195 protein-coding genes, 5 tRNA genes, 7 pseudogenes and 1 riboswitch (2 of these 208 cut by a window edge) are annotated in these 230,686 nt (G+C 66.6%); of the genes and pseudogenes, 98 read left to right on the forward strand and 109 right to left on the reverse strand.

From position 1 onward, the window contains the following. From MKCMC460_RS19770 to MKCMC460_RS19850, 17 genes are all read right to left on the reverse strand, one after another. Window positions 1–517, reverse strand: partial view of an Rne/Rng family ribonuclease gene (locus MKCMC460_RS19770; protein WP_236982045.1) — the 5' portion only. It extends 2,435 nt beyond the left edge of the window; 517 of the gene's 2,952 nt are visible here — the first part of the coding sequence; the start codon lies at window positions 515–517; the stop codon falls past the left edge of the window. A 324-nt stretch (window positions 518–841) separates the two neighbouring features. After that, a complete protein-coding gene (gene ndk, locus MKCMC460_RS19775; RefSeq protein ID WP_238304722.1) occupies window positions 842–1,252 on the reverse strand; it encodes a nucleoside-diphosphate kinase in 411 nt (136 codons plus the stop codon). Window positions 1,253–1,293: 41 nt separating this feature from the next. Then, complete coding sequence (locus MKCMC460_RS19780) at window positions 1,294–1,674, reverse strand: DUF4233 domain-containing protein (protein WP_236982043.1); 381 nt, start codon at window positions 1,672–1,674, stop codon at window positions 1,294–1,296. Then, complete coding sequence (locus tag MKCMC460_RS19785) at window positions 1,671–3,101, reverse strand: folylpolyglutamate synthase/dihydrofolate synthase family protein (protein ID WP_236982041.1); 1,431 nt, start codon at window positions 3,099–3,101, stop codon at window positions 1,671–1,673. Before MKCMC460_RS19785 ends, MKCMC460_RS19780 begins: the two co-directional genes overlap by 4 nt. After that, window positions 3,098–5,749 (reverse strand): valine--tRNA ligase, encoded by a 2,652-nt coding sequence (locus MKCMC460_RS19790; protein ID WP_236982039.1) that lies wholly within the window; start codon window positions 5,747–5,749, stop codon window positions 3,098–3,100. The genes MKCMC460_RS19785 and MKCMC460_RS19790 overlap by 4 nt, the downstream gene beginning before the upstream one ends. 68 nt (window positions 5,750–5,817) lie before the next feature. Then, window positions 5,818–6,435: a LysM peptidoglycan-binding domain-containing protein gene (locus tag MKCMC460_RS19795; protein WP_236982030.1), complete on the reverse strand. Its 618-nt coding sequence runs from the start codon at window positions 6,433–6,435 to the stop codon at window positions 5,818–5,820. Window positions 6,436–6,567: 132 nt separating this feature from the next. Beyond that, window positions 6,568–7,155 carry a DUF937 domain-containing protein gene (locus MKCMC460_RS19800; protein WP_236982028.1) on the reverse strand — a complete coding sequence of 196 codons (588 nt, stop codon included), beginning with the start codon at window positions 7,153–7,155 and terminating at the stop codon, window positions 6,568–6,570. Window positions 7,156–7,262: 107 nt separating this feature from the next. Continuing rightward, complete coding sequence (locus tag MKCMC460_RS19805; protein WP_238304724.1) at window positions 7,263–8,519, reverse strand: trans-acting enoyl reductase family protein; 1,257 nt, start codon at window positions 8,517–8,519, stop codon at window positions 7,263–7,265. Between the two features lie 119 nt (window positions 8,520–8,638). After that, window positions 8,639–9,241, reverse strand: coding sequence for a transglycosylase family protein (locus MKCMC460_RS19810; RefSeq protein ID WP_238304726.1), 603 nt, complete (start codon window positions 9,239–9,241; stop codon window positions 8,639–8,641). A gap of 769 nt (window positions 9,242–10,010) precedes the next feature. Beyond that, a complete protein-coding gene (gene mobA / locus MKCMC460_RS19815) occupies window positions 10,011–10,616 on the reverse strand; it encodes a molybdenum cofactor guanylyltransferase (protein ID WP_255731154.1) in 606 nt (201 codons plus the stop codon). Between the two features lie 13 nt (window positions 10,617–10,629). Then, window positions 10,630–11,724, reverse strand: coding sequence for a 2-oxoacid:ferredoxin oxidoreductase subunit beta (locus tag MKCMC460_RS19820; protein ID WP_238306026.1), 1,095 nt, complete (start codon window positions 11,722–11,724; stop codon window positions 10,630–10,632). A gap of 49 nt (window positions 11,725–11,773) precedes the next feature. Next, a complete protein-coding gene (locus MKCMC460_RS19825; RefSeq protein WP_236982026.1) occupies window positions 11,774–13,720 on the reverse strand; it encodes a 2-oxoacid:acceptor oxidoreductase subunit alpha in 1,947 nt (648 codons plus the stop codon). A 461-nt stretch (window positions 13,721–14,181) separates the two neighbouring features. Then, complete coding sequence (gene clpX, locus MKCMC460_RS19830) at window positions 14,182–15,462, reverse strand: ATP-dependent Clp protease ATP-binding subunit ClpX (protein ID WP_236982024.1); 1,281 nt, start codon at window positions 15,460–15,462, stop codon at window positions 14,182–14,184. Window positions 15,463–15,872: 410 nt separating this feature from the next. Beyond that, window positions 15,873–16,508 (reverse strand): ATP-dependent CLP protease proteolytic subunit ClpP2, encoded by a 636-nt coding sequence (gene clpP2 / locus MKCMC460_RS19835; RefSeq protein WP_236982022.1) that lies wholly within the window; start codon window positions 16,506–16,508, stop codon window positions 15,873–15,875. Continuing rightward, on the reverse strand, window positions 16,505–17,113 hold the full coding sequence (locus tag MKCMC460_RS19840) for an ATP-dependent Clp protease proteolytic subunit (RefSeq protein ID WP_236982020.1): 609 nt from the start codon (window positions 17,111–17,113) through the stop codon (window positions 16,505–16,507). The genes clpP2 and MKCMC460_RS19840 overlap by 4 nt, the downstream gene beginning before the upstream one ends. A 99-nt stretch (window positions 17,114–17,212) precedes the next feature. Then, entirely contained in the window at window positions 17,213–18,682 is a 1,470-nt protein-coding gene (gene tig / locus MKCMC460_RS19845) for a trigger factor (RefSeq protein WP_236982018.1), read from the reverse strand. A 54-nt stretch (window positions 18,683–18,736) separates the two neighbouring features. Beyond that, window positions 18,737–18,810: transfer RNA gene (locus MKCMC460_RS19850), tRNA-Pro, on the reverse strand. A 143-nt stretch (window positions 18,811–18,953) separates the two neighbouring features. Between MKCMC460_RS19850 and MKCMC460_RS19855 the strand changes: the two genes are divergently transcribed. Together MKCMC460_RS19855 and MKCMC460_RS19860 are read left to right on the forward strand one after the other, a co-directional pair. Beyond that, window positions 18,954–19,024 (forward strand) — tRNA-Gly (locus MKCMC460_RS19855). A gap of 32 nt (window positions 19,025–19,056) precedes the next feature. Beyond that, entirely contained in the window at window positions 19,057–20,256 is a 1,200-nt protein-coding gene (locus tag MKCMC460_RS19860; RefSeq protein ID WP_236982009.1) for a serine hydrolase domain-containing protein, read from the forward strand. A 552-nt stretch (window positions 20,257–20,808) separates the two neighbouring features. Here MKCMC460_RS19860 and MKCMC460_RS19870 read toward each other — a convergent pair. The 4 genes and pseudogenes from MKCMC460_RS19870 to MKCMC460_RS19885 all read right to left on the reverse strand — a co-directional run. Then, a complete protein-coding gene (locus MKCMC460_RS19870; RefSeq protein WP_236982005.1) occupies window positions 20,809–21,615 on the reverse strand; it encodes an Fpg/Nei family DNA glycosylase in 807 nt (268 codons plus the stop codon). Window positions 21,616–21,621: 6 nt separating this feature from the next. Then, window positions 21,622–22,101: a ribose-5-phosphate isomerase gene (locus MKCMC460_RS19875; protein ID WP_238304727.1), complete on the reverse strand. Its 480-nt coding sequence runs from the start codon at window positions 22,099–22,101 to the stop codon at window positions 21,622–21,624. Between the two features lie 114 nt (window positions 22,102–22,215). Next, complete coding sequence (locus MKCMC460_RS19880; RefSeq protein WP_236982001.1) at window positions 22,216–22,827, reverse strand: Rv2466c family mycothiol-dependent reductase; 612 nt, start codon at window positions 22,825–22,827, stop codon at window positions 22,216–22,218. Between the two features lie 82 nt (window positions 22,828–22,909). After that, window positions 22,910–23,377: pseudogene (locus tag MKCMC460_RS19885) on the reverse strand (PE family protein); the annotation flags it as partial. Window positions 23,378–23,555: 178 nt separating this feature from the next. Between MKCMC460_RS19885 and pepN the strand changes: the two are divergent. Beyond that, window positions 23,556–26,153, forward strand: a complete 2,598-nt coding sequence (gene pepN / locus MKCMC460_RS19890; protein ID WP_236981988.1) for an aminopeptidase N — start codon at window positions 23,556–23,558, stop codon at window positions 26,151–26,153. Between the two features lie 13 nt (window positions 26,154–26,166). Here pepN and MKCMC460_RS19895 read toward each other — a convergent pair whose 3' ends face one another. The 4 genes from MKCMC460_RS19895 to MKCMC460_RS19910 all read right to left on the reverse strand — a co-directional run bounded on the left by MKCMC460_RS19895 (window position 26,167) and on the right by MKCMC460_RS19910 (window position 28,398). After that, window positions 26,167–26,952: a hypothetical protein gene (locus tag MKCMC460_RS19895; RefSeq protein WP_309297856.1), complete on the reverse strand. Its 786-nt coding sequence runs from the start codon at window positions 26,950–26,952 to the stop codon at window positions 26,167–26,169. 52 nt (window positions 26,953–27,004) lie between these two features. Further along, window positions 27,005–27,472: a DUF5130 domain-containing protein gene (locus MKCMC460_RS19900; RefSeq protein WP_236981984.1), complete on the reverse strand. Its 468-nt coding sequence runs from the start codon at window positions 27,470–27,472 to the stop codon at window positions 27,005–27,007. Next, window positions 27,459–27,683, reverse strand: coding sequence for a hypothetical protein (locus MKCMC460_RS19905; protein WP_236983963.1), 225 nt, complete (start codon window positions 27,681–27,683; stop codon window positions 27,459–27,461). Before MKCMC460_RS19905 ends, MKCMC460_RS19900 begins: the two co-directional genes overlap by 14 nt. Before the next feature lie 64 nt (window positions 27,684–27,747). Beyond that, window positions 27,748–28,398 (reverse strand): HNH endonuclease, encoded by a 651-nt coding sequence (locus MKCMC460_RS19910; RefSeq protein WP_238304728.1) that lies wholly within the window; start codon window positions 28,396–28,398, stop codon window positions 27,748–27,750. A 132-nt stretch (window positions 28,399–28,530) separates the two neighbouring features. On the opposite strand from MKCMC460_RS19910, the gene MKCMC460_RS19915 reads away from it, so the two are divergent. The 3 genes from MKCMC460_RS19915 (at window position 28,531) to MKCMC460_RS19925 (ending at window position 31,566) form a co-directional block, all read left to right on the forward strand. Further along, a complete protein-coding gene (locus MKCMC460_RS19915) occupies window positions 28,531–28,926 on the forward strand; it encodes a globin (protein WP_236981982.1) in 396 nt (131 codons plus the stop codon). Next, complete coding sequence (locus MKCMC460_RS19920; protein ID WP_236981980.1) at window positions 28,926–30,485, forward strand: glycoside hydrolase family 13 protein; 1,560 nt, start codon at window positions 28,926–28,928, stop codon at window positions 30,483–30,485. The genes MKCMC460_RS19915 and MKCMC460_RS19920 overlap by 1 nt, the downstream gene beginning before the upstream one ends. 64 nt (window positions 30,486–30,549) lie before the next feature. Further along, the gene (locus MKCMC460_RS19925) at window positions 30,550–31,566 is read left to right on the forward strand and encodes a pyridine nucleotide-disulfide oxidoreductase (protein ID WP_238306027.1); all 1,017 of its coding nucleotides are present in this window, start codon (window positions 30,550–30,552) and stop codon (window positions 31,564–31,566) included. Window positions 31,567–31,624: 58 nt separating this feature from the next. On the opposite strand, the gene MKCMC460_RS19930 is transcribed toward MKCMC460_RS19925, so the two are convergent. The 9 genes from MKCMC460_RS19930 to MKCMC460_RS19970 all read right to left on the reverse strand — a co-directional run bounded on the left by MKCMC460_RS19930 (window position 31,625) and on the right by MKCMC460_RS19970 (window position 47,097). Next, the gene (locus MKCMC460_RS19930) at window positions 31,625–32,299 is read right to left on the reverse strand and encodes a hypothetical protein (RefSeq protein WP_236981978.1); all 675 of its coding nucleotides are present in this window, start codon (window positions 32,297–32,299) and stop codon (window positions 31,625–31,627) included. Continuing rightward, window positions 32,284–32,700: a thioesterase family protein gene (locus tag MKCMC460_RS19935; protein ID WP_236981976.1), complete on the reverse strand. Its 417-nt coding sequence runs from the start codon at window positions 32,698–32,700 to the stop codon at window positions 32,284–32,286. Before MKCMC460_RS19935 ends, MKCMC460_RS19930 begins: the two co-directional genes overlap by 16 nt. Beyond that, on the reverse strand, window positions 32,697–37,565 hold the full coding sequence (locus tag MKCMC460_RS19940; RefSeq protein WP_236981974.1) for an NAD-glutamate dehydrogenase: 4,869 nt from the start codon (window positions 37,563–37,565) through the stop codon (window positions 32,697–32,699). Before MKCMC460_RS19940 ends, MKCMC460_RS19935 begins: the two co-directional genes overlap by 4 nt. A gap of 51 nt (window positions 37,566–37,616) precedes the next feature. Continuing rightward, window positions 37,617–39,293: an energy-dependent translational throttle protein EttA gene (ettA, locus tag MKCMC460_RS19945; protein WP_236981972.1), complete on the reverse strand. Its 1,677-nt coding sequence runs from the start codon at window positions 39,291–39,293 to the stop codon at window positions 37,617–37,619. Between the two features lie 66 nt (window positions 39,294–39,359). After that, window positions 39,360–39,845 carry a single-stranded DNA-binding protein gene (locus tag MKCMC460_RS19950; RefSeq protein WP_238304729.1) on the reverse strand — a complete coding sequence of 162 codons (486 nt, stop codon included), beginning with the start codon at window positions 39,843–39,845 and terminating at the stop codon, window positions 39,360–39,362. A 212-nt stretch (window positions 39,846–40,057) separates the two neighbouring features. Continuing rightward, a complete protein-coding gene (locus tag MKCMC460_RS19955) occupies window positions 40,058–42,421 on the reverse strand; it encodes a glycerol-3-phosphate 1-O-acyltransferase (protein ID WP_236981970.1) in 2,364 nt (787 codons plus the stop codon). Between the two features lie 8 nt (window positions 42,422–42,429). Further along, on the reverse strand, window positions 42,430–44,199 hold the full coding sequence (locus MKCMC460_RS19960) for an HAD-IB family hydrolase/lysophospholipid acyltransferase family protein (RefSeq protein WP_236981968.1): 1,770 nt from the start codon (window positions 44,197–44,199) through the stop codon (window positions 42,430–42,432). Then, a complete protein-coding gene (locus MKCMC460_RS19965) occupies window positions 44,196–45,671 on the reverse strand; it encodes a wax ester/triacylglycerol synthase family O-acyltransferase (RefSeq protein ID WP_236981966.1) in 1,476 nt (491 codons plus the stop codon). The genes MKCMC460_RS19960 and MKCMC460_RS19965 overlap by 4 nt, the downstream gene beginning before the upstream one ends. 166 nt (window positions 45,672–45,837) lie before the next feature. Beyond that, the gene (locus tag MKCMC460_RS19970; protein WP_236983961.1) at window positions 45,838–47,097 is read right to left on the reverse strand and encodes an alpha/beta hydrolase; all 1,260 of its coding nucleotides are present in this window, start codon (window positions 47,095–47,097) and stop codon (window positions 45,838–45,840) included. 187 nt (window positions 47,098–47,284) lie between these two features. Between MKCMC460_RS19970 and MKCMC460_RS19975 the strand changes: the two genes are divergently transcribed. Next, window positions 47,285–47,358, forward strand: a tRNA-Arg gene (locus MKCMC460_RS19975). Window positions 47,359–48,055: 697 nt separating this feature from the next. After that, the gene (locus MKCMC460_RS19980; protein ID WP_236981964.1) at window positions 48,056–48,292 is read left to right on the forward strand and encodes a hypothetical protein; all 237 of its coding nucleotides are present in this window, start codon (window positions 48,056–48,058) and stop codon (window positions 48,290–48,292) included. A 382-nt stretch (window positions 48,293–48,674) separates the two neighbouring features. On the opposite strand, the gene MKCMC460_RS19985 is transcribed toward MKCMC460_RS19980, so the two are convergent. Together MKCMC460_RS19985 and MKCMC460_RS19990 are read right to left on the reverse strand one after the other, a co-directional pair. Next, a complete protein-coding gene (locus MKCMC460_RS19985) occupies window positions 48,675–48,887 on the reverse strand; it encodes a hypothetical protein (protein ID WP_236981963.1) in 213 nt (70 codons plus the stop codon). 135 nt (window positions 48,888–49,022) lie between these two features. Continuing rightward, complete coding sequence (locus tag MKCMC460_RS19990) at window positions 49,023–50,195, reverse strand: hypothetical protein (RefSeq protein WP_238304730.1); 1,173 nt, start codon at window positions 50,193–50,195, stop codon at window positions 49,023–49,025. Between the two features lie 310 nt (window positions 50,196–50,505). Between MKCMC460_RS19990 and MKCMC460_RS19995 the strand changes: the two genes are divergently transcribed. From MKCMC460_RS19995 to MKCMC460_RS20035, 9 genes are all read left to right on the forward strand, one after another. After that, window positions 50,506–50,709 carry a DNA-binding protein gene (locus tag MKCMC460_RS19995; protein WP_236981961.1) on the forward strand — a complete coding sequence of 68 codons (204 nt, stop codon included), beginning with the start codon at window positions 50,506–50,508 and terminating at the stop codon, window positions 50,707–50,709. A 39-nt stretch (window positions 50,710–50,748) separates the two neighbouring features. Continuing rightward, complete coding sequence (locus MKCMC460_RS20000; RefSeq protein ID WP_236981959.1) at window positions 50,749–51,474, forward strand: hypothetical protein; 726 nt, start codon at window positions 50,749–50,751, stop codon at window positions 51,472–51,474. Next, window positions 51,474–51,713: a hypothetical protein gene (locus MKCMC460_RS20005; RefSeq protein ID WP_236981957.1), complete on the forward strand. Its 240-nt coding sequence runs from the start codon at window positions 51,474–51,476 to the stop codon at window positions 51,711–51,713. The genes MKCMC460_RS20000 and MKCMC460_RS20005 overlap by 1 nt, the downstream gene beginning before the upstream one ends. Window positions 51,714–51,717: 4 nt before the next feature. Beyond that, on the forward strand, window positions 51,718–52,614 hold the full coding sequence (locus MKCMC460_RS20010) for a bifunctional DNA primase/polymerase (protein WP_236981955.1): 897 nt from the start codon (window positions 51,718–51,720) through the stop codon (window positions 52,612–52,614). A 257-nt stretch (window positions 52,615–52,871) separates the two neighbouring features. Next, window positions 52,872–53,081 (forward strand): DNA-binding protein, encoded by a 210-nt coding sequence (locus MKCMC460_RS20015; protein ID WP_236981953.1) that lies wholly within the window; start codon window positions 52,872–52,874, stop codon window positions 53,079–53,081. Window positions 53,082–53,677: 596 nt separating this feature from the next. Then, window positions 53,678–55,255: a hypothetical protein gene (locus tag MKCMC460_RS20020; RefSeq protein ID WP_236981951.1), complete on the forward strand. Its 1,578-nt coding sequence runs from the start codon at window positions 53,678–53,680 to the stop codon at window positions 55,253–55,255. 183 nt (window positions 55,256–55,438) lie between these two features. Beyond that, entirely contained in the window at window positions 55,439–56,284 is an 846-nt protein-coding gene (locus tag MKCMC460_RS20025) for a hypothetical protein (protein ID WP_238304731.1), read from the forward strand. Between the two features lie 113 nt (window positions 56,285–56,397). After that, a complete protein-coding gene (locus MKCMC460_RS20030; protein WP_264889375.1) occupies window positions 56,398–57,081 on the forward strand; it encodes a recombinase family protein in 684 nt (227 codons plus the stop codon). 142 nt (window positions 57,082–57,223) lie between these two features. Then, window positions 57,224–58,591, forward strand: a complete 1,368-nt coding sequence (locus tag MKCMC460_RS20035) for a tyrosine-type recombinase/integrase (RefSeq protein WP_238304732.1) — start codon at window positions 57,224–57,226, stop codon at window positions 58,589–58,591. Window positions 58,592–58,596: 5 nt separating this feature from the next. Here the strand turns inward: MKCMC460_RS20035 and MKCMC460_RS20040 are convergent, their stop codons facing one another. The 5 genes from MKCMC460_RS20040 to MKCMC460_RS20060 all read right to left on the reverse strand — a co-directional run bounded on the left by MKCMC460_RS20040 (window position 58,597) and on the right by MKCMC460_RS20060 (window position 62,831). Continuing rightward, window positions 58,597–59,325 carry a hypothetical protein gene (locus MKCMC460_RS20040; protein WP_236981944.1) on the reverse strand — a complete coding sequence of 243 codons (729 nt, stop codon included), beginning with the start codon at window positions 59,323–59,325 and terminating at the stop codon, window positions 58,597–58,599. Continuing rightward, window positions 59,322–60,038 (reverse strand): hypothetical protein, encoded by a 717-nt coding sequence (locus MKCMC460_RS20045; RefSeq protein WP_236981942.1) that lies wholly within the window; start codon window positions 60,036–60,038, stop codon window positions 59,322–59,324. The genes MKCMC460_RS20040 and MKCMC460_RS20045 overlap by 4 nt, the downstream gene beginning before the upstream one ends. A gap of 96 nt (window positions 60,039–60,134) precedes the next feature. After that, window positions 60,135–60,416 (reverse strand): hypothetical protein, encoded by a 282-nt coding sequence (locus MKCMC460_RS20050; protein WP_236981940.1) that lies wholly within the window; start codon window positions 60,414–60,416, stop codon window positions 60,135–60,137. A gap of 599 nt (window positions 60,417–61,015) precedes the next feature. Beyond that, a complete protein-coding gene (locus tag MKCMC460_RS20055; RefSeq protein ID WP_236981938.1) occupies window positions 61,016–62,161 on the reverse strand; it encodes a Fic family protein in 1,146 nt (381 codons plus the stop codon). A gap of 109 nt (window positions 62,162–62,270) precedes the next feature. Continuing rightward, window positions 62,271–62,831 (reverse strand): DUF6226 family protein, encoded by a 561-nt coding sequence (locus tag MKCMC460_RS20060; protein ID WP_236981936.1) that lies wholly within the window; start codon window positions 62,829–62,831, stop codon window positions 62,271–62,273. Window positions 62,832–63,143: 312 nt separating this feature from the next. Between MKCMC460_RS20060 and MKCMC460_RS20065 the strand changes: the two genes are divergently transcribed. The 7 genes and pseudogenes from MKCMC460_RS20065 (at window position 63,144) to MKCMC460_RS20100 (ending at window position 71,713) form a co-directional block, all read left to right on the forward strand. Further along, the gene (locus MKCMC460_RS20065; protein WP_238304733.1) at window positions 63,144–63,635 is read left to right on the forward strand and encodes a hypothetical protein; all 492 of its coding nucleotides are present in this window, start codon (window positions 63,144–63,146) and stop codon (window positions 63,633–63,635) included. Between the two features lie 224 nt (window positions 63,636–63,859). Next, window positions 63,860–64,034, forward strand: a riboswitch (M-box (ykoK) riboswitch). 384 nt (window positions 64,035–64,418) lie between these two features. Next, entirely contained in the window at window positions 64,419–64,718 is a 300-nt protein-coding gene (locus MKCMC460_RS20070) for a PE family protein (protein WP_236981932.1), read from the forward strand. An 18-nt stretch (window positions 64,719–64,736) separates the two neighbouring features. Beyond that, window positions 64,737–65,903, forward strand: a complete 1,167-nt coding sequence (locus MKCMC460_RS20075; protein ID WP_236981930.1) for a PPE family protein — start codon at window positions 64,737–64,739, stop codon at window positions 65,901–65,903. 20 nt (window positions 65,904–65,923) lie between these two features. Then, window positions 65,924–67,129 (forward strand): annotated as a pseudogene (locus MKCMC460_RS31560) (PPE family protein). Between the two features lie 46 nt (window positions 67,130–67,175). Then, window positions 67,176–68,498, forward strand: coding sequence for a magnesium transporter MgtE N-terminal domain-containing protein (locus MKCMC460_RS20090; protein WP_370652908.1), 1,323 nt, complete (start codon window positions 67,176–67,178; stop codon window positions 68,496–68,498). Window positions 68,499–68,503: 5 nt separating this feature from the next. Further along, window positions 68,504–70,168 carry an NRAMP family divalent metal transporter gene (locus MKCMC460_RS20095; protein ID WP_236981926.1) on the forward strand — a complete coding sequence of 555 codons (1,665 nt, stop codon included), beginning with the start codon at window positions 68,504–68,506 and terminating at the stop codon, window positions 70,166–70,168. Between the two features lie 90 nt (window positions 70,169–70,258). Beyond that, entirely contained in the window at window positions 70,259–71,713 is a 1,455-nt protein-coding gene (locus MKCMC460_RS20100; RefSeq protein WP_236981924.1) for an FAD-dependent oxidoreductase, read from the forward strand. Between the two features lie 75 nt (window positions 71,714–71,788). Here the strand turns inward: MKCMC460_RS20100 and MKCMC460_RS20105 are convergent, their stop codons facing one another. Then, a complete protein-coding gene (locus MKCMC460_RS20105; protein ID WP_236981923.1) occupies window positions 71,789–73,306 on the reverse strand; it encodes an NAD(P)/FAD-dependent oxidoreductase in 1,518 nt (505 codons plus the stop codon). A gap of 131 nt (window positions 73,307–73,437) precedes the next feature. Here MKCMC460_RS20105 and MKCMC460_RS20110 point away from each other — a divergent pair, with 131 nt between their 5' ends. Beyond that, window positions 73,438–74,646: a CdaR family transcriptional regulator gene (locus MKCMC460_RS20110; RefSeq protein WP_236981921.1), complete on the forward strand. Its 1,209-nt coding sequence runs from the start codon at window positions 73,438–73,440 to the stop codon at window positions 74,644–74,646. A gap of 43 nt (window positions 74,647–74,689) precedes the next feature. Here MKCMC460_RS20110 and MKCMC460_RS20115 read toward each other — a convergent pair whose 3' ends face one another. From MKCMC460_RS20115 to MKCMC460_RS20160, 10 genes are all read right to left on the reverse strand, one after another. Next, window positions 74,690–75,508 (reverse strand): adenylate/guanylate cyclase domain-containing protein, encoded by an 819-nt coding sequence (locus tag MKCMC460_RS20115; protein ID WP_236981919.1) that lies wholly within the window; start codon window positions 75,506–75,508, stop codon window positions 74,690–74,692. 1 nt (window position 75,509) lies between these two features. Next, on the reverse strand, window positions 75,510–76,331 hold the full coding sequence (locus MKCMC460_RS20120; RefSeq protein ID WP_236981917.1) for a CoA ester lyase: 822 nt from the start codon (window positions 76,329–76,331) through the stop codon (window positions 75,510–75,512). Beyond that, window positions 76,328–76,927, reverse strand: a complete 600-nt coding sequence (locus tag MKCMC460_RS20125; protein WP_236981915.1) for a MaoC family dehydratase — start codon at window positions 76,925–76,927, stop codon at window positions 76,328–76,330. Before MKCMC460_RS20125 ends, MKCMC460_RS20120 begins: the two co-directional genes overlap by 4 nt. After that, entirely contained in the window at window positions 76,924–78,099 is a 1,176-nt protein-coding gene (locus tag MKCMC460_RS20130; RefSeq protein ID WP_236983957.1) for an acyl-CoA dehydrogenase family protein, read from the reverse strand. The genes MKCMC460_RS20125 and MKCMC460_RS20130 overlap by 4 nt, the downstream gene beginning before the upstream one ends. 3 nt (window positions 78,100–78,102) lie before the next feature. Further along, on the reverse strand, window positions 78,103–80,094 hold the full coding sequence (locus tag MKCMC460_RS20135) for an acetyl/propionyl/methylcrotonyl-CoA carboxylase subunit alpha (RefSeq protein WP_236981913.1): 1,992 nt from the start codon (window positions 80,092–80,094) through the stop codon (window positions 78,103–78,105). A 3-nt stretch (window positions 80,095–80,097) separates the two neighbouring features. Continuing rightward, a complete protein-coding gene (locus MKCMC460_RS20140) occupies window positions 80,098–81,678 on the reverse strand; it encodes a carboxyl transferase domain-containing protein (protein WP_238304734.1) in 1,581 nt (526 codons plus the stop codon). Continuing rightward, window positions 81,675–82,322, reverse strand: a complete 648-nt coding sequence (locus tag MKCMC460_RS20145; protein ID WP_236981911.1) for a CoA transferase subunit B — start codon at window positions 82,320–82,322, stop codon at window positions 81,675–81,677. The genes MKCMC460_RS20140 and MKCMC460_RS20145 overlap by 4 nt, the downstream gene beginning before the upstream one ends. Beyond that, window positions 82,309–82,551 (reverse strand): hypothetical protein, encoded by a 243-nt coding sequence (locus MKCMC460_RS20150; RefSeq protein WP_236981909.1) that lies wholly within the window; start codon window positions 82,549–82,551, stop codon window positions 82,309–82,311. The genes MKCMC460_RS20145 and MKCMC460_RS20150 overlap by 14 nt, the downstream gene beginning before the upstream one ends. Continuing rightward, a complete protein-coding gene (locus MKCMC460_RS20155; protein WP_236981907.1) occupies window positions 82,548–83,291 on the reverse strand; it encodes a CoA transferase subunit A in 744 nt (247 codons plus the stop codon). Before MKCMC460_RS20155 ends, MKCMC460_RS20150 begins: the two co-directional genes overlap by 4 nt. Window positions 83,292–83,384: 93 nt before the next feature. After that, complete coding sequence (locus MKCMC460_RS20160; RefSeq protein ID WP_236981905.1) at window positions 83,385–85,004, reverse strand: AMP-binding protein; 1,620 nt, start codon at window positions 85,002–85,004, stop codon at window positions 83,385–83,387. 66 nt (window positions 85,005–85,070) lie between these two features. Here MKCMC460_RS20160 and MKCMC460_RS20165 point away from each other — a divergent pair, with 66 nt between their 5' ends. Both MKCMC460_RS20165 and MKCMC460_RS20170 read left to right on the forward strand, forming a co-directional pair. Further along, window positions 85,071–85,712, forward strand: a complete 642-nt coding sequence (locus tag MKCMC460_RS20165) for a TetR/AcrR family transcriptional regulator (protein ID WP_236981903.1) — start codon at window positions 85,071–85,073, stop codon at window positions 85,710–85,712. A gap of 66 nt (window positions 85,713–85,778) precedes the next feature. After that, window positions 85,779–86,558 (forward strand): MmpS family transport accessory protein, encoded by a 780-nt coding sequence (locus MKCMC460_RS20170; protein WP_236981901.1) that lies wholly within the window; start codon window positions 85,779–85,781, stop codon window positions 86,556–86,558. Here MKCMC460_RS20170 and MKCMC460_RS20175 read toward each other — a convergent pair. Continuing rightward, window positions 86,532–87,860, reverse strand: coding sequence for an MFS transporter (locus tag MKCMC460_RS20175; protein ID WP_238304736.1), 1,329 nt, complete (start codon window positions 87,858–87,860; stop codon window positions 86,532–86,534). The two genes, MKCMC460_RS20170 and MKCMC460_RS20175, sit on opposite strands and share 27 nt — an antisense overlap. Before the next feature lie 74 nt (window positions 87,861–87,934). Here MKCMC460_RS20175 and cmrA point away from each other — a divergent pair, with 74 nt between their 5' ends. Next, complete coding sequence (gene cmrA / locus MKCMC460_RS20180) at window positions 87,935–88,741, forward strand: mycolate reductase (RefSeq protein ID WP_236981897.1); 807 nt, start codon at window positions 87,935–87,937, stop codon at window positions 88,739–88,741. 82 nt (window positions 88,742–88,823) lie between these two features. Here cmrA and MKCMC460_RS20185 read toward each other — a convergent pair whose 3' ends face one another. Beyond that, on the reverse strand, window positions 88,824–90,380 hold the full coding sequence (locus MKCMC460_RS20185) for a helicase HerA-like domain-containing protein (protein WP_238304738.1): 1,557 nt from the start codon (window positions 90,378–90,380) through the stop codon (window positions 88,824–88,826). 118 nt (window positions 90,381–90,498) lie between these two features. Here MKCMC460_RS20185 and orn point away from each other — a divergent pair, with 118 nt between their 5' ends. The 4 genes from orn (at window position 90,499) to MKCMC460_RS20205 (ending at window position 91,889) form a co-directional block, all read left to right on the forward strand. Then, the gene (gene orn / locus MKCMC460_RS20190; RefSeq protein WP_236981893.1) at window positions 90,499–91,146 is read left to right on the forward strand and encodes an oligoribonuclease; all 648 of its coding nucleotides are present in this window, start codon (window positions 90,499–90,501) and stop codon (window positions 91,144–91,146) included. 49 nt (window positions 91,147–91,195) lie between these two features. Beyond that, a tRNA-His gene (locus tag MKCMC460_RS20195) sits at window positions 91,196–91,271 on the forward strand. A 45-nt stretch (window positions 91,272–91,316) separates the two neighbouring features. Next, window positions 91,317–91,481 (forward strand): hypothetical protein, encoded by a 165-nt coding sequence (locus MKCMC460_RS20200; RefSeq protein ID WP_236981892.1) that lies wholly within the window; start codon window positions 91,317–91,319, stop codon window positions 91,479–91,481. A 225-nt stretch (window positions 91,482–91,706) separates the two neighbouring features. Next, on the forward strand, window positions 91,707–91,889 hold the full coding sequence (locus MKCMC460_RS20205; RefSeq protein ID WP_236981890.1) for a YegP family protein: 183 nt from the start codon (window positions 91,707–91,709) through the stop codon (window positions 91,887–91,889). Window positions 91,890–91,945: 56 nt separating this feature from the next. On the opposite strand, the gene MKCMC460_RS20210 is transcribed toward MKCMC460_RS20205, so the two are convergent. Beyond that, window positions 91,946–92,545 (reverse strand): TetR/AcrR family transcriptional regulator, encoded by a 600-nt coding sequence (locus MKCMC460_RS20210; RefSeq protein ID WP_236981888.1) that lies wholly within the window; start codon window positions 92,543–92,545, stop codon window positions 91,946–91,948. Window positions 92,546–92,874: 329 nt separating this feature from the next. Here MKCMC460_RS20210 and MKCMC460_RS20215 point away from each other — a divergent pair, with 329 nt between their 5' ends. The 10 genes and pseudogenes from MKCMC460_RS20215 (at window position 92,875) to MKCMC460_RS20260 (ending at window position 103,473) form a co-directional block, all read left to right on the forward strand. After that, entirely contained in the window at window positions 92,875–93,756 is an 882-nt protein-coding gene (locus tag MKCMC460_RS20215) for an ABC transporter permease (RefSeq protein ID WP_236981886.1), read from the forward strand. Window position 93,757: 1 nt separating this feature from the next. Further along, entirely contained in the window at window positions 93,758–94,621 is an 864-nt protein-coding gene (locus MKCMC460_RS20220) for an ABC transporter permease (protein ID WP_236981884.1), read from the forward strand. Window position 94,622: 1 nt separating this feature from the next. Further along, window positions 94,623–96,184, forward strand: a pseudogene (locus tag MKCMC460_RS20225) (MlaD family protein). Further along, window positions 96,181–97,236: an MCE family protein gene (locus MKCMC460_RS20230; protein WP_236981882.1), complete on the forward strand. Its 1,056-nt coding sequence runs from the start codon at window positions 96,181–96,183 to the stop codon at window positions 97,234–97,236. Before MKCMC460_RS20225 ends, MKCMC460_RS20230 begins: the two are co-directional and overlap by 4 nt. Further along, window positions 97,229–98,275 (forward strand): MlaD family protein, encoded by a 1,047-nt coding sequence (locus MKCMC460_RS20235; protein ID WP_236981880.1) that lies wholly within the window; start codon window positions 97,229–97,231, stop codon window positions 98,273–98,275. The genes MKCMC460_RS20230 and MKCMC460_RS20235 overlap by 8 nt, the downstream gene beginning before the upstream one ends. Continuing rightward, window positions 98,272–99,399 carry an MCE family protein gene (locus MKCMC460_RS20240; RefSeq protein WP_236981878.1) on the forward strand — a complete coding sequence of 376 codons (1,128 nt, stop codon included), beginning with the start codon at window positions 98,272–98,274 and terminating at the stop codon, window positions 99,397–99,399. The genes MKCMC460_RS20235 and MKCMC460_RS20240 overlap by 4 nt, the downstream gene beginning before the upstream one ends. Continuing rightward, window positions 99,396–100,634: an MlaD family protein gene (locus MKCMC460_RS20245; protein WP_236981876.1), complete on the forward strand. Its 1,239-nt coding sequence runs from the start codon at window positions 99,396–99,398 to the stop codon at window positions 100,632–100,634. Before MKCMC460_RS20240 ends, MKCMC460_RS20245 begins: the two co-directional genes overlap by 4 nt. After that, entirely contained in the window at window positions 100,631–101,881 is a 1,251-nt protein-coding gene (locus MKCMC460_RS20250; RefSeq protein WP_236981868.1) for an MlaD family protein, read from the forward strand. Before MKCMC460_RS20245 ends, MKCMC460_RS20250 begins: the two co-directional genes overlap by 4 nt. A 15-nt stretch (window positions 101,882–101,896) precedes the next feature. Then, entirely contained in the window at window positions 101,897–102,682 is a 786-nt protein-coding gene (locus tag MKCMC460_RS20255; protein ID WP_370652910.1) for a tetratricopeptide repeat protein, read from the forward strand. A 17-nt stretch (window positions 102,683–102,699) separates the two neighbouring features. Further along, window positions 102,700–103,473: a mannan-binding family protein gene (locus MKCMC460_RS20260; RefSeq protein WP_236981857.1), complete on the forward strand. Its 774-nt coding sequence runs from the start codon at window positions 102,700–102,702 to the stop codon at window positions 103,471–103,473. Window positions 103,474–103,479: 6 nt separating this feature from the next. Here MKCMC460_RS20260 and MKCMC460_RS20265 read toward each other — a convergent pair whose 3' ends face one another. Further along, window positions 103,480–104,679, reverse strand: coding sequence for an Ig-like domain-containing protein (locus MKCMC460_RS20265; protein ID WP_236981856.1), 1,200 nt, complete (start codon window positions 104,677–104,679; stop codon window positions 103,480–103,482). A 209-nt stretch (window positions 104,680–104,888) separates the two neighbouring features. Between MKCMC460_RS20265 and MKCMC460_RS20270 the strand changes: the two genes are divergently transcribed. Both MKCMC460_RS20270 and MKCMC460_RS20275 read left to right on the forward strand, forming a co-directional pair. Next, window positions 104,889–104,961: transfer RNA gene (locus tag MKCMC460_RS20270), tRNA-Lys, on the forward strand. Between the two features lie 213 nt (window positions 104,962–105,174). Next, on the forward strand, window positions 105,175–106,491 hold the full coding sequence (locus tag MKCMC460_RS20275; RefSeq protein ID WP_236981854.1) for a lipopolysaccharide assembly protein LapB: 1,317 nt from the start codon (window positions 105,175–105,177) through the stop codon (window positions 106,489–106,491). Between the two features lie 44 nt (window positions 106,492–106,535). Here MKCMC460_RS20275 and MKCMC460_RS20280 read toward each other — a convergent pair whose 3' ends face one another. Further along, window positions 106,536–107,111, reverse strand: coding sequence for a TetR family transcriptional regulator (locus MKCMC460_RS20280; RefSeq protein WP_236981852.1), 576 nt, complete (start codon window positions 107,109–107,111; stop codon window positions 106,536–106,538). A gap of 47 nt (window positions 107,112–107,158) precedes the next feature. Between MKCMC460_RS20280 and MKCMC460_RS20285 the strand changes: the two genes are divergently transcribed. After that, window positions 107,159–108,055, forward strand: a complete 897-nt coding sequence (locus MKCMC460_RS20285) for a lysophospholipid acyltransferase family protein (protein WP_370652912.1) — start codon at window positions 107,159–107,161, stop codon at window positions 108,053–108,055. A 26-nt stretch (window positions 108,056–108,081) separates the two neighbouring features. On the opposite strand, the gene MKCMC460_RS20290 is transcribed toward MKCMC460_RS20285, so the two are convergent. From MKCMC460_RS20290 to MKCMC460_RS20310, 5 genes are all read right to left on the reverse strand, one after another. Next, a complete protein-coding gene (locus tag MKCMC460_RS20290) occupies window positions 108,082–110,697 on the reverse strand; it encodes a LuxR family transcriptional regulator (RefSeq protein WP_236981850.1) in 2,616 nt (871 codons plus the stop codon). Between the two features lie 110 nt (window positions 110,698–110,807). Then, complete coding sequence (locus tag MKCMC460_RS20295) at window positions 110,808–111,107, reverse strand: hypothetical protein (protein ID WP_238304740.1); 300 nt, start codon at window positions 111,105–111,107, stop codon at window positions 110,808–110,810. A 186-nt stretch (window positions 111,108–111,293) separates the two neighbouring features. Beyond that, entirely contained in the window at window positions 111,294–112,097 is an 804-nt protein-coding gene (locus tag MKCMC460_RS20300) for an ABC transporter permease (RefSeq protein ID WP_236981849.1), read from the reverse strand. Then, the gene (locus tag MKCMC460_RS20305) at window positions 112,094–113,257 is read right to left on the reverse strand and encodes an ABC transporter substrate-binding protein (RefSeq protein ID WP_236981848.1); all 1,164 of its coding nucleotides are present in this window, start codon (window positions 113,255–113,257) and stop codon (window positions 112,094–112,096) included. Before MKCMC460_RS20305 ends, MKCMC460_RS20300 begins: the two co-directional genes overlap by 4 nt. Beyond that, window positions 113,254–113,964, reverse strand: coding sequence for an ABC transporter ATP-binding protein (locus MKCMC460_RS20310; protein WP_236981845.1), 711 nt, complete (start codon window positions 113,962–113,964; stop codon window positions 113,254–113,256). The genes MKCMC460_RS20305 and MKCMC460_RS20310 overlap by 4 nt, the downstream gene beginning before the upstream one ends. 406 nt (window positions 113,965–114,370) lie before the next feature. On the opposite strand from MKCMC460_RS20310, the gene MKCMC460_RS20315 reads away from it, so the two are divergent. Together MKCMC460_RS20315 and MKCMC460_RS20320 are read left to right on the forward strand one after the other, a co-directional pair. Further along, window positions 114,371–116,110, forward strand: a complete 1,740-nt coding sequence (locus tag MKCMC460_RS20315; protein WP_236981836.1) for a DUF3556 domain-containing protein — start codon at window positions 114,371–114,373, stop codon at window positions 116,108–116,110. Further along, entirely contained in the window at window positions 116,107–116,895 is a 789-nt protein-coding gene (locus MKCMC460_RS20320; RefSeq protein ID WP_236981835.1) for an SDR family oxidoreductase, read from the forward strand. Before MKCMC460_RS20315 ends, MKCMC460_RS20320 begins: the two co-directional genes overlap by 4 nt. Window positions 116,896–116,904: 9 nt before the next feature. Here MKCMC460_RS20320 and MKCMC460_RS20325 read toward each other — a convergent pair whose 3' ends face one another. Continuing rightward, window positions 116,905–117,132, reverse strand: a complete 228-nt coding sequence (locus MKCMC460_RS20325) for a DUF3618 domain-containing protein (RefSeq protein ID WP_236981826.1) — start codon at window positions 117,130–117,132, stop codon at window positions 116,905–116,907. A gap of 80 nt (window positions 117,133–117,212) precedes the next feature. Between MKCMC460_RS20325 and bcp the strand changes: the two genes are divergently transcribed. Both bcp and MKCMC460_RS20335 read left to right on the forward strand, forming a co-directional pair. After that, window positions 117,213–117,686: a thioredoxin-dependent thiol peroxidase gene (gene bcp, locus MKCMC460_RS20330; protein ID WP_236981824.1), complete on the forward strand. Its 474-nt coding sequence runs from the start codon at window positions 117,213–117,215 to the stop codon at window positions 117,684–117,686. A gap of 176 nt (window positions 117,687–117,862) precedes the next feature. Next, a complete protein-coding gene (locus tag MKCMC460_RS20335) occupies window positions 117,863–119,137 on the forward strand; it encodes an HNH endonuclease signature motif containing protein (protein WP_238304741.1) in 1,275 nt (424 codons plus the stop codon). A 3-nt stretch (window positions 119,138–119,140) separates the two neighbouring features. Here MKCMC460_RS20335 and MKCMC460_RS20340 read toward each other — a convergent pair whose 3' ends face one another. After that, entirely contained in the window at window positions 119,141–120,478 is a 1,338-nt protein-coding gene (locus MKCMC460_RS20340) for a dipeptidase (RefSeq protein WP_238304742.1), read from the reverse strand. A gap of 101 nt (window positions 120,479–120,579) precedes the next feature. Here MKCMC460_RS20340 and macS point away from each other — a divergent pair, with 101 nt between their 5' ends. The 3 genes from macS to MKCMC460_RS20355 are packed head-to-tail and all read left to right on the forward strand — an operon-like array spanning window position 120,580 to window position 124,343. Further along, the gene (macS, locus tag MKCMC460_RS20345; protein WP_236976688.1) at window positions 120,580–121,722 is read left to right on the forward strand and encodes a MacS family sensor histidine kinase; all 1,143 of its coding nucleotides are present in this window, start codon (window positions 120,580–120,582) and stop codon (window positions 121,720–121,722) included. Window positions 121,723–121,745: 23 nt separating this feature from the next. Beyond that, window positions 121,746–122,375: a response regulator gene (locus MKCMC460_RS20350; protein ID WP_370653194.1), complete on the forward strand. Its 630-nt coding sequence runs from the start codon at window positions 121,746–121,748 to the stop codon at window positions 122,373–122,375. Window positions 122,376–122,435: 60 nt separating this feature from the next. Beyond that, a complete protein-coding gene (locus MKCMC460_RS20355; protein ID WP_238304743.1) occupies window positions 122,436–124,343 on the forward strand; it encodes a DUF2339 domain-containing protein in 1,908 nt (635 codons plus the stop codon). 89 nt (window positions 124,344–124,432) lie between these two features. Here the strand turns inward: MKCMC460_RS20355 and MKCMC460_RS20360 are convergent, their stop codons facing one another. The 4 genes from MKCMC460_RS20360 to MKCMC460_RS20375 all read right to left on the reverse strand — a co-directional run bounded on the left by MKCMC460_RS20360 (window position 124,433) and on the right by MKCMC460_RS20375 (window position 137,115). Continuing rightward, entirely contained in the window at window positions 124,433–126,022 is a 1,590-nt protein-coding gene (locus tag MKCMC460_RS20360) for a cytochrome bc complex cytochrome b subunit (protein WP_238306030.1), read from the reverse strand. Window positions 126,023–126,208: 186 nt separating this feature from the next. After that, window positions 126,209–126,601, reverse strand: coding sequence for a holo-ACP synthase (locus MKCMC460_RS20365; protein WP_055577800.1), 393 nt, complete (start codon window positions 126,599–126,601; stop codon window positions 126,209–126,211). 28 nt (window positions 126,602–126,629) lie between these two features. Then, window positions 126,630–135,854 carry a type I polyketide synthase gene (locus MKCMC460_RS20370; protein ID WP_238304744.1) on the reverse strand — a complete coding sequence of 3,075 codons (9,225 nt, stop codon included), beginning with the start codon at window positions 135,852–135,854 and terminating at the stop codon, window positions 126,630–126,632. Between the two features lie 541 nt (window positions 135,855–136,395). Then, the gene (locus tag MKCMC460_RS20375) at window positions 136,396–137,115 is read right to left on the reverse strand and encodes a glycoside hydrolase domain-containing protein (RefSeq protein WP_236976690.1); all 720 of its coding nucleotides are present in this window, start codon (window positions 137,113–137,115) and stop codon (window positions 136,396–136,398) included. Window positions 137,116–137,333: 218 nt separating this feature from the next. Between MKCMC460_RS20375 and MKCMC460_RS20380 the strand changes: the two genes are divergently transcribed. Further along, a complete protein-coding gene (locus MKCMC460_RS20380) occupies window positions 137,334–138,476 on the forward strand; it encodes an SRPBCC family protein (RefSeq protein ID WP_236976691.1) in 1,143 nt (380 codons plus the stop codon). Here the strand turns inward: MKCMC460_RS20380 and MKCMC460_RS20385 are convergent. Next, complete coding sequence (locus MKCMC460_RS20385; protein ID WP_236976692.1) at window positions 138,468–139,796, reverse strand: lipocalin-like domain-containing protein; 1,329 nt, start codon at window positions 139,794–139,796, stop codon at window positions 138,468–138,470. The genes MKCMC460_RS20380 and MKCMC460_RS20385 overlap by 9 nt on opposite strands. A 77-nt stretch (window positions 139,797–139,873) precedes the next feature. Between MKCMC460_RS20385 and MKCMC460_RS20390 the strand changes: the two genes are divergently transcribed. Continuing rightward, complete coding sequence (locus tag MKCMC460_RS20390; RefSeq protein WP_236976693.1) at window positions 139,874–141,331, forward strand: aldehyde dehydrogenase; 1,458 nt, start codon at window positions 139,874–139,876, stop codon at window positions 141,329–141,331. A gap of 7 nt (window positions 141,332–141,338) precedes the next feature. Here the strand turns inward: MKCMC460_RS20390 and MKCMC460_RS20395 are convergent, their stop codons facing one another. The 8 genes from MKCMC460_RS20395 to MKCMC460_RS20430 all read right to left on the reverse strand — a co-directional run bounded on the left by MKCMC460_RS20395 (window position 141,339) and on the right by MKCMC460_RS20430 (window position 148,998). Further along, window positions 141,339–141,869 carry a maleylpyruvate isomerase family mycothiol-dependent enzyme gene (locus MKCMC460_RS20395; protein WP_236976694.1) on the reverse strand — a complete coding sequence of 177 codons (531 nt, stop codon included), beginning with the start codon at window positions 141,867–141,869 and terminating at the stop codon, window positions 141,339–141,341. Further along, complete coding sequence (locus tag MKCMC460_RS20400; protein ID WP_236976695.1) at window positions 141,862–142,317, reverse strand: MaoC/PaaZ C-terminal domain-containing protein; 456 nt, start codon at window positions 142,315–142,317, stop codon at window positions 141,862–141,864. The genes MKCMC460_RS20395 and MKCMC460_RS20400 overlap by 8 nt, the downstream gene beginning before the upstream one ends. Beyond that, entirely contained in the window at window positions 142,314–142,868 is a 555-nt protein-coding gene (locus MKCMC460_RS20405; protein WP_236976696.1) for a MaoC family dehydratase N-terminal domain-containing protein, read from the reverse strand. The genes MKCMC460_RS20400 and MKCMC460_RS20405 overlap by 4 nt, the downstream gene beginning before the upstream one ends. 4 nt (window positions 142,869–142,872) lie before the next feature. Further along, window positions 142,873–143,295, reverse strand: a complete 423-nt coding sequence (locus MKCMC460_RS20410; RefSeq protein WP_236976697.1) for a nuclear transport factor 2 family protein — start codon at window positions 143,293–143,295, stop codon at window positions 142,873–142,875. 22 nt (window positions 143,296–143,317) lie between these two features. Beyond that, entirely contained in the window at window positions 143,318–144,892 is a 1,575-nt protein-coding gene (locus MKCMC460_RS20415) for an AMP-binding protein (RefSeq protein WP_236976698.1), read from the reverse strand. Window positions 144,893–144,900: 8 nt separating this feature from the next. Beyond that, window positions 144,901–146,067, reverse strand: a complete 1,167-nt coding sequence (locus MKCMC460_RS20420) for an aromatic ring-hydroxylating dioxygenase subunit alpha (protein ID WP_370652916.1) — start codon at window positions 146,065–146,067, stop codon at window positions 144,901–144,903. Window positions 146,068–146,391: 324 nt separating this feature from the next. Beyond that, window positions 146,392–146,583, reverse strand: coding sequence for a ferredoxin (locus MKCMC460_RS20425; protein ID WP_236976700.1), 192 nt, complete (start codon window positions 146,581–146,583; stop codon window positions 146,392–146,394). 18 nt (window positions 146,584–146,601) lie between these two features. Next, the gene (locus MKCMC460_RS20430; RefSeq protein WP_236984278.1) at window positions 146,602–148,998 is read right to left on the reverse strand and encodes a CoA transferase; all 2,397 of its coding nucleotides are present in this window, start codon (window positions 148,996–148,998) and stop codon (window positions 146,602–146,604) included. 86 nt (window positions 148,999–149,084) lie between these two features. Here MKCMC460_RS20430 and MKCMC460_RS20435 point away from each other — a divergent pair, with 86 nt between their 5' ends. Beyond that, complete coding sequence (locus MKCMC460_RS20435) at window positions 149,085–149,909, forward strand: FadR/GntR family transcriptional regulator (RefSeq protein WP_236976701.1); 825 nt, start codon at window positions 149,085–149,087, stop codon at window positions 149,907–149,909. Window positions 149,910–149,918: 9 nt separating this feature from the next. After that, window positions 149,919–150,668, forward strand: coding sequence for an SDR family oxidoreductase (locus tag MKCMC460_RS20440; protein ID WP_236976702.1), 750 nt, complete (start codon window positions 149,919–149,921; stop codon window positions 150,666–150,668). Here the strand turns inward: MKCMC460_RS20440 and MKCMC460_RS20445 are convergent. Then, complete coding sequence (locus MKCMC460_RS20445; protein WP_236976704.1) at window positions 150,640–151,479, reverse strand: LLM class flavin-dependent oxidoreductase; 840 nt, start codon at window positions 151,477–151,479, stop codon at window positions 150,640–150,642. The two genes, MKCMC460_RS20440 and MKCMC460_RS20445, sit on opposite strands and share 29 nt — an antisense overlap. A 66-nt stretch (window positions 151,480–151,545) precedes the next feature. Here MKCMC460_RS20445 and MKCMC460_RS20450 point away from each other — a divergent pair, with 66 nt between their 5' ends. From MKCMC460_RS20450 to MKCMC460_RS20470, 5 genes are read left to right on the forward strand one after another with little or no spacing between them, the layout of a single operon-like run. Then, the gene (locus MKCMC460_RS20450; protein WP_236976706.1) at window positions 151,546–152,616 is read left to right on the forward strand and encodes an acyl-CoA dehydrogenase family protein; all 1,071 of its coding nucleotides are present in this window, start codon (window positions 151,546–151,548) and stop codon (window positions 152,614–152,616) included. Continuing rightward, a complete protein-coding gene (locus tag MKCMC460_RS20455; RefSeq protein WP_236976707.1) occupies window positions 152,613–153,698 on the forward strand; it encodes an acyl-CoA dehydrogenase family protein in 1,086 nt (361 codons plus the stop codon). The genes MKCMC460_RS20450 and MKCMC460_RS20455 overlap by 4 nt, the downstream gene beginning before the upstream one ends. Beyond that, window positions 153,695–154,852, forward strand: a complete 1,158-nt coding sequence (locus MKCMC460_RS20460) for an acyl-CoA dehydrogenase family protein (protein WP_236976708.1) — start codon at window positions 153,695–153,697, stop codon at window positions 154,850–154,852. The genes MKCMC460_RS20455 and MKCMC460_RS20460 overlap by 4 nt, the downstream gene beginning before the upstream one ends. Beyond that, window positions 154,849–155,784 carry an acyl-CoA dehydrogenase family protein gene (locus tag MKCMC460_RS20465; protein WP_236976709.1) on the forward strand — a complete coding sequence of 312 codons (936 nt, stop codon included), beginning with the start codon at window positions 154,849–154,851 and terminating at the stop codon, window positions 155,782–155,784. The genes MKCMC460_RS20460 and MKCMC460_RS20465 overlap by 4 nt, the downstream gene beginning before the upstream one ends. Next, a complete protein-coding gene (locus MKCMC460_RS20470) occupies window positions 155,781–157,310 on the forward strand; it encodes a class I adenylate-forming enzyme family protein (RefSeq protein WP_236976710.1) in 1,530 nt (509 codons plus the stop codon). The genes MKCMC460_RS20465 and MKCMC460_RS20470 overlap by 4 nt, the downstream gene beginning before the upstream one ends. Here MKCMC460_RS20470 and MKCMC460_RS20475 read toward each other — a convergent pair. From MKCMC460_RS20475 to eccA, 3 genes are all read right to left on the reverse strand, one after another. Then, on the reverse strand, window positions 157,307–157,531 hold the full coding sequence (locus MKCMC460_RS20475; RefSeq protein WP_236976711.1) for a hypothetical protein: 225 nt from the start codon (window positions 157,529–157,531) through the stop codon (window positions 157,307–157,309). The two genes, MKCMC460_RS20470 and MKCMC460_RS20475, sit on opposite strands and share 4 nt — an antisense overlap. A gap of 89 nt (window positions 157,532–157,620) precedes the next feature. Then, entirely contained in the window at window positions 157,621–158,613 is a 993-nt protein-coding gene (locus MKCMC460_RS20480) for a MinD/ParA family protein (RefSeq protein ID WP_238304745.1), read from the reverse strand. 663 nt (window positions 158,614–159,276) lie between these two features. Next, the gene (eccA, locus tag MKCMC460_RS20485) at window positions 159,277–161,109 is read right to left on the reverse strand and encodes a type VII secretion AAA-ATPase EccA (protein WP_236976713.1); all 1,833 of its coding nucleotides are present in this window, start codon (window positions 161,107–161,109) and stop codon (window positions 159,277–159,279) included. A gap of 202 nt (window positions 161,110–161,311) precedes the next feature. Between eccA and MKCMC460_RS20490 the strand changes: the two genes are divergently transcribed. From MKCMC460_RS20490 to MKCMC460_RS20530, 9 genes are all read left to right on the forward strand, one after another. Beyond that, window positions 161,312–161,656, forward strand: coding sequence for a hypothetical protein (locus tag MKCMC460_RS20490; RefSeq protein ID WP_236976715.1), 345 nt, complete (start codon window positions 161,312–161,314; stop codon window positions 161,654–161,656). Beyond that, entirely contained in the window at window positions 161,653–162,003 is a 351-nt protein-coding gene (locus MKCMC460_RS20495; RefSeq protein ID WP_236976716.1) for a YbaB/EbfC family nucleoid-associated protein, read from the forward strand. Before MKCMC460_RS20490 ends, MKCMC460_RS20495 begins: the two co-directional genes overlap by 4 nt. Window positions 162,004–162,189: 186 nt before the next feature. After that, the gene (locus MKCMC460_RS20500; protein ID WP_236976717.1) at window positions 162,190–162,489 is read left to right on the forward strand and encodes a hypothetical protein; all 300 of its coding nucleotides are present in this window, start codon (window positions 162,190–162,192) and stop codon (window positions 162,487–162,489) included. Window positions 162,490–162,499: 10 nt separating this feature from the next. Further along, window positions 162,500–163,888: a hypothetical protein gene (locus tag MKCMC460_RS20505; protein ID WP_236976718.1), complete on the forward strand. Its 1,389-nt coding sequence runs from the start codon at window positions 162,500–162,502 to the stop codon at window positions 163,886–163,888. Between the two features lie 14 nt (window positions 163,889–163,902). Further along, window positions 163,903–164,193 (forward strand): PE domain-containing protein, encoded by a 291-nt coding sequence (locus MKCMC460_RS20510; RefSeq protein WP_236976719.1) that lies wholly within the window; start codon window positions 163,903–163,905, stop codon window positions 164,191–164,193. A gap of 82 nt (window positions 164,194–164,275) precedes the next feature. Then, window positions 164,276–165,364: a PPE domain-containing protein gene (locus MKCMC460_RS20515; RefSeq protein ID WP_236976720.1), complete on the forward strand. Its 1,089-nt coding sequence runs from the start codon at window positions 164,276–164,278 to the stop codon at window positions 165,362–165,364. Continuing rightward, a complete protein-coding gene (locus MKCMC460_RS20520; RefSeq protein WP_236976721.1) occupies window positions 165,361–166,173 on the forward strand; it encodes an ESX secretion-associated protein EspG in 813 nt (270 codons plus the stop codon). Before MKCMC460_RS20515 ends, MKCMC460_RS20520 begins: the two co-directional genes overlap by 4 nt. A gap of 79 nt (window positions 166,174–166,252) precedes the next feature. Then, complete coding sequence (locus tag MKCMC460_RS20525; RefSeq protein ID WP_236976722.1) at window positions 166,253–166,519, forward strand: WXG100 family type VII secretion target; 267 nt, start codon at window positions 166,253–166,255, stop codon at window positions 166,517–166,519. A gap of 13 nt (window positions 166,520–166,532) precedes the next feature. Beyond that, window positions 166,533–166,826, forward strand: coding sequence for a WXG100 family type VII secretion target (locus MKCMC460_RS20530; RefSeq protein WP_236976724.1), 294 nt, complete (start codon window positions 166,533–166,535; stop codon window positions 166,824–166,826). A 142-nt stretch (window positions 166,827–166,968) separates the two neighbouring features. On the opposite strand, the pseudogene MKCMC460_RS31865 reads toward MKCMC460_RS20530, so the two are convergent. The 4 genes and pseudogenes from MKCMC460_RS31865 to eccCa all read right to left on the reverse strand — a co-directional run. Continuing rightward, a pseudogene (locus tag MKCMC460_RS31865) lies at window positions 166,969–168,360 on the reverse strand (AAA family ATPase); the annotation flags it as partial. A 1,161-nt stretch (window positions 168,361–169,521) separates the two neighbouring features. After that, window positions 169,522–170,931 (reverse strand): type VII secretion-associated serine protease mycosin, encoded by a 1,410-nt coding sequence (gene mycP, locus MKCMC460_RS20540; RefSeq protein WP_236976726.1) that lies wholly within the window; start codon window positions 170,929–170,931, stop codon window positions 169,522–169,524. Continuing rightward, window positions 170,931–172,406 (reverse strand): type VII secretion integral membrane protein EccD, encoded by a 1,476-nt coding sequence (eccD, locus tag MKCMC460_RS20545; RefSeq protein ID WP_236976727.1) that lies wholly within the window; start codon window positions 172,404–172,406, stop codon window positions 170,931–170,933. Before eccD (MKCMC460_RS20545) ends, mycP begins: the two co-directional genes overlap by 1 nt. After that, window positions 172,403–176,443 (reverse strand): type VII secretion protein EccCa, encoded by a 4,041-nt coding sequence (gene eccCa, locus MKCMC460_RS20550; RefSeq protein WP_236976728.1) that lies wholly within the window; start codon window positions 176,441–176,443, stop codon window positions 172,403–172,405. Before eccCa ends, eccD (MKCMC460_RS20545) begins: the two co-directional genes overlap by 4 nt. A gap of 93 nt (window positions 176,444–176,536) precedes the next feature. Between eccCa and eccD (MKCMC460_RS20555) the strand changes: the two genes are divergently transcribed. Then, window positions 176,537–178,033 carry a type VII secretion integral membrane protein EccD gene (gene eccD / locus MKCMC460_RS20555; RefSeq protein WP_236976729.1) on the forward strand — a complete coding sequence of 499 codons (1,497 nt, stop codon included), beginning with the start codon at window positions 176,537–176,539 and terminating at the stop codon, window positions 178,031–178,033. 3 nt (window positions 178,034–178,036) lie between these two features. On the opposite strand, the gene eccB is transcribed toward eccD (MKCMC460_RS20555), so the two are convergent. Further along, window positions 178,037–179,542 carry a type VII secretion protein EccB gene (eccB, locus tag MKCMC460_RS20560; protein ID WP_236976730.1) on the reverse strand — a complete coding sequence of 502 codons (1,506 nt, stop codon included), beginning with the start codon at window positions 179,540–179,542 and terminating at the stop codon, window positions 178,037–178,039. A 111-nt stretch (window positions 179,543–179,653) separates the two neighbouring features. On the opposite strand from eccB, the gene eccE reads away from it, so the two are divergent. Then, on the forward strand, window positions 179,654–181,363 hold the full coding sequence (gene eccE, locus MKCMC460_RS20565) for a type VII secretion protein EccE (protein WP_238304748.1): 1,710 nt from the start codon (window positions 179,654–179,656) through the stop codon (window positions 181,361–181,363). 88 nt (window positions 181,364–181,451) lie between these two features. After that, window positions 181,452–182,219 (forward strand): DUF5336 domain-containing protein, encoded by a 768-nt coding sequence (locus MKCMC460_RS20570; protein WP_236976733.1) that lies wholly within the window; start codon window positions 181,452–181,454, stop codon window positions 182,217–182,219. Between the two features lie 3 nt (window positions 182,220–182,222). On the opposite strand, the gene MKCMC460_RS20575 is transcribed toward MKCMC460_RS20570, so the two are convergent. Continuing rightward, the gene (locus MKCMC460_RS20575; protein WP_236976734.1) at window positions 182,223–183,377 is read right to left on the reverse strand and encodes an FHA domain-containing protein; all 1,155 of its coding nucleotides are present in this window, start codon (window positions 183,375–183,377) and stop codon (window positions 182,223–182,225) included. Between the two features lie 339 nt (window positions 183,378–183,716). Between MKCMC460_RS20575 and MKCMC460_RS20580 the strand changes: the two genes are divergently transcribed. Next, window positions 183,717–184,034: a WhiB family transcriptional regulator gene (locus MKCMC460_RS20580; RefSeq protein ID WP_236976735.1), complete on the forward strand. Its 318-nt coding sequence runs from the start codon at window positions 183,717–183,719 to the stop codon at window positions 184,032–184,034. A 69-nt stretch (window positions 184,035–184,103) separates the two neighbouring features. Here MKCMC460_RS20580 and MKCMC460_RS20585 read toward each other — a convergent pair whose 3' ends face one another. From MKCMC460_RS20585 to MKCMC460_RS20595, 3 genes are all read right to left on the reverse strand, one after another. Continuing rightward, complete coding sequence (locus MKCMC460_RS20585; RefSeq protein ID WP_236976736.1) at window positions 184,104–184,622, reverse strand: hypothetical protein; 519 nt, start codon at window positions 184,620–184,622, stop codon at window positions 184,104–184,106. Window positions 184,623–184,624: 2 nt separating this feature from the next. Further along, a complete protein-coding gene (locus tag MKCMC460_RS20590) occupies window positions 184,625–185,464 on the reverse strand; it encodes a hypothetical protein (RefSeq protein WP_236976737.1) in 840 nt (279 codons plus the stop codon). A 61-nt stretch (window positions 185,465–185,525) separates the two neighbouring features. Then, window positions 185,526–187,160, reverse strand: coding sequence for a hypothetical protein (locus MKCMC460_RS20595; protein WP_238304749.1), 1,635 nt, complete (start codon window positions 187,158–187,160; stop codon window positions 185,526–185,528). Between the two features lie 149 nt (window positions 187,161–187,309). Here MKCMC460_RS20595 and MKCMC460_RS20600 point away from each other — a divergent pair, with 149 nt between their 5' ends. The 4 genes from MKCMC460_RS20600 to MKCMC460_RS20615 all read left to right on the forward strand — a co-directional run bounded on the left by MKCMC460_RS20600 (window position 187,310) and on the right by MKCMC460_RS20615 (window position 191,092). Continuing rightward, window positions 187,310–187,681, forward strand: coding sequence for a hypothetical protein (locus MKCMC460_RS20600; protein ID WP_236976741.1), 372 nt, complete (start codon window positions 187,310–187,312; stop codon window positions 187,679–187,681). 389 nt (window positions 187,682–188,070) lie between these two features. Further along, on the forward strand, window positions 188,071–189,282 hold the full coding sequence (locus MKCMC460_RS20605) for a hypothetical protein (RefSeq protein ID WP_236976743.1): 1,212 nt from the start codon (window positions 188,071–188,073) through the stop codon (window positions 189,280–189,282). Window positions 189,283–189,293: 11 nt separating this feature from the next. Continuing rightward, the gene (locus MKCMC460_RS20610; protein WP_236976745.1) at window positions 189,294–190,061 is read left to right on the forward strand and encodes an ESX secretion-associated protein EspG; all 768 of its coding nucleotides are present in this window, start codon (window positions 189,294–189,296) and stop codon (window positions 190,059–190,061) included. A 77-nt stretch (window positions 190,062–190,138) separates the two neighbouring features. Continuing rightward, window positions 190,139–191,092, forward strand: coding sequence for an NHL repeat-containing protein (locus tag MKCMC460_RS20615; protein WP_236976747.1), 954 nt, complete (start codon window positions 190,139–190,141; stop codon window positions 191,090–191,092). 7 nt (window positions 191,093–191,099) lie between these two features. On the opposite strand, the gene MKCMC460_RS20620 is transcribed toward MKCMC460_RS20615, so the two are convergent. The 4 genes and pseudogenes from MKCMC460_RS20620 to MKCMC460_RS20635 form a co-directional block, all read right to left on the reverse strand. Next, the gene (locus MKCMC460_RS20620; RefSeq protein ID WP_236976748.1) at window positions 191,100–191,846 is read right to left on the reverse strand and encodes a hypothetical protein; all 747 of its coding nucleotides are present in this window, start codon (window positions 191,844–191,846) and stop codon (window positions 191,100–191,102) included. A gap of 28 nt (window positions 191,847–191,874) precedes the next feature. Then, window positions 191,875–192,189 (reverse strand): hypothetical protein, encoded by a 315-nt coding sequence (locus MKCMC460_RS20625; RefSeq protein ID WP_236976749.1) that lies wholly within the window; start codon window positions 192,187–192,189, stop codon window positions 191,875–191,877. 32 nt (window positions 192,190–192,221) lie between these two features. Next, on the reverse strand, window positions 192,222–193,112 hold the full coding sequence (locus MKCMC460_RS20630) for a hypothetical protein (RefSeq protein WP_236976750.1): 891 nt from the start codon (window positions 193,110–193,112) through the stop codon (window positions 192,222–192,224). Window positions 193,113–193,485: 373 nt separating this feature from the next. Further along, window positions 193,486–193,877, reverse strand: a pseudogene (locus MKCMC460_RS20635) (methyltransferase domain-containing protein); the annotation flags it as partial. A gap of 150 nt (window positions 193,878–194,027) precedes the next feature. Here MKCMC460_RS20635 and MKCMC460_RS20640 point away from each other — a divergent pair. From MKCMC460_RS20640 to MKCMC460_RS20680, 9 genes and pseudogenes are all read left to right on the forward strand, one after another. Further along, window positions 194,028–195,062, forward strand: a complete 1,035-nt coding sequence (locus tag MKCMC460_RS20640) for a hotdog fold thioesterase (RefSeq protein ID WP_236976751.1) — start codon at window positions 194,028–194,030, stop codon at window positions 195,060–195,062. 384 nt (window positions 195,063–195,446) lie between these two features. Next, the gene (locus tag MKCMC460_RS20645) at window positions 195,447–195,872 is read left to right on the forward strand and encodes an anti-sigma factor antagonist (protein WP_236976752.1); all 426 of its coding nucleotides are present in this window, start codon (window positions 195,447–195,449) and stop codon (window positions 195,870–195,872) included. Window positions 195,873–196,010: 138 nt separating this feature from the next. Beyond that, window positions 196,011–196,982: pseudogene (locus MKCMC460_RS20650) on the forward strand (PP2C family protein-serine/threonine phosphatase); the annotation flags it as partial. Between the two features lie 99 nt (window positions 196,983–197,081). Next, window positions 197,082–198,161: a tyrosine-type recombinase/integrase gene (locus MKCMC460_RS20655; RefSeq protein WP_236981470.1), complete on the forward strand. Its 1,080-nt coding sequence runs from the start codon at window positions 197,082–197,084 to the stop codon at window positions 198,159–198,161. Further along, on the forward strand, window positions 198,127–198,519 hold the full coding sequence (locus MKCMC460_RS20660) for a hypothetical protein (protein ID WP_238304750.1): 393 nt from the start codon (window positions 198,127–198,129) through the stop codon (window positions 198,517–198,519). The genes MKCMC460_RS20655 and MKCMC460_RS20660 overlap by 35 nt, the downstream gene beginning before the upstream one ends. Window positions 198,520–198,560: 41 nt before the next feature. After that, window positions 198,561–199,130, forward strand: a complete 570-nt coding sequence (locus tag MKCMC460_RS20665; RefSeq protein WP_238304751.1) for a hypothetical protein — start codon at window positions 198,561–198,563, stop codon at window positions 199,128–199,130. After that, window positions 199,115–200,041 carry a tyrosine-type recombinase/integrase gene (locus tag MKCMC460_RS20670; RefSeq protein WP_238304752.1) on the forward strand — a complete coding sequence of 309 codons (927 nt, stop codon included), beginning with the start codon at window positions 199,115–199,117 and terminating at the stop codon, window positions 200,039–200,041. The genes MKCMC460_RS20665 and MKCMC460_RS20670 overlap by 16 nt, the downstream gene beginning before the upstream one ends. Beyond that, window positions 200,038–200,340: a DUF6262 family protein gene (locus tag MKCMC460_RS20675; protein WP_255735245.1), complete on the forward strand. Its 303-nt coding sequence runs from the start codon at window positions 200,038–200,040 to the stop codon at window positions 200,338–200,340. Before MKCMC460_RS20670 ends, MKCMC460_RS20675 begins: the two co-directional genes overlap by 4 nt. A 47-nt stretch (window positions 200,341–200,387) precedes the next feature. Then, window positions 200,388–201,377, forward strand: a pseudogene (locus MKCMC460_RS20680) (ATP-binding protein); the annotation flags it as partial. A 10-nt stretch (window positions 201,378–201,387) separates the two neighbouring features. Here MKCMC460_RS20680 and MKCMC460_RS20685 read toward each other — a convergent pair. Together MKCMC460_RS20685 and MKCMC460_RS20690 are read right to left on the reverse strand one after the other, a co-directional pair. After that, complete coding sequence (locus MKCMC460_RS20685) at window positions 201,388–202,623, reverse strand: acyl-CoA dehydrogenase family protein (protein WP_236976754.1); 1,236 nt, start codon at window positions 202,621–202,623, stop codon at window positions 201,388–201,390. Continuing rightward, window positions 202,620–203,747, reverse strand: coding sequence for an acyl-CoA dehydrogenase family protein (locus MKCMC460_RS20690; RefSeq protein ID WP_236976755.1), 1,128 nt, complete (start codon window positions 203,745–203,747; stop codon window positions 202,620–202,622). The genes MKCMC460_RS20685 and MKCMC460_RS20690 overlap by 4 nt, the downstream gene beginning before the upstream one ends. 184 nt (window positions 203,748–203,931) lie before the next feature. Here MKCMC460_RS20690 and MKCMC460_RS20695 point away from each other — a divergent pair, with 184 nt between their 5' ends. Together MKCMC460_RS20695 and MKCMC460_RS20700 are read left to right on the forward strand one after the other, a co-directional pair. Beyond that, the gene (locus MKCMC460_RS20695) at window positions 203,932–204,819 is read left to right on the forward strand and encodes a hypothetical protein (RefSeq protein WP_236976756.1); all 888 of its coding nucleotides are present in this window, start codon (window positions 203,932–203,934) and stop codon (window positions 204,817–204,819) included. Between the two features lie 281 nt (window positions 204,820–205,100). Next, window positions 205,101–205,709, forward strand: a complete 609-nt coding sequence (locus tag MKCMC460_RS20700; RefSeq protein ID WP_370653195.1) for a hypothetical protein — start codon at window positions 205,101–205,103, stop codon at window positions 205,707–205,709. Between the two features lie 12 nt (window positions 205,710–205,721). On the opposite strand, the gene MKCMC460_RS20705 is transcribed toward MKCMC460_RS20700, so the two are convergent. Beyond that, the gene (locus MKCMC460_RS20705) at window positions 205,722–206,681 is read right to left on the reverse strand and encodes an alpha/beta hydrolase (protein ID WP_238304754.1); all 960 of its coding nucleotides are present in this window, start codon (window positions 206,679–206,681) and stop codon (window positions 205,722–205,724) included. A 273-nt stretch (window positions 206,682–206,954) separates the two neighbouring features. On the opposite strand from MKCMC460_RS20705, the gene MKCMC460_RS20710 reads away from it, so the two are divergent. Both MKCMC460_RS20710 and MKCMC460_RS20715 read left to right on the forward strand, forming a co-directional pair. After that, window positions 206,955–208,907: a PE family protein gene (locus MKCMC460_RS20710; protein ID WP_305071297.1), complete on the forward strand. Its 1,953-nt coding sequence runs from the start codon at window positions 206,955–206,957 to the stop codon at window positions 208,905–208,907. Between the two features lie 323 nt (window positions 208,908–209,230). Next, a complete protein-coding gene (locus MKCMC460_RS20715) occupies window positions 209,231–210,454 on the forward strand; it encodes a cytochrome P450 (protein ID WP_236976759.1) in 1,224 nt (407 codons plus the stop codon). A 115-nt stretch (window positions 210,455–210,569) separates the two neighbouring features. Here the strand turns inward: MKCMC460_RS20715 and MKCMC460_RS20720 are convergent, their stop codons facing one another. The 5 genes from MKCMC460_RS20720 to MKCMC460_RS20740 all read right to left on the reverse strand — a co-directional run bounded on the left by MKCMC460_RS20720 (window position 210,570) and on the right by MKCMC460_RS20740 (window position 214,794). Continuing rightward, entirely contained in the window at window positions 210,570–211,352 is a 783-nt protein-coding gene (locus MKCMC460_RS20720) for an SDR family NAD(P)-dependent oxidoreductase (RefSeq protein ID WP_236976760.1), read from the reverse strand. Continuing rightward, window positions 211,349–211,627, reverse strand: coding sequence for a hypothetical protein (locus tag MKCMC460_RS20725; RefSeq protein ID WP_236976761.1), 279 nt, complete (start codon window positions 211,625–211,627; stop codon window positions 211,349–211,351). Before MKCMC460_RS20725 ends, MKCMC460_RS20720 begins: the two co-directional genes overlap by 4 nt. 2 nt (window positions 211,628–211,629) lie before the next feature. Then, window positions 211,630–212,457 (reverse strand): SDR family NAD(P)-dependent oxidoreductase, encoded by an 828-nt coding sequence (locus MKCMC460_RS20730; protein ID WP_236976762.1) that lies wholly within the window; start codon window positions 212,455–212,457, stop codon window positions 211,630–211,632. A gap of 73 nt (window positions 212,458–212,530) precedes the next feature. Beyond that, window positions 212,531–213,751 carry a cytochrome P450 gene (locus MKCMC460_RS20735; protein ID WP_236984282.1) on the reverse strand — a complete coding sequence of 407 codons (1,221 nt, stop codon included), beginning with the start codon at window positions 213,749–213,751 and terminating at the stop codon, window positions 212,531–212,533. A gap of 11 nt (window positions 213,752–213,762) precedes the next feature. Then, a complete protein-coding gene (locus MKCMC460_RS20740) occupies window positions 213,763–214,794 on the reverse strand; it encodes an LLM class F420-dependent oxidoreductase (protein WP_236976763.1) in 1,032 nt (343 codons plus the stop codon). Between the two features lie 135 nt (window positions 214,795–214,929). On the opposite strand from MKCMC460_RS20740, the gene MKCMC460_RS20745 reads away from it, so the two are divergent. Beyond that, entirely contained in the window at window positions 214,930–216,426 is a 1,497-nt protein-coding gene (locus tag MKCMC460_RS20745) for an acyl-CoA carboxylase subunit beta (protein WP_236976764.1), read from the forward strand. A gap of 26 nt (window positions 216,427–216,452) precedes the next feature. Here the strand turns inward: MKCMC460_RS20745 and MKCMC460_RS20750 are convergent, their stop codons facing one another. The 3 genes from MKCMC460_RS20750 to MKCMC460_RS20760 are packed head-to-tail and all read right to left on the reverse strand — an operon-like array spanning window position 216,453 to window position 220,281. Continuing rightward, the gene (locus MKCMC460_RS20750; protein ID WP_236976765.1) at window positions 216,453–217,490 is read right to left on the reverse strand and encodes a TIGR03857 family LLM class F420-dependent oxidoreductase; all 1,038 of its coding nucleotides are present in this window, start codon (window positions 217,488–217,490) and stop codon (window positions 216,453–216,455) included. Window positions 217,491–217,514: 24 nt separating this feature from the next. Beyond that, complete coding sequence (locus tag MKCMC460_RS20755; protein ID WP_370652920.1) at window positions 217,515–218,648, reverse strand: PHB depolymerase family esterase; 1,134 nt, start codon at window positions 218,646–218,648, stop codon at window positions 217,515–217,517. Between the two features lie 10 nt (window positions 218,649–218,658). After that, window positions 218,659–220,281, reverse strand: a complete 1,623-nt coding sequence (locus MKCMC460_RS20760; protein ID WP_255730771.1) for an NAD(P)/FAD-dependent oxidoreductase — start codon at window positions 220,279–220,281, stop codon at window positions 218,659–218,661. 169 nt (window positions 220,282–220,450) lie between these two features. On the opposite strand from MKCMC460_RS20760, the gene MKCMC460_RS20765 reads away from it, so the two are divergent. From MKCMC460_RS20765 to MKCMC460_RS20780, 4 genes are read left to right on the forward strand one after another with little or no spacing between them, the layout of a single operon-like run. Further along, window positions 220,451–221,461 (forward strand): Rieske 2Fe-2S domain-containing protein, encoded by a 1,011-nt coding sequence (locus MKCMC460_RS20765; protein ID WP_236976767.1) that lies wholly within the window; start codon window positions 220,451–220,453, stop codon window positions 221,459–221,461. Next, window positions 221,458–222,078 carry a cysteine hydrolase gene (locus MKCMC460_RS20770; RefSeq protein ID WP_236976769.1) on the forward strand — a complete coding sequence of 207 codons (621 nt, stop codon included), beginning with the start codon at window positions 221,458–221,460 and terminating at the stop codon, window positions 222,076–222,078. Before MKCMC460_RS20765 ends, MKCMC460_RS20770 begins: the two co-directional genes overlap by 4 nt. After that, on the forward strand, window positions 222,075–222,695 hold the full coding sequence (locus MKCMC460_RS20775) for a PaaI family thioesterase (RefSeq protein WP_236976770.1): 621 nt from the start codon (window positions 222,075–222,077) through the stop codon (window positions 222,693–222,695). The genes MKCMC460_RS20770 and MKCMC460_RS20775 overlap by 4 nt, the downstream gene beginning before the upstream one ends. Before the next feature lie 8 nt (window positions 222,696–222,703). Then, window positions 222,704–224,356, forward strand: a complete 1,653-nt coding sequence (locus MKCMC460_RS20780) for an acyl-CoA synthetase (RefSeq protein WP_236976771.1) — start codon at window positions 222,704–222,706, stop codon at window positions 224,354–224,356. A gap of 131 nt (window positions 224,357–224,487) precedes the next feature. On the opposite strand, the gene MKCMC460_RS20785 is transcribed toward MKCMC460_RS20780, so the two are convergent. Next, window positions 224,488–225,567, reverse strand: a complete 1,080-nt coding sequence (locus MKCMC460_RS20785; protein WP_236976772.1) for an LLM class F420-dependent oxidoreductase — start codon at window positions 225,565–225,567, stop codon at window positions 224,488–224,490. A 65-nt stretch (window positions 225,568–225,632) separates the two neighbouring features. Between MKCMC460_RS20785 and MKCMC460_RS20790 the strand changes: the two genes are divergently transcribed. Then, window positions 225,633–226,019: a lipocalin-like domain-containing protein gene (locus MKCMC460_RS20790; RefSeq protein WP_236976773.1), complete on the forward strand. Its 387-nt coding sequence runs from the start codon at window positions 225,633–225,635 to the stop codon at window positions 226,017–226,019. On the opposite strand, the gene MKCMC460_RS20795 is transcribed toward MKCMC460_RS20790, so the two are convergent. Continuing rightward, window positions 226,016–227,221, reverse strand: a complete 1,206-nt coding sequence (locus tag MKCMC460_RS20795; protein WP_236976774.1) for a cytochrome P450 — start codon at window positions 227,219–227,221, stop codon at window positions 226,016–226,018. The genes MKCMC460_RS20790 and MKCMC460_RS20795 overlap by 4 nt on opposite strands. Before the next feature lie 214 nt (window positions 227,222–227,435). Here MKCMC460_RS20795 and MKCMC460_RS20800 point away from each other — a divergent pair, with 214 nt between their 5' ends. After that, complete coding sequence (locus MKCMC460_RS20800; RefSeq protein ID WP_236976775.1) at window positions 227,436–228,581, forward strand: thiolase family protein; 1,146 nt, start codon at window positions 227,436–227,438, stop codon at window positions 228,579–228,581. A 249-nt stretch (window positions 228,582–228,830) separates the two neighbouring features. Here the strand turns inward: MKCMC460_RS20800 and MKCMC460_RS20805 are convergent, their stop codons facing one another. Together MKCMC460_RS20805 and MKCMC460_RS20810 are read right to left on the reverse strand one after the other, a co-directional pair. Further along, entirely contained in the window at window positions 228,831–230,030 is a 1,200-nt protein-coding gene (locus MKCMC460_RS20805) for an acyl-CoA dehydrogenase family protein (protein WP_236976777.1), read from the reverse strand. Window positions 230,031–230,034: 4 nt separating this feature from the next. Beyond that, window positions 230,035–230,686, reverse strand: the 3' portion of a protein-coding gene (locus MKCMC460_RS20810; RefSeq protein WP_236976779.1) for an acyl-CoA dehydrogenase family protein. It continues 395 nt past the right edge of the window; the window shows 652 of its 1,047 coding nt (coding positions 396–1,047); its start codon lies off the right edge, out of view — the gene reads right to left on this strand; the stop codon is at window positions 230,035–230,037.

Genomic DNA, 230,686 nt, shown 5'->3' on the forward strand with positions numbered 1-230,686 from the left:
CCCGCCGACGTCGCTTGTTGGCCGGGCGGTCGGCCTGATCGTCCTCGTCGTCATCGGCGATGTCGGCGACCTCGTCCTCGGCGTCCTCGTCTACCTCCTCGACGGCGGGGGCAGCAGCCGTAGGTTCGGTGCGCTCGGGCAGCGGCTGCGGTGCGACGAACAGCGGCATGTACGGCGGCCGCTCGGGGGCGGGCCCGGGCGTCTCCGGCGTCTCCGGCGTCTCGAGCAGCAGCCGCGACTCGGGCTCGGCGGGCTGCGCCTCAGCGGCCTCGGCGGCGGCCTCGGGCTGGGTGTCGGGTTGCGCCGCGATCAGGTCGCGCACCCGCACCGCGTCGACCTGATCGACGCTGGAGTGCGCGCTGCGGACCCGCCCGTCCAGCGCGGCCAGCGCATCCAGGACCCGCCTGCTGGTGGTCCCCAGGGTGCGCGCGAGCGAATGGACTCTCAAGCGGTCCGGCAGTTCCTCGTGCGGTGTCGGCTCGTTTGCTGTGTCTGAAGGTGGGGCACCGTCTACCACGTATTCTCCTCAAGCCCCCGGGCGCGTCGTCCTAGTCGACGCGGCCACGCGAGGGCTTCGCTATGAGTCCGGGTCACTTCTCCCGGACTTGTGATGGTCTCGCCCCGAGCGGCCCAGATCGAACCCACTCGGCGCCGTACTGAATGACGGCCCGACCTGCTGCGCCGCACCGCGGACTGGCGATGGTCGCGCTTGTCGAAGTCTTCATTCGGGTGACCGACGCCAGTTCGACGACGTTCACCCGAGAGTCAGTATCCCACACCCAGAAAGCGAGTTGGTCACCCCTGAGCCGGAGGCCCGCACCGCACTACCGGCGCGCCGAGGTCAGAGGCCGGGAAACCAGAGCCCGATCTCGCGCTGGGCCGACTCGGCCGAATCGGACCCGTGCACCAGGTTGTACTGCGTTTCCAGGCCGAAATCGCCCCGGATGGTTCCGGGCGTGGCCTTGTCCACCGGGTCGGTCCCGCCGGCCAGTTGCCGGAATGCCGCGATCGCCCGCGGTCCCTCCACTACAGCGGCCACCACCGGCCCCGAAGTGATGAACTCCAGCAGCGACCCGAAGAACGGCTTGCCGTCGTGTTCGGCGTAGTGCTGGCGGGCCAGCGCGTCGTCGACGGTCCGCAGCTGCAGGGCCGCCAGGGTGAGCCCCTTGCGCTCGATGCGGCTGAGAATCTCCCCGGTCAACCGGCGTTGCACGCCGTCGGGCTTGATCAGTACCAGGGTCCGTTCGGTCACGGTGGCTAAGACTAAAGGTCCGACGGGCTGCACCCAAACCGCTACGCTGCCGGCGGCCCTTCCTGGCGGCGCCGGACCTCGGCCCGCAGATAGGCGATCAGCGCCCACACCGCGGCGAACAACACCCCGATGAACCCCACCGCCGGGTACACCAGGAAGCCCGCGACCAGCGGCAGCTGTGCGGCCAGATTGACCCAGATCGCCCAGGGTTTGCGCTGGACACCGGACAGTGCCACCAACACCACGGCCAGCCCGATCAGGTAGCTCAGCGAACCCGCACCCAGGCCGCCCCCGACCACACCCACCACCGGTATCGCCAGCAGCACCACGATCGCCTCGAGGATGAGCGTGCCCGCCATCACCCCGGCGAAGCTTTTCCACGGGTCCGGCGCGGCGTTGGTAGGCGGCGACTGCCCGGTCATGCCGGATCACGTCCGAACAAGGTGCGGGCTGCGCCGGCGGTGACGACCGATCCGGTGATGACGATTCCGGCGCCGGAAGACAGGTCCTCTGCTTGGGCCGCGTCCACCAGGGCGGTCGCGGCGTCGATGGCGTCGCGCATGTTCTCGGCGGTGACCACCCGGTCGGGTCCGAACCGCTGCTGGGCCGCCAGCGCCAACCCCTCGACGTCGAGAGCTCGCGGCGATCCGTTGTGGGTCACCACGATCGAGTCGAACACCGGTTCCAGCGCGGCCAGGATTCCGTCGACGTCTTTGTCGGCCATCACGCTGAGCACGCCGACCAAGGTCGCGAAGTCGAACTCGTCGGTCAGCGTCCGGGCCAGCGCGGCCGCCCCGGCCGGATTGTGCGCGGCGTCGATGAAAACCGTTGGGGCGCTGCGCATCCGCTCCATCCGTCCGGGGCTGGCGACGGCGGCGAAGCCGGCCCGCACCGCGTCCACGTCGAGTTGGCGCTGGGCCCCTGCGCCGAAGAAGGCCTCGACCGCGGCCAACGCCACCGCCGCGTTGTGCGCCTGATGTTCCCCGTGCAACGGCAGATAGATGTCGGTGTACACCCCACCCAGGCCCTGCAGCTCGAGCACCTGACCCCCGATCGCGACCTGGCGCCCCAGCACCGCGAACTCCGAATCCTCGCGGGCCACCGCGGCATCGGCGCGCACCGTCTGGCTCAGCAGCACCTCCATCGCCTCCGGCTGCTGCCGGCCGATCACCGCGACGGTGTCCGGCGAGCCGTCGGGCGCCCGGGTGATGATGCCCGCCTTCTCGCCCGCGATCCCACCGATGTCGTGACCGAGATACTCCACGTGGTCGACTCCGATCGGGGTGATGACGGCCACCGGTGCATTGATCACGTTGGTGGCGTCCCAGCGTCCGCCCATCCCCACCTCGACGACGGCGACGTCCACCGGTGCGTCCGCGAACGCCGCGAACGCCATCGCGGTCAGCACCTCGAACTTGCTCATCGCCGGGGCCCCGCCAGCAATTGCCTGTTCGTCGATCATCTGCACGAACGGCTCGATCTCCCGGTAGGTCGCCACATACCGGGCCGGACTGATCGGCTTGCCGTCGATCGAAATCCGCTCGACCGCGGCCTGCAGGTGCGGGCTGGTGGTACGTCCGGTACGCATCTGCAGGGCGGTGAGCAACGCGTCGACCATCCGGGCCACCGAAGTCTTGCCGTTGGTGCCCGCGATGTGGATCGACGGGTAACTCAACTGTGGCGAGCCCAGCAGGTCCAGCAGCGCGCTGATCCGGGTCAGGCTCGGCTCGATCTTGGTTTCCGGCCACCGCTGGTCCAGCAGATGCTCGACCTGCAGCAGTGCGGCGATCTCGTCCGGCGTGGGCGCGGCGTCGGTGACCTGTTCGGACCAGTCAGGCTCGGGATTCACTGCAGCGCAGCCAGTCTGGCGGTGATGCGGTCAAATTCCTCTTGCGCGAGCTGCTGACGCCCGCGGATCTTGCCGACGACCGCTTCGGGCGCCTTCGCCAGAAAGTCCGCGTTGGCCAGTTTGGCCGCGGTCGAGGCCAGCTCCTTTTGCGCTGCGGCCAAATCCTTTTCCAGACGCCGGCGTTCGGCGGCCACGTCGATGGTGCCGGAGGTGTCGAGCTCGACCACCACCGTTGCGGTGCTCAGTCGCACTTCCAGCGACACCGACGCACCGAAGTCGTCGCCCGCAGCGGTGAGCCAGGCCAGCGACGTCACCGCGGGTACCTGTCCGGTCAGGTCGGCGTCGTCCACGCCGGTCAGCCGCGCCGGCACCTTCTGCCGGTCGGCCAGGCCCTGGTCGCTGCGGAACCGGCGGATCTCTGTCACCAGCCGCTGCATGTCGGTGATCCGTTGCGCCGCAACAGGATCCAGGGAGATACCGGAGGGCCTGGGCCAGTCGGCGACCACCAACGACTCCTGCCCGGTGAGGGCCTGCCAGAGCGCTTCGGTGATGAACGGAATCACCGGATGCAGCAGCCGCAGCAGCGCGTCCAGGCCGGCGGCCAGCACTGCGGTGGTGTGGGTAAGACCTTGGGCGAGTTGGGTTTTGGCCAGCTCGACGTACCAGTCGCAGAACTCGTCCCAGGCGAAATGATACAGCGACTCACACGCCCGGCTGAACTCGTAGCTGTCGAAAGCCGAATCCACCTCGGCCCGAACCTGTTCCAACCGGCCCAGAATCCACCGGTCGGCGTCGGTCAACTGCTCCGGCGGCGGCAGCGGAGCCAAAGCGGCACCGTTCATCAGTGCATAACGGGTGGCGTTGAACAACTTGGTGCCGAAGTTGCGCGAGGCCCGCACGGCGTCCTCGCCGATGGCCAGGTCGCCACCGGGGTTGGCACCGCGGGCCAAGGTGAACCGCAACGCGTCGGCGCCGTATTTGTCCATCCAGTCCAACGGGTCGATGACGTTGCCCTTGGACTTGCTCATCTTGCGGCCGAACTCGTCGCGGATCAGGCCGTGCAGGAACACGTCGGTGAACGGCACCTGCGGACCGCGCGCACCGTCCAGGGTGATCGCGTCGTCACCGCCGACGTAGGTACCGAACATCATCATCCTGGCCACCCAGAAGAACAGAATGTCGTATCCGGTGACCAGAACGCTGGTGGGATAGAACTTTTCCAGTTCCCGGGTCTTCGACGGCCAGCCCAGGGTGGAGAACGGCCACAGCGCCGAGGAGAACCAGGTGTCCAGCACGTCGGGGTCCTGTTTCCAGCCGTCCGGCGGCGTGTCATCGGGACCCACGCACACCATCTCGCCGTTGGGCCCGTACCAGATCGGGATGCGATGGCCCCACCACAACTGGCGCGAAATGCACCAGTCGTGCATGTCGTCGACCCAGGCGAACCAGCGCGGTTCCAAACTTGCGGGGTGAATCACCGTGTCGCCGTTGCGAACCGCGTCGCCGGCCGCCTTGGCCATCGACTCCACCCGAACCCACCACTGCAGCGACAGCCGCGGCTCGATCGGCTCGCCGCTGCGCTCGGAGTGTCCGACACTGTGCAGATAGGGGCGTTTCTCCTCGACCACCCGGCCTTGCGCGGCCAGCGCCTCGCGCACCGCGACCCGCGCCTCGAACCGGTCCATGCCGTCGAATTGCGTCCCGGTGTAAGCGATTCGACCCCTGGTGTCCATGATCGAGGGCATCGGCAACTGGTGACGCAACCCGATCTCGAAGTCGTTCGGGTCGTGAGCCGGGGTGACTTTGACTGCGCCAGTGCCGAATTCGGGGTCGACGTGTTCGTCGGCGACGACGATCATGTCCCGGTCCACGAAGGGGTGCGGCAGCCTGGTGCCCACCAGGTGCCGGTAGCGCTCGTCGTCGGGGTGCACCGCGATCGCGGTGTCGCCCAGCATGGTCTCCACCCGCGTGGTCGCGACCACGATGTGCGGTTGGGAGTCGTCCAGTGAGCCGTACCGGAACGACACCAGCTCGCCTTCGACGTCCTGGTAGTTGACCTCGAGGTCGGAGATCGCGGTCTGCAGCACCGGCGACCAGTTGACCAGGCGCTCGGCCTGATAGATCAGTCCGGCGTCGTAGAGGCGCTTGAAGATCGTCCGCACCGCCCGCGACAGACCTTCGTCCATGGTGAACCGGTCGCGGCTCCAGTCGACCCCGTCGCCGAGCCGGCGCATCTGGCCACCGATCGCACCGCCGGACTCACGCTTCCAGTCCCACACCTTCTCGACGAACAGCTCGCGGCCGAAGTCTTCCTTCGTCTTCCCGTCGACGGCAAGCTGCTTTTCCACCACGCTCTGGGTGGCGATGCCGGCGTGATCCATGCCCGGTTGCCACAGCACCTCGTAGCCCTGCATGCGCTTGCGCCTGGTCAGGGCGTCCATCATGGTGTGCTCGAGCGCGTGGCCCATGTGCAGGGTGCCGGTCACGTTGGGTGGCGGCAGGACGATCGAGTACGCCGGTTTGGTGCTATTCGGGTCGGCGGTGAAGTAGCCGCCGTCGAGCCACTTCTGATAGATCGTGCCCTCCATCGCGGCCGGATCCCACGACTTGGGCAGCTGGTCGTCGGCGGGGCGGGGGCTGGCGGTCACCGGTCAATTCTAGGAACCGCCAGCCACGCCACCGCTTATGGGCCTGAAACCGCAGCGCAAACGCCCGATTACGGGATGGTGAGCTCCTGGCCGGGGTGGATCAGGTCGGGGTTCGGGATGCCGCTGGCATCCGCGATCACCTGGTACTTGCTGCCGTCTCCGTAGAAACGCTCGGCGATGGCCCACAGGGTGTCACCGGACTCCACGGTGTAGGTCCGCGCGGCGGGCGGAGCGGGCTCGGCCGGCTCTTCGGCAACCGCCTCGGACACCACTTCTTCGGCCGGCGCGCTGTCGTCGGCGCTCTTGTCGTCGGCACCGGCGGCTTCGGCATTCGGGTTGGCCGGCGGCGGCGCGTCGGTCTCGGTCTTGGTGGACCACGCCGGACCGTCACCGGAGTAGAGCACCAGGTTGCGGTCGTCCTGCAGAACCAGTCGGACGTTCTTCTTGCCCTTGGTGTCGGTGTGCCACACCGGCTTGTCGGCGGTGTAGAGCACGAAGTTGCCGTCGCGCTGCACCTCGGCACGCACCACATCCTGACCGTTGGTCGAGGTAGACCACAGCGGCTTGCCCCACACGGCGAGGACCAGGTTGCCGTCGTCCTGCAGGGTCAGCGTGTACGCCCCGTTGTTGGAGACCAGCGACTCCCCCCGCACCAGTTTCTGTCCCTCGGTGAGTGTGTCTGACATGACTTTCCCTCTCAATCTCGTTTGGCCGGTCGACAGACGTCGACCGTGCTACCTACACCCCTGAATTCGAACTACTGACCTCAAGACGGCCCAGACCTGATTCCGATCAACGCAATCCTGTTGTCGCGCTGGCTATTTCTTGCCGCCCAGCAGGCCGCCCAGGATGTCGCCCAGACCGCCCCCCTTGGCGCCCAGCACACTGCCGAGGATGCCGCCGAGAGACTTGTCGTTGCCGCCCCCGAGGATGCTGCCCAGGATGTCACCGAGCCCACCGCCGGAGGTGCGCTGCTGCGCGGCGCTGGTCTCCGGCGCCCCGCCGGAACCGAGCTGTTTTCCTATGTAGGCCAACACAATTGGCAGGATGACCGGCAACAGCTGCTTGAGCAGGTCGCTGTTGCCGGCTCCGCCACTGGCCAATGCCGCTGCGACCTGGTCGGTGTCCTTGCCGCCGAACAGGGTCGCGACGGCCTGATGCCCGGCTGCTTCGTCGACCTGGGCCACACCGCCGCCGGCGTCGAGCAGGCCGCGGGCGGCTTGACCGCTGGCCGCAGACTCGATCTTGCTGGCATTCTCGGGGTCCTGCGAGGTGTGCTGCAATCCGCTCAGTAGCACCGGCACCAGCGTATGTACCGCTTTTTCCACCTCGCCTTGATCGGCACCCAGCTTGGACGCGATGTCCGAGGTGGAGATTTGCGCGTACAGGTCATCGAGCCCGGCCATTGGCTATCCACCTTCGTTGCGGTTGGGTAAAGGCGCGTCACTTACGACACTAGACTCGCGCGATCTGGTTCGACACCCCTAGACGCAGCCCAATTCCAACCCGTGCGTCAATTTAACCGCTCGGTCCGCAGGGATACACCCGCGCTTGGGAAACGCGCCAGCAGCGCATCGCCCATCGCGGCCGCGGGGGTCAGCACGCCGTGCAGGTCGGAGAGCTTGTCGCGGTCTTTAGCCAGCGCGAGCCCGCACTCGCCCAGCAGAACCGAGGTCGCCTGGTAGCCGGGGTCGCCGCGCTGCTCCATCCGCGCCACATAACGCGCACCGGTGCTGGTCGTGGTGTAGGTGTCGATCTTGTAGTAACCGCGCTGCCGACTCTCGGCGCTGGGCCCGGTGCCCGGCTTCGGGACCACCCGTTCCACCAGTCGCGGCGGCAGCAGCCGGAAGTAGCGGCTGCCCAGACCCATCATCACATTGCCCAGTCCGGTCACCACCGCCGAGGCCAACGGCGCCACCGGCGAGGATCCCACGCTCATGGTCTCGCTGTAGCGGAACCGTCGCCCGTACGCCCAATCCAGCAATGCGTTGCTACGCCGCACAATTCGAGTGTTGTAGGGCGCCATCAAGAAACCCGCCGTCCATACACCGTCCAGTTCCGGAGCGATGTGACGACCCCGGCGCAGCGGCAGGTCGGGCTGCGAACCCAGCTCGGGTTCCGCGCTGCGGTCGGTGCTCAGGGTGTAGGGGTCGGTCATCTGGCGGCGCGCTTCGGGATCCTCTGATGCGGTACGCAGCACCTCCAGCACGGACGCGATGGTGCCCCCAGAGGCGCCGCCTCGCATCGAGCGCACCACCAGGTTGGTGTCGTCCAGCTCACCGGTGCCGTCGCGCTGGGCGGCACGATACAGCGCGAACACGGAGAGGTCGGACGGGATCGAGTCGAAGCCGCAGGCATGCACGATGCGGGCACCGGTGTCGGCGGCCTGCTTGTGGTAGAGGTCGATGCTCTCGCGGACGAACATCGCCTCGCCGGTCAAGTCGGCATAGTCGGTGCCCGCCGCAGCACACGCGGCCACCAGCGGCGGCCCGTAGCGGGTGTACGGCCCGACGGTGGTGATGACGACCCGGGTGCGGGCTGCCATCTCCTCGAGGGTGGCCGGTCTCGTGGCGTCCGCGCACACCAGCGGCCAGGACTGGGCGGGCTCCCCCAAATTCTCGCGCACCGCTTTGAGCTTGTCGCTGGACCTGCCGGCCAACGCGATGCGCGCGTCGCCGCCGGCCCGGGCAAGGTATTCAGCGGTCAGCTTCCCCACGAAGCTCGTTGCGCCGTAGAGGATGATGTCGAATTCGCGTGGTGTTTCAGTCACCCGCCCGACGCTACTCGCGGGGTGCCGCGGTTCTGAGCGTGGCCCGGACCGACGAACGGACGCAAAAGCACCCGACACGCCGAAGCGTGCGGGTGCTTTTGCGTCTGTCGCTACTCAGGTCAGCCGCGGCGGCCGCAGACCGGCCATGCGCCGATCCCCTGCGAATGCAGCACGTTCTCGGCCACCCGGATCTGCTCCTCGCGGCTGGCGCCGGCCGGAGAGCCCGCGCCGCCGTTGGCATGCCAGGTGCTGGAGGTGAACTGCAGGCCACCGGCGTAGCCGTTGCCGGTACTGATCCCCCAGTTACCACCGGACTCGCACTGCGCGATCGCGTCCCAGTTCACGCTGTAGGCCCGGACCGGGGCGGGCGCGGGGACCTCGCCGACCGGCGGCGCGTCCGGAGCCGGCTGGCTCGGGTCGAACCCGGCGTTCTCCGGGGCCGGTGGCGCGTCCGGGGCGGGCGGCGCGTCGGGCGCAGGGGGCGCGTCGGGCGCCGGCAGAGCGTCCGGGGCAGGCGGCGCGTCCGGAGCCGGCTGGCTCGGGTCGAAGCCCGCGTTCTCCGTGGCCGCCGGCGCGTCGGGCGCCGGGGCGCCGGGGTCGAAACCCGGGGCGACGTTGGGGTCGACGCCGGGGACATCCGCATGAGCGATGCCGGCGGTCGGCACGGTCACGAGTGTTCCGGTAATCGCGGCGACGATGAGCGTCTTGCGGACGTTCTTCAAGGATTGTTCCTTTCGTTGCGCGCGCGCCGAAGCCAGCCCACAGCTGTGGGTTGGGTTGTGCTTGGTGCGTCAACAGGACGCTGATCGCTTCGAGGTGTGCCGTCTCTTTTCGGCACAACAGCGGAGGGCTAGATCTACCGGGGTGGCTGGACGCCATCACCCGCGGGGCGACCCCAAATTTTCGGGCGCCATCCCAGCTCCGCTCACACGCGTATCCGTGGATTCAGTTTTGGTTTATTACGACCCGCTTTCGGGCTACAGGGACCGTACGATAACGATTTGGATTCGTCATCTCGGCCGCAAAGAAGTGTCGGTTCGATAACGGGCGGATCACAGCGCGGCCAACCGATGGTTCCCGCAGGTCAGATACTCGTTTCGGCGTAAAGACGATCCGTTGTCGCAGAACCCGTTTGGTGAGCCGAATCACGCATAAATTGTGAGCTGCACCACCGAATTTCGTTATCCGACACACGATCAAATCAACGGCCGCAGGTTAGTCGAAGTGACCTGCCCCACAAAGAACTTCGTCAAATGTCGTCGGTACCTATTGCAATCCTGCGGTGGATCACACGAGTCCCATTGGCACCTCGGGACATTCGAAAAGCCGTAACACCCGGCAATGCACGAAACCCCGAAAACCCTTACCAAACCTAGTATTTAGCCATAGATCAAGTGAATGTTGTTGTGAGAAAAAATTTTTCAAACGGTAGCCCGATGGCTGACCAACGGTGGGCTACCCCAAAACGCCTGTCGCAGTTGACGTTTGGCGTCAGCGACCCGAGCGCGCCGGTGCGAGCAAGTCATCCTCGGTGTTGACGTTGGTCAACACTCCTGAGGAGGCCAGCACGATCTGCTGGGAATCCGACGCGTCGATCAGGTCACGCATACTGCGCTTCCCGGCAGCGACCAGCTCCTCGATCCGGTCAGCCAGATCCGTGCGGTACACCGCGGCCAGGTAGTGGCTGCGGCCGTCCCACGGCATCACCACCTCGGCGCCGGTCTCGACCGCCAAGCGCATCAGATCGTCGATCAAATCGGGTGTGAGAGAAGGCATGTCGACGGCAGCGACAAACGCCAGCTGAGCCCCCGCCGCGGCAGCGGCCCGTAGCCCACGCCCGGCCGCCGGCAGCGGCCCCAGCCCCCGCACCTCGTCACGCAGAATCGCAGCCGACAACGCCGGCAGCGGTTGCCCCGGCGCAGCCATCACGTAGACCGGCGAACAACGCTGGCTCACCACGCCCACGACGTGCTCGACCAGCGTGCCCGTCCCGCCCGGCACGGGCAGGGTGGCCTTGTCTCGACCCATGCGTCGGGATTCACCGCCGGCGAGCACGATACCGGCCAGTGCGCCGGTCTGGGCAGTGTCCTCAGGCACCTGCGTACTCACCTCAGTCCACGGTCCAGGTGTCGCGTCCCCGCAGCAACGACTGCAGCGCTGCCTGGTCGGACGCGCTGGCCTCCTGCGCGGCCCGGACCTGGGAGCGAGCCGCGTCGTCGTAGGTGGGCCGACTAACGTCCCGGAAAATGCCCATCACCATGTGATCGAGGTTCTGATCCGACAGTCGCGACAACGCGAACGCGTAGGCCGAGTCGTCGTCGTACGCGTCGTGCACGACGATCTCGTCGGCCGACACGTCCGCCGTCTTGGCCACGTCGAGGCCGAATCCCGACTTCACCACGCAGTATTCGCCGTCGGCGCCGAAGACGATCGGTTCGCCGTGGCTCACCTTGATCAATCGCTCTTCGGAGCCCTCCTTGCGCAGTGCGTCGAAGGAACCGTCGTTGAAGATCGGGCAGTCCTGCATGATCTCGACCAGCGCCGCGCCACGGTGCTGGGCCGCGGCGCGCAGCACCTCGGTCAATCCGGCACGGTCGGAGTCCAGCGCGCGGCCGACGAACGTCGCCTCGGCGCCCAAAGCCAGCGAGACCGGGTTGAAGGGGTGGTCCAGCGAACCCATCGGAGTCGACTTGGTGATCTTGCCGACTTCCGAGGTAGGCGAATACTGCCCCTTGGTCAGGCCGTAGATCCGGTTGTTGAACAACAAAATGGTGATGTTCACGTTGCGGCGCAGCGCGTGGATCAGGTGGTTACCGCCGATCGACAGGGCGTCGCCGTCGCCGGTGACCACCCACACCGACAGATCTTCCCGGGCCAGTGCCAACCCGGTGGCGATGGCCGGCGCCCGGCCGTGGATCGAGTGGAAGCCGTAGGTCTCCAGGTAGTAGGGGAACCGGCTCGAACACCCGATGCCGCTGATGAACACGATGTTCTCGCGACGCAGCCCCAGTTCCGGCAGGAAGTTGCGGATGGTGTTGAGGATGACGTAGTCGCCGCAACCCGGGCACCAGCGCACCTCCTGGTCGCTGGTGAAGTCCTTGCCCTTCTGCGGCTGGTCCGTGACGGGCACGCCATCGTGCTTGGCCGGCCGATGGTGGGGTGCCGCCTCGGTCAGACCGAGATCAGTGCCGGCCAAATTGCTCATCACGTTTGTCACGAGCGCCGCTCCTCCTTATTGCTTCGCTCCGAACGAGTCATGCGTCCGCACCCGCTCCGACCGTGGCCGCCGACAAGCGGGCGACCATCGCCTTGTCCTGTTCGATCTCGGCCAGCGTCCCGCCCAGCGCGGCACGGATGATCCGGCCCACCTCGTCGGCCAGGAACGACAGACCATGCACCTTGCTGACCGACTGCACGTCGACCAGATATTTCGCCCGCAACAGCATCGCCAACTGACCCAGGTTCATCTCCGGACACACCACCTGCGGGTAGCGCCTCAGCACCGAACCGAGGTTGGCCGGGAACGGGTTGAGGTAGCGCAGGTGGGCGTGGGCGACCTTGATGCCCTTGCGCCGCGCGCGTCGGCAGGCTTCCCCGATCGGCCCGTAGGAACTGCCCCAGCCGATCAACAGCAACTCGGCATCGTTGGTGGGGTCGTCGACCTCGAGATCCGGAACGCTGATGCCGTCGATCTTCGCTTGGCGGATACGGACCATCAGATCGTGGTTGACCGGCTCGTAGGAGATGGCACCCGAGCCGTTGGCGGCCTCCAGACCACCGATGCGGTGTTCCAAACCGGGTGTCCCGGGGACGGCGAACTGCCGGGCCAGGGTCTCCGGGTCGCGGGCATACGGTTGGAACGGCTCGCCCGGCTTGGCGAACTTATGGATGATCGGCGGGAGCGAGCTGATGTCCGGAATGCGCCACGGCTCCGAGCCGTTGGCGATCGCTCCGTCGGACAGCACGATCACCGGAGTGTGGTAGGACACCGCGATCCGCACCGCCTCGATGGCGGTCTCGAAGCAGTCCGACGGCGACCGGGGAGCCACCACCGCGACCGGCGACTCGCCGTTGCGCCCGAACAGCGCCTGCAGCAGGTCGGCCTGCTCGGTCTTGGTGGGCAGACCCGTCGACGGGCCGCCGCGCTGAACGTCGATGACGATCAACGGCAGCTCGGTCATCACGGCCAGGCCCATGGCTTCCGACTTGAGCGAGACGCCGGGGCCCGACGTGCTGGTGACACCCAGCGCGCCGCCGTAGGACGCGCCGATGGCCGAGCAGATGCCGCCGATCTCGTCCTCGGCCTGGAAGGTGATCACGTTGAAGTTCTTGTGCTTGGACAGCTCGTGCAGGATGTCCGACGCCGGGGTGATCGGGTAGCTGCCGAGCATGACCTGCTTGTCGGCCAATCGGCCGGCGGTGACGATGCCGTACGCCATCGCGGTGTTGCCTGAGATCTGGCGGTACTCGCCGGCCGGTAGGGAAGCCTTGGACACCTCATAGGTGGTGCCGAAAGCTTCGGTGGTTTCGCCGTAGTTCCACCCCGCTTTGAGCGCCAACACGTTGGCCTCGGCGACGTCGGGTTTGCGGACGAACTTTTCCCGGATGAAGTTCTCACTGGTCTGGATCGGCCGCCCGTACATCCACGACAGCAGGCCCAGCGCGAACATGTTCTTGGCGCGCTGGCCATCCTTCTTCGTCGCGCCGATCGCCTCGACTGCGCCCAGGGTGAGCGTCGTCATGGGGACGGCATGGACGACGTATTCCTCGAGTTCGTCGCTCTCCAGCGGATTGGTGATGTAACCGACCTTCGTCAAGTTGCGTTTGGTGAATTCGTCGGAATTCGCGATCACCATTCCGCCGCGCGGCAGGTCGCCGAGATTGGCTTTCAGTGCCGCCGGGTTCATCGCCACCAGCACGTCGGGCCGGTCACCGGCGGTCAGGATGTCGTAGTCGGCGATCTGGATCTGGAAGGACGAGACGCCGGGTAGGGTCCCCGCGGGTGCGCGGATCTCGGCCGGGTAGTTCGGCTGGGTAGCCAGGTCATTGCCGAAAAGTGCAGCCTCCGAGGTGAATCGGTCGCCGGTGAGCTGCATGCCGTCGCCGGAGTCTCCGGCGAACCGGATAACGACGTTCTCCAGCCGTTGCCTGCTGGATCCGTTATGAGACTCAGTCCCGGCACCGTTGCCGTTCGGATTCACGTCTCCGCCTTCCATTAGCCACCGGATATGCACTCCGCGGCAGCTTGTAGATTACGCGCGCCGAAGTGCCTTACCGCCATCACGTTTTTGGTGTCACTGCAAGTACCAATTATGACACTTCTCTAAGGATTGCTGGTCAACTCCACGTCGCCGTTACCGGCGAGTATGCGGGCAAAAGCACATGTCAGGGTGGCGGCGGCGGGCAGCACAGACAAAACTGTGGTTTTCGTCACTTTCGGTGGAATTTTGCACCGAATTTGCGGTCCGTCGGATCAAGCGGCGGCCGCGTCAGCGGGCGCGCGGGCGAGCTGCGGTGCCTGGCCCTGTCGCCAACGCGCAGGTCTAGATCGCGGCGAGCGCGCACAAATGCACGGTCGCAGCACCGTTTTGCCGCGCCTTCGTGGACCTTCGCGCAACGCGTTTCTACCTGCCGGCGCGCACACGGCGCCGCAGCTCGCAGGCTAGGCGGACTTGTCGCGTCGCTCGCTACGCGACTGCTTGCGCGGCACGATCGTCGGGAGCACGTTGTCCTGCACGGTTTCCTTCGTGACCACCACCTTGGCGACGTCGTCCCGGCTCGGGATGTCGTACATCACCGGCAGCAGCACTTCTTCCATGATCGCGCGCAGCCCGCGGGCGCCGGTGCCACGGTGGATCGCCTGGTCGGCGATCGCCTCGAGCGCGTCGTCGGTGAACTCCAGCTCCACGTTGTCCATCTCGAACAAACGGGTGTACTGCTTGACCAACGCGTTCTTGGGTTCGGACAGGATCTTGACCAACGACTCCTTGTCCAGGTTGGTGACCGAGGCGACCACCGGAAGCCGGCCGATGAACTCCGGGATCAGGCCGAACTTGATCAAGTCCTCGGGCATCACTTCGGCGAAGTGGTCGGTGGTGTCGATCTCGGCCTTGGAGCGCACCTCGGCGCCGAAGCCCAGCCCGCGCTTGCCGACCCGCTCGTAAATGATCTTTTCCAGACCCGCGAACGCGCCCGCAACGATGAACAGCACGTTGGTGGTGTCGATCTGGATGAACTCCTGGTGCGGATGCTTGCGACCGCCCTGCGGCGGAACCGACGCCTGGGTGCCTTCCAGGATCTTCAGCAGCGCCTGCTGAACGCCCTCGCCCGAGACGTCGCGGGTGATCGACGGGTTCTCGCTCTTGCGGGCGATCTTGTCCACCTCGTCGATGTAGATGATGCCGGTCTCGGCGCGCTTGACGTCGTAGTCCGCGGCCTGGATGAGTTTGAGCAGGATGTTCTCGACGTCTTCACCGACGTACCCGGCCTCGGTCAGCGCGGTGGCGTCGGCGATGGCGAACGGAACGTTGAGCATCTTGGCCAGCGTCTGGGCCAGGTAGGTTTTGCCACAGCCGGTGGGCCCCAACATCAGGATGTTGGACTTGGTCAGCTCGACCGGTTCGTAGCGCGAGTCGCGGCCCTTCTCGCCGGCCTGGATGCGCTTGTAGTGGTTGTAGACGGCCACCGCCAAGGTCCGCTTGGCCGTGTCCTGCCCGATGACGTAACCCTCCAGGAAGTCCCGGATCTCGATGGGCTTGGGCAGCTCGTCCAGCTTCACATCGTCGGCGTCGGCGAGTTCTTCTTCGATGATCTCGTTGCACAGGTCGATGCATTCATCGCAGATGTACACCCCGGGACCCGCGATGAGTTTCTTGACCTGCTTTTGACTCTTCCCGCAGAACGAGCACTTCAGCAAGTCACCGCCGTCTCCGATGCGCGCCATGATGCTTCAGGGCCTACTTCCTGTTATCGCCGTATCGTCTTGCCTGCCGCGTGTATCCCACGACGCTACCCGTTAGCTCCGGCCCCTCGCGACCGTTAACGCCGAATAGCTTCCTTGGTATTCGCTGTAATCACTTGGTCGGTACTTCTACCGCGTGCAGAAAGAACATATCGCCAGACCACGTCGGTCACTTGTCGGGACGCGCAATACGTGTCTCTGGCGTGTCGCGGTCGTGATGCCATCGAGGCTAGCGGACGCTGCGTGTCTAGCGGCCAAGTCGACCGGCAGGAGGCGGACCGGCCGCCGTCGGCGGCTGACATCCGTCGTCGGATCGACCGAGACTGTTCAGTGCTCGCCACGCTCATCGATGTTACGGAGTCGACTGCACCTTCTCAGCGCCCGCCGAAATCTCAGGCGTTCTGGGCGGACAGCTTCCGGTATTCGAGAACGGTGTCGATGATCCCGTACTCCTTGGCGTCCTCGGCGGTCAGGATCTTGTCCCGGTCGGTGTCCTTGCGGATCACCTCGGGGTCCTTATTGGTATGGCGGGCCAGCGTGGTCTCCATCAGGGTCCGCATCCGCTCGATCTCGGCGGCCTGGATCTCCAGGTCGGAGAACTGTCCCTGGATCACACCCGACAGCGACGGCTGGTGGATCAGCACCCGCGCGTTGGGCAGCGCCATCCGCTTACCCGGAGTTCCGGCGGCCAGCAGCACCGCGGCCGCGGACGCGGCCTGACCCAGGCACACGGTCTGGATGTCGGCACGCACGTACTGCATGGTGTCGTAGATCGCCATCAGCGAAGTGAAACCACCGCCCGGCGAGTTGATGTACATGGTGATGTCGCGGTCGGGATCCAGCGACTCGAGCACCAACAGCTGCGCCATGATGTCGTTGGCCGAAGCGTCGTCCACCTGGACGCCGAGGAAGATGATGCGTTCCTCGAACAGCTTGTTGTACGGGTTGGACTCTTTGACACCGAAGCTGGAGTGCTCGATGAACGACGGCAGGATGTAGCGCGCCTGAGGCTGGATCTGAGGGTTCACTGGGCTTCTCCGTTGGTGATGTGGGCGGCGCGGGTGATGATGTGGTCGACGAACCCGTATTCCAGGGCCTCCGGTGCGGTGAACCAGCGGTCGCGGTCCGAATCCGCCTCGATGCGCTCGATCGACTGCCCGGTGAATTCCGCGTTGAGGCGGAACATTTCCTTCTTGATGACCGCGAACTGCTCGGCCTGAATGGCGATGTCGGCAGCGCTACCTGTCACGCCACCAAGCGGCTGGTGCATCAGGATGCGGGCGTGCGGCAGCGCGTAACGCTTGCCCTTGGTGCCCGCGGCGAGCAGGAACTCACCCATCGACGCTGCCATGCCCATCGCGTAGGTGGCGATGTCGCACGGAGCCAGCACCATGGTGTCGTAGATCGCCATTCCGGCGCTGATCGATCCGCCCGGTGAGTTGATGTAGAGGTTGATGTCTTTGTCGGCGTCCTCGGCGGCGAGCAGCAGGATCTGTGCGCACAACCGGTTGGCGACCTCATCGTTCACCTCCGAACCCAAGAAGATGATGCGCTCGGAGAGCAAGCGCTCATAGACGGAGTCCGTGAGGTTCAGACCCATCGAGTTGGAACGCATATCAGACGCTTTGCTCACAGCGGGGACACCTGCTTTCTTCGCGTTGCTTGTTTCACCGACACTAACCAACCAGACCCGTCCTTTGACCACCTGAGACGGGCGCGTTCGCTCACAGCGTCATGCGGTGGGTGCGTCGGCTTCGTCATCGGCCACGTCGTCGGCCGCGTCGTCGGCATCCTCGTCCGAGTCGACGACGCTGTCATGGTCATGGTCATGGTCATGGTCATGGTCGTGCTCGTGGTCATGGTCGTGCTCGTGGTCCGTGTGGCGCCTGCCGAACAACTCGCCGGTGTCGATCGCGTTGCCGTCGCTGTCGGTGACCGTCGCCTTCTCCACCACCGCCGCAACCGCCAGGCCCCGCCGCACGTCGGCGAACATGGCGGCCAGCTGATTGTTCTCCTGCAGATAGGCGAACAGCTGCTGCGGCTCGATGCCGTACTGCCGCGACGTCAACACCAGCCGTTCGGTCAGGTCCTCCTGACCCACCTGCACGTCGAGTTCGTCGGCGATGGCGTCGAGCAGCAATTGCCGCTTGACGTTCTTCTCCGCGGCGGCGCGGGTCTCGGCGTCGAACTCCGACCGCGAACTGCCTTGCTGTTCGAGCAGTTCGTTGAACTTGCTCTCGTCGTTGTTCAAGCCGCCCATCGCCGCCTGCAGGGTCTCTTCGATCTGCGACCGCACCACGGCGTCCGGCACCGGCACCTCGACCTGCTCGAGCAGGGCGTCGAGCGCGGCATTGCGGATCTGATCGGCCTGCTTGGCCTTCTTGACGTTGCGCACCTGCTCGCGCAGGCTGGTGCGGAGCTCCTCGATGGTGTCGAACTCGCTGGCGAGCTGGGCGAATTCGTCGTCGGGATCGGGCAGTTCGCGTTCTTTGATCGACTTGACCGTGACGGTGACCTCAGCATCCTTGCCGGCGTGCTCACCGCTCGCCAGCTGCGCCGTGAAAACCTTCGACTCGTCCACGGCCAGACCGACCAGCGCGTCGTCCAGACCGGCGATCAGCCGACCGGAGCCGACCTCATGGGACAGCCCCTCGGCGGCGGCGTTGGGCACCTCTTCGCCGTCAACGGTGGCCGACAGGTCGATCGAGACGAAGTCGCCGGTTTGCACGGGCCGGTCCACCCCGGTCAGGGTGCCGAACCGGGCGCGCAGGGACTCCAGTTCGGCGTCGACCTCTTCGTCGGTGACCTCGATCGGGTCGACGGAGACCGTCAACGCGTCCAGGTCGGGAATCTCCAGCTTGGGACGAACGTCGACCTCGGCGAAGAACTGCAGTTCCTCGCCGTACTCCTTCTTGGTCACCTGGATGTTGGGGCGACCGATCGGCTGCACGTCGGACTCGGTGAGCGCCTGACCGTAACGGCTGGGTACGGCATCCTCGACGACCTGGTCGAGCAGCGCTTCACGGCCGAAGCGCGCCTCGAGCAACCGCGCCGGGGCCTTGCCGGGCCGGAAACCGGGCAGCCTGACCTGCTTGGCCAGCTCCTTGTAGGCCCGCTGGAAGTCGGGTTCGAGTTCGGTGAACGGCACCTCCACGTTGATGCGAACCCGGGTGGGGCTCAACTGCTTGACGGTGCTTTTCACGGCATGCTCCTCGATGTGTAGTTCCGGCGCGCGGCGGTGCGCTTGTCGGGCGGGTCGGGGTGACAGGATTTGAACCTGCGGCCTTCCGCTCCCAAAGCGGATGCGCTACCAAGCTGCGCTACACCCCGCGGTGACCTCGCGATCCTACGGCCCGGCCACACCGGACCCGCATCGACCTCCAGGCTGTCCGCAACCTCACAGAGCGGTCACGCATCAGCGTCGATTAGATTTGATCTGCAGCACCACGTACAGTCTCGCTCGACTAATACATGCGGGCGTAGCTCAATGGTAGAGCCCTAGTCTTCCAAACTAGCTACGCGGGTTCGATTCCCGTCGCCCGCTCTGGGCGACCATTTGCTCGACAGAGAGGCGCCATGAGCGACGTTCAAAGCGTCAGCATCCAGGGCTCATGCGCGCCGCGATTCGCCGGTGTGCGTGACGCGTTCGAGCGCAATTTCACGCTGCGCCACGAGGTCGGCGCCGCGGTCGCAGTCTGGGTCGACGGCGATCTCGTCGTCAACCTGTGGGGTGGCTCAGCCGACGCCGCCGGCACCCGGCCCTGGCGGGAAGACACCCTGACCACGGTGCTCTCCGGCACCAAAGGGCTGTCCTCCACCTGTGTGCACCAGCTCGCCGACCGCGGCGAGCTGGACCTGCATGCCCCGGTCGCCCGCTACTGGCCCGAGTTCGGCCAGGCGGGCAAAGCAGACATCACGCTGGCCATGGTGATGAGCCACCGCTCCGGCGTCATCGGCCCGCGTACCCGGCTGACCACCGAGCAACTGCTGGACTGGGATTTCGTCTGCGAGCAGCTGGCCGTCGCCGAACCGTGGTGGGAACCCGGCACCGCACAGGGCTACCACATGACCACGTTCGGCTTCATTGTCGGCGAAGTGTTTCGTCGCATCACCGGCCGCACCATCGGCCAGTATCTGCGCACCGAGATCGCCGAGCCGATCGGCGCCGAAGTTCACATCGGCCTCTCACCCGCCGAACAGCGACGCTGCGCCGAGCGGGTGAATAAGCCGACCGGTCGCCAGCTGCTGGCCGAACTGCAGGCACCGGGTTACCCGACCAGCCTTGACGAGCATCCCAAGGCGGGCATGGCGATCTCGATGGGTTTCCTCGCCGACGACGACCTGGACACCGAGAATCTGCAGCTGTGGCGTCAGCTCGAGTTCCCCGGTACCAACGGCCAGGTGTCCGCGCTGGGAATGGCGACGTTCTACAACGCCCTGGCCCAGGAGAAGCTGCTCAGCCGCGAGCACATGGATCTGGTCCGCGAGTGCCAGGGCGGCTTCGAACCCGATCTGGTGCTGGGTCCCCGGGTGGCCGATCACGGCTGGGGCCTGGGCTACATGCTCAATCAGCGCTGCATCAATGGCCCCAACCCGAAGATGTTCGGGCATGGCGGGCTGGGTGGTTCGTTCGCGTTCGTCGACCTGGAACATCGGATCGGCTATGGGTACGTGTCCAACCGGTTCGACGCCAGCAAAGCCAACGCCGACCCGCGCAGCGTCGCCCTGAGCAACGAGGTGTACCGCGCGCTCGGGGTCATTCCGGGCGACGACTGAAAACGCACCCTGCCGGACGATGCCGACAGGGTGCGCCTGGTTGATCGGACGCTGCTAGCGGGGACCACCTGGCCCGCCAGGCCCACCTGGTCCGCCCGGTCCGGGACCGCCAGGTCCGCCGGGACCACCCGGGCCACCGGGCCCGCCGGGTCCGCCGGGGCCGTCCGGGCCGTGGAATTCGCCGGGCCCGCCGGGTCCCCCGGGCCCTCCCGGGTGGTCGAAGCGCGCGTTGTCATGGCAGTGCCATGCGTCCCAGTTGTCGCCCCAACCGGGGTCCCAGAAGTCACCCGGGCACCATTGCGGGAACGATGTCGGCGCCGCCGCGGCGTCTGCCGCGGTGCCAAGACCGGCGACCCCCAAGCCGATGGCGAGCGCGAAACCTGTTGCAACCAAGCGTGATGATGAAGTTTTCATAATCTTTAGACCTACTAGGCAAACCTGTAGCCAACCTGAAGCGCGCGGGCCAATTTTCTGCCAGTTCCCTGTCAACCACGGCGACCTGAGGTTTCGTCTAAAGCTTGATCGAATCCGTCACACACCTTGTGATCGATGTCATGTCTGGCAGGTCGGGCACCAGAACAGATTTCGGCCGTCCAACACCGCGGTACGCACGGTGTCGCCGCACACCCGGCACGGATCGCCGGCGCGGCGGTAGACGTAGGTACGGGGTCGTCCAGGGCCGTACGAGGGGGCGCCGTGGTCGTGTTCGGGGCGCACCACGATGATCTTGCCGCGGCGCAGGCCCACCTTCATCAGAGCGACCAGGTCGGTCCATGCGGCGCCGAATTCCTGCTCGGAGATCTGCTGGCCGGGCCGGTACGGGTCGATGCGGTGCCGGAACAACAACTCATTGCGGTAGACGTTGCCCACCCCGGCGATCACGCTCTGGTCCATCAGCAGCGCACCGATCGGCCTGCGCGACTTGCTGATTCGCTGCCACGGCCAGGCCGGGTCGGCATCGGCGCGCAGTGGGTCGGGACCCAGCCGGGCCACCACGTCGTCAACCTGGCTGATGTCGAGGAGTTCGCAGACCGTGGGACCACGCAAGTCCGTGCCGTATGCCGCGCCGATCATCCGCATCCGCACCTGACCTACCGGTTCCGGAACCGTCCCGTCGGCTGGTCGCTCCCACTCGGTGAAGGTGCCGTAGAGGCCGAGGTGGACGTGCACCACCGGTCCGCCGGCGTAGTGGTGGAAAAGGTGTTTACCCCAGGCGCTGGCGCGGCGCAGCACCTTTCCGTTGACAACTGCGGCCGCGTCGTCGAAGCGGCCCTGAGGGCTCGACACCGCCACCGGAGCACCGGCGAAGCGACGCTGGTGCAGCCGGGCCAGCCGGTGCAGGGTATGCCCTTCGGGCACGCCGTCTCAGTCCCCCGCCCCGGGTACCGGCGGTGCCTGGTGGGTGCGCTCGTACTCGGCCAGGATGTCGATACGGCGTTGGTGGCGTTGGGCTTTCGACCACGGTGTGGACACGAATGCGTCGACGATGGCCAGCGCCTCGTCGGCGGTGTGCATGCGTCCGCCGATACCGATCAGCTGGGCGTTGTTGTGTTCGCGAGCCAGGGCCGCCGTCTCGACGCTCCACGCAAGTGCGCACCGGGCCCCGGGAACCTTGTTGGCGGCAATCTGTTCACCGTTGCCGGAGCCGCCCAGCACGATGCCCAGGCTGCCCGGGTCGGCCACCGTGCGGGTCGCCGCGGCGATGCAGAACGCCGGGTAGTCGTCCTCGGCGTCGTAGCTGAAGGCCCCGCAGTCGACCGGCTCGTGGCCGGTCTGCTTCAGATGCTCGATGATCTGCTGCTTGAGCTCGAAACCGGCATGGTCGGACCCCAGGTAGACGCGCATGCCCGACATTGTGCACCACGCCTCGCCCGCCACTCGGCGAGAGTGAGATCCGCGACGGATCGCCCGCGTGTCGTGTCGCGTCGTGTCGTACACACTCGGCGCGACGTTCGACTCTCAGTCGAACTGCGGCGGCTCGGTGCGAGTTCGCTTGAGCTCGAAGAAGTGTGGATACGCCGCAAAGGTCACCGAGGCATCCCACAGCTTGCCGGCCTCTTCGCCGCGCGGGATCCGGGACAGCACCGGACCGAAGAACGCCACGCCGTTGACGTGGATGGTCGGGGTGCCGACGTCGTCGCCGACGGCGTCCATGCCGGCGTGATGGCTCTTGCGCAGCGCTTCGTCGTAGGTGTCGCTGGTGGCCGCCCCGGCCAGGTCGGCGGGCAGGCCGGCATCGGCCAACGCCAGCTTGATCACCTCGGGCAGATCCTTGTTGCCCTCATTGTGGATTCGGGTGCCCATCGCGGTGTAGAGCGGGTCCAGCACCTTGGCGCCGTGGGCCTGCTCGGCGGCGATCGCCACCCGCACCGGCCCCCACGCCTTGGCCATCATCTCCCGGTACTGCTCGGGCAGACCTTCCCGGTTCTCGTTGAGCACCGCAAGGCTCATCACGTGGAAGTTCACCTCGATATCGCGGACCTTCTCGACCTCGAGAATCCAGCGCGAGGTGATCCAGCACCACGGGCACAGCGGGTCGAACCAGAAATCTGCGACGTCTTTACCAGCCATGCTGCGACCCTCTCCTCGGTGCTCAGAATCATCCGCTCACAGACAACCGTAGCCGCGGTGCAACTGTTCCCCGTCGCGGTCAGCCGGGCAGCCCCGGATCGCCGTCGTGGCCGGAGCCACCCCCGGCGCCGCCGTTGCCGCCGTTGCCCCACAGCAACCCGCCGTCACCACCGGCCTGACCGGGTGCACCGTTGGTGCCGTTGCCGACCAGTGGGCGTCCCAGCAGGGCTTGGGCGGGCGCGTTGACCGCGTTCAGTGCCTGCTGCATCGGGGACGCGTTGGCCGCCTCCGCGGTCGCGTAAGAGCTGCCGGCGCCCTGCAGCGCACGGACGAACTGGGCGTGGAAGTCGGCGGCTTGCGCGCTGAGGGCCCGATACGCCTGACCGTGCGCCGCGAAGATCTCGGCGATCGCCGTCGACACCTCGTCCGCCCCGGCGGCCAGCAGCGTGGTGGTCGATGCCGCCGCGGCGGCGCTGGCCGCGCCCACGCTTTCTCTCAGAACGGCCAGTTCCGAAGCGGCCGTCACCACCAACTCCGGCGCCACAATCAAGCGGACATCGCGCGTAACCTCCTGCCGCACATGCGAGTTCGGAGGATGCGCCGACCCGCCCTGAAGTACGAGTCATACCTGCCGAGGTAGAGGCCCGCGCTGTTTCGGGTTTTTTTCATCCTTTTGGGGGAGGGACGTGCTCAACCGCGCTGCGACGCCAGCCGATATGTTGGAGCCCGTGGCTCTCCCCAACCTCACCCGCGACCAGGCAATCGAACGCGCGGCGCTGGTCACCGTGCACAGTTACCAGATCGCCCTCGACCTCACCGACGGCTCCGGCGCGCCGGGCTCCGGAACATTCCACTCCGTCACCACCGTGGTGTTCGACGCGCTCGCCGGAGCCGACACCGTCCTCGACATCGCCGCCGGCACTGTGCGCAGCGCCACCCTCAACGGCCAGCCCATCGACGTCTCCGGTTACGACGAATCAACCGGGATCCCGCTGCGCGGGCTCGCCGACCGCAACGTCGTCGTGGTCGACGCGGACTGCCGCTACTCGAACACCGGTGAGGGCCTGCACCGCTTTGTCGACCCGGTCGACGACGAGGTCTACCTGTACTCGCAATTCGAAACCGCCGATGCCAAGCGGATGTTCGCCTGTTTCGACCAGCCCGACCTCAAGGCCACTTTCGACATCCAGGTGACCGCGCCCGCACACTGGCAGGTCGTATCCAACGGCGCGACCGCCGAGGTCGCAGTCGCCGGCCAGGCCAAAGTGCACACGTTCGCGACCACCCCGCGGATGAGCACCTATCTGGTGGCGCTGATCGCCGGCCCGTATGCGGTGTGGAACGACACCTACCGCGACGAGCACGGCGAGATCCCGCTGGGCATCTACTGCCGGGCGTCGCTGGCGCCGTTCATGGACGCCGACCGGTTGTTCACCGAGACCAAGCAGGGCTTCGGTTTCTACCACGCCAACTTCGGCTCGCCCTACGCTTTCGGCAAGTACGACCAGCTGTTCGTTCCCGAATTCAATGCCGGCGCAATGGAAAACGCGGGCGCGGTGACGTTCCTGGAAGACTACGTCTTCCGCAGCAAGGTCACCCGGGCCTCCTACGAGCGGCGCGCCGAGACGGTTCTGCACGAGATGGCGCACATGTGGTTCGGCGACCTGGTCACCATGACGTGGTGGGATGATCTGTGGCTCAACGAATCCTTCGCCACCTTTGCGTCGGTGCTGTGCCAGGCCGAGTCGACCGAGTACACCCAGGCGTGGACAACCTTTGCGACAGTGGAGAAGTCGTGGGCGTACCGCCAGGACCAGATGCCCTCCACACACCCGATCGCCGCGGACATCCCCGACCTGCACGCGGTCGAGGTCAACTTCGACGGAATCACCTACGCCAAGGGCGCCTCGGTGCTCAAGCAGCTGGTCGCCTATGTGGGGCTGGAGCATTTCCTGGCCGGGTTGCGGGACTATTTCGCTGCCCACGCATTCGGCAACGCCACCTTCAGCGATCTGCTCGGCGCGCTGGAGAAGGCCTCGGGACGAGACCTGTCGAACTGGGGGCAGCAGTGGCTGAAAACGACCGGGCTCAACACGTTACGCCCGGACTTCGACATCGACGGTGACGGCAACTTCACCCGGTTCGCGGTGACGCAGAGCGGGGCGGCGCCCGGCGCGGGTGAGACCCGGGTGCACCGGATCGCGATCGGCATCTACGACGACGATCCGGCGTCGGGCAAATTGGTGCGGGTGCATCGCGAGGAAATCGACGTCGACGGTTCCAGCACGGAAGTGCCTGCGCTGGTAGGTGTTTCGCGGGGCAAGCTGGTTCTGGTCAACGACGACGACCTGACCTACTGCTCGCTACGGCTGGACCCGGAGTCGCTGCAGACCGCGCTGAAGCGCATCGCCGACATCGCCGAGCCGCTGCCCCGGTCGCTGGCCTGGTCGGCCGCCTGGGAGATGACGCGGGAGGCCGAGCTGCGGGCCCGCGACTTCGTGGCACTGGTGTCCGGAGGCGTTCAGGCCGAGACCGAGGTGACGGTGTTGCAGCGGTTGCTGCTGCAGGCGCAGACGGCGGTCGGTTCGTATGCCGAACCGGGGTGGGCACGCGAGCAGGGCGGGCCGCAGCTGGCCGACCGGCTGCTGGAGTTGGCGCGCGGCGCCGAACCCGGATCCGACCACCAGCTCGCCTTCGTCAACGCGCTGTGTTCGTCGGTGCTCTCACCGCGGCACGTGGAGGTGTTGAGCGCGTTGCTCGACGGTGACCCCGCCGAGCAGGGGCTGGCCGGCCTGGACGTCGACGCCGATCTGCGTTGGCGGGTGGTGATCGCGCTGGCCGCTGCCGGCGCGATCGACGCCGAGGGCCCGGACACGCCACGCATCGACGCCGAGGTCAACAAAGACCCCACTGCCGCGGGCAAGCGGCACGGCGCTCAGGCGGCGGCGGCGCGCCCCCAGCTCGAGGTCAAGGAGGCCGCGTTCACCTCAGTGGTCGAGGACGACACGCTGGCCAATGCCCTCAGCCGGGCCATCATCGCGGGTATCGGCGCGCCGGGGCAGGGTGAGCTGCTCAAACCGTTCACCGCACGCTACTTCAAAGCGATTCCGGGGGTGTGGGCGCGGCGGTCCAGCGAGGTCGCGCAGTCGGTGGTGATCGGCCTGTACCCGTACTGGGACATCAGCGAGGAGGCCATCGCTACCGCCGACGAGTTCCTGAGCGATCCCGACGTGCCGCCGGCGTTGCGCCGACTGGTGCTCGAGGGCCAAGCCGGGGTGAAGCGGTCGCTGCGGGCGCGCAAGTTCGACGCCGAGGACCCGAACTGACCGGACGGCCGGCCTACAGATAGCCGCCGTCGTGCAGGCCGGCGTCCTGCTCGAGTCGATTGGTCTTGCGAAAGATCAACTCGCGCACCAACTCCCAGCCATAGGCTCGCAGCATGCCGGAATAGCCGAGCGCGGCCCACTGAGCACTGTGTCGTTCCTCGTGATGCAACAGGCGGTCCAGATCCAGGCCGCCGACCACGACCTCGCCGTCGGGTTCGGCGCGCCAGATCCGCCGCGACGCGATGATGTCGCGCAGCACTCGGGCGGGCTCGACTCCGGCGGTGGTGTTGACCATGAAGATGTCTCCCCAGGTGGTCCCGCCGCGTTGGCTGTACAGCCGCTGGACCCAGCTGCCGCCCGCACCCATCAGGATGCCGTTCGGGGTGGTCGCCAGCCGGCCGCCGTTTCGGTCGACGAATCGGACGTCGCGGCCGTAACTCCAGCCGTTGGCGCGCTGCCGGTCCATGATGCGCCGCACCTCGGCCACCGAGTACGGCGTCGCGGCGAAGTCGTGGACGACGCCGCGACCCGCCGCGCCATAGTCGGTGCCCGCGTTGAGGATGTAGGTCAGCAACACCGCCCGGCGCGCGTCGTCCCCGCTGATACCCGGCGGGAGCAGAAAGAACGACTTACCGCGCGGGTCGTTGACCTCTTCGTAGTCGCCGAGCAGGTGCAGTTCATCCCCGTCGATGCCCGAGCTCCGGGCGATCTCGAGAATCGTTTCGGGGGTTACTGCGCGGCGCGCGGCATTCGCCAGCCATGTCGCGGGGTAGCCGGTGCGGCGCGGGCCGGTGAGCAGGCCCGCCTCGCGCAGCGCCCGCTCGTGGTGGTGACCCGGCAACTGCGGGCGGCTAGGCCGGCGAGATCCCCGAGCTGAGTACCCGGATGGCGCTGACCAGTCCGTCGATCAGGTTGCCCTGCTCGAACGCCGACGACGCGGCGGCCACCCCGAGCGGCGCCGCGGACTCGGCGCCGCGACCGCGCACCTCCGAGCCGTACACCACTTCGATGGCGCTCTGGTTCGGCGACACCGCCAGCAGCACCGCGTTGTTGGGGGTCGGCACCTTGGCCAGGATCTCCCGGGCCCGGGCCGCGGTGTCGCCGCCCAGGTCACCCAGGTAGACGGCGAACCGCGCCTTGGACGCGCGCGAGGCGTACTTCAGGGCGTCGTCGACGGCGACGAGGTCCTTGATCGGGAAGGGGTAGTGCGAGGAGAGCTCGCCCGGTTCGGTAACGCCGGAAACCCGTCCACTGCTGGTGATCACCGAGCCGCGGGGCAGGTCGGCGGGATCGATGGTCGCGACTTCACCATGTGCCACTTGCGCCACCTCCCACCGTGAACTCCGAGCCGTGCCCGCCGTGGTGACCGCCGACGTTCTCGTCGGTGGCCGCCCACAGGATCGACGGGTGGGTCCACTCTTGCGACAGATCGTAGGTCGCCGGGTGCGGGCTCTTGCGGCTCATGAACACCAGCAAGAGGAGACCGACCAGCAACAGTGGTATTCCGAGAAACATCCCGTGTAATGCCATCGTGTTCACGAGGCAAACCGTATCCCACGACCGCGCGAAGCGGTGCACTCAGGACGCAGGAATGTCAGGCCGCGCCCTCACCCAGATACCGCACCCAGGACGGGTCGAGCTCCTTGACCGTCGACAGCAGCCGCCAGTGCTGGCCGGTCGGCGGCAGCGGCGCACGCCGCAACGACCAGCCGAGTTCGGTGAGCAGCTTGTCGCCCTTGCGGTGGTTGCAGGTCGCGCAGCACGCGACACAGTTCTCCCAGGAATGTTCGCCGCCGCGACTGCGGGGCACCACGTGGTCGACGGTGTCGGCCTTCGCGCCGCAGTACGCGCAACAGAACCGGTCGCGGTGCATCAACGCCGCGCGGGTCATCGGGACCCGCGCCCGGTACGGCACCCGGACATAGGTGCGCAACTGGATCACCGAGGGCACCGCAATCGAATGGGTGGCCGAGTGGATGACCGGACCGGCCGGGTCGTGGTGCACGACGTCAGCTTTTCCGCAGATCAGCATCACGATGGCGCGTCGCATCGGCAGTGCGGTCAACGGCTCGTAGGTGGAGTTCAGCAGCAGCACCCGGCGGCGGTTCCAGATCGAGGCGCTGTCGGTGCGGTTGGGGGGATGGGTTTCAGCGACACTGTGCAGGCATGGGGCGGTTGCTGGCCCGGTTCCTTTTGCCGCGACACCCGTGCTGCGGTGGCCACGGCGTTTATTGCGCTGCGCCATAAATCCTCCGCGGACAGTCCACCACGATTTGCTGCCAATCGCACGCCATTTGTCTGAGCCGCGCCGTGTCGATCCGGTGAACAACGGGCGCTCTGGGCGCCGTGGGCCGACGGTGGCCCACAATGGTGGGCGATGGATCAAACAACTGAGTCTTTCTACGACGCCGTCGGTGGCGGGAAAACCTTCGAGGCGATCGTCGGGCGCTTCTACGAGCAGGTCGCCGAGGACGAGATACTGCGCCCGCTGTATCCCGAAGAGGACCTCACCGGCGCCGAGGAACGGTTACGGATGTTCCTTGAGCAATATTGGGGCGGTCCGCGCACCTACTCCGATCAGCGCGGGCATCCGCGGCTGCGGATGCGTCACGTGCCGTTCCGGATCACCCCGATCGAGCGCGACGCCTGGTTGCGGTGCATGCATACCGCCGTCGCCTCGATCGACGCGCAAACGCTGGACGACGATCATCGGCGGCAGCTGTTGCAGTATCTGGAAATGGCCGCCCACTCGCTGGTGAACTCGGCGTTCTGATGGCCGGCGATCGGTGGTGGCAGTCCGCGGTGTTCTATCAGATCTATCCGCGCTCGTTCGCCGACAGCAACGGTGACGGCGTCGGTGATCTCGACGGTTTGGCCGACCGGTTGGACTATCTCAAACAGCTTGGTGTAGACGGGATTTGGATCAACCCGGTCACCGTGTCACCGATGGCCGACCACGGCTACGACGTGTCCGACCCGCGTGACATCGACCCGTTGTTCGGCGGGATGGCCGCGTTCGAGCGGCTGATCGACGCGGCACACGCCCGCGGCATCAAGGTCACGATGGACGTGGTGCCCAATCATTCCAGCTCTCAGCATCCGTGGTTTCAGGCGGCGTTGGCAGCCGGCCCGGGCACCGAGGCGCGCGATCGCTACTTCTTCCGCGACGGCCGGGGACCCGACGGTGTGTTGCCACCCAACAACTGGGAGTCGGTCTTCGGCGGACCGGCCTGGACACGCGTCGTCGAGCCCGACGGCAACCCCGGCCAGTGGTATCTGCACCTGTTCGACACCGAGCAGCCGGACCTCAACTGGGACAACCCGGAGATCTTCGACGATTTCGAGAAGACGCTGCGATTCTGGCTGGAGCGCGGGGTGGACGGGTTCCGCATCGACGTCGCGCACGGCATGGCCAAGCCGGAGGGTCTGCCCGATTCGCCGGACACCTCCGAGGTGCTACGGCACACCGACGACGATCCGCGGTTCAACCGACCCAACGTGCACGCCATCCATCGCGATATCCGCGCCGTCATGGACGACTATCCCGACGCGGTCACCGTCGGCGAGGTCTGGGTGCAGGACAACTCTCAGTGGGCGCAGTACGTCCGCGCCGACGAGTTGCACCTGGGTTTCAACTTCCGGCTGACCCGCACCGAGTTCGACGCCGGCGAGATCCGCGAAGCCGTGCAGAACTCGTTGGACGCGGCTGCGCTGGAGAACGCCACCCCCACCTGGACGCTGTCCAATCACGACGTCGGCCGCGAGGTCACCCGCTACGGCGGCGGCGAAGTGGGGCTGCTGCGGGCGAAGTCGATGGCGATGTTGATGCTCGCGCTGCCCGGCGCGGTGTTCGTCTACAACGGCGAAGAACTGGGCCTGCCTGACGTGGATCTACCCGACGAGGTGCTGCAGGACCCGACCTGGGAACGTTCCGGGCGCACCGAACGCGGCCGGGACCGGTGCCGGGTGCCGATGCCGTGGTCGGGCGAGGCTCCCCCGTTCGGGTTCTCGACCAATCCCGACACCTGGTTGCCGATGCCGACGGACTGGGCGGCGCTGACCGTCGAAAAGCAGTCGGCTGACCCCGATTCGACGTTGTGGTTCTTCCGGCGGATGATCGAATTGCGCCGTGATCGTGCGGAATTCGACGGTAACCCGTTGGATTGGGTGCCCCTGTCGGGTGACGCGGTGGCGTTCCGGCGCGGCGGGCTGCTGTGTGCGCTCAACGCCGGGGATGTGCCGCTGGAGTTGCCGCCGGGTGAGCTGATCCTGTCGAGCGCGCCGCTTCGGGATGGGTTGCTGGCGCCGGGCGCCGCGGCATGGTTGGCCTGACCCGCGTTTCGCGTTTCCCGGCGCGCTGCTCTATATGTGGTGCATGGCGTCCTACGCGTGGACAGTGATCGGAGCCGGTCCGGCCGGAATCGCGGCGGTGGGCAGACTGATCGATCAGGGTGTTCCGCCGAAGGAGATCGCCTGGGTCGACCCCGCTTTCTGCGCCGGCGATCTCGGCGCGAAATGGCGGCCGGTGTCGAGCAACACCATCGCCGGGACTTTCTTGGAATACCTCGCCGGCGCGTCGTCTTTTCGGTTCGCGGCGTCTCCCCCGATGCCGCTGAAGGAGGTCGACCCGGACGAGACGTGCGCCCTTGCGCTGGTTGCGGATCCGCTGTTGTGGGTCACCGGGCAGCTGCGGGAGCGGGTCGCGGCTTTCCAGACAACGGCCACCGCCCTGCGTTTGGAGCGGCGCAAATGGCTCATCGAAACGGAAGACGGGACCATCGTCTCGTCCAATGTGGTGATGGCCGTTGGTGCGGTACCCAGGAAGCTTGATTACCCTCAGCTGCAAGAGATTCCGGTCGAAGTCGTACTTGATCCCGAACAGCTGCGGGAACTGCCGCTGGACGGTGCGACCGTCGCCGTGTTCGGCTCGTCGCACTCGTCGATGATCGCGTTGCCGCATCTGCTGCGGCATCCGGTCGCCAGGGTAATCAATTTTTATCGCAGCCCACTCAAATATGCTGTCTACCTAGATGATTGGATTCTGTTCGACGATACCGGCTTGAAAGGCCGAGCGGCGCAATGGGCGCGGGAAAATATTGACGGGGTGTATCCGGAAAAACTTGAGCGGTGCTTGGTTTCGGCCCCAGAGTTCGAAGAGAAGCTCAGCGAGTGCGATCGGGTGGTTTATACCGTCGGATTCCAGCGACGCGCGCTGCCCGCGACGCCACAGTGGGGGCCGCTGGATTACAACCCGCAGAACGGGATCATCGCGCCGGGCCTGTTCGGGCTGGGCATCGCGTTTCCCGAATATGCGGAGGATCCTTACGGATACGGTCAGTACCGGGTGGGACTCAAGAAATTCATGGACTACCTCAGCGCGGTACTACCGTTGTGGATGGTCTACGGCACCTGAAGGGTGCTTGTGAAACGTGTTGGACTCATTGCGATCGCAATCCCGGCGAAGCGACCGCTCAGTGCACCAGCAGCGCGGCATGCGCCCGGCGCCGATACACCGAGCCGAACCGGGCGTCGACACGTAACCAGGCCGGCGTGATCCGGACTCGTACGATCTCGTCGTCGCCGGAGCCGGCCGGTTGAGGTAGGAAACCCATTGCGGTCAACGCGAACACGCACCGCATCGGCAAGCCCACCATCTCCCCACCCGCGCTGACTTCGATGACCTCCTGGTCCAGCAACGAGGTGGGCGGACCGTGCGCCGAGCCGTGCTCCCTGGCCAATGCGGCGCCCTGCTGGGAGAGTTCTTGCAGGACGCGCGCCGGTATGTCGTCAAGGTGGGTGAATCCGGACTCCGGGGGCAATCCGCCCCGCCACGCCGAGTCCATCGCGAATCCCGGCTCCACGTAGCCGGATTCGGTCATGGCCGCCAGACCACGCAGCAACGCGTCCGCCCCGACCGACATGTCGTCGGGTCGCACTCTACCGACTACCACGCGACTAGCCAAGACATCGAAACCCGTTGCTGCCCAAGCCGTCAGCAGCCCTTCGGAGCGGGCGCGAATGCGGATGACCGCGGCGTCGTCGAGGCGCAGTGCATGCTCGACGAAGGTGGTCAGGTCCGCGCGATGTGCCGCCGCGCCTTCTGGACCCAGCCACAGTCCACGTTCGGCGTTCACTCCCGGAGCCACCGCTGCAGATACTCCCGGTGCGTAGGTGTCAGCCGTACCAGTCGCTGCTCTTCGATGTGCACCGCAGCCAGCTGCGACTCGGCGATCACCGCCGGTCGCGACTGCGGATCTGCGTTGACCGAACGCACCTCGTAACCCAGCGTGAAGTCCACCGCCCGCAACCGCTTGGTCCAGATGGTCACTTGCAGCGGCGAATCGACAAGGCGCAGTTGATCCTTGTAGGTGACCCGGACGTCGGCGATCAACAGACCGATGGTGGTGATGTCGGCACCGAACGGCTCTTTGAGAAAAGGGACCCGCGACTCTTCGAGAATCGTGACCATGGTGGCGTGATTGACGTGCTGGTACATGTCGATATCCGACCAGCGCACCGGTACGGCTGCGACGAAACCGATACTCACCCCGAAGATCCCCGTCCGCTGGTGCGTGTCATGCGGCGGATCTGTCGGGCCGCCACCGACAGCGTCGCGAGATCCTTCGCGCCGCTGTCGCGGATCTCGTTGAGCGTCCGATGCGCCCGTTCCACCCGCGATGCGCTGATGTGCTCCCACTCGGCGATCTTCTGCTCGCCGCTCTCGTCAGGCTCCCCCACCGCCAATACGTCGAAGCACAGCGAGCGCAGCGAAGCGTAGATGTCATCGCGAATCGCCAAGCGCGCCAATGAATGCCAGCGATCGTTGCGCTCCAGCTCGGACACCGCCGTCAGCAGCGAGTCGGTGCCGAGGTGGTCCATCAGCGCGAAGTAGGTGTCGGCCACCTCCGCGGTCTCGATTTCGGTGATGTCGGCGATGTCGATGATGTCGAGCAGGCTGTAGCGGTACAGGCCGACCGCGACCCGGTAGGCCAGATCGGGCGGGGCGCCCAGCGCGGTGAACTCGGCGGCCTCCTTCTCCACGATGGCTTTGTCGTCTCCGCGCAGCCATTCCGACATGCGCGGTGTCAGCGCCTTGACCTTCGCGGCGAAGCGGTTGATCTCGGCGCCCACGGCCAGCGGCTGCGGACGGTAGTTGAGCAACCAGCGCCCGGCCCGGTCGATCAGCCGGCGGTTGTCCAGGGTCAACCGGTCGGACAGCGCAACCGGCAGGTTGGCAGCACGGATGCGGCGCCAGATGTGTCCCACCCCGAAAATCGCGTCGGTGGCCGCATAGGTGCGCACCGCGTCGAGGTGACTCACGCCGACGTCCTCGGTGATCCGGAAGGCGTAGCTGATGCCGGCCGTGTCCACCAGATCGTTGATCAGCATGGTGGTGACGATCTCGCGGCGCAGCTGGTGGTTGCGGATTTCCGGGGTGAACCGGTCGCGCAGCGGTCTGGGGAAGTACTGCGGCAGCCGGGAGGCGAACACATCCTGGTCGGGCAGCTCGGTGGTCAGCATCTGTTCTTTGAGGTCCAGCTTGACGTGCGCCATCAGCGTCGCCAGCTCGGGCGAGGTGAGGCCGATGCCTATCTCCGAGCGGCGCACGATCTCCTTTTCGGACGGCAGCGCTTCCAGTTCACGGTTGAGGCCGCGCTCGGCGACCAGATACTTGATCTGGTCGGCGTGCACCGGCAGCAGGCTGGGCGCGTTGGCGCGGCTGGTGCCCATCAGGTCGTTCTGGTCCTCGTTGTCGGTGAGCACCAGCTGGGCGACCTCGTCGGTCATCGACTCCAGCAGCGCGGTCCGCTCCTCGGCGCGGACCTTGCCCGCGGTGACCAGCGAGTCGATCAGGATCTTGATGTTGACCTCGTGGTCGGAGCAGTCGACGCCGGCGGAGTTGTCCAGCGCGTCGGTGTTGATCCGGCCGCCGGACAGGTCGAACTCGACGCGGCCCAATGCCGTCACGCCAAGGTTGCCGCCTTCACCGATCACCTTGGCGCGCACCTGGTTTCCGTTGACCCGTACCGGATCATTGGCGCGGTCGCCGACGTCGGCGTCGGATTCGTTCTCGGCCTTGATGTAGGTGCCGATCCCGCCGTTGAACAACAGGTCGACCGGGGCTTGCAGAATCGCGCGAACCAGGTTGGGCGGGGCCATCTCTGAGACTTCACCCTCAATTCCGAGGGCGACGCGGACCTGAGGGCTGACCGGGATCGTCTTCTGGTCGCGGCTGTACACGCCGCCGCCCTCGCTGATCAGCGTCTTGTCGTAGTCGTCCCAACTGGACCGGGGCAGTTCGAACAAGCGGCGGCGCTCGGCCCAGGACGTCGCGGCGTCGGGTTCCGGGTCGAGGAACACGTGCCGGTGGTCGAACGCCGCGATCAGCCGGATGTGTTTGGACAGCAGCATGCCGTTGCCGAACACGTCGCCGCTCATGTCGCCGACGCCGACGACGGTGAAGTCCTCGGACTGGGTGTCGACGCCGATCTCGCGGAAGTGGCGTTTGACGGCCTCCCAGGCGCCTTTGGCGGTGATGCCCATCGCCTTGTGGTCGTAGCCGACCGAGCCGCCGGAGGCGAAGGCGTCGCCCAGCCAGAAGCCGTAGGACTTGGCGACGTCGTTGGCGATGTCGGAGAAGGTGGCGGTGCCTTTGTCGGCGGCGACTACCAGGTAGGCGTCGTCGCCGTCGCGGCGCACCACCCCCGGTGGTGGGTTCACCGCGCCGGTGCGCTGGTCGACGTTGTCGGTGACGTCGAGCAGCCCGGAGATGAACAACTGGTAGCAAGCGACGCCTTCGACTCGGGTGGCGTCGCGATCTGCGGCGGCGTCCCCGGTGGGCAGCGGCGGCCGTTTCAGCACGAACCCGCCTTTGGCCCCCACCGGCACGATGACGGCGTTCTTCACCGCCTGCGCCTTGACCAGGCCCAGGATTTCGGTCCGGAAGTCGTCGCGGCGGTCCGACCAGCGCAACCCGCCGCGCGCCACCGGGCCGAACCGCAGGTGCACTCCTTCCACTCGCGGCGAGTAGACGAAGATCTCGTACTTGGGGCGCGGCAGCGGCAGCTCGTCGATGAGCTGAGCATTGAGCTTGAGCGCCAGCACATTTCGGGACCGGGCCGAACCCTCGCGCGTGACGAAGTAATTGGTGCGCAGGGTGGCCTGCACCAGGGAGGCGAATGCGCGCAGGATCCGGTCGGTGTCCAGGCTCACCAGCGCGTCGATGTCGGCGGCTACGGCCGCGGCGGCGGCTTGCGCCTCACGCCCGGAGGGCGACCCGTGCGCGGGGTTGAACAGCGCCTCGAACAATGCCACCAACGACTTTGCGGTAGAAGCGTGTTCGTTGAGCACCGATTCGATGTAGGACTGGCTGTAGGGAAAGTTGGCCTGCCGCAGATATTTTGCGTAGGCGCGCAGCAGCGCGACCTGCTGCCAGCTCAGCCCGGCGCGCATGACCAGCTCGTTGAACCGGTCGATCTCGACGCGGCCGTGCCAGATCGCGGTGACCGCGTCGGCGAAGCGCTGCGCGGTGGCGTCCCGCTCGGCCTGGCTCAGCGCCGGCGCGATGGTGGGATGCGGCGACATCTTGAACTGGTAGATCCACACCGGCAGCCCGTCGGGGCGGGTGACGGTGAACGGCCGCTCCTCGAGCACCACAACGCCCATGCTCTGCAGCATCGGCAGTAGCTGGCTCAACGATGCGCTGCGCCCGCCCAAGAACCAGGTCAGCTGGGCCAGGCCCTGTTCGTCGTCCTCGGCGAACACCAATTTGACGGTGTCGTCGGCCAATTCGTTGATGACGGCGATGTCGTCGATGGCCTGGTCCGGGCTGACGGCCTGTTTGTAGGCCTCGGAGAACGCGTTGGCATAGTGCTCGGCGTCGGTTGCTGTGACGGTGCTCTGGGCAAGGTTGGCGGCCGCCGCGATCAACCGGTCCGACCAGGTGCGCGCGGCCTCGCTGAGCAGCGCCTGGATGCGGACCCGGTTGGCTTCGGAGACGTCGACCGGAGCCAACTGGGTGCCGGGCTCCCCCGCCATGCCCTCCGGGCCGTCGGGACTTTCTTGGGGCAGCCGCACCATGAAATGCATGAGTGCCCATGGTGATTCGCTGACTCGCGCCGTGAATTCCAGCCGGGTCCCACCGAATTCACGGACCAGGATGTCCTCGATCTGCAGCCGCACCGGTGTGGTGTAGCGGTCGCGCGGCACGTACACCAGGCACGAGACGAAGAATTGGAGCCGGTCGGCGCGTAGGAACAGTAGGGCACGGCGCTGTGAGCCCATGTCGACCACGGCCTTGGCCATGCTCAGCAAGCGATGCGCACTGAGCGTGAAAAGCTCTGGGCGCGGAACGGTTTGGATGACGTCGAGCAGCAGCTGGCCGGGGTGGCTGGGGTCGCTGCCGGCCAGGGTGAGGGCGTCACGGACGCGGTGCGAAATCATCGGGATTTCCAGCACGTCGGCGTTCATGGCGGCGACGGTGAACAGCCCGACGAAGCGGTGCTCGATCACGCCGTCGTCGACGTTCTCGCGGACCGCGATCGCATACGGGTAGGCGCCGTAGCGCAGGTAGCTGCCGACGGCGGCCTGCGCCAGCACGATCAACTTGTCGTCGTCGGTGAGGCGGGGTCTGGTGCCGCTGCGGGCGCGCAGCACGCCCAGGCCGCTGGATCCGTCGCCGATGACCAGGCCGTTCTGCACTCGGCAGGGTTGATAGCCAAGTAGCAGGAAGTTGCCGTCGTCCAACCAGCGCAGCAGTTCGGCGACCTCGTGACGGTCGGGCGCCGCATAGTGACCTTCGGGGTCTTCGTCGACCACCGCGGCCAGTTCGCCGAGCGTGGCGATCATGGCTGTCGCATCGGTGGCCACGCGCTGGACGTCGGCGAGCACCTTGGGCAGCAGCCGCTCGACCTCCGCGAGCGCCTTGCGGTCGACGGTGGGCGAGAGCTGGACGTGGATCCACGCTTCGCCGTGGTAGGGCGATTTGTCCGGCGACTTCGGCGCAATGCTGAGCAGCTCGCCCGTCGGGCTGCGCTGCACCTCGAACACCGGAGTCATGATCGCTGCGTAGTAGACGCCCAATCGGTGCAGCAGCACCGTCACCGAATCCATCAGCATGCTGCCGTGCTCGGTAACCACTTGCAGCGCCGGCCCGAACCCGCCCGGGTCGTCCACCGGGTACACCGCGACGCGGCTCTCGCCGGGTGGGCGGTGCTCGCCGAGGCGGTACTGGGCGGCCAGCAGGGCCGGTGTCACCGCCGAGGCGGGTGCGGGGGTGGGTTGGGATCCGTCCTCCTGCGAGGACCGGTAGCTATCGGCGTAAGCCTTGAATATCCAGTCCGGAACATCGCCGGCCTGCGGGAAAGTGGTCCACGGCGCGACCTGCTCTCTGGCTTCGGGATCGATCGTCATGCCGATTGCTCCCCACTCGCGACGGATACCTTGCGGTTGGCAGAGCTGACACTAGTCCCGTGTCAGCTTGCGGTGAGTGACCCGGTGCGGCCGCGCCGCTTCGGCGCCGAGGCGCTCCACCTTGTTCTCCTCGTATGCGCCGAAGTTGCCCTCGAACCAGAACCATTTGGCCTCGTTGTCGGCGTCGCCTTCCCAGGCCAGGATGTGCGTGCAGGTCCGGTCCAGGAACCAGCGGTCGTGGGAGATCACCACCGCACAGCCCGGGAAGTTGACCAGCGCGTTTTCCAGCGAGCTCAACGTTTCGACGTCCAGGTCGTTGGTCGGCTCGTCGAGCAGGATCAGGTTGCCGCCCTGCTTGAGGGTCAGGGCCAGATTGAGCCGGTTGCGCTCGCCCCCGGACAGCACGCCCGCCGGCTTCTGCTGGTCGGGGCCCTTGAACCCGAATGCCGACACGTAAGCCCGCGACGGCACCTCGGTCTGGCCGACCTCGATGTAGTCCAGCCCGTCGGAGACGACCTGCCATACGGTTTTCTTCGGGTCGATGCCGGAGCGGGTCTGGTCGACGTAGCTGAGCTTGACGGTTTCGCCGACCTTGACCGTGCCGCTGTCGGGCTGCTCGAGTCCGACGATGGTCTTGAACAGCGTGGTCTTGCCGACACCGTTGGGACCGATGACGCCGACGATGCCGTTTCGCGGCAGTGTGAACGACAGGTCCTTGATCAGGGTGCGGCCTTCGAAGCCCTTGTCGAGGTGCTCGACCTCGACAACCAGCGAGCCCAGCCGCGGTCCGACCGGGATCTGGATCTCCTCGAAGTCGAGCTTGCGTGTCTTCTCCGCCTCGGCAGCCATCTCCTCGTAGCGCTGCAGCCGCGCCTTGCTCTTGGCTTGGCGCGCCTTGGCACCCGACCGCACCCAGGCCAGCTCCTCCTGGAGACGTTTCTGCAGCTTGGCGTCCTTGCGGCCCTGCACCGCGATCCGCTCGGCCTTCTTCTCCAGGTAGGTGGAGTAGTTGCCCTCGTACGGGTAGGCGCGGCCGCGGTCGAGCTCCAAGATCCACTCGGCGACGTTGTCCAGGAAATAGCGGTCGTGAGTGACGGCCAGGATGGCGCCGGCGTAGCTGGCCAGGTGTTGCTCGAGCCACTGCACGCTCTCGGCGTCCAGATGGTTGGTCGGTTCGTCGAGCAGCAGCAGGTCGGGTTTGGACAGCAGCAGCTTGCACAGCGCGACGCGGCGTCGCTCACCGCCGGACAGGTTGGTGACCGGTTCGTCCGGCGGTGGGCAGCGCAGCGCGTCCATGGCCTGCTCCAGCTGAGAATCCAGATCCCACGCGTCGGCGTGGTCGAGGTCCTCCTGCAGCCTGCCCATCTCCTCCATCAGTTCGTCGGAGTAGTCGGTTGCCATCAGCTCGGCGACTTCATTGAAACGGTCGAGCTTGACTTTGATCTCGCCCAACCCCTCCTCGACGTTGCCCCGGACGGTCTTCTCCTCGTTGAGCGGCGGCTCCTGCAGCAGGATGCCCACCGTCGCGTTGTTGGCCAGAAAGGCGTCACCGTTGTTCGGCTTGTCCAATCCGGCCATGATCCGCAAGACGCTCGACTTTCCGGCCCCGTTGGGGCCGACGACGCCGATCTTGGCGCCCGGGTAGAAGCTCAACGTGACGTCGTCGAGGATCACCTTGTCGCCGTGCGCCTTGCGGACCTTCTTCATCGTGTAGATGAACTCAGCCATGCCGCGGTGTTGCCTTTCTGGTCTTTGGAGATATCCGCGGACCATCCTATGCACGGCCGCGCAACGCTAGGCCGACAGTGGCAGCGGGCTCCCCGCTTCGGCATCGGCGGGCACCTCGAACCCGGCCGCGTCCGCGCCGACGAGGTCGCTGTCGATTGCGCCTGCCTCGGTGGTCGCGGGCTTGGCGGCGTCCACCCCGGTCCGGCCCGGCGTCTCGATACGCAGCCGCGACAGGTCCGGCCCCACCGACGTGGCCCGCATCTCCACCGAGGAACGCCGATTGCCGTCCTTGTCGTCGTATTCGCTGGTGTAGACATGGCCCACCACGATCACCGGCGAACCTTTGCCCAGCGTGGCACCCACCCCGGTGACCAGCCGGCCCCAGCAGTTGACGGTGATGAACAAGGAGTTGCCCGGCTCCCACCCGCCCTCATTGGTCCGGCGGCGCGAATTGCTGGCCACCCGGAATTTGATCAGCTCTTGGTCGCCGACCTTGCGGCGCTGCAGATCGTTGACGATGTGACCCACGACGGTCAACGGCGTTTCGAACATTGCTCAATTCCTTCCCAGTTCGCCGGGCGGTGTTCCCGGCGGCGCTTTCACTGAAGCCCATTCAGCTCGCCGGCCCTGACAATCCGGTGCCGGACACGCGCCGGGGCGGGCAATCTGTGCAGCAATCGGCGACTGTGGACAAGCAGGGCCGATCTGCGGGAGCCGCGAGAGTAAAGCCACTGCGAAACTTCGCGCCGAACGACGCGGGCCAGCTACGTTCGCGAACCAAGACGCTGTCGGCGCGCCTCGATCTCCCGCTCGATGAACCGGTTGCGGGCAATCTGACCGACGTGGTTGAAGTCGCGCAGGATGTTGCGCAACTCGCGCCGGAACGCTTCCCGGCGCGCCGCGAGGCCCGGCCCGGGCGCGATCAGGTCCTGGTCGGCGACGACCTGCCGCGCGGTCGCGAACAGCAGCGTGGACACCGATTCGCTGCTGCGCACGCGGCCCTGCGCCACCAGTTGTCGACCCACCCCGAGCGCGAGGTCGGTCAACTCCTTCTGGCCGATGTCCGGCGGCGCGTCACGCAGGACGTCGGCGACGATCTCGTAGGCCTCGAAGAACACCCGCAGCATCGAATCGGAGATCAACGGCCGCTTGGCGTAGAGGATCTTCTCGATCTCGTCGCCACCGGCCGCGACCTGGGATTCCCAATCCTGATGCCACGCCATTTCTTCGGCGATATTGGCCCGGAAGGCGGCCGAGTCGGCGAAGTAAAAGTCGAACTTCAGCAGATCGCGTAGCCGCATCACTTGCGCCCAGAACGCCTCCACCCGATCCCCGTCGGTGTGCCGGGCGTGCGCCAGGGCCAGTTCGACGATCGAGGTTTCCAGGAACGCGTGAATCACCGAGTTGCGATAGAAGGCCGCGGCGTGTTCGTCCTCAGGTGCGATGTACCACACCGGTTCTCGGCCGCTGTCGACTCTGGTCACCGGATGCCGGTTGGACAGTGCGTCCACCGCCGCGCGCACACCGTCGCGCGAGCGCAACCGCAACGCACTGGTGGACACGGGTGTGTGCTTGCGATCGAGGTAGTCCAGCGAGTCCTGCAAGGTACGGTGCAGCTGATCCAGGGTCAACGCCGTTCCGCGGGCGGTCAGCAGCAGCGCCGACACCAGCCCGGTCGCCGTCACCGGGGTGGACTGCAGGATGCGCCAAGCGACCTCGAACGACATCTTCTGCAGCGCAAGACGTTTAGCGGCCTCGTCATGGGCCAGCGGGCCGTTCGGCTCGCCGAGGTACTGCCGCATGGAGACCGCCTCGGGAAAACGGACGTAGATCTTGCCGTAGTTCCGCTCGCCCTGGGCTTTGATGAAGTTGTAGAGCCAGCTGAAACCCTCGGGGGTCTTCTCGGCGCCCTGGGCGTAGGCCGCATACTCGGCGATCTCGTGCAACTGGTCGAAACAGATCGAAACACCTTGCAGCAGAATGTCCTCGCTGCGCCCGTCGAGGTAGGCGTCGGCCACATAACTCATCAGACCGAGCTTGGGCGGCAACATCTTTCCGGTACGCGAGCGGGTGCCCTCGATGGACCAGCTGAGATTGAATCGTTTCTCGACGAGGTAGCCGACGTATTCCTTGAGGACGTACTTGTACAGCTTGTTGTCCCCGATGTTGCGCCTGATGAAGATCGTGCCCGAGCGCCGCATCAGCGGACCCATCACCCCGAACGAGAGATTGATGCCACCGAACATGTGCACCGGCGGTAGTCGGTTGTCCTGCATCGCTACCGGCACCACCGCGCCGTCGATGTAGGAGCGATGCGAGAACAGCAACACCGCGGGGTGGGCTTCCAGCGCGGAGCGCATGGCTGCGACCTGATACTCGTCGTAGTCGAACTCGGGGTCGAATCCGCGGCTGAGCATTTTGCCCAGCACCGAGATGACGTCCACCGATGCCTGGCTCCACCCCGTCGCCAACTCGTCGAGCATCTTGCCGGCTTCCTCGACGGTGGCGCCGGGGATCGCTTTGAGCCCGGCACGAAAGCGGGCAGACGCCAACATTTCCGGCTTGACCAGACGAGGAGATCTGTATTGCGGGCCGAGGATCCGGTATTCGGCCCGGGCCAGGGCCAGCAGCGCCCGGCGGGTGACGAAATGGGCGAATTCCTGGGCACTCTCGGCCGTCGTGGTTTCGTGCCATTGCCGGCGCAGTTCGGACATCTTGGCCGACTCGCCGGCCACCACCCGCGCCCGCCACGGTTCGGTACGCATGATGTGGCGCTGCTGACGAGGGCTGGGCCGGTAGGGATCTTGGCCCGGCAGCAGGGCGGCCACCTTGGCCAGCTTGCCGCGGTTGGCGGCCGGCAGCCAGAACACCCGTACCGGCACGATCTCGCGGTCTTCGTTTTGTCGCGCACCGGTTTCGAGCTTTTCCACCAGAGCGGTCAGCGCCCCCGGTGACGCGCTGCCGGCCGGCAGCTTCAAGACGTCGAATGTGGTCCCCGGGCAGCGGACGCGTTGCTGGTCCAGCCACTCCATGACCAGCTCCATCTCGACCGGAGTGTCCATGGAGGCCAGGACCAGAGTGTCCTCATCGGTCAGGACTGCGCTGGTGTCGGCGGCCGGCTTGGTCACGGCCGCCCTCAGGGCCTAGTACCCGACGCGTCGGCGGCCGGCTGCTGTTCTGCGTTGTGCTGTTGTGGCTCAGCACTTTTCGGCGTGACGGTGGACTCGTGCGGAGTAGCGTCCGGTGTGGCCCTGGCTTCAGCCTTCTTGGCTGGAACCCTCTTGGCCGGAGCTTTCTTCGCCGCAGCCTTTTTCGCGGGAGCCTTCTTGGCCGCAGCCTTTTTCGCCGGAGCCTTCTTGGCCGCAGCCTTTTTCGCGGGAGCCTTCTTGGCCGGCTTCTCCCTCGTGTACAACTCAGCCTCGGGCAGCTCACCGACCGGCCAGTCGGCCAGCGTGTCGAGGTAGAGCTGGCGTATCTCGGCGATGCGGTCGGGCAGCGTGTCCAGCGTCCAGTCGTCGACCGGGATCGGCGGGAACACCGCCACGTCGACCGTGCCCGGGTTCAGCGTTGTCGAGTTGCGCGACGCGATGATCTCGGCGTTGCGAATCACGATGGGAACTATGGGGATTCCCACCGACATCGCAATCCGGAACGGCCCCTTCTTGAAGGGCCCGACTTCGTTGGTGTCCAACCGGGTGCCCTCGGGTGCGATCACGATGGACAGGCCGTTGCGGGCACGGTCTTCGACGGTGTGCAGCGTCTCCACCGCGGAGTTCACGTCGTCGCGGTCGATGAACACCCCGTCGAGCAGCTTGCCCAGGGGGCCCATGACCGGGTCGCGCTCCAGTTCCTTCTTGCCCACGCCGACCCAGTTGTCCTTCACCAGCGCACCGGAGATGATCGGGTCGACCTGGTTGCGGTGGTTGAAGATGAAGACGGCCGGACGCTGCGCGGTCAGATTCTCTCTGCCCAGCACGTTCAGGCGGACGCCGCAGGTCGTCAACAACAGCTGCGAGAAGTTCGAGGTGAAGAAGTTGACGCCGCGCCGGCGGTTGCGGGTCAGCAGCCCCAACCCCACCGCGCCGGCGGCGACCGGCACCATCGAACTGAATCCGGCCAGGGTGCGAATCTGCCGTCGCAGCCCCACCCCGCCGCGGCTGTCGAATTTCAGGATCGGCCAGCCGCGCTTCTTGGCGACGGCGGCCATCTTGCCCTCAGGGTTGGTTGGCCGTGGATTGCCCACCAGATACATCAGGGCCACGTCCTCGTCGCCGTCGGCGTAGAAGTAGCTCTCTTTCAGGTCGATGTCGTGCTCGGCGGCAAACCGTTGCACCGCAGCGGCTTTGCCGGGTCCCCACAGGATCGGCTTCAGAACGCCTCCGGTGAGGATTCCGTCTTCGGTGGTCTCGAACTTGTTGGTCAGCGTGTTGGTGATGCCGAGGAATCGGGCTACGGGGTTGACCTGGATGGTCAACGCCGACGAGCTGAGCACCACGGTGTGGCCCCGAGCCACGTGCGCGCGCACCAGTTCCCGCATCTCCGGGTAGATCCGGGACTCGATGCGCTGATTGAACAACCGCTCGCCGATCTCGTCCAGGTCACTCAGCAACCGACCCGCCAAGGCCATCGACGCCTTGCTGATCAGGTCCTCGAACTCGATGCGGCCCAGGGAGTGGTTCAGGGCGCCCTGCACCATGCTGAGAAGTTCGCCCACCCCCATGTCGCGGCGGCGCAGCCGCTCCTGGGTGAGGATGACCGCGGTGAAGCCGGCTACCAGCGTGCCGTCCAGGTCGAAGAACGCACCGACCTTCGGGCCCGGCGGGCTGGCCATGATCTCGGCCACCGAACCCGGCAGCCGCAGATCTTTGGGCTGTGAACCCGCGTCCGGCTCGTCAGCGCTGCTCATGAGCCCGATACCGATCGAGAAGCCTCGGCCGCGGCCTTGGCCTCGAAGGACGCGGGCACCGCACGCGCCGGCGGATCACCGGCAAGCGCGAGGATCTCGTCGAACCCATCCAGTAGGCACTGCGCGAACAAGTCGTCCTTTCGCACCGACGCCCGGTCATAGCGCGCGGTGATGGTGCACCACCCACCGCGGGAGATCAACACGACCATCATGGCGACACCGGGCAGCGGTCCGATACCGTACTGCCGCAACACCTTTGCGCCAGCGATGTAGGTGTCGCCCGGGTAGACCGGGATGTTGCTTGCCTGTACGTCGGAGCCGACGACCGAGCCGGTGATGCCCTCGAGCACCGCCGTCGGCAGCACGCTCAGCACCGGCGCAATAGACCCGATGATGTTCATCGCCGGCTCGTCCCGGCGTTGGGTCATCTGCGCGCGGATCTTCTTGATCCGGGCCACCGGGTCGACGGTGCCGACCGGTGCGGCCAGATTGACTCCGGTGAAATTGTTGCCGCCGCCCGCATCGCCTTCGGCCCGCAGATTCACCGGCACCGCCATCGGCAGGGTCCTGATCGGCACCCCGAGCGCCTCGTGGTAGCGACGCAGCGCCCCGCACAGACCAGCCAGGTAGGCGTCGTTGATGGAGCCGCCGGCGGCCTTGGCCGCCTTGTGCAGATCGGACAGCCGGATGTCGATCGCCTCGGTGCGACTTGTCAGGCTGCGCCGGCGCAGCAGCGGTGACGGCTCGGCGGCCCGGTTGAGCACGCGGGCACCAGAAGTGGCGTAGCCGACGATTCCCGAGACGGTGGACACCGGATCCAGCACTGCGCGCCCGGCCGCCGACACCGCACCGGTCAGCACGCCCAGGGCACCCCCGACGATCGCGAGAGGCAGGTGGTTGATGCCCTCGCGCATCAGGTCGTTAGGGGTCAGATCCTCCGGGATGGGTTGCGGCGGCACCGGACGCGCCGGCGGTTCTCGCTCCCCGTCGTAGATCTCGGCGAACATCTCGACGCTGCCCACCCCATCGGTGACCGCATGGCTCAGGTGCAGCAGCGTGGCCGCCTTACCGTCGGGCAGGCCCTCGACCAGGGTGGCCGTCCACAGCGGGCGTGAGATGTCCATTGGCGACTGCAGCATCACCTCGGCCAGATCGAACACTTCGCGCAACGTGCCGGGTTCGGCCACCCGTACCCGACGCACGTGGAAGTCGAGGTTGAAATCGGGGTCGACCACCCACCGCGGCGCGGCCGTCGGGAGGGTGGGCACCACCACCTTTTGCCGCAGCCGCAACACTTTTCGGGATGCGTGCTCGAAGCGGGTGCGGAAGCGGTTCCAGTCTGGGGTGGTGTCCAGCAGCTCCAGCGCCATGATTCCCGAACGCGTCCGTGGATGCGCCTCGCCCCGGTGCAACAGATAGTCCACAGGTCCGAGTTCGTCGGACGACCCGAGCGCACCGCCGGACTCAGCCATGCTCACAACCCCCAGCGGACCGGATACCTCGACACCTCACCGCTGATCGACCCTCCTGCTCTCAGCCCAGCGACCATAATGCCCACCCAACGCTAGTCCGGTTCATGCGGTGGTGAAAGTGAGGATCGGCGGACCGGACCGGACCGGCCGTGCGACGCGACCCGGGTCAGCTGGCCGGCGAGGCCGACAACGCGAACGAACTGAGTTCTGCGCTCTCCCGACGTCCATAGACGACGCCGAGGAAGTCGGCGACGGCGTCGGCGGCCAGCCTGGACCGCACGGTCGGGGTGATGTCGAATGCGTGATGCGCGTTGGCCAGTTCGGCGTAGGACACCGTGGCGGCCCCGGCGCCGCGCAGCGCCGCGCAGAAAGCTCTGGCCTGGCCGCTGGGCACCAGTTCGTCGCGCTCACCGTGCAGCACGAAGAACGGCGGCGCCTCGCTGTGCACGTAGGAAATCGGCGAGGCGGCGACGAAGCGGTCCGGATGCTTGTCGAAACGGGCCTTCAGCACGAACTGCTCCAGGAACGGCAGCATCATTTCGTGCATATTGTCGAAGTCGGTGAAGTCGTAGACGCCGTAGTAGGGCGCAACAGCCTGGACCGTGGTGTCGGCGCGCTCGAAGCCCGGCTGGAACGTCGGGTCGTTAGGGGTGAGCGCGGCCAGCGAGGCAAGGTGTCCACCCGCTGAGCCGCCGGTGATGGCGATGAAGTCGGAGTCGCCGCCGTAGTCGCCGATGTTCTCGCGAACCCAGGCGATGGCCCGCTTGACATCGACGATGTGGGCCGGAAACTTGGCCCGCGGGCTCTTGCTGTAGTTGATCGACACGCAGATCCAGCCGAGTTCGACCATCCGGCTCATCAGCGTGTAGGCCTGCGGACGCTTGCCGTTGACGCTCCACGCGCCGCCGGGCACCTGGATCAGCACCGGCGCCCGATGCCCGGGCGCCAGGTCGGGACGGCGCCAGATGTCCAGCAGATGCTCGTTGCCGCCCGGACCGTAGGAGATGTTGGAGGTTTTGGCCGCGTAGCGGCGATGCGGGCCGGGCTTGGGCTTGGGCAGCAAGCCGCGCCGCGGCAAGACCGACCGGTTGGTGGTCGGGTGGTACACCAGGTCGCGGAAATCAGGACCGAACGCGTGCTCGAGCGCAGCGTTGAGCGCCTCGCCGGCGCGCTGCGCGGCCCAGTTGGCGCCCACCCGGTTGATCGAGGGCGGAGCGATCCGGGTCAGCGCGTGCCCGGTCACCACGTGCGGCGGAAATTCGGTGGCCAGCCAGCCGGCCACCCAACCCACCGCGAAAGGCGATCCACGCAGCAACAAAGCACCAGCCCGGTAGGTGTCCTTGGCGTCCGCAGCCAGATGAGCACCCTGTCGTAGCGCCTCAGCACCGACCCGCGAGCACCGCGAAGTCACACTGGACAAGCACATAACGAAGTCCACCCCTCGACGTCAGGCACACGCCTCGTTGCGGTTGACGGCCGATGACCGGCCGATGTTGTACGTGTGTCGAGGCTCACACCATAGCCGATCTAAAGCCTGGCTAAACACATATCCGTTCGGTTGTGTCGTCTGTGCCGCTTCATTTTTCGCGGTTGGATAGACTGACCTGCGCATTGCCCCCGTAGCTCAGGTGGATAGAGCAAGGGCCTTCTAATCCCTAGGTCGCACGTTCGAGTCGTGCCGGGGGCGCAACAAAAGCGCCAGATCAGAGTGGGTAACTAGCCGAGCTAACAGACGCACTTGCGCCGTCCGCCGGTCGTTACGTCCACACTTTGTCCACACTTTGCGCGGATAGGTTCACTTGGGCGTAGGTGGTGCCGTGGCCGACACGGAAGCCGCGACGGGCACACTCACACCGGCATGCCGAGACTGCACGTGGGTGGCGCACCGGTTGGCTCCGGTGATGTCTACAGCGGTGCGCGGGAGGTTCGGCCCGCAACTTTTCGGGCCGGGCGGGCGGCCTAGGACGAACAGTCGCCCTCCCCGCCGCGACTCTTGGCCTGGTTTGTCGGCGGCACAGCACCTCGCCAGCAGCTAGCCGTGTGGTAAACCGTCCACCCACAACAGGTGTGATATGCATCACACACCACCCTTGGACCGCCCGCTCGACCATGGCGCAAAGCGGGCCGTAATCGCGTTGCCCGCTCAATATAGCCGCTACTTACCGCCGATTGCCGGTTCCGCCGCTGCTGCGAATGATGCAACAGAACAGCTAATAGCTGTGGTAACCACATTCCGTAGAGAAACGCAGTTCACGGCTCCAGGCTCTTACGTGAAGCCCTTGCACAGCTAACTCTCTGGTGCTTACCGTTACGACGGCCCGTAACAACGTGGTCCATCTTCACAATCGGTGAGGATGCCGTGTTTCCATCCGAGAGGAATAGCTGTGTCCTACACCGAGATACCGACCGCGTTACTTGTCGAGGCGGGCAACTTGCTGCCTCACATGGGTTACCTGTTCGAGCAGGCTGAATTCGGCGATATCGAGCTAACGGTTGATCAAGACCAGATGGTTCGGCTATTGCCGTTGATTAGGTGGCTGGAGTACATCGAGGCGAAGTGGAGCGCCGAGGAAATCCTGGACGAAGAGCGCCAGAAGCTTCCTCCCCTTGCGCGGCGGTAGAAAGCTCTGGCCGCACACCGCCGGGACGGTCGTCGCGCATCTTGCTGCCCGAATCGCGGTTCGACTCCGCGACTGGCACTGCTGACCCGCACAACGGTCACGAACATTGATAACTACATAGCGGCAGGATCACACCACCCCGGCCCCTGCCTACGCCGAGATACCACTTGGCCGCCCAGGCGGAATGGAGGAACCCAGGCGGCCAAGTGCGGCGCGCGTCGGGTTACAGGCAGAACCGCGCGCAGCCGGTCTGTTAGGACTTCTTGCGTTGCCTTGCGGAACTTTTAGCGCGGCGGCCGATCTTGCTGCTGCCCTTGGCCTTAGCCTGGCGGGTGAACCTGAGGCGAGCTGCCGCCTGTTTCTTGGTAGCCATTGATGCCTCCTACCGCCGTTCCACGCGGACTTGTGGCGTGCAGTCGGGGGTCAGACCCGAGTACATGCCGCCCTCTGACACCGGTGCCGACTCGAAGCCTCTCGGCACCAGACCCGGTCCCCAGGAGAATTCGCTAGCCTCAGCGTCAAGCTCGTCCATGTCCAGCGGACGGCGAATGTCGTCGCTGCCGCAACCGGAGATGCGGGAACCGGTGCTAGACATCTTGCGAACCTGCTGGCGGGTGAGCATTCGTCTGTGCTGCAACAGGTTCGGAAGTTGAGCCGGCAAGCGCTGCACCGGCCTGTGCCACGGCAACCAGGACATGAGCCAGGTTGCTGCTCAGCCACTCTGACGGGGTCACTTCGGGATCACCGGAACGGTGTATTCACCAGCGACTGCGATCTGGGTGACGCAGGCCTGGCCGCGACGGCGCACACCAACACCGAAGCTACGTTGGAAGTAAGCCCCGGCCAGGGGATATCCAGGCTGCAGTCCGGGAATCGTACGCAGGCCTTGATACTGACGCTGAACGTGCTCGCGGAAACCGATCACGTTGTTGGGGCTATTGGCTCCGTAAGTGGCAACCACCGCGAAGTACCCGGCCGGGATGAAGTCAGACTGGATCACCCACACCGGGCCGTAGGAGCCTTGAACCTTCAGACCGTTGTAGGACTCCGGCGCCACCTGGCCCACGATCTCGTCGGGAGAGAAGTAGGCCGGTGCTCCCTGGGACGGAATGTAATCATGCTTGGCGAAAATGCCGGTCGCGTTTTCTACGCCAGCTTTGAATGTAGACACCACTTCTGCTTCGGCCGGGTTCATCAGCGCCAGCAGCTTGGAGTTGGACTCCACTCCGTAGCCGTGTTCGGTGACCTTGCGAACGGCTGTCTCAAGGTCTGCAGAGTCGATTACCGCGCTCTCACTGACGAGGTAGTGCTGGTGTGGTACCGCAAATTCCTTCCCCAAGTAGGCCGGAGGTTGCAGGCCGTCGCCGTTAAAGAGCCCGAAGACTGGATGGCCCCAGTTGTTTTCGCGCTGCGTTGGGTCAAATAGACGCTCAAGAATGGTGCCGGTGGTGAGCTTGTTGTCGGCATCCAACGCGTAGTTGGCAACCGCGCGGACCTGTTCAGCGGTGCTGTCTCGCAAAAACTTCCACGTCCAGCGGGTCGCCAGGTCGAAGTCCTTGAAGGTGTACCCCATGAGGTGGTAGTTGCTAGGCGGCCGGATGCCCTCTGGCTCACCAAATTCCGACGCTTCCTCGAAGCTGTCGCTGGACCGGCTCTGCGGAATGGCCGATGCAGCATCGGTGGTGTTGAAGGCCATAAGGCTAGTCAAGGCTGACCGTTCGGCGTTCCACGCCTTGATGACTGCGGCTACTTCGGCCCAGATGACATTGAGGTCAACACCATCGGCGGTCACATTGACCAACACATCGCCTTCAGTGCCGTAACCGCCCTCACCGCCAAACGGCGGAAGGCGAAGCGACTGCAAGTCAGTCAGATTGGTTCGTGCGGTGGTGAGAGTGGTCATTGTTGTCTCCGTACAAGTTCGGTGGGGAACCGTGGAACGAAGACGCAAGCGCTGAAGGGACCACTCGCGTCTTCGCGACGGCGGCCTAGCTGACTGCGCTAGCTCTCCTGTAAGGGAGCCGGCCAGATGCCTGGGGACTTGCGCGGCGCGTGTGTCCAATGCCCGTTAACTCGTTATACCCCATCGCGTTTCGGGCCGCGGCCCCCATCTGAGGGTGCGCACGCGCGGGCTAGAGTCGGTTAGAATTTGCCCCAGTGGCCATGTGTCACGGCCGATTTCGTAAAGCAGAGTCAGAGAGCGCATTACAGCCATGACAAGAACCGCGTCGTTTCCCAAGTTCCTCAACCTGCAAGAGGCCGCGCGTTACCTCAATTCGCTGGGGTTCGCAGCGGCCACGGTGGAGACCGTGAAGTACCACGCCTACTACACCGGCAAACTGTCGCGGCCGAAGATCGTTGGTCGCAAGGCCTATTGGAGCCGAGAAGCCCTGGACGCCCTAATCGAGGCGCTGTGATCACCGGGTACCGACCTGGACCGAATGTAAAGGAACACAATGCTTGACGACGACGAGTTCGACGCTGATTTGCAGAATCGCGTGGACGCCGCGCTGCGGGCCGGTGTGAGGGCTTCCGGCATACCCTGGCAGCCGTTTACCGACGTCCAGAAACGCGAAGCAAACGCCTACGGTGCGGCCATGGCGGCTGTGGCAGCAATCCACATCTGCGGCATTCTGGACGCCAACGGCGATTACGACGACCTGTCGGCATACGACACCTGCGACACTAGAAATCCCGACACCGGCAAGCTTGTGCCCCAGGGTGACCAGATCCCGCAGATGTTGGCCTCTGAGCGGTTCCGCCAATACCTGGAAGACTGCGAAGAAACGGGCGAACGACTCCTCGATACGCGCCGAGCACCCGGCTACGTCGAAACCGATCCACTCACCGCGAACCGCCTGTATGTGCTCACCACTCGCAGCAACCACGCTGTGGCACTGGAGATCCCTTACGACTGGCCGGGTTACCTGCGTCAAGAGCTCGGCAAAGTCACCAAATGCAATGTCCATCTGCTGCACCGCTGCTACGACCACCAGGTCACCGAAGCCGTAAAGACGCTGGTATACAAGCGCGGCGAATATGTGTACGCGTGGAAGATCTGCGATGAGTGCCTAGATGCCTTGAGCTGGGTGAGCTTCACTCATCCCGACTACGCGGGTCCGCTGCACAAGTGGGTCGACAACCGCAAAGGGGAGCCGCGTGAAGACCCCTGGCTTGTCTAGTGTTCGAGAAGGAACGAATCGTGCACCTACACAATCGGGGCTACTGCACCGGGTACATCAGCCTGCGCCTGGACGTGTCGAGCGATTTGGTGCGGGCCGTGGTTGCTAAGCACGCGGCACTTGTGGCAATTGCGGCCATGAAGCCCGATGCCGTTCGAGCAGCACGGCGCGCCAAGGCCGAAAGTAAGCGCGCGAAAGCTTTACGGCTGCTCGCCGAAGCCGACTCAGTACTGAGGTGATGAAGTGTCGCTGTCGTTTCCGGATACCACCGGCCTGGACGTGTTTGACGCCGCCGTGGAGTACGCTGCCCACGGTATCCCGGTGGCACCGTTTGACCCGGCCAAAGGCAAGGGCAAATCGTGCTGGAACCTGGTCGGCTACCGCGACATCACTACCGACGCAGCCCGGCTGCTGCGGTGGCGAGAACAGTTCGGCCCCTTCAAAGCTCTTGCCACCTCTCCTGGCCAGTTCGGCTGTGTGGTGATCGACGTTGACCGGCCGCACTCCACTCCCCGGCACCTGCGTGGACATCTGGCCGCTGCTGTGTATGTCAACACCCGGCCGGATGAGAGTCCGAACCGGGGACACTATTGGTTTCGTCTGCCGCCCGGCCTGCACCTAGGCAACCCAACGCTGCCGTTCGGAGAGGTCCGCTGCTTGGGCGGCGGTGTTGTACTGCCTCCCTATGGCAACCGCCGCATTGTTCGTGTTGGTGAACCGCCGGCTGTGCCTGACCAGCTGACCGATTACCTAGCAGCACATACGGTTCAGGCAGGGGCTGGGGTGGTGGGTGGCGACACCAGGACCACCGTGGGCCAGTTCTGCACCCGCTACACCGGCAACGCCAGACCCCACAAGATTGCCGCCCTGGTGAAGCTGCACGCCGTGTTGCTGCGGCGCGGCAGAAGTCCCCACGACGCTATGCGGGAAGCGCTCAAGGTGGGGCTGTCGGAAGCGCGCATTGGCTATGTACCCGCCAGAACCGTGATCCGCACGCTGCGGGAGCACTGGGACCGCGACCGGCAAGAATTCACCCGCTTAGTCCACTGGGCCATTGGAGTGGCAGAAAGCAGCAACGCCGACCGTCTACAGCTGAAAAGTGACCGGTGCTCCGGCACCGACTCCCGAGAGTATGCCTAACAAGCGGCTGCTCTAGCGACCGTCTGGCTGTTCACAGGTGCTGTGATGGCCGGGCTGTGTCACAGGAATCTGGGGCCATCCGAGTGATTGCAGATGCTGTAACAGCGATAATTCGCAATAGAGGCACCGTAAAGCGTTGGAGCACAATAGCTTACGGCGAGAAACTGCTGCTTCCTGCGCGTTCGTCGGCTAACGTCTGATTTACCACGGGGTTCCTGGGCAACCGGCCCGGCCCGGTAAGTCATTGGAGAGTAGTAATGTCTGCGCCAGCACAGCAGTTCTATGACCGCGCGGAAGTAGTCGCCATTGCACACGCGCGCGGCCTCAAGCACATCACTGAGAAGTCCGTCATTACGGCCGCCTACGAAGGGCGCAAGCCACTCAAGCGTACCAAGGTCAACGGCCGGATCTACTACGCCCACAACGATGTTGAGGCGTGGCTAGCTGGTGACCGGATCGTGGACTGACTGCCATGCCAAGGGACATCGACGGCCTAATCGACGCCATCGATCAGTTGGTTGACAACCAATTGACGCACGACCAAGACGATTATCACGCCCCGTATGCGTTGCAGTGTCTACTCTGTCGTGACGAATGGCATGGTCTTCCGGACAGTTCGGGCTGTCCCGGCAGCGAAGGCTACGCCAAAACCGTTGAGGTGGACGGTGGAACGTCGTGCGAAGACTTACGGTTACAGGTTGAACACCAATTCACCGAAGCATTCGCACACCTGAACGCACTGAATGACGAGGTGCACAGCGGATCTGGATCTGCCGAAGATCTCCAAGCGCTACTCACGGACATGCAAGCTCACGGTGTCTACAGAGTCGCCGGATGCACGGTAAGTGCTGATTCCCAGTGCTATTGGAAGTTCGTCGCATTGCCCGACCAACGGAGGCGCGCTCACAGCTAGTGGCCGATGAAACCCATCCGCATGTTGCTTGAAATTTTACGCCGAGGAAGGCGAGGAAATGAAAGACGTTCGTACTTAACGCAATAGTGTGCCCCGCTCCAATCTTGCTGGAAGAGAACGGGGCACACCGAATCGAAGGTAGAAGCGATTATGCCAGACCCGACCGCCAGTGTCGCCGCCGATGACGGCGCTGGGCAGCCTACTAATACGGAAGTTTGGCCCGAGGCCGGTATCGACGAAGACGGCGACGACGACGATCAAGGTCCGCACCTAGGTGGTGGAAAGCCTAATCAGGCAACGTTGCTCGTCCAGATGGCAGAGGACAAGTACGGATTCGGTGTGACGCCGGACGGTAAACCCTTCGCCTACAGCTTGGACGCGCAGCACGTTGCGCTGAACCTCAAAGGCAACCAGCTGGGTCTGCGTCAACGGTTGTCGGCCGAGTACTACGACAAGTTCGGCGTTGCGGCCGCGCAGGCATCGTTGGCGGCGGCGATGAACGTCATGGAAGGCAAGGCGTTTAACGAGAAGCCGACTCAGCTATACGTGCGGGTGGCCGGTGACCGCAAGGCCGTCTATATCGACATGGCCGACAAGCACAACCGGGTGATCAAAGTCAGCGGTGGGCGGTGGGAGGTTGTCACCGAGTGTCCCTACACCTTCCGTCGCACCCAGAACACCGGCGCTATGGAGGAACCGCAGCGCGGCGGCAAGGTGGGGACATTGTTCCGGTATCTGCACGTAGCCAAGGAAGACCGAAAGCTGGTGCTAGGCCTTCTGGTTGACGCCTTAATCAACCCCAATACCGCCAAGCCCATCACCCACTTTTGCGGGGAGCACGGCACCGCCAAGTCCGGCAGCACCACATGTTTCGCCTCCCTGATCGACCCGACAGTGCTGCCACACCACGGCCCACCCAAAGACCTAATCACCTGGGCCACTACCGCATCCGCGAGCTGGGTGGTGGCGTTAGACAACATCTCTGCCGTGCCGGATTGGTTGTCGGACGCGATGTGTCGCACCGCAACCGGCAGCGGCCTGTCCAAGCGCTCGCTGTATACCGACGATGATCTGTCCATCCTGGTGTTCCGCCGCGCCATTGTCATGAATGGCATAGCGCTGGACAAAGTCCGCGGCGACTTCGCCGACCGCCTAGTGTCGTTTGAGTTGCAAGTCATCCCGGAAGAACAGCGCCTGTCCGAAGAAGAAATCGCCGAGCGCTGGCCGACAGATGCACCGGCAATCTTGGGCGCGGTACTGGATATCGCGGCCGAAGTGCAACAAGCTTTGCCGCACCTTGAGCCGCAGCCCCTTCCGCGTATGGCTGACTTTGCCCGTGTCCTGGCGTGCCTGGACAAGCTCAAGAACAGCAACTGCCTGACGCTGTACCGCGCCAGGGTCAGCCGAGCGCTGAGCGACACCATCGGCGATAACCCGTTTATCGCCTTCCTGGTCGACAAGCGCTACACCACACCGAACAGCGGTGCCACCTCCAGTGAGATCCGCAAACAACTGGACAGCCGGTACCCGATCAACCCTCGGCCCAGCGAGTGGCCACGGTCACCCAAAAGCGTCACGGCGCTGCTGAAACGCAACGCCCCGGGACTGCGTGCTGCGGGCTGGACCGTGGAAGACGATGGCGCACAGAACGAAAGCAAGGTGACACGGTGGTTCATCATCCCGCCAGCAGCAGCCGAAACCGGTACGGACGGCAAGGAGAACGGCTAATGCGACCGACGCGCAACCAGATGCTGCTACACGGGCAAACGGGGGAAAATTTTCCCCGTGACACTTTAACTCTGACGCCGCCCTGCCTGCCCTCTCCCTTTTCAGAGCTAAGCCGTGACGGGGAAAAATTTCCCCCGTGTCCCCGTGAAGCACTAGAGAAACGGCCTGCAAGGAGCAAAGGGCATGCGTAATAACGATCAACCCGAAATCATCGATGTAGAGGCGGAAGAGCTTCCAGAGGACAGAAACCTCCCGGCAGTCATAGAGACGCCGGTACGGACCTATCGAAGCGATGAACCAATACGGGAACAGCGAGATTGGCCGCAGGGCCCCTCTCCGGAAAGACGCTGCGGAGCGCATCGGAAGAACGGCGACAGATGCAAGAACGCCGCTATCAAAGGCGGTACCGTCTGCCGCTATCACGGCGGTGCTGCCAAACACGTCAAAGCTGCTGCCAGAGCACGTATCGAGAACGCTGCCGATCTGATGGCCCGCGAGCTTCTCGGTATCGCTCTCACCGCCGACAACGAGTCCGTCAAGCTGGCCGCCATCCGCGACGCCCTGGACCGCGCTGGCCTGAAGGCACCTGCCGAAGTCGTGCTGTCCCAGGGCGAAACCAAACCCTATGAGACAGTATTCGACTCTATCGGCGGTGATCCCCAGACGGCCGGATACCCTAGTGCCGCAGTGCCAGAAGGCAGTTCAGCCGGCGTCGATGCCTCCCCAGCCCCTGCCTACGACCCATACGCCGACAGCAGTCAGGCAGGTGCCGGGGCAGGTGTATCCCCAGACGCCACTACGGGATACGGTTCGGCCGGTTACGAAGCTGACGAGCACGCGCAGCCGTCTTCTGACACCGGGCCGCAACAACAGGGCAGGCCGCGCTCCAGCGACCGCGACAGGCGCAACCAGCGGGCCGAGCGGCACATCACCGGCGAGGCTGCCATCCGCGCCGCCAACTGGGCAAACGCCGCGATGGCAGAAAGCCACGGCCTGCCGTGGGGAGAGTCGGCCCGGCCACGCCGGTAGTGACGAGTTTGCCCAGGTCGGACATTGTAGCCACGGTTGTACCAGTCGGCTAAAACTTAAGGCGTAAGGCGCAACCGCTCGGTTACGCCCCACATCAGGAAGGGACAGGCAACATGCCGACGAAGGCAGGAACACCAGAACCGATGCAGCCGTTAATGTTTGGCTACACACGGGTGAGCACCGACGAGCAAGCCGACAGGCGTAACGGATTAGAGGCACAGGCCGAAACCATCGGTGCTGAGGCCACTCGACGCGGCTGGAACGTAGAGCACTTCGCCGACGAGGGGGTATCCGGAAAGGCAATCGGCCCGAAGCTCGCGGAAGTGTTGCAGCTGTTGGCTTCTGGGCAGGGAGACGGTCTGGTGGTTGCCAAGCTGGACCGGCTTAGCCGATCAATCGTCAACGCCGCCAACATCATCGAAGCAGCACAGGCACAAGGGTGGTCGCTGGTGATTCTGGATCTGGGCGTGGACCTGACCACAGCAGCAGGCCGGATGATGGCCATGAACCTGGTCAACTTCGCCCAGTACGAACGCGAGTTGATATCGGAACGAACGAAATCCGCTCTTGCCGCCAAGAAGCGCAGAGGCGAACGAATCGGAAGGCCTAGAGCTGCATCGGCTTCGGTGGTGCGGCGAATAGTGCAGGACCGCAACGCCGGCTGGACTTATGACGCTATCGCTTCCGCGCTCACCGCTGAGAAAGTCCTATCACCACTAGGCAATCCGGTGTGGCAACCGTCTACTGTGCGGCGCATCTACGCCAGCGCCACGGCATCAACGGCGGTGTCGGCATGAAGCGCAAACGTCGGCAGGACGGCCAGGAAGACCCGGAACGCCAACAGCCAGAGCCGACGTGCTGGGGCATGGCGGACATACCCGATGAACTGCTGGAAGCCCTTACAGACGAGGACTCGTCATCAGAAGAGGGGACTCGGTAATGGCCGCGACGATCCGTAAGCGCGAAACCGGCAAGCTGGACAAGCGTGGCAACCCCCTACTGACGTATCAAGTCCGGTGGCGCGAACCGGTACGAGACCAATTCGGCGTTCCGACAGGCAAGCACCGTCACCGTGGCGAAGCCTTCCCCACTGAGGAACAGGCCAATGCCCGAAAGGCCAAAGTCGATCAGGCTCTAGCCGAGATGCGGCTGGACCCCGGTGAAGCGCGAGACCTGGCCGCTAAGCCGCTGGGACAGTACGCGAGCCAGTTCTTCGACGGCCTTGCCGGAACTATCGACGCCGACACCGTGGCCAAGTACCGCGCGAACTATCTGCTGTACGTAGCGCCGACTCTGGGTCCCCGCCCGGTTGCCTCCATTCGGGTGGCAGACGTCAAGAAGCTGCGTTCCGAACTGGCCTCTACTACGTCCGCCAGGACCAAGCGGCCCTTGAGCGCCGGAACGATCAAGCACGCAGTTTCGGTGCTGCGGATGATCCTGGACACCGCAGTGGAGAACGAAGCCATCGCCACTAATCCGGCCGCTGTGCGGCTTCCTAGTCTGCGGCGGCACCGTGACTTCACCGAGGGCAAGCGTTACACCCGCCTCACGGTGGAACAGGTAGCAACCGTTGCCCAGTGGATCGCTACCGAGCACCGCACCACCGGCGTTCGCAAAAACGGCCGCAAGTTCGTGGCGATCAAGCCCGCCAACCCGGTGTACGCGCTGGCCGTGCTGTTTAGCGTTGCTACAGGAGTGCGCGCCAGCGAATTGCAAGGCCTGGAGGTTGGCGACCTGGTCTTGAGCACCCTCCCCGGCACCTGCGGAACCGCGACGGTGGCTCGCAAGAAACGGGCACCTGCCTGGACAGCGGAGCCGCTGAAGACCGAGAACGCCTATCGGACAGTGCCGCTGGACCCGTGGTTAGCCGACGATATGCGGGACTATCTGGCGAAGGTACACCAGGACGCCGATAACCCGCGCGCTCCCCTGTTCCCTGGCCGCTTCGCAAAGGCCGCTGCATCTACGGCTGGCCGCAATACCGGTGACAGCGCCGACCGGTTCGATTGGACCCGGCCGATAGACGAGCAGAACGTGTACAGGCGGTTCTGGCTGCCCGCCCTAGACGCCCTAGGGTTTCCGCACTCCCGGTGGCACGATCTGCGGCATAGCGCAGCCGTGTCCACATTGGCCACAGAGCACGTTCGGGACGTGAGCCGATGGTTGGGTCACGCCAAGATCAGCACGACCATGGACATCTACGCGGCGGTGCTCAAGACCGAGACCGGCGGAAAATCTAGCCCCACTACCCGGCCGGTGCCGCTGCCAGCGGACAACGTAGTGCCGCTACAGCGGAAAGCACAGTAGAGGTCTCAGTCGTCTGGGTCAGGATCATCTTGAATGACCCCTAGATCCCTCATGAACTCTTCGTTTTCCTGTACCGCCTCACGGTATTCCTGTTCCCGTCGGCGACGCTCGTCATCGCCAGTGGCCGTATATACCCAAACACCTTTGTCGTCGCGGCTGTAGCTCTGGAGCGTGCCCGCGATCTCATACAATGCCTTCTCGACCGTTTTGCCCTTGTTCTCCGTGATCCACGTTGTGTTCCAGAACATTTTGATGTCCAACGAGATTGGATTGCGGAAGCTAGGTTTGTCCGGACTCATCTTGTCGTCGAATTCCACGTGACCGACAAACTGATCTTGCAGCGTTCCCTTATGCTTTGCTCTCCGCTCGGCGGAATCCCACACTGTCCGCCATTCTTGGCCAGGAGCGAGCACCGCAATGCTTTCCGGTACGTAAAGGTTTTTCACCTCCTCACCGGTGTGCAGGTTAGTGTATGGCGCCACCTGTAACGGCGGGATTTTCAACCGGATGTTGTAGGCCGTCGTCTGTCCAAAGTTCTTGATTACCAAATCCATATAGCGCCGTACTTCGTGGCGGTCGACGTACACAACGACATCCGGTTGTGCAATGCGTTCGCGGGTTAGACGAGCTTGTTGTAGCTGGCCACGGGCGTAGATCAATGCCCAACTCGCCACGACAACTGTTGCAAATTGGTTTACAGCAGCTACTGCGGCCCAATTCGGTGCGGCAGTCACGCCGGAACCTTATCGGTCCGCACCGGTTGGCTAGTGTCGGTACGTCGCCACTGATAGCCGGCCTCATCTTCATATTCAATCGTTATGCGTAACTTGAACATTGGGTCGGTGGTCGTGTAGGCCATTAGAGCGCTCTGGTTCGGCCCAAGTGTCCGTTGCCACTCCGTAACGAAATGACCGACCATGGCTTCTTGCATCGCCTGTTTCACAGCGGGCGCAAGCTGGTTCGTTAGTTGTTGAGCGGCACCCTGCGGAATTATGCGGCCGATGCCGGACTGCTGGAAAGCGCCCTGCAGTGATCCAGACATCGCACCGCGAATCGCCTTTTCGAAAGCTTGGTCGGCTGGCAGGGTGTTGTTGGATTGCTGACAGGCATTCGGCACGACATCGCCGTTGTTATCCACAGCATCTACGTCAACGGACAAGATGGTTGCTGCAGCGTTGCTAACGTTTTCGATCTTGACCGTCCACCAGGTGTTGCCAAACATCGGCGTTCGTACACAACCAGGGACAATTTTGCGCGCCTGCGCTGCAACGCGTTCTGTCTCTGCCCGATTAAGCGCATCCATCTGCGCTTCATGCCGCTTACGCTCTTCAGCGGCCTTTTTCGGTTCTCGACGAACTGCCACGTACAACGCGATCAGCACACCGACCGTAGTCGAAATTGCGCCAACGGCTTGTGCGATCGATAGCCAGATAGGTGGGTTGCTCATGGGGACCTCCGGTGTCGAGACGCACCCTAGCCCGCAGGTACGACACTCTTTGGAGGGAAACGCCGCAAGCGCCAGAAGACTCCCAGCACGCAGCCCTCAGTAGTTCTCCGGAAGGGAGAAGCCGTTGCACATGGGGTTATCGTGATACCGGACAGAGCCGAACGCCTTTTTCACCAGGTCATTGGCCTGGTTGTATGTCATGTTCGGATACCGCTGAAGCATGTTGAGGGCGTAGTGGTCGCTCGGATCATAGGGATTGATGCTGTAAGCCATCACGGCTTCGCAGACTTCGGCGTTAATGTCAGCGTGTGCCGTTGGCGCGAGCCCCACGGCCATACCAGCACTCACCACGGCTCCAATGATCAGCTTCTTGCTCATATCCCGTTCCCGTCTGCTGCACTGGCCCCCAAGAATCGTGCAGGCCGTTGTGGCGTGTCAATGGCCCGCCGTCGCCATTTGCGGCCCTGTACCGGGCGCACCGCTAGCTTTCCGAGACACCAGCAAACCCGCCGTGGACACACCGCGTCCACACGGCCCGCAAAGTTGCTGGGGTTTCCCGCCACCTGGTGTTTTGCGGATAGCTCTTCAGCACCGGTTTGCTGGCATTACAGCAGCCTAGAAACGCAGGCCAATACAGCCTCTGCAACGCGAGCGGCAGGCATTGCAGCGGTTGCTAGGAGCTCGCCAGCAAACGCCGAAAAGTGCTTCTAATCCCTAGGTCGCACGTTCGAGTCGTGCCGGGGGCGCTCGCCAGGTGTGGTGTCTAGTCATACTGAATAACCGCAGTCGACGTTTACAGCGGACCTGAGCTGGGTGACGGTCCATCGCCCAGGCCAGCCGGCGGTAAGCGCGGACGCGACGGCTTCTTGCATTGCTCGAATTGCGTCGGCGTCCCGCACCTTGTTACCGCCACCGGGCAGTGAGCCGAATCTCGCGTGACAGCCGGGCCGCCCGATGGCGGCGGCAAGGGGGCTTGCTCAGCCTCGTCGGCCGGCGCGTTCGGCGAAAGCATCAAGCGCAGCAAGCACCTCGGTTGCGCGCCACGCGCGATTTCGTGACTGGTCCGTGAATTCGACGATGATCCCTGCCTTGATCAACGGGTCCAGATAGCGGTAGACGTTGCTCATCGGGATGTTCAGTTCACGGGTCACTAGTTTCGCGTTGATGACAGGACGTTTGATCAGCAGGTCGGGAATACGGTGGACGGCGGAATCCCGGCGAGCGGTGATCTTCGATGCCCAGGATTCCCTGATGGTTCGTAAGTCGCTCACGAGGTGGCGGCCGTTGTCGACTGCGAGGATCGATGCGGCAGAGAGCCTTTCGACGATCGGGCTGGGGTCACCCTCGCGGTATGCGGTCAGCGCCTGGAAGTAGGAATCGGTGTCAGTGAGCAACCCCGCCGAGACGGGGACGGTGACCTGGCGAGTCAGTCGCTTGTTGCGCAACATCGCCTGGATCAGCGCTCTGCCGGTGCGGCCATTTCCGTCCGGAAACGGGTGAATTGTCTCGAACTGCGCATGCGCAATAGCGATCTGGGGAAGAACGGGGATGTCGTCGCGTCCGGCGAACCGGATCAAGTCGTCGATGGCGCCCGGGACCCGACTGTGCTGCGGTGCGATGAAGTCTGCGCCACGGGGACCGAAATCGCCGCCACCAATCCACACCTGCTCGGTTCGCCACCTGCCGGCGATGTCCGGATTGCTGGCGTTCATCAGCGCAGCGTGCATCGCAAGGATGGCGGCACCGTCGATGCGATCAGCTAGTGCGACGGCGGCTTGCATGGCCTCGGTGTTGGCGACGATCACCGAGGCGTTGCGGCGGCTGGAATGTCCGAGAGTCTCGGCCTCGGCGATGGCGCGCGCTGAAGCGGTCAGGTTCTCTATCTTGGAGCTGGCCGCCGATTCCGACCGGAGCAGCACCGAGGCAAAGGGTGCAATCTCGTCACCGAGTTCCGCGTCGAAGCGGGCGATCTCCTGGCTGGCCTCCTCTGCATCGGCAAGGATGCGGGAGGGAAGGGAGACCCCCAGATTTTCGACCTCTGCAGGAATCGCTGCCTGGTAATCACCGGACTGCCGTTGCGCTGCCCGCACATTCTGACGCCCGTATCCGGCCTCGGTTGGCATGCCCCATGTCAAGGTCTCGTACGCAACGGCGGTCGTAGCGGGATGTGATGACACCCGAGCAGAGTATCATCACTTAGATAATTAACTGATAATAAGAAGTCCGGGTAGATCAGTCGGCGCCGACACGCTGCGGCCATGGCGACCAGCGTCTCTCGTCCCCGCCGAATGCCCGCCGCAGCGCGTCGCGCTGCGGCACGTCGACCGGCGTGGGGTTCCAACTCGTGCCGGTGGGAAACGCGTACCAACGCTCGTGCCACCATCCTTGCGCCTGCACGATTCGCTCGCCGAAGTCGCCGGCAGCGCACACCTCGGCGTAGTCATGAAGCTGTTCCGCGCATCGCTCGACTGCCTCGTCGCAAGCGTCACATCCACACGCTGGCAGACCCACGCTGCAGTCATCGCCCATCCGAACGAGCAGCCCCGGAAAATCGTCGAACACGACGGTCAACGGTGACGCTGCCGCATCGGCCGGCACCAGTCGAACGACGGGCACTGCTGAAGCGCTGTGCTGATCGGCCTCCGTGCTCACCTCGCGGGCCACCTCGAAACGCCGCTCCAGGTCATCCAGCAGGGCCCGCGCGATGTCGTGCAGAACCCGGTAACGCTCTGCATTGGTGACCCGGCCATAAGCCTCCTGAGGCGGCCCCTGGTTTGCCGACCGATCGTCCACCGGGCCATTCTCCTCGAGTCAACCGAGTATGCACACCCGACCCGCAACACCACTTGACCCTATCGGGGCCGAGCTGTTCGTCGCGCAATGTGCCTGGAAGCGTCGCCCAACGCGACGTGCCTCTTGCTGTCTCCGGTCGATCCGTGAACAATCCCCTGCCCGCCGGGTATCCCGAGCCGGCACCAGCCCGCCAACCCGGATTCACGCCGACCTGTCAGACATCCCACAGCGTAAATACCCTGTGTATCAGCTAGATTCAGCATGCGACTGGTGGTCGAGGTAGCACGACAGTGAACGCTGGGGGTGTCTCAGATGATCAGGTCGTGGCGGTCGATCAAAATTCGGCGGATCCGCTCCTGGCTGGCGGTCAGCGCGGCCGCGGCGCTGATCCCGTGGATCACCTATCTCGCATTCACCCTGCCGCAGAACTACGCGGCCCGTAACTGGGGGACGACGTGGGTGGGCTTCGACATCCTGCTGCTGGCCTTCATGGTCGCAACCGCCGTGACCGGCTTCATCCGCCATCAGCTACTGACACTTTTCGCGTTCACCACCGGGGTTCTGCTGATCTGCGACGCCTGGTTCGACGTCATGACCGCCGAGGACACCGACCGGCTGATCGCGGTGCTTGCTGCCACGCTGGGTGAGCTGCCGCTGGCGACGATCCTGATCGGTGGCACGTTGCGGATCATGCGGCTGCAGCTTCCCCCGTCGTCCCGAAAGTTTCTGCGTTACCGGGCTTTACGACCGAAACGGCCCCGGGTTGGGAGCAAGGTCCGGAAGCCGAGCATGACAGGCAGCTGACTGCCAGAACATTCACAGCAGTTTGGCACTCTTTCCGCAACAAAGGCAGCCGGCGCCGACCCGCCGCATCGAGACACCGAAGTCAATCCCGAAGCGCCACAATCGGAAAGCCTCAGACCGCCGCCGAAGCCCTCGATCCGCGAAGGTGTCCACCCGGTGAACTCTGGCGGCCTTCGATGCCGCTCGCTTGACTCGCCAACCGGACAGTGCCACCATGGCCTACGCAAGCACCTCGCTAGGTGAGGCGTCTGCACGGACACAGGCCACTGACCTCGAACGTCGAAAGACGCCCCGGGTCAGGACAGCTCTTCCCGGCTTAAGGGTTGAGCCCAAGTGGCTTCCGGCTCGACCAGTCGGATACGCCGTGTGGTGCCAAAGCTCTGACGAGAGGGGTGCCGCACCTGGGCTTTTCGGGCCTGGGAGCATCTCCCCGTCGTGCAAGATATGGCATCCCCGCATGCCGCGGCCGTGAGGAGGTGAGGCGGAATGAGTCCCGACGATAGTCCGTATCCGAGACCGGCGACCACCTTCCTTCGCCCATCTCGGTTCTTCCCACACTCGTAATCGGCTGGCCCCGAGGGATTCTTCCGCACGCCGGTGCGTCGACGGACTGTGTCGGCGTGCGCGGAAAAGCTCGATGTCGCCTGCCCTTTGGCAATCTGACGCGCCGGCTACGCGCGCCGCTCACTTGAGTGGAGTTGCATTCGTTACACACCTGGATTGATCGACCCCGAAGCACTTCAGATCTGTTCTATTGCACTAAATTTCGTTAGGAGAAATCCAATGGCCTTTGTCACTGCACGGCCGGAGTCGTTGGCCGCCGCCGCCAGTCGTCTGCAGCAGATCGGCTCGGCGCTGGAAGCCCAGCACGCCGCCACGGCGACCCCGATGACCGGGGTGGTACCCGCCGCAGCCGATGAGGTGTCGCTGTTGACGGCAGCCAAATTCGCCACCCACGCGCAGACTTTTCAGTCGATGAGCGCGCAGGCCGCAGCGATGCATCAGCTGTTCGTGTCCACGTTGCAGACCAGCGCCGGATCGTATGCAGCCACCGAATCGGCCAACGCGGCAGCGGCTCGCTGAAGCATATGAGGGGGACAAATGTACGACTTCGCGGCGTTGCCGCCGGAAATCAATTCGGCCAGAATCTATTCCGGCCCCGGGTCCGGGCCGATGCTGGCCGCAGCCTCGGCATGGAGCACTATCGCCGCTGAAATGCGTTCCGCGGCGGCCTCCTACGGCTCGGTGGTCGACGAGCTCACCAGCGTCGGTTGGTTCGGTCCCACGTCGGTGTCGATGCTGGCGGCGGCCCTGCCGTACGTAGACTGGCTCAGCACCACGGCGACCCAGGCCGAGCAGGCCGGTAGCCAAGCCGCCGCGGCAGCGACCGCTTACGAGACCGCATTCGCCACCACTGTGCCGCCGGTGGCCGTCGCGGCCAACCGCACCGAGCTCGCGATGCTGGTGGCTACCAACGTCTTCGGACAGAACACGCCGGCCATCGCTGCCGCCGAAGCACAGTACGCGGAGATGTGGGCTCAAGACGCCGCCACCATGAACGGTTACGCCACCGCATCCGATGTCGCGTCGTTGTTAGCGCCGTTCACCGCGCCGCAGTCCACCAGCACGCCCGACGGTACGTCGCAGCAAGCCGACGCCGTCGCCCAAGCAGCCCAGACGCCGGCGGGCACGGCACAGTCAGTGGTTTCCTCGGCCACGTCGAGTACGGGTCAGGCAACGTCCGTCGGATCAGTCGCGTCGTATCTCACCGGCCTGCTGAACGGCTCGGACAACTCGGCAGTGGGCACCTTCCTGGGCGGGAACTTCGCCAGTACCGGCCTCCTCAACGGTGCGATCGCGGGCGGACCGTTCAACCCGGAGTTCCTGCTGCAAACCATCGCGGGGTTCTACCCGCAGGCTTGCGTCGACTCCGGAATTGCCGAAGTGGCTCCGCACCTGGCGGAGTTGAAGTCGGCGACGCTCGTCTCGCCGGAACTGGGCATGGGTGCCGCCGCCGGCATGGGCCACGCCCGCTTGGTGGGCAACCTGTCGGTGCCGTCCGGCTGGACGTCGGCGGCCAACGTCTCACCTGCCGGAACCGCTTTGCCGGCAACCGGTCTCGGCGACATCGGGTCGAGTGCAGGCGGCGCGGGCGGACCGGGAGCCTATCCCGGGCCGCTGGTGGGCGCCGGCCGGCGGGCTCGTCGCGCCATACCCAAATACGGTTTCCGACCGGTCGTGATGCCACGTCCACCGGCCGCCGGATAACGAGACGTCAGGAGACCGTCATGATCGACTTTGCGGCACTACCGCCGGAAATCAATTCAGCACGCATGTACGCGGGTCCCGGGTCGGCATCGATGCTGGGCGCGAGTTCGTCGTGGAACACAATGGCCGCTGAAATGCGCTCCGCTGCAGCCTCATACGGCTCGGTGATCGCGACCCTGACCGATGATGGCTGGATCGGCCCGTCCTCGACGCTGATGGCGGCCGCGGTAGGGCCCTTCATCGAGTGGCTGAGCACCACCGCCGTTCAGGCCGAACAGGCAGGTAGCCAGGCTACTGCCGCCGCGGCCGCCTACGAGACGGCGTTTGCTATGACGGTACCGCTGGCTGCGATCACAGCCAACCGTGCCCAATTGTCAAACCTCATGGCTACGAACCTTTTCGGGCAGAACACCGCGGCGATCGCGACCACCGAGGCCCAGTACGCCGAGATGTGGGCCCAAGACGCCGCGGCGATGAACGGCTACGCAGCTGCGGCGAATGCGGCGACACAACTGACACCGTTCACCTCGCCGCAGTCCACCACGACCACCGATGGCCTCACCAGCCAGACGAACGCGGTTGCGCAGGCAACCAGTAGCTCGACCGCGTCGAGCACGTCGGCCGACACGGTGTCCGGCCTGGCCGAGTGGCTCGGACTGGCTCCCAACACCAACACGTCCACCACCGGTCTCGCCGGGGTGCTCAACTTCCTGGACGGAAGCGACGGGTCGCTGGTGGGAAGCTTCCTCAACAACGCCTCGGTGGCCAACATCTCGAATGGATTCACCACCAGCGGGCTGACGAATCCGACATCCATGATCGACAGCGTCACCGCCTTCAGCTATCTGACCAACCCGCCCGGCCTCGGCGCCGGAACCGCCGCGGAGGCGGCTGGAACCGCGATGGCACAGACAGCCGGTGCCGAATTGCCAACGGCAACAGCCTAGCTGGGGGGCGCAAATCTGGTCGGGGCGATGTCGGTACCCCAAGCCTGGGCCGCATCCGGAGCGACGGTCAACCCCGTCCCGCTGGCGACCACCCAGATGGGGGCCGGCGCCTACCGAAGTCTGGGCGCCACCCCGATGGTGCTGGAGGACACGGGGCCGATGGGCTTACCCGGTATGCCGTTGGGCGGGATCGGGGACGCGGCGGACGAAGAATTCGCCAGCATGCCCAGCTACGGTTTCCGCCCCCGCATCCTGGGCCGCCCCCCGGCCGCCGGCTGAGACACGCCTAAAAGCCAACCCCCGCAGCACTATTCAGGAGACAACAGTGAGCACACCGGACACCACACCCGCGCCTGGCAGCGGGCGCCCCAGCATTCACCTCTCGGAGCTGCTGCGCGGACCCGTCCTGGCCCGCTCCGGCGAGGTGGTGGGCCGAGTAGAGGACGTCATCGTGCGGCTCCGCGGCGCCGACGATTATCCGCTGGTGACCGGCATCGTGGCCGGGGTCGGCGGCCGGTCGGTGTTCATCGGCCGCAAGGCCATTCACGAGTTCGCTCCGGGCCAGGTGGTGTTGGCCAAGAACAAGGTCGACCTTCGCCGTTTCGAGCGCCGCGACGGCGAGGTGCTGCTGCGCGCCGACGTGCTGGGTCATCGGTTGATCGACGTGGCCGCGGTGGAACTGGTACACGCATACGACGCGTCTCTGGAGGATGCCGGCGGAGATTGGGTGCTGACCCGGCTGGACACCCGGCGCCCGCCGAGGCTGTTCGGATTGATCAAGAGCACCGGCGGCCACGCGGCCCGGGATTGGAAGGCATTCGAACCGCTGATCGGCCACGTCCGCACGGATGCGATACGCCGTCATTGGGGGCGGGTCGGGGGCTTCAAGCCGGCGGAGATCGCCGACCTGCTCGAGGACGCCGACAAGGCCGAGGGCGGCGAAATTCTCGACCGGGTCCGCAGCGACCCGGAACTGGAAGCCGACGTGTTCGAGGAGCTGGACCCCGAGAAGGCAAGCCGGCTGCTCAACGACATGCGGGACGACGAGGTGGCCGCCCTGCTGGGCCGGATGCGCGCCGACGACGCCGCCGACGCGATCGCCGACCTGCGCCAGTCCCGGCGCCGGCGCGTGCTGGACCTGATGCCCGGCCCGCAGCGCACCAAGGTCATCACTTTGATGGGGTTCAATCCCGACAGCGCCGGCGGGTTGATGAACGTCGACTTCGTCTCGTGCGTTGCCACCGCAACCGCAGGCTCGGCGCTGGCGCTGATCGCGACCGCGCGCACCATCCAGCCGGAGGCACTGGTCAAGGTCCACGTCCTCGACGAGGACGGCCGGCTGATCGGTGTGGTGTCGGTGATCACTCTGCTGCAGAGCGAGGCCAGTGAAAGCGTTGGCGCACTGATGGATTCGGATCCAGTATGCGTCAGCGCCGAAGCCGACCTGACCGATATCGCGCTGTTGATGGCCGACTTCAACCTCTACTCCATCCCGGTCGTCGACGAGCAGGACCGCGTGCTCGGAGTGGTCACCGTGGACGACGTGCTGGAGGCGACCATCCCCGAAGATTGGCGCCGACGTGAACCCGCCCCCCGTCCGGTGCGCGACAGCACCGACGACGCGACAGTCCGGGGAGGTGACCTGTGACCTCGATGCCCGACAAGATCGCAAGCGCCGAGACGCCTGCCGGTCAGGTCGAAGACGTCTCGCGCAGCGCGGTGTTGGACTCAGCACATCTGGGCGATATCGAGGGCGCCTTCGGGCGTATCAGCCTCAGTGACGCCAACCTGCCCCGAACCTGGAAAACACGGTTGCTGACGCTGCTGGCAATCGTCGGCCCCGGCATCATCGTGATGGTCGGCGACAACGACGCCGGCGGAGTGGCCACCTACGCGCAGGCGGGTCAGAACTATGGCTATTCGCTGCTGTGGGTGCTGCTGCTGCTCATTCCGGTGCTGATCGTCAACCAGGAGATGGTGGTCCGACTCGGTGCGGTCACCGGGGTGGGCCACGCCCGGTTGATCAACGAACGCTTCGGCCGTGGCTGGGGCTGGTTTTCGGTCGGCGACCTGTTCCTGCTGAACTTCCTGACGATCGTCACCGAGTTCATCGGCATCAGCCTGGCCGCCGACTACATCGGTGTCTCCAAATACGTTGCGGTGCCGATATCGGCCGTGCTGTTGGTCGTCATCATGGCCACCGGCAGCTTCCGGCGCTGGGAGCGAGCCATGTTCGTCTTCATAGCGATCACCCTGCTGCAGATACCGATGCTGTTGATGTCCCACCCGCAGTGGGCACATGCTGCCAAATCTTTTGTGGTGCCGAGCATTTCGGGTGGCGCAAGCTCGGACGCGGTGTTGCTGATCATCGCCATGGTGGGAACCACGGTGGCGCCGTGGCAGCTGTTCTTCCAGCAGTCCAATGTCGTCGACAAACGGATCACCCCCAGGTTCATGGCCTACGAGCGCGCCGACACCGTGCTGGGAGCGTTCGTCGTCATCGTCGGGGCCGCGGCTTTGGTGATGACCGGCGACTGGGCAGCGCGCTCTACCGGCACGGTCGGCAATTTCACCGACGCCGGTGCCATCGCGCACCTGCTCGGCCAGCACAGCGAGTTGCTCGGCTCGTTCTTCGCCATCGTGCTGATGGACGCCTCGATCATCGGTGCCGCCGCGGTGACCCTGGCCACCAGCTACGCCTTCGGTGACGTGTTCGGACTGAAGCATTCGCTGCACCGCGGATTCGCCGACGCCAAACAGTTCTACCTGTCCTACACCGCGATGGTGGTGCTGGCCGCGGCGATCGTGCTCATTCCGAACGCTCCGCTCGGGTTGATCACCACCGCCGTGCAGGCCCTTGCCGGCCTGTTGCTGCCCAGCGCCAGCGTCTTCCTGCTGTTGTTGTGCAACGACCGCCAAGTGCTGGGGCCATGGGTGAATCGGCCCTGGCTCAACTGGGTGGCTGGTCTGATCGTCGGCACACTGCTGCTGCTGTCGGGGATCCTGATGGCCACCACCATGTTCCGCGACCTCGACGTCGTCGCGGTCACCGGCTATCTGACCGTGGCACTGCTCGTGCTCGCCGCCGTCGCGGTCCCGACGCTGCGCTGGATGGGTCGCCGTCATCCCGCTCCCACGCCGTCGCCGGCGCCGGTGCGTCCCGTCGACCGGGCCACTTGGCGCATGCCGCCGCTGACGCTGCTGGAACCGGTGACCTGGTCCCCCGGCACCCGACTCGGGATGGTCGCGCTGCGTTCGTATCTGGTGATCGGGGCGCTGTTGTTGATCGTGAAGGCCGTCCAGCTCAGCGGTCGGTGAACCTAGGCGGCGGGTCACAATTCGTCACCAATACTGCGACACGGCAGGCAGCCGACCGGATTTTCCCGCTGCTTAACACACACTGCGGGCATGACGGTACCCGGACCACCACGGCGCGAGCTCACGCGGCAGGCATTCCTGCGGGGCGCTGTCGGCGCTGTGGCGGCGGGCGCGTTGTTCGGGACCGGCCGGGTCAGCGCAGCCCCGACCGCCACCGACTGGAACACCTTGTCGGGCTCCATAGGTGGGCAGGTGATCGGACCGGACAGCGGTCAATTCGGCTCGGCCAAGCAGGTTTTCAACACCAACTACAACGGTTCGACTCCGGCGGCCGTCGTCACCGTGACCTCGGTGCCCGACGTGCAGAAAGCGATGGCGTTCGCCGCCGCCCGTAACCTCAAGGTGGCCGCGCGCAGCGGCGGGCACTCCTACACGGGCGCGTCCACGGCCGACGGCGCATTGGTGCTCGACCTTCGTGGGCTGCCCGGGGACATCAAGTACGACGCCGCCAGTGGGCAGGTCACGGTGACGCCGGCGACGCACCTGTTGGCCATGCATGAGGCGCTGGCCGCCAACGGGCGGGGGGTGCCAACGGGCACCTGCCCGTCGGTCGGGGCCGGCGGCCACACGTTGGGCGGCGGTATCGGCGCCCATTCCCGGCACGCGGGTCTACTTTGTGACCAGCTGACGTCGGCGAACGTGGTGCTGCCGAACGGCCAGGCCGTCACCGCCTCCAACAGCAGCAACCCCGACTTGTTCTGGGCGTTGCGCGGCGGTGGTGGCGGCAATTTCGGAGTGACGACGTCACTGACGTACGCCACCTTCCCGACCGAAGACGTCGACGTCGTCAACCTCTTCTTCCCGCCGCAGCAGTTCGCCCAGGTTCTCGTCGGTTGGCAGAACTGGCTGCGCACCGTCGACAAGAGATTCTGGGCGCTGGCCGATGCGACCGTCGATTCGATGGGCACCCAGTGCCGCATCATGGCGACCTCCCCGGCCGGATCGGGCAACAACGTCGCGGGCGCCATCACTTCCGCCGTCGGCGTGCAACCGACCAGCACCGACCACCACACGTTCAACTACCTCGACCTGGTCAAGTACCTGGCGGTGGAAAACCTCAACCCGTCGCCGCTGGGTTACGTGGGCGGGTCCGACGTGTTCCCGACGCTCGACGCGGGCGCTGCCAAAGCCATCGCCGCGGCGCTGGATGCGTTCCCGCGTGCGGCCGGCCGTGGACTGGTGATCATGCATGCGATGGACGGCGCGTTGGCCACCGTGGCGCCCAATGCCACCGCGTTCCCCTACCGGCGGCACGCTGCGATGGTGCAGTGGTACGTCGAGACCTCCGGTTCTCCGTCGGCCGCCACCGGCTGGCTCACCACCGCACACCAAGCGGTGCAACGATATTCGGCCGGTGGCTACGTGAACTACATCGAAGCCGGCCAGCCGCCCGCACGGTACTTCGGCGCGAACCTGTCCCGGCTCAGCACGGTGCGGCAGAAGTACGATCCGGGCCGGGTCATGTACTCGGGCATGAATTTCTGAAGCGAGGGTTCCGGCACCGACTTCCAACCGGTCGGTCAGCGACGGCACTTCGTCAGGTTCGTCCCCCGGCGCGGTTCAGGCTGACACCAACTCGGCGTCACGAACGCTGGCGGAGTTCGTCAGCCGCAGTGCCGGATCGACAACGGCGTCGTTACGCAGCAGCTTCACATCGGCGTGGTAGCTCATCGACGTCAGCCAGGGCCGCCCCGCCCCCTGCCGCGGCAGCTGGTCCACCGCGCGCTGCACGTAACCGGCCGAGAAGTCAAGCAGCGGGCGGGTTTCCATGCCGGGATCGTCGAAGACCGGGCACGCGGTGTCGTAGCCGTGGGCGTCCATGTGGGAGAGCAGCCGGCAGAAGTGTTCACACAGCAGGCCGACTTTCAGCGTCCACGACGAGTTGGTGTAGCCGATCGCGTACGCGAAGTTCGGCACACCGGACAGCATCATCCCCTTGTAGGCGACCCGGTCGGGCAGGCGGACCGCCTCGCCGTCCACCGAGAGCGACATACCGCCGAACGCCTGCAGGTTCAAACCCGTTGCGGTGATGATGATGTCGGCGTCCAACTCGCGACCGGACTCCAGCAGGATGCCGGTCTCGGTGAAGGTGGCGATGCGGTCGGTCACCACCGAGGCGCTGCCATTGCGGATCGCTTTGAACAGATCGGAATCGGGCACCGCGCACAACCGCTGATCCCACGGGTTGTAGGTGGGGCTGAAGTGCTCGTCGACAGGGTAATCCTTGGGCAGCCTCTTGGCGTTGACGTTTCGGATGATCCGCTTGGCCAGGGCCGGATACTTCTGGCAGAACTGGTACACCGCGCGCTGCTGGGCGATGTTCTTGCGCCGCGCCAACGCGTATCCGCGCTTGGCGCCCAGCAGTTTCTGCGCCGTGTTGGCGAAGGCGTCCTTGGACGGCACCGGCATGATGTAGGTCGGCGACCGTTGCAGCATGGTCACGTGGGCGGCACGCCCGGCCATCGCCGGTAGCAGGGTCACCGCGGTGGCGCCGCTGCCGATGATGACCACCTTCTTGCCGGTGTAGTCCAGGTCCTCGGGCCAGTGCTGGGGGTGCACGATCTGCCCGGTGAAGCGCTCCCGGCCCTCGAAGTGCGGCGTGTAGCCCTCGTCGTAGCGGTAATAGCCGCCCGCGCAGAACAGCCAGTTGGCGCTGATCTGGGTCCGTGCTCCGATATCGGTCCGCTCGATGTCGACGACCCAGCGTGCTTGGCTGCTCGACCAGGCCGCGCCGTGCACCTTGTGGTGGAAGCGCACCTTGGCGTCGATGCCGTTCTCCGACGCCGTCTCGCGCAGGTAGGTCAGGATCTTGTCGGCGGTGGCGATGGCGTCCTCGTCACGCCACGGCTTGAATTCGTAACCGAAGGTGTGCAGATCGGAGTCCGAACGAATGCCGGGGTAGCGGAACAGATCCCAGGTGCCGCCGGTGGCTCCGCGCGCCTCGAGGATGGCGTAGCTGCGGCCGGGGTGTTCGCGCTGCAGGTAGTAGGCGGCGCCGATGCCGGAGATTCCGGCCCCGACGATCAACACGTCGACGTGCTCGACGGCGGTGGCTGCGGGTGCTGATGTGCGGGACATGGGTAGCTCCTGACGCGGATGGCGTTTGATGGGTTCAATACTCGCCAGCCGCCAGCCGCTAACCAAGGGCATATATGCCCATTTAGGTGCTTATCATGGTGCAAACTGCACCAATATATTATTGTGGCTAAATGTCTTGGAAACGTCCGTCTGAGCCGGTCAGAGAGCTGATTCGGCAGTGCGCACAGATCAGCCTGAATCCGCGTGCGGAATGGCTCGACGAACTCGACGCGGAAGTCCTGGCGGCCAGTCCCGTCATTGCGGGGGATCCCGAGCTGGCGGCCGCGGTCGGGCGCAGCAACCGGGCCAACATGTACTTCTGGGGTGCGGCCAACGTGCGTGATCCGGGTGCGCCGGTGCCACCGAACACCGGGCCCGAACCCATCAACATCTCGCGCGAGGTGGCCCGCCGCGGCCTGACGCCCTACACGCTGGATGCGTACCGCATCGGGCAGGGCGTGGCGTGGCGCCGGCTGATGCAGATCGCGTTCGAGTTGACGTCGGATCCCGCCGAGCTGCAGGAGATGCTCGACGTGTGCTCGCGCTCGATCAGCGCATTCATCGACGCGACGCTGGCCGACATCGCGTCGCGGATCGAGTCGGAGCGTGACGATCTGACCCGTGGCACCCACGCCGAACGACGCGAGACGGTCGCGCTGATCCTGGACGGCGCTCCCATCGCCCGCACCCGGGCCGAGGCCCGCCTCGGACACGCCCTGACCGGGCCGCACATTGCGGCGGTCATCTGGAGTGACGACCCGGCCGCCGACATGGCCCGCCTCGACGCCGCCGCCGAGGCGCTCGGGCAGGCCGCAGCGGCACGGCCACTGACCATTCTGGCCAGCACGGCGACCCGCTGGGTGTGGATACCGAGCAGATCGATAGATACTGCGACACTGCGTAATTCGATCGAGAACACGCCTGATGTCCGGGTCGCGATCGGCCCGTGCGGGGAAGGCATCGACGGATTCCGCCGCAGCCATTTCGACGCCATCACCACCCAGCAGATGATGGCTCGGCTGCGATCACCGCAACGCGTGGCGCAATTCGCCGACGTCGAACTGGTCGCGTTGCTCACCGCCGACCCCGATCGAGCCACCGAATTCGTCCAACACACACTTGGCGGACTCGAAACCGCAGGCAGCGAATTACAAGACTCCGTGCGGGTTTTCGTCGACGAACAGTGCAACGTCTCACGCGCGGCGGCGCGGCTCTACACGCATCGCAACACGTTGCTGCGACGGCTGGCCCGCGCCGACGAATTGCTACCCTGTCCGCTTTCAGAATGCAGCGTCAAGGTGGCCGTCGCTTTGGACGTGCTGCGCTGGCGCGGCAAGTAGGCGTTCTCACCTCGCCGAGAGCGTGCCCGATCCGGCAACTCCCCTAGTCCGGGGCCGCCACGACCACCGGATACAGCTGGTGGCTGCCGCGAAAGCCCTTGAGCTCGACTGCGCGTGGCGTGCCCAACTCGATATCAGGGGATCCGGATACTGCGTCGCACACCGACTCGCTGACCAAAATCTCCCCGCCATCGGCCTGACCGGCCACCCGCGCGGCCATCGCGACGTTGCGCCCGAACAGGTCGTCTCCGCGCCGCACCGAGCTGCCCATGTGCAAGCCGATGCGCACCCGAATCTGGTCCCAGCGCACCGGATCTGACTGCAGCGCGCGCTGCACGGCGATAGCGCAACGCACCGCCTGCACCGGATCCGGGAATGCGATCATGAAGCCGTCGCCCTGCGTCTTCACGACGTGGCCGCCGTGCTCCTCGACCTGTTTGCTGATCAGCTTGTTGTGCCGTTCGAGCAGTTTCACCCAGCCCCTGTCGCCGAGTTCCTCGTTGAGCTCGGTCGAACCCTCGATGTCGGAAAAGGCGATCACCACATTGCCGTCGGCCGTCATCCTGGCCAGATCGGGGCGCTCCACCCTGGCCCATCCCGCGAGGTCCTCCACCGAGTTGCGCACGGTGGCGCCGAGTCCCTTGTTGATCAACGAATCCGCGGTCCGCCACACGGTTTTGATGGCCAGCGGCGCCACTCCCGGTGGCCTGGAACGACGCCGCGGCCGTGGCTCTCGGAGCCGCTGCAGTGCGGCCCGCGCTCCGCTCAGCTGCCGGCGCGACACGATGAGCAGAACCCCCACGGCGATCAGGCCGCCGAACTCGACCAGGGCCGCGATTGCCCAGACCCATGCCGCGTTCACGTCACTCGGGGACCGATTCCCCCGCCCGGCGCAACATCACTTCCGCATGCCGCAGCACCGGCGAGTCCACCATCTGCCCCTCGAACGCGAACACCCCGCGCTCGGTCTTCGCGGCGGCCAGGACCCGACGCGCCCAGTCCAGCTTGTCGTCGCTGGGCCGATATGCGTTGCGCACCACCGGCACCTGGCTGGGATGAATCGACACGGTCGCATCGAAGCCGACCGTCACGGCGTCGACGGCCTCTTCCCGCAGGCCGTCGACGTCACGGATATCCAGGTGGACCGCGTCGAGGGCGAGACGGCCGAACGCGGACGCCGCGAGCAGGATGGTCGAGCGCACATGCCGGTCCACGTCGCGATAACGGCCGTCGGGACGCCGGCTGGAGCTGCCGCCGAGCGAGACTGTGAGATCCTCAGCACCCCACATCATGCCGACCACACCATCCGCGGCGGCGATCTCGGTGGCGAACACCACACCGCGTGCGCTCTCCACCAACGCAATCACGTCGAGCGGTGCGAGCGCGGCCACCTGAGCAGCCGACTCGGTCTTGGGCAGCATCACCGTCGTGTACGAAGTCTCGGCCAGGATCTCCAGATCGCGGGCATACTCGCCGGTGCCTGCGGCGTTGATGCGCACCACCGTTCGCGCCGGGTCAAGTGGGTTGTCCCGCAACGCGGTACGAGCGGCAGGCTTATCCGACTCGGCTACCCCGTCCTCGAGGTCCAGGATCACCACGTCGGCGGCAGCGGCGGCCTTGGCGAAGCGCTCCGGCCGATCCGCCGGGCAGAACAGCCAGCCCGGCCCGGCCTCCCGCAGGCTCACGACGACGCCCCCGCCGGCCGTTTCAGCACCAACGTCTTGCGCACCGCCCGCGCGACGACATCACCGTGCTGGTTGCGTCCGGTGTGCTCCAGCGTCACAATGCCTTCGCCGGGGCGGCTTTTCGACTCCCGCTTGTCGGTGCACACCGTCTCGGCGTAAAGAGTGTCGCCGTGGAACATCGGCTTTGGAAACGACACCTCGGAGAAGCCGAGGTTGGCGACGATGGTCCCCAGCGTCAGCTGGGCCACCGACAGCCCTACCAGAGTCGAGAGGGTGAACATCGAATTCACCAGCCGCTCACCACGAAAGCCCGGCTGCTCAGCGGCCCACGCCGCATCCAGGTGCAGCGACTGGGTATTCATCGTCAGTGTGGTGAACAGGACGTTGTCGGCCTCGGTGACGGTGCGGCCGGGCCGGTGCAGGTAGGTGGTGCCGACCTGGTATTCCTCGAACCACAGCCCACGCTGGAGAACCCGCTTGCCTTCGCCGCTCCCCTCGCCGGGAGTGAACCCTGCGGCGCGACTCGCCGGTTTCCCGTCGCCGGATTCACTCCCGGCGGGGTCAGCAGGGGTGGCGGCAGCAGCGGGGTGGCTCATGACAGCCCCAGCGATCGCGCGATCAACATCAACTGCACCTCCGTTGTGCCCTCACCGATCTCGAGGATCTTACTGTCCCGGTAGTGGCGCGCCACCGGGTACTCGTTCATGAAGCCGTATCCGCCGTGGATCTGGGTGGCGTCACGGGCGTTGTCCATCGCGGCCTCCGAGGACACCATCTTCGCGATCGCCGCCTCTTTCTTGAACGGCCTGCCCGCCAACATCTTTGCCGCCGCCTCGTAGTACGCGGTGCGCGCCACGTGGGCCCGAGCCTCCATCCGCGCGATCTTGAAGCTGATCGCCTGATACGACCCGATCGGCTGGCCGAACGACTGCCGCTCCTTGGCGTATTTCACGCTTTCGTCGACGCAGCCCTGCGCCACCCCGGTGGCCAGCGCGGCGATTGCAATGCGGCCTTCGTCGAGGATGGACAGGAAGTTCGCGTAGCCTTTGCCGCGGACCCCGAGCAGGTTCTCTTCCGGCACGCGTGCGTCATCGAAGGTCAGCGGATGGGTGTCGGAAGCATTCCAGCCGACCTTGTTGTAGACCGGCTCCACAATGAATCCCGGTGTGCCGTTGGGAACGACGATCGTCGAGATTTCCTTCTTACCGTCGGCGATGTTGCCGGTGACGGCGGTGACGGTGACCAGTGTGGTGATGTCGGTACCCGAATTGGTGATGAACTGCTTGCTGCCGTTGACGATCCACTCGCCGTTCTCCAGCCGGGCGGTGGTACGGGTGCCACCGGCGTCCGATCCCGCCCCCGGCTCGGTGAGCCCGAAGCCGGCCAGCGCGCGCCCGGCCACCAGATCGGGCAGCCACTTGTTCTTCTGCTCCTCGGTGCCGAACCGGTAGATCGGCATCGCCCCTAGTCCCACACCGGCTTCCAGCGTGATCGCCACCGACTGGTCGACCTTGCCCAACTCCTCGAGCGCGAGCGCCAGCGCGAAGTAGTCGCCACCCATGCCGCCAAATTCCTCCGGGAATGGCAGGCCGAAGAGGCCCATCTCGCCCATCTTGGCGACAACCTCATACGGGAAGCTGTGTTCCTCATCGTGTTTGGCTGACACCGGCGCGACCACGGAGCGCGCGAAATCTGCGACGGTGTCGCGTAGGTCCTCGTACTCCTTGGGTAAGGTTCCCCCAGCAGGTCCGGTAATCGTCGTCATGATCCTTTAACCCTTGCCCTCTTCTTGTTCCGTCTCCGGTATCAGTCGCGCCAGCACCTGCTCGACCTTGACCTGATCGCCGACACCGACCAGCACCTCCACGCGGCCCGAAATCGGTGCGGCCAGCGAGTGTTCCATCTTCATCGCCTCGACGACCACCACCACGTCACCTTCGGACACCCGGGCACCGGATTCGGCCTGCACCGCGATGACGCTGCCCGGCATCGGGCTGACCACCTCTGCCGGTCGCTCCGCCGCCGCGCGATGGATCTTTTGCTCCTCGGCCTCCCGGATGTGCCAGGTGCCGCGTTCGTCGGCGATCCACAGGTGCCGGTCGGCCTCGGCCCAGCGATAATCGCGTCGCACGCCGTCCAGCGTCACGGTGAGTTCATCGGGCTTGAGTTGCACACTGGCACTGATGGTTTCGCCGTCGCCCACCTGCACCGTGGCCGCGGAGGGCAGGCCGCGCACGGACACGGTCTCAGTTCGCAATGCGGTCTGCATCGCGGTACGTACCGGAGCCGTGGCCCCACCGACCCGCCAACCGCTCGGCGCTGCCCACAGATCCGCGCCGGCCCGCCGCGCAAGCACCGCTTGGACATAGAGCCCAGCCGCAGCGAACACATCGTCGGATGCGGGCAGCGGCGCGAAATCGGCCAGTCGTTCGTCCAGCAGCGCGGTATCGAGGTCACCCGCCTGCACCCGCTCGTCGGCCAGCAGGAAACGCAGGAACTCGACGTTGGTCTGAACACCCAGCACCGCGGTGTGCGACAGCGCCTGGTCCAGACGGGCCAGCGCCTGGGCACGGTCGGCGCCGTGGGCGATCACCTTGCTCAGCATCGGGTCGTAATCGCTGCCGACCACCGTGCCCGACTGCAGCGAAGAGTCAACCCGCACACCGGGTCCGGACGGTTCGATCACCTGCAGCACCCGGCCACCGGTCGGCAGGAATCCACGGGCGGGATCCTCCGCGTACACCCGTGCCTCGATCGCATGACCACTCAATTCGATGTCGCCCTGGGCGAAGGCCAACTTCTCCCGGGCCGCCACCCGTAACTGCCACTCGACGAGGTCCAGACCCGTAACCGCTTCGGTGACCGGGTGCTCCACCTGAAGCCGCGTGTTCATCTCCATAAAGAAGAACTCGTCCGGGCGGTCGCCGGAAACGATGAACTCGACCGTGCCGGCACCGACGTAGTCGACGCTGCGGGCGGTGTCGCAGGCCGCGGCGCCGATGCGGGTTCGGGTTGCGGCGTCCAACAGCGGCGAGGGCGCCTCTTCGATCACCTTCTGATGACGGCGTTGCAGGCTGCATTCGCGCTCGCCGAGATGCACGACGCCGCCGTGCTTGTCGGCGATGATCTGCACCTCGATGTGCCTGGGCCGCAACACGAAACGCTCCAGGAACAGCGTGTCGTCGCCGAAGGCGGATCCGGCTTCGCGGCGGGCACTGACCAGCGCATCGCGCAGGCGCGCCGGATCGTCCACCATCCGCATGCCCTTACCGCCTCCGCCGGCCGACGGCTTGACCAGCACCGGGTAACCCACCTCGTCGGCAGCCTCGACGAGGTCGTCATCGGTCAACCCGGGCCGCGCGACGCCCGGGACCACCGGCACGTCGAAGGCGGCGACCGCGTTCTTGGCGGCGATCTTGTCGCCCATCACTTCGATGGCGCGGGCGGGCGGGCCCAGAAACACCACCCCGGCTCGGTCGCACGCCGCGGCGAATTCAGCGTTCTCGGAGAGGAACCCGTATCCGGGATGGATCGCCTGCGCACCGGTGCGCTGCGCGGCCCCGATCACCTTGGCGATGTCGAGATAACTTTCCCGGGCCGGTGCGGGACCCAACCGCACGGCGGTGTCGGCTTCGGCGAAGTGCCGGGCGCCGGCGTCGGCGTCGCTGTACACGGCGACCGACCGGATACCCAGCCGACGCAGAGTCCGGATCACCCGTACCGCGATCTCACCGCGGTTGGCCACTAAGACGGTGTCAAACATCAGTCACATCCGGAACACGCCGTAGGAAACCGATTCCAGCGGGGCATGCGCGCACACTGAAAGTGCTAGTCCCACAACGGTTCTGGTATCAGCAGGGTCGATGATCCCGTCGTCCCACAACCGGGCGGTGGAATAGTAGGGGTTGCCCTGGTTCTCGTACTGCGCGCGGATCGGCGCCTTGAAGGTCTCCTCGTCCTCGGGCGACCACGGCTTGCCGGACGCGGACAGTTGCTCGCCACGTACGGTGGCCAGCACCGAGGCCGCCTGCTCACCACCCATCACCGAGATTCTGGCGTTGGGCCACATCCACAGGAAGCGCGGTGAGTACGCGCGCCCGCACATCGAATAGTTACCCGCCCCATACGATCCGCCGATCACCACGGTCAGCTTCGGCACGCGCGCGCAGGCGACGGCGGTGACCATCTTGGCGCCGTTCTTGGCAATGCCGCCCGCCTCGTAGTCGCGGCCGACCATGAAGCCGGCGATGTTCTGCAGGAACAGCAGCGGGATCTTGCGCTTGTCGCACAATTCGATGAAATGCGCTCCCTTGAGCGCGGATTCGCTGAACAGCACGCCGTTGTTGGCGATGATTCCCACCGGATGACCGTGGATCCGGGCAAAGGCGGTCACCAGCGACTTGCCGTAATTGGTTTTGAACTCGCTGAATTCACCGCCGTCGACCAGCCGCACGATCACCTCGTGCACGTCGTAGGGCACCCGCGGATCCGGGGGCACCACGTCATACAGCTCGCTCTGGGCGTAGGGCGGCTCTGCGTAAGGGCCGATGTCCCACTGCGCCGGTGCACGGGGCCCGAAGGTGGCAGCGATCTTGCGCACGATCAGCAGCGCGTCCTCGTCGTCCTCGGCCAGATGGTCGGTGACACCGGACACCCGGGAATGCAGGTCACCACCGCCGAGTTCTTCGGCCGTGACGACTTCACCGGTGGCCGCCTTCACCAGTGGCGGCCCGCCCAGGAAAATCGTGCCCTGCTCGCGGACGATGACGGCTTCGTCACTCATCGCCGGCACGTAAGCGCCGCCGGCCGTGCATGACCCGAGCACCGCCGCCACTTGCGGAATTCCCTTGGCGCTCATGGTCGCCTGGTTGTAGAAGATCCGTCCGAAGTGTTCGCGGTCCGGGAACACTTCGTCCTGCTTCGGCAGAAAAGCACCGCCGGAGTCGACCAGATAGATGCAGGGCAGCAGGTTTTGCAGCGCAATCTCCTGCGCGCGCAGATGCTTCTTCACCGTGACCGGGTAGTAGGTGCCGCCCTTGACCGTTGCGTCGTTGGCGACGATCACGCATTCGCGCCCCGAGACGCGCCCGATCCCGGTGATGATCCCCGCGCCGGGAGATTCGTCGTCGTACATTCCATCCGCGGCCAACGCCGACAATTCCAGAAACGGGCTACCCGGATCGAGCAGCCGGTCGACGCGCTCACGGGGCAGCAACTTGCCGCGGCTGATGTGGCGCTCGCGGGCTTTAGCGTTGCCGCCGAGTGCGGCGGTGGCCAGCTTGTCGTTGAGTTCGGCGACCAGCCGGCGGTGCTCGTCGGCGAACGACGCGGCGATCGTTGCGGTCACCGGGTCACCAGGTTCGAAAGATTCAGTGGTGGCTGGGTTTTCGCCAGCACCTCTTCCACCGATACGTCGGGGGCGGTCTCGATCAAATGCAGTCCGTCGTCGCGGACGTCCATTACCGCCAACTCGGTCACGATCCGGTTGACGCAACCCACCCCGGTCAGCGGCAGCGTGCACCGCTCGAGGATCTTCGGGCTGCCGTCCTTGGCCGCGTGCTCCATCATCACGATCACTTTACGCGCACCATGCACCAGGTCCATCGCACCGCCCATGCCTTTGACCATCTTGCCCGGGATCATCCAGTTGGCGAGATCGCCGGTGACCGAAACCTGCATGGCGCCAAGGACTGCCACGTCGAGATGGCCTCCGCGGATGATGCCGAACGAGGTCGAGGACCCGAAGAACGACGCACCCGGTAGCGTGGTGACCGTCTCCTTGCCGGCGTTGATCAGGTCGGCGTCGACGTCTTCGCGACGCGGGTACGGACCGACGCCCAGTATGCCGTTCTCGGAGTGCAGGACCACCTGAATGCCCTCGGGAAGATGGTTGGGGATCAGGGTGGGCATGCCGATGCCGAGGTTGACGTACTGGCCGTCCTCGAACTCTGACGCCACCCGGGCAGCCATCCCGTCTCTAGACCAGGTCATCAGCGGCACTCCCTTCAGTCACCACACCGAGAGTCACGCTGGCGTGACGCTCGGCGCCCGACGTCACGCTGGCGTGACGCTCGGCGCGAAGAGGACTCGCGTGACGCTCGGCGCCCGACGTCACGCTGGCGTGACGCTCGGCGCGAAGAGGACTGGCGTGACGCTCGGCGCCCGACGTCACGCTGGCGTGACGCTCGGCGCGAAGAGGACTCGCGTGACGCTTGCTCATCGAACCGTCTCCTTCTCAATTCGCTTCTGCGGGTTCGGCACATGCACGACGCGCTGCACGAAAACACCCGGTGTGTGCACCGTGGCCGGGTCGATCTCGCCGGGCTCGACCAACTCCTCGACCTCGGCGATGGTGATCCGGCCGGCCGGCGCGCACTCGGGGTTGAAATTGCCGGCGGCGTAGCGGTACACGAGGTTGCCGTGCCGGTCCCCCTTCCACGCGTGCACCAGCGCGAAGTCGGTGCGGATTCCCCGCTCCAGAACGTAAGTGACGCCATCGAACTCGCGCGTCTCCTTGGGCGGCGATACCACGGCTACCTCGCCGGAGGCGTCGTACCGCCACGGCAGCCCGCCGTCGGCGATCTGGGTGCCTACCCCGGCCGGGGTGTAGAAGCCGGGAATGCCCATCCCGCCGGCCCGCAGACGTTCGGCCAGCGTGCCCTGCGGGGTCAGCTCGACCTCGAGTTCGCCGGACAGGAATTGCCGGGCGAATTCCTTGTTCTCCCCCACATACGACGACACGGTCCGCCGAATCCGCTTGTGCGCCAGAAGTACTCCTAGTCCGATCCCGTCGACGCCACAGTTGTTGGACACCGTCTCCAGGTCGGTCACCCCGCTGTCGGCCACGGCCGCAATCAACGCCTCGGGGATGCCGCACAGCCCGAATCCCCCGACGGCCAGTGACGACCCGTCGGTAATGTCCGCGACTGCTTCCGCCGCGGTCGCCACCACTTTGTCCATTGCCGCAGCGCCTCCGATTTCAGTTAATAATCATTAACTGGACAGTGAGAATACCATTTCCACAACAACCGGTCCAGGATCGCCCCGGCGAACCTATTGCCCACCGGTCAGGTACTCGATCGCGCGCGCCCGCATCTCCACCTTGCGCACCTTGCCGGTGACCGTCATCGGAAACTCGTCGACGATCCAGAGATACCGCGGGATCTTGAACCCCGCGATGCGGCCGACACAGTATTCGCGCAACATCTGCACGGTCAGCTCGGCCGCCCCGTCGCGCAGCTTGACCACCGCCATGAGTTCCTCTCCGTAGCGTTCGTCGGGCACGCCGATGACGTGGCCGTCGACGATGTCGGGGTGGGTGTGCAGGAACTCCTCGACCTCGCGCGGCGAGATGTTCTCTCCACCACGCACGACGATGTCCTTGATCCGGCCGGTGATGCGCACGTAACCGTCCGCATCCATCGACGCCAGGTCGCCGGTGTGCATCCAGCCCTGCGCGTCAATCACCTCGGCGGTCTTGTCCGGCTCGTTCCAGTAGCCCGACATCACCGAGTACCCGCGGGTGCAGAACTCGCCGGCCACACCTCGAGGCACCGTCGCTCCCGCCGGATCCACCACCTTGATCTCCAGGTGCGGACCCACCCGGCCGACAGTTCCCACCCGCTGCTCCAGCGAGTCGCCGGTGCGGGTTTGGGTGGACACCGGAGATGTCTCGGTCATGCCGTAACAGATGGACACCCCGGGCATGTGCATGCGTTCGATCACCTTGCGCATCACCTCGACCGGACACGCCGAGCCGGCCATGATCCCGGTACGCAGACTGTCCAGTCGATAGGTGGCGAAGTCAGCCAGGCCCAGTTCGGCGATGAACATCGTCGGCACACCGTAAAGGCTGGTGCAGCGTTCGACCTGGACCGCACGCAGGGTGGCGCCCGGATCGAAACCCGGCGCGGGGATGACCATGCAGGCGCCGTGGCTGGTGGCCGCCAGGTTGGCCATTACCAAGCCGAAGCAGTGGTAGAACGGCACCGGAATGCAGATCCGATCGCTTTCGGTGTACTCGAGCAGCTCGCCGACCAGATAGCCGTTGTTGAGGATGTTGCGGTGGGTGAGCGTGACGCCCTTCGGGTATCCCGTTGTGCCGGAGGTGTATTGGATGTTGACCGGGTCGGCCGGTGCCAGGGATGCGGCCCTGGTGCGCAAAGCGGCGGGGTCGGTATCGGTGCCGGCCAGCGCGGCCCAGCGCTGCCCGCCCATGATCACCACATCGCGTAGTTGCGGACACTCGGGCGCCACCTCGGCCAGCATCGCCGGGTAGTCCGCATCCTTGAATCCGGGCGCCGCTACCACCATCGTCACGCCGGATTGCCTTAGCGCATAACTTAATTCGCGGGAACGGTAGGAGGGATTGATGCTCACCAGGATCGCGCCGATCTCGGCGGATGCGTATTGGACCAGCACCCACTCCCAGCGGTTGGGCGCCCAGATGCCGACCCGGTCGCCCTTGCCGATGCCCGCCCGCAGCAGCCCCGTCGCCAACCGTCGCACATCGGTCAGGAGTTCGGCGTATGTCCACCGCCGGCCCGCGACGACGTCGACGAGTGCGTCGCGATTCGCGAATGTGGTTGCGGTGTGGGCGAAGTTGGCGCCGATGGTGACCTCGAGCAGCCGAGGCGTATCGGGGCCGCGTTCGTAGGAGAGCGGAGTTGCCACGGTTCCTCCGACGGGCGGTTGAGTGCTACGTTAGTGACGATTAACCGACATGTCCAGGAGGCCGTCATGCCAGCGTCCGTCCCGGACGAGGAGCCCGGGCAGCCGGAATCGCCGAATCGCCGCAGCCAGCTGAAGTCCGACCGTCGGCTGCAGCTACTCTCGGCCGCCGAACGGTTGATCGCCGAACGCGGTTTCCTCGCGGTGCGTCTCGATGACATCGGTGCCGCGGCCGGCGTCAGCGGTCCGGCGATCTACCGCCACTTCCCGAACAAGGAGTCGATGCTCGTCGAGTTGCTGGTGGGGATCAGCGCGCGGCTGCTCGCCGGAGCCCGGGCCGTGGCCGACCGCGGCGACGACGCGGCCGCCACGCTGGACGGGCTGATCGACTTCCACCTCGACTTCGCACTCGGCGAGCCGAACCTCATCCGTATCCAGGATCGTGACCTTGCCCACTTGCCCGCGACCGCCGAACGACAGGTGCGCAAGGCGCAGCGCCAATACGTGGAGATCTGGGTGGCAGTACTGCGCCGACTGAACCCCGATCTGGCCGAAGCCGACGCGCGGCTGATGGCGCACGCCGTGTTCGGCCTGCTGAACTCCACGCCGCACAGCATGAAATCGGCAGACACCAAACCGGCGCGGGCGGCCCGGTCCCGCGCTGTCATGAAGGCGATGACCATCGCCGCGCTGACGGCCTCGGATCAATAGCCCAGCGCCCGGCGCGATCCGCCTTCGGCGCCCCCGCAACGCGCACAGGTACCCTGCGAAGTGGACATGAACGATCCACGCAGACCCCAGAATTTCGGTCCCCCGCAACAGGGGTCTCGTTCGGCATGGCCGCAGGACCCGCAGGATTCCGTTGTCGACTACCCGGCCTACGCCGACGACATGCCGTATTCCTACGGCGGGGGTACCTCCCCGTGGGCCTCGGGCAGCTACCAGCCACCCCCAACCCAACAGTTGCCGCCACAGTACTGGCAACAAGACGGACCACCGCCGGAGGAGAAGCCGCCGGAGGACTCCCCACCCCCGCGGTCGCCGCGATGGCTGTGGCTCACCGCAGGCGCGTTGGTCCTGTTCGTCATCGGGCTGGTGATCGCCCTGGTCATCGCCAACCAATCGGGCCGACAGCAGACCGCCTTCGAGCCGCTGCCGCCGATGTCCAGCCCCACCACCACTTTCGCGCCTCCGACGACCCGGGTACCTCCGCCCTCCACCACCCGTAGGCCGCCGCGCACCACCGCCCCGCCGAGCACCACGCCGCCGGACACCTCGACGGTGCCGGGCACGATGCAGTCGGTGGTCTACAGCGTCACCGGGGAGGGCCGTGCGATCAGCGTGGTCTATCTGGACACCGGCGACCTGATTCAGACCGAGTTCAACGTGACGCTGCCGTGGTCCAGGCAGGTTAGTTTGTCGACGTCGTCGACTCATCCGGCCAGCGTCACCGTCGTCAACATCGGCCACAACGTCACGTGCTCGGTCACGGTGGGCGGAATTCAGGTGCGTCAGCGCACCGGCCAGGGCTTAACCATCTGCGACGCTCCGCTCTGAGTCGGTGCTCGGCACCCGCACGACCAAGGTCACCAGCAATCCGGCCAGCAGCACCACGATGACTCCGCCCAGTCCGGCCCTGTCCGCCTTGAACACGTCGACGAAGACGGAGAACAACCACGGCGCCAGGAACGCCACCGCCCGGCCCGTCATCGTGTACAGGCCGAAGGCCACGCCCTCCTTGCCGTGCTGCGCCATCCGCAGCAGCAACGCGCGCGACGAGGACTGCGACGGTCCGATGAACAGGCACAGCGTCAGCCCGCACACCCAGAAAGCCCGCGGGCCGGACAGCACCAACAGGGCCACCCCGGCGCCGAGAATAGCGGTCAGCGACGCGACGATGACGGGTTTGGATCCCACCCGATGGTCGACGAAGCCGCCCAGTACCGCGCCGATCGCCGCCACGACGCACGCGGCCGCGCCGAATATCAGCACGTCGTCGGCGGCGAGGCCGTACACGTTGACACCCAGCACGGCGCCGACACCGAATATCGTGGCCAGCGCGTCCCGGAAGAGCGCACTGCCCACCAGGAAATAGACCAGGTTGCGGTCACGGCGCCATTCCGAGGTGATGTCGGCCCACAGCTTGCGGTAGCCGCCCAGCAACGTGGTGGTGGGGTGCGTCACCGCACCGGCATCGGGCAGGTGGTGGGCCACCAGCAACAGCGGCAGCGCCATGGCCGCCATCCACGCGGCGGCCAGCAGCATTGCAACGCGAACGTTCATTCCCCCCGCAGTGGGAAGATGCAGCAGACCCCTGTCGTCGCCCTTGCCCGTCATGAAACCCAGATAGACGACCAACAGCAGCCCGACGGTGCCGATATATCCCGCCGCGTAACCGAAGCCCGAGATCCGGCCGGCCGTTGCCGGCGTCGACACCTGACGCAGCATCGCGTTGTACGGGACGCTGGCCAGATCACCACAGGCCGCGGTCGCCGCCAGCAATGCCAGACCGGCGAAGAAATAGCCGGGTTCGTTGCGGATGAGGAACATCGAGCAGGTCAGCGCCACCGCCAAACTGGTCAGCAGGGCCAAGGCCACCCGCCGCCGATGCGGTGATTGCACCCATACCCCGACCAGGGGCGCCAGGATCGCGATCGTCACCCCGGCGGCGGCCGCGGCCCGCTCCAGCCAGCTGATCGGCGTAGCGCCCAGCGGGGTGCCGACGCCCACGCTGTGGGTCAGATACACCGAGAACACGAAGGTAGCCGTGATGGCGCTGAGGCCGGTTTGGCCGCAGTCCCACAACGCCCAGGCCCATACCCGAGAGCGCGTGGGAGTACCGAGCCCCGGGTCTGCCATGCCCGGCAGCCTATTCACTTCTGCACCGACCCGCCTCGCCTGGCCATCCCGGCGGACTGTCTACCATCGTCGTCATGCCGATTCCCGCTCCCAGTCCCGACGCGCGCGCCGTAGTCACCGGAGCGTCGCAGAACATCGGCGAAGCGCTGGCCACCGAGTTGGCCGCGCGTGGCCACAGCCTGATCATCACCGCGCGGCGCGAAGAACTGCTCACCGCCCTGGCCGCCCGGCTGGTGGACAAGTACCGTGTCGCAGTCGAGGTGCGCCCGGCCGACCTCGCCGACCCGGCCGAACGCGCGAAGCTGTGCGACGAGCTGGCCACCCGGCCGATCTCGATCCTGTGCGCCAACGCCGGTACGGCGACCTTCGGGCCGGTCGCGCAGCTGGACCCGGCCGGCGAGAAGGCGCAAGTGCAATTGAATGCCGTTGCGGTGCATGACCTTACGCTCGCAGTGCTGCCCGGCATGATCGAGCGCAAAGCCGGCGGCATCCTGATTTCCGGTTCGGCGGCCGGGAATTCGCCGATCCCCTACAACGCGACCTATGCCGCCACCAAGGCGTTCGCCAACACCTTCAGCGAGTCGCTGCGCGGCGAAGTCCGCAAGCACGGCGTGCACGTCACGCTGCTGGCTCCCGGACCGGTGCGTACCGACCTGCCCGAAGGCGACGAACGCTCACTGGTGGAGAAGCTGGTGCCCGATTTCCTGTGGATCTCCACCGAGCACACCGCCCAGGTATCCCTGGACGCGTTGGAGCGCAACAAGATGCGGATTGTTCCGGGCCTGACGTCCAAGGCGATGTCGGTGGCAAGCGGCTACGCCCCCCGTGCCATCGTGGCGCCGATCGTCGGGGCCTTCTACAAGAAGCTGGGCGGCGGATAGCGCCTACGCTTCCCGCTTGCGCGTGAAACCTGACGCGCCATTCGCGGCCGCTTTTCACACTGCCATTACAGTCGCGGAGCCCCTAACGCTTCCGGCGGCCACCACCGCCGAAGATGTTCTTCACCACTTCGCGGATCGCGGTGTTGATGCCACTCTTCACCGTCGGGTTCTTCAGCACCTCTTCCCACACGGCAGGCCCCTTGGGCTCGGCGGGGGGCGGCATCGGCGGCAGCTCGTAATCCGTTGGCACCGGCGGTAACTCAGAGCCGGCAACTGAAGGTGGTGGCGCACCCGACGCAATTGCGGGAGCCTCGGAAGGCTGCTCCACCGTCTGGCCGTATTTAGCCTGCAGCGGACTCTGCTTGGCCGCGGCGGTGACCGCGTCGGTGCCGATGGCGGCCATCAGCGACCGGGGCACCCGCATGCGTGTCCACGCGACCGGGGTGGGGGCGCCCTTCTCCGAGAGCACCGTGACGACGGCCTCGCCGATCCCCAACGACGTCAACGCCGACTCCAGGTCGTAGACATCGGTTTTCGGATAGGTGCGCACCGTCTTGCTCAGTGCCTTCTGGTCATCGGGGGTGAATGCCCGCAGCGCGTGCTGGATGCGGGCGCCCAGCTGGGACAGCACGTCGTTGGGCAGGTCGGTGGGCAGCTGGGTGCAGAAGAACACCCCGACGCCCTTGGAACGGATCAGCTTGACGGTCTGCTCGACCTGTTCGAGGAAAGCCTTCGAGGCGTCGGAGAACAACAGATGCGCTTCGTCGAAGAAGAACACCAGTTTGGGTTTGTCGATGTCTCCGACCTCGTCGAGCTGGGTGAACAGGTCGGCAAGCAACCACATCAGGAACGTCGAGAAGATGACCGGACGCACGGACTGACCGCTGAATTCGAGCAACGAGATGATGCCGTGGCCTTGACTATCGGTGCGCAGCAGATCTTGCGGATCGAGCTTGGGCTCGCCGAAGAACGTGTCGCCGCCCTCGCCTTCCAGATTGACCAACGCCCGCAGGATGACGCCCGCCGTCGTCGACGACACCCCGCCCAGCGACTTCAGGTCGGCCTTGCCCTGCTCACTGGTCAGGTAGCTGATGGTGTCGCGCAACTGGCCCAGGGTGACCAAGGGCCGCTTGTCTTTGGCCCAGTGGAATATCAGCCCGAGGGTCGATTCCTGGGTCGCATTGAGCCCCAACACCTTTGACAACAAAACCGGGCCGAAGCTTTCGACGGTGGCACGCACCGGCACGCCGATCCCTTCGGTCCCGAGGGAGAGGAACTCGACCGGGTACCCCGTCGGCTCCCAATTGTCGCCGGTGTCCTTGGCGCGCGCGGCAGTCCTGTCATTGCTCTCCCCGGGCCGCGAGAGTCCGGACAGGTCGCCCTTCACGTCGGCCATGAACACCGGCACGCCTGCCGCGCTGAGCTGTTCGGCGATCAGTTGCAGGGTCTTCGTCTTGCCGGTTCCGGTGGCCCCGGCCACCAGGCCGTGCCGGTTGACCGTGGCCAGCGGGATGCGGACCTGGGCGGTCGGGTCGGCTTGGCCGTCGACGACGACCGTGCCCAACTCCAGGGCCTGACCTTGGAGGGCATAGCCTGCGGCGATTCTCTTGGCGGGGGTCTCCGCCGATTCGGTGCTCATCGTGCCGCGTCCTTCCCGTGCCGTTGAAAGCGTCGAAAGCAACGCGGCTCACACTACTTGCCTGGTACCGGGACGGGTCGGGCGCGCGCGGGCGTGAGGTGGGCTTAGTGTGTGCGCTGTGCGCGACGAAATGGTCTGGATCGACTGCGAGATGACCGGGCTCGATCTGGGCTCGGACAAGTTGATCGAAATTGCCGCCCTGGTCACCGACGCCGATCTGAACATTCTGGGCGAGGGCATCGACGTGGTGATCCATGCCGAGGACGCGGCATTGTCCTCGATGATCGACGTGGTCAAGGAGATGCACGCCCGATCCGGGCTTACCGACGAGGTCAGGGCCTCGGCCGTGGACGTCCCTACCGCCGAGGCGATGGTGCTCGACTACATCCACGAGCACGTCAAGCAGCCCAAGACCGCACCGCTGGCCGGCAACTCGATCGCCACCGACCGCTCCTTCATCGCCCGCGACATGCCGACCCTGGATTCGTTCCTGCACTACCGGATGATCGACGTCAGCTCCATCAAGGAATTGTGCCGGCGCTGGTACCCGCGGATCTACTTCGGGCAGCCGCCCAAGGGGTTGGCCCACCGGGCACTGGCCGATATCCACGAATCCATCCGGGAATTGCAGTACTACCGTCGCACCGCTTTCGTACCCCAGCCCGGGCCCTCTACCAGCGAGATCGCGATGGCGGTCGCCAATCTTGCGGGCGCGGGCGACGCACCGGAGAGAAACGATTCGGCCCAAGAGCGTCCGAGCGGTTAATATCGACGTCGCCGCTTGTTAGTCCCCACGGGGACGGCTGGCGGTCGTGGTGGGTGTAGTTCAGTTGGTAGAGCGTCAGGTTGTGATCCTGAATGTCGCGGGTTCGAGTCCCGTCACTCACCCCACAGGTCAGAGGTGGGTTTTCACCCCCTCTGACCTTTTTGTTTCCGATGTCACGGTGGCCGAACTCGCCGCGGGCGTACACCTGGCAGTGGGACAACGCACAGGCCGCCGAGGAGCGAGCTCGTCGCGCCGACGTGCTGCAGCGGGCCGAGAACGAGTTCGATTCAACTCCCGGCATCATCCGGGTCATCCCGGTACGTCGGGCCATGTAACGGAAATCCCGGCATGAACACCGCCAACAACGTTGCGGCACAACATCCTCCGAGCGTCTCGTCGAGACGAATCGCTGCTGTACCCGTCGCCGGTCAGATTTCCAGCAGTCCTGCCATGACCGTGGCACCGCCCGGATTGCCAGTGCGGGAACAACACGATGTACGTGGAAGCCGAATGGGGCTAGCGTGAAAACGGGTCGGCACTGTCAATCAAAGGAGATGGCGATGGCTGGCAAGTTCGAGATCTACCAAGACAGGCAGGGCGAGTTCCGCTTCCGGCTCAAGGCCGCCAACGGAGAAGTGATCGCCGCCAGCGAGGGCTACAAAACGAAGGCGGCGGCCCAGCACGGCGTCGAATCGGTCCGCACCAACGCACCCGCCGCGACACTGGTCGATCAAACCGCATAACGGTGGATCGACACCGCCGGGCGGTCGCCCAAACCGCTTGCGGGACAAGCTAATACCTAGTGAAACCCGGCCAGGGTCAAGCGCAGCGCGATCTCCATCTCGATGTGGATCGGCGAGGTCGGGATATCGTGCCGGTTCAGCCAGCGATCGATGACGAACCGGATGGTCGCCAAACTCGTGTGGACCAGCAGAGCCGGGCGGATATCGGCCGACGCGTCGACCCCCATCCGGGTGGCGACGTGCTCGACGAACTTGCGGTAGTCGTCCTCACTGACCAGCGCGGTCTTCTTCAGCAGATGCGGCGCCGTCGCCACCGCCCGCTGCCAGGTGTCCAGATTGATTTCGTCGGCAATCTTGGCGTGCTCGACGAAGATGTCGATCAGCGCTTCGACCGCCGACTGTCCCGCCGGACGGGAACTGTAAGACGTGACGATCTCGCTGATGGCATCCCGGACCGGACCGATCAGCAGACCTTCTTTTGTCGGTGCGTGCCGAAAGTACGTGCTGATCGAAATCCCGGCGGCAGCCGCGATGTCCTCGGTGGTCACCGCGTCGAAACCACGCTCGGCGAACAGTTCGTGTGCGGTGTGCTGAATCTGTAGGAGCAACTCGGCGCGGCGCCGGTCCCGCAATGACTCAGTATTTGCTGAGGGCATGCCGCCACCTTCGTGCGTCTAATAGCGAGCACGCCTTCGCGATCTCCGAATGCTCGTCAGATGGGTGACTCTACACTATTGAAAGTGGCTATCAAGTAGGCTAGCGTCATACCGCGAAACTCAACTAACCTGCAGAATTACGGGTTCGTAGGCGGTCATGTAAATGGTGGTTCCGCCAGCGATATCAATCGTTCTGCTCGGCACTGATCGAATTCGATGGTGGGGGGAGCGTCGATGAGAATCGGTTTCGGGTTGCGATGAATACATTTTGCGTTTGCTCGCTCGCCGTCCCGGCCATAGGACGCCGGTCGCACTGACATGCCGCTGATATGACCGTGCACCCGGAGACCGCCGTGGGCGAGGAACACCGAGACCAACCTCGCGACGAGGGCGTCGAAGCCATCAAGGACTGGGGAGTCGGCTACGTCGACCGGCACCCCGTCGCCTCGCTGCGCACCGTCGGCGAACAATTCGTGCTCGGGATGCGAACCATCGAATGGTTCTTCAGAGATCTGTTCGGCCGCCGGTTCCAATGGCAGGAGTTCGTCCGGCAAGGCGCGTTCATGGCCGGCACCGCGGTGCTGCCGACGATTCTGGTGTCGCTGCCCATCAGCGTCACGCTGTCCATCCAGTTCGCCTTGCTGGCCGGGCAGGTCGGCGCCACCTCGCTGGCCGGCGCGGCCAGTGGTCTGGCAGTCATCCGCCAAGGCGCTTCCCTGGTGGCGGCGGTGCTGATGGCCGCGGCCGTCGGCTCCGCCATCACCGCCGACCTGGGCTCCCGAACGATGCGCGAAGAGACCGACGCCATGGAGGTGATGGGCGTATCGGTGATCCGCCGCCTGGTGGTGCCCCGATTCGCCGCCGCCATCATGATCGGGGTCGCGCTCACCGGCGTCGTCTGCTTCGTCGGCTTCTTCGCCAGCTACCTGTTCAACGTGTACTTCCAGAACGGCGCACCCGGCAGTTTCGTGGCCACCTTCGCCGCGTTCGCGACCACCGGCGACATGATCCTGGCACTGCTCAAGGCGGTGATCTTCGGCGCCATCGTGGCTATCGTGTCGGCGCAGAAAGGGCTGTCCACCAAGGGCGGCCCGACGGGTGTCGCCAACTCGGTGAACGCGGCCGTCGTCGAGTCGATTCTGCTGCTGATGATCGTCAACGTCGCGATCAGCCAGCTCTACATCATGTTGTCGCCCCGGACGGGGCTGTGAGGTGACAGCTTCCCCCTATCTGCCCCTGGCACCGGTCAGCGCCAGGCTGTTGCGGCTCTACCGCAGGTCGATCAAGCCGATCGAGCGGTTGGGCCACATGCTGGTCTTCTTCATCCGGGCGCTGGCTGCGGTTCCGCTCACCCTGCGCCACTACAACGGCGAGTTCCTGCGGTTGCTGTCGAACATCACCTGGGGAAACGGATCGATCGTGGTGGGTGGCGGAACCGCCGGGGTGGCCGTCGTGCTCGGTGTGACCGTCGGCGCGCTGGTCGGCATCGAAGGCTACAACTTTCTCGACCTGCTGGGCTTGGGACCGGCGACCGGATTCATCTCGTCGTTGGTCAACACCCGGGAGCTGGCCCCGCTGATGGCCGCGATGGCATTCGCGATGCAGGGCGGTTGCCGATTCACCGCGCAACTGGGCTCCATGCGTATCGCCGAAGAGATCGACGCGATGGAATCGATTGCGATCCGGCCGATTCCGTACCTGGTGACCACGCGGTTGATCGCCTCGGTGATCGCGATGATCCCGCTGTACGCCGCGTGTCTGGCGATCGGGTACCTGACCACCCAGCTCGTGGTGCAGATCAGCAGCGGCGGATCCACCGGCTCCTACCTGCACTACTTCGCGTTGATGCTGGACGGCCAGGACATCGTCTATTCGTTGTTCAAAGCGATCATCTTCGTCTGGATCGCCTCGACCATCCAGTGCTACTACGGCTTCTACGCCAGTGGCGGCCCGGAGGGCGTCGGCGTGGCCGCCGGGCACGGCATGCGGGCCAGCATCACCGTGATGATCATGGTCAACATGCTGCTCACCATGGCGCTGTGGGGAGTCGACTCCGGCGCCAGGTTCGGTGGTTAGCTTGAACGCCAACTCTTTTGACGTCGACGGACGAGGACCAACGGATCGGCAGCTGTTCGGCTGCGGCCTGGCGGTGGTCCTGGTCGCCGCGCTGCTCACCACCGGGCTGCTGTTCAAGTCCACCGGTCGCCTCGACGACTACGTCCCGGTGGTCGCCGATCTGGTCAACGTGGGCGACGGCCTGCCGCAGAAATCCGACGTCAAATACCACGGCGTGCTCGTCGGCACGGTCGACGACGTGGTGCCGGCCGAACGCGGCAAACCCAACTTCGTCCACATCAACCTGAAACCAGTTACGCCAAGTCGATTCCGGCCGCGGTGACCGCACGCGTGGTGCCCAGCAACGTGTTCGCCGTGTCGTCGGTGCAGCTGATCGGTGGCGGTCCGGGAGCGGCGATCCGCCCCGGCGCCCACATCCAGGAGGACCGGAACCTGCCGACGGTGCTGTTCCAAACCACCATCAGCAAGTTGCGCGACTTGCTCGCCGCCACCGGGCGTGGCCGCGAGGACAAGTCGGTGGGCATCCTCGCGGCACTCGGAGCGGCTACCGACCACCGTCGTCCCGTCCTGCTGCGCAGCGGCAAACAGCTGACTCGTGCTATCGACGAACTGAATTCGATTGTCAGCACCGACCCCGGCCCGTCGACGGTCTCGGCGCTGCTCGACGCGACGGAGGGGTTGCAGGCGACCGCGCCCGATCTGCTCGACGCGCTGCACGAGGCGGTCGGGCCGATGCAGACATTCGCCGAGACGCGCGGCCAACTCACCGGGCTGCTCACCGACGCGCAATCCACCCTCGGGACCGTGCACGACTCCTTCGATCACCATATGGATCAACTCATCAGGATCTCCTCCGAACTCACCCCGGTGGTGGGCGTGCTGGCGATGCACTCCAACAACCTGGTGCCCGCGGTGGTCAAGCTGGACAACCTGGCCAAGAAATTCCAGGAGGAGGTCTGGGACTCGGAGTTGGGGGTGGGCAACATGCGGGCCCGGTTGTCGTTCAGTCAGACGTTCGCCTACTCCCGCGCCGACTGTCCCCGCTACGGGGAGCTCAAGGGCCCCAGTTGCTTCACCGCGCCGCTGGTGCCCAACAAGCCCGATCTGCCGGAATCGCTTCTCCCGCAGAACTATCAACCGCCCAAGAGTCTGGCTCCCCCGCCGGGGACGGTGGTCGGTCCCGACGGCAATCTGGTGGTGGTGGGCCCGCCGATGACCAACCCCAGTCCCAGTCTGGAAGACCGTAATCCGCCGCTGCCGCCGTTCACGCCCCCCTCGCCGCCGATTCGGACCGGCGCCAATCCCGACGACCCCGACCCGGCGCCGCCGGCGCACGGACCCGTCGCGCCGCCGCCGCTGTTGGGACCGCCGGCGCCGGGATCGGTTGCGCCGTCGTCCTTCGGCGGCAACGTCGGGCCGGTCGGTAGCGACTACGAGCGGACGATCCTGGGCGTGATCACCGGTCGACCCGCCACCGCCGCCACCGAACTGCTGCTCGGACCCGTCGCCCGCGGCACTACCGTGTCACTGGTTCATCCGCCGGCCAGCGGGGAGGCCAAGTGAAATTCCGCGGTTCCCTGATCGGACTCTCCCTGTTCATGGTCGTCGCCGTGGTGCTGACGTGGCTGGTGTACTCGAGCCTGCGCCGCGACGTCGCCGGCCGCACCCAACCGTATTCGGCGATGTTCAGCGACGTGTACGGGCTCCGCGAGGGCGACGACGTGCGGATGGCCGGCGTACGAGTGGGCCGGGTCGAAAAGATAGAACTGACTGGCAAATTCGCGAAGGTTTCGTTTGTGGTGCAGCAGGAGCAGCACCTGTTCGGCAACACCGTGGCATCGGTGACCTATCAGAACATCGTCGGTCAGCGGTATCTGGGACTGTCGCTGGGCAAGGAAGGTAACCGGGCCCAGCTGTCACCGGGAAGCACCATCCCGGTGGAGCGCACCGACCCGTCGTTCGACGTGACCGCGCTGCTCAACGGCTACGAACCGTTGTTCAGCCTGCTCAACCCGCGCGATGCGGACAACCTCACCAAGGGGGTCCTCGAGTCGCTGCAGGGCGACACCGCCTCGATCACCACGTTGATCACTCAAACGTCAACGCTCACTGAAGCTTTCGCTGGACGGGATCAAGCACTTGGTGACGTGATCACCAACCTCAACAAGGTGGTCGGCAACCTCGCCGTGCAGAATGACGACCTCGACGGTGTCATCACGCAGACCCGTGAGGTGGTCGCGGCCCTCGACCAGCGGCGCCCGGAGTTGCAGGCCTCGATGGGTGCGCTGGCACGGATGTCAGGCAACCTGGCCAAAGCCGCCCGGGACGACTACCCCGCGCTGCGGCAATTCATCGATCGGCAGCCGGGCACGACCCGGCATGTGCTCGACATCGAACCTCAAGTGGCCTTCTTGGGTGACAACCTGCCGCTGGCACTCAAGGGCCTGACGCGCATTGGCAACCAGGGCGCCTACGGCAACGCCTACGTATGCGACCTCAACATCTTCGGGTTCTTCCCCGGTCTCAACGACGTCGTCCCGATCATCGTCAACGCCGCCACCCCCGGCAACCGGGCCTGGCACACCCCGAGATGCAGGAACGTCGGCGATGAGTGACCTGACCAGGTGGCAGCGGATCCGCAAGCGGCCGCTGGAGAGCTACAGCAAGACGTGGCTAGGATCGATCGCCGTCGCGGTGGTCGCGGTGCTGATCGGCACCATGCTGGCGATCCACGCATTCGGCGCCGGCTATCGGCACTACACGGCCGAATTCCTGCAGGCCGCATCACTGCGGCCGGGCAATCCCATCACGGTGGCCGGCATCCCGGTGGGCGAGGTCACCAGTATGGAGCTGGTCGGCGACCACGTCGAGGCCGGCCTGAAGATCAAGAATGACGTTGCACTGGGCAAGGATTCGAAAGCCTCCATCAGGGTGACAACCATTCTGGGATCCCGCTATCTTGCCTTGTACCCCGACGGCAACGGATCGCTGGCCAACAACACGTTCGACCTGTCGCATACCGACGTTCCCTACGACCTGCAAGCCGCATTGCAGGACGCCACAACCACTTTCGAGCAGGTCGACTCCGACCGGTTCGCGCAGTCGCTGACCGTGCTCGGCAAGCAGATGCAGGGACTGCCCGAGGTGGTGCCGCAGGCCATAGCCAACATCGACTCGTTGTCGTCGATCATCGCGCAGCGCCGCGACCAACTCGGTCAGTTACTCAAGAGCACCGAGCAGGTGAGCAACACCCTGCGGCGTCAGCAGGCCGGCATCGGCAACCTGGTCAACCAATCCCAAGATCTGTTGGGCCACTTCGCCGCTCGGCGCGCCGTCTTCCATTCCCTGATGCGGTCGATCACCACTCTGGTCGAGACGATGAACGACATCGTGGTCAACGACCGGGCCGGGGTGGACGGGCTGCTCAAAGACGTGCACGAGTTCACCGATCTGATGGCAAGACACGACGATCTGCTGCGCAGCCTGCTACAGGTCACCCCGGTCTTCGCGCGTCAAGCGGCCAACCTCACCGGCGACGCCGACGCGGTCAGCTTCAACGCGCCCAATGCCCTGCTCGTCGATTCGTGGATGTGCGCGCTGAGCGGCCGCGCCAAACAGTTCGGCATGATCCCCTACTTCAAGGACTGCAAGTGAGACGCCTCAAGACCCGGGTCAGCGGCAAGATCATCGCGGTGACCGCCGTCGTGGCCTGCGTGGCCGCTGCGATCGGCCTCGGCTGGTGGTATCTGAGCTCGCGTTCCCAACCGATGACGGTGACCGCCCAGTTCGACAGTGCCACCGGCCTGTACGAGAACAATGTGGTTGCGGTACTGGGCATGCCGGTCGGCAAGGTCGTCAAGATCGCCCCGAAGGGCGGCTACGTGGAGGTCCAATTCACCGTCGACCGCAAGGTGAAGGTGCCGGCCGATGTCCAAGCGGTCACCGTGTCCACCTCCATCCTCACCGATCGTCAGATCGAACTCACTCCGGCCTACCACGGCGGGCCGACCCTGCAGAACCACGACACCATCGGCCTGACCCGCACCAAGACCCCGGTCGAATTCAGTCGCGTCCTCGCGGTGCTCAACAAGGTGACCAAATCGCTGCAGGGCGACGGCCACGGCGGTGGGCCCGTCGGCGACGTGATCAACGCCGGAGCCGACGTGGTAAACGGCAACGGAGCCAAGATCAAAGAGGCCCTCAACGAGTTGTCCAACGCCTTGCGGCTCAGCAGCGACGGCGGCGCCCAGACCCGCCAGCAGATCACCACGATCGTCAGAAACCTGAGCTCGTTGTTCGATGCCGCCGCCAACAACGACGCCAAGCTGCGCGAGTTCGCCTCGACCATCCACCAGGTCAGCCAGATACTGGCCGACGAGGACTTCGGCACCGGCACCACCGGAAAGAAACTGGACCAGCTGGTGCAGCGCGCCGGCGACCTGCTCGACGCCAACCGCGACATCATCAAACAAGCTCTGCTGGGCGGCAACTCGCTGGCCAAGACACTGGTCGACGAACGTCGCGGCCTGGCCGAGACGCTGGACATCGCTCCAATGCTGGCCGACAACGTCTACAACGTAATCGACCGGGAGAACGGCGCCGTGCGGGCGCACTTCCTCACCGACCGACTGGTTTTCGACAGCCAGTTCACCAAGGAGATCTGCAACCTGATGGGGCTGCGGCAACTCGGCTGCAGCACCGGGACCATCCAGGACTTCGGACCCGACTTCGGGTTGACCTACGTGCTGGACGGCCTGGCCGCAATGGGTCAGAGATGACGGATAAGCGCGGGAGGACAGCCGCAGCCATCGCCGCAGTCGCGATAGCCAGTTCCGGATGTGCCACCAACGGCCTTGCCAGCCTTCCCCTTCCGGCGCCGGGACTGGGCTCGGGCGGGTACACGCTGACGGCGGTGTTCTCGAATGCGCTCAACCTGCCGATGAACGCCAAGGTCAAGCTCGCCGGCGCCGATGTGGGTCAGGTCGAGTCGATGGTGGCGCGAAACTACACCGCGGTCACCACCATTCGCATCCGTGACGGCGTTCTGCTGCCGCGGGGCAGCACCGCCGAGTTGCGCACCGCCACTCCGCTGGGCGACGTATTCGTCTCGGTCCGGCCGCCGTCCGAGACCGACGCCAACACACCGATGCTGAAAAACGGAGACACCATCGGCCTGGAATCGACAGCCGCGGCCGCAACCGTCGAATCGGTGCTCAGTTCGGCCGCAATCCTGGTGAACGGTGGCGCGGTACGCAACTTCACCAACATCATCAACGGTTTCGGCCGGGCGACCGGCGACCAGGGCCACGCGTTCGGACAACTGATCAGTAAATCCAACCAACTCCTGCACACCATGGACGCCCGCTCGGGACAGATCTCGCAGGGCCTGACCGAACTGTCCCGGCTGAGTCAACAGATCGACGCCAAGAACCAGAATCTGACCGATCTGATGGCGGCGGCCAACCCCGGCACCAGTGCCATCGCCGCCAACACGACCGAAATCTCCAACCTGATCCTGCAATTCGGCGACACCAGCCGGATGCTGTCGAGGTTCCCGTCGCTGGGCGGCACCGACACCAGCGGCCGCAGCGTGATCCAGGACCTCAACACCCTCGCCGGAGCCGCCAACGACGTCGCCGTCAGTCCCGACACCAGCCTGCTGACCCTGAACCGAATGTTGCCTCTGATCATCAAAGCAACTGCGGGGAACTCGATTTCGGTGCACGCGAGCATCGACCAACTGATCCTGGGAGCGATTCCCGACATCGGTTTCCCCGGCGACCGGGGCATGCACGGACCAACCAGGTTCACCTGGAACGAATTCGTCGGCTCCCTGAAGTACATGCTCTTCCGCCTGCAGGAACGGGTGGTCGGGCGGGGGCCCAACTCGGTGCAGGTGCCGGTGATGCCCGACCCGAACGTCCCCGGCGGACTGATCGTCGGATCGGCCCCTGGCTCGCCCCCGCCGGCCCCGGAGCTGCCGGGCCTGCTGACGCCGGGACCACCGCCATGACCGAGTCGCTTGCCGGCACCATCGTCCGACTGGTGCGGGCCGCCCACCGCCGGCAGGTCTGGCTGTCGGTGGCGGGACTGGTGCTCACCCTGGTTGTCGCCACCACCTACCTGCTGGTGGGCGCACTTCGGGTCAAGCCGTTCGCGTCGTCGTATCGGGTAATCGTGCATTTGACGGAATCCGGTGGCCTGCTACCGAATCAGGACGTATCGTTGCGCGGCGTGCGCATCGGGCGCGTCGATTCGCTGAGTATCACCGACCGGGGTGTCGACGCTATCGCCAGTATCGACGCCACGGTGAAGGTGCCGGCGTCGGCCGTCGCGCACGTGTCGGGGTTGTCTCCGGCCGGCGAGCAGTTCATCGACTTCCAGGCCGAAACCGATGCCGGCCCCTATCTGCACGACGGCAGCTTCATCGCGCTCGATCACACCACGGTCCCGGTGAGCCTGGCGCAGTTGCTCGGTGACGCCGACGGCATGCTGGCCCAGGTCGATCCGCACAAGATCGAGCTGATCAAGAAAGAACTCAGCATGAGCAAGGAGGGCCCCGCGAAGCTGACCGCCATCGTGGACGGCGGGACTTTTCTGCTGTCCACGCTTGATTCGGTGCTGCCGGAGACCACCAGCGTGCTGCGCACCAGCCGGGTGGTGCTCACCTTGGCCGCCGACAAGAACGCCGGACTGGCCGCCGCCACGGTCGACCTGAACCGCACGCTGGCCGGAGTCGCCAGGATGCAGGGGGGCTACCGACGACTGACCGAGCGCTCACCGCAAGCACTTTCGATGGTCGACAGCCTGTTCACCGACAACTCCGACACGATGGTCCAGCTGCTGGCCAGCCTGGCTACCGCTTCCCCGATGCTGTATGTACGAGTGCCGGCGCTCAACGCGCTCTTCCCCAACTACCGCGGATCGATGCTGGACGCGCTGGCCAGCGCCTTCCACGACCACGGCGTATGGGCGACAGCCGAGCTATATCCGCGCTATGCCTGCGATTACGGGACACCGAGCCACCCGCCTTCGGCTGCCGACTACTACGAGCCGTTCATGTACACCTACTGCCGTGACGACGACCCGGGAGTGGGGATCCGCGGAGCCAAGAACGCGCCGCGTCCGGGCGGCGACGACACCGCCGGCCCGCCGCCGGGTGCAAACCTGGGTCAACGGACCGATCCGACACCACGCGGCCGGTACACAATCCCCACGCCCTATGGCGGCCCGACCCTGCCCATCGAACCGCCGCACTGAGCCCAGCCCAAGGAGATGATGATGACCGCGACAACTGAGAAAGACATCGACACCGAGAGCGAAAAGCCGGACGCCACAACCGAAAAGGTTGATCTCGTCAAGGCAGCTGAAGCCGGCCCGGTCGATGGCGATGCCGATGGTGATGCCGATGGCGAAGACCAGGTCGACGACGAATCGCCGACCGAGTCGGACACCGAAGCGACGGCCGAGTCGCAGGAAGCAGCCGCCGACGACACCGAGGATGGGTCCGCCGAGGATGACGAGCCGTTGCTCGGCAAACGCGCCAAGAAGAAGGAAGACAAGAAGACTCGCACCAAACGCCCGTGGCGCAGTTACCTGCGGCGCAGCATCATGCCGGTGTTACTCGTTGCCTCCCTTGCGGTTTCGGGTTTCCTGGGCTGGAAGCAGTGGCAGAGCCACCAGATCCAGCTGGCGGGCCAGCAGGCCCAGCAAGCCGCCGTCAAGTACGCCCAGGTCCTGACCAGCATCGACTCCAACAACGTCGACGAAAACTTCCGCCAGGTGCTCGACGGCGCTACCGGCGAATTCAAGGACATGTACAGCCAGTCCAGCGTGCAACTGCGACAGTTGCTGATCGACAACAAAGCCACCGCGCATGGGGTGGTGGTGGACTCGGCGATCGCCTCCGAGAGCGCCAACAAAGTGGTGGTCCTGGTATTCGTCGACCAGACCGTGGCCAACATGGCGGTACCTGACCCACGCATCGACCGCAGCCGCATCAAGATGACGATGGAGCACGTGGACGGACGCTGGCGGGCAGCCAAAGTCCAGCTGCTCTAGACGAATCGGAGCCACCGGTGATCAACAGAATCCTCGCGACAACGCTGCTGGCGGCGGCCGCGGCACTCTCGGGCGGCCCGCACCTGGCGACCGTGCATGCGTCGGCGGATTCGTTCTGCGGCGAACTCGGCGGCGGTTGGGACGGGCAATACTGCCACACCGCGGTCACCTCGGAGCGCAACGCCGTGCGCGACATCAAGGTCGCGGTACCCGTCGACCTCATCGACAACCCCACCACGGGTCCGGTGATCCGCGACTACCTCCGAACGCTGGTCGGCAACTGGCGAAAAGCCAACTCGCTGATGGCCGCTGACAGCTACGGCGAGGAGAACTACCAGGTCTTCCAGCACGGCAACCTGCTCAGCGCGGTCTTCCACGAGGACTACCACGCCGACGGGCCCAAGCCGAACAACGCCTACCGCACCTTCACCTTCGACATGGCGGGCGGCCGGCGAGTCCAACTCGCGGACCTGACGAACGGCTCGACGGCTGCAATCGCGGCACCGGCTCAGCCGTTCATCCAAACTGCGCTCGATCAGGCCGCGCCACCGCACGACCCGGGCAGCTATCCGTTTTCGGCGGACCGGTGGACACCCGACAAGGTCTACTCGGGCGGCTACCGGGCTTGGGCGCTGACCCCGGACGAGTTGATCATCTATATGCCCGACTACCCGGTGGGACACGACGAGCCGATCGACTTCTCGCCGGGGATGCCGCAGTGGTACATGGACGGGGGCACCGTCGAAGCGCATGTCCCGTTGTCGGCGCTGGGTTCGGTGCTGCGGGTGTAACGCGGGTCAGGTGTTGGCGTTACCGGCGCGCCACTGATCCCAGGGGATGTTCCAGTCACCGAGGCCTTCGGTCCCCGGCAAGATGCCCCCGACGGTGTTCAACACCTCGACGATGTCACCGCGCTTGACATGGTCGTAGAACCATTGCGCGTTGCTCGGGCTGACGTTCAGGCAGCCGTGGCTGGTGTTGGAATGGCCTTGAGCGCCCACCGACCACGGGGCCGAGTGCACGAAAATTCCGCTGTAGGAGATCTGGGTGGCCCAGTCGACATCGGTGCGATATCCATTGGGCGAGTTGACCGGTACGCCGTAGGTCGACGAGTCCATGATGATGTGCTTGAAGCGTCCGCCGACGGTGTAGATGCCGTTGTTGGTCGGGGTGCTGTCCTTGCCCATCGACGTCGGCATGGTCTTGACGACTTCGCCGTTGATCCGCACCGTCACCATTTTGGTGCTGTCGTCGGCGGTCGCGATCAGCTCGTCGCCGATGGTGAAGTGCATTTTGACGTTGTCCTCGCCGAACATTCCTTCGCCCAGGTTCACGCCGTAGGTGTTGACGGCCACGTCGACGGTGGTCCCGGGCTTCCAGAAATGTTCTGGGCGCCAACGCACTTCGCGCCTGTTGAGCCAGTAGAAGGCGCCCTCGACGGGCGGGTTGGTGGTGATCTTGATGGCCTTCTCGGCGGCGACTCGGTCGGCGATGTTCTCGTCGAACCGGATCGCTACGGGTTGACCCACGCCCACCACTTCACCGTCGCTCGGTACGACGTAGGGCATGGTCAGGTGCGCCGGGGAGCTGGTCTGGAACGTCATCTGACGGTTCGCCGCGCCACCGAGCCCGGTCGCCTTCGCGTTCAGCGTGTACCGGCGGTTGTAGCCGAGCTGCTCGGCGGTCTGCCAGTGCAGCCCGTCCGGGCTGAGTTGTCCCGTGATCTGCCGTCCGTTGTCGTTGACCAGGGTGACCGATGCCAGCACGCCGTCGGCGACGCTGACGGTGACCGGCGTGTCCACGGTGACCCCCACGGCGCCGTCGGCGACCGAGGCGGTGAGCTTGGGTACCAGCAAATCGGCGAACGGCGTGCCCTTGTTCTCGATGACCTTGGCCGCAACCGGGCCACTGGGCGCACTGCTGCAGGCAACACCACACACAGCAACCAGGACCATGGCCACAACCAGCCACGATCGACGTCTGCGCAAAGGCGCCATCAAGTGACCTTCCCAAATTCCGTTGCTGATTCTGGTCACCGCTGACCTTGGATTGTTTCGGCTATTGTAGTGCCTCGCCACCCCCAGCCGTGGACGTGCGACCGTATTGGATCGGCGCGGTTCTGCGCAACCCATTTCGGGCCGGAGCGCGGATTTCCCTCTGCGCCGTGCCGCCTGTTATTGTCGAAAGCCGGTCTGAGGCCGAGCACGCGCCGTTAGCTCAGTTGGTAGAGCAGCTGACTCTTAATCAGCGGGTCCGGGGTTCGAAACCCTGACGGCGCACTCTAGCGGGGTTCATCGACGCCGGTACTGCACGCATGATGCGCTGCAGTCCGACTCACCGACTCACCGCCCGCCCCGAATGTGTTGCCCCGGGCGACGGTTGGCGCAGTTCGGCTCGCACTTCCAGATTGTCGCCGGCAGGTTCGGCGCGGCCGCGCCCCGGTTGGCGCAGCTTGGCAGTCCGCCGCTCGACGGCGGGACTACTGTTTTGACGTGACCCCAGACCGCGACCACCCCGAGTCGACGCGCTCGGCGGACGGCGTGGCGGCCGCAGCATTTCAACTCGGGCTTCGGCTGTCCGGCGAAGGTGATACCGAAGGGGCCGCGGCGGCCTACCAGCAGGCCATCGATTCCGGTCATCCACACTGGGCCTCGGCGGCCGCCTTCAGCCTCGGGTTCCTACACGCCGAGCAGGGTGATCCGGGCGGCGCGGCGGCGGCGTATCGGCTGGCGATCGACTCGGAGCACGCCGAGCACGCCCCGATGGCGGCGCTGAACCTGGGCAATCTGCTCGACGAGCAGGGCGACACCGACGCCGCCGTGGCCGCCTACCGGGTAGCCATCGAGTCGGGCCATGAAGAGTCGATTCGGATCGCGCTGCTGCAGTTGGGCGGGCTACGAGCCAGGCGTGGTGATGCCGCCGGAGCGGAGGTCGCGTACCGGATCGCGGTCGCTTCCGGGCATCCCGACGTGCTGCCGACGGCGGCGTTCAACCTGGCGTTGACCCGAGAAGCGCTGGGCGATGCCGGCGGAGCGGTTGAGGCGTACGAGATCGTCGTCGCCTCCGATCACCCGCAGCTTGCGCCGATGGCCGTGTTCAACCTGGCTCTCCTGCAGGACAAGGAGGGCGACCTCGATGAAGCGGCGGCGGGCTACCAGGCCGCGATCGACTCGGGCAATGCCGAGCACATGCCCAAAGCGGCGGTCAACCTCGGGCTGCTGCGGGAGAAACTCGGCGATTTCGCCGGCGCCGCGGCGGCCTATCAGCAGGCGATGGACACCGGGGACGTCGACGCGACACCGGTGGCCACCATCAACATGGCCAAACTGCACGAAAAACAGGGTGATGCCACCGGGGCGGCCGCTTGCTATCAGGCCGCGATCGACTCCGGCCATCCCGAGCATGCTCCGGAGGCGGCCAATGCGCTGGGGATGTTACGGGCCGGGCAGGGCGACGCGGACGGGGCCGCAGCCGCCTATCAGATCGCGCTCGACTCGGGGCATGCCGACCACGCGCCCGCGGCCGCGCTGCGATTCGGGATCCTGTGGGCCGGACAGGGCGAGGTCGCACGCGCTGCGTCCGCATTTCAGGTGGCAGTCGACGCGCGAAATAGCGAGGTGGCCTCGGCCGCAGCCTTCGGCCTCGGCACCCTGCGGGCCGAGCACGGCGACATCGCCGCCGCGCGGGCGGCCTTCCAACGCGCGGTCGAGGCGGGCGACCCCGTCTGGGCCCTGCGGGCACAGCAGCGGTTGCAGACCCTTCCGCCGGACGCACGTCGCCGGTCGATCTTCCGCTTTCGCCGCGACTGAATCTGGCTGCGCGCGAAGGTAACCGGGCTGCGGGGGGCTGCGGGTCAGCGGCCCGTCGGAGCGACGATCCGCCGGGCGGCCTCCACCACGTCCGCGCGGCGCCGGGCAACGACCTCGGGATCGCTGGTCCGCGCATCCGGATGCGGCGACAGCGCCCACGACAGCCCGACCCCGAACAGCAGCACCAATAACTCCATCGGCTGCCAGCACGGATCGACATACCCGGCGGCCTGCGCTGCTTCGATGGCGTGAACGTCGCGAGCCGGTACCGAATCCCACTCGTCGGCCGGCGGCGGGTCCAGAGCCAGGCCCTCCAAGTTGGCCCAGGTGATCATGCGCAGATGCTCCGGACGCCGGCGGGCCAGGTCGTAGATGTCGCCGACGAATTCCGGCACCGCGTCCGGGCGCAGGCTGACGGCCGCGAAGAACTCGGCGCTGTCGGCCGCCACCACACTGCGAAACAGCGACTCTTTGTCACCGAAATGCGCGTAGAGCCGCTCCTTACTGGCGTTCGCAGCCCGGGCGATGCGGTCGATCCGGGCGCCAGCCAGCCCGTAGTGGGCGAACTCAGAGCGCGCGGCATCCAGGATGGTGCCGCGGAGTTCATCGGTGCTGCGCACGTCACAACCATAACAGACGAACTAGTTCGTTCGGTATAGTGGGCGGCATGGCTCCTTTTCCGCCCCCACGACGCAAAGACATCGAAACCCGGCCCATAGACATCGACGCGGTGATGAATCATCCACCGCGGGTAGCGAAGTTACGCACCGCGCTGGACAAGCTGCAGGGCGGCATCGCACCGCTGATCGACCTCTACCGTCCCTACGTCGACGGACTGGACACCCTGCCCGCCGACGGCCGATTCCTGTTGGTGGGCAACCACACTCAATTCATCGGCGGCGAGGTGCTGCTGGTCCCACACTTCGTGCGGCGCGCCATCGGCGCCCGGGTACGGCCCCTTGCCGACCGCCGCTTCGCCCAGCAACCCGGGTTCGGCCACGACGTGATGACGGCCTACGGGGGCGTCATCGGTGATCCCGAAACGGCGCGAGAACTGATGCGGCACAACGAAACCATCCTGGTGTTCCCCGGCGGCGGCCGTGAGATCGCCAAGTTCAAAGGCGAGGAATACACCCTCAGATGGGGCACCCGCGCCGGGTTCGCGCGCCTGGCGGTGGAGAACGACTACCCGATCGTCCCGGTCGGATTGGTCGGCGGCGACGACGTGTACAAGAGCATGGTCACCCGCGACAGCCTGCTGGGCCGGATCAGCCGGGCCGTCAGCGCCCGGATGTCCGGCGACGCCGACATGGCGATGCCGTTGATGCGCGGTGTCGGGCCCACCTTCATTCCCCGCCCCCAGCGGATGTATCTGCGCTTCGGCAAACCCATCGTCACCACCACGCCCGACGGCGTGTCGAACGAATATTGGGTGGCCTCGGTACGGGAGCAGACCCGGCAGGCGCTGGAGGCCATCCTGGCCGACCTGCTGGACCTCCGCGCCAAAGACCCATTCCGCGAACTGAATCCGCTGGCCTGGACCAGCGCCGTCGCGGCGAGCTGAGCCGCGCCGACCCGCGGTCCTACGGCTCAGCGTGCGCCGCGGCCGGCGCTCACGATGGCCGTCAGCTCCTCGCGGGACTGGGCTCCCACCCGCTGACAAGCGTGATAGACGTGGCCCTCGACGGTGCGCACTGAGACCACCAGTCGTTCGGCGATCTCGCGGTTGGACAGGCCGGCGACCACGAGCTCGATGACGTCACGCTGGCGGCCGGAGAGCGGCAGACCTACCCGGCTGCGCAACGCCGGCGTGTCCAGGCCGCCACATTCGTCGGCCAGTTCCCGCGCCAGGGCCGCCGCGTACAGGCCACGTTTGCTTCGTTCATCGCGGGTGAACACCGCGGCGGCCTGCGCCGCGGCATCGGCGGCCGCAGCCCGATCACCGATGGCCCGGTATTCGTTCGACGCCGCCAGTAACCCGTCGCCATCGTTGGCGCGCAGCGATTCCGCATGCCGCGCAACCACATCGGCGATCGGTAACGACAACACCTCGGCCAGTTCGCGGGCGCGTTCGGCACCGCAGCCGTCACCCCACTGGGCCGCCGCCTGGATACAAGCCAGCTCGTGGGTCGGCTGGCCACGCTCACGCGCCTGCGCGGCCGCGGCACGCGCGGTCTCGACGGCGTCGGTCAGGCAACCGCCGGCCGCAGATGCCCAACCCGATGCCAGCGCCAACCCGGTGTGCATGAACAAATAGTCGGGCGGCACACACGACCGGGCTTGGGCCGCCGCATCATTGGCGGGTGCGGGCTGGCCGAGCTTGGCGTGCGCCTCTGCCAACGCGAAACAGCTGGCCGGATGCAGTCCCGTGGTGACGCCGTGCCGCTGCACCCCGGCCTGCGCCTCGTGCAGGAGCCTGGCCGCGTCGGCGGCGGCACCGCGAACCAGTTCGGCCTGACCCAACAGGAACGCCAGGTTCGCATAGGCAAGGCCGGGAACGTCGCGGGCTGACTCGGCGAGCTGTTCTGCGGCGCTGATGAATTCATCGATGCGGCCGGTCAACCGGCAGGCCCGGCCGTATACGGCACCGAACCAGAACCGCATATGCGATGCCTGAAACGAGGTGGTGGCGCGACGCAGTGCCGCGTCGGCAACGGCTTCGAGGTCCTCGACGTCGCCGAGCGCCCCCATCGCCATGATCAACGCAAGCGATGCCATCATGGCGTGAAAATCCGGCAGTTCCGCAGAACCCAGTGCGGCCCTGGCCTTCTCGACGGCTGCCGCGCACCGCGCCGATACCACGTCGACGCAGGCCTGCACCGCGATGCGCTCGGCCCGTTGCGACGGCGTCTCCGGTGTCCGCGCCAGGCCATCGAGGATCGCCGCGGCGTCCTTCGGGCCGCCCAGCATCCAGACCAGGTTGGCCGCCCGCACCGTCGCCCAGTGATGAGCATCCTCGTGGCCCGCGCCGATCTCGCGTAAGGCCGTCTCCGCCTGCTCGCCGCGACCGAGCAATACCAGGTTCATCGCCCGAACGCCGACCGCATCGGCCAGCCCCGCTTCGGCGGCGGCGGTCGCGAAACGGTCGGCCAAGGTGAGGTCGAGCAGCGTCATCGCATGCCGTGCCGCTTCCAGATAGAGCTTCGGGTCGGGGTCGAGATCGGACTCGAGGGTGAGCAGCGCCCGGCGCACGGTCGCGCGCATGTCGGCGTCAGTATCCTTCGACAGCCGTCGGGCCAACTGGCCCCGAATTCTGGACAGGTACATCTCGCCCGCCGTGGCGCGGCGGAGTTCGCCGAACAGCGGGTGTGCCAGCCGCGCCATCAGCCTGTCGGCGGTGCGCTCGATGCTCACCAGTTGCATCTGCTCGGCAGTCTCCAGTTCGTCGCGACCCACCAGGCCACACAACACGTCGACCGGCAGTGGCTCACACTGCGACAGGGTATCGACAACTAACGCCAATTGCGTTGTAAGACAACTTAACTGCCGACCCACCGCGTCGTGCAGGCTGGCCGAGACCGCCACGTCGTCATCCCACATCCACACCCCGGCCGCCTGCCGAATCCGGCCGGCCGCGACCTGGGCGCTCAGCAGCTGGCGCAAGAACAACGCGTTTCCCGCGGTGAGTTTCCAAAGCCGATGGGCGCTGCGGGAATCGACCGGTCCGCCCAGCGTGTTCTCGATCAGGCCGCGCGTCGACTCATCGGTCAGCGGTGCAAGCTCCAGTCGAGCCAACAGACCGTCTTTCCATAGGGCGGTGACCGCGTCGGGCTCCTCGCCTCCCGTGCGCACGGTTACCACCAGGCGGGTCCCACGCGACTGCGCCAGCTGGTGCACCACGAGCGCGGACAACCCGTCGAGCAGGTGCGCGTCGTCGACCCCCACCAGCGTGCGGCCCTGCCGCTGTTGGGCGACAAACGAATTCGTGACACGACGCACGTTGGTCAGGGGGTCGCCGATCCCGTCGCCGAGCGACCCGATGAACGCCCCGAGCGGCAGCGGGCGCGCTGACTCTGTGCCGACAATCCAGTTCGTGCGCTGGCCGCTTGCCTCGGCTCGGCGAAGGACTTCACGGGCAAGGGCGGTCTTGCCGACACCAGCGGCGCCGGCGATCACCACGCCGCAGTATTTTCCCGCCCCGCCCAACGCACGGTTGATGGCGGCCAGCTCGCTGTCCCGCCCTGTCAACGGATCTCCGCTGATCACACGGCGACTATAACCGTGCGTTCCTCACCAGACGAGACAATTCATGGACAATTTCGCGCCTTGCGCCCAGGGCTGCCCCCTCTCCAGTCCTGGGCACGGCGCCGAAACTCCTACAGCCGATCCATTTCGCGCGACATGGAGGCGGATTCCAGGAAGGAATAGCGCTTCGGGTAGACCCGCCGGGGAGCGGGGTTGTCAGGTGTCGCCGACACCATCATCCTGCGCACCGCCATCGCGACCACGGAGGGCGCCGCGTACCACCGCCGCGCCGTTGTCGGCTCCGGCGACAGCACCGTCGCGGTGCTGAAGGCAACCTCTTGCACGGTGATCAGCACCGGCGTCGACGCCACGACCTCACTGGTTTCGGTCTCGGGTGCGCCGCCGGCCACGGGTTCAACTGCTGCGGTCATTTCGGGCCTCCTGGGTATTCGAATCAGCTGTCTGGCCGGCGGTCGTTGCTGGCGTCCCACCCTCCAGTGCGTTCAGCTTCGCCTGCAGTGGCCGTCATGAACCGCGTAGTGGACTACGCGTACCGCCGGAATGCCGTTACGCGGCGGGCATCCGGGCGCTACGAAAGGCGACGGCGGATGGGGCGCTCAACTCTGCCGGTCGGTGCGCGACCCAGACAACAACCGGCGCGCCGCCAGATCCAGCACGTAGCCGATCACACCGATGACCACGATCACCGCGACCACCTGGCCGTACGCCAATTGGTCTCGGGCATTGAGGATCTGGTAGCCCAGACCCGAACGCACGCCCAGCATTTCGGCGGGAACCAGCACCACCCAGGCGATGCCCAGCGCGACGCGCAGCCCGGTCTGCAGGTGCCCGCGGATGGCCGGCAACACCACGACCCGGAGTTGTTCGACCCGGGTGGCGCCGAGCGAGCGGGCCACCTGCAGATAACCCGGCTCGACGGCGTGCACACCGGCAGCGGTGTTGATCAGGATCGGCCACACCGATGCCGCGGCGATCAGGAAGATCACCGGCTCGTTGCCGATTCCAAAGAGCGCCACCGATATCGGCGCCCAGGATAGCGGCGAGATCATCCGCAGAAACTGCACGACGGGGCGGGTGGCGCGCTCGGCGGTATCGTTGAGCCCGATCAGCAATCCGGCCGGAACGCCGAGCACCACGCCGACCAGCAAGCCGATCAGCAGCCGCCACAGGCTGACCCCGGTGTCTGGCAGCAGCACACCGCGGTTGAACAGATCGGCCAGCGATCGGATCACCCGGTCCGGAGTGGTCTCACGAAGCAGGGACTGCGCCGGGGCCAGGACCGCGGTCGCCAGCCACCACAATGCGACCGCCGCCCCGATCGCCAGCGCGGGCGGCCACCAGCGGCGCACAATCGCACCGGCGAAGGCATGGGCCGAGGCGGTCGCAGTATCCAGGGTCATCGCGGCTGCACCTGTTCGTTTCGGGTCAAATCGGAAGGCAGACCGAAGGATTCGGGTCCGCCGTGGGTGGCCAGCGCAGCCCGTACGAAGGTGTCGTCCACCAGTTCGGCATGCACGGCCGCGGGGTCAAGTCGGTCCAGGAAACCACGATCGCCGTCGACGACGGTGTCGTGCATGGCCTCCACCAGCCGGCGGGTAAAGCTCGGGAACGGAAATGGCTGATAGCCCAACCGCTGTGGTTGCCATTCGGGGTGGACGATTCGGTAATCCTGGGGCCGGTAGGTCAGGGCGGTCTTGATCGCGGGCAACGGTTGGGGCAGGTACGCCCCTGTCGACAAGGCCGTCGCGGCGGCGGGCCGGTCGGTGTTGATACGTTGCTGTGCAACGACTATCGAGTCGACCAGTGCGGCGGCCGCTTGCGGACGATGCTCGATCAGGTCGTCGTGGGCCAGCACGACACAGCAGGCGTGATCGCGCCACACGTCGCCGAGGAAAGTGTGGATGCGGCCGATCTTGCGCACCTGCGCCATCGCGTTGAACGGGTCGGCTACCACGTAGCCGCTGATGGAACGGTTCGCCAGCGCCGGCACCATGTCCGACGGGCTCATCACGATCAGCTCGACGGTGCGGGCGCTGCGCGAGGCGCTGCTGCGCACCACCGGCACCAGGTCGTGGGCGCGCAGCAGTTGCTGCAGGATGATGTTGTGGATCGACCACCAAAACGGTATCGCCACTTGGGTTCCGGCCAGCTGCCCGAGGTCGGTGATGTGCGGTGCGACGGTGAACGCCGACCCGTTGGTGTGGTTCCAGCTCAACATCTTCACCGGACGACGCAACAGGAAGCGCAGTTGGATCGCGGTCGGCATCAGCATGTGCACCGCGTCGACCTGACGGGTGACGAACGCTTCGGCCAGCGACGCCCAGCTGCGGAACAACACCGGTTTGGCCGCACTGACCACGCCGGGCTGATACAGCCCGGCAGCGTGCGCGATCAGCAGCGGCGCCGCGTCCGTGATGGGTAGATAGCCGATGCGGAGCTGCCCGGTGGTGTTGGTGCGGTCGGCGGCGGCGGCGTGGGCCAGGTCGGCGATCCCGGCCAGCCCGCCGGCCGCGGCCAGCGCGCCGGTCAACAACGACCGCCGCGAAAGCGCACTCGTCACTGTTCGACCAGGCGATACTGGTCGAGAATTTCTTGCCGCAGCGCCTCGTTGCCAGGTCGCCACTCGCGTCGGATCCGTCCATCGGCGCCGAGCAGCACCACCCGGCTGGCCAGCAGCAGCGCCTCGTCCACATCGTGGGTGACCAGGACGACGGTGATGGCAAGTTCGGCCGCCAGCGCACCCAGCCAGGCCTGCAGGTCGGCGCGGATGGCGGGGTCCAGGGCGCTGAACGGCTCGTCGAGCAACAGCAGCCGGGGCCGGGTCGCGACCGCACGGATGATCGCGACGCGCTGCGCCTGGCCACCGGAGAGCTGATCGGGGTAACGGTCGGCGACGCGCTCGAGGTCGAACCGGCGCAGCAGTTCTTCGGCGTACTCGCGCTCAAACGACGCCTTCTGCGCGGCGAACCGCCCCGCGAGCAGCACGTTCTCGCCGGCGGTCAGCCAAGGCAGCAGCAGCGCCTGCTGGAACACCACCCCGGTGTGAGGCCGCGTGACGCCGTGCGCGTCCGACCACTCGACCGTTCCCGACGTCAGCTCCTCCAGTCCGGCGATCACCCGCAGCAGGGTGGACTTGCCGCTTCCGCTTCGCCCCAGGATCGCCAGGAACTCGCCCTCGTCGATGGCCAGGTCGACGTCGGCCAGTGCGAGGCTGCCGGCGTCAAAGCGCTTGTGGCCGCCGATGATTCGCACCGTGGCAGCTCCCACGTCACATTCCTTTCCGACGCCCGTCCCCGGGCTGGTCTGCGGCCCGGTCCTCGGGCACGGCACAGGCTGCACGGTGCCAGTGCGGGCCTGCGCTTGTCCACGCGCGCCGGCGCGGCCGGACCCGCTGAACCCCAGCCTCCTGGCCGGCCGGAGCGGCTCTCCCCCGTCGGCACAATCCGGTTAAAGACTCTGTGTCACAACGTATTTGAGCAACGTTCCACATGGTGGCGATCGATCGCAGACGACTCCGGCCGGGTCGGCCCGGCCAATGGGATCGCGCTGATCGCAACATGGTCTTTCCCGGCTGGTCTCGCCCACCGAAAACTATCCCACTGAGTCGGCAAAGGACCTGTCGCGCCCGCCTCGCAGCAGGTACTTTTTCCTGGCACCCGTCGAAGGAGCCGCAATGGGATTCATCCAGCCCAATCTGCCCGTCGTCGACATCCCCGAGTGGAGCAACGGCACTCGCTCCGAGCGGGTGATACCGATGCAGCGGCACATCGCCGAGAACGGGTTCGGCACCCCGCTGATCATGCCGGTGATGTACGGCGTGAAGATCGTGCTCTACATTCTGGGCGCCTGGATGTGCGCGTGGTCGACGCCGGGCATCGGCGGCTTCACCGACGTCACCGCGTGGTGGACCGAGCCGATCGTCTTCCAGAAGGTTGTGCTCTACACAATGCTGTTCGAGGTCGTCGGCCTCGGCTGCTGCTTCGGACCGATGGCTGGGCGCTACTTCCCGCCGATGGGCTCGATCCTGTACTGGCTGCGGCCCGACACCATCCGGCTGCCACCGTGGCCCGACCGGATCCCGCTGACCAAGGGCAGCAACCGGACCCTGCTGGAGGTGGTGCTCTACGCCGCCCTGCTGATGCTGCTCTTCGTCGCTCTGCTCTCCGGCGGTACCGGCCCGATTCCGGCTCTGGACACCACCATTGGCGTACTCCCGAAGTGGCAGCCGGTCGCGGTCTTGGGCGTGCTGGCCCTGCTGGGCCTGCGCGACAAGATCATCTTCCTGGCCGCCCGCGGCGAGGTGTACGCGCCGCTGACGCTGGCGTTCCTGTTCACCGGGGCCGACATCGTCGTCGGCGCCAAGGTGGTGTTCATGGTGATCTGGCTGGGTGCGGCGACGTCGAAGCTGAACAAGCACTTCCCGTTCGTGATCTCGACGATGCTGGCCAACAATCCGTTCATTCCCTCGGGGATCTTGAAGCGGTCGTTGTTCAGGCGCTTCCCGGATGATCTGCGGCCCAGCGCATTATCGGGTTTCATCGCGCACTTCTCCACCGCGGTCGAGGGGTTGGTGCCGCTGGTGCTGTTGTTCTCGCACGGCGGCTGGCCGACGGCCATCGCGGCGTTCGTGATGGTCGTGTTCCACCTCAACATCCTGTTGGCGTTTCCGATGGGGGTGCCGTTGGAGTGGAACGTGTTCATGATCTTCGGCGTGCTGTGGCTGTTCGTGGCGCACGCCCATGTGGGGCTGTCCGACACCGGCAACCCGTGGCCCGTCGTGCTGCTGTTCGCGGTGGTGGCCGGGACCGTCGTGATCGGAAACCTGTTCCCGCGCAAGGTTTCCTTCCTGCCCGGGATGCGGTACTACGCCGGCAACTGGGACACCACGGTGTGGTGCGTCAAGCCGTCGGCGGACGAGAAGATCCGGATCGGGTCCAAGGCGCTCGGCCCCATGCAGCATCTGCAGCTGGAGCGGCTGTACAAGAGCAAAGAGGATGCCCTGATTCCCATCCATCTGGCGTATGCGTTCCGCGGCATGAACACCCACGGTCGCGCGCTGTTCACCCTGGTGCACCGGGCGTTGGCCGGTTACGACGAGGACGACTACAACCTGTGCGAGGGCGAGGTGTTGTGCTCGATGGTGCTCGGGTGGAACTTCGGCGACGGGCACCTGCACAACGAGTGCCTCATCGAGGCGCTGCAGCAGCGTTGCGGCTTCGAGCCAGGTGAGGTACGAGTGATCATCCTCGACTCCCAGCCGATTCAGACTCAGCGTCAGGAGTACCGCCTCGTCGACGCCGCGACGGGTGAGTTCGAGCGCGGCTACGTCGAGGTCGCCGACATGGCCGAGGCGCAGCCGTGGGCCGACGACATCCCGATCCACGTGACCAGCGACTCAGGATTGCACGCATGAACAGCGCATTGGTCACCGGCGCCTCCACCGGGCTGGGCCGCGAACTGGCGGCCTTGTTCGCCGCCGACGGCGTCGATCTGGTCGTGGTCTCCAGCGAGCGCAGTGCCACCGAGCTCGCCGCGCTGGCCGACGAACTGCGTTCTGGCCACGGGGTGCGCGCCGACCCGATCACGATGGACCTGTCGGCACCGGGTGCCGGAGCCGACCTGGTGTCCCGCGTCGACGACCTCGGCGTCGACGTCGAGTACCTGGTCAACAATGCCGGGGTAGGGATCCTCGGGCTCAAGATCCAGGAGTGCGACCCGGCTGCGGTGTCGAGAATGGTCCAGCTGAACGTGGTGACGCTGACCGATCTGACGACGCTGTATGCGGCGCGGATGGTGAAGGCCGGCCACGGCGCGATTCTCAATATCAGCTCGATCGCCGCCTACGTCATCCCACACGGTCTAGAGGCCGGTTACTCGGCCAGCAAGGCCTATGTCCGCAGCTTTTCTGAGGCGGTGGCCTCCGACCTGCACGGCACCGGGGTCACCTGCACCCACCTCGCCCCCGGCCCGACCCGCACCGAATTCGGGCGGACTGCCGGGGTGGGCGATTGGGCACGTCTGGACCGCTTCATCATGGACGCCGCGCCGGTGGCCAAGGCCGGATACGAGGCGATGCGGGCGGGCAAGGTCACTGTGATGCCCGGTCTGGGGAACAAGGTGATGCGGGTGGCGGCGCCGCTGTCACCGTCGCGGCGGATGAAAGCGCTGATCTCGGGCTATTTCGTGGCGCGCCACTGACTGCCCGGGTCAGCGGTTGCGGATCCGGTGGATCACCACGATGACCGCGACGACGCTCACCCCGGTCAGCGATACCGTCACGATGGGCTTGTTCAGGAACTCGAACACCTTGGCCTTGACGTCATCGGCTAGGCGGCGAGGATTCGCACGCTCAGCAAGCGAGTCGACGGTTGCCGCCAGCTGGTTGCGGGCTTGGTCGATCTCCTGCTTGATGGTGTCGGGATCGCGGTCCGCCACGTGTCTGTCCTCCAAGTCAGGCTGGTGCACTGACGAACTACCCTAGTGCCGACGCTCCGGTGACGAGAAAGGGATGCACCTTGACCGAGAACACCCGCTTGGCGCCCGGCGACAAAGCGCCCGCGTTCAGCCTGCCCGATGCCGACGGCAACAAGGTTTCGCTGTCGGATTTCAAGGGACGCCGCGTCGTCGTGTATTTCTATCCGGCGGCCTCGACACCCGGCTGCACCAAGCAGGCCTGCGATTTCCGGGACAGTCTGAATGAGCTGAACGAGGCCGGTATCGACGTGGTCGGCATCTCCCCCGACAAGCCGGAGAAGTTGGCGAAGTTCCGCGATGCGGAAGGATTGAATTTTCCGCTGCTGTCGGATCCGGACAAGAAGGTGCTGGCGGCCTACGGCGCGTTCGGCGAAAAGATGATGTACGGCAAGAAGGTCACCGGGGTGATCCGCTCGACGTTCGTGATCGACGAGAAGGGCAAGATCGAGGTCGCGCAGTACAACGTCAAGGCGACCGGACACGTCGCCAAGCTGCGGCGCGACTTGTCGGTTTAGGGACCAGTCACGCACGTCGCTACCGGTCCCCGTTGTGGTGCTGAGGCCCCAGCGCTAGCGCGCCGACTACGCCAATTTGGCCAATCAGCCTGTGCCGCTGCATAAATAACGCGTTCACGCTTCCAGCTCAGGTTGGACAGCCGAGACTTGTCGGACCCCGCTGCTTTGATGGGGTCATGTCTTCGAGCGCATCGCCTGCCGTGGCGGTAACTCCCGCTGAGCGCCTTGAGGTGCTGTTTGAGGAGTTGGCGGAGCTGACCGGTCAGCGTAATGCGATCGATGGTCGGATCGTGGCGATCGTCGCCGAGATCGAGCGCGACGAACTGTGGGGGTCCACCGGCGCACGGTCGGTCTCGGCGTTGGTGGCCTGGCGTACCGGCGTGTCCCCGCGCAACGCCAAGACCATCGCCGCGGTGGCGCATCGCGCGCAGGAGTTCCCGCGCTGCGTGGCCGGTCTGCGCGAGGGCCGGCTCTCGCTGGATCAGGTCGGGGTCATTGCCGAACGCGCCGCCGACGGCTCCGATGAGCACTACGCCGAGCTGGCCGCGGTAGCCACCGTCTCCCAGTTGTGCACCGCGATCAAGCTGGAGCCGCGACCGGAGGACCCCTGCCCCGAGCCACGCCCGGGTCCGCAGCGCTCGATCTCCAAGACCGGCGACGAGCAATCCACCACCTGGCGGATCACCCTGCCCCATGCTGAAGCCGCCCTGTTCGATACCGCCCTGCAGGCGCACCTGGATGCGCTGGTGACCGACTGGAAACGCGACCACGCCGCCGCCGCAGCATCCCAGTGCCCCCCGCTGCCCGACACCGTGGATGCGTTCCTGAGTCTGGTGACCGCCGGCTGGGACACCGAAGTCGCGCGCCGGCTGCACGCCCAGCACACGACCGTGATCGTGCACCTCGACCTCGACAAACCCGCCGCCGCCCTGCACCTGGGGCCACTCCTGTCGGCGGCCGAACGCCGGTACCTGACCTGCGATGCCACCTGGGAAGCCTGGTTTGAGCGCGACGGGCAGGTCATCGGCGCCGGCCGCGAGACCCGCCAGATCAGCCGCCGGCTGCGCCGCGCCCTAGAACACCGCGACCGCTGCTGCGTGGTGCCCGGCTGCGGCGCCACCCGCGGCCTACACGCCCACCACCTGCAGCACTGGGAGGACGGCGGGCCCACCGAACTGCACAATCTGGCCCTGGTCTGCCCCTACCACCACCGCGCACATCACCGCGGCCTGATCACCCTCACCGGCCCCGCCGACCAACTCACCGTCACCGACAGCAACGGCCGACCCCTGCCCACCGGCTCACTGGCCCGACCCCCCACCACCGCACCACCCGACGTCAAACCCTGCACCGGCCCCACCGGCGAACGCGCCCAATGGTGGTGGTACACACCCTTCGAGCCGTCGGACAATCCGAGCCGCGGATCGAAACTCAAACAGGGCAAAACCTAGACGCTATGTGGCCAGGTTTGCCAGCAGCAGCGCCTCGGCTATCGCCGCACGCTCCAGCACCCCCAGGTGCAGGCTCTCGTTGATGCTGTGCGCCTGCGTCCCGGGATCCTCCACCCCGGTGACCAAGATCTTCGCCTGCGGGAACGCCTCGGCGAACTCGGCGATGAACGGGATCGATCCGCCCATGCCCATGTCGATCGGCTCGGTCCCCCACGCCTGGCGGAACGCTGCCCGCGCCGCGTCGTAGACCGGACCGCTGGCCTCGATCGCATACGGTTGGCCGACTTCACCGCGGATGACTTCGAGGTGGGCACCCCATGGGACGTGGCGGCGCAGGTGGGCTTCGACGGCGTCCAGGTGCCGTGCCGCATCCCCGCCGGGCGCCACCCGGATGCTGATCTTGGCCCGCGCCCGCGGGATCAGCGTATTCGATGCCGCTGCCACGGAAGTGGTGTCGATGCCGATCACCGTGATGGCCGGCTTGGCCCACAGCCGCTGGGGCACCGAACCCGACCCGATTTCGCTCACGCCATCCAGCAGCCCGGAGTCGGTGCGCGCCCGCTCGGGTGGATAGTCGGGGTAGTTCAGGCCGGCGATATCGGACTCGTGCAGGCCCGGCACGGCCACGTTGCCGTCGTCGTCGTGCAGGCTGGCCAGCAGCCGCACCAGCACAGTCAACGCATCGGGCACCACGCCGCCCCACAAACCGGAGTGCAAGCCGTGATCGAGGGTGGCGACCTCCACCACGCAGTCGGCCATCCCCCGCAGCGACACCGTCAGCGCCGGTATCTCCGTGCTCCAGTTGTCGGAGTCGGCGATCACGATCACGTCGGCGGCCAGTGCGTCGCGGTGCGCAGCCAGCAACCGTCCCAGCGACGGCGACCCCGACTCCTCTTCGCCTTCGACGAACACCGTCACACCCACCGGCGGCTGCCCGTCGTGCGCCAGGAACGCGGCCAAATGTGTTGCGATGCCTGCCTTGTCGTCGGCGGTGCCGCGACCGTAGAGCCGCCCGTCCCGTTCGGTCGGCTCGAACGGCGGCGAGTGCCACTGGCCGCGGTCGCCCTCGGGTTGCACGTCGTGGTGGGCGTAGAGCAGCACGGTCGGCGCGCCGGGTGGTGCCGGGTGGTGCGCGATCACCGCTGGAGCCCCGCCCTCGCTGACGATCTTCGCGTCGTGAAAACCGGCCTGAGTCAACAGGTCTGCAACCCTTTGCGCGCTGCGGTGCACCTGATCGCGCCGGGCCGGATCGGCCCACACCGAATCGATGCGCACCAGATCCTCGAGATCACGCCGCACCGACGGCAACACCGCACGCACCCGCTCCACCAGATCAGTCATGGTTCCGAGGCTAGCCAGAGCCGTAACCGGCGAATCACCCGCCAACAGTTCCTGACGCGGCGCGACTGATTGAGGCCCGCGGTCCGCTCTAAGCTGACCGGGTGACCACCGAAGGTCCCGATCCCACCACACCGCTGTGGCGGGCCGCGCAACTGTTCCGGCTGTTGAGCTGCCTGTACGCGCTGGGTTTCCACATCGCAGTCAGCGCGGATCTGCGCCATCCCGCGCTGGGTTGGACGCTATTCGCGGTGCTGATCGGGTGGAGCGTGGCATGTGCGGTCGCCTACCTGCGCGGGTTCGGCCGCCGCCCGGCCTGGGTGATCGCCGAACTCGTAGTGGTCGTGTTGCTGATGTTGTCCACCGAAGTCGTCGCGTCCGGCCAGTGGGCGCACAACAACCAGACCTGGCCCACGACATTGTGGGCCAGCAACGCCACTATCTCGGCGGCCCTGCAGTTCGGGCCGGCCGGCGGGCTGCTGACGGGCGCAGCCGTCACCGCCACCAGCGAATACGTCAAGGGCTATCTCAATGTCAACCTGGGGCGCAACGCCACCGTCATCGTCGAGTTGGCCGTCGGTCTGGCGGTGGGCATCGCCGCCAGTACCGCGCGGCGCGCACATGCCGAACTGCAGCGTGCCGCCCGGTTGACGGCAGCGGTCGAGGAACGTGAGCGGCTATCCCGGCAGGTGCACGACGGCGTCATACAAGTGCTGGCCCTGGTGGCCCGCCGCGGCAATGAAATAGGCGGTGCCACAGCCGAACTCGCGAAGCTGGCCGGGGAACAGGAACGCGCGCTGCGCAAGTGGGTCACCTCGACGGACATGGAGACCGATCAGCATGACGCCACGATCGACCTGAGGGCGCTGCTGCGTCGCCGGGAATCCGATCGGGTGTCGATGAGCCTGCCCGGAACTGCGGTGCCTCTGCAGATCGACGTCGCCACCGAATTGGACGCCGCGGTGGGCAATGCGCTGGACAACGTCCGCCTGCACGCCGGACCGAACGCCCACGCATTCGTGCTCCTGGAGGACCTCGGCGACGCGGTCACGGTCAGCGTCCGCGACGACGGCGTCGGGATCGCGCCCGGCCGGCTCGAGCAGGCCGCCGACCAGGGACACGTGGGTGTTTCGAAGTCGATTGTGGGACGGTTGAGCTCATTGGGCGGCAGCGCCGTACTGACCACCGGCGAGGGCGAGGGCACCGAATGGGAGTTGCAGGTGCCACGAGGTAAGGGGGCATCGTGACCGAGCAATCCGAGCCGACGGTGATGGTGGTCGACGATCACCCCATCTGGCGGGACGCCGTCGCCCGAGACCTCGCCGACGACGGGTTCCACGTGGTCGCCACGGCCGAAGGTGTCGCGGCCGCGCGCCGGCGGGCGGCCGTGGTCAAACCGGACGTGGTGGTGATGGATATGCGCCTGTCCGACGGCGACGGTGTGCAGGCGACGATGGAAGTCCTCGAGGTCTCACCCGACAGCCGGATACTGGTGCTTTCGGCATCAGACGAACGTGACGACGTGTTGGAGGCGGTCAAAGCCGGCGCGACGGGATACCTGGTCAAAAGCGCGTCGAAAGCCGAACTGGCCGACGCCGTGCGGGCCACCGCGGCCGGACGGGCGGTCTTCACTCCGAGCCTGGCCGGGCTGGTGCTGGGTGAATACCGGCGCATCGCCCAGAACCCGAGCCCGGGCCCGGCAACCCCCAGCCTCACCGAGCGTGAGACCGAGGTGTTGCGCTACGTCGCAAAGGGTATGTCCGCCAAGCAGATCGCCGAGAAGCTGTCGCTGAGCCACCGCACTGTCGAGAACCATGTGCAGGCGACGTTCCGCAAGCTGCAGGTGGCCAATCGGGTCGAGTTGACCCGCTACGCCATCGAGCACGGGCTGGACGAATGACGGACTTCGGGTAGTCCTACTCATCCATCACCCGCATCTCACCCGGCAGGGTGGACCACTATGACCCAATCCCACCAGCCGGACCGTGCTGTCCTGACGCGGCTGACCCAAGAATTCGACGCGTTGGCCCGTCAGATGTCTCGGGTATCCGGCGAGCTCAGCCAACTGGACCGACTCTTCACCGCTACCGCCGCGACCGCTGCGACTACGGCGCCGGTCACGCCACCAGGAGCGCCGGGCCAGCACGCCGCGCCACCACAGCCTGTTCCGCAGCAGCCAGTGCCGTACTGGCAGAACTACTGGCAGTACTGGACGCCCGCCTCGGCGACCCCGCAGCCGCCGCGGCCGCCACGCCAACGGGCGCCGCGTCCCGCGCCGGTACCGTCAGTGCGGCCGCATCCCACTCCCCCAGCGCCGCATCCCGCTCCCCCAGCGCCGCCGGCACCGACCGAATCCCGTTGGATCGGCAAGCTTCTCGCCGTCGCGGGCGTGGCCGTGACGCTGATCGGCGTGGTGCTGCTGCTGGTGCTCGCCGCAAAGGCCGGGCTGCTCCGGCCGGAGATCCGGGTGGCGGGCGGTGGCGCGCTGTCGGCCGGCCTGGTGGCGGTGGCCACTCGGTTGCGTGGCCGCCCGGGCGGACACGTTGGCGCAATCGCGCTGGCCGCCACCGGTATTGCCGCCGCGTACCTGGATGTCATCGCGGTCGTGACCATCTACGAATGGATCCCGGCGCCATTTGGTTTGGCGCTGGCTGCCGCGGTAGGCGGCGCGGGCCTGGCTTTGGCCCGCCGATGGGATTCCGAACACCTGGCGTTGTTGGTGCTGGTGCCTCTGATCGGACTGGCACCCGCGCTGACCCACGGCGTGGACCTGCTGCTCGTCAGCTTCATGCTGGCGTTGTCGGCGGCCGCCTTGCCGGTACAACTCGGCAAAGACTGGATCTGGATGCACGCTGCCCGGATCGCCGCGCCGACGCTGCCACTGCTGTTCGCGTTGATTGCGATCAGCGATCACGACAACGCCTGGTTGCTCGGTGGTGCTTGCGGGGTGGCGGCGATCCTGTCCATCGCCGGCGGTCTGATCCTGCTGCCGACCACGACCGATAAGGGCGCGCTTGCGCTGCTGACCGTCGCCGGTACGGTACCCATTCTGGTCAGCGCGATCGGAGTCAATCACGCTCTGGCAGCAGCTCTTTCGGCCGCATTGGCCGCAGCCATGCTGGCGGTCGCGCTGGTCGGTAAGCACCCCCGGACCGTCGCCCGCATCTGGTCGTCATGGTCGGCGACCTCGGCGCTGGTTGCGCTCACCGTCGCGTTCGACGGCTATGTCGAAGGTCCCCTACTACTTGCGCTGGCGATCGTGGTGGCCTTCGCCGGGCGGCGCGACATCGTAGCGCGCTGGGCCGCAGCCGGATTCGGTGTCGTCGGCACCGGCTTGTTCATCAGGTACGCCCCGCTGCATGCACTGGTGCGGGCGACCACGGTGCCGACGTCGGTTGCCGTGTCCACGTTGGCGGCCAGCCTGCTCATCATCGCGCTTGCGGTCGTCGTGACGCGGACTTGGACGGGCGTCGCCAAGCAGAACCCCGACCTGGTCCGCTTCTGGTTCGCCGCGGCGGGCGCCCTGGTGACCTACGCGGTCACCGCGTTCACGGTGACAACCGGAGTCCTGATCGCCGGCACCGGCGGCGGCTTCCTGGCCGGCCAGATGGCGGCCACCATCATCTGGATCGGCGTGGCGGCGGCACTGTTCGTCTATGCGCTGCGGGTGGCCGGGCAGGAGCGCCACCAGGCGATCACCGCCGGGCTGGCTCTCACTGCGGCCGCGACCGCCAAGCTGTTCCTGTTCGACCTCGCGACGCTGGACGGCATATTCCGGGTGGCGGCGTTCATCGTGGTGGGGCTGGTGCTGCTGGGCATGGGCGCGGGGTATGCCCGCAGCCTGGCCTCCGGAGATCAACGCAGCTGAAACTGACGGGGCCCCGCCGAACAGAGCGCAGTTCGGCGGGGTCTGTCGCACCTACGTGAGCGAAGCCTTCCCGTCGCGGCACGGCTCCCTCAGCGAGACTTTCGCAGTACGGCGATCAATCGACGCTCCGCCGCATGCCGGGCCGCCGAGAGCGCCGCGTCCTGCGCCGGCGGATCAGCCACAAGCAAGCTGCCGCCGCCGGGAGTTCCGGCCGAGCCCAGCTTGTTCATCTTCTTCGGCACTGGCGCACCTTGATATTCCAGCGGGAGGGGCCCCAACGGCTGGTGCAATTCGACGTAGGCGCCGTGCGGCAGACGCTTGATGATGCCGGTCTCCACACCGTGCTCGAGCACCGCGCGGTCGCTGCGCTGCAGCCCGACGGCCCACCGGTAGGTGATGAAGTAGACCAGCGGCGGCAGGACCACCATGCCGATGCGGCCGATCCAGGTGGTGGCGTTGAGCGAGATGTGGAACTTGAACGCGATGATGTCGTTCATCGCGGCCAAAGTCAGCACCGCATAGAACGAAATCGCCATGGCGCCAACGGAAGTGCGCACCGGCACGTCACGCGGCCGCTGCAGCAGGTTGTGGTGGGCGTAGTCGCCGGTGAACCGCTTCTCCAGGAACGGATAGATGATCAGCAGGATGAAGACCAGCCCCATGATCAGTGCGACACCGACGGTGGCCGGCACCGTGTGATGGCCGAGGTAGATCTCCCAGGCCGGCCACAGCCGCTGCAGGCCATCCGGCCACATCATGTAGAAGTCGGGCTGCGAGCCGGCCGACACCTGAGAGGGCTTGTAAGGGCCCAGGTTCCAGATCGGGTTGATCTGCAACAGCCCGCCCATCAGGCCCAGCACACCGACGATGCAGGCGAAGTAAGCGCCGGACTTCACCGCGAAGCCCGGCATCACCCGAACACCTACCACGTTGTGCTCGGTGCGACGCGGACCAGGGAATTGCGTGTGCTTCTGGAACCACACCAGCGCCACATGCACACCGATCAGCGCCAGGATGACGCCCGGCAGCAACAGCACGTGCAGCGCATACAGGCGAGGAATAAGCACGGTGCCGGGGAAGTCGCCGCCGAACAGCGCCCAGTGCAGCCAGGTCCCGATCACCGGTAGCCCCAACGTGATTGACGACAGTGCGGCGCGCAGCCCGATACCGGAGAGCAGGTCGTCGGGCAGCGAGTAACCGAAATAGCCCTCGAACATCGACAGGATCAGCAGCAGCGACCCGATCACCCAGTTCGCCTCACGCGGCCGGCGGAACGCGCCGGTGAAAAACACCCGCGCCAGATGCACCATGATCGACGCGGAGAACATCAGCGCCGCCCAGTGGTGAACCTGGCGCACGAACAGGCCGCCGCGCACCTCGAAGGAGATGTTGAGCGCCGTCTCGTAGGCCCGCGACATCTCCACCCCGCGCAGCGGCTGGTAGACGCCGTTGTAGGTGACCTCGGCCATCGACGGGTCGAAGAACAGGGTCAGATACACACCGGTGAGCAGCAGCACAATGAAGCTGTACAGCGCGATCTCACCGAGCAGGAACGACCAGTGCGTCGGGAACACCTTGTTGAGCTGGCGACGCACCGCGGCCGACGGGTGATACCGGGCGTCGACCTCAATCGCTTGTCGCGCAACGGTATTCGTCAAATTCAGGTCCACGGCGACCATCCCCTCACGCCCGGCCCGCGCCGTTGCGAGTCGGTAGTTCGCCACGTATTACTACGCGACGTAGTACCACCGAATGTAGTACTTATCCGTGCCGATGTAAACGAATCTTTTGACGCGCAGCGCTAACCACAGCGCGCACCGCTCGAAAGGTGTTCCGCGCCAGCGTGATACGGATATCAGAGTGGGCTAGGACGTCTCCAGGATCGCCACGGCTGCGGCGGTGTCCGCCTCATGAGTGAGCGAGACGTGAATCGTCACGTCGGCCAGATGCTTGGCGATCTCGCCACTGAGCCGGACCCTCGGGCGACCCCACATGTCGGTGACCACCTCGATGTCGCGGTGAATGTCCTCCGGCAACACCGGGCGCTGTGCGAAGCGTGATCCCGACCAGGCCTTGATTACCGCCTCCTTGGCCGCCCATCGGGCAGCCAGGTGCCGTGCCGCCGAGGAACTCTTGTCGGAGGCGTCGCGGCGCTCGCCGGGGGTGAAAGTTTCGGCGAACACCGTGCCCGGTTGATCGACCTGCTCGGCGAAATCCGGGATGGAGACAAGGTCGATCCCGATTCCGACGATGCCCATGGGTGGCCAGGTTAACCGATCGTCCGGATCAGCCCGCAGACACCTGGTCGGCCCGGTAGGTGTCGCCGTCGCCCAGCCGGGAGTCGGGGTTCAGCAGCATCCTCGCCTCCTGCGGCTTCTCCGGCCCGTCGTGGTCGAAGCGACGATCCGGCGGCCGCTGGTACATCGGCTCGCCGCCGGCGATCGCCGACATCAACCGGCGCTGACCGGCCAGCAGGCGAGCGTCCGCGCGGCGCTGGTAGTCCGCGCGCTGCGCGGGGTCCAGCGCAGCGATGAACGCTTGGGGATGCACCAGCGCTACCAGACCCGACACGTGACCGAACCCGAGACTGGTCAACATGCCGGCCTTCAGCGGGAACCTGCCGCTCAAGCGCAGCGTGTCGCGCAGCCAGACGAAGTGCGAGGAATTGGCCAGCTCGTCGTCGACACAATCCAGGCTGCGGTTGGGCGGAATGACCCCGTCGCGGAGTATCTGGCACAGACCCATCATCTGGAACACCGCCGCACCACCCTTGGCGTGACCGGTCAGGCTCTTCTGCGACACCACGAACAGCGGGGCGCCCTCGGAGCGACCCAGCGAGTCGGCGAGCCGCTCGTGCAGTTCGGTCTCGTTGGGATCGTTGGCCAGCGTCGACGTGTCGTGCTTGGAGATCACCGCGATGTCGTCGGCGGTGACGCCCAGCTTGGCCAGCGCGCGCGCCAGCGCAGAGTCCTTACCCCCGCGGCCCGCACCCAACGCGCCCAGCCCGGGGGCCGGGATCGAGGTGTGCACCCCGTCACCGAAGGACTGCGCGTAGGCGACCACCGCCAGCACCGGCAACCCCATCCGCAGGGCCAGGTCGCCGCGGGCCAGCAGGATGGTGCCGCCGCCCTGGGCCTCGACGAAGCCCAGCCGGCGCCGGTCGTTGGGCCGCGAGAACTTCGCGTCGTCGATGCCCCGACCGCGCATCATCGAGGTGTCCGCGGTGGCGGCCATGTCACCGAAGCCGATGATGGCCTCCAGCGTGAGGTCGTCCAGACCACCGGCCACTACCAGCTCCGCTTTGCCCAGCCGGATCTTGTCGACGCCCTCCTCGACCGAGACCGCCGCCGTCGCGCACGCGGCGACCGGGTGGATCATCGAGCCGTAGCTGCCCACGTAGGACTGAATCACGTGCGCGGCAACGACATTCGGCAGAACTTCCTGCAAGATGTCGTTCGGCTTGTTACGGCCGAGCAGGTTGCCGTGGTACATGGTCTGCATCGAGGTCATGCCGCCCATCCCGGTGCCCTGCGTGCTGGCCACCAGGCTCGGGTGCACGTAACGCATCACCTCGGCCGGCGAGAACCCGGCGGACAGGAACGCGTCGACGGTGGTGACGATGTTCCACAGCGCCACGCGGTCGATCGAGTTGGCCATATCCGGGCTGATGCCCCACACCGTCGGGTCGAATCCGGTCGGGATCTGCGCCCCGACTACCCGGGACAGCTTGGTCTTACGAGGCACCCGGACCTCGGTACCGGCTCTGCGGGTGACCTGCCAGTCACCCGAGTCGGGCGCCGGCCGGATGACCGTGTGCTCGGGATCGAACTCGGCGAACGACCGCGCCTCGGCCTCGGAGGACACCACGAAGGTGAAGTCCTTGTCCAGGAAGACCGACACCAACAACGGCGACGCGTGGTCGGGGTCGATCGCACCGTCGTCGACGAACTCCCGAATCCCACAGCGCTGGACGACCGCGTCGTGGTAACGCTCGACGAGCTCGGATTCGTCCACCAGATCACCGGATTGCGTGTCATACCAACCCGGTTGGGGGTCGTCCTCCCAGCGGACCAGCCCGGTGGTCCAAGCCAGCTCGAGCACGCCGGCGGCCGACAGTTCGTTCTCGACCTCCATCTCGAAGCGGGTACGTGACGAGCCGTACGGCCCGATTTCGGCACCGCCGACGATCACCACCAGGTCGGCCGGGTCGACATCCAGGTCGTCCCATTCCGGCGGCGGCGCGGGCGTGTAGCCGCGGGGCGGCGACGGCAACGCCGCGATGGTGCCTTCGGCCGGAGTGTCATCCTCGTCCGCCGCCTCGGACGTCATCTCCGCGCGGGCCTTGGCGGCCAGCTCGGCCATGTCCAGTTCGACGTCGGCCAATCCACCGGTGAAGTCGGCCTTGATCGGCGAACTCGACGCGGCCACTTTGGATTCCACGTCGCACAGGCCCAGCAGCATCGCCGCCATCTCGTCGGTCGAGTAGGTCCTGACACCGGCTTCCTCGACGGCGGTGACGATGGCGTCGTTGTGACCCATCAGCCCCGTCCCGCGGGTCCAGCCGATCAGCGCGTGCGCCAAGCTGACTCGTTCCGCCCACGAGGATTCGGCGTGCCAACGACTGACCACCGCGTCCAGCGCCGACTTCGCCTCCCCGTAGGCGCCGTCACCGCCGAACATGCCGCGGTTGGGCGAGCCGGGCAGCACCACGTGCAGCCGTGAGGCGATGTCGCGCTCAGCGCCGATCTTCGACAGCCCGCTGATCAGCCGTTGCGCGGCCCACAGCAGTACCTTCATCTCCATCTCGGCGCGCGCCCCGACTTCGGACATGTCGCCGACCACCCGCGGTGCGGCGAACGGGAACAACAGCGTTGGGGTCTGCGCGTCCTTGATGTGAATCGATTGCGGCCCAAGGCTCTCGCTCTGCTCGGAACCGACCCAGTCGACCAGGGCGTCGATGTCGGAGTAGGACGCCATGTTGGCCGGCACCACCCACAACGCCGCACCGAAGCGGGCGTGATCGCGGTAGAGCTCGCGGTAGAACGCCAGTCGCTCGTCATTGAGCTTGGAGGTGGTGGCGACGACGGTGGCGCCGCCGTCGAGCAGGCGCGCGACCACCGATGCGGCAATGGAGCCCTTGGAAGCACCTGTCACGACCGCGATTTCGGCGCTGTAGGGGCCGGGGTCGGGGTTCTCGGCGCCGGCGGCGATCCGGCCGTACAGGGCGGCGTGGATCTGCCGGCCCGCGGCCAGCGACTTGCCCTGCCACCAGGTGGCCTGCGTGGCGACGACGTGGCCGGCCCCCTCGAACCGCTCCGAGAGCCGCAGCCAGTCGGCGTCGATGTCACCTTCGTCGGCCAGCCACAGCTTGACCAGGTCCTCGCGGGCGCTGGCCCAGCGGTCGTCGAAGACGACAGCCTTCTTGCCGTCGAACACCGGCGCCACCAAACGCGGCCAGTCCGAGCCCAATTCGGCAGTCACCAGGTCGATGAGCTCTGCGTCGGTGGCCGCCGGCGGCACGCTCGCGGGTTCGTCGAGGCCCAGCTGACCCAGCACCAGGCGGGCGGCCGAGGCCAACACGCCGTCGCGGCCGGTGATCTGGTCGGTGAATTCACTGAGCGCGGCCGCGTCGACGGTCGCGCCGCCACCGCCACCGGCCGAGGGCAGCGACACCGAAACCCCATGGCGCGCAGCCACCGCGGCGACAGCGCCATCGATCACCTTGTCGACCGACGCGGCGTCGGCCAGGGCGCCCTCGTGCAGATGACCCATTGCGCCACCACGGACGCTGGTGCCCTCCCGGGTGCCCAGCGCCACCTCGACGGTGACGTGCTTGACCCAACCCTCGCCGAGTTCCCAGGTCTTCGTCACCCGCTCGGCGATGGCAGCGGGCCGCTTGCCGGACGGGCCGAACACCGTACGCAACTGGTCGTTGATCGCATCGGAAAGCACCGGACCGTAAGGCTTGTAGGTGCGGGCCAGTTTGGTCACCTGCGCGCGCAGCCCGGCCAGGTCGGCCTCGGCGGCGCCGTCGATGGCACCCAGGTTCAGCTCCGAGCCCAGGTCGACCAACAACTGGTTGCGCCGCGAGGAGGCGCCGTCGGTGATCGACTCGATGGAGTCCAACGGCTCGATCTGGTCCAGGCGCATCTTCGCCGAGATCGCGATCAGGGCCAGCGTGGCATCGGCGGCGTCGAACGGGATGTCGTCGGGACGCGGACCACCTGAGGGCGCGGCCGCGGGAACCGGCGCGGGAGCGGCGGCGGCTTGCGGTTCAGCGGCGGAATCAGCAACCGGCTCTTCGACTTCCGGTTCCGGCTCGGGATCGGTGTCGGTGGCGAACAACACCGCGGCATCGCGCTCGGCGTTGAGCACCTCCACCGTGCTGTGCGCGTATTCGGGCAGTTTGAGAGTGTTGGTGGCCAGGCCCGCGACCGTCGGTGCCGTCTTCACGCCGATCTCGACGAACCGCTCCACCCCCAGGCCGCCGGCGGCCTCCTCGATGAACAGCAGGTCCTGCGTCTCGATCCAGCGCACCGGGCTGGCGAACTGCCAGGCCAACAGCTCGATCAGGATCTTGCGTGCCAGGTCGCGTGGCCGTTCGTTGAGCCAGGTGTCGTAGTCGGCCAGCACCTCGTCGAGCGGTTCGGCGGGCACCAGGTCCCGGATCTCCTGGATGAAGTCACGGTCCAGCGTGAAAGGCCGCGGCACCAGGTTCGGGATGTAGCGCCCCAGGATCAGTTCGGGGTCCTTGTCGCGCGGCATCAGTCGTTCCAGCGAGCGACGGAACTCGGCGACGCCGACCCGCAGCACCCGGGAGTGGAACGGCACGTCGATGCCCGGCACCAGGATGAAAGAGCGCTTGCCGCCGGTGATCTCGCGACGCCGCTCGACTTCTTCCTCCAAAGCCTCCAGACCGCGCACCGTGCCGGCGATCGCGTACTGCGACCCACGCAGGTTGAAGTTCACGATCTCCAGGAATTCACCGGTGCGCTCGGCGATGCCGGCCACGAAGTCGGTGACTTCCTCGTCGGGCAAGTCGATTTGGGAGGGTCGGATGGCGGCCAGCCGGTAGTTGGAGCGGCCCAGCTCGTCGCGCGGCACGATGTCGTGCATGTTGGAGCCACGGTGGAACACGGCTTCGAGCAGTGCGTCGAGCTCGAAAACCCCACTCACACAAGCCAATGCGGTGTATTCACCCACCGAGTGGCCGCAGGTGATGGCATTTTCGACGAAGGCGCCCTGCTCGCGCATCTCGGCGACCTGCGCGGCCGCCACCGTGGCCATCGCGACCTGGGTGAACTGGGTGAGGAACAGCACACCGTCGGGGTGGTGGTAGTGCACTCCGCTGGCGATGATGCTGGTCGGGTTGTCGCGGACCACGTGCAGCACCGAGAAGCCCAGGGTGTCCCTGGTGAACCTGTCCGCCTCGTCCCACACCTTGCGGGCCGCCTTCGAGCGGGCCCGCACATCCATGCCCATACCCTTGTGCTGGATGCCCTGACCGGGGAAGGCGTAGACCGTCTTGGGCGAGGCCAACCGAGCGGTCGCCGACATGACCAGGTCGGTGCCGATCTTGGCGGTCACCTCCAAAACCTCTGCGCCCTGGTCTATTCCGACCCGTTCGACCCGGAAGTCGACCTCGTCGCCGGGCAGCACCATGCCGAGGAATCGTGCGGTCCAGCCGACCAGTCGCGCCGGTGGGCGGGCTTGGCCGTCGGTGGCGGTAACCGCGTGCTGGGCGGCCGCCGACAGCCACATGCCGTGCACGATCGGCGATCCCAGCCCGGCCAGCAGGGCCGCGGCCTTGTCGGTGTGGATGGGGTTGTGGTCGCCGGACACCACGGCGAACGGTCGCATGTCCACCGGCGCAGCGATTTTGACGTCGCGGCGGCGCCGCCGCGGGGTGTCGGTGGCGTTCTCGGAGACCGCACCGCCGGCCCGGACCGGGTCGGCAAGTTCGGCCGTACCGGTGCGGCCCAGGATCGCGAACCGCTCTTCCAGGGTCGCGACGAGGGACCCGGTCTGCGAGGTCACCGTGACCGTGACGGGAACGACGCGGCCCATGTCGGTATCGGTTGCCCCGGTAGCCGTTGCGACGACGGTCAATTCGGTCGGCACCGTGGGCAGCTGCTCGGCTAGCCGGACGGCGTGGTCTAAGTGCACCAGGCTGAGCAGGCCCTCCACCACCGGCACCCCGGTGTCGGTGACCGCTGCACCGATCGCGGCGAAAACCGCGGGCCAGCAATGCCCGACGAGCGCGTCGGGCACCGTGGTCAGGCTCGGTGCCAGCGACTCACCGAAAGTCGCCGTGACCCCGGTGTGGTCGGCAACCCGCTCGGGATCCCATGCCACCGTCACCCTGGCGGAGCCGTCCGTGACCGTCGGCAGCGACTCCGGCCCGTCCACACCGGCGGCGATGGCCAGCACGGAACGCATTGCCGTGGTGGCGTTTTCAGTGGTGACCACCGGGACGCCGCCGTCGGCGGTGTTGGCGGGCAGGCTGAACGGTATGTCGATCCAGGTTCCCGACACCGGCACGCTGAGCACCACCTCGCCCTGCGGGGTGACCTGCAGCCGCGCCCCGGTGGAGGTGTGCGTGGCGGTGCGGTTTTCGTGTACCTGCCAGTCGGCGGGCTCGGCGATCCGGTGCACCGGGTTGGTGGTGGTCCGGCCCGCCCACACCACGTCGGGCGCATCCAGCACCACGGCGAGCGGCCCGCGCACGTCGGCGCGGCCCAACCGGCGGCACGTAACGTCGGCGGGCTCGGCGCCGGCGCCGATCACCTCGTCGATGGCGGCCTGCTCGAACCGGTCCAGCAGTTCCCCGACCGGTTCGTCCAGTCGGGTGATGCCGGCCACCGCGGCGGGGCCGGGGATGATGCACACCTGGTCGGCGTCGTAGCGGGCGTCGTGCGCCTGCCACAGGGAGTCGCTGCGCCACCAGCGCCGCACGTCCTTGTCGATCACCGGCACGAAGTTCACCGGCTTGCCCGGCGTCTTGCACAGGCTCACGAAGAACGGCACGTCGGCGGGATGCAGCTGCACCGTCTCGGCATCCGGGTAGCCACCCAGCAGCAACTCGATCGCAGCGGCCGGATCCTCCAGCAGTGCCGCGTCGTTGAACAGGGTGTCGATCGGCCCGAAATCCTTTGCATGCAAACGGGCTTCGGTGCGCTTGAGCATCTGCTCGAACCGTTCCCGCCAGGTGTCGGCCAGCCACGGGCTACCCGGCGCGGCGGTGTCTGCGGTCGAGTCGCCATCTCCGATGGCCAATTCCACGTAGCGGCGCAGCCACTGCAGGTAGGTCATCTCCGCGACGTCGCCGAAGTAGGGCTTGGCGGTCCTGGCCATCGCGGCGATGATCTCGTCGCGACGCTCCGCCACGGCGTCGGCGTCACCGGCCACCTCGTCGAGCAGCTGCCCGCACCGGGAGGCGCTGTTGTCGATCTCGTGGATGTCGGCGCCCAGCTGGCTACGGCTGGAAGCCATGCCGCCCTGGGCTTTTCCGGCGCCGATCCAGCCATCGGTGCCCTGGGTGTCGACCAGCAGCTGCTTGACCGACGGCGACGTGGTGGCTTCCAGCGTCGCCATCGCGGCGGTGCCGACCAGGATGCCGTCGATCGGCATCAACGGGAAGCCGTAGGCCTGTGCCCAGCGACCGGACAGGTACTCCGCGGCACGCTCGGGGGTGCCGATCCCGCCACCGACGCAGACCGTGATGTTGGGTCGAGAGCGCAGCTCGGAGTAGGTGGCCAGGAGCAGGTCGTCGAGGTCTTCCCAGGAGTGGTGACCGCCGGCGCGGCCGCCTTCGATGTGCATGATCACCGGCTTGGTGGGCGCCTCGGTGGCGATGCGGATCACCGAGCGGATCTGCTCGATGGTGCCCGGCTTGAACACCACGTGGCTGATCCCGACGTCGTTGAGCTCGTCGATCAGCTCGACGGCCTCTTCGAGTTCCGGGATGCCGGCACTGACCACCACGCCGTCGATCGCCGCGCCGGACTGCCGGGCCTTCTGGACCAGACGCTTACCGCCCAGTTGCAGCTTCCACAGGTAGGGGTCCAGGAACAGCGCGTTGAACTGGTAGGTGCGGCCGGGCTCGAGCAGCCCGGCCAATTCCTTGACGCGGGCCGCGAAGATCTCCTCGGTGACCTGTCCGCCGCCGGCCAACTCGGCCCAGTGCCCGGCGTTGGCCGCGGCCGCCACGATCTTGGCGTCGACGGTGGTCGGGGTCATGCCGGCGAGCAGGATCGGCGACCGCCCGGTCAGCCGGGTGAACTTGGTCGACAGCTTGACCCTGCCGTCGGGCAGGCGGACCACCGTCGGTGCGTAGCTGGACCACGCGCGGGCCACCTCCGGGGTGGCCCCGACGGTGAACAGGTTGCGCTGGCCGCCGCGGGTGGCCGCCGGCACGATGCCGATGCCCAGACCTCGGATGACCGGCGCGGTCAGCCGGGTCAGGATGTCACCGGGACCCAGGTCGAGGATCCACCGGGCTCCGGCCTCGTTGACCCGGGTGATCTCGTCGACCCAGTCGACTTTGCGGACCAGAATGGCCTCGGCCAGGTCGCGGGCCAGCGCGACGTCCAGGCCCACCTGCTCGGCCCAGCGACCGACGATGTCGACGCCGTCGGACAGCCGCGGGGTATGGAACCCGACCTCGACCCGCACCGGGTCGAAGACCGGCGCGAAGACATCGCCGCCGCGCAGCTTGTTCTTGCGCTCGGCCTCTTCCTTCTCCGAGATCTGGTTGCAGTACAGCTCGAAGCGGGACAGTTGCTCGGGAGTGCCGGTGATGACCACCGAGCGACGCCCGTTGCGGATGGACAGCACCGGCGGCAACACGGTGCGCACGTCCTGGGCGAACTCGTCGAGCAGTTGCCCGATGCGCTGCGGGTCGGCGTTGGTGACCGACACCATCGGCGGCCGGTCGCCCAGCACAGAGATGCCGCGGCGGCGCGCCACCAGCGTGCCGGCCGCGCCGATCAGCTGTGCCAGCGCCAGTAATTGCACGTCACGCGATCCGCCGGCTTTGAGGGCCTCGACCGCGAGCAGGCCCTGCGAGTGTCCGGCCAGTGCCACCGGCGGGGTCTCGATCAGGTCCATGCCCTGGCGGGCCAATGCGCGAATGGCGGCGATCTGCGTCAGCAGTACACCGGGAAGTGAGACGGCGGCCGAGGTCAGGTGCTTGTCGGACGGCACGGTGTCCTCGGCGGCCAGCGCGCGCACCCACTGCAACGGCTCGAAACCGATCGGGCGCACCACGATCAGCTCCCGCGCGACGGGCTCGAGCAGCAGATCGGCCTCGCCGACCAGGGTCGCCAGCTCGGATTCGATCCCGGCCCCGGACACCAGCTCTTCCAGGGTCTCCAACCACGCGCTGCCCTGGCCCCCGAACGCGACCGCGTAGGGCTCGCCTGCGGTCAGCCGGTCCACCAGTGCATGCGCGCTGTGCGGTCCACTGCCGTCGCGATCTGCGGACAACCTGTCGTGCTCGTGGATCGTCACCTTGGTATCTCCCTCAAGCGTCGCTATGCATCTATGCGTCTCGGTTCGTTCGGCCGGCCCCGCAGCCCCGGGGCGGTCCGGCGTCCTGCCGGTGCCGCTCCGGGCGATTCCGCATCGAATCGCGGCCGATAATCGTCTGACCGGTGCTTTGTCGGGCAGCCGGAACGTCGTCGAGCGGCGCCCTGTACTGCAGCGGTCCCAATAAGAGTGTCATGAGGATCTCCTCGAATTCTTGGAGGTGATTGGTTACTGGCGAGTTCTACGCACCGGTAACCGTGTCGTGGGTAACACCGCCGGAAACCGCGGGCGCGGGCGCCGCTGACAAACGTCCTGCATGCAGGTGGTTACGGTCGAGTAGCTATAACTTCGCTGATCAAAGCAGTATTGTTACCAAATCGTTATGTTAAAAATTTCGCCTCCCGCGGCCGCGTATCGTCACGCCTGCCACATACGCAACGATTCATCAATGTCGTCGACGGAGGCGACTGAGCGAACGAGTGTTTGCTGGAACGAGACGCAGATTCTTAGAAAGCGGGCGAGGTCACGCCCACTGCCCGTACTGCGGCTTGAGGATTTCGTTGACGTCGACCCCGACGCCCCCCACCTGTCGCTTGTCGATCTCGACTTGATGCAGATTCGCGGCCGGGTGCGTATACCCCTTCGGCGAGCCCCAATTGTGCTGCCAGAAGTAGGACCCGAGACCGTCGTTCACCGCCCAGTCGATGGTCTTGGAGTTGGCGTACACGCCGGTGCGCTGGTGACCGACCACCGACTCCCAAGACCGCAGGTACGGGACGATTTGATTCTTGTACTGGTCGTGCGAGGGGTCGTCGTCGATCGAGGCGTAGATGGGAGCACTGGCCGGGCCGCCGGCCGCGGCATGCAGTTCCATTCCCCGCTTGGCGTGCTGGATGCCGGCGGCGGCACCGCCCAGCCAGTCCGAGGTACTGCCTTTTCCGAACTGATAGCACGAGACGATCTTCAGACCGCTTCCGTGCAGGTCCTGCGCCTCGGCGAGCTGGATGGGCTTGCCGAGCATCCACGCTCCCCCGGGCCGCCGATCCGAGACATACCGGATCGCCCCCACCGCGCCGGCCGCTCTGATCTGGCTGGCCGGGATGACGCCGGCCGCGTAGTCGAGCAGGGTGCCGAGCGACGCGGACGCCGCCGGCGCAGTCAGCGAAGCCGTCGCGGCACCCAGGCCCACCAGGGCCGGTGCCACCGCGGCGAATTTCAGCACGTCACGTCGGGAAACGGACATGAGTCAGAGGGTACGACAGGAATCCCATGAAGATCATCAGACACAGCAGTCACATCTGCATCACTTCGCCGCAACACCAGTTCGGGTCGACAGATCCGTAGCCGATCGATCTTTGGTCGATTCTTCTTGTCACTATAAAGTTAGTAAAGTTAGGCTCGGGATGCGGCAGCCCCGCAGCAGCCGCTGAGGGGACCGCACGCGATGCGATGGGGGTTGTGATGGATCACGACCAGCTGATCGATCTGACGCGGCGCGCTTTGAAACTGGCGCGCGACAAGACAACTGACCTCGCACCACACACCCACCAGGTTGACGCGGCCGCCTACACCTCTCTCGAGCGGCACGCCAGAGACCGGGCTATGGTGCTGGGCTGCCCGCAGCTGGTCGGCTACGCCTCCGAACTGCCCCGGCCCGGGTCCTACTGCACCAAGACGGTGATGGGCCGATCGATCTTGCTGACACGCACCGCCGACGGCTCGGTCAAGGCATTTGACAATGTCTGCTTGCACCGGCAGGCGCAGGTGGCATCGGGATGTGGTGTGGCCAAACGGTTCACCTGTCCCTACCACGCTTGGACATATGACAACAACGGCCGGCTGACTGCGGTGCCGGGCCGCGAGGGCTTCCCGGACACCACCCCGCGCTCGGACGGGTTGACCGAGCTCCCTGCCGCCGAATTCGCCGGATTTCTCTGGGTGGCAATGCAACCCGTGAAAAGCGGGACGACCTTGGATGTGGCGGACCACCTGGGGCCGCTGGCCGCAGAACTCGACTCCTGGGGCATCGGCCGATGGGCGCCGTTGGGCGAGAAGGTGCTGGACTCGCCCATCAACTGGAAGCTGGCGGTGGACACCTTCGCCGAGAACTACCACTTCGCCACCGTGCACGAAAACACGTTCGCCACCATCGCCCGCAGCAACTGCACGGTCTTCGACGCCTTCGGGCCGCACCACCGATTGATCTTCCCGCTCAATACGATCCTGGATCTGGAGAACGTTCCCGAGGACCAGTGGGTGCCGCTGAACAACCTGGTGGTCATCTACGCGCTGTTCCCCAACATCGTGATCTCGGCGACGATCGCCAACGGCGAACTGTTCCGTGTCTACCCGGGCGACCGACCGGGCCGGTCGGTCACGGTGCACCAGAACTCCACCCCGCTGGATATGTCCGATGAATCCGTCGCCGCCGGCGCGCAGGCGGTGTTCGAATACGCCCACGCCACGGTGCGCGACGAGGACTACCGGCTAGTCCAGGGGTTGCAGGCGAACCTGGAATCCGGAGCGCGGGAGAAACTTCTGTTCGGCCGCAACGAGCCGGGCTTGCAGCACCGCCACCTCGCCTGGGAGCGGGCGCTAACCTGACAGTGCGGTGATCAGGTCGTCCAAAATTGTTGCCAGGAACTCTGTTTGATCGGTGCGCAGCTCTGCGGCCAGTTGTAACGCCGCGTCTGCGGCGCCGTCGTGCACCAGTTTCGCGAGCCGGTCCACGGCGGCGTGTAGCTCGGCGTCAGCGGTTTCGGCGGCTGTGGTGGCCAGCACCTGGACCAGCTCCCAGTCCCGATAGAGCGCCAGTGATCGCTCGTTGAACGCAAACGCCGTCACCGGCCGGCCGGCCAGAGTTCCGCGGTAGCGATACGGCCCTTCCATGTATTCGATCGGCAGACCGTGGGCCGGGGCAGCCACCAAAGGTTCCCCCACGATGTCCAATTGTAGTGCGGCGCAGGTGATCCGATGCCGGTCGGGCAGGTAGCGCGCCTTGGCGGGGGGACGGATCAGCGATCGGATCGATTCGGGCCACCGGACGTAGCTGCTGATCGTGACGTCGAAGTCTTCGACGCACTCCGACGGCCTGGCGTCGGGGTAGCTGGTGGTGATACCGGTAAACGGTTGCAGCGCATTACCTTCGGTGCGCAGAAACTGCCGCCAGATGCTCATGTCGACGCCGTTGTCGAAGTTGATGGTGCGCCACTCATGCGACCTGGTTCGCGGCGGCTCGCCGCTCCCGCCGCCCGCGTACTTGGGAAACCATTGCCGGTCGACGTGCCCGCTGCTCCCACTGACCCGCTCGGTCGCCTCGCCCCAGCGCAGCGCGCCGGTCATCACCATCCCGGTCTGGAAGTAGGAGTAGGTGTCGTCCTGACCGAAGCAGGCGATCTTGCCGTTGTACGCCGAGGCGCCCAACGCGGTAGGCGCGCGGGTGGGGGTGACGGCAAGTTCCAACCGCATGGGCTGCCCGTGCTGGTCGGTACCCACCAAGTCGACGTCATAGGTGTAGGGCACCGGATTGCCGCCGGCGTCGGTACGGGCGGTCCATCGCGCGGTGCCGTCGCCGGTGTCGTACTCGAGGTCCAATAGCCCCACGGCACTGGACAATCGAGGGATGGCGCCCGGCTCCATGCTGGCCGGCGGCATGTCGTAGTCGGTGTAAGTGCCGTATTCCCCGGTATCCAGATCGAACAGTGCCATGGTGTAGAAGTCGGCGACGATCGATCCACCCGGCCGGTTCCGGTTGAAGATGGTCAGGAATGCGAACGACCGGCCGGTCTCCGGTGCGTCGAGTTCACCGGCGATGAACCAGGTGTCGGACTCCTGGTCGGCGTGCTGGCCCTCGGCGGCGGGAAAGTTCAATTGGCTGTCGCCGGGTACCAATTCGAACGGGTAACTGCGCCAGTCGTTCGCCACTGCTGCCTCGCCTTGGGAGAATTTTTGCTATGTTAGCATCAATAGCGAAATTACCGTCGCCCTGAGGTGGTGCCCCGATGACGGCAACCCGTTCGTACGACCGGCTTTTCATCGGCGGCCGATGGTGCGAGCCGGCCACGTCGCAGCGCCTCACCGTCATCTCTCCGCACACCGAGGAACCGATCGCCGAGGTACCTGCCGCCGATCAGCGCGACCTCGATGACGCCGTGTCCACGGCCCGGCGCGCCTTCGACGACGGCCCCTGGCCGCGACTCCCCCCGGCTGAGCGGATGCGCAAAGTCTCCGAACTGGCCGCCGTCTACGGGCGCCACATCGACGAGATGGCCGACCTGATCACCGCGCAGATGGGCTCCCCGCGCAGCTTCAGCCGACTCGGCCAAGCCGCCGGGGCCGCCTCGATGATCCACCTCACACTGGCCGCCGCCCGCGACTTCCCGTGGGTGGAACGCCGCCAGGGCGTGCTCGGCGAGGCGCACCTGAACCGGGCACCGGTCGGCGTGGTCGGGGCGATCGTGCCGTGGAACGTGCCGCAGTGCCTGATCATGCCCAAGCTGATTCCGGCGCTGATCGCCGGCTGCACCGTGATCGTCAAGCCGGCTCCCGAAACCCCTTTGGACGCTTTGTGGTTGGCCGAGATGATCGAGCAGCTCGACCTGCCCGAAGGCGTGGTGTCGGTGCTTCCGGGCGGACCGCAGCTCGGTGAGGCGCTGGTGCGACACCCCGGCGTGGACAAGATCGCCTTCACCGGATCCAGCGCCACCGGCCGTCGTATCGCAGCACTGTGTGGCGAACAACTCAAGCGGGTGAGCCTGGAACTGGGTGGCAAGTCGGCGGCGATCGTGCTCGACGACGCCGACATCGTCAAGACGGTCGCGGGATTGAAGTCGGCCAGTCTGATGAACAACGGTCAGGCTTGCGTCGCGCAGACCCGTATTCTGGTCAGCCGCCGCCGGCACGACGAATTCGTCGAGGCGCTGGCCGACATGATGTCGGGGCTTAGCGTCGGCGACCCCGCCGACGAGAAGACCGACATCGGACCCCTTGTCGCACAACGACAACAGGCGCGGGTCCAAGATCTCATCCGATCCGGACAGCAGCAAGGCGCCCGGCTGGTACTCGGCGGCGCCGACAGCCCGGAACCACGCGGCTGGTACGTGCGGCCCACCCTGTTCACCGATGCCAACAACGAGATGCGCATCGCCCGCGAGGAGATTTTCGGCCCGGTGCTGACGGTGCTCCGGTACGACGACGAGGACGACGCGGTACGGATCGCCAACGACAGCGACTACGGCCTGGCCGGCTCGGTGTGGACGGCCGACGTCGCGCACGGCCTGGACATCGCCGGGCGGGTGCGCACCGGTACCTACGGCATCAACATGTACATGCTCGACATCAGCACCCCGTTCGGCGGCTTCAAGCATTCGGGCATCGGGCGCGAGTTCGGCCCCGAGGGCCTGCACGAATACGTCGAACTGCAGTCGGTGGCCTGCAACGGAAAGCTGCCGCCGCTGTGAGATCTCGCTAACGCCACAACGGGTCGCGGCCAAGCTGTGCGAGCAGCTTCGTCTGCACATCCGCGTCGTCGGGCACGCACACCGGGCGTCCGAACATGCCCGATGCGCTCAGATCTTGCCAATCCGCCGCTGTTTGAGCGTAACTAAGCTCACACCAGCCGGGATCCAGCCGATCGTCGGCCCCCACCGCACGTGCGAGGTCCCAGGTGTGGATCAGGACGTCGCGGGTCAATTTGGGAATCACCTCGAACGCTTGCCGAAGTGTCGGCGGCTCGGGTCCCGCGCCATTCGAAAAGGCAAGCGTCAGCGCGTCGTAGGTCAACAACCAACGCGCCTGCGGATCGTCGCGGGGTCGGTCGGGTTTGCGCGATAAGGGCCGCAACACCAGTACGTCGTGGAAGCCGATCACGTGCTCAAGCACTCCGCGGGCAGTCCAGGCGTCGCACGGTGACGGCCGCTCCCACCTGCCGGCCGCCGCGGCCACCGCCGCGCCGAAGCGCCGGCACACCGCCAGATGAAATTCGGCCGCCTCATGCACTGCCGTCAGGCCCGGAATCCGGTAGCTGCAGGGTGATCTGCACCGGACAGCACAGTGCACCGTGCTGGTTGAGGACCCGGATCTCCACGTCGACCAGGTGGCGCGGTGGGTCGGCGGTGGTGTCGATGCGTTTGCCGACCGCACGGCCGCGGCCGACCATGGTGTCGCCGGCATAGATCGAACCCACCAGCCGCATCGAGCGGCGCACCACCCGACTTCGTGGTCCCGCCCAATCGGTCGCAACCCGGTCGGCGAATCCCGCCAGGTGCATGGTGTTCACGAAAATCGTTGGATTACCCTGGCTTTGGGCATAAGCGGGGTCGAAATGGCCCGGGAAATAATCCCAGGTGGCACCCGCGTTCTCGATGACCCGCTGGTAGGTGATCTCGTCGACGATCTCGGGCAGCTCCGTCGGAACGATGATGTCGTGCCAATCCAGATCGGTCACGTCGCCGGCTCTGGGGTGAAGCGGAACAACGTATTGCGCGATCTGGCAACGACAGTGCCGTCCTGGCGGCGGTAAGTCTCCAGGGTTTCGACGAAATGGCCGACGCCAAGCCGGGTTCGCTTCTCCGGCGACACCGACACCAGCTGTTCGACCGCGGTCAGCAGGTCACCCGCCACGATGGGTTCCAGAAACTCGACGTCGTTGGCCGCGTTGATGAACGTGGTGCCCGGCAGCGGAACTCGCAGCGCAAGCGCCGCGGTCGGCCGGGCCGCACCGGACGTCTGGCCGGGCAGCCACGGCGGCGGTATCAGCCACCCCATCAACAACGCGGGTGGCGCCAGCAGGCCGCCCCACTGGTCGCCGGCGAACTCGTCGTCCCAGTAGGAGCGGTTGGCGTCGCGGACCATCGCGGCGAACAGCTGGATGCGCGCGCCGCCGACCGGATGGGCCGCGGTGCGGGCTTCGGTTGTGCTGCCCACCATCTGCAACGCGTCTTCGTAAGTGCCGAAGACCATTTGGTAGCTCAGGCGGCCGGAGGGATTCTGGTCCACGGGATCACATGACGAGCTGGCGACTCGGCACCGCGTCCCATCTGAGTTCGCGGGAAGTGAAATACCAGCCGCCGCGCTCGTAGATGAGTTCGTCGCGGTAGGTGCCGGTGGCCCGCAAAGTGGTGGTGCCGAGCACGGTGGCGAACAGGATTGCCACACAGTGCTGCGTCGCGTTGACACCGTCGACGTGGATTTCATGGTCGACGGTCACCAGCCGCTGCCCCTCGCCGCCGTCGAAGGCCGCGCGCAGATCGCTGAACGACTCGCCGTCTCGACGGTACGTTGCCCCCGAATGGCGGAACGTCGCGATCCACGCGTTCCGGTTGCCATCGGAGTAGGCCCGGTTGTGTCTGGCGGTCAGATCCTGGATCGCTCCGCGGCCGGTCGCGCCCTGCAGCAGTTGCTGTTCCTGGTAGGTCAGTGGCATGTCTGTTCCTTCGCTCTCCCATTCACCGGCGCACGGTGTATCCGTGGCTTTCACGGTCCCACGCCCCCGCCGTCAACCCGCGAGCGCGTAGTAAGTCTTTACGTATCCGTCCGATCGCGTTCTTGGGCAGTTCATCAAGCTCTTCGATGTAACGCGGCACGCAGAAGTAGGGCATCCGGGCGGCGCAGAAGTCCAACAGCTCGGCGTGATCGATTGCCGTTCCGGGCCGTAACACGACCGCCAGCAGGATGTCGTCCTCGCCCAGGTCGCTGGGGACCGCCACCGCGGCGGCTTCGGCGACGGCCGGGTGGCCCAGCACCACCGCCTCCACTTCCACCGACGAGACGTTCTCGCCGCGCCGGCGCAACGAGTCCTTGGCGCGGTCGACGTAGGTGAGGTTGCGGTCGCTGTCGAACCTGCCCAGGTCGCCGGTGCGAAACCAGTCCGGATGCGGCTGCACCCGCAGTTGGCGGGGCTCCCCCGCGACCACGTAGCCTTCGCTCATCACATGCGGGAAGCGGGGCCGGCAGGCGATCTCGCCCACCACCCCGGCGGGCAGCTCGTTGCCCTCGGTATCGACGACACGCACCTCGAAGTTGGGGTTGGGCTGACCCGAGGTGCCCGGAACTCCGTGGTCGGCAACGCCCTTCACCGCAAGCGGAAACGCCTCGGTCAGGCCGTACATGGTGACCACGCGGCAGCCGTAGCGTTGCTCGATCGACCGATAGCAGCCGGCATCGATCGGCGCCGCCGAGATGAACCGCAGCGGCAGCTGCGCATCCCGCGGATCGGCAGGCAGGTTGTACAGCATGGACACCATGGCTCCGGCGCCTACGAAACCTACCGCGCTGGGCACACGCACGTCGTCCCACACCTGGCCGGGATGAAAGGCGCCTGCCAGCACCGTTTTCCCGCCGACCAGCAGCGGAGCCAGCACACTGGGCGCCGCGCTCAGGTGAAACAGCGGCATCGCCGTCCACAACGCCTCCCCCGCGGCGAACTGCCACGCAGCGGCGGCAGTGGCGGCCACCGTGAACAGGTACTGCCAGGACGTGGCAACGGCTTTGGACGGCCCGGTGGTGCCCGAGGTGAAGAACAGTGCCGCGGTGTCGCCCGGGGCGGCGGGACTGTCGGGTACCGTGCCACCGCCGTTCAGCGCCACCGCCAGCGAATCACCTTGCACCACAACGTCGCTCACCAAGTCCAGCCGGCCGGCCACCTCGTCGACACGGGAGCGCCGGTCGGTGTCGGTGAAAACGACCTTGGCCCGCGACAGCGCAAGGTTGTGCAGCAGGAAGTCGCCCTTGTTAGCGGCATTGACCGCGGCGCTGACCGCGCCGATCCGCGCCGTGCCCAACCAGAAGTAGATCCATTCCGGGCACGTGGCGCTGAACAATGCCACGCAATCACCTTGTCGCACACCAAGATCAGTCAATAGTCGGGCCGCCGCGCGGGACCGTTGCCGCAGCTGCGCGAAGGTGATGTCGACACCGGCAACCGTCAGCACCACCCGGTCGGGGAACTGCTCGGCGCGACGATCCAGTACCGCCGGAACGGTGAATTCGTCGACGCCGAAATCGGCGGGCCCCAGCGACACGGTCCGGGTCAGGCCGGCGCCGCCGCCGGGTCCGGCGCACCGTCGGCGGTGTAGCCGAAGTCGGTGGGCGACGGTTCGGCGCCCGGGTAGAAGCGGTGCGCCCAGCGACGCAGGGCCGCATAGTCGCGTGCCTCTTCCGGCGCCAGGTTCGGCTTCTCCAGATACTTCATGTTCTCCCAGGTGAAGAAGTCTTGCTTGATGACTTCCTGTTGCAGCGCAAGGAATTTGGCGGCGCGGCCGGTGGGAACGTCGCCGGTGTCGCCGGGCTCGCGGATGGAGGCCTGGGTGTAGAAGTAGTCGGTGTAGTCCTCGTCGACCGGAGTCTGACCGGTGACCTGGACGGTGTTCACCAGATCGCTGGGGAATCGCACGATGCCCAGGCCCAGCGAATAGTTGTCGTAGATGATTTTCGCGTCGACCGGTCCGTTGGGCGTCAACCAGGTCTTGGCCCGGCCCCCACCGAAGTGCGCGTTCACCGTCGCGTGCAGGTGGTAACCGGATACCTGGAACGAGGCGGTGTTGGCCGGGTTGGCGGCCTTGTGCACATACTGCACGTGATACGGGTCGGCGGCGTTTTCGATGATCATCTGCGCGTGCACTTTGACCCGGTTCACCATCCGGGTGTGGGGGTGCAACGGGTAGTACTCGTCGGTCTCGAGTTCGGGCAGCACCGGCGGCTGCCAGTACGGTGGCCGGCCATGGCGCTCGTGCCAGACGAGGATGAATCCGTACCACTCGGTGACGGGGTAGGCGCGGATGCGGACGTTGTTCTTGCACCCGATCTTGCTGTACGGGATGAGCGCATTGGTGCCGTCACCGCGCCACTGCCAGCCGTGCCAGGGGCACACGATGTGCTCGCCCTCCACCGTGCCGCCGACGCCCATGTTGGCGCCCAGGTGCTGACAGTAGGCGTCGAGCACGTGCACCTTGCCCGACTTGGTGCGGAAGAGCACCAGTTCCTCGCCGAAGTAGTGCACCCGCTTGACCTCGCCGGGGGCCAGCTCGGAGGCGAAGGAGACGATGAACCAGCCGGTGGGGAAGCGGTAGGTCGACAGCGCGATGCCCGAGGGACCGAACTCCCGTTCCGAGGGATCCGAGTCCGACGCCAGGTCGGTGAAAGTGTCCGTCACGAGTTCTCCGTTTCCCACGCGGGCTGCGCGGCTTGGATACGGCATGTTGCCGCCCACGCTGCACCGCGGTTCGACGACTATGTCTATTTTTACTATTTTAAGCATTGAACGTCAACGAGTGCGCCTGCGCCCGGTCCCGCTCCTGTCGATTGGCACCCGCCGAGCGGCGGTCGATGCGGCTTGCCCACGCGCAGTGCATCATTGGCCGATACGCCGGGGCGGATCGGCGGGCCGGCGGCCTGGCGCCTGGACCGGCGCCGAGCGCCGAGCGCCGAGCGCCGCACTGGCGTGACGTTCGGCGCCGAGCGCTGCACCAGCGTGACGTCCGCGAGAAAGCAACAGGCGCAAGGCGCGCGAGCGCCCAGCGATTCAGTCGACGATCTTCAGCGCCGCCCGGGGACATTGATCCACCGCGGCGCGCACGTCGATCTCCCGGTCGGGCGGTACCGGGCCGTCGGCGATCTGCACCACGTCCTCGTCGCCCAACTCGAAAATGTCCGCCGCGATCGACTCACAGAAGCCGTTGGCCTCGCACATGTCGGCATCGACGATCACTCGCATCGGATGCTCCTTCCCTACTCAGAGCCCCACCGGTCGGGTCCCGATCACCCCGTCGGCAGCAAGGCGGGCGAGTTCTCCCTCGGCGAGCCCGCACTGACCGCGCAGGACTTCTTCATTGTGCTCGCCCAACGTCGGCGGCGGGCGCAGCAGCCACTTGTGTTGCCCGGCGAGGCGGGCGAACGGCGGCGTGGGGTAAAGGCCGGATCCGGTCCGCGGGTGGTCCAGCGACTCGAAAAACCCCCGCGCCAGTAGCTGCGGATTATGCGTGACCAGCGACGGCGAGACCACCGGCGCCGCCGGAATCCCCGCCGCCACCAGCCGATCGACCGTGCTATCCCGCGGCTGACCGGCGAACCAGGCCCGTAACCGGTCGTCGAGGTCGTCGGCCCGCTCGCGCCGGCCCGCGCCGGTGGCAAGTCCCTGGTCCGCCCAGCAGGGCCGGCCCAGCACGTCGACCAGGGCCGCCCACTGCCCGTCGTCGCACACACTGACCGCGATCCATTCGTCGTCGCCGGCGCACTGGTAGAGGTTCTGGATCGCCCCGCCGTGTCCGCGGTTGCCCCGCCTGCTCAGGGTTTTGCCGAACACCTCGTACTCGATCGGCTGAATGGCCGTGGTGTTCAACACCGTTTCGATCATCGGCAGCTCGACCTGTTGACCCTGTCCGGTACGTGCGGCGAACTGCAGCGCGGCCAGCACCGCGAATGCGGCATGCACGCCGGCCAGCGGGTCGCAGGCCCCGCGTGGGGTCACCGGCGGCGTTTCCGGCAGGCCGGTAACCCACGCCAACCCGGCGATCTGTTCCATGGTGGGTGCGAACCCGACCCGATCGCGCCACGGCCCGTCCAGCCCGAACGCCGGCATCCGCGCAACGACGAGCTTGGGGTTGATCCGCAGCAGCACCTCGGCGGTGAGCCCGAAGTGGTCCATCACCCGCGGTGAGAAATTCTCGATCACCACGTTTGCCTCGGCGACCAGCGTGCGAAAGTGCTCCCGGCCTTGTTCGGAGCCCAAATCCAGTGTGACCGAACGCTTATTGGTGTTCATCGCGTGGAATACCCAGCCGTATTCCCACCAGTCGTCGATATCGGTGCGCATGCCGCCCGAATAGCGGATGCCGTCGGGACGCTGAATCGACTCCACCTTGATCACGTCGGCGCCGAACGCGGCCAGCAGATGGGTGGCGGCCGGGCCGGCCCAGAACGCGGTCAGGTCGACGATCCGCACCCCCTGCAGCGGCAGCCCGCCGTCCACCGGCGCACTACCGGATTCTCTTCTGGGCCAGGGTGATTCACTGTTGCCCGCGCCGATCCCGGCCGTTTCGGCGGGTGCTGCCGGGGCACACCCCGACATCAGCCACGGCGCGCGCGGCTGGTGGAATCCGGCCCGGTTCTGCACGAACACCCCGCGCTGCGTCATGTAGTCCATGTCGCGGACCGTGGCGCCGTTGCCCAGCGGCGCGATCGGCAACCGGAACAGCTGACCCAGTTCGACGATCTCGGCGACGGTTCGCTCGGCGAACCACGGACCGATCGACTCGTAGATGAAGTCGCGGTACTCCCAGCGGCCGATCTGGAAACGCAGCTGCGGAATCTCTTCGAACGCAGGGCATTCCACCATGGCCGCGAAGTCCAGCCACTGCTGCCCGGTGACCATGGTGATGCCGACGTAGCCGTCCTTGGCGGTGATGATCGAGGGAACTTCCAGAGTGCGCCGGATGGGGGGCACCTGCAGCAACTGGGAGTGCAGCCATTCGCTGCTCTGCATCGCGGTGATCGCCTCGAGCATGGACAGGTCCAGATGCTCACCGGCGCCGCCCCGCACCACGCGGCGGCGCACGGCCAGCGCACCGAACGCGGCGTAAACACCGCCCATGTACTCGCCGAGGTCGCCGCCGATGGAGATGGGTGGTCCGGCGGGATCGCCCCGGAACCCGGTGCAGCCGGACCAGGCCTGCAGGGTGAACTCGGTGGCCGGCCGGTCGGCGAACGGACCGCTCCAACCGAAGTCGGAGATGGTGACGACGACCGTGCGTGGGGACTGCCGCAGCAACAGCTGCGGGTCGACGCCCAGCGCGGCGGCGCCGGTCCGTCCCGCGGTCACGACGACGACGTCGGCGCCGGCGAGTTCGGCGCGGTACTGATCCGAATCCGGCGACACGCTCAGGCTGCTCTTGCCGGCGTTGAGGTAGCAGTAGAGCGGACCGGCCACACCGTCCGGTACCGCCGAGCCGGTGGCCGAGTACTGCCGCAACGGATCTCCCTGCGGCGGTTCGATTTTGCGGACCTGCGCACCCGCATCCACCAACAGCTTCCCGCAATAGCTGCCGGCCAGGCGGTCACTGATCTCGACGACTCGCAGTCCGTCGAGCGGCGTCGGCCGGTGATCGGCCTCGTGACTCACGCGGCTATTTATACCATTACTGCTAAAATAGCTAAGCCAATGGAGTTCGCGGGCCAGCGACCGTGCGCTCTTTCCTGCTGTAGGTTGCGAGGACTCGGATGAGCGCCCCTCTGGGAATCGGACCCGACGCCCGTCGCCGGTTGTCGGCGCCGAGGATCGCCGAAATCGTAGCCGACGAGCTGCGCCGTCAGATCATCGACGGTGAGCTTGCCGACGGCGACCTGTTGCCCCGCCAGGAAGTTCTCGTCGACCAGTTCAAGGTCAGCCTGGTCTCGTTGCGCGAAGCGCTGCGGATTCTGGAGACCGAGGGCCTGGTCTCGGTGCGGCGCGGCAACCGCGGCGGCGCGGTGGTGCACGCTCCGGCCAAGACCAGTGCCGCCTACATGCTGGGTCTGTTGCTGCAGAGCGAGTCCGTCGTGATCAGCGACCTCGGTGCGGCGTTGCAGGAACTCGAACCCGCCTGCGCGGCGCTGGCCGCCCAGCGCCCCGACCGCGCCGACACGCTGGTGCCAGAACTCAAGCGTACCAACGAGGCGATGGCCGAAAACCTGGAAGACGGACGGCAATTCACCGAAATCGGGCGCCAGTTCCACAATCTCATCGTGCGCGGTTGCGGCAACCACACCATCATCGCGGTCGTCGGCAGCCTGGAAACGCTGTGGTCCAGCCACGAGCAGCAGTGGGCCGACGAAAGTGCGGCCAGCGGCACCTACCCGTCGCTGGCCAGGCGGCGTGCGGCGCTCAACACCCACATCAAGCTGACCGAGACGATCGCCGAGGGCGATGTCGACCGGGCACGGCGGATCGCGGGCCGGCACTTGGCCGATACCCAGACCTACGTGCTGTCCGGCCGTGCCGAGCAGCGGATCTACGCGTTGTCTCCGCAGGCATTGTCCCGCCCGCGCGACATCCGGCGACCGTAGCGGCCGCAGGTGGGCACTCCCAGAACCGCGTTGGTCACCGGTGGCAGCGGTGGTATCGGCAAGGCCTGCGCGGCCAAGTTGTGCGAGCTGGGCTACGACGTGCTGGTGATGGCGCGCCGGGAGGGCCCGCTGCGGGCGGTAGCAGAGCAGATCGGCGCACGGGCCGTCGTCGCCGACGCCTCCGATCCGGACGGGTTCGCCGCTGCGATAAGCCCTTTCGAGCGTATCGACCTGGTCGTGCACGCTTCCGGCGCGCTCGGCGGGACCTATGCGCGCAAGCAGACTTTCGCCCAGTGGCGCGCCGTCATCTCGGCCAACCTGGACTCGTGTTTCGTGGTCACCTCGGCGGTGCTGCCCCGGATGCGGCCCGGCTCGCGGCTGATCTTCATCTCGTCTTCGGCCGCCCACGAACCGATGATGGCGCGCACCGCATACTCCGCGTCCAAGGCCGGCATGAACGCCTTCGCCCGGGCGCTGGCCATGGAGGTCGACCGCGACGGCATCGCCGTGCACCTCATCACCCCCGGGCCGGTGGAAACCGAGATGCTGCAGGATGTTCCGTTCGAGATGTACGCGATCCAGGTTTCCGACATCGCCAACACGGTCGCCTGGCTGGACACCGTCGACCCGTCGGTCGACCTGCCCGAGATCCGGCTCAGCGCGGTGCAGCGGGGACCCTACGCCCGGCCGCCGGTGGTACCCACCGAGGCGCGCCGGCGCGCGACGGCGGTCAAGCAGCAGGACGCGGAAAGTTCTTGATCACCGTTTCGCCGAACTCGCTCACCGACTGCGGGGCGGCGAAATCGGCGAACCAGACGTAGCTACGTGCCACCCGCTGGGCCGCCAGGCCGGCGAAATGCCCGATCAGCTCGTCGGCGTCGCCGCAGACCAGACCCGAACCGAGATGACCGAACCGCCGGGTGCTGACCTCGTGCACCGCGGCGGGGTCGGCGCCGGCCCGCACGAACCCCACCATCTGTTGCACCGAGATCCGGGCCGAGCCGGCGGACCCGACCAGCCGGGGTAGCCGCTCGAGGTGGTTGGCCTGCAGATTCCACCAATCCGCATGTTCGGCAACAAGTTTCATCATGCGCGGGCCGCTGCCACCCAGAACCAGCGGTATCGGGTAGGTGGGCTTGGGTTGCTGCCCACCGGTCCAGTATTGCTTGATCAGCTCGAGGTGGCCCCCGAGCTGCTTGACACGGGCCAGCGGATCCTGCTGACCGACATCGAATCTGGTGAACTCGGCGGGCCAGGATCCCGAGCCCAGGCCGAGTTCGAAGCGGCCCTCGCTGGCCTCCGACAGGGTGACGGCCTGCTTGGCGAGCACGGCCGGGTGCCGGAACGCGTCGCACAGCACCAGGTGTCCGACGCGCAGTCGTTGCGTCCGGGCTGCGACCCAGGATGCGATGCTCATTGCCTCCCAGATGTTTTCGTCGGGTTGTCCCGGCGCCTCGAGGTGGTCGATGAACGCGATGCCGTCGAATCCGGCGGCCTCGGCGTGCAGTGCCCGATCCACGATGTCGGACACCGCCAGCCGCACCTGCGGTACGAACAGATACCACTCCACCGTCAACCCCTCACTTCGTTTGCGCGCGGCCCGCTAGTTTACTATTTTTATTATGTTAGGGGTCTTATGAATGTTGGTCTGACGTCGGAGCAGCTGGCGCTGCGCGACACCGTGCGCGGCATCCTGCGCACCGAGTGTCCACCCGAGGTCGCGCGGCAGGCCCTCGACGATCCCGAACGCTGGCGCACCCTGTGGAAGACGGTCGTCGACCTGGGCTGGACCGAGTTGGCGGCCAACGACGCCGACGGCGAGTTCGGCCCCGTCGAACTGGCCCTGGTGCTCGAGGAATGCGGCGCGGTGCTGGCACCCGTCCCGCTGCTGAGCAGCATCGGCCTGGCCGCCGGCGCACTGCGCGCCACCGTCGGCGCGGGCTGCGCAGAGGTGCTAGACCAGATCGCCTCCGGTGCGGTGGCGACGCTGGCCGTGCACTCCCCCGGTGCTCGGCTGCCGGGCACCCCGATGACGCTGCGCGACGGCCGGCTGCGCGGCCGGGCGGTCGCGGTCCCACATGCCAGCCGCGCCGACTTGATCGTCGCCCTGGCCCGCTCCAATGACGGACCGGTGGCCGCCGTGCTGCGCGCCGGCGACGGCGTCGCTGTCTCGCCCAGCGAATCCACCGACCCCGCGCACCCATTCGACGACGTCGACGTCAATGCCGCTCCGGTGGCCGTCGCTCCCATCGCCACGCTGGACGCGGCCGTTGCGGCTCCGCTGGTGGCCGCGGCCGCGGACCTGCTCGGGGTGGCGGGCGCGGCCCTGCAGCGATCCGTCGAACACGCCAAGACACGTCGGCAGTTCGGCACCCCGATCGGCGCCTTCCAGGGCGTCAAACATGCCCTGGCGGACAACTACGTCGGCCTGGAACGCGCCCGCAGCCTCACCTATGCCGCGGCCCACCAACTCGACGCGCCATCATCAACGGCCTGGACGGCGGCGGCCATGGCCAAAGCGGCGGCCGCGGATGCGGCCACCGACTGCGCGCGCACCGCGGTCCAGGTGTTCGGCGCACTCGGCCAGACCTGGGAACACGACGCGCACCTCTACGTGCGGCACGCCTGGCAGGGCGGGGCGCTGCTGGGCGACAGCCGCGCGCTCTACAACGAAGTGGGCCGGCGCTTCGCGGGGGGCCGGGCATGACGGTCGTCGACGAGTACATCGGGTGGCTCACCGAGTTCCTGCCGCGCGACTATCACCAGCGCTACCGGGAATACCGCTGGGACATCGCGATGCGGCGCGAGCACCAGCGGGCCGCCTTCGAAGCCGGCTGGCTGCAACCCACCTGGCCGCGCCAGCACGGCGGCCGCTCGCTGGGGTTACGGGACGCGATGGAAATCCGCATCGCGGGTGCCCTTCGGTCGGCGCCCAAACTGCCCAACGTCCAGGGTCCCGGCGTCGCCGCACCCGGCCTCCGCCAGTTCGGCACGCCCGAGCAGATCGACCGTCTGCTGGTTCCCCTGTTGCGCGGCGACGAGTGGTGGGCGCTGGGGATGTCCGAGCCGGAAGCCGGGTCGGATTTCGCCGGGTTGCGCACCCGCGCCGAACGCGACGGTGACATCTTCCGGGTCAACGGCCACAAAATCTGGACCACGCAGGCGCATCTGTCGCAGTGGTGCACGTTGTATGCGCGCACCGACCCCGATGCCCCCAAGCACCGCGGCATCTCCTGCCTGATCCTGGATCTGCAGTCCCCCGGAGTGCGGATCGAACCCATCCGGATGGCGTCGATCTCCGACGAGACGTTCTGCGAGGTCTTCCTCGACGACGTCGAGGTGCCGGCGGCCAATCTGCTGGGGCCGTTGCACGGCGGATGGACCGTCGCCCTGTCCTCGCTGCACCATGAACGCCAGATGATCTGGATCATGAACTGGGTCGAAATCATGCGGGGCCTGGATTCGGTCACCGACGACCCGGACGTCTACACCGAACTGGGCACGCTGCTCACCGACGCCGAGGCCCTGCGCACCACCGGCTACCGCGCCCTGGACAACGAACTCGCCGGCCGGCCCACCCCGGAGGCCGACACCATGAAGCTGCTCGGATCGCTCACCTTGCAACGGGTCTGGGAACTGAGCGCGGCGGCCGCCGGGCCCTCCTCGTGCACCGACCCCGACCTGCTGTTCGAACGCCAGGACGCATTGGCCGCGACCATCTACGGCGGAACCTCCGAGGTTCAGCGCAACATCATCGCCGAGCGGGTGCTCGGGCTGCCGAAGGGATGACCACCATGGACTACGATCTCGGCGACGACGCCGGCGAACTGCGAAACCGGTTGCGGCAGTTGATCGCCGAACACATCCCGGCCGACTTCCTGGGAGCCTGCACCGACGACCCCGACGACCTGGCCACCACCGAGTCGTTCTGCAAACTGCTGGCCGCGGAGGGACTGTTGGCGCTGGCCTGGCCGAAAGAGCATGGCGGCGGCGGTGGTTCGATCTGGCAGCAGACCGTGCTGCGCGAGGAGATGTGGGCCAACTACGAACCGCGCGGTCCGCAGTACATGGGCATCAACTGGGTCGGACCGGCCATCATGCGATACGGCACCGCCGAACAGAAGGCCAAGCATCTGTCCGGCATCGCCGCCGGCGAGGTGATCTGGTGCCAGGGATTCTCCGAACCGGAGGCCGGCACCGACCTGGCGTCGTTGCGCACCCGCGCGGTCCGGGACGGGGAAGGCTGGCGTATCGACGGCCAGAAGGTGTGGACCTCCTACGCGCGGATGGCATCCTGGTGCGTGCTGGCCGCCTGCACCCATCCCGACGCGCCGAAGTCCAAGCGGCTCAGCCTGTTTCTGATCCCGATGGACCGTCCGGGCTTCACCGTGCGCGGCATCCCGTCGATGCTGGGGCCGCACCACCTCAACGAGGTGTTCCTCGACGGCGTGCCGGCATCCGACGACGACATCCTGGGCGAGCCCGGCGACGGCTGGCGGGTGATGCGCGAGGCGTTGGCCTTCGAGCGCGTCGGCATCGCGCGCTATGCCCGCTGCGAAGCGTTGCTGCACCGCATGCAGGACGCCCTCGGCGACGACTGGGACCGGCTGCCCGAATCGCTGCGCAGTCGCTGGGTGCGGGCGCTGGTCGACCTGCGGGTGGCCCGGCTGATGGCCTACCGGGCCGTGTCGCTGCAGGACGATCCGCAGGCCGGCGCGGCGGCCAGCGCGGCCCGCATCGCGACCACCACCTGTGACCAGCTGGTCGCCGAGCTGCTCTTCGACGTGCTGGGCCCCACCGCACTGGACAGCGGCTCCACCGCAGCGCTGCACGGCGCCGTCGACGACCACTGGCGCTACGCGCAGGCCGCCACCGTCGCCTCGGGCACCATCGAGGTCCAGCGCATGATGGTGGCCCGCGACGTACTGGGAGAACACCGATGAATACCGAACTGCCACAAGACATCACCGACTTCGCGGCCGTCGCCGCCAAGCGCCTGGCCCGGCTCGGCGGGCCGCAGGCGGCGATCCGCGCCGAGACCGACGACACCGTGCGGCAGTCGGCGCGCGACGCCCTGACCGAGCTCGGCGCGTTCGAACTCGACGTCCGCTCCGGTTCGGACGATCTGCTGGCCGCGGCGGCGCTGTGCCGAGCCGCGGGTGCCGCGGCCCTGCCTTATCCGCTCGTCGAGGAACTGCTGGCGATCGACGGCGCCCGGCTGGCGTTGGTGAACCCCGCCGCCCCCCGCATCGACCACGGCGATCTGCCCGGCGGCTGGATCGCCGCCGACCTGGACGGCATCCGCTACCCGGTACAGCCCGGCGTGCGCCCCGGCGCCAAGCTGGGGCCTTTCCTGACGCCGGCCACTCTGGGCGCCCCCGACGGAGCCGTTGCAGCGGCCGACGTTAATCTTCATCTCGTGCTGGGATCATGGCGGATTCTGGGTGCGGTGCAGCGGGCGCTGGACATCGCCACCGAGCATGTACAGGCGCGGGTGCAGTTCGGCAGGCCGCTGGCCGACTTCCAGGCCGTCAGATTCTCCGTCGCCGACGCGTCGGTCGCGGTGCGCGGCCTCCACGAACTGGCCAAATACACCCTTTGCCGTCCGGAATCGGTTGCGCTGCAAGTTCTTTCGGCTGACGCCCTGGTGTTACGGCTGAAAGCGGCCGAGACTGCGCGGCAGGTGTTGCGCACCGCCCACCAGCTGCTGGGCGCACTCGGGTTCTGCGACGAGTCCGACGTCAGCGTGCTGGACCGGCACACCCAGCCGCTGATCCGGCTGCCCCTGGGTCCCGAAGCGCTGAGCCTGCGGCTGATCCCCGACGTGCGCAAGGGACATCTGGAGACGCTGTTCAGCGGGCGCGTATCGGCATGAGCACCCAACCCGTCAGCGCGGGTACCGCCCCCAACCCGTTCGCCAACGGAATCCCGTTCGGCGACAAGCTGCGCGAGCTCGCCGGGGAGCGGGGCGACGACACCGCGGTGACCATTGTCGCGCTGGACGGTACCGCCGAGTCGCTGACCTTCGGCGAACTCGAGGCCCGCGCCAACCAATGGGGACGCGCCCTGGCCGGACACGGTGCGCAGACGGGTTCGCTTGTTGCCCTTGCCATCCCGAACTCGATCCACCTGGTGCTGGCCGCGCTCGGGTGCTGGAAGATCGGGGCGGTACCGATACCGATGCACTGGGACCTGCCGGAGTGGGAACGGGGCCGGGTGCGCGCGGTCATCGACCCCGTGGTGGTGGTCGACGAGACCACCCGCTGGGAGCTGGACGAACTGGCCGCCGCCTCGTCCCGAAGTCCTTTGCCCACAGCGGTTTCCCCGACCGCCAACGGTATCTGCAGCAGCGGGTCCACCGGCGTGCCGAAGGTGATCCTGAACCTGGCGCCCTCGCTGTGGATACCCGAACAGGGCGAACCCTTCCTGTCGAACTGGACGCCGGTGGCCAAGCCGCAGCGGATCATGGTGCCCGCGCCGATGTATCACACCAACGGTTTCGCCACCTTCCTGATGCTGCTCAGCGGCGACCACCTGGTGATCCTGGAGAAATTCGACGCCCACCTGTTCGTCGACACCATCGAGCGCTACCGGATCACCAATTTCACGGCCACGCCGACGATGCTGGCGCGGGTGGCCGCGCTGCCCGACATCCGGCAGCGCGACCTGTCCAGCATCGTGTTCATCCTGCAGGGAGCCGCGGTGATGCCGCCGTCGCTGCTGCGCACTTGGTTCGAACTACTCAGCCCCGAACAGATCGTGACCGCCTACGGCATGACCGAGAACCTCGGGCTGACCGCGCTGCGCGGCGACGAGTGGCTGACCCATCCGGGCAGCGTCGGCCGCGGCTTCCGAGACACCGAGATCCGCATCCTGGACGCCGACAAGAACCCGTTGGGCCCGGGCGAAGAAGGCGACATCTATCTGCGCGCGCCGATGAGCGCCGGCTACCGCTATCTGGGCGGGGCGCCGCCGCTGCCGTCCACCGAGGACGGGTTCCGCTCGGCCGGCGACATCGGCCGTCTCGACGAGGACGGCTTCCTCTACATCACCGACCGGCGCGCCGACATGATCGTCAGCGGCGGCGCCAATGTGTTTCCCGCCGAGGTGGAGTCCGCGCTGTCCGGACACCCTGACATCGCCGACGTCGTCGTCATCGGCCTGTCCGACCCGCAATGGGGCCGCCGGGTGCACGCCGTGGTTCAGGTGTCGGCGCACGCCGCGCAACCGCCGACCGAACAACAGCTGATCGACTACGCCAAGAGCCGCCTGGCCCACTACAAAGCGCCCAAAACGGTCGAGTTCGTCGACCACATCCCGCGCACGGCGGCGACCAAGGTCAACCGGTCGGCGATGATCGCCGCGCGAGAGGGCTCGAACACCGGCTCGAAAACCAGCTAGGTCCAGCGGCGCTGAGCGATGTAGTGCGGAAAGAACGTCTCCCACATCACCAGGCAGGCCAGGAACCACGCCGCCGGCGTATCGATGTTGATCGAACCGTAGGACGAGACGATGGGGCGGCCGCGCCCGGCGTGCGCGCGGGCATCCAGATACACCCACGTCGCCGTGGCGAAGACGATCGCCAACAGTTCGACAACTGCAACTACCACCGCTTCTCTCACGGCACCCCCTGCTCCTTAAGGCGATCTGAAACGTATATCAGAGAACACCCGAGCCGATGACCGATCACGGGAATCGGCGTCGGGCATGCTCAGTGGCGCGACGCCGCGCGCTTGGTGTCGGCGAACCCGTCGGCGATGGACGCAGCCAACTCCAGGAACGCCTGGCGGGTGCGGTTGGCCATCAGGTCCAACACGATCTCCGAACCCTGGGCCAGGTGGTCGTCGAACGGAATGACGTGTACCGACCGGATCCGGGTCAGGAACTGCGCGGCCAGCTTGTCCAGGTCCACCGAGGCCTTGCCGGGGCGGGCGGCGCTGATCACCACCGTCGCGTTGGGCACCAGGTGACCCCGCCCGTGATGCTCGAGCCAGTCCAGCGTCGCGAACGCGCTGCGCGCCGCGTCGATGGCCGGGGAGGCGACCAGCACGATCGCGTCGGCCTCGTCGAGGATGGCCGACATCGCCGAATGCACCAGCCCGGTGCCGCAGTCGGTGAGGATCAGGTTGTAGAACCGCTGCAGCAGCCGGATCACCACCCGATAGTCGGCATCGGAGAACGCCTCGGAGGTCGCCGGATCGCGTTCGGAGGCCAGGATTTCCAGCCGGCTGGTGCTCTGCGACGTGTGCCTGCGGATGTCGGAGTAACGAAAGATGTTGTCGTCCAACAACAAGTCCCGCACCGTGGACCGACTTTGATCGGGGCCGCGCTGGGCCAGGGTGCCGAAGTCGGGATTGGCGTCGACGGCGATCACCCGGTCACCGCGGATCGCCGCGAAGGTGGATCCCAGCCCCACCGTGGTGGTGGTCTTGCCGACACCACCCTTCATCGACAGCACGGCGATGCTGTAGTCACCGCGCACCGGTTGGCTCACCCTGGCCACCAACTTCTGCCGGGTGTTCTCCAGCTCGGACTCGCCGGGGTTGAGGCCGGTGAGCCGGTGCACGGCCCGGCGCCATCCGCGCTGCGGCAGCGGCCGGGCCCGCACCAGCCCGAGATCGGTGTGCGACGGAATGCGCGGATCCTGATAGCCGGGCGGAGGCTGGGGCGCGCTCGGGGCCGCCCGGGTGAACGGCGTCGCCACCGGCGCAGCGGGCGGGTTGAAGCGGGGGTCCGGTTGCGGCGGCGCCGGGGCGGGCGGCCGGATGCCTGCCGAGGTGCGACGACCGGCGGCGCCGCGGCCGGCGGCGGCGCGGCCGGGTGGGCCGCGGAGCGGGACGCACCGGCGGCTTATCGGGGGCGGGCGGCTGGCGCGGCGGGGCCGCAGGGCGCGCCTGGGAGTGGGCCCGGGGGTGAGGGGGTAACTGGAAGACGGCCGTGCCCTCGGACATCGGACCCAGCCCCTCACGGGCTGGTCGCGGCGGCTCTGCGGGCGCCGGCGGCTCGGGTGCCGCAGGCGCCGGAAGTGGGGGCAGCGCCATGACGCGGGTGCCCTCCGTGGTGGGGGCGGGGCGCGCCGGCTGCGGCTCGGGTTCCGGCTGGGGTGGCGCGTCGGCTCCAACCGCCGCGTCCGGCTCGGGTTCGGCCGCGGGTACCGGCGGCAGGTTGATGACCTGGGTGCCGGCGGTCATCGGACCCGCAGGGCCCGCGTCGGCGGCGGGCGCCGGCTCTTCGGCAACAGGTGCTGCCTCGTGGGCTGCCGGTTCGGCCGCCTCCTCGGCAAGCTTGGCCTGAATCAGGGCAACGGGTATCGGATTGGTGTCCGCGCCGCTGCTGCCCTTGAACCCGGGGGTGTCTGGATTGCCCACTAGAACGTTCTCGAAGTCAGCCGGTTGGACATGCCGAGCACGTTTTCCAGGGCGGTCCGCATGTCGGAGAGTTCGATGCGCATCAACTCGGTTTCGTCGAGATCCTCCACGCTGACGTCCTGGCGCTCACTGAGCCGGAACTCCCGTTCCTCCTCGGCCGTCTCGATCACGTTGCGCACGAAACGTCCGTTGCCGACCAAGTCGATGTCGCGGCGCAACTGGCCGGTGTCGTCGACCGACTGGTTCTCGTAGAGGCGCTTGCACGCCGCGACCAGTTCCTCGTAGGCGCCGTCGGTGAGTTCGGAGTCGCGGGTCTTGGCGATCAACCGGCCGATGTCGCCCAATTCCGTGGGGTTGTAGGAGGCGAACCGGATCCGCTTGGTGAATCGCGACGCCATGCCCTCGTTGGACGCCAGGAAGCGGTCGATCTCCGCGTCGTACCCGGCGATGATCACCACCAGCCGGTCGCGGTCGTTTTCCATCCGCGCCAGCAGGGTGTCGACCGCTTCGCGGCCGAACGCGTCACCACCGGCCAGACCGGTCTGGATCAGCGTGTAGGCCTCGTCGATGAACAGCACCCCGTCCATCGCGGTGTCGATCAGCGCCGACGTCTTGATCGCGGTGCTGCCCAAGTGCTCCCCGACGAAATCGGCACGCTTGGCTTCGACCACGGCCGGCGTCTTGAGCAGGCCCAGCCCGCAGTAGACCTGTGCGACCACCCGGGCGATGGTCGTCTTGCCGGTTCCGGGCGGACCGGTGAAGGCCAGGTGCAGGCTGCGCGCGGCGGCGCTGAGCCCCTTGCCCTCGCGCACCTTGGCCAGCTGAGCCGCCGAGCGCAGCTTGGCCACCTGCAGCTTGACGTCGGCCAGGCCGATCTGGCGGTCCAGCTCCAGCTGCGCGGCGCGCAGGTACTCGTTGCCGCGCTCGTTCATGGCCTCGGCGTCGACCTCGCGGGCGCTGCGCGCGGTTGTCGGATCCCACTTGTCGGTGCGCGAGTCGATGTCGTTTTTGGTGCTGATGATCAGCCGGAATTTCGGGTCGTGCAGCGCCGCCGCGTTGGCTTCGAACCCAGGCTCTTCGCTGTAGATCCGCTCGAAGATGGTCCGGGCCTCGGGCTCCTTGCCCATCTCGCGCAAGGTCAGGCCCTTGCAGAATTCGGCGGCCCGGCTCGCGGCCGGGATCGGGCCGTCGATCGCCAGGTCGAGCCGGCGAATACCTTCCCCGAACAAGCCCATCTGAGCGCACGCCGAGCCCACCATCAGGTTGGCCCCCGCGGCAATGTACTCGTCGGTGAACGATGTCGAATTGGCAAGTGCGGTAAGCACATCCGGCCAGCGCTGGGTAGTGAAGTGCAGCACCGCGCGGATGTAGGCACAGATCTCGGCATTCTCGGCGTCGCAGTCGGGCATCGACCGGCGCATGGTGTCCAGTTCGTCGAGCACCCGCTCGGCCTCGTCAAAGTCCTTGCCGGCGATCATGCTGGCCGCGTACGCCAGCCACACCTCGGTGAGCGTGCTCAGCGTGTAGTCCAGGTACAACCCCGTCTGAAAGCGGCCGCACAGCGCCCGTCGCGGCAGCCCGAGCCGCCGCTGCTCGCGGTTCAGGTTCTCCTTGCTGGTACGCCACAGGTTGTAGAGCACTTCGCTGCTGGTGTCACCGGCTGCGGCCCGTCCCAGCCAGGCGTCACACATCTGCGGGTCGTGCTCGGTGGCGCGTTTGAACGCCAACGCCGCGTACTGAACGTCGCGATCGGTCTCCAGCCCATCGATGGGGATGCCCAGTGACAACACCCCGGCGTCGAAGACCCGCTGAGCGTCCCTGGTGCCAGGCATCTACTCGGTGTCCTCACTACTAGTGACTGCAAGCGTCCGCGATCGCAGCTTGCCGGGCGGGGCAAGCACAAAGCGTTCTTTAATCCGGACATATAGCGGTAGAAAAGTATTGTACCGATCTGAAGAGTGTCATTGTCGCGCTAAAAATCCGGGCCGTAATCCGGCCGGACCGGCGCGGAGAGCGAGGCGGGAAGTGGTAGAGGTGCCACCGGAAAAACGGCAGCGACGCCAGCCACCGGTCCGGTCCCGTACCGGCACCATCGCCGTCGTCACCACCGAGCGCGGGCTGCCGACGGCGCTAAAAATCGACCGCAGCGAGCTGGCCCGGCCACCGCAGGACCTGGCGGCCGAGATCCTGGCGTTGTGCAAGTACTCGGCACTGCGCGCCCAGGTGGCCTTCCGCCGGGAACTGCTGGGCAAGGGATTCACGCCGTCGTCGATCCGTGAGATCGGCCTGCCCACCGAGGAGGATCTGGCCCGGGCGGAGGCCGAATTGTTCGCCGATGACGACGACGATCCGCCGGCCACCTGGATGAGGTCGGTATGACCAGCCTGGCGCAGTCGGTGATCGCGCGAGCCAAGAAGCAGCGTGATCTGCTGCAGTCGATGACCGAGCAGACCAAGACCATCAGCGCCCGGGTGACCAGCCGCAACCGGGCGGTGAGCGCGGAGGTCGACGGCCTCGGCCAACTGACCGGCTTGTGGCTGGGCCCGCCGGCCAGCCGGCTGGAACCCGACGTGCTGGCAGACCTCATCGTCGAGACCGCTCAGGCCGCGGCAAAGGTGGCCGCCGAGCGGTACAGCTTTCTTCTCAAAGAGTTCATGACCCGCATGGACGAGCTGCAGAAGTCACCGCTGGCCAGGTCCGACGGCACCATCGTGGAACCTCGGTAACCCGCAATTTCAACTTATTGCACATGCGCAAATAACGATCACGGTCTTATTACACACGTGTGAATCGCGCACCCGACACAAACCTGCTAAAAATTGGTGCAAATTAATGCTGCCGGGGGCGCTTATGGTTAGCAAAGCAGCACAAACCGCCGACTCAGCGAAAATCCTGGGGGAAAGAGGCCGACGATGACATTTTCAATGCAGCCTGAGTTCATGGAAGGACTCATCGACGCGCAGGACGGCGCTTCGGCCACCATCAGCAGTGCGTTCGGCGCGGTCACGCCCGCGGTCCTCGCTTCTTTCTCCGTGGCCCTGGGTCCGATCGCGGTGGCCAACATGATCCCGGCGATGTACGAGTCGACGGGGAACAACGTCATGAGCGGAATGATGACGGCCGCAAATCACGCGGCACTGGGCGCGGCAACGCACATCTCGCAAGGGGCATACGTCGCGACCGACACCCCCGCAAACGTCACCGAAGTCTAGGAACACTGCGATGGGGGACGTCGACACCGGCGCGCCGGCAGGCCCCCCCGGGCAGGGCGGCCCGGGGCCCGACTTCGACCATCTGCCGGTGGTCAACCAGATCGAGAACGATCTGCAAGCCTGGCTGAACCGGCCGGTGCAGGACATTTTAAGCCAGTTCAACCTCGGACAACTGCCCACCGGCGGTCCCGAGCTGCCCGGACTGCCCGGCGACGCCATTCCCGCCGACCTGACCGGAGCCACCGGCGGCATGGGCAACAACTTCGCCGGCGGGCTGCTCAAACCCGTCACCGACATGCTCGGCACCCTCGGTTCCGGCGTCTTCCAGGGCCTGAACCCCACGCAGATGTTCGGCGGAATCACCCAAGCCTTCCAGCAAGCGGCCGGCGGCGTACAGCAGGCCCTCGGCCAGATGATGGGCGGCATGGGCGGCCAGGGCTGGTCGGGCGCCGGCGCCGGCGCCGCCGCCGCGAAAACCGGAGAGACGCTGGCCAATGGCGCCGCCGTGGCAGCCCAGGGCACGGCGCTGGGCGGCCAGTACAGCGCGGCCGGGGCCAATGTCGCGCAGGGTCAGGCACGGCTCCTGGAGATCCTCATGCAGTGCCAGCACGAGCTGGAGGGCCTTTCGGCCGGGCTGCCGTGGACCGCACCGGAGATGGTCGAGTCGGCTTCGCGGGCCAGTGCGTTGGCAACTGAGTGCATCACCGAACTGGAGAGCACGCTGACCTCCCAGGCGGCAGCCACCACCGCGACCGGCGCACCGGTGGCCATCGCCCAAGGTCCCGAGATGGCCATGCAGATGATGGGTCCGCTGCTGTCGGTGGGCATGAGCATGATCGGACCCGCGATCCAGATGGGCACCATGCCCCTGTCGATGGGCATGCAAGTCGGCACACAGGTACTACAAGCAGGCATGCAGGCCGGTACCGGGCTGATGTCCAGCCTGGGCCAGGCCGGGCCGGCAACCGGCGCGGCCGCGGCCAACGCGCTGAGCCACCCCGCCCGGATGGTGAGCGCCACTCACCCCACGGGCGCCGGCGGGCACGGAGGCGGCGGCGCCGGTGCCACCACCCCGGCCCGAGCGACCGCGTCGTCCCCGATGGTGCAGAACGAGAACGGCGCCGCAGCCGCGGCGCGATCCGCCTCCGTGCGGCCCACCGTGATCGCCGCCGGCGCCGCCGGCATGGGGATGGGTGGTGGCGGCGGAATGATGGGCGCCGGCGCGGCCGGCGCACACGGCGGCAAGGCCGGCAGCGGTAGCCACACTGCGGCGTCCTTCCTGCACACGACCGATCAGGGCGGCGAGATCGTGGGCGACCTGGGCACGGCCAGCCCCGCAGTGCTCGGCGATGCCGCAGCCAACCTCGACGACGACCCCGACATCAAACTCCGGCTCTAGCAGAAAGCAACGACATGACTGACCACAATCACCTGTCCGCCCGGCCCGACGAGGTCACCGAGGTCACCCGGCAGCTCGACGAACTCGCCAGCCGGATGCAACACGTCATCCAGACCGAGACGCCAAACCTCACCACCGTCGCCTCGGGCACCGACGAGGTGTCGCAGCGGGTCGCCCACACCCTCAACGAGGTGCTCGGGTCGTTCCGGAAAGCCTCCGACCAGGGAACCAACGAGATGCAGGAAGTCGCTGCGACGCTGCGCGCGCACTCCGGGCGTATCACCGAAGCCGACCTCGCGGACTGACACGTCCGACCAACCGGCACATCCAACTTGATCCGTCGCCCTGAGGCGACGTCGGCACAGCCTGAGAAAGGGGGGCCAAGGCATGGGATTCACCAACGTGGTGTGGGAATCGCGGGACACCGAGCAACTCGCGCGCGACCTGACCGAAGGCCCCGGCCCCTCCTCGGTGGGAGAAGCGGGTGCAGCGTGGATCCGGGTGGCCAACGAGTTCGCCAAGATCTCCGCGGATTACGACCGGATCCTGGAGCGCTACCAGGCGTCGTACGACAGCAGCAACTCCGAAACCGTCGTCCGCAAGCTCGAGACCTTCGGAAAGTGGCTGCAAGCGGCCAGCCTCAGCGCCGCGGCGAACGGGCGGCGAGCCGAAGAGGCGGCGGTGGCCAACACGGTCGCGATCCTGTCGATGCCCAGCGTCTCGGAAGCCGTCGAGGCCAAGGCGGCCCAGGACATGATGGCGTCGTTGTCGGCTTATAACGGGGCCGTCCTGCAGGGCAGCTTCGCCGAGTTCGACGAAGCCGCGTCGTCGCAGCAGGCGGACGCCGCGGCGGTGATGCACCGATACGAAGACGCCTGTGCAGAGCTGGCCCAGCCGTGGGAGCAGCCGGTTCCCCCGCAGGTCACCACCGGTGCGGCGATGAAGGCTGAGAAAGAGGGCAAAGGCAAGGGCGGTGGCCATGGCGGCGGCGGAGGCGGCGGGGGCGGCGGTGCCGCCCGGCAATTGTCGCCGATGCTGGCCAGCCCCATCAGCCCCAGCAAGGAGCCGCAGGAGCTGAAGAAGACGCCGTTCAGCAACGCCGGGTCCAATGGCAGCGGCGGCGGGCTGGGCCGCGGCGCGGGATACGGCCCGATGGGGGCGATGGGCCGCAGCAACGACAGTCGGGAGCACGACTCCATCCGGCCGGCGGCCGCGCTGGAGGGCGGTGGCGAACCGGGCGCGGCCCTCTCCGATGGGGGCCAGTCCTGGCTGCCGGCCGCACAGCAGAACGATGCGCCGTTCGAGGTGTCCAACGTCAGTTGGGGCCCCAACACCGCGATATTCGACGATCTGGCGATGCCGGAGCCGGAGCCCGTCGAAGGTTTCGCCGAGGAGCCCGAGCGAACCCTGCAGCAGGTCTCCGATCGGTGGGTATCGCCGCCGGTGATCGGCGCTGAACACGAGGTGTCACTGTGACGACCGCCCTGAACGCCGCATTCACCCTGACCCAGGACGAGCTGCAGGTCCTCGCGGCGCGGGTCAACATCCAGGGCTTCCCCGCGGTACTGGGTGTGCGGACCCGGCACGCCACCATCGATGCCCTGCTGGCCGCACAGGATGCCGCGACACGGCGGCTGGCAGCGCGGGGACTGATCAGCGACGGCGCCGTCGAACCCGATCTGATCCCGCTGCTGCAGGCGCTGCAGCGCCCCCACCGCGAGCTGGCGATGCGGCTGGTGACACCCGACGGGATGAGCCGGGTGGCGATCGTCCGTCGCGGCGATCTGCAGCTGGCCGCGCGCCGCGTCGGCGACCAGTTCACGCTGCGGGTGCTCGACGGTTGCGCCGAGCTGCCCGAAGTCACCCGCGCGCTGGTCGGCGAACTTCCGCGCGCGCAAGCGGCCCAGTTCACCCCGCTGCCGGCGCCACTGGATGCGGTCGGCCGTTACCTGGCGGGCACTCACGACGCCGCGCAGCTGGCGGACCGGGTACGCGCGCTGGGCGCTGATCAGCGCACCGCGCTGACCCTGGGCGCGGCGCTGGCGACCCGGGCCGCGTTCGCCGAAATCGTCTATTACGCACTGTGTTCCGATCAGGACCGCATCGCGCGCCAACCCGCGGCGGTCGGGGTGTTCTACACGCGGCAGGGCCGAATCGTCGGCTCCCCCACCGTCTCCCCGAGCGGGCAGTTGTGGACCACGCTCAAACCAGGTTCGGAACACGCGCTGGCGCAGGCCATCGGCCAGCTCGTCGAGTTGTCCGCGGAACGATGGGAGAGGCATTAGGGAACAGTTGAATGCCAGCTACTCCGGAAGCACACCACGCAAACGAATTATCAGATAACTCAGCAGATTGGAGACTCAAATGACTGTTGCACTATCACCAGAAGAGGCAGCACGAACTCTGCAGAACATCGAGGAAATGGTCGCCCAGATCAAGCGGCGGCAGACCGACATGCGACTGCGGGCCGAGGAAATGGTCCAGAGTTCGTGGCACGGTGGCCAGGCCCGCCGGTTCGGCGAGGCCATGCAGGCCCACGATTCGGATCTGACTGCCGTCAACAACGACTTGGACAACGTCGTACAAGAGGCGCGGCAGAAAGCGAACCAGATCGAGCAGCAGGCATCGTAGGAAGGGAAATCAAATGGCAACCGATAGCGACATTCTGTACAACTTCGCCGAGAACCACGATGGGTTGGACCACATCGGCCGAGTCGTGACCGACATCCACACCATCGCCAACGATGTGCACAAGGTCTTCCAGGGCATTGCGGACCTGTGGTCGGGCCAGACGCCTGAGGCCCTGCAGGCCGCCCACCAGCGGATCAACACGCAGCTGGAGGACTACCTGCATGCGATTCAGGCGACCGGTGCCGCGGCCGGCAACCAGCAAGACGAAATGCAGGCACTGGACTCACAGCTGGCCGGCGGTTTCTGACTCCGGACGGAGGCATCAGCTCGACTCGCAGGCCCGGACTCCGCACCAGCGGAGTCCGGGTCTTCTTGTTTGCCCGCCGTTCGCTGATCTCTCCGTTCGCTGATGTCTCCGCTCGCACAGCGACACGGGCTCCGCCGAACGACTACGCCTGTTCCCTCGCTCCGCGCAACCGCCCGAAATTCTCCGACACCGAACCAGCCAATTCCAGATAAGCCTGCCTGGTGGCGGGCCGCAGCCTGTCGAAATCGACGTCGGCCCCCTCAGCGAGATGCGGGTCGAACGGAATCAGATGAATTGACCGGCAGCGCGTCTGGAAATGTTCGTACACCTTGTCCAGCTTGAGCGCCGCCGACCCGGGCCGCGAGGCACTCAGGACTACGTGCGCCTCCCGGACCAGACCCGAATGCCCGTGCTGCATAAGCCAATCCAGTGTCGCCGAGGCGCTACGGGCGGCGTCGATGGCCGGTGAACTGACCAGCACGATGGTGTGAGCCAGGTCCAGCACCGCCGACATGGCCGAGTGCATGATGCCGGTGCCGCAGTCGGTCAGGATGATGTTGTAGAAGTGCCGCAGAATATCGATGGTGCGCCGGTAGTCGTCGGCGCCGAAGACCTCCGATACCGCCGGATCCTGTTCACTGGCAAGCACTTCCAGTCGGCTGGTGGCCATCAAGGTGTGGTTGCGGACGTCGGCGTAACGGTTGATGTTCGGGTCGGCCAGCAGGTCACGCACCGTTGACCGGGTGGACATGTCACCGACGCGTTCCCCCAGCGTGCCGCGGTCGGGGTTGGCGTCGACGGCGATGACGCGGTCGTGCCGCACCGTCGCCAGTGCTGATCCCAATCCGAACGTGGTGGTGGTCTTGCCGACTCCGCCCTTGATCGACAGCACCGCGATGCGGAAGTCACCGACAATGGGCTGTCGGATCTCGGCGAGCAGATGCTCGTGCCGGCGTTGCTTGCGTGACGCTCCGGGGTTGAGGTGCCCCCCGGTCGCCCTGTGTACTGCGCGGCGCCAGCCCGACGGCGGGGCGAAGCGGTCCAGGTTGTCCACCTCGGCCTCGTCGATCGGGGGCGGCACCTGGAACGGTTGGTAACTCGGGGGCGGCCCCACGGGCGCTGGCGGCCCGCCCGGCGGTGCGGCCCGGCGTGCACGCACCGGTTGTCCGGCGACCGGCCGCGGCGTCGCCGGTGGCACGCGCTGCCCGGCGGGGGCCGGCCACCAGGGCGGCGGCGGAAACGGGCCCGGCGGGGGCGGCGGCGGGAACGGCGGGAGAGCGCCGGGCCGGCGGCGAGGGCCCGGTGTCGGGCGCCCGGACGGCGCTGACGTCGTGGGCGATTCCTGCGCAGCGGTCGCATCGTGCGCTGCCTCGTCGCGGCCCGCGGTGGCCGTCGATCCCGGCACCTGCCACGGCGGAATCACCGGCCGATGGGTGACCGACGGATCCGGGCCGTTCTCGGCGGAACTCGCGCCGGGCGGGACCCGGTGATCGGCCGGCTGGTCCTCAGCGGCCGGCTGCGGTGCCGACTCGGCACCCGGCATGAAATCGGTCCATCGCCATTCGGCCGCGGGCGCGACTACTTCCGCAGGTTCTTCGACCGCGGGTTCTTCGACCGCGGTCGGGGAAGATTCCTCCTCCGGCGCAACGCTTTTCGGTGTCACCGGCGGGCTGACCGAGTCCGACGGCGCCCAGTCATCGGCGCTCTGCTGCGGCGCGGACTCCTGGCTCTCGACGGCGACGGGCGCTGCCTCCGGCTCCGCCGGGGCAGTCTCCTCTTGCGCCCGCTTGGCGTGCATCTGCTCGAGCAGCGCCGCCGCTCTCAACTCGATGTCGTCGAGTTCGCCCGCCGCCGAGACTGTCGGCTGCTCGGGCACCGTCGGGGTCTCGGGTTCCACCGGGGACTGCGGCTCCCATCCGGTCTGTGTCGAAACCTCAACGCGGGCATCGGTTTCCGCCCCATGATCGGTGGGCGGCACCGCGGGCGCCGCGCCCCACTCGCGTTCCGTCGAAACCTCTACCGGCGCTTCGGATTCCACCGTGGCATCGGGTTGCTCAGAAATTTCCGGTGGCGCCGTCGATACCCACCACCCGGTATCCGGTGCGGATGCGCCGGCCGGAGCCGAAATCCCCGATTCCGGTGGTGCGATGCTTTCCTCGTCGATCTCCTCACCGCCCCGGCTCGGCGGGCCGGACGAATCAGTCCGGTAATCCGGCGACGAATCATCGGCGTGCTCGTCAGCCGGCGGCACCGGACGGTCGGCAGGTCGGCGCTCGCTGTCGTGACCGGCCCGCAAAGCCACTCGGTTTCGAGAACCCGCAGCGCCTTCGTGCTCGTCGTCGCGAACCGCCTCCGGCCCGGCCGACGACTGGACCGCTCCCGAAACGTCGTCGCCACCACGCGCGTGACTCTCGGCGTCGTCGGCACGTTCTTGCTTCCCGCGACCCAGCGGGGTGCGCTTCCGCTGCGGGTCGCCGGTCAGCCAGGGAGGATGCGCCAGCGATCCGCGTTCGTCCCCAGGCGTTTGCTTGGGCGTTTGCTTCGGCACCGTCATCCCCCCTTTCGATCGCAAATCGGTCGGCACGCCGTCTTCAATCCTACGTACGGGGACACGGATAATTTGCAGTACGACAGTCGCACACATTCGACACGGCACACGAACGGCAATTCCGCCGGAAGCCAGGGGTGCGGCGCCTTACTCCAGCAGGTCCGTGGCCTCGGATTGCACCGCTGCCGAAGCGCGGCGGCGCCGGGCCAGCGAAACCGCGCCCGCCACTCCCGCCAGCGCAACCGCGCCCACTGTGACCGACAACACGATGATCTGCGCGCGCTGGCTGGCCGGGTCGCGACGCGGCCGGCCGGCAATCGGCGTCGCCTGGTCCGGATTAGGCAGCTGGTTCGCCGCTGGAAGTCGATAGGTCAGCGCCGCGACCGGGTCGACCACCCCGTATCCGGTGGCCTCGTTCGGCCCCGCGCCCGGCGTGTGGGCGGTGCGCTTGACCAGCTCGATCACCTGGCCGGCGGTCAACTCGGGAAACCTGGACCGGATCAACGCCACCACGCCGGAGACGAACGGCGCCGCGAAACTCGTGCCGTTGATCGGCGCCAACCCTTGCTGGCTGAGCACGGCGTTGATCAGACCCGGGCCGTTGGAGTCCAGCGACGTGATCCGTTCACCGGGCGCGGCTACGCCGACCCAGGGTCCGCGCAGGCTGAAATCCGCGGGCTCGCCGGAGGTGGTCAGCGCGCCGACGGTCAGCACGTAGTCGCTGAACCAGGCGGGGCTGGCGATGGTCCGCACCGAATCCCAACCGCTGCGCAGTGGCATATTCGGGTCTGGCATCGCGTTCTGCGTCTTGCACAGGCCCTGGTTGTTGAAGTTGCCCGCCGCGGCCACCACCACCACGTTGCGTTCGAACGCGTAGCGCACCGCGCGGCCCAACTGGGCGTCGTCGAGTCCGGCGCCGACCGGGCTGCAGGCCACCTCGGACAGGTTGATGACGGTGGCGCCCAGATCGACCGCGCGGGTGATCGCGTAAGCCAGCGTCAGGGTGTTGCCGTATCCCGGCGAGGTGGCATTGGGATCGTTGGTCTGCGCGGAACCACCTTCCCTGACCGCGTAGACCGCGCTGTTCTGCCGGATCGACAAGATCGTCGCGTCGGGCGCCACCCCGAAGAAGCGGTCGGCCGGGCTGGGTTGCGCGGCGATGATCCCCGCCACCAGCGTGCCGTGGGCGTCGCAGTCCTGCAGACCGTCGGTGCTGGACACATAGTCGCCGCCGCCCTGCAACGCGGGCAGCCGTGGATGCCGGTTGACGCCGGTGTCGATCACCGCGACCTTCTGCCCGGCACCGCGCGAGAGCCGCCACGCGTCGGTGAAGTTCAGCATCGCCTCGGCGCTGGTCTGCACGGTGAAGTCGGTCTGCGGCAGTACCCCGGTGGGAACGCCGCAGATCGCCTTCAGATCGGTCGGCTCCGGCGGACCGACCGGCCCACTGGGCGGCGGACCCGGTTCCACCACCGGCGGTCTAATCGCCAGCGCGGGAGCGGCATCCACCGCACCGGTCACCAGTAAGACGGACAGAACCGCGACCAGGCGCCGCATCAGAATCCCAGCCGCTGGTAGATGCCCACCACCCACAGCGCTAGCGGTATCAGCGACCCGACAGCCAGGTAATCCAGATACGCGAGCAAAGTCGCCGTTCGCGAAGGCGACCCGTCGCCGGCATCGACCAACCCGGCCGCCGCGGCGCCGAGCGCCACGACCAGCAGCACGCCGAGCGCCACCTGCGGCATCGGTCGCATCCCGTCCTGCGCCGTCACGCAGGTAAACACCATGATCGTGACAGCCGGCACCTCCAACGCGGCGCGCTCCAACCAGCTGCCGAAGACTCTGCTGTGCAAGGCCAGCACCGTCGCGGCCGTCAACGCGAACGCGAACGTGGGCCAGTCCAGCGGCACACCGCTGCGCAACAGCAGTGCCAGCAGCACCGTCGCAGCGCCCGCCGCGCCGGCCAGCAGTGCAGCGCGGGTCACCGCCGCCGACTTGGCCCTGGTCCACACCTCCTCGGCGGTCGGCATGGTCACGCCCGGACCACCATCTGCGGCCGGAGCGGACGGCTCGAACGGATTCTCGAAATCCCAGTCCTCGCGCCGGGTTTCGACAGCGACGGACGGGGTCTCGAATCGACCCCACCTCGCCGTCAGCCGGCGCACCGCCAGGCAGATCAAGAGCGTGGTCACCGCCGCGGTCACGTACACGATGTCGGCGCGGCCATGCAGCGCCCGGGCCGGCATCACCAGACCGACCAGACCGAACAACACAGCGTTGGCCAAAAACGCCCCGTGCCCGGTGCCGATCACCCGGTCATACACGACGCAGAGCAGCAGCACCGCCGCGCAGGCGCCGGCCAAGCCGTAATAGCCGTACCGCCCCCCCACCGCGAAGGCGACACCGGCGGTGACCGGGATCGCCGCCCAGCCCAGCGCCGCCGCGACGTCGCTCAGCCGATAGGACCGGTGCGCCATGGCGGCCCCGCCCACCAGGGCCAGCACCACGGCCACCGCCAGGGCGACGATCACGAGGTGGTGCGCCGCGGCAATCCTGCCGACGACGCAATAGGTGATGGCCAACGCGGCGAGATGAACTCCGGCGAACGCCATCCAGCGTGCAGACCCGGCATCCCAGGCGGCGTAGGCCACCTTGTTCAGCCGACCGACGGCGTCCACCACGTCGTCGTAGAGGGTGGGCGGCGACAGTGCCCGTTGCGACGCGAGGCGCAGCAGTTCACCACCACCCACACCGGCCTGGCGCAGCGTCTGTTCCGGCTTCAACGCGACGCCGCCGTCGACTCGGCTGAGCACCCAGAAGTTGCGCCGCTGGTCCCTGGCGGCCTCGTCGTCGCGGTCGAAATCCCGGGACCGGACCAGCCGGGCCAGGTCGGGAACGATGTTCGAAATCGGAATGTCCAGTGGCAACGCGATATCCAGCTGGGTGTTCCCGCCCAACACCGACACCCGGATGTGCTCCGGTGCGGCCGACACCACCCGGAGCTGGCTGAGCTCGCTGATGCCGGTCACAGGTCCGGCATCCTGGACAGCTGGATCACGCCGCTCTTTGTGGTCCGCGAAACCAACATGCCTCGGCCCGGGGGCATTTCGGTGGCTTTGTAGCCGAACAGTGCACCTTCGTCCTTGGTGCCGCTCATCACCAAACCGTTGCACGACAGATCCTTGAGCCGTCCCAGGAACTGGTCCAGCATGGCGCGCCCGGCACCGCCGATCCGGCGGGTGACGACGACCCGCAGGCCGATGTCACGGGCCTGGGGCAGAAATTCGATCAGCGGAGTCAACGGGCTGCTCAGCGATCCGGTGGCGACCAGGTCGTAGTCGTCGATCATCACGAAGATGTCCGGACCCGACCACCAGGACCTTTCCTTGAGCTGCTGCTGGGTGATGTCGCTGGGCGGCAACCGGCCCTTCAGGGTGGTGGCCAGCGCTGTCATCAGCTCGGTACACGACTGCGACGCCGTGGCATAGCCCGCCAGGTACTCGTTGTCCACCACACCGAGCATCGAACGACGGTAGTCGACCAGGATGATCTTGCACTGATCGGCCGTTGCGTTCTCCATCAACCCGGTGGCGACGTTACGCAGCAGGCTGGTCTTGCCGCACTCCGTGTCACCCAGCGCCACAAAATGCGGCTGCGCATCGAAATCGATTATCACGGGTGCTAATTCGGATTCGTTGATCCCCACGGCAACGCGGGATGGGCCCAGCATCCCGGCCGTGCGGGCCGCGCGGACCACGGCCTTGCGATCCAGATTGTGCGGCAGCATCCGCACCCGGGGCGCCTGCCGTTTGCCGTAGTGCGCGCGCATCGCGCTGACCGCGCCGGCAACACCCTCCGGCAGATCCTCGACGCCGGAACTGGAATCCAGCCGCGGCAGTGCGATCAGGATGTGCAACCGTTCGCTGTTGATACCCCGGCCCGGGCGGCCGACCGGCACCAATTCGTTGTATCGGCGGCCCACGTCGCTGTCCAGCGCGTCGCCCAGCTTCAGTTCGATGCGGGTACCCAACATGTCCTTGACGGCCGCACGCATCTCCATCCAACGCGTCGCGGAGACCACCAGGTGCACCCCGTATGAAAGCCCTTGCACCGCAAGCGAAGTCAGAACAGGCTCGAGCATTTCAAAGTCGCTGCGGATCGAGGCCCAGCCGTCGACCACGAGGAAAAGGTCGCCGAACTTGTCCTGGCTCAACGGATCCTGCGCGGCCACCTCCGGCGCCAGCGTCGCCAGGCGGGCCTTGCGGGCGCGGAAGTCCCGCATCGACTCGATGCCCAGCTCGCGGAACCGCATCTCGCGGGCGCGCAGCACTCCCGACACCTCGGCGACGGTGCGACGGATACCGTCGGCATCCATCCGGCCGGCAACCCCGCCCACATGCGGCAGGTTGGCCAGGCTGGCCAGCGTCCCGCCGCCGAAGTCCAGGCAGAAGAACTGCACCTGCTCGGGAGTGTGCGTGGCCGCCGCCGACATGATCAGCGTGCGCAGCGCCGTCGACTTGCCCGACTGTGGGCCGCCGACCACCGCGACATTGCCCTGGGCGCCACTCAAATCGACCATCAACACGTCGCGGCGCTGATCGTATGGTCGGTCCACCACTCCCATGGGCAGCCACAGCCGGCCGTCGAGATTCTCCGGCGCGGCCCAATTGCTGTCCGGCAGAAGTTGATTGACCGCCGGGCTCTCGTCCAGCGGCGGCAGCCACACCTCGTGCGCCGGGCGTCCGTGGCCCCGCAGCCGGGACACCACGACGTCGAGCAGTGTCGTCTTGGCCGGACCGGCAGGCACGCTGATCTGCGGCTCGTCCACTTCGACCGGGGCGGCGCGCTCGGAGGCCACGGTTTCCTTTTTCACCGGCGTGGCGGTGAAAAGCTTGGGCGCCAACGCGCCCAGCTGCCGGCCCCTGCTGCCCTGAGCGGCCCGGCGGGGCCGGACGTATTCGCCCGACACGTAGCACGTGTTGAACCGAATCGGTTCGGAGGCATCACATTTCAGAAACGCCGAGCCTGGCACACTGGGCAGGTGATAGGCGTCCGGGACACCGAGCACGCTGCGCGACTCACCGGCCGAGAACGTCTTGAGCCCGATCCGGTAGGACAGATGCGAGTCCAGGCCGCGTAGTTTTCCTTCTTCCAGGCGTTGCGACGCCAGCAGCAGGTGTACGTGCAGCGACCGGCCCAGTCGGCCGATCATCACGAAGAGCTCCGCGAAATCCGGTTTCTGCGAGAGCAATTCGGAGAATTCGTCGACGATGATGAACAACGCCGGCAGCGGGTCCAGCTCGGCGCCGTTGGCGCGGGCGCGTTCGTATTCGTTGACGTTGGGGAAGTTGCCCGCCGCGCGCAACAGTTCCTGGCGGCGGTTCAGCTCACCGGCCAGCGCATCGCGCATCCGGTCGACCAGGATGAGCTCGTCCTCCAGGTTGGTGATGATCGCCGCGATATGCGGCACCCCCTCGAGCCCGAGAAACGTTGCGCCACCTTTGAAGTCGACCAGCACCATGTTCAACACATCGGGCGAGTGCGAGGTGATCATCGACAACACCAGCGTGCGCAGGAACTCCGACTTGCCCGACCCGGTGGCGCCGATGCACAGGCCATGCGGGCCCATGCCGGACTCGGCGGACTCCTTGATGTCCAGCTCCAGCGGTTGGCCGTTGGGGGTGTAGCCGATCGGCACCCGCAACCGCTCGCGGGGCGAGCGTTTCCGCCACACCTGCTCGGGGACGATCTCGGCTGCGTCGGGGATCTTCAGCAGCGTCATCAAACCCGGGTCGGTGGCGCGCGAATCGGCCTCCAGGTTGACGATGTGCGCGGCGCTGGCCAACCGGTAGCGGCCGATGCGGCGGGCCGTCGCCTCCGCCTCGGCGATGGTGATCGCGTCGGGCGTCGCGAACCGCTCGACCCCGACCGCGGTGCGGGCACCGACGTGCTCGCCTTCGGCGTCGGCTTCCAGCACCAGCGCCAGCCCGCGCCGGCTCGCCGCGGTGTCGGAGCCGTTGAGGTCCAGCAACACGACACTGTCCAATCCGGCGTCGGTGACCAGACGTTCGGTTCCGGTGACGTAGCCGTCGTCGACGACCACCACCAGCTGCTTGAGCCCCTTGGTGGGTTCCGCGTTGCGGGTGAACCGGCCCCGCTCGCCCAGGTCGGCGGCCAGCGACCGCTCGAGCAGATCGAGGCTGGGAAACAGCATGCGCATCGGACCCAGGCCGTCGCGGGCCGTGGCGTGCTGCGCGTGCGGCAACCACTTGACCCAGCTCCAGTTCTCGCCGTCGGGGTTTGCCGTCACCACCGCCACCTGTACCTGGTCCGGGCCGTGGAACGTGCACAACTCCAGCACCATGGACCGCACCAACTGCCGCGCCAGCTTGCGGTCGCCTTCGAAACTGATGGCGGGGAAAGCGCGCAGGGACACCGCGGTGGGCAGGGCGTGTACCACCGAATGCGTTTTGACGAACCGACGCAACGCCACCGTCGAGACCGGCTCGAGGTCCTCCGGTGGGCCGGTCTCGGGTGCCAGCAGCCGGGTCGCCAGCCGGTGGGTGCCGATGCCCACCCGCACGTGGCACCAGTCGTTGTCGGTGGTTCGACGTTCCCACATCCGCCGGCTGCCCACCACGTCACCCAGGGCGCGCGGGTCGGGGTGACTCCACTCCAGCGCCGTGCGCTGACCCTCGCCGGTTTCCTCGGCGTCGTCACGCAGGTTCGCCAGGTAACTGAAGTAGTCCTTGCGTTCCTCGTTGAGTTCCGCGGCCGCCTTGCCGGAACGTCCGCCGCCGCCCATGAACATGCCGGCCATCGACATGATCATCATCATCGGGAAGATCAGGAACATCGGATTGCGCGCCAGATCCCGGCCGCCGACCGTCACCATCAGCGCGATCATCCCGACGACGGCGACGATCATCACGAACGGCAGCAGCTTCACCACCAGGTTGCCGGGAACCACCCGCGGCACTTCCGGCGGCGGCTGCAAGTTGACTTCACCACCGGGCATGCGCGGCGGCGACGCCCGCTGCCGGCGCACGAAACCCTGCGTACTCAAAAGGCCTTTTCCCCGAAACTCGCGACAGATTCTCCACCCGCCCCTGGGTAATGTGACCAGCGAAATGCCACAACACGCAGGAGGCCGACAGCGATGACTCTACCGCCGTCGCTGTCGGAATTAGACGCCGAATCCGAGGCCGAACCCACCCTCAGCCGCGTCACTTTGGTGGTCGGTGACCTGCGGCTGGACTTCGGGCTACCGGCCGACACCAGCATCGGTGCGTTCATCGACGACGTCATCGACATCGCCAACGAGCAGATCGCCGCACACCCCGGCCCGGACGCCGAACTCGAACAGGTCGTCTTCGACACCACGGAGGGCAAGTGGACGCTGGCCCGGCTCGGTGACGATGCGATCGACCCGAGCCGTTCACTGCGCGAGGCCGGCATTTACGACGGCGAGTTGCTGACCATTCGGGAAATCGACCAGCCGGCCCGGCCGATGTTGTTCGACGACGTGCTGGACACCGACGGGCAGCCGGACAGCTCGATACTCGGCATGGGTGCCCGCCACGCGCGACTGATCACCAGCTTCGGTGTGGGCCTGACCGCTTCGGTGACCATCGCTTTCCTGCTGCCGCGGCACGCCACCGTGATCTACCTTCCCGCTACTGCGCTGGGTATCGGATGCCTGGCGGTACTCCTCGCCTGCGTCGTCGCTCACCGCTGCGGCGGTGCGCGACGCTCGGAGTGGCTCGCGGCGGTCGCCACGCCGCTGTTGTTCGGCGGCGCCCTGTACGTGGTGCCCGACGGCTGGGGAGCCAAATCGCTGCCGATGGCGTTCGCGCTGACCGGACTGGCGTCGCTGCTGGTGTTGCTGGTCACCGGCCGCGGCCGGGCGCTGCACACCGCGGTGATCGCGTTGGCGGTGATCGGTGGCGCCGCCGCGGTGGCCGGGCTGCTGTGGAGTCCGCCGCCGCGCGCCACCGGCGCGGTGCTGGCCACGGTGTCGGTGATCGTCGTGTACCTGTCACCACGGGTGACGATCCTGCTGGCGAAACTGCCCGTCCCGCGGGTGCCCACGGCCGGCGAGCCGCTCGACGACATCGAAACGCAGGGCGGGACGACCGTCGAGGGGGTCAACGCCGTCGGCAAACAGGTGATCCCGACCGAGGAAGGCATGATCGTGCGGGTGCGGCGGGCAAGTCAGTACCTGACCGGCATCCTGACCGCCACCGCCGTCACCGCAACGGTCGGCTGTTACCTGGCGGTCGACGTCAGCGACGGATTTTATTGGCAGGGAACGGTTTTCGCGACCGCGGTGGCGACCGTGCTGTGCCTGCGCGGACGCAGCCACCACGATCTGCGCCAGTCGGCGACGCTGATCGCAGCGGGTTTGACGATCGCGCTGTTGACCATCGTCAAAACTGCTGTCGGCCTGGACAATTGGGAGTTCAACGGCACCGCGGCGCTGGTGGTGCTGATGGTGTTGGTGGTCGCCTGCGGCATCATCGCCCCCCGGTTGGAGTTCTCGCCGGTGCTGCGGCGGCAGGTGGAGCTCCTGGAATACCTGGCGATCGTGCTGATCTTCCCGCTGTGCTGCTGGATGGTGCGTCTGTACGCGATGTTCCGCGAGCTCCGGATCTGACGGCTAGGACCTGGGCTGCTCGACCTTGGAGCCACGCGGGTCGGCGGCCATCCCGTCGTGCGCGACCAGCGCCGCTTCCTGGGACAGTTCCGGTCCGGCCGGCAACAACGACACGACCGGCCACGGAGCCAGTTGCGGCACCTCGCTGTCGTCTCCCGGCTTGCGCACGCCGGTGACACCCAGCGCCGCGGCGGTGGGCAGATCCTTGATGTGATAGCGCACGCCGGCGTCGGAGATGTAGAAGAGCTGCCCCTTGGCCCGGCTGTCCGGCTCCGCCCCGGTGGCTTGCACGTACTCGCCGGTGCCGGGTTTGAGGTACACCGAGTCGACGCCGGGCCCGTTGCCGTCGGCGGTGGCCAGACCGACCGGCTGCGCCCCGTCCGGAATCGGCAGCCGGTGCCCGACCAGCACCCGCACCGTGGCCTGCGCGGCGGAGTTCGCCCGTTCCCAGGCCATGCACACCACCCGGTCCGGCTCCACGGGCACCACCTGCGGCGACACTTTCGGGTAGTGATCCACCGGCAGGGTGTGCGCAATCGGGATGTGACTGACCACCGCCGGCGACACCTCGTGGGTCGCCTGGGACACGACATCGTTGGGATTGCTGTACCGGATGATGTCGGCCGCCGCCGCGGACACCGGTTGCAAACCATTGGGCAGTACGACGTAGAGCTGCTCGCCGCGCGAATCGACGGTCTTGACGATCGATCCGACCGGATAGCTGGCAGGCACGCCGGGTACGACACTGCCGGCCCCCTCGATGACCACCGGGCGGATCGGCGGGACCAGCGGGAAAGTGTTGAGTAGTGAGGCCGAGATGGGCCGCGTCGGCTCGTTCTGCAGATGCAGGGCGTTGACGACGACGGTGTCGCCGGGGTCGATCAGCGCGCGGACGCCATCGAAGATCAGGTAGACCGAGTCGCCGGCCCGGACCAGCAGCATCTGCGCCGGCGCCGCCGCGCCGATGTCGTCGCCCAAAGTGAGGTCGCCCGCGACGACCGTGGTCAGCACGCTGGCCGTCCCGATGCTTCTCGACACGTCGGGGGTGGTGACGGTGTCACACACCGTCCAATGCGAGCTGCGCATGTCGGCGCCACCGTGAATGGCGTTGGGCGCGCCGATGATCCCCACCATCGGCCCGCGCGGCACTTGATTGAGCCACTTGTCGCTGACCGATTTGGGGAGATCGGGCTTGCCGGTGATCATCCGGGCCGACGCCAGGTTCAGGACGGGATGCAGGCGCTCGCCGATGCGCACGTAGAGGCCGCCGCCGTTGCTGAGCAAAATCTGGGCATTACCGATGTTCGGCGACGGTTTGAAGAAGGCCAGCACCCCGGCCGCCCCGGTGATGAGGATCGCGATCACCAAACCCACCAGCAACGACCGCATCTGCCCGCGCATGGGGTCGTGAATCATCCGCGAGTCGGCCCGGATCAGCGCGTGCTCGAGCCGGCGGATCAGGAACCGATAGCCGTTGACTTGCGCGCGCGTCGTGACTTGCGCGGGCATATGTGCACCCCCATCAACGTCGGTCCAGCACCGAGCCTCGGTAGCGTATAACAGCGCGACCGCGGAAATGCGCGCCAGTTTTCGCTGCGCACACTGGTTAGGATTTCGTCTGTGCCGCGTCGTGCAGCAACGTCCCGGGAGCGGGGCGCGCCTTCTGACCCCCCCGAGTTGCGCTCGACGATCGACATCGGGGCGCAGCGCGTATTGCCGCTGCCCGATCTGCTGGTGCTGCAATTACTGGTGGCCGCGGGGACGGTCACAGCGCCGCTGCTCGGGTTCCCGGGATGGCAGGGCAGCGCGGTCGGCTTGGCGGCCGCTCTGATTCTGGTCGTGCGGGTTCGCGGCATGACTCTGCCCAGGTTGGTCGCGCTGCGGACGGGTTTTCGGCGGCAACGCCGCAAGAGGGCCAAGAAGCGGACCCTGGCCGAACCTTTCGACGTCCCGACGGCCGATGGCGCCCTGATCGGCTTCCGTTGGGACGGAAGCACTCTGATGTCGTTGTTGAAGATCGAAGAGAACCCGCAGGCGATGACCATCATGGAGCCGGGGACGACGGTTTCCGGAGAAACCGTGCCGGTGCAGGCGTTGGTGGAATGCCTGCAGCAGTTCGACATCACCCTGGACTCCATCGACGTGATCAGCCAGGGCGCCCGGTCGCAGGGCCACAGCCAGGTGGCCGCGGTGTACGACGCCGTGCTGGGGCCGCTGCCGGCGATCGCCCAGCGCAATGTATGGATCGCCGTCCGGTTCGACCCGTCGCGCTGCGCGGCGGCGGTACGCCGGCGCGGCGGCGGCCGCGACGGCATCCTGCGGGCCGCCACGACTGCGACTCGCCGGGTGGCCAACCGGCTGACCGAGGGCGGGCTGCGCACCCGGGTGCTGACCGCCGGGGAGATCGGCCAGGCCACCCACCAGCTCACCGACGGGGTGGATCTGGCCACCGTCGAGGAGACCTGGCGGACCTGCCGGGAAGGCAGGTTCAGGTTGCGCAGCTTCGCCGTCGCACCGCGCATGCTGACCACGGCCGGACTCGGGCTGTTGTGGACCATCCCCAGCTACTCGACCACCATGAGCCTGTCGTTGCGGCGCGACCACCCGCGCGGCCCCGTCGCGATCCGGGGCCTGGCCCGCTTCGACACCCACGGCCGGTCGCGGGTCAACCTGCGCGGCCTGACCCATCTGCGGGGACATCAGTATTCGGCGCTGGCCGCCAGTCTGCCGGTGCCGGCCCCGGCCCGGCCGATCGAAAAGTGGGCCTACTCGACCGCGGATCCGATCGGGGATTTCGCGTCGCTACGCGTTCCCGCCTCGGGCTGCGGGCAGGTGATCGGCGCCGACGAGCATGGTCGCGCGGTGGCGCTGGCCCTGTTCGGCCCGCAGATCCGGCGCGTCGAAATCGCCGGCACGCTGCACCTGGCCCAGCAGGTGGTGCTGCGGTCGCTGGCGTTGGGGGCGCACGTGCTGGTACACACCCGTCGGCCGGCCAAGTGGCGCACCATGGTCGACGAGGTCGACGACCACGACCTGCTGTGGGTCGCCGACTTCAATCGAGGCTCGATGCAGGCCGGCGCGGACCGGAACTATTCGGTGGAGATGTTCGACGGGGTGGCCGAGCAGGCGGTGCGGGTGGGAGTGACCGCGATCGTGGTGATACCGCCGGAGTCGGCGGTCACGGCAAACGCCGACGTGGCCCTGGAACTGCTGGACTTCGCCAGCGACACGGTCAGGGTGAGCACGCGGGCGGGGTCGTCGGTGGTCACCATGGTCGCGACCGACGAGGAGATGCGCTACCTCAAGGCCTCGTTCGCCGACGAAGAGTGAAATGCGGCGCAGGGTGCCGATTTGCCTGACCGGGGTGCGCTAGCGTGAATCGAGGTCACCCCGATCGGGGCGGTTTGAAGGAGTGATCATGGCTTACCCCACGGGCCCGTCGGGCGGTTACTACGGCGACCACTCGCAGTGGGTCGCCGATTCCAAATCCGGTGCCAAGTCGCACCGCCATCTGACGCTGGCCGTGGCATTGCTGGGTATGGGTTCCTACCTGGTCAGTTTCGGGCCGATGCTCGGCGTGGGCGGGATCGACTGGGACGTCCGCTTCGCCGCGCTGGCGGGCCTGCTTGCGGTGTTCGGGCTGCTGCCCGGGCAGACGCCCACCGGCAAGGTCATCGCAGCGCTGGCCGCGATCGGTTTCCTCGATGCCCTGTCGAGGGCGATCGTGGTCCCCGACGGCGTCGAGCCGGGGTGGGCGCTGTGGGTGGTCGTGGTGCTCAACGCGCTGCAGGCGGCGGCCGCGGTGGGCGCATTGCTCAATCAGCCGACCGAAGCCGACGCGCAGCAGGCGTGGTATGCGGCCTACGCCGAACAGTATGCGCAGGCCGCAGCCCAGTACTACGGCCAGTACGAGCAGGAGGAACAGGCCGAGGATCGGTATGAAAGCGGTACCGCGCACGCCCAGCAGACCCAGCAGGTCTCGGCACCGGCGCCCGGACGCGCCGCCAGCCCGCAGGGCGCCAGCTACGCGGAGTTCATCGGCGACCAAGCCGCCGCGGACACCCGCGCGCCGCAGACCCAGGCGCCGGCGCCCGCCACCGGTGTGCCCAACGCGGCGCATTCCCCGACTCCGGCGCAGCAGCAGACCGTCGCGTTTCAGACGCCCTACCGAACGTCGCCGCAGTAGGGCTCAGCTGATCGACAGCTGTCCGATCAGGGTGCTCAGCGCCGCGGCGACATCGTTGGGGATGGGCCGTTCCGCCTCCGCGTCGGCCAGGAACGATGCGGGCAGGCCCGCAGCGGCAGCCGCCTCCTCGATGCTGAGTTCCGCGCGGTGCCGCGCCCCGTACAGCCGTTGACCCAACGTCGCGTGCGGTGATCGCGCAGCCCGCGCCATCACGTCGTTGTACGCGCGTCGCACGCTGCTCAGCGCCAACACCACCGCCGGTGTGCCCTTGGCGTTACGCGCGGCGCTGGCGGCCACGTTCTCGAGTTTGCGCAGATCAGCGAGGATGCTGGTGACCCGCGGGGTGAAATCCGGATGGGTCGGTTCCGGCAGCAGCCTGGTGGCCGCGTTGATGCTGTGCATGGCCAGTTCGACGGCCTCGGCCATCAGCGGGGCGCGCACGGTGTCGGTGAGCACCTCGGTGGTGTCGTCCCCGACCGCCGGAGCGGGAGCGCCCGGTAGTGACGCTTCACCGCTGCGAATCCGCGTGATCGTGCCGGGCGACCATTGCAGCGCCTTTTCCAGTTTGGCCAGGGTGGCGCGGCGCGGCCAGCTGCGCCCCTTCTCGAAGGCGATGAGGGTACCGGCGTTGATGACTTTGTCCTTGGCCAGACCTCGCTGAGTGATCTCGAGTTCGGCACGCCGGGCAGCAACCGCGCGGCCGGCGCGTGCGACGCCCGGGTCGCTGTCGGCCCCCCACCATTCGTCGTCCTCGTCACCCTCGGGCAGTTCGATCACGCCGGTCGCTTCGGTCGAGGGGTCGACCTGCGCGCCCGGGTCACCCGGTGCGCCGGCCACGCTCGGCGTCAGCGAGACCGGGATGCCTTCGGGTGCGCCCAGGTGCAAGGTGGTGGGCCCGGTGATCAGCACCGAGCTGCGCCGCACGCCGTCGAGATACATGCCGTTGGTGCTGGTGTCGATCGCTTGCCAGGCGTCCTGGCCCGGCTCGAGACGCACGTGTGACCGGGAAATGCGCTCATCGGCCAGATGTACTGCCGCGGCGCTGTCCCGGCCGATCACCGCGACTCCGGCGTGCGGATCCAGGGTATGCACTTGATCGCCGAGTCGCACCGCGATGGCGGGCGTGGCCACCGCGCGACCCGCGTGATCAACGGTCACCGCGTCACTCCCCCGGTCACTTCCGCACGCGTCGGCTCCGAATGGTTGAGCATCCTTGCTACAGCCTTTCTCAAGCACTGCGGTTACTGATGCTACATGTTTCCTGGCACATATCTCCGCGTCAGATGTCACGGATTCGCAGCACCCAGCGTTCCCACTGGCGGAGCGGTTGCCGCCGACACGCCGCTGATCAGGCATTTCATCGTGCTCCCCTAACGGCGCTTGTACGTTTTCGTAGATCGCTTCGATTTAGTTGTTGCACTAGCGCTGCAACTTTGGTTAAAGTCGTCGCATCGGCGCCCTGCGGGGCCCAGACAGCCAGACACGGAGGGGGCAGTGATGACTGCAACGGCGGTACCGCTGGTCACACGGTTGGACGAATACGTTCCGGTGTGCGCCGCCCAACCACAGCGATGGACGACCACCGAGCCCGACGACGAAGCCAAAGCGTTGTGCCAGGCCTGCCCGCGGCGCTGGCTCTGCGCGCGTGAGGCGTGCCAGGACCCCGCTGTCGAGGGCCTGTGGGCCGGCGTGGTGATCCCAGAATCGGGACGGCCGCGAGACTTCGCTTTGCGACAGCTACGCGCACTGGCCGAACGCGGCGGTTACCAGGTTGCGCCGCGACGGCGCGGGCGACCGCGGAAGTATCTGCCGTAGCCGTGCGGCGCCCGGTCTATCGATTGGCGGTCGCGGACAGACCACGGCGTCGTGGTCGCGCCGCTCGGATTACGGGACCGGTGCTGAACCGATCTGGCACACCAACAGCTCCCCGTTACGCACCTGCAAGGTGAATGTCCCCACCCCACCGTCCGGGCGGATGGCGTCGACCGTCCACACCGGACCACTGCGGGTGAACCTGACCACCTTGTCAACCGGCGACAGCACCGTAAAGAAGTCCTCACCTTTGATACCGGCGATCTCGGCGGCAAGGACCCCGTCATGGGTATCTGGACACGACAGTGCGAGCACGTTGGCCAGATGCCGTTCGTTTCGTTCCCGCATCCACACCCGTACCGTGTTCGCGGCAACGGCGAATGCCCGTTCGTCGGACATCGATTCGCTAGCGGCCATCGGCCGCAGCGTCGGAAGACTCGGGCCAGGCTTGTCCTCGGGATGGCCGCGGGTGCGGCCCACGATCGCAACGACCAGCACGACGATCGAAATAAGTGCCGCTACGCCCCACCCGGCAACCCACCGCCACCGCCGGCCCGTGCCGAATTGCGGATCAGCGGCTTCGGTAGCCACGATCACACCCGCGGCGGCGTGTCGGCGTCACATACCTTCAATTGGCCACCTTCTGATACCAGCGTGTACTCGTCGGAGAAATAGCCACCGTGCTGCTGTGCCTGCTCGACCAGCTGTTTGTCGCGCTCGGTGAGCGGATGCACCCGCAGCATGAACTTGCCCCAGACCCCGTCCCCCTCGTCCCGGAATCCCACCACCGCTTCCAAGTAGCTGATCCCTTGGACGGTCTTGGTCTGTTCGAATCCTTCGATCTCGTCCTCGACGTTCTTGCCCGGATGCGCACACGCCAGCGCGCGCAACGCCGCACCGTCCGCCCGATTCTCCGCGTCGTACCAGCGCTTCAACACTTCGAAGGCTTCCTGTTCACGCGGCGAGGGCGGCGGCACGTCGATCATCGCCGCACGGGGCGGCGGCGGCGGCACCGGCGGCGGCACCGGTGTCCGCCATCCCACCGCGAACACCACCGCCGCGGCCACCGAGCACCCTGCGGTGATCGTCGCCAGCACCCAGGTGTACCACCGCTTGGGCTCGTGCACAGGGCCGGCCGGGTCCGTCTGCATCGACAGCCGCCCGTCTGGACGGCAGTCGATCACCAGCCTGCGCCACGCTGCTCCGGCGGCCCTTGACCGCACCTGGTATTCGTTCAGCGCCTCGTATGCCTCGGCAGGCACTGTCAACGGCGTCCGCACCGAATCGGCCCCGGTCACCGATGCGGTGGCTACCGGCGGCAGCGCAGCGGAGTCGAACTCCAGTCCAAGGCGCGTCCATCCCGCGGGCGCCCGTTCGATCAGCATCGCCACGGCATCCTCGATACAACGACGATCGTCGGCACCCGAAGTCATGAAGTCAGATTAACGAAACGCCCCCGCAGACCCCGACGGCGTGAAATCGGCCCGCCGCTGATCAAGCGGGTGGTCGCAGCCAGGTCATCGCATTGTGGGTTTGATCGCTTTGCAGCAAACCGGTGCCAACCTTCCAGAGGTTGACCCGCACATCAGCGGGGGTTTTCCACAGGATCTGACACGTGGTCCTGTTCATCGCGGCGTATTGCCCAACAAACACGCCACCCGTTTTACCGATAACGGTCGTGCCATCGGAGGCGACGTATTCTCCCGAAGGCGCGGTCTCTTCGAGATTCTGACCGGCGCACGTCGCACCGGATTGTCCGGTATGCAGATCCCACTGCTGCCACGCGTGGTCGATGACATCACCCCGCTGCACATACAGCTTGGACCCGATCATCCGCAGTATTGGAACCATCTCGGGGGCTGCGATCTCGGTCACCGGCTTGCCCACCGCGGTGAACACCTGCCACTGACCATCAACGGCCACCACCGGCATCGCCGGGTTATCCAGCAGCTTCACCGTCGACGGGCCCATCGGGCGCTGCGCCAGTACCTTCCCCGACACGTCATAAAACATCACCCCGTTCTGGCCGGTCTGCCCCTCACGGTAGGCATAGGCAAACCCGCCGTTATAGACCACCGCACGGGTCAACGACGTTCCCGCCGGAGCCGCCGGGGTGACCTCATGACCATCAGCCGGCGAAAACACCCGATCCGCCACATCGTTCAACCCACTGGGCGAGACCGCCAACACCGGCGCCGGAATATCGTCGGCCACCCGAGCATCGGTCGGATTGAAATACCCCGTCCCCGGCACAAACCAGGTCCGCTCCCCATGCGACCCCACCCCATACACACCCCGACCATTAACCGAGGCGACCAACCACGACTGCCCCAAATACGTACCCACGGCATGCGCCTCAGGGCCGGGAAACGCAGAAACCGCCACGTCGGTCGGGCCGGTGAAACTCAACACACCGTGAACAAGGTCGATCACCGACGCCGTCGGCGGCTTTATCTCAGCCAGACACACCGCCACCCCCGGCCCGTTCCCGTAACACGTCACCCCCCACCTGGGTAACACCACCGGATCGAACAACTTCTTCCCGGTCGTGGTGTCGATGCCATACACCCACGCCTGCGGTGGGCGACAAGCGTTCCCACAGTCGTTGTCATGGAATTCCGACAGAAAGTACGCCCGGTCACCGTCGCTGGCGAACAGGTTCCCGATCGGCGCGTAATCGGGCAGCCCCACATCGGTCGGACGCACCTGCCAGCCCGCCACCGGTTGCCGATCCAACGAAAACGACACCAACAACTCCTGCGGCGTCCCTATCGGCGGCACCCACGGCCGCTGCGCCTGGGCATTACCGGGACCTTTGCTGGCACCGAGCACGCCCGAACGCCACACCCACAACCCCCCCACCAACACCACAACCACCACCAACACCGCCACCACCCACCACCGGCGCCGCCCACGCCTCGGCGGCGAGCCTTCCCCGCTGGGCGACTCCACCCAGCGAAAACCACCTGAAGAAAGCTCCGGTTCAGCCACGATTTGCCCCCTTACGATTCGCGTAGGTCGCGAGGCCAGGCACGCCTGCACGTTGGACCATGGCGATGACAAGCGATTCTCCGCGCACAATAAGCCAAGTGATGTCTTAGGCTTAAATGCGAGAAACGACGGAGCCAAGATATCTCGGTGCGTACGTTTCCCAGGGGGATCGACGAGGAGCGGCGATCGGCGTCAATTCTCGTTCGTGGCCAGCGAGCGCGACAGGTAAGGGACGCGCATCGCTGCCGTCGCCCACAAGTCGGCGACGATTTGCGAGGAGTGACCACATGAGCAACGACGACCGAAACCTTCTCGATCTGACGACGCAGATGAGCGCGTGGAGATCGGCGGGCAACGACCTGTGGACGGCGGATCAACTCCGTCTCGAAGCGGGCGCAGCGACCCGCTTCATAGGCAACATTGACGCCGCGTTAGACACCCTTCGTTCTCAACTCGCCGGAGCCCAGGGGCTACAAAGTTGGCTCGCGAACGCCGATGTGGGGCAATTCGTCTCGGCTACGACAACCCGTGGCCATCTGCAGCAGGACATCACTGAGTTCCTCGAAGCGGTGAACAAATACGCGAACTACCTTCAGGCGCTCAAGACAGCAACAGCCGGCGCTGCGCGTCTCATCACCACCGCCGACCAACCCCGCTGATGAATGGTGCGACGTCGTCTCAATACCGGCGCTTCTGCACAAGATTGATTTAGGACGCAACCGTGGCTACCGGCGCCGATATACAAGCCATGCTCGATGCAATACACAGAGTCGCTCCGCAGTGGCAACCGTCGTTATTTCTGCAAAGCTCCCTGTCCGTGGGGGCAAATCTGCCCTTGGTGCCGAACTCGGTTGTGGACGCGATCCGGAGGGAAGCTCCGCCTGGGGTCTTCGACGCCAACGGGCAAATCGTCAACCCGGCGCCAAACGCGCCCACTTTGCCTCGCCCCAGCTCCCCGACCCGACCGAACCGACCCCCGCCGCCGAATATCCCGGGTCCGGCAACTGGTACACCAATTGATAGAGACCTCGCGCGGCCACCGAATCACTTGCACGAACTGAGTGGGCGCGGCCACCCCTGTAAATCCGCGAAAAATGTTCCCCATGATGATGTCAAGAAATACATTGACGGCTACAACGCGATCGTCAATGCAACCGAGCAAGGCCCACAAAATCCTGGTTGGGATGCAACCATAAGAGCGATAAATACCGAGCTACAAAATGGCTTGCGCCTGCTTGGTGACGGCTTTACCGGCCAAGCCGCCGGCGCGATGAAGGCGAACCTGGATCGGTCTTTTCAAGTGCTCGAACAGATGAGACAGCACGCAGAGACTATGGAAACCTTGTTTCAAGCATTTTTTGACGACCTCAGCACCACAAAGCAGAACTTCGCCCAATACATGCCTCAATATAATGAAGCCGCAGCTCACCCGGATGAGCCATCAAGCCAAGAAACGCTGAATCAACTGAACGATCTTGTGGTGGGCATCATGAACGTCTACCGAGGCCCTATCGACGAAATCTCGACAAATCATCCGAGCGTCAACAGCGCGGTGCCCGACGTCAGCCCGCCCACGGACGGACCGTCCAGAGCGGGGTCCGGCACACCCAGCGGCACTGGCGGAGGCACACCGCAGACCCTTCCCCAACAGGGCCTGAACACAGGTGAACCTGCCCGCCTGACCGGACCGGACAATGCACAGCCGGACAACACAGGTGGAAAATCGGCGCCCACCTCGCCGGCCGGCGGCCAGGACGGCGGGGGCGACTCGGGCAAAGGTGGTGCCGACGGCTCAGGAAAAGCCGGCAGCCAGGGAAGCGACCCCGCTTCCAAGACGTTGGGCGGCGCAGGGCAGGGCGATCCGAAAGCCGGGGTGGGCGGTCCGACCGGTTTGCTGGGACCAGGCGCCAAGGGGCTGTCCAGCGCCTTGAAGGCGGGCTCCGGCGGCAGCGGGGCTGGTGGTGCGGGTGGACGCGGCGCCATTAACGCAAAGCCGGCGGCCAACGTCCCCGCGACACCCAAGGTCGCGAACAGCGCAGCCCCGGTCTCGCGTGCCGGAGTCAGCAGTGCCGGACAGGGCACCGGCGGCACCCCGGTTGCTGGTCATCAGGGCAACAAAGCCGACAAAACCCACAAGGCCAGCAAGGCGTTGCGCCTTCCCAAGAACGGCGAAGAGGTGGCCGGTGAGGCCGACGCGGTCGCGCCGGTGATCGGCGGCGCGCCACCGAAGGCAACTCCCCCGACTCCGAAGAAGACCTAGCCGGCGCAGCTATGAGCGACCGCACGGTGGACTTGAAGCGACTGAGCCGCCTCGACGTGCTGGATCTGGGCATGATCAGCAATTACCTGGGCCGCGAGTTCCTGCCGTTCCCGTTCGTCCCGACGCTGCCGAATCGTTTTGCCGACTTCGGCGCCTACAACGCCCATGCCAGAACCCTGCCGGATCGGGTGAACCACGGCGACCTGAAGGTGTTCAAGACGTGGTTCGCGACCTATGCCGAGGCCGATGTCCGCGTCGAGTGCCGGGTGCAGTATTTCCCCGTGCACCTTCCCAGCACTCGGTTGCTGGCGCACCGTTGCGGCGACCGCGGCTTTCTGGCGAGCCAACATTCGGACGACGTCGTCGAATTATTCGCCCTCTCCCCCTACGACCTGGGGCCGGCTATCGCGGGCATGGTGGAGCTGACGAGGCCAGGCCCACGTCCGAGGGTTGTGATTCCCGAATACGTACCGCAGTCCCTGCGTGACAGCAAAGAGGTTGCAGCACAACCTAACTGGGGTTCAGGTCCGGTGATCGACGTGCCGAGTGCGGAGGTCACCGCCTACGCCACGGTGCAGAGCCACCGTCTGCCGGCACGTGCGTGGGGATTGGATCAGGACACGGATGCCGTGGTATGGGTTCGCATCAAAGATGACGGCGAATACATCTACAACCCTGACTACCGCTGGGCCCAACCGATGACCCGGCGTTACCTCAGCGAGCGGATCGATAACCTGATCGCGGCCGACATTGCGGCGGTACGGCGACAACGAGAATGACTGATTACCAACGTTTTACAAGATCAAGCGTAAGCAGCGGGTCGTCGACTCCCGGGCGACGAGCCAGCTTGCCTACGATGGTCGACAGTGGATCGGAAACGGGGGTGGGCATGAGCGGGTCGGTCGGCAAGCGCAGCTTCGGAGGCAACCGGTTCATCGCTTGGCTCGCCCTGCTCGTGACCGCCATCGCAGCCTGCCGCGCACCCGAAGGTCCACGGGCCGGCACGACGCCAGGGTCCGGTACCACCACCCCTCAGACGAGCAGCGCAGCCGCGAGCCCGCAGATTGTGCTGCCCCTGCCCGGACTTGAGCATCCGCGCAAGCTGGCAGTCGATGCCGAGGGCGCCCTGTACATCACCGACAGCTCCGAAAAGCCGCGGGTAGTCAAGTTTCCGCCTGGGACGAGCGATCCGACCGCGTTGCCCTTCACCGATGTGCAGACTCCGAACTTCGTAGCGGTAGATCGGTCTGGCGGTGTCTACGTCAGCGACTACACGCAGAACAAGGTACTCGCGCTGGCTGCTGGAGCGGCACTCCCGAAGACTCTGCCGTTCAATGGATTACAACTTCCGTCTGGTGTCGCCACAGACGCCGCTGGTGCCCTCTACGTCGCCGACACCGGCAACGACCGCGTCCTGAAACTGCCGGCCGGCGCTGACAATCCGATCGTGCTGCCGTTCAGCGGTCTCTTCCGCCCGGTCGGCGTGGCAGTCGACAGCGCGGGTGCTGTGTACGTGTCCGACATGCGCCAGTTCGTGCTCAAATTGCCGCCCGGCGCAGACGTTTCGACCGATGTGCCCTTCTCGGGTCTGACGAACCCCTCCGGTGTCGCCGTCGACGGCGCCGGATCGGTCTTCGTCGCCGACAGCAGCAACAATCGCGTTCTCAAGATGGTGGCTGGGTCCACGACGCAGATCGAGCTGCCGTTCAACGGATTACGCAATCCAGAAGGCCTCGCCGTCGACCCCGGCGGGAACCTCTACGTGGTCGATGCCGGCAACAATCGAGTGCTCAAGCTTGCCGCGGCATGACGAAGGATCACAGCGGTATCCACTGATCACGCTGCTGGGAGTTGTAGCTGGCGACATTGGGTGTCGGCCAGTCCCCCTGGGCATCCAGCGCTCGCTGCAATGCATTGGCTTGATCGCTTTGTGCATTCTCGACTGAGACGAACCCGGCGATAATCGCAGCAGCACTGGCAAGGAAGGTGGCGATCGTGGTCAGGACAAAGGCGAGCGTCGCCGGCAGGCCGACAACCGTTACCGCCGTCGCGATCGCACCGGCAATGGACAGCAGCAGGCCGGCCACGCCGGGAATGATCGTGTACCCGGCCGTGTCCAACGCACTTGCTACTGCTTCCAACGAAGTTTGGATCGCTTGTGCTGCCGTACTCAAACCGGTAACCGCCGTCTTCTGGTGACCCACAGATACCCCGTATGCATTGGCCGCGGCACCCGTCCAATGCACTTGGCCGCGGATTCCGTTGACTTCGTCGTCCAATTTGTCCGAGATGCCTCGGGCCCCGGAATCGATTGTCTGCCAACCGTTTTTATGGTCGCGCAGCACATCAGACATGGACAGGGTGTCGGCGATCTTCTTGACGGTGGGAATCACCTGGTTTCGTAGCGCACCGATGACCAGCTTTCCGGCGGCACGGATCTCCTCGTCCAGATCCAGCGTTCGGGCCAGCCAGCTGTCAGCGGCTTCGTTGATCGCCCGCTCGAGCTCGTCGGTTCGCTTCACCAGATCTCGGTAATACTGTTGCAATTCGTCGCCGATACTCACATATCCCCCTGCCTCGACAACCGCGCGGTCAACGTGGTGTGTCAGTCGAATGAAACGCGTTCGCGACACCCACCAGCGTGGTGCTCATGGCTTCCATCCCTTCTCGACCCTTACTGGCCCGGCTGGAAAACGCCTCGCTGAACTTGTTGTAGGCAGTCAAGAATTCCTTGATCAGGGCGTACGGGTCGTAAGGCATTTCACCTGCCGATGGTTGACCGAAGGGGCTGCTGATCTTCGCCCCTGCCGCCGTGCTCGCGAACTCGCCTAATTTATCGGCGCTGCCCGACCAGAGCCGGGCATCCTTCCGCAGCCATTCGAGGTCGACCTTCAGATTGGGTGCCATTTGCTATCGCTTTCTCGCAGGAGCCGGTGACATCAGCGCTCACCCAGGTATTGCAGCGCAGCAATCCCCTCGCGGGTCAGATTGCTCAATTGAGCCAGCAGTGCCTGCTTTTCAGCTTCCAGCGCCGGCCCGCCGGCTTGGTTGTCCTTCGCCTGCTGCAGTGCAACTGCGAACTCGTTCATGATCCGGGCCGCGGCGGCTTGCTCCGCCCATTCGGCGTTGATCTGGCATCCGACCAACCAGGCACCGTCGAGCTGTACTGCGATCGTTCGGGGTTCAGCGGGCGCACCGCCGGCTTTGCGGGCTGCGGCCGCCGATGCCAGCGCAGTGGACAACCGGTTGGCTTGATCGCAGGCCGCGTACACATCCTCCCGGAATCGGGCCAGCGGTCTCGGCGGGTCGCGGTAGTCGTCCAGCGGCCCAACCAAGTCCTGCAGCGTCGCCGGCTTCGGCGGCGGCTCGTCGCTCGCGGCCTGGCGAGCCTGCTGGTATTGGATATCCAGGGCAGCCCTATAAGCGCCGAAAATGGCCGTCGGCAGCGCTTGCGCCGGTACCGCATCAGTCCAGTCGTTGCGCAGGTCCAGACGTAGAGGTGTGTGCATTTCGTCGACGGTGAGCGCGACCATCCCTGTGGTGTCGCGGCCGATCGCCGGTCCGGGCGCCGGCCCGGTGCGCAGGCGGAGGTCCTGCAAGGTGTCGGCGAACGCCGCGGCCGCTGCGGGTGCCAGTCCGATTTCGGCCGCGGTCTCCGGCGAGAGGGCGGTGAATGCCTGCAGCGGCGGCGCGACAAAGCGATGCCGCGGCTCGTGCGACTGCCCGGCAGCCTCGTCGACTGCATCCGTATCGGCCGCATCCGCGTCTGCCCAAGCCCGAGCCGTCGCGGGATCCACACCTTGCGAGAGGTACTCGTCGTAGGTCCCCATGGCGCGTTAGGTTCGCCCGCCCAGGTCACCTGCGCGTTCCGGCTCCAACGGAGTCGACACCATGACCAAAACCCCCAGGTGGATCGCTGTGCGAATAGCGTAACTAGCGTCACCAACGATAAACAGCGCAGATCTTCGGCGGGGTGGGGGCATCGGCGCGCCCACGGCGATGGCTGTGCGCCGCCGAGGCCCGCCAGAACCCCACATCGGGCGACTGTGGGCGGGTGTAGCGGTCCCGAATCACGGCACGCTGCGCGGCCCATGCACATCACCAACCGGACGGGCATCCTCGCACCGGTGTCGACCATGTTGGGTCCGGCACCAGCGGTAGCGGCTTCTCGGAACGGCTCAGCGGCAGAAAGATTCAGCAGAAAGCGATCTCGTCCCACCACAAGTCGACCGGATGTCGGCTGGTCACCAAGTCAAAAGCATTGTCGGCGAAGGGAAGTGGCCGCTGGGCGCACACGACGACGACCCCCAGCGGATGCAGCAGTTGCGTGGCCAAAGCCAGATTCGGCGGCCACGACTCGGTCGCCACCATGGCCGGCGGGAAAGGCCCGGCGCGGCCAGAACTTCGCCGCCGCCGGTCTGGATGTCCAGCGCGGACGTCACCCCCGCTAATCGGTCGCGCAGCAACCTCTGGTAGCCCCAGGACGGGCGCTGCTCGGTGGCCCTGCCGTCGAGCCAGGAGAAATCCCAGCCGTCTACCGATACCGCATCAGCCTCTGCAACCAGCTGGTCGAATCTCTTTCGCAACCCTTCCATCTTCGACTACGTACTCCACAAAGGCGAAGCGCACCATACTGATACACCACAGTGACGATGTCTCAGCGCCGCTGAACCGTCACGACAGTCCACGCGGTAACCTGATTCTCAAAGCGTCGTCGCAGCGCTCTCGCAGAGGAGAATCCGCCCATGGCCGACCCCACCGACGAAGCCGAAGTCACCCGCGCCGACCGCTTCATCAAGACCGCCGTCGAGATTCTGGGCGAAACCGGACGCACCGACTTCACCGTCCAGGAGGTGGTCGCCCGCTCCAAGACCTCACTGCGCGCCTTCTACCAGCACTTCGCCAGCAAGGACGAACTCCTGCTGGCTCTGTTCGACCGGACCATGGCCCAGGCGGCCCAGCAGTGGCGCGCCGAAATCAACGGCCTGGACAGCACCGCGGCGCTCAAGCTGGTCATCGACCGCGTCACCGCACAGCCGGAATCGACCACCCAGGACAGCCTCAACCGCGCGCTCAGCCTCTACAACCAGCACCTGGCCGAGACGCGGCCGCGCGACTATGCCCGGGTGCTGTCCCCCTTGCATCGGTTGATGCGCGACATCGTCGGGCAGGGCATCACGGAGGGGCTGTTCGATCCCTCGCTCGATGTCGGGGCGGCATCGGCGATCGCCATGCAGACGATCATCGGCGCGATGCGACTGCATTGGTTGGGCACCGAATTGAACGGCACGCCGATCGAGTCCGGCCAGATCTACGACTTCTGCAGCCGCGCGCTGGGCATCCGCGACACCGGTGACGATGCATCCGAGGCCACCCTGGCCGAACTGTTTGCCCGAATCGGCCTGCGTCCGGCCAGCGCGCCCGACGGTGAGTTGGCCATGACGATGCCGGTCAGCCCGCAGGTGGTCAACACTTCCGGCGCCTTGCAGGGCGGCCTGATCGCCACGCTGGCCGACGTCGCCGGCGGCCAGCTCGGGCTGGAATACCTGCAGCCCGGTACCGCGATGACAACCTCTGATCTGGTCATCCGCTACCTGCGCCCGATTCGGCACGGATCGGCGCGTGCCGTCCCGAAGGTACTGCGCGCCGGTCGGCGCTCACTGGTCATGCAGATCGACATCTTCGGCGACAGCGACAGCGAACTGGCGGCCATCGCGACGGTCAACTTCGCCATCGTCGGGCACCCGACCGAACCCGAAGGTGCCGCGGGGATTCGCTGAACGACCGCCGCGAAACCCCCTATCGCTTACCGCCCGTCATCGCGTGCTGTGCGGATCATTCACCGGGATCGTCGGGGTACGCGGTACCACCCTGGGAACTTACGGTTCGAACTGACCGCATTGCACGGCAACGAGATACCCGTCCCGGCGGCGAATCGACGCCGAAAGATGCTGCGCCGCAACGCATGAAAGCCGATCATTCGATCGCGGCCGGCTCGCTCCCGCCGCCGACGGCACCAGATTCTGTGAGGCACCTGTCGGATATGCACAAACGGCCGAATCCGCTGCTGGTCTCTGCTATATAAAAGGCACCACGTTTTGTCCCGGCCCGCAGCTGATATCCATCGGGGAGATATTCCAGTGCGGCCTCAATGGGGGTGCCTGATGAACATTGGACCATCCGAGTCGTTCTCGATTCCGCTGCCGTTCAGCAGCCGGTTGGCATCGGAGTTGGGTGGCCCGACGAGCACCTTGCGGGCCACCACGCTGCGCAACGGCTCCGCGGTGGTCGTCCAGGCCGGCGGCGAGGTCGACGCCGCCAACGAACACACCTGGCAGGGCCTGCTGCGCGAGGCGGCGGCCGTTGCCGTCGCACCCGGCCCCCTGGTGGTCGACGTCAGCGGGCTGGACTTCATGGGTTGCTGCGCGTTCACCGTGTTGGCCGACGAGGCCGAGCGCTGCCGTCGCCGCGGCATCACGCTGCGCATGGTCAGCGACGACCCGGGACTGGGTCGCATCGTCCACGCTTGCGCACTGAGCGGCGTACTGCCCGTTCACCCGACGACGGAAGCCGCCTTGGCAGCGGCATAACCCGGGGACCCGCACGGGGGGGTGCCGACGAAATTTTGGTGAGGCGTTCCGGCGCCGCGGATTGCTAATGTGTTTGATGTTGCTGGACTGTCGCGTCAGCGCATTCTTTGCTACTTCGGTCCGCGGGAGGTACGTCAGATGGCGGCCGAAATGGACTGGGACCAAGCGGTGGGCGCGGCGCACGACGTGCGGCGGGTCTTCGAGAACATCCCAGCCATGGCGGTCGGCTTACAGGGGCCTGAGCATCGCTTTATCGCCGCCAACGCCGCTTTTCGCGCCTTGAATCCCTCGAACGAGGTGGTGGGCAAGCCCGTCAGGGAGGTCTATCCGGAGCTGGCGGGTCAGCAGATCTTCGACATGTTCGACCGCGTTTATCACACCGGCGAGCCGCAGACCGGCACCGAGTGGCGCCTTCAGGCCGACCTCGAGGGGTCGGGTTACCGGGAACATTTCTTCGACTTTCTGGTTACGCCGCGGCGCGCTGCCGACGGATCGATCGAGGGCGTGCAACTGATCTTCGACGACGTCACCGCCCGGGTCGAGGCACGGGAAGCCGCCGAAGCACGAGTCGAGGAACTCTCCGAGCGCTACCGCAATGTCCGGGATTCGGCGACGGTGATGCCGCAGGCGTTGTTGGCGGCCACCGTGCCGATCGTGCCGGGGGCCGACGTCGCCGCCGAGTACCTGGTCGCGGCCGTGGACACCGCGGCCGGCGGGGACTGGTTCGACGCCATAGCGCTGGGCGACCGCCTGGTGCTCGTCGTCGGCGACGTCGTGGGCCACGGCGTGCAAGCAGCGGCGGTGATGTCGCAGCTGCGCACCGCGCTGCGGATGCAGATCACCGCCGGACACACGATCGTGGAATCGCTGGCGGCGGTGGACCGCTTCCACGAGCAGGTGCCCGGGTCCAGGTCGGCCACCATTTGCGTGGGCGCACTGGACCTTGCGACCGGCGAGTTTCAATACTGCACCGCCGGACACCCACCGCCCCTGGTGGTGACGGCCGCGGCGGAATCGCGTTACCTGGAGCCATCCGGCGGCGGTCCGCTCGGTGGCGGCACCGGATTCCCGATGCGCACCGAGATGCTCGACGTCGGCGATGCCGTCCTGCCTCTCTTAACCGGCTAATCGGGATAATCGATTTCGCGCGACACGCCGTTTTCCTGCGGTTCTAGACCGTGGTGGTGCGAGATGAGATATGTACATCTCATGACGAAGGAACTCTCTGCGGCTGTGGACGACGATGGCGTCTGGCAGTTGCGCGGGACGGCCGCGGAGAAGTTCGGGTTGGTGAATGAATTCCTGGGGTTTCTGGCTGACCGTAATTTCTCCCCTCGGACCTGCCGTGCTTACGCCTATGACCTGTTGGCGTTCGCGCGGTGGCTGAGTGGCGAGCAGTTGGTTCTGGCGGAGGTGAATGTTGATGTGCTGCTGCGGTTCTTGACGGCATGTCGGGAGGCGACGTTGCCGGGTCGGCCGGGTGGCAACGTGTATTCGATCCGTGATGGCCGTAATCAGGGGTATGCGCCGGCGACGATCAATCGGCGGTTGGCGGCGATTTCGAGCTTGTTTGCGTTTCGGGAGATGCGTGACCCGGATGCGCGTAACCCGGTCGGTAGCGGTCGGGCGGCCCGATTGCGTTCGCGCAGTGAGCGTTCCGGGCTATTGGCGCACACGGCGAAACCGAAGTCTCGGTCGCAGCTGCGGGTCCGTGAGCCGCGCCGGTTGCCACGCGGATTGTCGCGGGAGGAATCTGCGGCGCTGCTGGGCAGCTTCCGTAGCTGGCGTGACCGCGCGATCGGCGGGTTGATGCTGTTGTCGGGTCTGCGTTCGGCGGAAGTACTTTCGCTGCGGGTCAGCGATATCGACATTGCGCGGCGCTGGGTTCGGGTGCTCGGTAAGGGCGGCAAGGAACGCTCGGTGCCGATTGATACCGACGTGGCTGGTGCGATCCAAACCTATCTGCTGGCTGAACGCCCCGAAACTGACGCTGATGCACTGTTCGTTGTCGCCAAAGGCGCCCATCGCGGACAGCCGCTGACCCCTGCGGGGCTGCGCACGGTGTTCCGGTATCACCGCGAGCGCTCCGGTGTCGCTGCAGGGCATCCACACGCGTTACGGCATTCGTTTGGCACCGCACTGGCCGAGGCTGGGGTCGACCTGTCGGTGATCCAAGCGCTGATGGGCCACGACCACGTCGATTCCGCTGCCGCCTACATCCATTTGGCCCCAACGTTTCTGCGTGAGGAGTTCGATGCCGCCCGTGCTCGCCTACGCACCCGCACCTGAGGTCGACCTGCTCGCCGCCTACGACGAACACTGCGCTCGGCTCGGTTTGACCAGTGTGAACCTTGGCTCGGCCGCGCGAACGTTCCTGCGGCGCTGGCCTGATCCGCAGCGGTGGGCCGGTGAGCCGCTCGAAGTGCGGTTGACCGTTTCTCATCCCACCCGCTCGTTCGTCACGTTTCTGATGTTGGCCCGCTATCTGCGGCCCGGCTATGACTACCTGATCCACCGCAAACTGGCCGTGTTCTGGCGGCATCTGCCACCGGGGCCGTTCAGCGGAGGACCTGGCCGAGTTCTTGGGCGCCGCGCAAGAACTCGGCTTCAGCCGAACGCACCCGCAGCGCGGCCGCATCACAGGTGATCGGCAGGCTACTCATCCAGACCGGCCGACGGTTGGATACGTTGACCGACAACAATTTCGACGACTTGCTGGCCGCAAGCGCAGCCCGCCACGGCCTAGGGAAAGCCAGTCGTCACTACAGCAGCGCCACCCACACCGCCCGGCAGGTCATGTTTCACCTCGGTGTGTTCACCGAACAGCCGGTCAACGCGACCAGCCTGCTACGGCAGAGCTTTGCGCAACGGATGCGGGATGCCACCCCGGCGCTGCGCGGCTCGTTTGTGGCCTACCTCGATCGGTTGACCGCCACCCACAGCCGCAGCACGGTCACCGGCACCGCAACCCGGCTCAACCACTTCGCCGCGCATCTGGCCTCGGTCGACCCGACGCTAACGAGCTTGACCGACCTGGACCGCCGCCGCCACATTGAGACCTACCTGACCGCGACTGCCGAGGCGACCAACACCCGCACCGGTGCACCGATCCAGGCATCTGAGCGCCGCGGCCGGATCCTGGCAGTGCACTGCCTGCTCAACAACATCGCCGAATGGGGCTGGCCCGAAGCACCGCAGCGGCGCCTGGTGTTTCGCTCCGATATCCCAAGCTGCCCCGACCGTTGCCGCGCTACCTGACCCCCGATCTGGACCGGCGCCTGACTCAAGCGCTGCAGGCCTGGCCCGAGCGGCTGCCCGCTGATGCGTTGCTGCTGCAACGAGCGACCGGTTTGCGCATCGGTGAGCTCGTCGACCTGGAACTGGACAGCGTGCACGAGATCCCCGGCCAAGGCGCCTGGCTGAAGGTTCCGCTGGGCAAGCTGAACACCGAACGCATGGTGCCGCTAGACGAGGAAACCGTCGCGCTGATCGACCGCATCGTCGCCCACCGCTCACCCGGACGGCCGTTGCCCCACCCGCGCACGGCTCGACCCACCGACTACCTGCTCACCCACCACGGTCGGCGCCTGACCGCCGATCACCTTCGCGACGTCCTGACCCGCGTTACTGCCGACGCCGGCCTGCCGCACATCACCCCACACCAGCTGCGCCACACCTACGCCACCGCACTGGTCAACGCTGGCGTATCCCTGCAGAGCCTGATGGCCTTGCTCGGCCATCTCTCGGCGGAGATGAGCCTGCGCTACGGACGGCTGTTCGACTCGACCGTGCGCACCGAATACGAGCGAGCCTTGGCCGCCGCGAAAGCCCACCTGGGCACCCTGCCCACCGAGCCACCCCACGGGCGCACCCAATTGCCGATCTTCGACGGCGACTGGAGACAGGCGCCCGCGGTCAAGGCCCGCCTGGCAGGTGGCTTCTGCATCCGCGCCCAAGTCCAAGGCCCGTGCGCCTACGCCAATATTTGCGAACACTGCCCCAACTTCCGCACCGATACCGGCTACCTGCCCGTCCTGGCCGCTCAGCGCGCCGACACCGAAACCCTGGCCCGTGACGCCGAAGCCCGCGGCTGGACCGGTGAAGCCGAACGCCACCGCCGACTCATCGAACGCCTCGACGCCCACATCAGTCAGACACAGACCGGATGACACCCCAACAGCGCCGACAACACGTCGAAGACGCTTGCGCGGCAATCATTCTCGAAGGACAACAAGTGACCTTCGATGACGTCGCGGCACGCACCGGACTCGGCCGAGCCACTCTCTACCGCAACTCCGAGCTACGCAGAATCATCGAAGAACACCGCACCCGCGGCAAGGAAGCCCACACCCTGTCCGGACTCACCACCGAGATCGCCCACCTACGCATCGCGCTGGACACCATCGCCACCACCGTGCGCCGCCACGAAGAAGAACTCCGCCGCCTACGAAAACCAAAAGCCGACTAACACACCGCCCAACAGCTGAAACCGCGCCAAGATTAGCCGGATAACTCTACAGCGACGGCCTGATCGAACGCCCGGGCCGGCCGCTGCAGGCCAGCACCGCGGAATTCGCCGATCTGGCCGCCGGTATCGCCGCGGGCACGAACGGCTTCGTGATTGATGCGCCCGCCCGGCCCATCGACCGGCTCTGCTCGGAAACACTCGAATTGCTTTTGCGCTCAACCGGTTACAACGACGACGTCACGCTGCTGGCCGCTCAGCGCCGCCCCGCGATCCCACCGCTGCACATCACCACCGATGCGACCATCCAGGCCGCCCGCAAGGTGCGCGCCGCGATGCGGGAATGGTTGACCGCGATCGGCGCCGAAGCCGGTGACATCTCCGACGTGGTGCACGCGATCTCCGAATTCGTGGAGAACACCGTCGAACATGGTTACAGCACAGACGTTCCCGACGGTGTCGTCGTCAGCGCGGAGCTGGGCGGCGACGGAATGCTGCGGGCGTCGGTGACCGATCGCGGCACCTGGAAGGACCACCGTGCAGGCGAGCGCGGCCGCGGTCGCGGGCTGGCGATGGCCGAAGCCCTGGTCACCGAATCGCATGTCACACACGGATCCGAGGGCACCACGGCCACCCTCACCCACCGCCTTTCCCGCCCGGCGACCTTCGTCAGCGACTCGGTGGTCAGCCGCGTTTCCTTCCAGCGGGCGGTGGACAGCGAGTTCGTGTCGCTGGTCGCCGACAACGGCCGCATCGTGGTGCGCGGCGAAGTCGACTCGCATACCGCGTCCACCCTGGATCGGCAGATCGCCGTCGAAAGCCGTTCGGGCGTAGCGTCTTTGACGATCGACCTCAGCGCGGTCACACATCTCGGGTCCGCCGGTGTGAGCGCTTTGGCTGCCGCCCGCGACCGGGCCCGCAGGCAGGGCGCCGACTGCGTGCTGGTGGCGCCTCCGGGCAGCCCGGCGCACCACGTCTTGTCGCTGGTTCAGATCCCGGTCAGCGGCGGCGAGGCCCAGGACATCCTGGTCGAGGACTGATCTTCGACGCTCAGCGTGACCGGCCGTGCCGCACCTGGTTGAAGGGCACGCCGCGGTCGGCGGCGTATTCGCGCGGGAAGTTCAGCACCCGCTCGCCGATGACGTTGCGGGCCATCTCGGTGGTGCCGCCGCCGATGGCGACCGACTGCCGCGACAGATAGCGCAGTCCGGCCTGCAGCCCTTCGCCGACCTCTCCGACCACCCCGGCCGCACCGGCGATCGACAGCGCGGTGTCCATCTCCAGCATCACCGTCTCGGCGTGGAAAAGCCGGATCAGTGATCCCGCGGCCGGCGGCAAAGCGCCATGGCGGACGTGGTGGGACACGTGGCTGATGAGTTGCTGGGCGACGGCGCGATGCACCAGCGCCCGGCCGGCCATCTCCTGCACTCGCTCGCTGTCGGACTGCCCGGTCGCGGCCGCGAGATCGTGGTAGTCCACCGGGATGGTGTGGCCGCCCTCGTTGCCGGAGCCGCTGGCGAATTCCGAACCCTGACCGACCGCGCGCCGCTCGTGGTAGAGCTGCCGCGACGCCACCGCCCATCCGCCGTTGACCTCGCCGACCACGGCGTCGTCGCCGACGTCCACGCCGTCGAGGAATTCCTCGCAGAACTCGGCGCCGCCGTTGACCTGGGTGATGCGCCGCAGCGTGATGCCGGGGTGGTGGATCGGCACCAGGAACATGGTCAGCCCGTCGTGCTTGGGTACATCCCAGTCGGTGCGGGCCAGGCAGAGCCCGTAGTCGGCGGCGAACGCGCTGGTGCTCCAGGTCTTGGCGCCGTTGATCACCCACCGGTCACCTCGGCGTTCGGCCCGGGTGATGACGCCGGCCAGGTCGGATCCACCGCTGGGTTCGGAGAGCAGTTGCACCAGAATCTCGTCGCCGCGCAGTGCGCCGGCGATGTGCTGTCGCTTCTGCTCCTCGCTGCCGGTGTCCAGCAGGGTGGCGCAGCAGATCGTGAAGGTGGGCACGTTGAGGATCAGCGGCATCTCGTAGCCGAGGGATTCGACGTTGAATGCGCGCTGGTATTCGGGATCCAGGCCCAGGCCGCCGTATTCGCGGGGGAAGCAGATACCGGCAAACCCGCCGTCCCACAATCGCTTCTGCAGCTCCCGGGCGCGTTGCCAGGACCGTTCGTCGTCGCGGGGCGCCGCCGGCGGCGAATCGGGGTCGATGGCGGGCATGTTGGCGGCCAGCCAGGCCCGGGCCCGGACGGCGAATTCGGCGACCGATTCGGCACCTGTCATCGGCTCTCCATCTGGTAGACCCGCAGGTTGTGTTCCTCGGGGGTGCCGAACATCGCGCGATACAACGTGACTCGCCGCAGGTAGAGGTGCAGGTCGTGCTCCCAGGTCACCCCGATGCCGCCGTGCATCTGCACACAGCGCTGGACGATCTGGCCGGCCAGTTCGCCCACGTAGGATTTGGCGATGCCGGCCGAGAGTGCGGCTGTGGGCGCGCCGACCGAGACGTCGGCGACCGCGGCGGCGGTGGTCGCCCGGCAGGCTTCGAGCCACATTTTCATGTCGGCGAACGCGTGTTTGAGCGCCTGGTAGGACGCCAGCGGACGGCCGAAGGAGTGCCGGTCCAGCGCCCACTGGACGGTGAAGTCGAAGACGGTCTGCAGGATTCCGACGGTTTCGGCGCAGACCAGCACCTGGGCGATCTGACTCTGCCGCTCGATCAGCGCGGGCGTCTCGGCGGCACTCCCGACCGCGCGGTCACCGTCGATGAGCACGCCGTCGAACTCCACTTTGGCGTACTGCTTGACCAGGTCAACGGAGTCCTGCGGCGTGATCCGGACACCTGGTGCGTCCGTGGGCACCAGGTACTGGCAAACCTCGTCCCCGCTACGCGCGACGACCAACAGAACCGCGCTCTGCGCCGCCGCTTCCACCCGGTCCTTTACGCCGTCGATCCGGAAGCCGCCGTCGGTCTCGGCAACGGTGACCTGCGGATGCAGCGGCACCCACCCGCGCCGCGGCTCGCAGACCGCCCACGACGCCACCGTCTCGCCCGACATCAGCGCTTCGACCAGCTCGCTGTGGCGCTCCCGTTCGGCGCAGGCCACCAAGCCGGCGAGCACGGTACTGACCGGGTACAGCGGTCCCGGCGCCACGGTCTTGCCGAGAAATTCGGCGACCATGGCCAGGTCGGCGAGCCCATCCCCGGAAGCGCTGCCACCGCCGAGTTCCTCGGGAACCAGCAGGGCCGTCCAGCCGAGTTCGGCGGCTCGCCGCCACCAGGCGGGGTCGAACGACTGTCCCGCGGCGTGCAGTTCCCGGACGTGACGCAAGGACGCTTCTTTGGACAGAAACGCTTGGGTGGTGGAGCTGAAGAGTATCTTTTCGGGAGAGTCGACAGCGGTCATGACGACAGCCGGACTTTTCTCGGTTTTCCCGCGCTGGCGCGCCGGGGCTCGGGGGAAAAATTCGGGTGGCTGGTCATCCGCCTGATCGGTCCTCGTCGGGGTTCGCTGGCGACTCCGATGTTAGCAATGGGCGATACCGTAAGAGATACCGGAGTTCAGTCGATAATGACGAGCGGTGGCTGTAATGGCTGACACGACCGACGATGCCGTGCCATCGAAAGCCGACGTGCTGGCGCTTGCCGCGGAGGCCGAAGCCGAGGCAGCCGAGGCCGAAGCGCTGGCCGCCGCGGCACGCGCCAAGGCCCGCGCGGCCCGGTTGAAGCGCGAGGCGCTCGCCGCCGCCGATCGCGATGACGACGACGAGTACGACGAGTACGACGAGTACGACGAGTACGAAGACGACGGCGAAGAAGAGGACGAGTACGAATACGAGTACGAGGACGACTCGGACGAGTACGAAGCAGCCGGCGAGTACGAGTCCGAGGATTACGACGAGTCGCAGAATTACAGCGAGTCCGAGTCGGCTTCCGAAGCAGCTCCGGCGGTCACACTGTCGCGACGGCAGCGGTTGCGCAACGCGATTCGATTGCCGAAGCTGTCCACTGTCGCCGCTGTCGCAGCGGTGCTTCTGACCGTCGTGTTCACGGTTTTCAGCATCCTTTTCGTCTGGTGGCACCACCAGGCCACCGACAAACACCATCGCGAAGAGGCGTTCCTCGCCGGCGCGAAGCAGGGCGTGGTCAACATGACCTCGCTGGACTTCAACCGGGCCAAGCAAGACGTGCAGCGTGTGATCGACAGCTCCACCGGCGAGTTCCGCGACGACTTCCAGCAGCGCGCAACCGATTTCACCAAGGTGGTAGAGCAGTCCAAGGTGGTGACCGAGGGCACGGTGAACGCGGCAGCCATCGAGTCGATCGACGGGAACACCGCTCACGTGTTGATCTCGGCCACCTCCCGTGTCACCAATTCCGCGGGCGCAAAGAACGAGCCTCGCACGTGGCGGCTGCGGGTGACCGTGACCGAGGAGGACGGACAGTACAAGATGTCGAAAGTCGAGTTCGTGCCGTGACCGACGACGTGGACGGGATCAACCTGACCAATAAAGGCTCCGGTGCACAGGCCGCCGCGGACGGCGACACCGAGACGGCAGTGATCCAGACGCCGACGAGCGACACACCTGACCCGCACGCCGATGCTGATGCGCACGCCGACGCTGATGCGGACGCCGACGTTGATGCGCACGCCGATGCTGATGCGCACGCCGATGCCCAATTCGCCGAGGCGGCCGAGGCGGACGATGCCGCCTGGTCACTGGACGGCGACTTCGCGGACGGACTGGTGGAGCACGGCGTGACAGCGGACGGCCTGGTGGCTGACGACGCCGAGGGCGTAGCCGCCGACTCGACGGACGTCGACGACTCCGCCGCCGCTGCCAAACCGAAGCGGAACTGGCGCGGACTCTGGCAACGCCAGATCACCGTCAAACCCGTTGCCGTGATCCTGACCCTGCTGGTGCTGATCTCCGGCGGCATCGCGACCTGGCTCTACTTCTTGTATTACCGCCCCGACGAGCAGACCAGCCAGCGCGTCGCGCGGGCAGCGATCAACGCGGCCACCGACGGAACGGTGGCGTTGCTGTCCTACTCACCGGACAGCCTCGACAAGGATTTCGCCAGCGCGAGGTCGCATCTGTCCGGCGATTTCCTGTCGTACTACGACCAGTTCACCCAGCAGATCATCGGTCCGGCGGCAAAGCAGAAGTCGCTGAAGACCACCGCCCGCGTAGTCCGTGCCGCGGTGCAGGAATTGCACCCCACGTCGGCGGTCGTGCTGGTCTTCGTCGATCAGAACACCAGCAGTAAGGAGAGCCCGGAGCCGTCGATGACCGCCAGCAGCGTGCTGGTGAACCTGGCGCTGCTCGACGGGAAGTGGCTGATCACCAAGTTCACCCCGGTCTGAGCGCAGCTCGCGCTACACCGCGAACGCGCGTCGCAACGACTGCGCATGCAGTGCCCGGTTCTCTTGGGACACAACCCAATCCGGCACCACCGAGTCGAAGCCGTTGAATGTCGCCGCGATGACGTGCAGCCCGGTCGGCACGTAGGCGTGCAGCAGCCGGTTCGCGTAGTCGATGGCCTCGTCGCGGCAGGGATCGACGTCGGCGCAGCTGACGAAGGTCGGCGGCAACCCCTCCAAGTTGGCCCGATGCGCGGGCACGTGCTGGCCGTTGGCAGTGGCGTGGCCCAGGTAGTGGCCCCAGGCCCGGCTGACCGCCTGACCGTTGAGACCCGGGGTGCGCTGGAACTCCCGCCGCGACGGCGTGGCATCGGAGTCCAGCATCGGCTGATGCAGGATCTGCACCAGAATCTTGGGGCCTTCGTCGTCGAAGGTCCGCTGAGCCAGGCCGGCCACCAGTGCGGCGCCCGCGTCGCGGCCCATCACGGCGATGCGACTGGCGTCGGCATCGAGTTCGGCGGCGTGCTCGACGGCGTAGTACAGCGCGGCCTCGACGTCGTCCAGGGCCGCCGGGGCGGGGTGCTCGGGTGCCAGCCGGTAGCCGACGGAGACCACCAGGGTGCCCGAGTCCCGAGCCAGCTCGACGCAGTGCGCGTGATCGGTGTCCAGGTTTCCGGTCACGAAAGCGCCGCCGTGGGCGTAGATCACCAGTGGCAGCGCGGCGGCGCCGGCGCCCCGGTACAACCGGATGGCCAGTTGACCGCCATCCGGACCCGCAATCGTGCGTGTTTCGACGCTGACGCCGGTGGTGTCGGCGGCCGCGGCCCGCTCGGCGGCGGCGCGGTCGGCCCGCTCCCGTTCGTCGGGCAGGCTCTCGGTGCTGAATTCGACTACACCCAGCGCTTCGGCGGTGGCCCGCAAAGCCGGGTCGATACGGCTGAGGCCTTGCGGCCGTGTGACATTCGTTTGCGTCATGCCCTCTTGTCTTCCGTTTCGATGGCCCGGCCCCGGGAGCCGAAAACCCTCTCCAAGGTAGACCTGCGCTGATCAGCGCCTCAATCGAGGGCATCCCGCCAGTCGCGCGCTCGCCGGACAACGCCTCGACGGTCGCCGGCTGACCATACGGTGCGATCGCGTTGCCGTGAGCGTCCAGTCCGACCAGAAAGTCATGACATCAGACGATTGCCGCTGCCCTACTATATAAATGTCAAATATCGGTGGTTCATGTGTACCCGTTCGGAGAAAATTATGTCTTTTGCATTTGCGGCACCTGAGCATATGGCGGCGGAGGCGACGGACTTAGCAAAACTCGGTTCGGCGATCGAATCAGCCAACTCGGCGGTAAATCTCCCTACTACCAGCGTCCCGGCCGCAGCGGCCGACGAGGTTTCTGCGGCCATCGCCGCCGTGTTTGGCGCCCATGGTCAGGCGTATCAAGCCCTCAGCGGGGAGGCTGCTTCTTTCCACCAGCAATTTGTCACGTTGCTGAATGGGAGCGCGGCACAATATCTCGGTACCGAATTCGCCAACGCGCAGCAAACCATTCTGGGCGCTGTCAATACGCGTACCGAAATGTTGCTGGGACGCCCGCTGATCGGAAACGGAGCCGCTGGCTCGGCCGCGAATCCCAACGGCGGCGCCGCCGGGATTCTGTACGGCAACGGCGGCAACGGCTATTCCGAAGCGGCTAACGGCGGTGTGGCCGGCGGCAACGGCGGCGCGGCGGGACTGATCGGGTTCGGCGGCAACGGCGGCGCGGGCGGTGCGGGAGCTGCGGGCGGCGCCGGCGGTCACGGCGGGTGGCTCGATGGCGGAGGTGGACAGGGCGGCGCCGGCGGGGCCGCCACGGCGGTGGGGGCTTCGGGCGGTAATGGCGGCGCTGGCGGCGCTGCCGGATTGTGGGGCGGCGGCGGAATCGGCGGGGCCGGCGGGGCCGGGGCGGCCAACAACTCCAACAGCGGCGCCCCGACCGGCGGCAACGGCGGTAGCGGTGGTGTCGGCGGGGCCGGAGGGCTGCTCGCCGGCAGCGGCGGAGCCGGCGGGCAAGGTGGCGCGGGCGGGAACTCCCACAACGGCCCCCAAACCGGCAACGGCGGGCAGGGTGGCGCGGGCGGTAACGGTGGCGCCGCCGGCCTGCTGGGCAATGGTGGTGCCGGCGGGGCCGGTGGGCAAGCTGGAATCGGCGATGAGGGCGGCGGCGGCGTCAACGGTGTCGGCGGCGTCGGCGGCAACGGCGGCACCGTCGCCGGGATCGGCAACGGCGGTGCCGGAGGCGCCGGCGCGGGCAACTCCACGTACGTCGACACCGGCTCGAACGGCGGGAACGGCGGTGCGGCCGGGCTGTGGGGCGCCGGCGGGGCCGGCGGGCAGGGCGGGTTGGGCTACGGCAACGGCGGCGCCGGCGGCACCGGCGGGTTCTTCGGCAACGGCGGTGCCGGTGGTGCCGGCGGGGCAGGCGGCGACGGCAGCCACGCCGCGGGCAATGGCGGTGCCGGCGGCGCGGCGAGGATGTTCGGTGACGGCGGCGCCGGTGGTGCCGGCGGGGCCGGCAATTCGATCTCCGGCAACGGGGGCGCCGGCGGTCGCGGAGGCTCGTTCGTCGGCAACGGTGGGGCGGGCGGCGCCGGCGGGTCCGCCGGTGGTTCTACCCCTATCGGTGACGCAGGCAACGGCGGCCGCGGCGGCGATGCGGGCCTGCTCGGGAGCGGCGGAAGGGGTGGCGCCGGCGGGGCCGGGGGCGGCACGAACAGCTTCGGCGGCCCCGGTGGCGACGGCGGCGACGGCGGGTCCGGCGGGGCCGGCGGTTTGTGGATCGGTGACGGTGGGGCCGGCGGCGCCGGTGGCGCCGGCGGAGCGGGAAACGAGTTTCAGTTCGGTAGCGGCGGCGGTGATGGTGGGATGGGCGGTCACGGCGGAGCGGCCAGAGGAATCGGCAACGGCGGCGCCGGTGGTGTAGGCGGGGCCGGGGGAATCGGCAACACCAACAACGTCGGCGGCGTCGGTGGAGCCGGCGGGACCGGTGGGTCGGCCGCGACGATCGGCGACGGTGGCGACGGCGGTAACGGTGGCGCCGGCGGCGACGGTGGTGCGGGAGCCGCCGGCGGGGCCGGCGGGCCCGGGGGCGGAAATGGGACCGGCGGGACACGTTTCGGGGCGGCCGGGGCGCCTGGCCAGCAGGGTGCGTCGGGCGCGAACGGCTAGCAACTGCACGAGTGGTCGGTGCCAGTGCGCGCCGCGCCGGGGCCGACTGCCGAAATCCCAACCGTCCGAGAGCTATCGACCAGGTTGCGGCCGGTGGAGATGTCGAATTTCGCATTGCGCCAACGGCATCGAGGCATCACGTACCCGGCGCAAGCCGTCGGGCTGGGGTGGGGTCGGGTTCGTTAGTGCCGTCCCGCAGACCCAGGCACCGGGGCCACCCGGACCGGCCGTTGGGCTTCGTTGCTATTTATATTATGATAGCGATATTCCGCTTTCCAAGCCCGCGCCCTCGGGCTCACTCGGTTGCTCAGAGAGGAGCGCTGATGACGCTCAGCACCGACCAGGAGGACGCCCCGGTCCTCGACTTCACCGGTGAAACCAGCCCGTATCCGTTCTTCGAGCACATGCGGCACACCGACCCGGTGTGGCATGGCGGTCTTTCGGACCAGGACCAGATGCCCGACGAACTCAAGCCGAGCGACGAGTGGACCTTGTTCGGCTACGACGATGTATTCACGGCTTTCCGGGACGACCAGACGTTCACCTCGGCCAAGTACGACGAGACCATCGGGCTGGTGATGGGCCACACCATCCTGGCGATGGGCGGCAAAGAACACCACGACCACCGCAATCTGGTGGCCAAGGCTTTTCGGGCCACCGCGCTGGAGCGCTGGGAACCGTCGGTGATCGGGCCGGTGTGCGATCAGCTGGTCGACGAGATCAAAGACCAGGGCGAGGCGGACCTGGTCAAGGCGGTGACCTTCGAATTTCCCACCCGGATAATTTCCGCGCTGCTGGGGTTGCCGCCCGAAGATCTCGACATGTTCCGCCGGCTGTCGCTGGACCTCATCTCCATCCCGACCGACATCATGGCAGGCCTAACGGCGGCGGCCGAGTTGCACGGCTACTTCCTCAACCAGGTCGAACAGCGTCGCCGCAAGCCGACCGACGACATCATCGGCGACCTGGTCGCCGCGGAGATCGACGGCGAAAAACTCGACGACGAGGCGATCATCGCGTTCCTGCGCCTGCTGTTGCCGGCCGGCTTGGAGACCACCTACCGTTCGTCGGGCAACTTGCTGCACTCGCTGCTGACCCACCCCGAGCAACTGGAAATGGTGCGGCAGGACCGGTCGTTGATCCCGCTGGCGATGGAGGAGGGTCTGCGTTACGAGACTCCGCTCACGATGGTCATGCGGACTACCACCCGCGAGATCGAATTCGGCGGCAAGACAATTCCCGCGGACGCGCAGATCGACATGTGCATGGGCTCGGCGAATCGCGACGAAACCCGCTGGACAGATCCGAACACCTTCGATATCCGCCGCCCCCGCCAGCCCCATATCGCCTTCGCCGGCGGCATCCACATGTGCCTGGGCATGCACCTGGCCCGGCTGGAGACGAGGGTGATGCTCAACAGCCTCTTCGACCGCGTCAAGGACCTCAAGCTCGTCGAAGACGACGGCACCGGGGTGGAGTCCAAGATCGTCGGACTCGTGTTCCGCTCCCCCAACAAGCTTCCCGTCACCTTCAGCCCGGTCGCATGACAAGTCCGTGGCGTCCTCGATTACGGGCTGGCCTCAGGCCTGCGCCTCCACCGCCGAATGTAAAGCGCACGACGCGACACGCCGGTGGAGCGTCGTCGACTTCACAGTCGACGTGTTAGGCCTCGTTGGCTTTTTGCTTCGCGGCGTGTAGCTCCTTTAGCCTTTTCAGCCGCATCAGCTTCTCGACCTGGCCGTAGGCGTCGATCGGGCTGTGCAGCGACAGCCCGCCGTCGGCATGCAGCACTTGGCCTGTCACCCAAGACATTTCGAGAACACCGACAATCGCCTCGGCGATGTCGCCGGGCTCCCCCAACCGACGCAGCGCCGTCCGCTTGGACATGCCTTCCACCCAGGCGGGCCACTTCTCGGCATCAGGCAGCATCGGGGTGCGGGTGACGCCGGGCCCGACGGCATTGACCCGGATGCCATGGCTGCCCCACTCCACCGCGGCGACCTTCACCAGCATGTCCAGGCCGGCCTTCGACACGCAGTAGGCACCCATGTCCCGGTCGGCGAGGGTGCCGCTGATGCTGGAGACTACGACGATCGAGCCGTCCAATTCGGCGTCGATCATGGCCTGGGCGGCGGCCCGGATCGTGTACCAGGTGCCGGTGAGGTTGACCGACAGCACTCGCTGCCACTCCGCGGGTGGCAATTGCAGCAGCAGGCCCGACGACCCGATGCCGGCCGATGTCACCACTCGCGTGGGTACCCCGTGCTCGCGGATGGTCTGTTCCATCGCCGCCGACACCGCGTCGAGATCGCTGACATCGCAGTCGATATCGCCGCCGGCGATATCCCACACCACGACGTCGTGGCCGGCCTCGCGCAGCATCGATGCCGCCGCCCAGCCGATGCCCGAGCCGCCGCCGGTCACCAGCGCGACGGAGGCGCTCATATCGCAGGCCCGATCAGCTGTACCGGCACACCACCGGGGGCGGTGACGACCGCCATCGTCACGGTCTTGTCGCGCACCAATTCCACGATCCCCCCGTCGGGTATTTGCGAATCTCCCAGAGCTACCGATCTCGACCAATCCGTCTCGGCGCCGGACAACTCCGGGCGGTCACCGGTGCACGTATGGTCGAACAGCTCGGTCGGCCCGCGCCCGTCACGCCAGAACCGCAGCTGAGGTCCGACGTTGCGCAGCGCGCTTTGAGGAACACCCGGCATGCTCAGACCGCGACCTTGGCCAGCGTGCTCTCCCACAGCTCGGCGGCCAGCCGGGGATCCTTCGCCAAGCGGTTCACCCGGGCGATCTTGTGCCGCGAATAGTATTGCCCCGGAACCCAATCCAGCCCGGGACGACTCGACGCCAACCAGATCAGCTGCTCGGCACCCTGTTCCGGTGTGGCGGTGTATCGCTCGGTCGGCAGGTATCGCTTCGAGAACGCGAGCACCTTGGATCCCGACGCCGGGCCGAAGTTGGAGTTGACGTAACCCGGGTGGACCGTCGCGACGTTGAGGCCGCAGCCGTGGTAGCGCCGATGTAATTCCTTGGTGAACAACACGATAGCCAGCTTGGACAACGCATAGGCGGTGCTGGGCCGGCGCCGTCCGGTGTTCTCCAGGTCCGCCACGGTAGCCCGCAGTATCAGCAGATGCGACGAACTGGTGGTGTTGACCACGCTGGCCCGGGATTCGACGAGCACTTCCATCAGCTGCGTGGTCAGCAGGAACGGCGAGAGGTAGTTGACCTGGTAGGTGTGCTCGTAGCCGTCAGGCGTGAAATGGATCTTCGTGCCCATGCCGCCGGCATTGTTGACCAGGACGTCGATGCGCGGATACTGCGTTCGCAACTTCTCCGACAGCGCGCGAACCTGCGCCAGGTCGGCGAAGTCGACGACGAAATGGTCGGCGTCCAATTCCGCGGCGACCGCTTCGGTCTTGGTTTGCGACCGGCCGATCACGACGACGTTGGCGCCGCTGCGGCGTAACCGTCGTGCGGCCGCCGCTCCGATACCGTCGCTGGCACCGGTGATGATGATCGTCCTAGGGCTCATGTGGCTGCTGTCCTCCGGGTGGGAGTCTATGGCCTGCGCCACACGCGCCGAGCGCTCGGGTGCCCAAGGGGGTTCATCCCAACGAGTAGCGCACCGGCAGGTGTTTGAGGCCGCCGACGAACGTGGTCGCCATATACTCTGGATCACCGGCCAGCTCAATGGATTTCAGCCTGGGCAATAACTCGGTGAAGAAGCTGCTGACCTCCATGCGGGCCAGTGCCGCCCCCATGCAGAAGTGCACCCCGTAGCCGAAGGCCACGTGCTTGTTCGGCTCCCTGCCGACGTCGAAACGGAACGGGTCGTCGAACACCTCTTCGTCCCGGTTGCCCGATACGTAGGACAACAGCACGGATTCGCCTGCCGCAATCGGGATTCCGCGTACCACGGTGTCCTGGGCTGCAGTGCGCATGAACTGTTTGACGGGGGTGACCCAGCGGATCATCTCCTCGGTCGCCTTGGGCATCAGGCCCAGATCGGCACGCAGTCGCTGCAACTGGTCCGGATTCTCGGCCAGCGCGTGCAAGCCACCGGAGATGGTGGCGCTGGTGGTGTCGTGGCCGGCGGTCGCCACGATCAGGTAGTAAGACACCGTCTCGATGTCGGACAACGGTTCGCCGTCGATGCGGGCGTTGGCGATCGCCGAGGCGAGGTCTTCGGTCGGCTGCTCGCGGCGCGCGGCGGTCACTTCGTTGAAGTAGCCGAACATGTCCAGCAGCACCGGCAACTGGTCCTCGATCGTGCTGCCGCGTTTGAATTCGTTGTCGTCGCTGCCGAACAGCTCCTGGGTCAGCTTGAGCATTCGCGGAAAGTCGGCCTCCGGGATACCCAGCAGCGACATGATCACGTACAGCGGGTAATTGACCGCAACCTCCTGCACGAAGTCGCACTCCGGACCCACCTGCATCATCTTGTCGACGTAGATTTTGGCCAGCTCGTCGACGCGTTGCTTCAGCGCGCGCATCGCCTTGGGCCGGAACCAGTCCGAGCCGATCGCGCGTACCACCCGGTGCTGCGGGTCGTCGAGGTGGATCAGCGTCTTGACGCCGATCGCGGCCTGCTGCTCGTCGCCGGCGGCGGTGGTCAGCACGGGTCGCGGCCAGTTGGTGAACAGGGTGTTGTCCCGCTCGATGTCCATGATGTCGGTGTGTTTGGTGATCGCCCAGAACGGCCGGTAATTCTCCACGTCCACCCAGGACACCGGAGCGTTGGCGCGCAGGTGGGTCAGCGTCGCATGCAGTCGGGCCTCGTCGGCGTAAGTCTGCGGGTCGGCGAGCAGCTTGGCGGCCTCGTCCATCACCGGGGTGCTCATCGTCGAAACTCCTTCAGTGCCTGGTCGATACAGTCTTGCGAGGCGGCGTAGAAGATCGGCCATACCCGGTCGGCGAGACCTTCGCAGCGGCTGCGCAGCGCTGCGGCGACCTCGTGCACCGGACCGACCACTACGAAGGCGTGCAGGATCTCGTCGTCGACCAGCGAGGCCATCGCCTCCCACTGGCCTTCCTTGGACAGCCGGTGCAGCTCGGTGTGCAGGTCGCCCCAGCCGTGCAGGTCGAGCACCCGGCGGTAGGCGGGCGTGGACCCGTAGAACGCGATCTGCTTGCGGGCAGCCGCGATCGAGGTCGCCAGCTCCTCTTCGGTGCTGCCGGTGGCCACCATCACCTCCGCGGCGACCTCGAACTCCGAGCGGTCCCGGCCCGACCGTTGCAGGCCTTGCTGCAACAACGGCAACGTCACCTCGGTGAGATAGCGCTGGGAGACCATGGGGTGACCGAGGTGGCCGTCGGCGACTTCGCCGCACATCTGGGTCATCGCCGCACCGACGGCGGCCAGGAACACCTTTGGAGCCGGGTACGGCATCGGCTCCGGAGTGAACATCGGTGTCATGATCTTGTGGGTGTAGAACTCGCCCTCGAACCGCAGCCGCTCGCCGTCTTTCCAATTCGCCCAGATCGCGTGCAGCGCCGCGACGAATTCACGCATGCGCCGGGCCGGGTGACTCCACGGCATGCTGAACCGTTTCTCGATGTGGGGCGCAATCTGGGTGCCCAGACCGAGGATGAACCGGCCGCCGGAATAGGCCTGCAGGTCCCAGCCCAGGTTGGCCACGATCATCGGATTACGCGCGAACGCGACCGCGATGTTGGTGCCCAGTTCGATGCGCGAGGTGTGTTCGGCCGCCAGCAACAACGGCAGAAAAGGATCATGACTGGTTTCGGCGGTCCAGCCGCCGTCCAAGCCCAATCGTTCCAAGCTGCCGGCCGCCTCGGCAGCCTGGTCGAGCCTGTTCGGGATGCCTCCGTCGATTTTGAGGCCCGGCACTGGACCTCCACCCACCATGACGGAAAAGCTACAGTAAGCGATTCGGTAGGGTCAACGTCTGCCCGCCTCCGGGCAGTGCTTGGCCACCGTCCGCACCCGCTACAGTAAGCAATTCAGTATGTATCCATCCGGCGAACGAGGACGAGGACGACGATGGGCAAGCCCGAGGACTGGGAAGAAACCCTCGACGACCTCGACCGGCGCCGCCGGCATTCCCGGGGCATGGGCGGCCCGGAGCGGCTCGACAAGCACCGGGGCAAGGGCAAATTGGACGCCCGTGGCCGGATCGCGCATCTGCTCGATCCGGGGACGTTCCGCGAGATCGGCACCCTGGTCGGCGGTGAGGTCGCCGCCGACGCGATCGTCACCGGCTCCGGGCTGATCAACGGCGAGCCGGTGCTGGTGGGCGCCGAAGACTTCACCACGCTGGCCGGCAGCATCGGTCCGGGCGGCAATTCCAAGCGCTACCGGATCGCCGAATTGGCGGTGCGCAACAAGGTTCCGCTGGTGATGTTGCTCGACGGCGCCGGCTTCCGCCCGACCGGTGGCCACTACGGACGCTCGCCCACCGATCTACTCGCCCAGACCCGGTGCTCGGGTCGGGTGCCCACCGTCGCCGCGGTGCTGGGACCGTCGGCCGGACACGGCGCCCTGGTCGCGCCGGTGTGCGACTTCCGGATCATGAGCCGCAACGGCACCATCTTCACCGCTGGCCCGCCGGTGGTCAAAGAGTCGACGGGCGAAGAGATTTCGAAGCACGACCTGGGCGGACCGGACGTCGCCCTGCCCAGCGGAGTGATCCACAACGTCGGCGAGGACGACGAGTCGGTGCTCGACGAGATCCGCCGCTATCTGTCCTATTTTCCGGCCAGCGCATGGTCCTACCCGCCGTCGCGGGAGCCGGATCACACCGCGGGGCCGCGCCCGACGCCGGAGCTGCTGGGCATCGTCTCCCGCGACAACCGCCGCGTCTACGACATGCGGCAGGTGCTCGACGTGGTGTTCGACCGCCCGGACTGGTTCGAGGTCCAGCCGTCCTTCGGCAAGGCCATCATCTGCGCCCTGGCGCATCTGGGCGGCCACCCGGTCGCCGTGGTGGCCAACCAGCCGCAGGTGCTGGCCGGGTCCATCGACTCCGACGCGGCCGACAAGGCGGCGCATTTCATCATGGTGGCCGACTCCTTCCATCTGCCCCTGGTCTTCCTGGCCGACAACCCGGGCATGCTGCCGGGCAGCCGCTCCGAGCGACAGGGCGTATTACGTAGCGGTGCAAGGATGTTCGCCGCACAGACCGCTGCGACCACGATCAAGTTGCATGTGACGCTGCGCAAGGCCTACGGCTTCGGGTCCATGGTCATGTCGCTGCTCAGCTTCGATCATCAGACCGCGACGTTCGCCTATCCGGGGGCCACCATGGGGGCCATGAGCGCCGCGGCGCTCAGCCGGGCTTCCCACGCCGGTGAGGATCTGGCCGCGCGGCTGCGTAAAGCGGAGTTGGAGGCGTCCTACCGGTCGGCCGAGGGGATGGGGTTCGACGAGCTGATCGATCCACGCGAGACGCGGGATGCGCTGCTGGCCGCTCTGCAGCGCGGCCTGTCCGCCCGGCAGGCCGCCGCCGAACCGGTGACGCGCACCGTCATCCTGCCGTAGTCCCCTGCCGCGAGCAGACGCTCGCGCTACGTCCGGTAGGCGGCCACGACGGGTTCGAGCTCGTCGGGGGTGGCACCGTGCAGGATCACCGCGTCCGCCCCGTAGTCGAACTCGCGCCGGATCCGGTCCACGCACTGCTGCGCCGATCCGGTGGCCGACGGTTCCAGCCATTCGTCGGGGATCAGCGTCGCGATGTGCTCGATCTGCTCGGGCGTGGCCTTGTGGTCGATGCCGCCGGCGATCGACGTCACCACCGAGTCTTCCCGGAACCGTTGCAGCACAGCGGGATCCCAGCCGTTGGTGCTGACCAGCAGGTCCCCGTAGCCCTGCAGGTAGGTGGCCAGTCGCGCCACCGTCTTCTTCAGCCGCAACTGCTCGGGCAGGTGGTCGCCGACGGTGGCGAAACACGACCACACCCGCACGCTGTCGGGGTCGCGACCGGCTTTCTCCGCGGCCGTCTTGACCGTTGCCACGCAGCGCTGCAGCGTTTCAGGCGTGAAGTAGGTGTGCAGGATGACGTCGTCGAAGGCGCGGCCGCCCAGTGCCAGCGTGTTGGGCCCGAACGCGACCAGGGCCAGTCGGATGTCCTCGTCGAAGTCGGGGTCGAGGAACAGCACGGGATACTTGCCCATCGGCCCGTCGTGGTTGAAGATCAGCTCGCCGTGCCACAGCCGGCGCATCACGTTGGCCCAGTCCTCCATCTGGGCGGTGGTCACCGCCGGGATGCCGAATGCCCCGTAGATCGCGGCGATGCCGCGGCCGATGCCCAGCGTGAACCGGCCTCCGGAGAGCCGGTGCATGGTGGTGGCCCAGGAGCCGGTGATCAAGGGATGGCGGGTGTTGTGATTGGTTGCGGCGGTGGCGATCTGCATCCGGTTGGTCACCGCGCAGGCGGCGCCGACGAGGGACGACGCCTCCTTGACGTTCCAGCGTTCGGAGATGAACGCGGTACCGAAGCCGAGCGCCTCGCCACGGCGCGCCTCGTCCATCAGCGTGGCCGGTCCCTCACCTCCGGCGCCGGCCAGCAGGTAGTAGCCCAGCTCGTCGAGAACGCGTTCAGCCAATTCCGAACTCCTTGCTAGTCATCGTCATTCGGCCACCCGGAGCGCGGCGTCCTCGCTGACCTCGCGCAGGAACCGCTCCGAGACAGCCAGGACCCGGCGGGAGAATACGTGACTGACGTGGCCGCCGGCATACCAGTACAGCTGGCCGCCCCACTTCTGCTGCAGTGCCAGCGTCGGCTCCAGCATCGCCATCCGGTCGTGACGCGCGCCGATGATCAGCCGTCGGTGCGGCGGGGGCGCCGGGTCGGCCTGCAGCGGGTCGATCACCGTGGTCAGTTGGGCCACCACGTCGGACCGCAGCAGCGTGCGGTAGTCGCTGTGCGAGGCGCCCGACCTGCCGAGGTGGCGCGCGATCATCGTGTTCAGCCCGAGGATCGGCGTGTACAGCGCGACGGCGTGCACCTGCCGCTCCAGATGCGAGACCAGGGCGGCCACCGGGCTGCCCATCGAAACTCCCGCTACCACAACCGGGGTGCCCTGCCGCTGCGCCCAGCGGACCACAGCGCGGATCTCCGACACCGAACGCATCATGCCGGCGACGTTGCCCAGTGGATCCATGTCCGGGTAGGTCGGCCAGTACTTGCGCCGGCTGCCGTGGCCCGGCTGCACCGGCATCGCGACGTTGAATCCCAGGCCGTGATGGATCCGGTCGATCCGCGACATCAGCATGTCTTGCGCGCCGCCCTGACCGGCACCGTGGATCCAGATCAGCCAAGGCCGCGGACGGTCCCGGTGCCGGCACAGGTGCACCACCGCCCGCGACGGGCCGCCGAACCCTTCATCCAGCAGTGACTCGGGCAACTGCGGATCGTGCTCGAACGTCATGCGCTCGTAGGACAAGCCGCCGATGCGCCGCCGTCGGATGCCGTGCACCCGCAGCGGGGCGGGATCCGCGTACGCGCCGTCCAGACCGAGCGCCGACAACTCCTCGGCGGCCGCCACGCACGCCGCCGGCGACCGGACAGTCACCGGGCCACCACCGCCGAGTACCGAAAAGCCGGTCAGCACCAGCTCATCCAGCAGCACTTCACCGAATTGACGCACTCCGCACGGGCCTGGCCCGTCGGCCTGGGAACCGGCCCGCACCCCGGCCACGGTCCGCGGCAGCAGCATGCCCACCTCCCGGGTGACGCCCAGCCCGCGGGTAGCAAACGACACGATCGATCACCTACCTCAGCTTGAAACCGGTATAGCCGGTGGCGGCGATCTCGTCGCAGCGTCGCCGGTATTCGGGGATTCCGCCGGTATAGCCCATGTACATCCGTTTCTTGCCGGGTACGTTGCCACCGTTGTACCAAGAGTTGCAGGACGGATGGACCAGGACCGTCGCCGCCACCAGCGAGGTGGCGTGGTCGATCCATTCCCGTTGTGCGCTCTCGAGGGCTTCGATGGTGCGAATCCCGTTGCCGCGCAGATAAGCAACGCAGTCGGCTATCCATTCGACGTGTTGCTCGAGGGCGGCCACGTAGTTGGTCGCTGCGCTGGGGCTGCCGGGCCCCTGGATGGTGAACAGGTTCGGGAAGCCGGCGACCGCCAAACCCAGATACGACAACGGTCCCTCCTCGGCCCAATACCGGCCCAGGGACATCCCGTCGCGGCCGCGGATGTCGATGCGGCTCAACGCCCCGGTCATCGCGTCGAATCCGGTGGCGTAGACGATCACGTCGAGTTGGTACTCGTTGCGCTGGGTGCGGATGCCGGTTCGGGTGACCGTTCGGATCGGGTCGGCGCGCAGGTCGACCAGGGTGACGTTGTCCCGGTTGAACGTCTGGTAATAGCCCTGGTCGATGATCGGACGCTTGCAGGCGAACGGGTGCCGAGGTACCAGCGCGGCCGCCGTCGCCGGATCCTTGACAATTCGCGCGACCGCTTCGCCGTAGAGCTCCGCGGCCATCCGGTTGGCCTCGATATCGAAGAAGACGTCGCTCCAATTCAATGCTCCCAGAACGCCTTTCTCCTCGATTGCGCGTAGTTGCTCGTCCCGGGTCGCCGTCTTCAGCGCCGGGCTGGCCAGCATCTCCAACAGCACCGAGAACGCGCTCAGCCGGGCCGCGCCGATCGGGTGCTCGCGTTGCGCGGCGCGTATCTCGCCGTAGCGGGCCTTCATCGCGTCGAGTTCGCCCGGTTCGAACCGGTGCACCCGCCACGGCAGGGTGTAGGGGGCCGAACGCTGGAACACGACGAGCTGCTGAGCTTCCCGGGCCACCACCGGGATGAGCTGGACGCCGGTGGAGCCGGTCCCGATCACACCGACCCGCTTTCCGCTCAGCTCGAAACCCTCGCGTGGCCAGCGGCTGGTGTACAGCGATGTCCCGGCGAACGACTCCCGGCCGGGGATGTCGGGTTCCAGCGGCACCGACAGGATGCCGGAGGCGGCCACGACGAACGCGGCGGTGTAGGTCTGTCCGGCCTGCGTCCGCACCTGCCAAACCGCGGCGTCTTCGTCGAAGGTCATCGCGACCACCTGGGCGCCGAAGGTGATGTCGCGGCGCAGGTCCAGGCGGTCGGCGACGAAGTTCAGGTAGGCCTCGATCTCGGGCTGGGCCGGCATGGACTCGGTCCATACCCACTCCTGCTGAATATCTTCGGAGAAGCTGTAGGAGTATTCGATGCTCTCGATGTCGCAGCGCGCACCCGGGTAGCGGTTCACCAGCCAGGTGCCACCGACACTGTCGGCCATCTCCAGAACCAGGGTGCGCAGCCCGAGTTCGCGCAGCCGGTGCAGCATGTACAGGCCGGCGAATCCGGCCCCGATGACGAGTACGTCGAGAACGTCGCAGTCAGGATCCACCGAAAACCCGCACTGTGGTCCCGGCGGTGAGCCGGCGTATCGCCTCGAGTTCGTCCGCCGCTGCGGTCATGTCACTCCTCGCCCACACCGGACGGTCTGTCAGTTGCCGTCCAGCTGAAATCTATACTGTAATGGATTAAGTATCAGCCCACACGCGAAAGGTGCCGCCGTGAAGGTCCCTTTCACCTGGAAAGTCACCGGGTGGTTCATGGTCGGGTGGTCGCCCGAATTCCCGGTCGGCGAGGTGCGCCCGTTGCAGTACTTCGGCGAAGACCTGGTCGCTTACCGCGACGAGGCCGGCACGCTGCACGTGCTGGAAGCTCACTGCAAGCACCTCGGTGCCCACCTCGGTCACGGCGGCACGGTGATCGGCGACTGCGTGCAATGCCCGTTCCACGGGTGGCGCTGGGGGCCGGACGGCACCAACCGGTACATCCCCTACCAGCCGGACCGCCCCAACAAGGCGCTGACGCTGCGGGCATATCCCGTCCACGAACAGTACGACTGCGTATTCGTCTGGCACCACCCCGACGGTAAGGAACCGCAGTGGGAGATGCCCGACATCTTCACCAAGTTCCCGCAGTTCGAGACGGACCCGTCGGCCTACTACCGGGCCTACCCGGAGTTCTCCCGGCGCGCCGAACGCGAGCCGGTGCATCCGCAGATCGTGGCCGAAAACGCACCGGACAGCGCGCATTTCGAATACGTGCACCACGCGACCGTGACGCCGCGGGTGCTGGACTGGCGCATCGTCGACCACGAATGGCAGTTCACCGCCGGCTGGCCGGACGCACGCAGCGACGATCCCGACGATTTGGCGCTGGTGTTCCACAGCCACCTGTTCGGGCTCGGCGGCGCTATCAGCGTGTTCGAGGGCGCCCAGAACCACCGGCTGATCTTCACCTGCACGCCGGTCGACGACCAGTGTTCGGACCTGTTCTACTCGATCTGGTGGCCGCGGGTGCCGGGCGACGAGGCCCCGGTGCCCGAGGGCAAGCTACGCGAGCTGATCGAAAAGCAGTTCCTGTCAACCGTTTTCGACGACCTGCAGATCTGGCGCTACCAGAAGTACGTGGAGCGTCCGCCGCTGTCCAAGGTGGACGCGAAAGGCTATATGGCGCTGCGGAAATGGGCGACACAGTTCTACGATGTCCCGGCCGGCGTCGGGGCTCCGGCATGACGAGCCGGCTCGTCGGCCTCGTCGAGCCGGGGCGCACCGCGGTCGTCACCCAGGAATGCCAGGGCGCAGTGATGGGCGCCGACGCCGGGCTGGGGATGCTGGCCGCCGAGGCACGCCGGGTGGCGCTGCCCAATATCGTCCGGCTGCTTCCGGCGGCGCGGGCCGCCGGCGTGCACGTGGTGCACTGCCTGGTGCAGAAGCGGCCGGACGGGCTGGGATCCAACCACAACGCCAAGATCTTCGCCCTGGACCGTGGCGAAGTGGACATCACTCCCGGCACCCCCGGCGCGAAACTGTTGCCCGAATTAGGTCCGGAGCCAACGGATCTGGTGCTGGCCCGCTGGCACGGCGTCGGGCCGATGGGCGGCACCGACCTGGACGCGGTGCTGCGCAACCTCGGCGTGTCCACCGTCGTGGTGGTGGGCGTTTCGCTCAACATCGCGATCCCCAACTTCGTGATGGACGCCGTCAACGCCGCTTACCGGGTGGTGCTGCCCCGCGACGCGGTGGCCGGCATCCCCACCGAATACGGCGAAGCCATGATCGCCAACACCCTGTCGCTGCTGGCCACCATCACCACCACCGACGACCTGCTGCACACCTGGCAGGCGGCATGACCGAGACCGCATCGCCGAGCCGCGGCGGCTTTCCCGACCTCAGACCGGTCCAGGATGCGCCCCCGGAACTGAACCGCTACGTGGCCGCACTGCACCGGCTGCAGGATCTGACCGTCTCCACCCGCCCGGACCCCGCACTCTGGACCGCCGCCGCCGAACACCTCGAACAGGCGTGTGCGCTGCTGGACGGCCATCAGGTTGCGGAGGTCGAGGCCGTGGCCGGCCGGGTCCTCACCATCCCCGGTCTGGGACATCCGCTGCTGCCGCCGTGGACGGTCGCCGAGTCCGGCCGCGACGGGGTGACCATGGCCGGGCACTTCAGACAGGCCCACGTCGGCGGTAATCACGCCGTGCACGGGGGCATGATTCCGCTGCTCTACGACTGGCTGTTCGGCATGGTGGTCACCGCCGCCGAGATCCGCCCGACCCGCACCGCCTACCTGCATGTGGACTACCGCAAGATCACCCCGATCGACGAGCCACTGACCGCCCGCGGCAGGATCAGCGACGTCGACGGCCGGAAGGTTTTCATTGCGGCTACCATGACGTCGGCCGACGGAACGGTGCTGACCGAAGCCCGTGGGCTGATGGTCCGCTTGTTACCCCACCAGCCGTGAGAGAGATAATGACAGACAGCACAACGCAATTCACGGTACCGGAGGTCATGGCCGCCGTGGTGGCCGCAATACCCGACCGGGAGCTGGTCATCCACGGCGACCGGCGGTTCAGCTATGCGCAGATCTTCGAGCGATCCAACCGGCTGGCCAACTACCTGCATTCGCGCGGGCTGGGCTGCCACACCGAACGCTCCGACATCGCCGGGCACGAGACCGGACAGGACCTGCTCGGCATCTACGCCTACAACGGCAGCGAGTACGTCGAGACGCTGCTCGGCTGCTTCGCCGCCCGGGTGGCTCCGTTCAACGTCAACTTCCGCTATGTCAAGAACGAGTTGCAGTACCTGCTGGCCGACGCCGGTGCCACCGCGCTGGTGTACCACGCCACCTTCGCGCCGCGGGTCGCCGAGATCCTGCCCGACCTGCCCCAGCTGCGGGTCCTGATCCAGATCGCCGACGACTCCGGCAACGAATTGCTGGACGGCGCAGTCGATTATGAAGAGGCACTGGCATCGGCCAGCCCCGAGGTGCCGCCGGTGCAACACTCGCCCGACGACCTCTACGTCCTCTACACCGGCGGCACCACCGGGATGCCCAAGGGCGTGCTGTGGCGCCAGGCCGACATCTTCATGACCTCCTTCGGCGGCCGTGACCTGGTCACCGGTCAGCCGGTCGCCGCCGTGGAGGACGTGGTGGCGCGGGTGACCGCCGGCCCCGGCGCCAAGATGATGGTGCTGCCGCCGTTGATGCACGGCGCCGCGCAGTGGAGTGTGATGACGGCGATCACCACCGGCCAGTCGGTGGTGTTCCCGACGGTGGTCGACCGGATGGACGCCGACGACGTGGTCCGCACCATCGAGCGGGAAAAGGTCATGGTGGTCACCGTGGTCGGCGACGCGATCGCGCGGCCGCTGGTCGCCGCCATCGACAAGGGCATCGCCGATGTGTCGTCGCTGGCCGTGATCGCCAACGGCGGGGCGCTGCTGACGCCCTACGTCAAGCAGCGACTGATCGAGGTGCTGCCCAACGCCATCATCATCGACGGTGTCGGGTCGTCGGAGACCGGCGCGCAGATGCACCACATGTCCATGTCCGGGTCGGTGTCCACCGGCACCTTCAACGCCGGGCCGGACACCTTCGTGGCCGCCGAGGACCTGTCCTCGATCCTGGCGCCCGGTCACGAAGGTCTCGGCTGGCTGGCGCAGCGCGGCTACGTGCCGCTGGGTTACAAGGGCGATGCCACCAAGACCGCCGCGACCTTCCCGGTCATCGATGGGGTGCGCTACGCCATCCCCGGCGACCGGGCCCGGCACCGCGACGAGGGCAACATCGAACTGCTCGGCCGCGACTCGGTGACCATCAACTCCGGCGGCGAGAAGATCTTCGCCGAGGAGGTCGAGACCGCGATCGCCTCGCATCCCGCGGTGGCCGACGTGGTGGTCGCCGGACGGCCCAGTGAGCGCTGGGGCCAGGAGGTGGTGGCCGTCGTCGCGCTGGCCGAAGGCGCCAGCGCCGAGGCCGACGAGTTGATCGCGCACACCGCAAATTCGTTGGCGCGCTACAAACTTCCCAAGGCGATCGTGTTCCGCGACGTCATCCAGCGCAGCCCGTCGGGCAAGGCGGACTACCGCTGGGCCAAGGAGCAGGCCCTCAACCCGTGAGCCGGCCGGTCGGTCGCGCGACGCGGCGCCCGCTTAACCCGCTCACGCGCTTACCCGCTTAACCGCTTACGCCGCTTACCCGCTCACGCCGAGCGTCACGCTGGCGTGACGCTCGACCGTCCAGCGTTGCACTAGCGTGACGTTGAGCGGCCCGAAGGTTCGGCGATCGGCGTATCGGGGGCGGCGCGCATCTGCTGCAGGATCGAGATGACCGTTTCGGCGGGCAGTGCCGCTGGCAGTGCCGGCATCACCCGGTCCACCGCGCCCACGCAACGAGCACGCAGCGCGGCGGCCAGTTCGTCGACAGGTGCCACGACGGCGAAGGCGTCCAGCACGTCGTCGTCGATCAACTCGGCCATCGCATCCCATTCACCCTGCCGGGACAGCCGATGTAGCTCGGTGTGCAGGTCTGCCCAGCCGTGCAGGTCGAGCACCTTCAGGTACGCCGGCGTGGACCCGTAGAAGGCGATCTGCTTACGCACTCCGGCGGCCGCGGCGGCCATCTCGGCTTCGGTTCGACCCGTCACCACGAACACCGGACACGCCACCGCGACCTCACCGGGATCCCGTCCGGCGCGCGTGATTCCGCGCCGCAACGCCGGCAGCGTCACCTCGTCCAGATACCGGCGGGTGGTGAAGGCGTGGGCGATCAGACCGTCGGTGACCTCACCGCACAGCTGCGTCATCGCCTCGCCGACCGCGGAGACGAAAACCTTTGGCACCGAACAGGTCAGGCGTTCCGGGGTGAACATCGGCGTCATGATCTTGTGGGTGTAGAACTCCCCTTCGAAGCTTAACCGGGTCCCGTGCTGCCAGCAGTCCCAGATCGCCCGGACCGCCGCGATGAACTCGCGCATCCTGGCCACCGGCCGGCTCCACGGCATGCTGAACCGCTTCTCGATGTGCGGCTGGATCTGGGTGCCCAACCCCAGGATGAACCGGCCGCCGGAGTAGGACTGCAGGTCCCAGGCGACGTTGGCGACGATCATCGGGTTACGGGCGAAGGCCACCGCAATGCTGGTGCCTATCTCGATCGTGGCGGTGTGTTCGGCTGCGAGCAGCATGGGCAGGAACGGATCGTGGTTGATCTCTCCGGTCCATCCGCCGTCATAGCCACGACGCTGCAGCTCGGCCGCGACCGCGGGCACGCGCGCCAGTTCCATGGGGATGCCCCCATCGATTTTGATCGCGGCGCCGGACTGGTCATTCATCGCTACGCCAGCACTCCGCTCATGCGGGTGGACGTTACTGTAATTGATTCGATAGGTTCAACCGGATGAGTGGGTTAGCTGAAGCGCTGCTGGGCGGCTGGCTGCTGGAATCGTTCGTGTCCCGTCATGACGGCACCGACGAGGTCCGGCACCCGTTCGGGGACAACCCGTCCGGGTTGATCCTCTACACCGCCGACGGCCACATGTCGGCCCAGTTGACGCCCGGCGGCGACGGCGAATTCGTCTCCTACGGCGGCAGGTTCGACGTCGACGAAGCCGCGGCGACGGTGTGCCACCACGTGGTCATCTCGACACTGCCGGAGTTGTTGCGCCAGCCGCAGATTCGGCACGCCAAGATCGACGGGGACCGGTTGACCCTGTCGGTGACCCAAACCTCCGCGAAAGGCCGCGTCGTACACAGCACCCTGGTCTGGCGCCGCGACACCGGTTAGCGCAGCACCCGCACCGGTACGTTGCTCCACCCGGCCACGTTCTGCATGTTCACCCGCTTGCAGCCGTCCCAGTCGACCTCGTAGTGCGGCATGAAATCCAGCATTCGCTCGAGCGCGATCACGCTCTCCAACCGGGCCAGGGCGGCGCCCAGGCAGCTGTGAATCCCGTAGCCGAGCCCCAGGTTCTGCGCCTCGGTGCGGTCCCGGTCCAGCTCGAAGGTGTCCGCGTCGGTCCAGGCTTGCGGATCCCGATTCGCCGAGGCGCCCACCAGGAACACCGGTTTGCCGGCCGGAATCGTCACCCCGTGCAACGTGACCTCGCGCATCGAACGGCGCACGTTGTACTGCGATGGCGCCTCATAACGCAACAGTTCCTCGACCGCCAGCGGCACCTTGCTGCGGTCGTCCAGCAGTTTCTGCCACTGGCCCGGGTTTCGTGCGAACACCACTGCCGCATTGCCCAGCAACTTGGTCACGGTCTCGGCGCCCGCACCACCCAACAATGTTGCGAATTCCGTGATCTCGAGATTGTTCAGCGGCACCAGTTGGCCGTCGTCGCGCTCGATCTCGGACTCGATCAGCTTGCTCAGCAGGTCGTCGCCCAGGTCCTCACGACGTGCCTTGATCAGCCGGTAGTAATAGATGGACATGTCGATGGCCGATTTGATGCCGCCCTCGCTGGCCTCGACCTGGCCGGGTTCGCGGTGCAACAGGTCGTCGATCCAGATCCGGATCTGTTGGCGATCCGGTTCGGGTACGCCCTGCAATGTGGTCATCACATCGACCGGGAACAGCGCGGAGAAGTCCTGGACGAAGTCGAAGCCGTCCGGGTTCAGCGCGGCGAGGTGCTTGTCGACGGACTCGGTCACCAGTGGCCGGAACGCCTGAATGGCGCGCGGGGTGAACACCTTGTTGAGCAGGCCCCGCATGCGCCGGTGCGCCGGCGGATCCATTGCGATGATCGACCCGTGCTCGGCGACCTGACCGGTGCGCACCTGGGCGAGGTCCACGCCGTAGGCCGACGAGAAGGTCTGGTGATCCTTGAACGCCGCCGCGACGTCTTCGTGGCGCGTCAGTGCGTAGAAGTCGTATTCCGCGCTGTAGTAGACGGGCGCTTCCGCCCGCATCCGGCGGTAGGTCTGGTAGGGGTCGGTGAAAAACTCCTCAGAGAACGGGTCGAACACCACCGTGGCTGTGGTCATGAAATCGCCCTTCTAGCAATGACTTTCGCTCTGCGGACCCGAATCCGATCCGGCGCGGGCCGATACACACCGGCGACTTCCACCAACCTGCCCACGGGGCGCGACCCCTCCCTGCTGACGGCACCTTCGGAACGCTCAACGGTAATGGTTACAGTAGTATAGACAAGTCTGTCCGTACAGCATGCACCGAACCTCGACCGGAAGGCGTTGCTCCGTGAATGATGTGGCCATCGTCGGCGTGGGTCTGCACCCCTTCGGCCGGTTCGACGGGAAGTCCGCAATGCAGATGGGTGTCGAGGCCATCGTCGCCGCCGTCGCGGACGCCGGCGTGCAGTGGAGCGACATCCAGGCGGCCACCGGAGGCAGTTGGACGGTGGCCAACCCGGACGCCATCGTGGGGATGGTCGGGCTGTCCGGCATACCGTTCACCAACGTCTTCAACGCCTGCGCCACCGCGGCCAGTGCCGCCAAGGCCTGTGCCGACGGGATCAGGTTGGGCGACTACGACATCGGCATCGCCGTCGGTCTGGACAAGCACCCCCGCGGCGCGTTCACCGAGGATCCCGCGCTGGTCGGGATGCCTCGCTGGTACGCCGAGAACGGTCAGTACCTCACCACCCAGTTCTTCGGTATGAAAGCCAACCGGTACCTACACGACCACGGCATCTCTCAGCGCACCCTGGCGCGCGTGGCCGCCAAGAACTTCCGCAACGGCGCGCTCAACCCGAATGCGTTTCGGCGCAAGCCGATCTCCGAGGAGGACATCCTCAACTCGACGATGCTGAACTACCCACTCACCCAGTACATGTTCTGCGCGCCGGACGAGGGCGCGGCCGCGGTGGTGATGTGCCGCGCCGAAATGGCACACCGCTACACCGACAAGCCGGTCTACCTCAAGGCTGTCGAGGTCCGCACCCGCAGGTACGGCGCCTACGAGGTCAACACCACCTTCGCCCCGGTCGAAGAGGACGTGGCGCCCACGGTGTACGCCGCCCGTGCCGCATTCGAGAAGGCCGGCGTCGGCCCCGACGAGGTCGACGTGATCCAGTTGCAGGACACCGACGCCGGCGCCGAAATCATCCATCTGGCCGAGTGCGGTTTCTGCGCACACGGCGACCAGGAGAAGCTGCTGGCCGAGGGCGCCACCGAGATCGGCGGGCCGATGCCGGTCAACACCGACGGTGGTCTGATCGCCAACGGCGAGCCGATCGGGGCCTCAGGGCTGCGCCAGATCCACGAGGTCGTCCGACAGCTGCGCGGCCAGGCCGGCGACCGCCAGGTACCCGGTGCGCCCAGAGTCGGTTTCACCCAGTTGTACGGTGCGCCCGGCACGGCGGCGGCGTGCGTGCTCACCACCTGAGCCTCGACCAGACCGGCGGCCGTCCGCCGCGCTATCGCATATTCTCCACGGCGCGGCGCGAGAACCCGAATCGGGCAGCCCTACAGCCCATTCGCCGCGGCCACCGCCACGCAGATCGAGGCCGGAACCACCAGTGCGTATCCACCGACCAGGTGCCCGCGACGATCCCCGTCACCGCGCCCGCGAGGAACAGCAGCGCGCGGGCACGTACGCCGCCCCGGCGTTGCACGGTTGACCGACTGGCGCGGGTCAGGAAACCTTCTGCACCGGCGGCGAGTAGTTCGGCTTGCCGAGTCCGAGCACATGCTGGGCGATCATGTTGCGGAACACTTCCAGTGTGCCGCCGTAGATCCCGGCCAGCGGGGCGAATCGGTAGAGATACTCCGATGTTCCGTTATCCGCTGCACCTTCGGTCTCGATCGGCAGCACCGATGCCGGCCCGGCGATGTCCATCAGGTCGGGCCCGATGTCGCGCATCGTCTGTGCCTGCGCGACCCGACCGAAGATGCTCGGAGTCGACAATGCCGCCTCCAACCGGGCTGTGCTGCGGCCCAGCCGGTAGGCGACCGATCCGTCGTCGATGCGCCGCGACCCGTCCGGTCCGCGGCGGCCCACCGAGGCCGCGACGGCATCCACGGCCGCCGACATGAACCCGGTCTGGTGCTGCATGATCGCGACATCCTGCAGGCCGTCCGACGCGGCGGCGACCGCGCCGTGTTCGGCGTCCAACGGCCCGCGCAGCACGGTCCAACCGCCGTTGACCTCGCCCAGCAGGTACTTGTCGTCGACCCGGACGTCACTGTAATAGACGATGTTGGTCCGGTCGCCGTCGACGGTGCGGATGCCCTGGATCTCGATGCCCGGCAGATCCAGCGGAACCAGAAACATGGTGAGGCTCTTGTGTTTCCGCGCGCTCGGGTCGGTGTTGGTGATCAGGAAGACGTACTGGCAGTTGTGCGCGCCGGTGGTGAACATCTTGGCGCCATTGACGATCCAGCTCGATCCATCCGCCTCCCGGACAGCCCGGGTCTTGCAGGTCGCCACGTCGGAACCACCCTCGGGTTCGGTGTAGCCCAGGCACATCCGGACTTCGCCGGTGAAGACTTTGGGCATCACTTCCTCGACGAGCTCGGGTTTGCCGAACGCGGCCACGGCGCGCGCCACCATCGCGGTGGTGCCCCAGGTGACCCAGGGTGTGTGCACCCGGCGCTTCTCCAGTTCCCAGATTCGCCGTCGTACCCGGGTGAACCCGCCGTCGGCCAACGGCTTCCACTCTTTCTCCAGGTATCCGGCGGCGCCCATCGCCAGGTGGACGGCCTCGTCGAAGTTGTCGCCGGTCTCGCGGTCGCGGCGACGCACCTCGTCGGTGACGTGTTCGGCGAGAAAGGCGCGGACTTCGGCCAGGAAAGCCTGATCTTCTTCGTCAAGCTCGACGCGGGTGAAATCCATTGCCTTATGCGCTTTCCCGCTCGGCGACGAGTTGTCCGACCTGTTTGGCGGTGAGGCCCGGATCACCACCGGCCAGCGCCCAGCCACGGGCCCGCACCAGATACGCCGTCGCGGCAGCCTCCACGGAAACTCCGAGTCCACCCTGGATATGCACCGCCATGGTTGCCGCTTTGGGCGCCTCCTCGGCCATGAAGACGAAGGCGCAGCCGGGCAGTTCGGGTCGCTCGTCGGGTTCGTTGTCCAGGAACCAGGCGGCCCGCCGGGCCAGGTTGCGTCCGCCCTGCACGGTGATGGCCATGTTGGCCAGCGGATGCGAGATCGCCTGCAGTGTCGAGATCGGGACGCCCAGGGTGTAGCGGGTCTTGGCGAATTCGGCGGCGATGGTCATGGTCTGCTCGACCAGTCCGGCCAGCGCGGCCGCGGTCAGCACCCGCCATTCGTCGAAGGCCCGACGGTAGGCGGCAAGCGCCTCCGGACCCGAACCCAGCACCGTCCGTGAATCCGCCGCCGCGGGGTCCACCCAGGCCATCGGCAGCTGCCCGAGATTGGGCACCCGCGCCGGTCTGGTGGCAAACGTCAGGAGCACCACCTCGTCGCCGTCGGCGACCACCAGGGCGTCGGCGATCGCCGCCGAGGCGACAAGCCTTGACCCGGTG

The organism is Mycobacterium sp. 20KCMC460, assembly GCF_022179425.1.
GTDB lineage: Bacteria > Actinomycetota > Actinomycetes > Mycobacteriales > Mycobacteriaceae > Mycobacterium > Mycobacterium kiyosense.

What these genes read in the sequence shown, in the direction of transcription:
- MKCMC460_RS19780 (WP_236982043.1), bottom strand. Translation starts at nt 1,674, where the DNA reads ATGACCGGGCAGTCGCCGCCTACCAACGCCGCGCCGGACCCGTGGAAA.
- MKCMC460_RS19795 (WP_236982030.1), bottom strand. Translation starts at nt 6,435, where the DNA reads ATGTCAGACACACTCACCGAGGGACAGAAACTGGTGCGGGGGGAGTCG.
- MKCMC460_RS19800 (WP_236982028.1), bottom strand. Translation starts at nt 7,155, where the DNA reads ATGGCCGGGCTCGATGACCTGTACGCGCAAATCTCCACCTCGGACATC.
- MKCMC460_RS19820 (WP_238306026.1), bottom strand. Translation starts at nt 11,724, where the DNA reads ATGAGCAATTTGGCCGGCACTGATCTCGGTCTGACCGAGGCGGCACCC.
- clpX (WP_236982024.1), bottom strand. Translation starts at nt 15,462, where the DNA reads ATGGCGCGCATCGGAGACGGCGGTGACTTGCTGAAGTGCTCGTTCTGC.
- MKCMC460_RS19860 (WP_236982009.1), top strand. Translation starts at nt 19,057, where the DNA reads ATGAGCGACGTTCAAAGCGTCAGCATCCAGGGCTCATGCGCGCCGCGA.
- MKCMC460_RS19875 (WP_238304727.1), bottom strand. Translation starts at nt 22,101, where the DNA reads ATGCGCGTCTACCTGGGGTCCGACCATGCCGGTTTCGAGCTCAAGCAG.
- MKCMC460_RS19880 (WP_236982001.1), bottom strand. Translation starts at nt 22,827, where the DNA reads ATGGCTGGTAAAGACGTCGCAGATTTCTGGTTCGACCCGCTGTGCCCG.
- MKCMC460_RS19905 (WP_236983963.1), bottom strand. Translation starts at nt 27,683, where the DNA reads ATGGCATTACACGGGATGTTTCTCGGAATACCACTGTTGCTGGTCGGT.
- MKCMC460_RS19910 (WP_238304728.1), bottom strand. Translation starts at nt 28,398, where the DNA reads ATGGCGCAGCGCAATAAACGCCGTGGCCACCGCAGCACGGGTGTCGCG.
- MKCMC460_RS19915 (WP_236981982.1), top strand. Translation starts at nt 28,531, where the DNA reads ATGGATCAAACAACTGAGTCTTTCTACGACGCCGTCGGTGGCGGGAAA.
- MKCMC460_RS19920 (WP_236981980.1), top strand. Translation starts at nt 28,926, where the DNA reads ATGGCCGGCGATCGGTGGTGGCAGTCCGCGGTGTTCTATCAGATCTAT.
- MKCMC460_RS19940 (WP_236981974.1), bottom strand. Translation starts at nt 37,565, where the DNA reads ATGACGATCGATCCCGAAGCCAGAGAGCAGGTCGCGCCGTGGACCACT.
- ettA (WP_236981972.1), bottom strand. Translation starts at nt 39,293, where the DNA reads ATGGCTGAGTTCATCTACACGATGAAGAAGGTCCGCAAGGCGCACGGC.
- MKCMC460_RS19950 (WP_238304729.1), bottom strand. Translation starts at nt 39,845, where the DNA reads ATGTTCGAAACGCCGTTGACCGTCGTGGGTCACATCGTCAACGATCTG.
- MKCMC460_RS19960 (WP_236981968.1), bottom strand. Translation starts at nt 44,199, where the DNA reads ATGAGCAGCGCTGACGAGCCGGACGCGGGTTCACAGCCCAAAGATCTG.
- MKCMC460_RS19965 (WP_236981966.1), bottom strand. Translation starts at nt 45,671, where the DNA reads ATGGCTGAGTCCGGCGGTGCGCTCGGGTCGTCCGACGAACTCGGACCT.
- MKCMC460_RS19970 (WP_236983961.1), bottom strand. Translation starts at nt 47,097, where the DNA reads ATGTGCTTGTCCAGTGTGACTTCGCGGTGCTCGCGGGTCGGTGCTGAG.
- MKCMC460_RS19985 (WP_236981963.1), bottom strand. Translation starts at nt 48,887, where the DNA reads ATGTCTAGCACCGGTTCCCGCATCTCCGGTTGCGGCAGCGACGACATT.
- MKCMC460_RS19990 (WP_238304730.1), bottom strand. Translation starts at nt 50,195, where the DNA reads ATGACCACTCTCACCACCGCACGAACCAATCTGACTGACTTGCAGTCG.
- MKCMC460_RS19995 (WP_236981961.1), top strand. Translation starts at nt 50,506, where the DNA reads ATGACAAGAACCGCGTCGTTTCCCAAGTTCCTCAACCTGCAAGAGGCC.
- MKCMC460_RS20000 (WP_236981959.1), top strand. Translation starts at nt 50,749, where the DNA reads ATGCTTGACGACGACGAGTTCGACGCTGATTTGCAGAATCGCGTGGAC.
- MKCMC460_RS20015 (WP_236981953.1), top strand. Translation starts at nt 52,872, where the DNA reads ATGTCTGCGCCAGCACAGCAGTTCTATGACCGCGCGGAAGTAGTCGCC.
- MKCMC460_RS20020 (WP_236981951.1), top strand. Translation starts at nt 53,678, where the DNA reads ATGCCAGACCCGACCGCCAGTGTCGCCGCCGATGACGGCGCTGGGCAG.
- MKCMC460_RS20025 (WP_238304731.1), top strand. Translation starts at nt 55,439, where the DNA reads ATGCGTAATAACGATCAACCCGAAATCATCGATGTAGAGGCGGAAGAG.
- MKCMC460_RS20030 (WP_264889375.1), top strand. Translation starts at nt 56,398, where the DNA reads ATGCCGACGAAGGCAGGAACACCAGAACCGATGCAGCCGTTAATGTTT.
- MKCMC460_RS20035 (WP_238304732.1), top strand. Translation starts at nt 57,224, where the DNA reads ATGGCCGCGACGATCCGTAAGCGCGAAACCGGCAAGCTGGACAAGCGT.
- MKCMC460_RS20045 (WP_236981942.1), bottom strand. Translation starts at nt 60,038, where the DNA reads ATGAGCAACCCACCTATCTGGCTATCGATCGCACAAGCCGTTGGCGCA.
- MKCMC460_RS20050 (WP_236981940.1), bottom strand. Translation starts at nt 60,416, where the DNA reads ATGAGCAAGAAGCTGATCATTGGAGCCGTGGTGAGTGCTGGTATGGCC.
- MKCMC460_RS20055 (WP_236981938.1), bottom strand. Translation starts at nt 62,161, where the DNA reads ATGCCAACCGAGGCCGGATACGGGCGTCAGAATGTGCGGGCAGCGCAA.
- MKCMC460_RS20065 (WP_238304733.1), top strand. Translation starts at nt 63,144, where the DNA reads ATGATCAGGTCGTGGCGGTCGATCAAAATTCGGCGGATCCGCTCCTGG.
- MKCMC460_RS20070 (WP_236981932.1), top strand. Translation starts at nt 64,419, where the DNA reads ATGGCCTTTGTCACTGCACGGCCGGAGTCGTTGGCCGCCGCCGCCAGT.
- MKCMC460_RS20075 (WP_236981930.1), top strand. Translation starts at nt 64,737, where the DNA reads ATGTACGACTTCGCGGCGTTGCCGCCGGAAATCAATTCGGCCAGAATC.
- MKCMC460_RS20095 (WP_236981926.1), top strand. Translation starts at nt 68,504, where the DNA reads ATGCCCGACAAGATCGCAAGCGCCGAGACGCCTGCCGGTCAGGTCGAA.
- MKCMC460_RS20100 (WP_236981924.1), top strand. Translation starts at nt 70,259, where the DNA reads ATGACGGTACCCGGACCACCACGGCGCGAGCTCACGCGGCAGGCATTC.
- MKCMC460_RS20105 (WP_236981923.1), bottom strand. Translation starts at nt 73,306, where the DNA reads ATGTCCCGCACATCAGCACCCGCAGCCACCGCCGTCGAGCACGTCGAC.
- MKCMC460_RS20110 (WP_236981921.1), top strand. Translation starts at nt 73,438, where the DNA reads ATGTCTTGGAAACGTCCGTCTGAGCCGGTCAGAGAGCTGATTCGGCAG.
- MKCMC460_RS20125 (WP_236981915.1), bottom strand. Translation starts at nt 76,927, where the DNA reads ATGAGCCACCCCGCTGCTGCCGCCACCCCTGCTGACCCCGCCGGGAGT.
- MKCMC460_RS20135 (WP_236981913.1), bottom strand. Translation starts at nt 80,094, where the DNA reads ATGTTTGACACCGTCTTAGTGGCCAACCGCGGTGAGATCGCGGTACGG.
- MKCMC460_RS20145 (WP_236981911.1), bottom strand. Translation starts at nt 82,322, where the DNA reads ATGACCTGGTCTAGAGACGGGATGGCTGCCCGGGTGGCGTCAGAGTTC.
- MKCMC460_RS20150 (WP_236981909.1), bottom strand. Translation starts at nt 82,551, where the DNA reads ATGAGCAAGCGTCACGCGAGTCCTCTTCGCGCCGAGCGTCACGCCAGC.
- MKCMC460_RS20155 (WP_236981907.1), bottom strand. Translation starts at nt 83,291, where the DNA reads ATGGACAAAGTGGTGGCGACCGCGGCGGAAGCAGTCGCGGACATTACC.
- MKCMC460_RS20165 (WP_236981903.1), top strand. Translation starts at nt 85,071, where the DNA reads ATGCCAGCGTCCGTCCCGGACGAGGAGCCCGGGCAGCCGGAATCGCCG.
- MKCMC460_RS20170 (WP_236981901.1), top strand. Translation starts at nt 85,779, where the DNA reads ATGAACGATCCACGCAGACCCCAGAATTTCGGTCCCCCGCAACAGGGG.
- MKCMC460_RS20175 (WP_238304736.1), bottom strand. Translation starts at nt 87,860, where the DNA reads ATGGCAGACCCGGGGCTCGGTACTCCCACGCGCTCTCGGGTATGGGCC.
- cmrA (WP_236981897.1), top strand. Translation starts at nt 87,935, where the DNA reads ATGCCGATTCCCGCTCCCAGTCCCGACGCGCGCGCCGTAGTCACCGGA.
- MKCMC460_RS20185 (WP_238304738.1), bottom strand. Translation starts at nt 90,380, where the DNA reads ATGAGCACCGAATCGGCGGAGACCCCCGCCAAGAGAATCGCCGCAGGC.
- MKCMC460_RS20200 (WP_236981892.1), top strand. Translation starts at nt 91,317, where the DNA reads ATGTCACGGTGGCCGAACTCGCCGCGGGCGTACACCTGGCAGTGGGAC.
- MKCMC460_RS20205 (WP_236981890.1), top strand. Translation starts at nt 91,707, where the DNA reads ATGGCTGGCAAGTTCGAGATCTACCAAGACAGGCAGGGCGAGTTCCGC.
- MKCMC460_RS20210 (WP_236981888.1), bottom strand. Translation starts at nt 92,545, where the DNA reads ATGCCCTCAGCAAATACTGAGTCATTGCGGGACCGGCGCCGCGCCGAG.
- MKCMC460_RS20215 (WP_236981886.1), top strand. Translation starts at nt 92,875, where the DNA reads ATGACCGTGCACCCGGAGACCGCCGTGGGCGAGGAACACCGAGACCAA.
- MKCMC460_RS20235 (WP_236981880.1), top strand. Translation starts at nt 97,229, where the DNA reads ATGAGTGACCTGACCAGGTGGCAGCGGATCCGCAAGCGGCCGCTGGAG.
- MKCMC460_RS20245 (WP_236981876.1), top strand. Translation starts at nt 99,396, where the DNA reads ATGACGGATAAGCGCGGGAGGACAGCCGCAGCCATCGCCGCAGTCGCG.
- MKCMC460_RS20250 (WP_236981868.1), top strand. Translation starts at nt 100,631, where the DNA reads ATGACCGAGTCGCTTGCCGGCACCATCGTCCGACTGGTGCGGGCCGCC.
- MKCMC460_RS20255 (WP_370652910.1), top strand. Translation starts at nt 101,897, where the DNA reads ATGATGATGACCGCGACAACTGAGAAAGACATCGACACCGAGAGCGAA.
- MKCMC460_RS20265 (WP_236981856.1), bottom strand. Translation starts at nt 104,679, where the DNA reads ATGGCGCCTTTGCGCAGACGTCGATCGTGGCTGGTTGTGGCCATGGTC.
- MKCMC460_RS20285 (WP_370652912.1), top strand. Translation starts at nt 107,159, where the DNA reads ATGGCTCCTTTTCCGCCCCCACGACGCAAAGACATCGAAACCCGGCCC.
- MKCMC460_RS20295 (WP_238304740.1), bottom strand. Translation starts at nt 111,107, where the DNA reads ATGACCGCAGCAGTTGAACCCGTGGCCGGCGGCGCACCCGAGACCGAA.
- MKCMC460_RS20300 (WP_236981849.1), bottom strand. Translation starts at nt 112,097, where the DNA reads ATGACCCTGGATACTGCGACCGCCTCGGCCCATGCCTTCGCCGGTGCG.
- MKCMC460_RS20315 (WP_236981836.1), top strand. Translation starts at nt 114,371, where the DNA reads ATGGGATTCATCCAGCCCAATCTGCCCGTCGTCGACATCCCCGAGTGG.
- MKCMC460_RS20320 (WP_236981835.1), top strand. Translation starts at nt 116,107, where the DNA reads ATGAACAGCGCATTGGTCACCGGCGCCTCCACCGGGCTGGGCCGCGAA.
- MKCMC460_RS20335 (WP_238304741.1), top strand. Translation starts at nt 117,863, where the DNA reads ATGTCTTCGAGCGCATCGCCTGCCGTGGCGGTAACTCCCGCTGAGCGC.
- MKCMC460_RS20340 (WP_238304742.1), bottom strand. Translation starts at nt 120,478, where the DNA reads ATGACTGATCTGGTGGAGCGGGTGCGTGCGGTGTTGCCGTCGGTGCGG.
- MKCMC460_RS20350 (WP_370653194.1), top strand. Translation starts at nt 121,746, where the DNA reads ATGGTGGTCGACGATCACCCCATCTGGCGGGACGCCGTCGCCCGAGAC.
- MKCMC460_RS20355 (WP_238304743.1), top strand. Translation starts at nt 122,436, where the DNA reads ATGACCCAATCCCACCAGCCGGACCGTGCTGTCCTGACGCGGCTGACC.
- MKCMC460_RS20360 (WP_238306030.1), bottom strand. Translation starts at nt 126,022, where the DNA reads ATGGTCGCCGTGGACCTGAATTTGACGAATACCGTTGCGCGACAAGCG.
- MKCMC460_RS20365 (WP_055577800.1), bottom strand. Translation starts at nt 126,601, where the DNA reads ATGGGCATCGTCGGAATCGGGATCGACCTTGTCTCCATCCCGGATTTC.
- MKCMC460_RS20375 (WP_236976690.1), bottom strand. Translation starts at nt 137,115, where the DNA reads ATGTCCGTTTCCCGACGTGACGTGCTGAAATTCGCCGCGGTGGCACCG.
- MKCMC460_RS20380 (WP_236976691.1), top strand. Translation starts at nt 137,334, where the DNA reads ATGGATCACGACCAGCTGATCGATCTGACGCGGCGCGCTTTGAAACTG.
- MKCMC460_RS20390 (WP_236976693.1), top strand. Translation starts at nt 139,874, where the DNA reads ATGACGGCAACCCGTTCGTACGACCGGCTTTTCATCGGCGGCCGATGG.
- MKCMC460_RS20410 (WP_236976697.1), bottom strand. Translation starts at nt 143,295, where the DNA reads ATGCCACTGACCTACCAGGAACAGCAACTGCTGCAGGGCGCGACCGGC.
- MKCMC460_RS20420 (WP_370652916.1), bottom strand. Translation starts at nt 146,067, where the DNA reads ATGCCGTATCCAAGCCGCGCAGCCCGCGTGGGAAACGGAGAACTCGTG.
- MKCMC460_RS20425 (WP_236976700.1), bottom strand. Translation starts at nt 146,583, where the DNA reads ATGCGAGTGATCGTCGATGCCGACATGTGCGAGGCCAACGGCTTCTGT.
- MKCMC460_RS20435 (WP_236976701.1), top strand. Translation starts at nt 149,085, where the DNA reads ATGAGCGCCCCTCTGGGAATCGGACCCGACGCCCGTCGCCGGTTGTCG.
- MKCMC460_RS20450 (WP_236976706.1), top strand. Translation starts at nt 151,546, where the DNA reads ATGAATGTTGGTCTGACGTCGGAGCAGCTGGCGCTGCGCGACACCGTG.
- MKCMC460_RS20455 (WP_236976707.1), top strand. Translation starts at nt 152,613, where the DNA reads ATGACGGTCGTCGACGAGTACATCGGGTGGCTCACCGAGTTCCTGCCG.
- MKCMC460_RS20460 (WP_236976708.1), top strand. Translation starts at nt 153,695, where the DNA reads ATGACCACCATGGACTACGATCTCGGCGACGACGCCGGCGAACTGCGA.
- MKCMC460_RS20465 (WP_236976709.1), top strand. Translation starts at nt 154,849, where the DNA reads ATGAATACCGAACTGCCACAAGACATCACCGACTTCGCGGCCGTCGCC.
- MKCMC460_RS20470 (WP_236976710.1), top strand. Translation starts at nt 155,781, where the DNA reads ATGAGCACCCAACCCGTCAGCGCGGGTACCGCCCCCAACCCGTTCGCC.
- eccA (WP_236976713.1), bottom strand. Translation starts at nt 161,109, where the DNA reads ATGCCTGGCACCAGGGACGCTCAGCGGGTCTTCGACGCCGGGGTGTTG.
- MKCMC460_RS20495 (WP_236976716.1), top strand. Translation starts at nt 161,653, where the DNA reads ATGACCAGCCTGGCGCAGTCGGTGATCGCGCGAGCCAAGAAGCAGCGT.
- MKCMC460_RS20500 (WP_236976717.1), top strand. Translation starts at nt 162,190, where the DNA reads ATGACATTTTCAATGCAGCCTGAGTTCATGGAAGGACTCATCGACGCG.
- MKCMC460_RS20505 (WP_236976718.1), top strand. Translation starts at nt 162,500, where the DNA reads ATGGGGGACGTCGACACCGGCGCGCCGGCAGGCCCCCCCGGGCAGGGC.
- MKCMC460_RS20510 (WP_236976719.1), top strand. Translation starts at nt 163,903, where the DNA reads ATGACTGACCACAATCACCTGTCCGCCCGGCCCGACGAGGTCACCGAG.
- MKCMC460_RS20515 (WP_236976720.1), top strand. Translation starts at nt 164,276, where the DNA reads ATGGGATTCACCAACGTGGTGTGGGAATCGCGGGACACCGAGCAACTC.
- MKCMC460_RS20525 (WP_236976722.1), top strand. Translation starts at nt 166,253, where the DNA reads ATGACTGTTGCACTATCACCAGAAGAGGCAGCACGAACTCTGCAGAAC.
- MKCMC460_RS20530 (WP_236976724.1), top strand. Translation starts at nt 166,533, where the DNA reads ATGGCAACCGATAGCGACATTCTGTACAACTTCGCCGAGAACCACGAT.
- mycP (WP_236976726.1), bottom strand. Translation starts at nt 170,931, where the DNA reads ATGCGGCGCCTGGTCGCGGTTCTGTCCGTCTTACTGGTGACCGGTGCG.
- eccD (WP_236976729.1), top strand. Translation starts at nt 176,537, where the DNA reads ATGACTCTACCGCCGTCGCTGTCGGAATTAGACGCCGAATCCGAGGCC.
- eccB (WP_236976730.1), bottom strand. Translation starts at nt 179,542, where the DNA reads ATGCCCGCGCAAGTCACGACGCGCGCGCAAGTCAACGGCTATCGGTTC.
- MKCMC460_RS20570 (WP_236976733.1), top strand. Translation starts at nt 181,452, where the DNA reads ATGGCTTACCCCACGGGCCCGTCGGGCGGTTACTACGGCGACCACTCG.
- MKCMC460_RS20580 (WP_236976735.1), top strand. Translation starts at nt 183,717, where the DNA reads ATGACTGCAACGGCGGTACCGCTGGTCACACGGTTGGACGAATACGTT.
- MKCMC460_RS20590 (WP_236976737.1), bottom strand. Translation starts at nt 185,464, where the DNA reads ATGACTTCGGGTGCCGACGATCGTCGTTGTATCGAGGATGCCGTGGCG.
- MKCMC460_RS20600 (WP_236976741.1), top strand. Translation starts at nt 187,310, where the DNA reads ATGAGCAACGACGACCGAAACCTTCTCGATCTGACGACGCAGATGAGC.
- MKCMC460_RS20610 (WP_236976745.1), top strand. Translation starts at nt 189,294, where the DNA reads ATGAGCGACCGCACGGTGGACTTGAAGCGACTGAGCCGCCTCGACGTG.
- MKCMC460_RS20615 (WP_236976747.1), top strand. Translation starts at nt 190,139, where the DNA reads ATGGTCGACAGTGGATCGGAAACGGGGGTGGGCATGAGCGGGTCGGTC.
- MKCMC460_RS20625 (WP_236976749.1), bottom strand. Translation starts at nt 192,189, where the DNA reads ATGGCACCCAATCTGAAGGTCGACCTCGAATGGCTGCGGAAGGATGCC.
- MKCMC460_RS20630 (WP_236976750.1), bottom strand. Translation starts at nt 193,112, where the DNA reads ATGGGGACCTACGACGAGTACCTCTCGCAAGGTGTGGATCCCGCGACG.
- MKCMC460_RS20640 (WP_236976751.1), top strand. Translation starts at nt 194,028, where the DNA reads ATGGCCGACCCCACCGACGAAGCCGAAGTCACCCGCGCCGACCGCTTC.
- MKCMC460_RS20645 (WP_236976752.1), top strand. Translation starts at nt 195,447, where the DNA reads ATGAACATTGGACCATCCGAGTCGTTCTCGATTCCGCTGCCGTTCAGC.
- MKCMC460_RS20655 (WP_236981470.1), top strand. Translation starts at nt 197,082, where the DNA reads ATGACGAAGGAACTCTCTGCGGCTGTGGACGACGATGGCGTCTGGCAG.
- MKCMC460_RS20660 (WP_238304750.1), top strand. Translation starts at nt 198,127, where the DNA reads ATGCCGCCCGTGCTCGCCTACGCACCCGCACCTGAGGTCGACCTGCTC.
- MKCMC460_RS20675 (WP_255735245.1), top strand. Translation starts at nt 200,038, where the DNA reads ATGACACCCCAACAGCGCCGACAACACGTCGAAGACGCTTGCGCGGCA.
- MKCMC460_RS20685 (WP_236976754.1), bottom strand. Translation starts at nt 202,623, where the DNA reads ATGACAGGTGCCGAATCGGTCGCCGAATTCGCCGTCCGGGCCCGGGCC.
- MKCMC460_RS20690 (WP_236976755.1), bottom strand. Translation starts at nt 203,747, where the DNA reads ATGACCGCTGTCGACTCTCCCGAAAAGATACTCTTCAGCTCCACCACC.
- MKCMC460_RS20695 (WP_236976756.1), top strand. Translation starts at nt 203,932, where the DNA reads ATGGCTGACACGACCGACGATGCCGTGCCATCGAAAGCCGACGTGCTG.
- MKCMC460_RS20705 (WP_238304754.1), bottom strand. Translation starts at nt 206,681, where the DNA reads ATGACGCAAACGAATGTCACACGGCCGCAAGGCCTCAGCCGTATCGAC.
- MKCMC460_RS20710 (WP_305071297.1), top strand. Translation starts at nt 206,955, where the DNA reads ATGTCTTTTGCATTTGCGGCACCTGAGCATATGGCGGCGGAGGCGACG.
- MKCMC460_RS20715 (WP_236976759.1), top strand. Translation starts at nt 209,231, where the DNA reads ATGACGCTCAGCACCGACCAGGAGGACGCCCCGGTCCTCGACTTCACC.
- MKCMC460_RS20720 (WP_236976760.1), bottom strand. Translation starts at nt 211,352, where the DNA reads ATGAGCGCCTCCGTCGCGCTGGTGACCGGCGGCGGCTCGGGCATCGGC.
- MKCMC460_RS20725 (WP_236976761.1), bottom strand. Translation starts at nt 211,627, where the DNA reads ATGCCGGGTGTTCCTCAAAGCGCGCTGCGCAACGTCGGACCTCAGCTG.
- MKCMC460_RS20730 (WP_236976762.1), bottom strand. Translation starts at nt 212,457, where the DNA reads ATGAGCCCTAGGACGATCATCATCACCGGTGCCAGCGACGGTATCGGA.
- MKCMC460_RS20735 (WP_236984282.1), bottom strand. Translation starts at nt 213,751, where the DNA reads ATGGACGAGGCCGCCAAGCTGCTCGCCGACCCGCAGACTTACGCCGAC.
- MKCMC460_RS20740 (WP_236976763.1), bottom strand. Translation starts at nt 214,794, where the DNA reads ATGGTGGGTGGAGGTCCAGTGCCGGGCCTCAAAATCGACGGAGGCATC.
- MKCMC460_RS20745 (WP_236976764.1), top strand. Translation starts at nt 214,930, where the DNA reads ATGGGCAAGCCCGAGGACTGGGAAGAAACCCTCGACGACCTCGACCGG.
- MKCMC460_RS20770 (WP_236976769.1), top strand. Translation starts at nt 221,458, where the DNA reads ATGACGAGCCGGCTCGTCGGCCTCGTCGAGCCGGGGCGCACCGCGGTC.
- MKCMC460_RS20775 (WP_236976770.1), top strand. Translation starts at nt 222,075, where the DNA reads ATGACCGAGACCGCATCGCCGAGCCGCGGCGGCTTTCCCGACCTCAGA.
- MKCMC460_RS20780 (WP_236976771.1), top strand. Translation starts at nt 222,704, where the DNA reads ATGACAGACAGCACAACGCAATTCACGGTACCGGAGGTCATGGCCGCC.
- MKCMC460_RS20785 (WP_236976772.1), bottom strand. Translation starts at nt 225,567, where the DNA reads ATGAATGACCAGTCCGGCGCCGCGATCAAAATCGATGGGGGCATCCCC.
- MKCMC460_RS20790 (WP_236976773.1), top strand. Translation starts at nt 225,633, where the DNA reads ATGAGTGGGTTAGCTGAAGCGCTGCTGGGCGGCTGGCTGCTGGAATCG.
- MKCMC460_RS20795 (WP_236976774.1), bottom strand. Translation starts at nt 227,221, where the DNA reads ATGACCACAGCCACGGTGGTGTTCGACCCGTTCTCTGAGGAGTTTTTC.
- MKCMC460_RS20805 (WP_236976777.1), bottom strand. Translation starts at nt 230,030, where the DNA reads ATGGATTTCACCCGCGTCGAGCTTGACGAAGAAGATCAGGCTTTCCTG.